Below are 226,907 nucleotides of genomic sequence, written 5' to 3' on the forward strand. Positions count from 1 at the left end.
TACGGCTTGATGAACTCCCACTCTTCGTCCGTCAACTGGGCCCGCGTCACACACGAGGACCTACCGGATCAGACCCGGCCACAACGGCAAATCCCAAGGATTGATCACAACCCGATACGCGCCCTAGGTGGACCCTGACCGAGACAGCAAGCCGACCGGCGAAGTGCCGAGTCGTGGTGGACCTGAGCAGGAAGGGCGACATGAGCGCGGACGACCCGACAGCGGAGCAGGCATGGCCGGAGCACGCGGCGGCGGTGGTGGGCGTGGGGTGCCGCCTACCGGGTGGGATCGTGAACCTGGACGGGCTGTGGCAGGCGTTGCGGCAGGGCGCGGATCTGGTCGGCCAGATCCCGCCGAGCAGGTTCGAGGCCGATCGGTTCGTCGACGACACCATGCCGAGGCTGAACAGGAGTTACACCCGGGCGGGGGGCTTCCTCGACGAGGACATCACCGCCTTCGACGCCGCCTACTTCGGCATCTCCCCCAAAGAGGCCGCCTCGATGGACCCGCAGCAGCGGTTGCTCCTGGAGATGGCGGTCGAGGCCCTGGACGACGCGGGCATCGATCCGGCGGTGCTGGCAGGCACGGACACCGGAGTGTTCATCGGCATCTCGGATCCCGCCTACGGCACGATGCAGGCGTTGGAGCCGGGCGCCATGGGCCCGTACTCGATGTCGGGGGGAACCCTGTCCATCGCGGCCAACCGGCTGTCGCACTTCTTCGACCTGCGCGGTCCGAGCATGAGCATCGACACCGCGTGCTCCTCGTCCTTGACAGCCGTGGAGCGGGCCTGGCGGTCCCTTGCGGAGGGATCCAGCCGGGTGGTGCTGGCCGGCGGGGTCAACCTGCTGCTCAGCCCGGGTCCCTTCATCGGTTTCAGCCAGGCGTCGATGTTGTCGCCGACCGGCCGGTGCCGGGCGTTCTCCGCCGACGCCGACGGGTTCGTACGCGCGGAGGGCGGCGGTGTGGTGGTGCTCAAGCGCCTGGCCGACGCGATCGCCGACGGGGACCGTATCCACGGCGTCATCGTCGGCGCCGCCGCCAACAACGACGGCCACACCATGGGGCTGGCGTTGCCGAACGCCGAAGCGCAGGAGGCCCTGTTACGGCGGGTGTACACCACGGCGGGCATCAGCCCTGACGAGATCGTTTACGTGGAGGCGCACGGCACCGGCACCCAGGCCGGTGATCCGGCCGAATGCCAGGCGCTGGGGCGGGCGCTGGGCAGCCGGCGCACGCGCGGAGTCCTGCCCATCGGCTCAGTGAAGTCCAACCTGGGGCACCTGGAGCCCGCCTCCGGCATGCCGGGGCTGTTCAAGGCCCTGCTGGTACTCCGGCACCGGATGATCCCGCCCTCGTTGCACGCCACCACGCTCAACCCCCGTATCGACTTCGACGCCCTGGGGCTGAGCGTCACCGTCGAGCCGCGCCCGCTGGACGAAGCAGGCGAGCGGCCCGTGGCCGGAGTCAACTCCTTCGGGTTCGGAGGCGCGAACGCCCACGTGGCGCTGGCCGCACCGCCCGCGCCGCCACCACCCGCCCCCAGGGCGGAAGGGAACGAACCGACGGCACCCCCGGCAGGAGCGCTGCCCGTCGTCGTGTCCGCGCGCAGCCGGTCCGCGCTGCGGGAAGCGGTGGAACGGACCGCCGCGCACCTGACGTCACTCGATGAACGGGATTTCTACGATGTGGCCTACACCGCGACTCGGCGGCGCGGCGGCCACCGGCATCGCGCCGTGGTGCTGGCTGATACCGCCGCGGCGGCGGCGCGGGCGCTGGCGCGCCTGGTGGACGTCCCCGAGTCGACCGCCCCCGCCGGTGAGTCCGGTGCGGGCAGGCGGCTCGCAACCGGGGACGCGGCGGTGGCGGAGTCGGAGACGGTGGAGCACGGGCGGGTGGCGTTCGTGTTCTCCGGCAACGGTTCGCAGTGGGCCGGGATGGGCGCCGACCTGATGTCCGACGAGACCTTCCGCTCGGCCGTGGAAGCGGTCGACGACGAACTGTCCGATCGGCTCGGCTGGTCGGTGCTCAAGGAGCTGTCCCTGCCGGCCGACCAGTCACGACTGTCGGCGACCGAAGTGGCGCAGCCGCTGCTGTTCGCCGTCCAGGTCGGTCTGGTGGAGATGCTCAAGGCGGCGGGCGTACGGCCGGGAGCGGTGCTCGGCCACAGCGTGGGCGAGGTCGCCGCCGCCTACACCGCCGGCGCCCTGTCACTGGCCCAGGCGGCGCAGGTGATCTCCGAGCGCGGCATGGCGCAGTCGGTCACCCGGGGGCAGGGCCGGATGGCCGCACTCGGGCTGCCCGAGACCGCGGCCAGGCAGATCCTGGCCGGCTACCCACAACTGGAGATCGCGGCGGTCAACTCCGACCGCGACGTCACGATCGCCGGACCGGACGGATCGCTGAAGTCACTGGGTGAGGACCTCTCCTCGCGCGAGATCTTCTTCCGCGAGCTGGACCTGGACTACGCCTTCCACAGCGGCGCCATGGATCCGGTGCGGCAGCCCCTGGCCGAGGGACTCGCCGGACTGCGGCCCTGCCCGGCGCATATCCCTCTGGTATCCACGGTGACAGGCGGCCTGGTCCGGGGGACGGAGCTGGACGCGGCGTACTGGTGGAGGAACGTCCGAGAGCCGGTGCGGTTCGCAGCGGCGGTCGAGCGGGTGCTCGGCGACGGCTTCGACGTGCTGCTGGAGATCGGCCCGCATCCGGTGCTGCGCTCGTACCTGCGCCGCATAAGCGGCACCGCTCGCGTACGCGCGGCCGTCGTGGCCACGCTGCGCCGGGATGAGCCAGGCCCGGCGCGTGCCCGCCGCACGGTCGCCGAACTCGTCGCCGCCGGTGCACGGCTCGACTGGGATCGGTACTTCCCCCGCCCCGGCGCGGTGCGATCGCTGCCGGCCTACCCCTGGCAGCGCGAACGACACTGGATCGGAGGCCCGCACACCTGGGTGCAGACCAACGTCGACACGACGATCCAGCATCCGCTGCTGGGACAGCGGATGCCGGTGCTGGACCCCACCTGGCAGGGAGAGATCGACCGTGTGCGGGTGCCCTGGGTGGCCGATCACCGGGCGGGCGGTGCCGCCGTCATGCCGGCCACCGGATACGTGGAGATGGCCGTCGCCGCCGCACGGCTGGCCATACCGGACGCCGCCGAGGCGGTGGAGGTGGACAGGGTCGACATCAGCCGGGCCATGGTGGTGCCGTCACAGGCCGGCGCCGATCCGTTGTACGTGCAGACGTCGCTCTGCGCCGAGACCGGGGTGGTCACCGTGGCCAGTGCCGGCCGGCAGGCGGAGCAGCCCCGCGAGCACTTCCGGGCACGGGTACGGCCGCTGCTGCGCCGGATCCCGCCGCCGCTGGACGTGGCCGCGCTGCGCGCTCGCATCAGCACGGGCGTGGACGTGCCCGGCTACTACGCGCGGGCCGCCGAAGGCCACATGGTGTGGGGGCCGGAGTTCCAGGTCCTGACCGAGCTGTGGATGGGCGAGGGGGAGGTGCTGGGCGCCTACTCGTGCCCGGAGCAGGGGCAGGGGCGCTACCAGATGCATCCGGTGGTGCTGGACAGTGCGCTGCAGGCCGGTGTGCTGTGGCTGGTGGAGTCGCTGCGATCGGGCCGCGGCTACATGCCCGCCTCGATCGGCTCCGTCCGCCTGTGGGGAACGCCCGCGGCACAGGGGCTCGTGCACGTACGGGAACGTTCCAGCAGTGCCGAGGAGGTCTGCTGGGACATCGTGGTCGCCGACGACGACGGCCGGATCGCCGCCGAAGTGGAGGGCTGCCGGCTACGCCGGATGCCCGGCGTCCACATCACCCCGGTCACCCGTTACGAGACGGCGCTGCGGGCCGCGCCCCGGGCCGGCGCGCCCGCCGAGCCGTGGCCGGCCCCCCGCCCCGGGCAGATCCTGTCCGGCGCGGCCGAGCAGATCGACCGGCTGCGCTCGGCGTGGCACGAGCTGGACTACCCACGGTATGCGGCACGGCTCGAAGAGGTGTTCGCGCACACGCTGGCCGGCGCGCTCGGTGAGCTGACCGCCGAGCGGTCGGTCGGCATCGAGGAACTGATCGAGGCGTGCCCGGGGGCGCACCACCGGCGGATGCTCCACGCGGCCCTGCCGCTGCTGGAACAGCACGGACTGCTGGAGCGACCGGTCGAGGGCGGCCCTCGCCTGATGCCGACGGGTACGGACCCGCGCGACCTCCACCGTGACCTCCTCACCCGGGGAGCCGCCTTCGCCGCCCAGAGCGCCCTGTCCGTACGCGTCGGCCGGTGTCTGCCCGAACTGCTCGCAGGCCGGCGTACCGGCTCCGACGTCCTGGGCTCCGGCGGCGCTCATGAGCTGATCGAGCAGTTCCACGACGTCGGGCCGGTCAACCTGTTCACCAACCGGATCGCCCGGGCGCTCGTCGAGCAGATCGTCCGCCGATGGCCGGCCGACCGGCCGCTGCGTGTCCTGGAAGCCGGTGCGGGAACGGGCGGCACCACCGCCATGCTGTTGCCCGTCCTGCCCGCCGACCGCACCCGCTACCTGGTCACCGACCTCGCCGAGGCGGCGTTGACCCGGCTGCGGCAGCGCTTCGCCGGCTTCGACTTCGTCGATTACGCCGTCCTCGACCTGGACGCCGGCCCGGTGGAGCAGGGGCTGGCCGCGGCCGGATTCGATCTCGTGGTCGCGGCGAACAGCCTGCACCTGGCCCGTGACCTGCCCGCCGCGCTGCATCACCTGTCCACCCTCCTGGTTCCCGGCGGCCAGTTGCTCCTCACCGAACCGCACCGGGTGGAGACCCTGTTGCCGTTCCTCGGCGTGCAGGAGGAGTTCTGGGACTTCACCGACCGGCACCTGCGCCCGCGCTCGCCGCTGCTGTCCCGGGAAGAATGGCCGGAGGTGCTGGCAGAGGTCGGCTATACCGAGGTCGTCCAGACCGGCGACGACGGCGAACTCGCGGCCGGCGACTTCTCGGTGATGCTGGCCACCGCTCCGGCCGCCACCGGGGGCGCTCCGGCCACCGAGCACCCCGTACCGGACGCCGCCGGCACGTGGATCCTCGCCGGCGAGGACGGCACCGACGCTCTGACCGCCGAGCTGCGGGCTCTGCTGCGAGCCCGTGGCGGCGACGTGCTCCACTCGCCGCTCAGCGACGATCCCGACCACTGGACCGATCACTTCCCACCCACCGCCCAGACGGTCACCATCGCGGTCATCCTGGGCGGAGCGGACGACAGCGAGCTGCGCGAAGCCGACAACACCGATCCGAAGGCGACCGTCGAGCAGATCACCCGGCGGGCCGCGGCGCTGCGGGCCGTCGCACTGGCCTGCGAGCAACTGCCCGAGCACGTCGCGACCACGGTGTGGCTGGTGGCCCGCCCCTGCGCCGCGCTGCCGGAACCCCGCCTCACCGACGTCCGGCTCCACCCCGAGGACGCGGCGACCTGGGGGACGATGCGCTCGCTGAGCAACGAGCAGCCGCGGCTCGCGGTACGCAGGCTCTGCCTGCACCCCAGCGGTGACGCCGCACAGGACGCCGGTCGCCTGGCGGCGGAACTGCTCGCCCCCGGCGAGGAGGACGAGATCCTGCTCACCCGTCGAGGACGTTTCGTGCCGCGGCTGCTTGAGTCAGGCGAGCACGCCCGCAGCCTGCCCGTCGGCTCGGGCGGCGCCTACCGGCTCAAGGTGTGCGACCCGGGGCTGTCTTACACGCTGGCCTGGGAGGAGATCCCGATGCCGCAGCCCGGGCCTGACGAGGTCGTGGTCGAGGTGCGGGCGATCGGGCTGAACTACCGCGACGTGATGCGCGCGGTGAACCTGCTGCCCACCGAGGCCGTCGAAGCGGTCTTCGGCGGGCACGAACTGGGCCTGGAGTGCGCCGGGATCGTCACCGCCGTCGGCGCCGCCGTCACCGGGACGCGGCCCGGTGACCGGGTGATGGCCGCGGGGCCCGTTGGATTCGCCAGTTACGCGAGGGTCAAGGCATGGGCGGCCGTCCCCGTCCCCGAGGGGATGACCTTCACCGAAGCCGCCACCATGCCGATGGCGTTCTCCACCGCGCATCATTCGCTGGGCTACTGCGCACGGGTCAAGGCGGGAGAGACGATCCTGATCCACGGCGGAGCCGGTGGAGTCGGCCTGGCCGCGCTGCAGTACGCCCGGCACCACGGAGCCCGCGTGATCGCGACCGCCGGCACCGCCGCCAAACGCGACCTGCTGCTCGCGATGGGAGCCGACCACGTCCTCGACTCGCGCAGCCTGCGTTTCGCCGAGCAGGTCAAGGAACTGACCGGGGGCCAGGGAGTGGACATCGTGCTCAACTCGCTGGCCGGTGAGGCCATCAACCGGGGCGTGGAATGCCTGCGGCACGGCGGCCGGTTCATCGAGCTCGGCAAACGGGACATCTACCAGAACAGATCCCTGCTGCTGCGCCCGTTCTCCGACAACATCGCGTTCTACGGCGTGGACATCGGCACTCTGATGTGGAAGGCGCCCGAGCTGATGGCCGACAGCACGGCGCAGGCCGCGCCCCTCTACCACTCCCGGCGGTTCCGGCCGCTGCCCCACACGGTGTATCCGGCCGCCCGCGTCGCCGACGCCTTCGCCATGATGCGCCATTCTCGACACATCGGAAAAGTCGTTGTGTCCTTCGATCCACGCGACGAACCGGTTACCGTCCAGCCCCAACGGACGGCGCCGCGCCTGGAACCGGAGGGGACCTACCTGGTCACGGGCGGCCTGGGCGGGTTCGGCGCGGCGACGGCTCGCCGCCTCGCCCAGCGGGGTGCCCGCCACCTGGCCCTGGTCGGTCGCAGGGGCGCCGAGGCGCCCGAAGCTCCCGCTCTGCTGGAGGAACTGGAGAGATCGGGGGTGGAGGTCCGCGCGTACGCGGCCGACGTAGCCGACCGCGACGCCATGTGGCGGATCCTGCACGACCTGGACGCCGCCGGCCATCCGCTGCGCGGCGTCGTACACGCGGCCATGCACCTCGACGACGGCCCGCTCGCCGACCTCGGCGACGACCGGATCCGAGCCGTCCTGCACCCCAAGGTCGCCGGCGCGATGGTGCTGGACGAATTGACCCGGGATCGTCCCCTCGACCTGTTCGTCATGTACTCCTCCCTCACCACTATCGGCAACATCGGCCAGACGTCGTACGTCGCCGCGAACCTGTTCCTGGAGGCGCTGGCCCGGCAGCGGAGCCGGCAGGGCCTGCCCGGACTGACGGCCTGCCTGGGCGCGCTCGCGGAAACCGGGGTGCTGACCCGAGGCAGGCAGGGAGAGGCACTGGCCAAGGCCGGGATCCCGCCGACGTCTCCCGCCCGGGCGTTGGACGCCGTGGAGGCCATGCTCGGCGAGCACGCCGACGTCGCCATGGTGGGCCGCTGCGACTGGGGCCGGTTGCGGCAGGTCCTGCCCAGCCTGCAGCGCCCGTGGCTGTCCCTGGTGCTGCCGCCCGGCACGGAGCAGCAAGGGGCCGACCTGCTGTCTCTGCTGGCGGAGATGAGCTACGAGCAGCAGTACGCGTACATCACCGAGCACATCACCCGGTTGTTGTCCACCATCCTGCTCATCCCGGCCGACCAGATCGCCGAAGACCGGCGGCTGGACGAGTACGGACTGGACTCCCTGATGGCCACCGAACTGCTGACCTCCGTCCGCGGCCAGTTCGGCATCGACATCCCGCCCATGGAGCTGATGCGCGGCGGCGGCACCGTGGCCGACTTCGCTCACAGCATGCTCATCCGCCTCGGGCCGCGCGGGGAACAGCAGCCCGCCGGTGCGAGTCGACAGAAGTGAGGACTGCATTGACCCACCTGCACACCCGGATGGCGGGGGTGGCCGCACATCTGCCGGAGACCACACTGAGCACGGCTGAGCTGGAAGACCGGCTCGCCGATCGCAATCCCACCCTTGACCTGCCCCGAGGGCTGATCCACGACCACAGTGGAGTCCGGCGCCGGCACATCGCCCTCCCTCACGAGAAACCGTCCGACCTGGCGGCGCACGCCGCCCGCCGGGTCCTGGAGGACAACGGCCTACAGGCCGCCGACCTCGATCTGCTCATCTACGCGGGAGTGTCGTCCGACGCCGTAGAGCCTGCCACCGGACACGTCGTCGCCGCCAAGATCGGGGCCTGCTGCCCGGTGTTCGACGTACGCAACGCCTGTAACAGCGTGCTGAACGCCATCCAGGTGGCCGACGCGCTGATCTCCGGCGGCCGTCATCGGCGGGTCCTCGTCTGCTGCGGAGAACTGCCCACCGCCGGCACACCGTGGACCCTGGCCGACGCCGAGGAGTACATCACCGTCGCCGCGTCCTATACCGTCTCCGACGCCGGCGCCGCGTTGCTGCTGGAGGCCGGCGCCGAACCGGGGGTGCTCACCCACCGGTTCTCCGCGTACTCCGCCGGATGGCAGGCGGCGGTCTCCGCGGTGGACAACCTCACCACCGACCCGTGGGCGGGCCGGCCCACCATCGGGCCGCTCATCGTCGACTCCGTCGAGTTGGTGCGCGGCATCGAGAACATCGATTACGCCGTCTTCCACAAGCCCCTCGCCGATCTCGGGCTGCACTGGGACGACTTCGCGGCCATCTGCGTGCACCAGGCAACGCTGCCGACGCTGTGGTGGTTCTGCGACCAGGTGCGCATACCGCAGGGCAAGGTCGTCGTCACGATCGCCCAGCACGGCAACCTCGTCGCGGCGACGCTGCTCGTACAACTGGCGCGGGTGGTCGCCTCGGGACGGGTACGGCGCGGTGACCTGGTCGCCCTGGTCGGCCTGGCCAGCGGGGCCAGTGCCGGAATCGTGGTCGTGCGGTGGTGATCCGGTGACCACACAGGCGACCCCTCCCAGCGAATCCGGGCCGAGCGGCTCCGGCCCGGCCGAGCCGGCCGGCGAGCTGATCGTCCGCGCCGAGCGCTGGTTTCGGGAGCAGCCCGACGTGATCGCCTGCCAGGTCGGTGGCCGCACCCCGGCGGCCACCACCTACGGGCAGATGTCGCGGTCGGTGGACCGTACCGTCGCCGCCCTCGCCAGGGCCGGGATCCGCCCCGGCATGCGCACCGGCCTGCTGGTACCGCCGGGTCCGGAACTGGGCGCGCTGGCCGTCGCCCTGGTAAGGCTCCGCGCGGTACCGGTGCTGGTCGATCCCGGGCTGCCGCTCGACGCGATCAAGTGCTGTCTGCGCCAGGCCGCGCCCGAGGCGTTCATCGCGATCCCCGCCGTGCAGCTGGTCAGGAGGCTGCTGCGCTGGACCCCTGACGTCCGTGTGTCCATCACGGTGCCCTCGCGGCGACCCCGCGGCTCGGCGTGCCCGTCAGACACAGGGCCGTCGGGCGAGCCGGGAGGATGGCTCCCCGCCGGCCCCGACGACCTGGCGCTGATCGCCTACACCTCCGGATCCACCGGTCCCCCCAAGGGCGTGCCGCTGCGTCACCGGCACCTGGCCGCGCAGCTCGACCTGCTGGGCGCGCTGGGCACGGTGGAACCGGGAACGCCGGTGTTGTCGACGTTCGCGCCGTTCGCCCTGGGAGCGGCGGCGTTCGGGGCGACCGTGGTGATCCCGGACATGGACCCGCGGCATCCGGTGCGGGCCGACCCGGCTGCCCTGGTCGCCGACATCCAGCGATTTCGCGTGGCCGGGATGTTCGCCGCTCCCGCGCTGCTGGACCGGCTCGCGCGTCACTGCGCCGCCCATGATCTGATACTGGACACGCTTGGCGACGTGGTGTCCGCCGGGGCGCCGCTGCCGATGCCGGTGATGGACCGCCTGCGCGGCTGCCTGCGCGACGACGCGCGGATACTGTCGGTGTACGGCGCCACCGAATGCATGCCGGTGGCCGCGATCGAGAGCCACCTGCTCGCCGAGCACGCCGCGGCCACCGCCGCCGGGGCGGGCACGTGCCTGGGGCCTCCACTCCCGGGCACCGAGGTACGCGTCATCGCCGTCAGCGACGACCCCATCGAACGGTGGAGTGAGGATCTGGTCGTGCCGCCCGGCACCATCGGGGAGATCACCGTGGCCGCCCCTACCGTCAGCGACCCCTACCTGGACGATCCGAAGGCCACCGCGCTGGCCCGGATCGGCGATGGGGAGCGCACCTGGCACCGGATGGGTGACGTCGGCCGGTTCGACGAGCAGGGAAGGCTCTGGTTCGCCGGACGCAAATCGGAACGGGTCCGCACCGTCGGCGGCGACCTGTACACCGACCAGGTCGAACCCGTCTTCGCCGCCGTGCCGGGGGTCCGCCGCACCGCACTGGTCGGCGTCGGTCCCGCCGGCGCCCAGCGTGCGGTCCTGGTTGTGGAGTGCGAATCGGGATCCCGGGACAACGCTCGCGTGAAGGCTCGCGTGAAGGCCGACATCCTGGACGTGGCGGCCCGCCGACCGCACACCGCCGAGCTTCGGGAGGTGCTGTTCCACCCCGGGTTCCCGGTCGACGCCCGGCACAACAGCAAGATCCGCCGGCACGAGCTCGCCCTGTGGGCCTCGCGGCGCGTCCGGGCGGGCCGATGACGAGGGTTCTGGTGACCGGGGGCGGCGGTTTCCTGGGAGAAGCCGTCTGCCGGCGGCTGGCCGCCCGCGGCGACACCGTCCACGCTCTTCAGCGGCACCACAGCCCCGCGCTGGCGGCTCTCGGGGTCACCCAGCACCTGGCCGACATACGTGACCGCGCGGCGGTGCTGGCCGCCGTCGCCGCATGCGAGGCGGTCGTGCACTGCGCCGCGAAGGCCGGCGTACACGGACGGGACCGGGACTACGAGGAGATCAACGTGACAGGGACGCGCAACGTGCTGGACGCCTGCGCGCGTCACGGGGCACGCCTGGTCCACACGTCCTCGCCGAGTGTCGTCCACGACGGGCGGGACCTGGAAGGAGTGGACGAGTCCGTGCCCTACGCCCGCCGTTTTCCCGCCGCCTATCCGCGGACCAAGGCCGAAGCCGAACGGCTCGTCCTCGCCGGCGCCACGGCCGGGCGGGTGACAGCGGTCGCGTTGCGTCCGCATCTCATTTGGGGGCCAGGTGATCCGCACTTCCTGCCCAGGCTGGTGGCACACCGCCGCCTGCTGTGGCTGCTGGGCGAGACCGACAAGACCATCGACACGGTTTACATCGACAACGCCGCCGACGCCCACCTGCTCGCTCTCGACCGGTTACGTCCCGGCTCACCGCCGGCCGGCCGGGCCTACTTCATCACCCAGGGCGAGCCCTGCGGCTTCGGGGAATGGCTCAACCTGCTGCTGCGCGCCGCGGGGCTGCCTCCGGTGACACGCCGGGCACCGGTCGGACCGGTCCTGCGGGCGGCCCGGCTGCTGGAGCAGGCTCGCCGGCTGCCGTGGTTGCGGCACCTGCCACCGCTGATGTTCCTGGTGGAGCAGTCCTCGACGGCGCACTGGTTCGACATCTCAGCAGCCCGCCGCGAACTCGGCTACGAGCCCCGGGTGAGCATGGCGGAAGGACTGGCCCGGCTCACCGCCCACCTGTCCGCGCAGAACACGGCGGAGATCACCCGGTGACCGGATTCCCGGACTACCCGTTCACCTCCCGGTGGTTCGCCCACCCGCGTCGTGACGGCCTGCGCCAGCACTACCTGGACGAAGGGGCGGGCCAGCCCGTGCTGTTCCTGCACGGGAACCCTTCCTGGAGTTACCTGTGGCGACGGCCGATCCTCGCGCTGCGCGAGGAGTTCCGCTGCATCGCCCCCGACCACATCGGCATGGGCCTGTCGGACAAGCCGGGAACCGACCGTTACCCCTACGACCTGGCCGCCCGCGTGGACGACCTGGACGCCTTGATCGAACATCTCATCACCGGTGGCGTTGCCCCCGAACACGGGTGGACACTCGTCCTGCACGACTGGGGCGGGCCGATCGGCATGGCCTGGGCCTGCCGCCACCCCGGCCGGGTCGCCCGCCTGGTCCTGCTGAACACCGCAGCCTTCCCCAACCCGCACGGCGAACGCGTACGTCCTCTGCTGCGGCTGCCGTTCCGGGTGATGCGCGGCACCCGGCTGGGAACCCGCCTGTTCCTACGCCACAACCTCTTCGCCCGCTGCGCCACCTGGCGTCCACTGGGAGTACGGCGCCGGATGCCCGCTCCGGTGCGCTCGGCGTTCCTGGCCCCCTACGACCGGCCCGAGCACCGCGTGGCCGTCCAACGCTTCGTCCAGGACATCCCGTTGCGCCCCGGCGACCCTTCCTGGCCCGTTCTGCAGGCCACCGGCACGTCGCTGGCGCAGTTCGCCGACCTGCCCATACTGATCGCGTGGGGACTGAGCGACCCGGTCTTCGACCGCGCCGTGCTGAGCGAATGGCGACGGCGTTTTCCCGCCGCCCGGACTCGCCTGTATCACGGCGCTGGCCACTACCTGCTGGAGGACGCCCATGCCGACCTCGTCCCCGCTATCCGCTCATTCCTGCGCACCCCGCCTCGTACCGACGGCTGACACGTACTCCCACACGTCGACGGCGAACTCGAAGTACATCCACCACAAGCCGCCGACCAGCACGAACGCGACGGCCACGGCCACGCCCACGCCCACGCCGGTGTCCAGCGCGCCGTGGGCCGCGGCGGGCGCGCCGAGCGCGACGACCGACTCGCCGAGCGCGATGATCAGGAACAGGCCGAACCGTTCGGACAGATGCGCAGCGTCATGAGGAGGCTGCCGAGCCCGGCGGCCAGGATCCCGAAACGGTCGAACGCGTTGTCGACGTCGCGGGTGTTCGTGTGGACCGACGTGCTCACCCAGACCCAGTAGACCGGGACGAAGAGCACCAGTGCCCGGCCCAGCCCGGCCAGGGAGTGGTCCGCGTGCAGCGAGGCGGACAACTGCGTGACGGCGAAGACGAAGACGAGGTCGAAGAACAGCTCCGCCCAGGTGACCCGCTTGCCCGCCGGCGTTCGCGCCGCGTGATCGGCCGCCGGGGCGCCCGCGGTCACGAGCCGGAACCCGTCCGAAGCGAGCGGACATAACTCATGATCAGCAAATATCCCGCGGTTCGCGGTCACCGTCACCAGCGTCCGCGGTCGGTACGTCTAACCCTTCCGGCCCGGCGCCGGGGAGGCCGGTGACTGTTCGTGGGGCAGCAGATACCGCCAGGAGAGCACGAAGGTCGTCCCCGAGCTGGTCGCGAAGAGCGACCGGCCGTACTTCTGCTCGGCGGGAACCGCCTTGGTGATCGCACTCACCGCCGCCCCCTCGACGTCCTTCTGCCAGACCGTATCCACCACGCCGGAGGGCTCCGGTACGCCCTCGGGCCAGGGCGCCGGCTTGCCCTCCGCCGACTCGGCCCCTTCGGCGACCATCCGGACGCGGGTGGCGACATAGTCGGCGCCCTCCGCGGCGGCGCGGGCCGCCAGGCCCTCCATCAGCTTCTTCGCGTCCACCAGCTGCTTCGGGTAGAAGTCCGCAAGCTGTTCCAGGGCCGGGACCCGGATCTCCAGCATCTTCCCGTCCTTCCCCCGTACGCCGAGGACGGTGTCCGGCACGTCCGTCACCGACGGTGCGCCCGGCTTCGGCTCCGCGGTCGGCGGCTGCCCCGTCAGGTATTCCTCCATCCGCGCGACCACCTCGCCCGCCTCGGCATCGGTGAGCGTCATCTGCTTGCTCGCGTCGGCGATCACCAGGCCGTCGCCGTACAGCACCACCCTCGGGGGACGCAGCGCGTTCATGGTCGCGGTCACGAAGCCGCCTTCCGCGCCCCACGAGGCGACCGGCTTCGCCGGCCCGTCGGCGGCCGCGGCCGCCGACGTGTCCGGTTCCACTCCTCCACAGGCCGCGGTCAACGCCGTCACCGCCATGAGCAGGATCATTCGCAGTCTCATGCCTCCACCACGTAAGCACCCTCACCCTGGTTCATCCGACCGTCAACGGGAACTCCACGCCGGCCCGGCTCTCCACCTTCCTGTCCGACCAGGGCGGAAACCCCGATGACCCGACATGACACACGCTTCGTTGAACGGAATAACGTCGGCGCATGCCAAGGGGAACCTCAGAAAGTCAGTGAGCCGATGTACTTCGTGCTCACCGCTCGGCCTCACGGGCGGCGTGATCGGCGCCGCCGTGGGCATCGCCACCGTCGTCGCGGTGTCGGCCGCCAAGCAGTGGACGCCCCTCCTGGACCTGCGGCCGGCGGTGGCGGCCCCGGTCGCGGGGGCCGCGGTGGGGCTGCTGGCCGGACTTTATCCGGCCCTGAGGGCGGCCGGGATGGAGCCGGTGGAGGCGCTCAGGTAGCTCTGTGGACAGTGGACAGGAACCGCACGAGCACCGGCTGATCCCCGGTCTCGACACGAAGCGCTTTGTGCGTTCGATCGCCGGCCAGCAGGGTGGTCCGGTCAGCAGAGTGGTCCCGGCCAGCAGGGTGGTCCGGACAGCCTTCCGCGTTGCGTTGGTGAACTCTTGAACAGTTCACGATCGAGCTGTTACCGTCACCAACCAACTCTAAAGGCTTGATTCGGGGCGATTTCGGGCTTTCGGAATCGGGGCCAGCCAGACCGCGGCGATGGTGCCGCGGTCTCACCGTTCTAGGAGCAACGCATGCAGCATGCCCTGACCAAGCGACGCCTCGCGGCCACCGCCGCGGCGTTCGCCATGGTGGGTGCCGCCTTCCTCGGAGGCGCGACCGACTCGGCCAGCGCGGCCACCACCGACGAGCCGACGTCGACACCGGTCAACGTGGACATCCCCGACGGGATGCTCATGAGCTACGTCGTCAACGCCCGTATCGCCAACCCCGGCCAAACTCGTCTCGTCGAGCGCGCGGTCGAGGCCGCCGGAGGTGTCGTCGTCCAGTCCTGGCCCGAGATCGGCGTGGTCGTCGCCCACTCCGACCGCGCGGCCTTCCGCGTGAACGTCACCGCCAAGGGTGGCAACGCGGTCGCCTCCGTCGGCGCCACCCGCACGGCCGGGGTCTCCGAGGGGACGCCGGCCGACCTGGCCCCGCCGTGGGGCCCCGGCGCCAACGGGTACAAGAAGGGTGCCAAGAAGCCGGTCAACGGCGACATCCCGTCCGACCCCCAGCCTGGCGAGAGCCTCGACCCCAACGAGGGCGTCCAGTGGGACATGCAAATGATCAAGGCCCCACAGGCGCAGGTGATCTCGGACGGCAACCGCAACGTCCTCGTCGGGGTGCTCGACAGCGGCATCTCGCCGACACACCCGGACCTCAAGGCCAACATCGACGTCGCGAACTCGGTCAACTGCAGTGACGTCGGCCGTCCGGACCAGACGCCGTTGGCTTGGCGCCCGACGACGAGCGACCACGGCACGCACGTCGCCGGCACCATCGCCGCCGCCCGCAACGACATCGGCATCGTCGGCGTCGCGCCGAACGTGCGCCTGGCGTCCGTCAAGGTCGTCAACGACGACGGCTTCATCTACCCCGAGTACGCCGTCTGCGGCTTCATGTGGGCGGGCCTGAAGCACATGGACGTCACGAACAACTCCTACTACGTCGACCCGTTCGAGTTCTGGTGTGACGACCAGCCAGACCAGGCCGCCGGCAAGGAGGCCGTCCGGCGCGCCGTGGAGTGGGCCACCACGCAGGGCGTCGTCAACGTCGCCGCGGCGGGCAACTCCAACTACGACATGGCCAACAAGACCGTGGACACGGGCAGCCCCAACGACGCGCCGAAGCCGACCGTGCGTACGATCAACAGCGGCTGCAACGACATCCCGGCCGAGCTCGAGGGTGTCGTGACGGTCGCGTCCCTGCAGCGCGTGGGCACCACGCTGGACAGCGTCCGGTCGTCCTTCTCCAACTACGGCCTCGGCAAGATCGACGTCGCGGCTCCCGGATCGTCGATCTACTCGACGACGTGGAACACCCGGACGGGGGTCGACGGCTACGGCACCAAGAGCGGCACATCGATGGCGAGCCCGCACGTCGCAGGCGTCATGGCGCAGATGAAGTCGGCGCACCCGTCCTGGTCGCCGGCCACGATGCTCAGCGAGCTCAAGGCACGGGCCGTATCCAAGCCGTGCCCGCAGAACACCGCGGCCTGCACCGGCACGGACGACGACAACAGCTTCTTCGGCGCCGGTGTCGTCGACGCCCTCGCAGTCGTCGAGTGAACTGACCCTGGTGTCACCTGAGTGACACCACCGCTCTGGGCCTGCACCGTCATGGCGGTGCAGGTCCATCGCCATACTGCGCCAGGAGTCGGACGGTGGCGAGGAGCGGGCCCCGGGCCGGTGACGGGGCATGGGCCTTCGGGAGGCGCGTGCGGGTTTTGCAAGAGAGTGGCGCGGGAACGGGGCTGCGGCGTGTAGTGTCGGAGCAGAGGTTGTGTCGAAGTCCCAGTATGCGTTAAAGCGCTTGCTGAGTTAATGACAGCGGGCGTTACCGTATGGAGCCGAGGCTTTCCCAAGGCGGTCGGTCGCAGCAGCCCGAGGATCACATCCGTGGCCCTCGAGATCGTCTCATCAAGGAGAAAGCATCATGGCTCAGGGAACCGTCAAGTGGTTCAACGCCGAGAAGGGCTTCGGCTTCATCGCCCCCGACGACGGCACTCCGGACGTCTTCGTCCACTACTCCGCCATCGACGCCGGCGGCTACCGCTCGCTGGAGGAGAACCAGCGGGTTGAGTACACCGCGGGCCAGGGCGCCAAGGGCCCGCAGGCCGAGCAGGTTCGCCCGCTCTAAGCAACGCTTCACCGGCGATGCCGGGCGCACTGAGACGTGGCCCGTCATCCGACGGCATCAGGCCCCGGGCTCCTCACGGAGTCCGGGGCCTCGTCATGCGGACGCACGATCTTCAGCGGCCGAGATCCGCTGGGGACGACCCGCCGCAACACCGCCCGGCCAACCCGGCGAACATTCACGGTCCCCCCACCAGCCGGCCGTGAGCACAACCAGGATTTCAACCCGGTGGGCGGCGACATCACACCGATGAACCGGGGCCTTACCGGCTATGCGGCACCAGGTCGTGCTGTCGTCCGTCGGCTCAGCGGTTGGTCCACAGGTGCCAGAACCAGTCGCCCTCGGAGCAGGTGTAGTGCTCCCAGTGGCCTCGGTCGATCCCTCCCTGGCCGGCTGCCACACAGCTGGAGTGGCTCGTGAACCAGTCGCGGTACACATCGTCTCCGGCGGGCCGCTGGGCGGCGCCGCCGTCCTGGAGCGCGGCTACGCCCGGCGGCAGTTGCGCCGGCAGGGTGGCCGCCGTGGCGGGCAGGGCGACGGTGCCGACTGCGAAGACCAGGGCGGTGGCGCCGGCCAGGCGGCGGGCGAGAGCGGGAACGCTGGACAGCGTCAAGAAAGCCTCCTCGGCAGTTGTGGTGTCACCCCCAGATCTTGATGCAACTCTCCGTTATCGAACAACTACCTAAAGTGACATAGTCGGCTGTCCGCTGGACGGCTTCTGTTCACCCAGCCCGGGATCCGGCCCACGCGAGCCACGAGACGTCGTCCACCCCGCGATCGGCCGCTGTCCGTGCTCGCCGCGGCGGTGCTCGCCTTCCACGCCTCCCCGACCCCCACCACCTGTGGAACGATGATCACTGGTGCGCGCCGGGAGTGTCAGCGGCCCGGCTGCATCGTGATCAGTACTGGCTGTTCGGTGATCTGCAGGGTTTGCGGGGCGGGCATGGCGCGTCCGTCCAAGAATCGGAGGGTGCCGGCACCGCGATCGGCCGGCATTGAGGCGGTGCCCGATTCGGTCCAGCGGACGATGGCCCGGACAGGTCCTTGGCCGGCCGCGCCGTCCAGCACGAACTGGCATTGCCAGACCTGTGCCGGTAGCCCGTCGGGCGAGCTGTGACCACAGGAGGTGATGCGGGCGCCGGTCAGCCAGCGCTGGAGCGTGTCGACCGCGTGGGCTGCGGCGGTTGGCGGCCCACCCACAGCCTGGAGCACGAGTGGGATCTTCGTGCCGCCCCAGTTGTAGAAGTACATGCGGTCGTATCGCACGTACATCCCGATCAGATAGAAGCGCACCGCGTATGCGATGGCGTGCGCCTGGTCCAGTTTGTGATCTTGAGGGATTCGGTAGACGGTCCCGGTGCTCCACAGCCGCGGATGCACTCCTGCCTCATGGAAGGTGCGATCGATGACGGCCGCAAGACGAACGAGGCTTTCGGGAGTGTCACCGTCGTGCTGCGGGGCGAGTTTCACACCTGCGGCATCGCACACCTGATACCCGCCGGCTGCGGCGAAGTCGAGCAGGAACTGCTGGGAGGCAGGCTCCCACAGGTTCCCGATCGAGGGGCACACGAGGGTCGCGGCTGGATCGGCCCGGCGGATGACCGCGGCGGCTTGCTGCGTCATGCGGGCCAGCGTCGCGGCATCGCCGGTGTAGAAGTGCGGTGAGGGCGCGAATGCCCACATTTCGTAGGCGTCGATCCGGCCCGCGTATCGGGTCGCGACGGCCTTGACGAAGCGGACCCAATCCTTCAGATCATCGGGGGGCGCCGTGCGTGACCCGTCGGGGTAGGGGCCGAGTGGCGCGTTCGGCGCCGCCCACTGGGGCGTGCCACCGAAGGTGTAGAGAACGGGGAGGTTCGCACGGTGTGCGGAGCCGACGAGGCGGTCCAGGATGGTCCAGTCGAACTTGTTGCGCGCCGGTTCGAGCAGGGACCAGAGAGTTCCGCTGTCCCATAACCGGATCCCGCCGACCCGAAAGGTCGGCATGGCCCCGCTGCTGCTGTTGATCGTGACGCCGTAGAACCCCGCGGCTACCTGGGTGAGTGGCTGCGACCAGGCCGGGCCGCGAACCTCGCCTGCCATGGCAGGCGGGTGCAGCTGGGGGCCGTGCGGCGAGGCGCAGAACAACTCCCCGTGGACCATCCGCACAACCGAGGTGCTGGGCACCGGCGGCCCTGACTGGTGCGACGTATGGAACGGGAACGGCGGCACAACCTACTCCCCGTGGCACACTACGTGCGAACAGAAGGAGCTGGCTCCTGGCAACCACAGGGGCGGTGGGAGCGTCGACGTCGACGCAGTCACTTTCGCCGACCGCGACTACGTGGTCAAGGTGAGAGGGACGCTCGTGGGATGGAAGACAAAGGGCGTCTGGACGAGGTTGCACGACGACGAACACGTGGTCTGTTTCAAGAATTCCGACGGCGACCCCATGTGTGAGGTCTACTTCAGCATCGCGTGACGACGGGGCCGGTGTGTGCGCCCTCGCCTCTGTCCTGATCGGACGGCGCGGCGCCTTTCTGCTCACGGCGGTTGTGAACAAACGGGGGCAGTGACAGTTCGACGACCAGCGCTCGCAGCGTCGAGCGGTAGGCGGGATGTCATTCGCAACCGCAGTTGCCACGACTCGAAGGTGCCAGCGTGCTGACGTGCCGGCACGCTGGCCGGTGAGCTACTGCTGCCGGCCGGGCCAGGGGCCGATCGCCACCTGGGAACCTCGTACGTCGTGGCCGGATTTGCGGTCCTAGGTGGGGGCGGAATGGGATCACATGATTTCCGCCGGGCTTGTCGGCGTCTACGAGCCGATTAGAGAGGAGTGCCGGCCGACGACGAGGCGGCCGGGCCGGTAGCGGACGAAGGCGGCCCCGCCGAGGTTCAGCGACAGAGCGGAGCTCTGCAGGACGGCGGGTTCGGCGACGTCGCCCCAGCGGCCGGTCGTGACCCGCCTGTCGATCGCCCGCACGCCCGCGACGATCTCCGCGGTGGTGAAGGCGCAGTGCCCCTGGCGCGCGACGTACGCCTGACGGAGCAGTCGGTCGTCGCCGGCCGCCCGGACCCGTTCGGCGAACGCCGCCTCCTGCTGCACCGGGACGAGCTGGTCGGCGATGGTGTGCAGGTTGAGCAGCGGCACCGCGAGGCTCTGACCGGCGGTGGAGGACGCCTCCAGCCTGCGCCGCGCCCCCGGGTCGGCGTGCAGGTGGGCGCCGCGGGTCAGGGTGGCCAGGTCGGCGCGCAGGTCGAGGCCGGCCTTGCGATACAGCGCCCGCACCTGGCCGGCGTGCTCGGAGTCGCGCAGCAGCGCCGCGTAGTCGAGCCCGGCGTTCCAGGACGTGTTGCCCCCGGCGGACTGCTCGATGGACCAGCGGCCGTTCTCGATGAACCCGAGCACCCCTTGGGAGAGCCAGGCGAACTGCTGGGCCTCCTGCCCCTCGGGATCGCCTGGCGCCGGCGGGTTCTGATCGGGCGCCCAGTCGCTCTGGTTGAGGTAGGCGGCGGCGAGCGCGATCCTGGCCCGTCCCTGCGGGGTGGCCTGCGCGGCGATCACGGCGTCGGTCAGCCGCTGCGCCGTCGCGGCGGCGTCCGCGGCGTCGGCGAACCCGGTGAGCCGCACGTCCTGGCCGGGCATCAGCAACGAGGCGATCGTGTACTCGGCGTCGTACTGGTAGTCGTCCAGGTCGACGCCGCCCGCGACGAGGCTGCACAGCCCGAGGGCCCCGTCGACGCGGCCGGCTCCGTCGCGGGCGATCTGGGCGTTGACCAGGCCGCCCATGGACAGCCCGACCGACAGCGTGCGGGACGGTCGGCCGACCGTACGGCCGAAGGCGTCGAGGGTGGCGAACTGGTCGCGTTCGGCGCTGTTCAGCGCCCACCACGAGCCCTGCGGATCGAACGAGGAACCGGCGACCGCATAACCCTCCGAGAGAAGAGCCGTACGAGCTTCGTCGGAAGGTGCATCCTGCGCGACGGCCGGACCATAGCCGTGACTGAACAGCAGGAGCGTGCCGTTCCAGTCGGCGGGCACGTCGGCGATCCAGGTGGCGCCGTCGGCGAGGGTGCCGGACAGATGTGAGGGACTGGTGGCCGCAACGGTGGTGCCGGCCCGAGTGTCCGTCGCGGCCCCGGCGGTTCCGGTCAGGGTGGCCGCCGTGAGGGCGAGAGAGCCGGCGACGGCGGTGGGAATGCGAAGGAGGCGTCGAGGCACGAAAGCGCTCCGTTCCCGGGAGAGGGGGGTGTCCTGTGAACGCGGAACACCCCGAAGCTATGGCAGTATTTTTACCGCCGTCAAGACAATGCCGAATGTCTGTTGTGCCCCACGAGCGGACCGGGCGAGCTTCGGCCAGGAGTCGGGAACCAGGAAGGCGACGGCATCAGCAGTCGCCCTGTCGCCCATCGAAGACCTGGTGGGTCGAGGATGATCGACGGTGCCCATCGTGTGTGCGTGGTGGCCGACGTTGCCGTCAATGTTGCCGTCATCGCTCATCTTCGAAGCTCCTCTATGAGCTGTTCGGAGACGATCAGGCTGGCCCGTACGCCCATGCAACCGGCAACACAGCCAAGACGGGCTGAGATCTTCGCAGAGGTCCTGCCGCGGGAAACTCTCGCCGGTCGGCGCCTGCTGATATACCGATCCGGAGTCATACATACGAGCGAGGCGGTGCCCATGACCAAGACCGTGATCGACCTCGATGACGCGGCCCTGGCCGAGGCCGCGAAGCTGCTCGGCACTTCTTCCAAGAAAGACACGGTCAACGCCGCTCTACGAGAGATCGTCGACCGACGCAGGCGTGCAGCCGCCATAGCCCGCATGCGCGAGATGGTGGCTGAGGGAGAGATCGATCTCTCGGCCATCGAGAAGGGTGACTGCGCACAACAGGCTGTGGCGTGACAGAGCTCTACCTCATCTCCCAGTACGCATGGTCTGAACGCTTCCCTGCACGGCATCCGGTGACCGAGGGTTCTGATCACCCGGCGGTCAGTCCACTGGGCGATCTGTATCCTCCGGCTACCGAAGCAGAGGTCCGCAAGCTTGAAGAGGGGCTGGGTGTGGAGCTGCCGCCGAGTTACCGGCAGTTTCTCCTGTTCGCCAACGGGTGGGGCAGCGACGATGACTGCTGCCTGCTGCGCATCGAAGAAGTCGGCTGGCTCCGTGATGTCGATCCCTCGATCGCCGAGAGCTGGTCAGAACCCAAGCCCGAGAACTCATGGAGCGTGCCCGACGAGCTCTACTTCGTCTACGGACACGAGCAAGTCTCCGGCAACATGAGAGGGGAATATGTAGCCGACACCCTTCTGGCCGGGTATTGGGACGATGGAGTCGTTCTCCTCAATCCCCACGTCAGCACCTCTGAAGGGGAGTGGGAAGCCTGGTATCTCGCGCCATGGCTGGCTGGCGCTAGGCGCTACAGGTCCTTCTGGGACCTCGCAATGGACGAGCTGAGAATGCGATACCCGAGGTGATGTCCCATTCGTCGTTGAGCTTCGCCGACTCGGGTCCTTCGTGGCGGTGGTCATGCGCGTGGGCGGCGCTGGCCGCGACCGGCCGAAGAGCCGCAGCGCGGCCAGCGACCGCCCCGACTCGCGGCAGGTCGCCGCAGGCGAACCGCCCTTGACGACTCACCCGGCTCCACGACCCCCAATACGCCCGCTGGGCGAGCCAGATCCGCCGGACCGGCGGCTGCCGCCAGCCGATCCACCTACGCGGCAAGGTCGAACACTACGACCGCGCCACCGGCCAGCTCCTCCACCGCTACAGCACCCACCTCGAACCGGACGGCCTCCTGCGCGTCCCGTGCAAGACCCGCCGCGCCTCCCGCTGCCCCTCCTGCACCGACACCTACCACCTCGTCCGCGCGGGCCTCGTCGGCGGCAAGGGCGTCCCTGAGGCCGTGGCCTCCCACCCTTGCCTGTTCGTCACTCTCACTGCACCGTCCTTCGGCGAGGTGCACTCTCGGCGGGAGAAGAACGGCACGGTCATGCCCTGCCACCCCCGCCGCGACGCGGAGACCTGCCCGCACGGGCGGGTCATGTCCTGCACCACCCCGCACGGTGCCGACGAGGCATGCCTCGGTGAGCCGCTCTGCCCGGACTGCTACGACTACACGGGCTCCGTGCTGTTCAACGCCACCGCCCCGGAACTGTGGCGCCGCTTCACCCTGGCCCTTCGCCGGCACCTGGCCAAGCTCGCCGGACTCACACAAAAGGACCTCGCCGCCCAGCTCATCGTCTCCTTCGCCAAGGTCGCCGAATACCAGCGACGCGGCGTCGTCCACCTGCACGCCGTCATCCGGCTCGACGGCCCGGACGGCCCCACCTCCCCGCCCCCGGCATGGGCGACGGTCGACATGCTCACCGATGCCGCCCAGCGCGCCGCCACCGTGGTCACGGCCACGGTCCCCGCGTACGACGGTCACCCCTCGCGAGTCCTCCGGTGGGGGGATCAGCTCGACACTCGGCCGATCACCATGGATGGTGAGCTGACCGAACAGGCGGTTGCCGGCTACATCGCCAAGTACGCCACCAAGGCGGCCGAATGCGTCGGCACCCTGGACCGGCGTATCCAACCCCTGGAAAACCTCGCCGCCCTACCGATCCGCGAGCACGCCCGGCGGCTCATCGCCGAATGCCTCCGCCTGGGCGCCTTCGGCGAACTGGCCGACCTCCGGCTGACTCACTGGGCGCACATGCTCGGATTCCGCGGCCACTTCTCCACCAAGTCCCGCCGCTACTCCACCACCCTCGGCGCGCTGCGCGCCGCGCGAGCCGAGCACAGGCGATACGAGCAGATCAGTACCGGACGACTCCCACTATTCGACGAGGACACCGTCCTCGTCATCGCGCACTGGCAGTACGCCGGACATGGCCTCTCCGCCGGAGACGCCATCCTCGCCGCCGCCATCACCGGCACGCCCCTGCCTCCCGTCGCCCCTCGTACGGAGAACTCAGATGGATGACCTCGTGCTCACCGTTGACGAGGCCGCGGAGCGGCTCCGCGTCAGCCGGTGGACCCTCTACACCCTGATCCGCTCCAACCAGCTCAAGACCATCAAGATCGGCCGCCGTCGCCTCGTCCCCGTCGACTCGCTGGCCGAATGCGTCGATTATCTGAAGGCGGTGGCGTGATGACCAAGACCAAGCTCGGCGCCGCCCACGAGGAGCCGAAGAGCCGTAAGCCGCGCAAGACGCGAAAGCGCTCCAACGGCGAGGGAACCATCGTCCAGCGTAAGGACGGGCGATACGAGGCCAAGGTCTTCGTGCCGACCACAGCGGGCACGATCAAACGCGTCAGCGTGTACGGCAAGACTCGCGAGGAGTGCCACGCCAAGTTCGTTGCCCTCAAGTCACAGGCTGACCAGGGCGTCCCCGTTGCCGCCGAGAGCTGGAGCGTCGGCGACTATCTCGCCTACTGGCTGGAACACGTAGTCAAGGCCGAGCGCCGCCCCAAGACCGTCCAGGGGTACGAAGGGGTGATCCGGCGGTATCTCGTGCCGAGCCTCGGCCGGAAGCGGCTCGACAAGCTCAACGCGGCCGAAGTCCGTCAGTTCATCACGTCGCTCCGTACCGGCTGCCAGTGCTGCCAGCGCGGTTGGGACAAGCTTCGGAAGCCGCCGGAGTGCTGCGCCAAGAAGGGCGGCAAGTGCTGCGAATACAAGATCGAAACTCGCATGGTCCAATTCATCCACGCGGTCCTGCGCAACGCCCTAGAGAACGCGGTCCGAGAAGAGATCATCTCGCGCAACGTGGCGAAGCTCGTGAAGGTGTCACCGCCCAAGTACAAGGTGAACCGCGGCCTTACCGTTCCGCAGGCGAGGGCACTGCTAAAGGCTGCCCAGGGTCACCGTCTCGGCGCGCTCTACATCCTGGCGGTCTGCCTCGGGTTGCGGCCCGGCGAACTCCTCGGGCTTCGCTGGAAAGACGTCGACCTGGAGGCGGGCACGCTCGAGGTCGTCCAGACCCTCCAGCGAGTCGGCGGCCGACTCCAGTTCGTCAAGCCCAAGACGGAGGACTCGGAGCGTACAGTCCCTCTTCCACCCATCTGCATCGAGGCGCTCAGGGAGCACCGCAAGCGGCAGTTTGCCGAGCGCTCCGACCGGTGGCCGGACTGGGAGGATTACGGGCTGATCTTCCCTCCCGGCGGGGAACACCGATGGAGCCTGACAACCTTCGCCGTAGCTGGGGCGAGATCCGCAAGAGCGCCGGCCTCGGGGCGGTGCGGCTTCATGACCTCCGCCACACCTGTGTGAGTCTTCTGCTCGACCTCGGCGTACCGCCTCACATCGTCCGGGAGATCGTCGGACACTCCGACATCGAGGTCACCATGACCATCTACGCTCACGCCTCTCTCGACGAGAAGCGCAAGGCCCTCAGCAGGTTGAGCGCTGCCCTTGCCTAGCTGCTGCCGCCTACACGCCCCGGGGTTGTCCCCGGGGCGTTCGTGTATCTGGGACGCCTCGTCCGAGATACCAGTTGCACGTGATCTAGATCACTCGTACCATCAGTTTTCATCGGATCATCCGATGATTGTTGGGACTAATCGCTTTTATGCAAAAGGAGTGCCTCATGCTTAAGAACAGTGAGGGCCGGCCAGACAAGGATGCTCTCCGGGCGGCGCTGTTAGCTCTGGGAGCGATTCACGAGGAAAATCACTTAGCGCTCGGCAGTCCCGAGCCGCTACTCGCCGGGATGTTGTTGGCAGCAGCGGAAGACATCGCTGATCGCTTCCGCTACGGCGTTGGCACAGGGAACGGCCGGCAAGACCAGATCGTGCAGGGCTACGTCAACTACCTCGGCACGCACAACCTCGCTGCCTTCCACACGGCCAGAGCCCGCCGACTCTACTCCGACATGAAGTGGGTCAACCCCATGAGCAGTCGCAACGGTCAGAACTAGGACCGTTGTCGTCAGGGTTGTCGTCAAAGCCAAACAAGAACGCCCCGGCCGTGATCGGCTCGGGGCGTTTGGGCTGTTCAGAGAGGGTGGTCAGGGGCAGGGTCGAACTGCCGACCTTCCGCTTTTCAGGCGGACGCTCGTACCAACTGAGCTACCTGACCTCGGCGGCTGCCGCCGTACGCGGTCCTGACGGGACTTGAACCCGCGACCTCCACCTTGACAGGGTGGCGAGCACTCCAAACTGCTCTACAGGACCTTTATGTCCGGGGGGCTTTCGCTTCCCCGTGTTGTTCGGCTCGCCTAGCTTACCAGCTTTCGGGAGGTCTTCGACCTTCCGTCATCCGGCGCGCTCGACGCGCTCCACGTGCCCCCAACGGGATTCGAACCCGTGCCGCCGCCTTGAAAGGGCGGTGTCCTAGGCCGCTAGACGATGGGGGCTCAAGGCTTTCGCCCTGTTCCGTGACGCCTTCCGTCGGAGACCTCTGAAGCATAGGGGACGTTTGCCCCTGATGCCAAAGCGGCCGGCGACGGCGAGCCGCTGCCGGTTGCCGTCGGCGACGGCGCCTGCGGCGACTCGGGAGAAATTGTACGACCAGGGTCCGGCTCGATATGACGCTCACACTGGATCCACTGCTCGCCGAGGCCGCCGACGGTGATGTCGTCCCAGGCCTCCAGGCGGTGGCTGCTCTTGCCGAAGTAGAGCACCGAGGCGGTCAGCGGGGTCGGCTCGTCGTGTTCCAGGCCGCGCAGTCCCGCGCCGCCGGTGGACCCCTGGATCATCAGGCGGGTGCCCGAGGGCAGCAGCTCGGTGGACCGCGCGTGGACGTGCCCGCTCAGCACGAGCGGCACATACCCGGACAGGCCCCGGCCCACGGTCGGGTCGTGGACGGCCACGATGTCGGCGGCGATCTTGTCCGGAGCCGAGGTGGAGGCGGACCTGGGCCGCTCGCGCGGCGCCAGCTTGGCCGCGTTGGCCCGGCCGAGGTCGAGGAGGCTCTTGCTCTCGTCGCCCGCCGCCTGCACGGACTTGTCGGGGGTGAACCTCGGGTCGCCGATGCCGTAGATGCTCAGCCCCTTGACGGTGGCGGCGGCGCCGTCCAGCACGACCGCGTTCTTCTGCTTCTCGACCGCCCGCTGGGTCGTCATGGAGTCGTGGTTGCCGCGCACGTAGACGTACGGCACATCGAGCGAGCCGATCTCCTTGACGAACTCGTTCTCGGCCTTGGTCCCATGGTCGCTGATGTCGCCGGTGTCGATGATGAGGTCGACCTTGAACTGGTCCTTCAGCGACTTGATCACATTCCAGGCCAGCGGATTGATGTGCAGGTCGGAGACGTGCAGCACGCGGATGGTCCCCGGATCCGGGTCGAAGATCGGCAGATTCGACCCCGCCTCGTACAGCTGGGACACGTTGGTCACCAGCTTGGCGAGCTGGCCGCGATATTCGGTGAACTTGGTCACGATCGACTGGGCGCTGCCGACCAGGGACGGCACGCCCGTGAGCAGCCCGGTGTACCGGGGCTCGGCGATCGAACGGGGGTTGAACGTCAGCGCGGAGACGCCGCCGAGGACGACGACCATCGCCAGCGAGCCCGCCGCGGTCCAGGCCGCCCGCGACAGCCGCCGGAAGGCGACCAGGCCGGTGAGGAACCCGGCGACGACGGCGAACAGCACCGCGCGCACGACGAGGCTCCGCAGCCCGGAGATGACGTCGTCCTCGATGGTCGTCGGCAGCCGATCGGCCCACCGGGGGTTTTTGAGAATCTCCTCCGCCACCTCCGGATGAACCGCCTCGATCGACAGGTCGAGCCGCAGCGGGCCGTTGTGGCTGTCGAAGCTCAGCGTCCCGAGGGGCCGCACGTCGATGACGGTCTCCCCGCTCCAGGACGGCGCCAGGGACATCCCGATGTCGGCGGGCCCGACCGGTGTGTCCACCTTGGCGCCGAACGCCATCCCGAGCCATCCGCCGATCACCGCCGCCAGCACGACCGCGAGCACACGGGCGGACACACGGGCGAGCCGACTGCCGACCGTCCTATGGGCGAACGCCCTCAACCTCGAGTTCTCCATCCCTTCCTGACTACCCGAAGATGCGACCTTTTTGGTTACCAGAACACGGTGTTCCGGTTACCGACCGTCGGGACGGGCCTCCTGACGTGCCCGCATACCGGACAAAATCAGCGCTATACCGTGCTCGAAGGACGCGTCCGTCTGCGGGCCTTTGGTCTCGGCCATGACCGCGCGCACGTTCGGGTACGGCGCGAGACTCTCCAGCGCCTCCTCGAACAGGGCCGGGTCGCTCGTTCCCCGTTCCTGGTCGGACTGCTCCTCAAGGACGAATCCGCCGAGGAAGCTCGCGAGCGTGCTGAGACCCCACATCGCGTCCGTACGGGTGAATCCGGCCCGCAGCAGCGATTCCAGGATGGTCTCGACGGTCTGCAGCGTGGCCGTGCCGGGGTGGGTGCCGGCGGTGAGGCGCGCGGTGTCGCGGTGCGACTTGAACGCGCGGCGCTGGCCCCTGCACCACTCCGCCAGCCACTCCTCCCACGACTCCCCCTCGGCGAGCGGCCGCAACGGCTCCTGCGCGGAGATCGCCTCGGCCATCTCGTCCAGCAGTTCCTGCTTGTTCTTGAAGTGCCAATAGAGGGCGGGGGCCTGCACGCCCAACTCGGTCGCGAGTCTGCGCAGGGTCAGCTTCTCCAGCCCCACCTCGTCCAGGAGTCGGATGGCGGTCCTGACGATCGTGTCGCGTTCGAGTGCCACGGTTGACAGCTTAACGGCGTTCAATGCATCCTTAACGTTGTTAAATTTAACCGCGTTAAGGAGATGCCGTGATCCATGCGGAAGGAGTACGCAAGCGGTTCGGCACGACCGAGGCGCTGCGGGGCGTCGACCTCGACGTGCCGCGCGGCTCGGTGTGCGGCCTGCTCGGGCCCAACGGCGCCGGCAAGACGACGATGGTGCGCGTCCTGACGACCCTGCTGCGCCCCGACGGCGGCTCGGCCAGGGTGGCCGGCTGCGACGTGGTCAGGGACGCAGAACGGCTCCGCTACCGCATCGGCCTCGCCGGCCAGCACGCGGCACTGGACGAGCTGCTGACCGGACGCCGCAACCTGGAGCTGTTCGGCCGGCTCTACCACCTGCCCCGTCGTACGGCCCGCCGCAGGGCCGAGGAGCTGCTGGAGCGGTTCGGGCTGACGCAGGCGGCGAACCGTCCCGTGCGGACGTATTCGGGTGGCATGCGCCGCAGGCTCGACCTGGCCGCCAGCCTGATCGTCTCCCCGCCGGTGCTGTTCATGGACGAGCCGACCACCGGCCTCGACCCTCGCAGCCGCCTCGCGCTGTGGGACGTGCTGCGCCGGCTCGTCGCCGAGGGGACGACCCTGCTGCTCACCACGCAGTACCTCGACGAGGCCGACCACCTGGCCGACCGGATCGCCGTCATGGACGCCGGGCGGGTGGTCGCGGCCGGATCGCCGTCCGCACTCAAGGCGAAGGTGGGCGGCGACCGCGTGAGCGTCGCCTTCCGCGACGCCGCGGACCTGGCGCCCGGCGTCGAGGCCGTGCGCGGAGTGCTCCCGGGCGAGCCCGAGATCGACGCCGCCGAACGGCGGCTCGTCGTGCCCGTCTCGGACGGCGCCGCCTCCCTGGTCAGGGTCGCCGCGGCCCTCGACGCCGCCGGGGTCGGCGTGGAGGACCTGGGGCTGCGCCGGCCGACGCTGGACGAGGTGTTCCTGGCGCTCACGGACGCGCCCGCCAAGGAGAAGGAGGCCGCGTGATCACCCTGGAACCTCCCGCGACGAGGGCGCAACGGCTGCGCTGGGCCCTGAGCGACACGTTCGTCATCGCGGGCCGCAGCTACTCCCAACTGCGCACCCAGCCCGGCCAGATCGCCGCCGAGCTGGTCGCCCCGGTCATCATGACCATCCTGTTCGGGTACGTCTTCGGCAGCGCGATCAGCCTGCCCGGCGGGGGCGACTACCGGAACTACCTGATGCCCGGGATCTTCATGCAGGTCATGGCGCTGTCCGCGGTCGCCGCCGCCACGTCGGTCGCCGAAGACATGGCGCGCGGCATCATCGACCGCTTCCGCGCCCAGCCCATCGCGCGCGCCGCCGTACTGGCCGGGCGGAGCGTCGCGGACATGTCCAAGGACTGGCTGTCGCTCGCCACCATGAGCGTGTGCGGCCTGCTGATCGCGGGATGGCGTCCGCACAGCACCCCCCTGGAGACGCTCGCCGGCTTCGCGCTGCTCGCCCTGTTCGGGTACGCGATGATCTGGCTGGGCACGTACATCGGGCTGTTCGTCAAGAACGGCGCGCAGGCGGACGCCGCGACGTTCGGCTGGCTGTTCCCGATGACCTTCCTGGCCAACGCGTTCGTGCCGCTGGAGGGGCTGCCCGGGTGGCTGCGGGCGATCGCGGACTGGAACCCGATGAGCGCCGTCGTCTCGGCCGCCCGGGAGCTGTTCGGCAATCCCGGCTCGGCCGCCGCCTCCTGGCCTCTCCAGCACCCGGTGACGGCGTCCCTGTGCTGGTCGCTGCTGATCATCGCGGTGTTCGCACCGCTCGCCGTACGGCGCTATCGCACGGCCGCCTCGCGATGACACGATGAGACGGTGATCGACGTCCCGCTGAAGAGGTTCGAGGAGCTCGTGGCCGAGGCGCTCGACACGATCCCTCCGGATCTGGCCAAGGTCATGGACAACGTCGTGGTCGTGGTGGTGGACGACCCGCCCGAGCCCGGCCTGCTGGGGCTCTACACGGGCATTCCGCTGACCGAGCGGGGCGACTGGTATTCGGGGGTCCTCCCGGACCGCATCGAGATCTACCGGAACCCTACGCTGGAGATCTGCGAGACCGAGGACGACGTGGTCGAGGAGGTCCGCGTCACCGTCGTCCACGAGATCGCCCACCACTTCGGCATCGACGACGAACGGCTGCACGAGCTCGGCTGGTGACTGCCCTTTTCCCCGGCGTCTCCCTCGCCAGGGTTTCCCCTCGTCAAGGCGGCGATCGGCGTTCGCGGGCCGCGAAATGGGACCGTCAGCGGGTTGCAAAAGTCACACCCGACGGGCACTGTAAGTAACATGTTGACCACGTACTGTCAGATCCAGTCGCCGGGGCGGACACCGGCGGAAACGGCCGGCGGAGCGACCTCTGCGGACTGAGATGGCGGCCACCAAGCCCGGCAGGCTGTCCGGCCGGCACCGCCGTTCCCCCGAGGTGCGGACCACCTACCGGGAGGTCGCCGCGATCCCCGAGTTCCGGGCCCTGTGGCTCGGACAGGGCATGTCGCTGCTCGGCGACCAGCTCGCCCAGGTGGCGCTCGCGGTGCTGGTCTACAGCCGGACCGCCTCGCCTCTGGCCACGGCCGCCGTCTACGCGCTGACCTACCTGCCGCCCATCCTCGGCGGGCCCCTGCTGGCCGGGCTCGCCGACCGATACCCGCGCAGGCGGGTCATGCTCTGGTGCGACGTGCTGCGCGCCCTGATGCTCGCCGCGATGGCCCTGCCCACCACGCCGTTTCCCGTGCTGTGCGCGCTGGTCTTCTGCGTGGTGCTGCTCGGCGCGCCGTTCTCGGCCGCCCGCGCGGCGCTGCTGCCCGAGGTCCTTGAGGGCGACCGGTACGTCGTGGGGTCGGCCCTGCAGAACGTGACCAACCAGGCCGTGCAGATGCTCGGGTTCGCCGCCGGGGGCGCGGCGATCGCGGTGCTCGGGCCCTATCGGGCGCTGGCGCTGGACTGTGCGACGTTCCTCGGATCGGCTCTGGTGATCGTCGCGGGGGTGCGGCACCGCCCTGCGCCGCTGCGGGAGGACGGCGAGCGGCCGTCCGTGTGGCGGATGACTCTGTCCGGCGCGCGCCTGGTGTTCGGCGAGCGGCGGCTTCGCACGCTCGTGCTGTTCGCCTGGCTGTGCGGGTTCTACGTGATTCCCGAGGGCATCGCGGCTCCGTACGCCGCGGCGCTCGCCGACGGGAGGCTGCCCGTCCCGGTGATCACGGGTCTGCTGATGGCGGCGATGCCGACGGGCACGGTCGTCGGCGCGTTCTTCTTCGGGCGGTTCGTCACGCCGTCGGGGCGGTTGCGGAGCATGGGCTGGCTGGCCATGATGACCTGCGCGCCGCTCGTGCTGTGCGTGATCCGGCCACCGCTGGAGGGCGTGCTCGCCCTGTGGGTGCTGTCCGGCGTCGGCGGGGCCTACCAGCTCGCTGCCAACGCGGCCTTCGTCCAGTGCGTCCCGGCGTCGGGACGTGCCGCGGCGTTCGGGCTGGTGCAGTCGGGCCTGCTGGCCGCCCAGGGCGTCGGCATCCTCGTCGGAGGCGCCGCCGCCCAGCGGCTCGGCCCAGAGGCTGTCGTGACGCTGGCGGGCGTGGCCGGGCTGTGTGCCGCGGCCGTGCTCGCCATGCTCTGGACCGAGTCGCGCAGGGAGATCATCGCCAAGGTCCGGGCCGCCGCTACCTGAGTCAGGCCTGCGGACCCTGGTTCTGGGAGTCGCCGTCGGAGGGCCGGCCGTACGGGTGCTGCTCGTAGCTCGGAGCCTGCGGGGGGTACGGGGTGCGGGTGGAGCGGCCCTGGTTCCAGCCCTGCTGGACGTTGTCCCACTTGGCCTTGGCGTCCTGCCAGGCGCGGCCGTCCTTGTTCTTGTCAATGAGGTCCTGGACGATGGAGGAGTTCTTGCCCTCCTCGGGGAGGAGGAGCCAGGCGACGGCGTAGACGCCGACGCCGAGGCCGCCGAAGAAGCTCGCGACGGCGAGCCCGAGGCGCAGGATGTTGGCGTCGATGCCGGTGTACTCGGAGACGCCCGAGCACACCCCGGCGACGATCCTGCCGTTCCGAGTGCGGTGGAGCTGCTTGACCGAACCGTTGGTGTTCATCTCGTTCATACCTCCACAGTGCCTCTCAGGGGGGTGGGCGCACATCGGGATTCCCCCTGGCCCTACCCCGAGGAGGCCCGGATACCCTGACGCCATGGACGACCTCCTCGAACTCGACGACCAGCTCGACCCCGAGCACCGCATGATCAGGGACTCCGTAAGGGAACTCGTCTCCGGCAAGGTCCTCCCCCACGTCGGCGAGTGGTTCGAGCAGGGCACGTTCCCCGCCCGCGAACTCGCCCCGGCCCTGGGCTCGCTCGGCCTCCTCGGCATGCACCTAGAGGGGTACGGCTGCGCCGGGCTCGACGCCGTGTCGTACGGCGTGGCCTGCCGGGAGCTGGAGGCGGGCGACTCGGGGCTGCGGTCGTTCGTGTCCGTGCAGGGGTCGCTGGCGATGTTCCCGATCTGGAAGTACGGCTCGGACGAGCAGAAGGAGGAGTGGCTGCCCCGGCTGGCGTCAGGGGAGGCCATCGGCTGCTTCGGCCTGACCGAGCCCGACCACGGGTCCGACCCCGCCGGCATGCGCACCACCGCCAAGCAGGACCCGTCCGGCGACTGGATCCTGAACGGCGCCAAGATGTGGATCACCAATGGCTCGATCGCCGACGTCGCCGTCGTGTGGGCGCGGACCGACGAGGGCATCCGCGGTTTCGTCGTCCCCACCTCGACCCCCGGCTTCTCGTCCGCCGAGATCCACCGCAAGCTGTCGCTGCGGGCCTCGGTCACGGCCTCCCTGTACTTCGACGACGTACGGCTGCCCGCCTCCGCGGTGCTGCCTGGCGTCGCAGGGCTGAAGGGCCCGCTGTCGTGTCTCACGGAGGCGCGGTACGGCATCCTGTGGGGCGTGGTCGGAGCGGGCCGGGCCTGCCTGGAGGCGGCCGTGGACTACGCCACCACGCGGGTGCAGTTCGGCAAGCCGATCGGCGCCTTCCAGCTCACGCAGGAGAAGCTGGCCTGGATGGCGGTCGCGCTCGGCCATGCCGGGCTCACCGCCCTTCACCTCGGCCGGCTCAAGGACGCCGGGAAGCTGAAGCCCACCCAGGTCAGCTTCGGCAAGCTGGCCAACGTCCGGGCCGCGCTCGACATCGCCCGCGAGGCGCGTACGGTGCTCGGGGCCAACGGGGTCACGTTGGAGTATCCGGTCATCAGGCACATGACCAACCTGGAGTCCGTGCTCACATACGAGGGCACTCAGGAAGTGCATCTGCTGACTCTGGGCAAGGCGCTCACGGGCCTTGACGCCTTCCGCTGACGACCTGCGTCATGGCCCCTCGCCAGGGCCTGCCGAGACCGATGGCGGGGCGATCAGGGACAATGGCGTCGCCGAAGACGCGGTACTCTCTGTACCCTGCATCTTGGGGAGTGTTCCACGGATCAGACCGCGACGCGGGCGGGGTTCGCGGGGCACGACCAAGGGGTGCTAGCTCAATGGCAGAGCTGCGGACTTTTAATCCGTCGGTTCAGGGTTCGAGTCCCTGGCGCCCCACCAGCGAAAACAGCTCTGCGAAGATGATCGTTAAGGGCTGTTGACGGCAACGGTTGACGGCAACGCCGGTCACCTATTGGCGGCCACGTAGCGAAGGACCCCGTCAGCCGGCAACAGGTATCCCATCCAGCGTTCTTCGGGCGGGGTGCCGTTCAGTTCACGCGCGTCGATGGTGCCTGACGTCTCGAAGCCGATCAAGCCGAGTTGGAACGGGACCTCCTGATAGACGCTGGTTCCGATGTCGGCCAGCCAGTCGTCGTACGTGCGCCGCCAACCGAAAACTGCCTTTCCGCCGGCCTGATCGAAACGGTAGCTTCCGAACCGCTCGTCAATGCGCTCGAGCGCGGCCACCGGTAGGTAGAAGTCGAGCCAGTCCGAGCCGCCATCCTCACGAACAGCCACGCATCCGCACACAACCCGATGGCCGGTCGGAAGAGTGACCGTACCTCGCAGGAAACCGAATTCGGCCAGTGATGAGACGGTGCAGGCGACCTCGTCCTGCTCCTCGGGCTCACGATCGCGGCCGTAGCAGCCCTCGATGGCAGCCGCTCGCCAGAGTGCCGACAGAGCCCCTTGAAGGCGTTTATCGCTGGTGTCGCCGATCTCGATGGCCAGTTCATACCATTCACCGGACCAGTTCTCACGGTCGGTGAACGATGTTGGGTTGTTCACGTTGAGGACTCCCGGCGAGGTGGTTGGTATGACTTTGCCGCAACAGATCATCGCCTGCCATCCCCGGCGGCGGGCGGACCCTCGTTCACTCAGCTCTCTCTAAGCGAGACCTCCCAGCGCCTTTTCGAGCTTGAGCGCGGTCGCCTGGTGCTCGGGTAGCACGTGAGCGTAGGTGTTCATCGTCAGCACGATCGTGCTGTGGCCGAGGATCTCCATGATCGTCCGGGCTTGTCCAGGTCGACGTCATCCCAGCGGAGCCCGAGCGCCTCACCGCGCCGGACGCCAACGCCCAGAGCCACCGCGTACACCGCGTAGAACCGGCCCTTGCGCGCCTGCCGGAGGAACTGCCTGGCCTCGTCGAGGGTGAGCGCCTGGATCTCCGGCCGCTCGACAGTGCCCAGTTGGACGTTCTTCGCGACGTTGCGCAGCACCAGATCTTCGCGCACGGCCTTCAGGGCCGCCCTATCGAGCTGTGGAAACAGGGCGGGAGCGCTCAGTGCTCGAGAACGCCGTGTGCGGCCACAATGTCACTTGAAGCGTTCGGCCGCACCCCGGTGATGCGCTCGGCCAGCAGCAGCGCAGCGACAAGCCCGCCCTCCGACTTGTCGCCAACGAGTCCGAGCTCGACCCGGTCGGCCAGGTAGTCCTCCGGGATGCCGTCCTCGTCGCCGGGAAACAGCGGATCGAAGGACAGGATCCTGCGGCCGTCGGCGTCATGGTCGAAGGACGCGAGCCTGTTCACGTTGACGAAGACGCTCGCCGTGACCGTCCCAGCCGACAAGGGCCGCAGCACCTCGTCCAGCGTGCCGGCGTAGCCGTTCTCTTCGCTCAGAATGGTGCCGCCCTCGGCTGACCGGGCTGAGATGAGGCCCTCCTCGATCTCGCCTTCCTCGTCATCGCCGTCGAATACCTCGATGCCAAGGCGGGCCAGCGCCTCGTGCGGGGTAAGGCCGCAGACGAAGGTTGCGCAGAACGCATCGTCATCGAGCCAGTCGTAGCCGCTCATGGGAATCCTGTTCTCTCCGGGAACAGATCATGGAGATCCTGGCATGCGAGTCCGACGAAAAGTCTGTACGCCCTTGATACGGAAATGACCTTTTATAGCCAGCTCGAGTGAGCAGGTTCGGAAGTCTCCGAACTGACGGCAACCGTTGACGGCAACGTCACCAGACGAAGGCGGACGCGGCCGGACTCACCTGGACACTCGGCCCCTGGTCACAGCACGTTTTCCCAGGACGTCGATCAGCTTCTAATCCGCGCCCGGGATGGTGGTCCGCATCGGGCCGTACGGGCCGCGTGAAGGCGCCCGGGGACAAAAGGTTCGCACGGCGCCGGGCACCGCCTTGATCATATGTCGGCGGGCACGAATAGACTGTGGGCCGCCACCGTCGCGGAACGCCGATGACCCGCCGCCGCCCCACGGGAGCGGCCGTCAGCGGGCGGGGAGGTCAGCATGGATTTCCGGCTCCTCGGCCCCGTCGAGGTATGGGACGTCGACGGACAGGTGGCACTCGGGCGGCGGGCGGAGCGGTGCCTGCTCGGGCTGCTGCTGCTCGACACCGGGCGGGTCATCCCCGTCGGGCGGTTACTGGACCTCCTGTGGGAGGGCGAGCCGCCGGACAACGCGCGCGGCGTACTGCAGAGCCACGTCGCGCGACTGCGCGGCACACTGGACCCGGACCGCACCGGCGGACGCGGGTTCCGGCTGCTCCGCCGAGGCGACGGCTACCTGGCCGAGACCGAGCCCGGCGCGGTGGACGTCCACCGGTTCCGGGAGGGCGTCGGACGGGGGCAACGGACGTCCGACCCGGGGGAGCGGGCCCGGCTGCTCCGGGAGGCTCTGTCCTACTGGCGCGGTCCGCTGCTCGCCGACGTGGCGAGCGAGCGGATGCGTGATCGGGTCGGCGTCGGGCTCGAGGAGCTGCGGCTGTCCGCGCTGGAATCCTGTCTGGAGGCCGAGCTGGACTGCGGCCGGCACCGGGAGCTGCTGCCCGAGCTCGCCGACCTGGTGCTGCGGCACCCCGACAGGGAGAGGCCGATCCGGGCCTACATGGTGGCGCTCTACCGCGACGGCCGTCCGCCCGAGGCGCTGGCGGTGTACCGCAGGGCGCGTGCCCACTTCAGCCGCGAGCTGGGCCTGGAACCCACCGCGGAGCTGCGCCGGCTCCACCAGATGATCCTCGCCGGAGACGCCTCGCTGCATGCCCGGACGCCGGACCCGGCCCGTACGGCCGTGGTGCGGCCCCGCCCTCCGGTGCCGGCGCAGCTCCCGCCGGACCTCCCCCACTTCGTCGGGCGGACGGCCGAGGTCGCCCGGCTCGACGCCGTCCTCGCCGGGGCCGCGTCGATGACCGTCTGCTGCCTGTCGGGGACCGCCGGGGTGGGCAAGACGACGCTGGCCGTCCACTGGGCCCACCGCGTGCGGGACCGGTTCCCGGACGGGCAGCTCTATGTGAACCTGCGCGGCTTCGATCCGGACGCCGCGCCGGTGGATCCGTTCGACGCGCTGCGCCGCTTCCTGGGCGCGTTGAACACCCCGCCCGAGCGGATCCCCCAGGACTCGGACGCGCTGGTCGGGCTGTACCGCAGTCTTCTGGCCGGACGGCGCGTGCTCGTGGTGCTCGACAACGCGCGCGACGCCGAGCAGGTCCGTCCCCTGCTGCCCGGCGGGGCGAGGTGCCTGGTCCTGGTGACCAGCCGCGATCCCCTCACCGGGCTGGTCGCGGCGGAGGGCGCGCAGCCGCTCACGATCGGCCTGCTGTCGCCCGGGGAGGCCCGGGAGATGCTGGCCGCCCGCATCGGCGCGCCGCGGCTCGCGGCCGAGGGCGAGGCGGCCGACGATCTGGTCGCGCTGTGCGCGCGCCTGCCCCTCGCCCTCGCCGTCCTGGCGGCACGCGCGGCCACCGAGCCGGACCTGCCGCTGGCCGACCTGGTGGCGCGGGTGCGCGGCGCGGGCGCTGAGCTCGACCCGTTCGGCGGCGAGGACCGGGCGACGGACGTCCGGGGGGTCTTCTCCTGGTCGTACCGCACGCTCGGCGCGCCGGCCGCGCGCCTGTTCCGCCTGCTGGCGCTGCACCCGGGGCCGGACGTCTCCACGCGGGCCGCCGCCGCCCTGGCCGGGCTTCCGCACGGGCGGGCGCGCGACCTGCTCACGGAACTGGCCCGCGCCCATCTGGTCACCGAGCACCTCCCCGGGCGGTTCGCCCTGCACGACCTGCTGCGCGCCTACGCCAGGGAGCTCGCTGACCGCGACAGCGCCGACGAGAGCCGTGCCGCGCCGCTGCGGCTGCTCGACCACTACCTGCACACCGCGCACGTGGCCACGATGGTCATCAATCCGCGCCCGGACCCACTCGGTCTCGCGCCCCCCGCCCCGGGGGCGGCCCCCCAGGAGCACCCGGACTACGACCACGCCATGACCTGGTTCGCCGAGGAACGTCCGGTGTTGCAGGCGATGGTCCCGTGGTCGGTGGCGAAGGGCTTCCCGGCGCACGCCTGGCGGCTCGCCTGGACCATGGTCGACTTTCTCGACCGGCGCGGCTTCTGGGACGAGTGGGCCAAGGCCGAGACCGTCGCGCTCGACGCGGCCCGCCGGACCGGGGACCTCGCCGGTCAGGCCCTGTGCCACCGCGACCTCGCCTCCGCGTACACGCAGATGCAGATGTTCGAGGCGGCGGAGGCGGACCTGCGCGCCGCGCTCGCGCTGTTCACCGAGCTCCAGGACGTGCGCGGCCAGGCGGGCTGCTACAACAACCTCGGCTGGCTCTACGGGGTCCAGGACCGTTACCAGGAGGCACTGGAGAACGCCGAACAGGCGCTGCACCTGGTGAGGCTGATCGACGACACGGTGGAGGAGGCCCGGGCGCTCAACTCGGTCGGTCAGAGCCACGCCCTGCTCGACCATCCCGAGCACGCCATCCTCTACTGCCGGGAGGCGCTGACGCTGTTCGAGCGTGCCGGCGACCTGCACGGGCAGGCCGCCGCTCTCGACGGGCTCGGGCTGGGGTATCAGAAGCTGCCCGACCCCGACGAGGCGGCCTCGTGCTACAAACGCGCGGCGGGCCTGTTCAGGAAGGCCGGCGAACGCTACTTCGAGGCGGACACGCTGTCGAAGCTCGGCGACGTGCTGCGCGCGGCCGGCGACGACCGGGGCGCCCGCCTGATCTGGCATCAGGCCCTCGACATCCTCACCGAGCTGGACCACCCTGACCTGGCGCTGGTCCACGAGCGGCTGGCCGGCACGGGCACGTGACGGCGCAGCCGGCGCGACCGCGATGTGATGCGGACTTCGCGCATCTGGAATCCTCCTCGTCGGCGATCCACACGATCGGCCATCGGGAGCATCCGGCTCTCGGCTTGACATGCCCTTGACGCGACCGCCCGCGACGACCCCTCGTCCCGCCCCCACGCCGCCGCGAGTGGCAAGCCTGTGTCAAGCCGCCCTGGCGATGCTCTCCGGGACACGAAAGAAACGGAGACATCATGAAGACCACACGGAAGCTCGCCGCAGCGGCGACCACGGCCGCCCTGGGCCTCAGCGTCCTCACCGCCTCGCCCGCCGAGGCCGGCGTCACCCGCAGCTTCAGCGAGTCGGCCTCCGATGGCAGCGCCAGCTGGGGCACGATCACCTTCAGCAACTACTCGTGGAGCGTGGACGCGTACATCTACCGCGACTCGAACGCCACGATCACGCTGGAGGTTTGCGGCCATCAGACCCTGAACAACGGCAGCTGGGGCCTGCTGACCTGCAAGTCGGCCAGCAACGGCGGCTCTATCGGCTCGACCCGGCACGTCACCACCCTCAGCGGATCCGCGGACTGGGCCAAGGTCGGCATGGTGACCACCTATCTCTACGTCAACGGCGTGTACGCCGACGGGGACTGGAACTACGCGTTCTGACCTGGCCGGACGAACGGCGACCCGGGCCGCTCCCAGCGGCCCGGGTCGCCGGCAGCGCCTCCACGGGGAGGGACGGTGAGGCGGGGCGCCTCCATACGAGGTGCCCGCCTCACTGTCTCTGATGTGTCTACCAGCCTGTGTAGTTCACCTCGGAGCTACGGAGGTGGTTGCCGAGCACGGTGGCGAACTCCGTCGCCCCTCTCTTGGTGGGGTGCATGGAGCTGCGGCTCGCGCAGCGCACTCCGTCGCTGATGCAGCCGTCGAAAAGGTCACCGAAGTCGCCCGGGCCGGTCTTGGTGAACATGACGGGGTTGATCCATCTGTCGCTGTCGCACATCCCGTGCCCGGTGAACGCCGGCATGGAGTCGGCGAAGGACACCTCGAGCCCGGCGTCCCTCAGGATCCGGATGGTGTCCTTCGTCTCGTTGACCAGGTACTCGGCGACCCCGTGCAGGGTCGCCCGCTCGTAGGTGTCGAAGTGCGCGCAGTCCGGCGCGGTGCCGAACACGTCCGGATAGCCCATGAGCACGATCTTCGCGTCCTTCCCGCGGGCCGCGTCGCCGTTCTTCGTCTGGGTCTCGATCTGCTGGAGGACGTTCGCGACATTCGCCGGTTCTCCCGACAGCGTCCGGTAGTTGAGCACGGCGGGGATGTCGGCCTCGAAGTGACCGTCGTCGTCGTTGCAGTTGAGGACGTAGCACTCCAGGATGACGTCGGACCACCTCGCGTCGTTGGCGCCGATCGACAGGGCGACCAGCGTCGTGTTCTTGTTCAGGAAGCCGCTGTTGAGCTGGGCAGCCTCCCGGAACCTGCCGTCCGCGTGCCCGCGGTAGTCCGACCAGGATCCGATCGGCTCATCCATCCACCAGTACTGCTCTTTGGTCATGTCCAGCGTCCAGGCGCCGGAGCAGGCCACGAACGCGAAGTCCAGCTTCGGGTCGAAGGAGTCGGCGAGCTGGCCGATGGTCTGGGTCTCACCCGGCAGGACCGTCTGCCTGATCCAGGCGTCCTTGCTGCGCCGGCAGGCGTTCCACCTGGGGGTCTTGTACTCGAAGTCGGTCTCGGGGTAGTAGTTGCCGACTCCTTCGCCTGAGGTGATGGAGTCACCCATGGCGACGACGAAATGCTTGGGTCGCTTCGCGAGCACCTGGAAGGCGATCGCGTCCCAGGAGATGGCCGACGTGCCGTCGCCTTCCAGGTTCAGGTTGGTGAGCGACACCTTCGGGGTCCCGACGAACTGGAAGACGCCCAGGTTGTACCACTGGTTCTGCTCCCGGCTCTGGTTGAGGTAGCGGGTCTCCGTGACGCCGTTGCCCAGGTCGACCTTGTACGGAGCCTGCTGCGTCTCCGCACGCCGTTTCGGGATGTGGACGAGGACACGGGCCCACCCGTTGATGGCCTGGTCCGGCTGCCAGGTGCCGGTCACCTGCATCACGCCGCCGTTCCTGGACCACGTCCGCGTGTACCCGAACCACTCATGGCCGCCGAACCCGTTGCCGAGCTGCTGGAAGTCGGCCCTGGCGGGCACCCTGCCCGCGGAGTCGGTGGCGAATTCGAACGTCAGGGTGCCGTGGTTGGTCCACCCGGAGTTGTCGCAGCCGCCGCGGATCGCCGGGACGGTCACGTCGTCGACGATCAGGACCTTCGTCGTGTCCCCGGTGACCGGTGGGAGTCCCGGCGTCAGGCACGGCGTCCACTGGTCGGTGGGCTCGACGCGTTCCGTTCCGGCCCAGGTCGAGTCGTACCGCAGTGACGCCTCGTTGCCGCACGCCGACGGGCAGGTCTTCCACGTCTTGGGCAGGTGCCACCAGCACTTGGAGTCCGCCCGCTGGCACGTGCCTGGCCTGTTGTTCGAGGGCGGCTGGCATTCGTTGTTGTCGGGTCCCGCGGAAGCCGGCACGCAGAAGGCGTTGACGTCCACGAACGACGTGTTGAGGACGATGGGCACGACCTTGGTGCGGTCGCTGACGGAGGTCCACCAGGCGTAGTTGTACCCGCCCTCCGTGACGAGCTTGTTCGTGGCGGGGTCCAGGTAGGTCTTGGTGATCGGCCACGCCGCCCAGCCCAGCACCTTCTCCTGGTAGGGCCAGTCCTGCGGGTGCGCGGCGTCGGCGTAGCTGTTTCCGTCCAGGAACGGGTGCCGGTCCTGCCGGTAGGCGGGGTTGGCGGGGTTGTTCAGCCAGCCCACACCCCACGCGCCGTTGTTCGGCTGGTTGTTGTCGTCCCGTCCCCACGCGTCGGCCTTGGCGTGCCAGCCCGAGTTGTACGCCCAGACGGCGAGATACCAGTTCTCGATCTTCGACGGGTCACCGTCGTTGATCTCCGCCATCCCGTCGGTGTCGGTCCAGATCTGGTTCCACTTGCTCGCCAGGGTGGACATCCCCGCGGCGATGTTGGTGACGTAGTCGAGGGCCACCCGCTTCTGCTTGTTGGCGTCCCACCTGGGGTCACCCGTTCTCATGTTGTCGGTCTGCTGGGAGATGCCGTACCCGCAGTCGGCCTTGGAGAAGTCGACCGCCCAGTCGTTGGTGGGGTCGCTGTCGTAGATGTTCACGCCGTAGTAGTTGCCGACGAGCGGGTTGCCGGTCTCGCCCTCCTGCACACTCCGCTGGGCCTGCCAGAGGTTGGACTCCTGCGCGAGGATGCCGAACATGATCGACACAGGGATGCGGCCGCCTCCCTGCAGGTCCGGGGCGGGGAACTCGGTCTGCGGGTTCCACCCGGGCAGCCCCGAGCCCTTCCAGTTGTTCGGGCGCGTCACCTGCAGCCGGTTCTTGAAGACGAGCTGGTCCACCGCCCACTCCACCTGGCGCCAATGCGGCTGGTACGCCTGGATCGCCGGGTCGTTGCGCGGGACGGCGCAGGTGTAGCCCTGGTCGACGGTCCCGGTGACGGCCGCGGTCACGGCGGCGCCCGCCGTCTTGGAGGTCAGCGCCAGCCGGGGGTTGGCCACACGTCCCGAGGAGGCGTCGGGGGCGAGGTCCGCGCCGGGCTGCACCTCGAAGCCGACGTCCGCCTTCGTCGCGACGACCCGCGCGGTGATGTCGACGGGCTCCCCGTCCGGCATGTCAGGGCTGACGCCGCGCTTGTCGTCGCCCTGGGAGGCGGCGGGGTCCGGCCGCCCGGCGGGTGGGGCGCCGGGTCCGGCGCGCAGTCCTCGCCGCGCCGCCGCCGTGATCGCCAGACCGCCCTCCGAGGACACGTCGGCCGTCGCCGGCGCGTCCAGCACCGACACGGCCTGGGGCAGGGCGCCGCGCCGCTCGGTCTTGCCCACGAGGAAGACGCGGCCGTTCGTGCCGGCGTGCACCGCCAGCTCGCCCAGGGGACCCGACGCCAGCTCCCGGGTCTCCCCGCGCAGGTACTGCCGGATCGTAACGGTCGCGCCGTCGCGCGCCGCGAAGGCCACGCCGCCGTCGGCGGTCGCGCGGAGGTCGAAGGGCACCGAGCCCGTGTCCGCGAGCTGCTTCAGCTCGCCGCCGGTCCGCACCTCCACGAGCCGCCGCCCGTGCGCCGCCACCAGCGTGTCTCCCACGGGGACGGCCGAGGTGACCTGGCCGGAGGCCACGACGGCCCGGGTCACGCGCTTGGTGGCGGTGTCCACCATGAGCAGGCGCGTGGTGTCGCGCTGCTCGCTGACGCCCTGCGTGAGCGCGACCGTGTCACCGGCGCCGCAGCCCGGGTTGAAGTAGGCGAGAGTCACCTGGTCCTTGAGCTTGGTGACCGCGCCGGTCTCGGCGTCGATGATCGCGGCGAACGCGCCCCGGCTGAACAGCCAGGACCGGTTGGTGAAGTGGCGCGGCGCGTAGACGGCCACGATCTTCTTGCCGGATCCGGTCAGGCAGGCGTTGCCGATCCACTGGTCGGTGTCCATGCCGGGCTCGCTGAGCGTGGCGACGGTCCGCCACTGGTAGCCCGTTCCGGCCGTCGCCGTGAGCACGTGGAACCCGGTCGCGTCGCCGGCCGTGGTGACGGCGACATCGGTGGACTTCTGCCAGTTCGCGCCGAGCACGCGGTCACGCTGGGCCGGCTGGACGGACGATCGGTCGAGGTGTTCCGGCCGGTCCGCGGGCGGCTGGGCGGACCCCGGGGCGGCGGAGGCGGCCGGCGGGCTGGGCGCGGGGGCGGCCAGTGCGATGTTCGCGGGGGTGGTCAGTACGGACAGACAGGCGGCGATCGTGGCGCCGAGAAGCGGCAGCCGTCGCCGGTGGTGTCTCATAACGCTCCAGGGGTCGGTATGACGGTGAGACAAGGAGAGAGGAGAACCGAAGGCCGAAACCGTCACGCCGGGCGACGCCGGCCTATAAGGTCTCCGACAGCATCGCGAGACCGGCTTGACACGGGCTTGCCATTCGCGGCCGTGCGCGCGCCTCACCAGGCCTGCGCGGCCGGGGCGTGCGGCCCTCGGGGCCAGGGGGCGTCAAGGTCCCGTCAAGCGAGCCCTTTCTCCCCACCGCACCGTCGAGACGGGAACCTGCCTGGTCGAGATCCGCCGCAGCCGTGGCCTGACTCAGCAGCAGGTGGCTGTAGCCGTTCCCAGCTCCATGAAAGGCGCGTAGGCAAGCCGGCGGTGGTCAAGCGATGCGTGTTCGCTCGCTGGTTACTCGCGTGTACGCGATACGGCACTGCACGCGACGTCATTACCCGGCAGAGCTCTGGGGACGATGACGGATGGAATGGTAGAAGGTGGCACGCGGTGGCAGCGGACGGCACCGATCAAGGGCACTTTTAATCCGTCAGTTCAAGGTTCGAGTCCCTGGCGCCCCACCCTCAATGAGCTGGGCAGACTCCCGAATCATGATCGATCGGAAGCCTGCCCGGTTGCATTTCTGGTCGCAGTTGTGCACTCGCCGGTTCAGTCGTCCCTCAGTGCCCGGCCCATCCGCGCCATGGCGTCGCCGGCCAGGTTCTCGGTGAGGTGGGTGTAGCGCTTCGTCGTGGTGAGCTGGGAGTGGCCGAGGATCACCTGAACGACCCGCATGTCTATCCCCTGCTCCAGGAGCAGCGTCGCCGCCGTGTGCCGGGCGTCGTGGACCCTGGCGTCCTTCTCGACCTCGGCCAGCCGGAGCAGTTCCTTTCACTCCCCCCAGTCCTGCCGCGAGTCGATCGGGCCGCCGTCCGGGCGATCGAAGGTCCGGGACTTCGTTCCTCAGCCCCGGCCCATCGGATTACTCAAGTCTGTCGAGGGAGCCATGCCGCACGTCTAGGCTTCATCTGACGCAGGTATTTGTCTTGGGGAATCCTCGCGTAGAAGAGGATCTCCGGTAACACCTAGGTCGTTCCTGGCGGATTCCATCATGAGATAGCGATACTGCCGCTTCACGGCCGGGTCGATGACATCCGCAGGTCTCCTCAGACTGATATGCAAAGCGCGAGTGTAGTTGTGCGCATTCTGAGCCATGCTAGGCGAACAAAAGAGTTCGACACTCTTTTTGGCAAGCCACAGCTGATGAAGGGCTTCTTCCGTATTTGACGAAACAGTCGAAACGCCGCACTCGACTTGCCTGTCAAGGATCATTTCTACGCGCTGAGCTGCTTCAAGAAATGACAGGATGGCAGATTTTTGCTCAGCGCGTTCTGCTATCCGCTTCTCGTTTGCTAGACGTTTGGAGTCCACGCGAGTGCCCAGATATTGGCCAAGCAGCGTGCCGCACGTCCCAAGCAGCACCCCCAGCAGGGGCAGCAGAGTTGCACTCATAGTCTTCCAGTCCATGCGCCGATGATCGCAAGAACGAGCGCGGTCCGCACGCACGCGTGATGGCTACAGCCCTGTAGGTATAGCGACGCGGCCCGGGCGGGTCTTACGAGATATCCCGTCATCGAGCGGGCTCGGCGACGCTTCTCAGCGCCGCTCCTGCGCCGAGGGCGGCAGCGAGGTAGGCCGCGTTCAGGCGCTCGAGAACGCTCGGTGATCGCGCTGGGGATTCGGGGCCAAGGTGCTCGCGGCGAAGCTCGTCCATGAACTCTTGCCAGAGCGCGGGGCCCGCCTTGCTCGAGCGGCTCGGCGCGAATGCGCAGCGCGGAGCCCGTGGGCCGGTGGCGAAGTCCCCAGCTGCGAGCTGCGCGAACACGGATACGAGTTGGATCGCGGGTTCGGTCAGGCTGCAGCGCGCCCGCCGGCCGGGTCGCGTGTCCTCACGGGTGAGCAGTCCCGGCTCGACGATTCGCTTGAGTCGGTGGCGAGAATATTCGAGGCGATCCCCTCGATTGAGTTGGCCTGCAGCTCTCGAAAATATCGGCGGTTCCCGAAGACGATGTCGCGGAGGACGATCAGGCTCCAGCGATCGCCGAACATCTCGATGGCGGCGTTGATCGGGCGCCCCGACCGCGGCTCATTCGCTTCGCCCGTACTGCTTGCAATATGCCACCGCCCGGTACTACCGTCTCGACGAGCGGTTGCAAATCACAAGCGGAAGGGGCCACCGTGCTGAGGCAGGTCGCGGACGGTGTGCTGATCCACGAGAGCGAGTTCCTCCAGAGCAACGCCATTGTCGTGCAAGGCCGCGCCGGCGTGTTGCTCATCGACCCCGGGGTGCAGGACCACGAAATGGCCTGCCTTGCGAACGACCTGTCCCATTCGGGCCAGACCGTTGTGGCCGGCTTCTCGACGCATCCTCATTGGGATCACCTACTCTGGCACGCCCAACTCGGTGCGGCCCCTCGTTACGGCACGGCCCGCTGCGCGGCCACTGTCCGAGATCAGCTGTCCGACCCGGGTGCGAAGGCCCGCATCACCGCCCACCTGCTCTCGACGGGCATCGCCGAGCAGGTCCCGCTGGACCTTCTCGGCCAGATCACCGCCCTGCCCGCCGAGACGGCGCAGATTCCATGGGATGGCCCTCAAGTCCGGATCATCGAGCATCAAGCGCATGCACCGGGCCATGCGGCGCTGTTCATCGAAGAACGCGGGGTTCTCGTCGCCGGCGACATGCTCTCCGACGTCTTGATTCCGATGCTCGACTCGAACGACACCGCTGACCCGATCGAGGACTACCTCGCAGCGCTGCGGCTGCTCGATGGCGTGGCGGGCGACGTCGACGTCCTCGTCCCCGGCCACGGGTCAGTCGGCGAAGCTGATCAGGTACACGCACGGATCGACCAGGATCGGGCGTACGTGCACGCCTTACGTGACGCCCATGTTCCCAGCGACCCGCGGATCGGCCCATCGGCCAAGCCCGGCTGGGAGTGGGTAAGCGATGTACACAACGGGCAGGCCCAGCGCCTCGCCGGAAGAAGCGAGCGCGACGGGACGCCCGGCTAGTTATGGACAAGTAGCTCCGCTATACAGGCAGAAGCAGAAGCAGAAGCAGGGGCAGGGTCTCCATCTGCTGGCGCACTCGCCCCAGCAGGACCGAATGCCACCAGAGACGAGCCTCGCCAGACCGCCAGCCACCCGCGTAGGAATGCTCGGGCGGGTCCGACTGCACAACCTTGTGAATCTGATAGATGCCATCACAGGAGATCAGCTCATAGAGCACGGCCTCGCAGTCGCAGGTGTAGTCACGACTCGGTATGGCTCGCGAGGTTGCGAGACCCAAAGCAGCTTCTCCGGCTCGGATACAGCAGCCGGAGGTGTGGCGAAAGACCTCGACAATCCGGCCCCTCCAACAGGTCCGCCGGGTCCTGGCCGAGGCCCCGCAGTTTCGCGTCCCACGTGGTGCCGCGCTCGGTCCGAGGTGTCCCAAGCGGCAGGGCACTGCCCTTCGCCGTTGGGAGGCTCGTATCGCCTCCGGCGAGCGGCGAGAACGCCGACCAACCCGGGCAAACAGCGTAGCTGCCACACGCATTCGGGGAGGATAGCCGAGCCCGTGTCGGGTTCCTTACCGCAACTCTTGGAGGAGCTGAAGGGGTATTCCACTCCTGGCAGCCTCCGCGACAATCATCTCGTGATCGATCACTACCGCAATCTCTTCAACAAGCAGCAGTGGCTTGAGGACGGACTCTGCTGGACCGTAGTGCAACCCCTCAACGAAGAGATCACCGTGAGCGATCTCCTGTGGCGGCTGAACGGAGGCCGCGATCCCGAAGAACGCATCATGGAGTATCCCGTAGAGGAGGCCGGCGAACATTTCCTGCCCGTGCTCTTCGTCTACGAGGGCGAAGGAGCCTGGGGCGCTTCCTTGAGTTCTCCTACGGCTTCGCCACGCCCGACTACATCCTCGACGAACTCAGCAAAGAGGCACGCGTTTGGATGACGACCTGGCACTTCAACGGGGGGTACACGATCCTTTACGCGGCCGATGGCAGGATCAGGGCGCGGATGCGCAACTTCGTCTTCGCCGAGCACACCGTCCAGGAGGGCGATCCGAGCATCCTTGCCGAATTCCGCACCATGTTCGACCGCCTCGGCCCAGAGGATTACCGCGGCAAGCGCAGCGCGGCATTCGCCTTCATCGAGGCATCCACAGGAATGGGCATCGAAGCCGAATGGCTGGATGTGGAAGATGCGCCTGTCATCATCCTCGACAACTGGAATGAGGTATGAACCGCAGCGCTCGACTCTCGCGCTGATGAGCGTCAAACCACGCCTCTGGCAGGAGCGCTCCGACTCCGGGTGATCGTCGCGCCGAGTGCCAGGGCCGTTGATCAGTTCGGTGGCCTGGGCGTGGCGCACCTGGTGGATATCCGCGCACGCTGCCGCCCTTGCCGTGGATGCGCATGTGCTGGTCGTCCAGGCGCAGGTCTAGGTCCTCCACGTACAACCTGCACACCTCGGAGGCGCGGGCGCCGCCGACGTAGGCGGTCTCGGACCGCACCCGGTCGCGCATCCGATCCAGCGGCACGTCCTTTCGGAGCCGCCGGGTGCAGATCGCACCAGCACCTTGCCGATATCGGCCGCCGCGGCGGGGCGGGGCAGCGCCTTCCATGACGGTGGGGATCCGGTCCATTGGGTTCGCCTGCAGTCGGTCGTGGCGGACCGCCCATCGGCAGAGGGAGGCGAGGGCGGCAGGAACGAGGTCCGGCGTTGGCGGCGTTCCCGCTCGTCAACGGTGTCGCCGGAAGCCTGCCGTGCCGGACACCGGAAATCTGTACTCGCGACAGTAGACATTCGTGGCCGCTGGGGCTAGTGTTTCTCACATCGTAAGGAACGGTTCGGCCGGGCGGCGGAAGTACTAGCACCACGATGAACTGCCCGGAGCAAGACGAAGTAGGAAGTTGATGGCAGAAGGTCGGACGTGACGGGCCAGTGCAGTGTTCAGAGGCCTTGATCGTGGACGCACTGCCGCAGGTGAAGCCGGACAGTGGTCCGGAAAGAAGAGATGAAGGGAGTGTTGACGCCATCAGGATCGCCCGTAGCCGGCTGAGTCTCGCCGCTCGGGTACCGCAGTTCCACAGATAGGAAGGTGGTCTACGGTCACGCATCCGCGATCCCCGCACCACCGCCGCTCAGTACGGCGGACGCGGAAAACAATGAGCCGGCCAGATGGCCGGTAGATGGTGTTGAACTCTTCGGGGCCCCGGCGCGACAGGTGCCGGGGCCCCCTGTGCGCGTGATGGAAGGAATGTATGGATCAACCTTGCTCGGCTGCCGAGGATGACACACTCGCTCACGGCAGGACTGCGGACACGGCCGGCTCCGGGGCTGGAGACAGGGCCGAAGACCGGTTCGACGATGAGGACTACCCCGCCTACAGCATGGGCGCGGCCGCGGAGATGCTCGGTGTCAGCCCCGCGTTCCTACGGGCTCTGGGCACCGCGAAACTGATCGAGCCGAAACGCTCCAGCGGTGGCCATCGCCGCTACTCCCGCTACCAGCTGCGGCTGGCGGCGCGCGCCCGGGAGCTCGTCGATCAGGGCACTCCTGTGGAAGCCGCCTGCCGAATCATCGTCTTGGAAGACCAGCTCGCCGAGGCGCTGCGCATCAACAACGCGCGCGACCACCCCGGCCGGACACTAGGGAGTGTCTGACAAATGCTGCCCGTCGCGAGCGTGGATCCAGGTGGATGCATCGCAAGGCGGCCGATTCTCGTGCAGCAGCGATGCAGCAGCCGGAAACGTATCAGGGCCCGCACCCGTGAAGGTGCGAGCCCTGATACGTGGCGCTATTCGTCAGGCGGGAACGATGTTTTCGGCCTGAGGGCCCTTCTGGCCCTGGGTGACATCGAAGGCCACCCTCTGGCCATCGCGCAGCTCGCGGTAGCCGCCCTGAGAGATGATATTCGAGTAGTGTGCGAAGACGTCGGCGCCGCCGCCGTCCTGCTCAATGAAGCCGAAGCCCTTTTCCGCGTTGAACCACTTCACGGTGCCAGAAGCCATGTCGATCTCCTCTTGATAGGCGTAGCCGAAATCCGCACTGTCACGAATTCCGCGTTGCCGCGATAGGCCCACACCGGAGAAGACCGGCAAACAAAAAAATGCACCTGAGGCCACATACCGTCAGGTGCACACAAGTTCATTATGGGTACCACAACTGCAACTGCGTTCAACCTAGCACACGTGAGGCGTGCTACGCATACCCCGCCGCTATCCGCCTGGATGAGTCGCATTCCGCACGATCTCGTCGCACACGTCCTCCAGCGGGAGGTGGGCTATGGCCGCGGCCTGCCCCCGCAGCCGGGCCAGTCCGGTGGCCAGATCACTGCCGGGACTTTCGACGAGGCCGTCGGTGTAGAGCACGAGGATGCTCCCAGCCGGCATCGGCTCGACGGCGTCGCGCCTGGTCGATTCGACACCCAGGCGGAGCCCAAGCAGCAGGTCCTGTCTTAGTTCCAGGTAGCGGGCATGCCCGTCAGGGGTGACCAGCAGGGGCGGCGGATGCCCGGCGTTGCTCCAGCGCAACTTGGCAGGAGCCGCGCCAGCGCGGCCAGCGCGGCCAGGACCGCCCGGTCCGCCCGGTCCGGCTTCGGCCGGGCGACCTGACACCGCACCACCGCCACCTCTGCCGGAGCACCATGATCTCGGCATCCTTGGAAGCCTCGCTTCGGCCCAGCAGCACCAGCCGGCCGAACACCCGGAGCGCGATCAGATACAGGAGACGGAAAGCCCCAAGAACCGATCTTGCCCGTACCGTCGCATCAAGTCGGTCCACAGGTCAGGCACCCTGCGACGATTTCTGACGGGTACGCGGTTCAGCGGGGACGGCGGCCCTTCCTGCTCCGGCCGGTTTGCGCGCCCCGGCGACCCGACCCGCCCGGAGCGGGACTCCGCGGCTGCTTCCGCGCCTTCTCCGGGGCAGGCGCGGGAGTGCGGCCCCGCGAACTGTTCACCGTACGCCCACGGACAATGCCGATGAAGTCCTCTACCAGTTCGGTCGTCGCCTTCGTGGGCCAGGCCAGCGCGATCTGCGACTGCGGCGTCTCCACGACCGGCCGATAGGTCAGATCCTTGCGGTGATGCAGGCGCGCCAGCGACTGCGGGACCAGCAACAGCCCTGCCCCCGCCGCCACCAGCCGGATCGCCTCCGCCGTCGTGTCCGGGCGCGTGAAAGCCGGCAGCCCCGGCAGGGCCGTCCACTCAAGGGTGTCGTCCATCGGATGGAACACCTCGTCGTCGGCGAGATCGGCGACAGTCACCTCGTCGGCGGCGGCCACCATGTGATCCTTCGGCACCACGACCACGGTGGTCTCGACATAGAGAGGAATCACGCTGAGCCCATCACGGTCCACGGGCAACCGCACGAACCCGGCGTCGGCGCCGCCGTCGTGCAGGAACTTCACCGCCTCGGCGGCGGCAACGGAGACCAGGGTGAGTGGCACGTCGGGCACACGCTCGGCCCAGACGTTGGCCCATTTGGCGGGCGTCACCCCAGGCACGTAAGCCAGCCGGAACTCCCTGTCGGTCACCTCCTCAGGGTACCGATGTCAGGGGAAGCGGCTTAGCGCCGTACCCTTGACACCATGGCCAAGCTCAAGACCACTCAGACGATGAAGCCCGCGACCGCGGCCAAGAAGCTGGGTGTGCTCCTCTCGGCCACTCCCGCCGAGTTCCAGGAGGGAGTCGTCTCCAGGGATGAGCTGAACGCGCTGCAGGCCAATCCGCCGGCGTGGCTGGCCGATCTGCGGCGCAACGGGCCGCACCCCAGGCAGGTCGTCGCCGTGAAGCTGGGCGTCTCCAACTCGGGCCTGGCCAGGGGCGGCATCACCGGGCCGCTCACCACCGCCGAGATCGACGCCATCAAGGCGGAGGACCCCGAGTGGCTGAAGCGCGAGCGGTCGGTTCAGGCCGAGGTGCGCAAGGAAGCGCAGCGCCTCAAGCAGCGCTAGGGAGCAGCGATCTGATCCGGTCCGCCGCCACCTGGGCCGAAAGCACGCGGGACCTTCCATCGGGCGGGCTGGGGCGAAGAGGGCACCCGCCCCGTCTGTGCTGTCACGTGCGGAATCGTTAGGCTTGCTCGGCGTGCTGTCGGGCTGGCTGTGGTGGGTTGTGCCGCTCATCGTGACCATGGCGCTGTACGGCCTGGCTCTGCGGCAGACGGCAGGGGTGGCCGCCGGGGGCGTCGTGGTCGCGTTGGTGCTGACGGCGGGAACGGCGAGCGTCCTCGGGGAGTCACCCAGGTCCGTCACCGGCGTGACACTGCTGGCCGCCGGACTCGCCGCGGTTATCTGGGCCCTGGGCAGGGCGCGGCGGCGCGGCCGGGCGACACGCCGGGCCGCGGCCGCCTTCCGCTCGGCCGCGCCCGATGTGCCGGGCGTGGCCGCCGAGGCCGAGCGGCACCGGATCGCCGCCGAACTTCACGACACCGCCGCCCACAGACTCACCGGCATCGCGGTCGGCGCCGCCTCCGCCTTGCGTCTCGCCGACCCGGCTCTCGTGGCGGAGGCGGCCCGGTATGCCGCTGAGACCGGCCGCCTGGCCACCCAGGAACTGGAGCGGCTGACCACCAGCGGCACCGGTATCGGCTCGGCCGATCTCGCCGACGTGGACGCGTTGGCCACCGCGTGGCCAGAGCCGCGTCTCACCTACGTCAGAACAGCCGGGAGCGCCCCGCCTGAGATCGCCGCCGTCGCATGCCGAGTGGTCCGCGAGGCGCTGACCAACGCCCTGCGGTACGCACCGGGAGGCGCCGTACGGGTCGGCGTCGACCGCGAGCCCGGCCGCCTGGTCGTCACGATCGTCAACGATCCTGGCGAGCCGGTCGCGGACAACGCGAACGTGGCACGTGAACTGGGTGGTGGATACGGGCTCGCCGGGCTCAGGACGGCGGTGGCCGGCTGCGGAGGGTTCCTGTCCGCGGGGCCGGATGACCGGGGATGGGCCGTGCGCGCCGAACTCCCGCTCACCCCTGACGAGGGCCAGGCGTCGAGGTCGTACGAGTGGCGTGGCCGGCAGGCGTCCGACGCCGCGCTTGCGATCCTCGCGGTGGCGCTGTCCATCGGTACGAGCCTGTTGACGACCGACACGCCCGAGAGCCTCCCCGGAGAGGCCGCCCTGCTGGTGCCGCTCTTCTTCGCGCACGCCCTGCCGCTCGGCCTGCGCAGGCGGGCGCCGCTTCTCAGCCTGGCGGCGGCGTTGTCGGTCTACCCGGTCCTGCTCGCCGCCGGACTCGCCGGCTGGACGAAGCAGCCCGCAGGGGACCTGTTCCTGTGGTGCCTGTGGGTCGAGCTGGCGCTGCTCTACGCGTTGGGCGCGTACGGCCCTCACAGCGCGTACGGCCCTCGCGCACGCCGGCGGTGGGGGGCTCTCGCCACGGCGGCTGTGGGGGCGATAGGCGGGCTTGCTCTGGCGTGCGGACCGGGGATCGTGGGAGACCGGGCGGCCGCGTGGGCGGTGCTGGCCCTGGGCGTCGCGATCCCGTCGGCGGTGGCGTGGGCGCTCGGCCTGGCGGTGGGGTCAAGGCGTGCGCGGCGCCATGCGGCCGTGGCTTGGGAGCGGGATCTGCTCGGCCGCGAGACGGCGACGGTCGTGCTGGCGGAGCGGAACCGGCTGGCGGCGGGCCTGCGCCGTACGTCCCTGCGCCATGCCAGGGCCATCGTGACCGCGGCGGACGCGGGCCGGCTGGACACTGTGCTGGCCGAGGCCAGGGCCGGGCTGGCCGCGCTCAGGGAGTCGCTCGGCGAGCTGCGCCGCCAGAGCGGCGACGACCCGCCCCCGACCATCGATGGAATCGCCCTGCTCGCCGCGCGGCACCAGGGCACCGTCCGGTACGCCAGAGCCCGCCGCGAAGCGTCCCCCAGCGTGGAGGTCGCCGCGTTCAGAGTGGCCGAGTTGCTGCTGCGCGGCTGCACACGGGATGAGCGGGAGATCACCCTGACCTGCCGCGCCGACGGCGTCGCGGTCTCGGGGCCTTCCGCCGCCGCGGGCGGGGATCGGCGGGTTCGCGCGCTGGCCGACGCGGCGGGAGGTAGCGTCTCGGACGCCGGGGACGGGACGGTGAGGGTGTGGCTTCCGGAGGTGCTCCCTTGATCAGGGTGACGGTCGCCGACGACCAGGCGGTGGTGCGGGCGGGCATCGCCGCGGTCCTGAACGCCGAACCCGATCTGAGCGTCGTGGGCCAGGCCGCGGATGGGGAGGCCGCCGTGGCGCTGGCCGTGTCGCTGCGGCCCGATGTGGCGCTCATGGACATCCGGATGCCGGGCCTCGACGGGTTGCGGGCGACCGCCCGGATCGGAGCAGAAGCGCCGGGCACGCGGGTGGTGGTGCTGACGACGTTCGGCCTCGACGAGTACGTGTTCTCGGCGCTGAGGGCCGGCGCCGGCGGATTCCTGCTCAAGGATGCCGAGCCGGAGCGGGTCGCCGACGCGGTCCGGGTGGTGGCCTCGGGAGACGCGCTCCTCGACCCGGGGGTCACCCGACGCCTCATCGATCGGTTCGCGTCCGAGCCGGAACCTCGTGACGCCGCCGTCCTCGGGACGCTCACCCGGCGCGAGACCGAGGTGCTGACGCATGTCGCCCGCGGTCTCACCAACGCCGAGATCGGCGAGGTTCTCCGGATCAGCCCCTCGACCGTCAAGGACCACGTCGCGGTGATCCTCGCCAAGCTCGGCGTCCGCGACCGCCTCCAGGCGACCATCGCGGCATACGAGACCGGCCTGATCCGCCCGGGCAGGCGCTGACCCCCGCCGTACGGCGGGGGTGACGACGGTTCCGCGGGAGGAGGTCGACGGGGGTTCGGCTTCCTAGCGTGGCTCGCATGAGATCCAACCTGTTGTCCGGCGGCGCGTTGTCGCTCGCCGGGGTGATCGCGGCGGCCGTGGCCGGGACGGCGGCCTTCGTCGGGACAGCCGCCGTCGTCCCGGCCGTGATGGTGTTCTCCGCGGCCGGCGTCGTTGCGGCGGCGGCGACCGCCTGGGTGTTCGGGCGGGCCGCGACAAGGCGGCTCGGCAGCCCGCGGGCGCTGTGGCCGTACGTCGCCGGCGTCGTGCTCGTGACGGCCGGGCCCGCGGCCCTCGCGGTGATGCGCCCCTTCCCCGTGCCGCCGACGGCCGCGGCCCCGCCCGGCGTCTCCCACTGGGACCTGCCCACGGGATCCCGCATCGCCTACGTGAAGATCGCCGCGTCCGGCAAGCCGCGCCCGACACCCGTGATCTTCTTGCACGGCGGCCCGGGGACCCCCGGAGAGGGCGTCCCGGAGGCCGGGTGGGAGCTGGCTGCGGCCGGTTTCGACGTTTACGCCTATGATCAGCTCGGCGCCGGCCGCTCCACCCGGCTGGCCGACGTGAGCGGCTACACCGTCGCCCGGCACGTCGCCGATCTGGAGGCGATCCGCCGTGCGATACACGCAGAGAAGGTCATCCTCGTGGGCAGGTCATGGGGCGGGACCCTCTCCGCGGCATACATGGCCGCCCATCCCAGCCACGTCGCCAAAGCCGTGCTCACCTCACCGGGCGCGATCTGGGAACCGGCCTTCCCCGACGGGACGGGCGGTCCCTGGGACCGTCTCCCCCCGGCCCAGGCCGAACGCGCCGACGAGCTGACTTCCAATCCCCGGTTCCTCCTCCAAGCGCTCCTGCTCCAGGTCAACCCGGCTGCCGCGCACGCACTCGTGCCCGACGCCGAGGCCGACGCGTACTTCCGCGAACTGCTGATCACGGCCAAGGACGCCACCGGATGCCCCGGAAGCCCGCCCGCCCTCGTCCACGGCAACCCGCCCGGCTTCTACACCAACCAGATGACGTCCGGCGACGCCGCCACCGTCCCCGACCCGCGTCCGGAACTGCGGACCGTCCATGTGCCCACACTCATCGTGCGCGGCGAGTGCGACTACCTGAAATGGGCGGTCACCTACGAGTACCGGCGCACGCTGCCCGAGTCGACCCTCGTCTACGTGCGCGGCGCCGGACATTCGATCGCCAACGGCCGCCCTGACCTCTACCGCGACCTGCTCATGACGTTCCTTCTCGACCGCCCGCTGCCCCTCCCGCCGGTCGCGTCGGCGGACCGACCCGCCTGACCCGCGTGGCTCCGCCTGGAACAGCCCGGGGCTCTTGCGAGGCGGCTCAAATCCTGTCGCCCATGCCGAGTGATCGGCCTACTCTGGCCGTATGGCCCATGGAAAGACCTCCTTCGTCTGCTTGCCGTGCCGAGCCTCGTACAAGCAGCCGTTTCCAGGTCTGGGCCTCGACGAGCGGCTCTGCCCTCGATGCGCCCAGCCGCTTGTCCATGTCGGCTCCGCCTTCGCGGCGCCGCGCCGTAGGGACAGGGCAGGCTGGCGGACGCTCTCGGTGCTGCTGCACGCGGGTGTCCGCTTTCACAAGAGTTGTTGTGGGGGCCCTGGTTACCGCCCACGCTCGCTCGGCGAGGTGCGCGCACGGATGGCGTACGCCCGGAGAACCGGAGAAGCCTTCTCCACAGCTCTGGTGCGCCGCGAACTGCCCTAGCCGAGACCTCGTAGCGCCTTTCCAGGGTCAGGAGGTCGTGCACGTCAGAGCCTGATGGTTGTCGACGAGAACGGGGGCACCCGTCACCGGGTTGAGCATGTACCAGTAGGTCCAGTGATCGTAATGGCGCCGGTAGACGTAATACCCGATGTGCTGCGGCACGTCGATCACCTCGCTGTACTGGTACGTGTACCACTCCCAGTGACCAGTCGAGTAGTTGATGTGGTAGTCCTCCGGCGAGCAGGTGAAATAGGACGTGGCGCTCGCTGGAGCGGCCAGGACGACGGCCACGACGGGCGCTGTGAGCGTGATGGCGGCGATCGTGGCCAGCCGTCTCCTCAACCAGCTCATGCAACCTCCCGGGATCGAGAAACGTGATCGAGACGCTAACGGGCCCCGTTGCGCGATCCGGTGGTCGAGAACACGCGAACATCTGAGCGTGGTCGCCGCCCGCGACGTCACACTTCGCTCCCCGCCGGTCCTCTTAGGAGGCGTGACCGTTCCCGTACGCGCACAGCGGGCGGGACGGCGTGATCCACGGCGACAAGGAGCACCTCGGCATGACCGTTCTCGTCACCGGAGCCACCGGCACCGTCGGCCGGCAGGTCGTCCGGCATCTACTGGAGCAGGGCCGGAAGGTGCGGGCGCTGACCCGCGACCCCGGCCGGGCCGTCCTGCCGTACGGCGTGGAGGTGGCGGCGGGTGACCTCACCGACGCCGCCGGCCTGGAGGCGGCCTTCGACGGCGTCACCGCCGTCCACCTGATCAATTTCGGTGTCGGCTACCGGCCTCTCGCCAACGGACGCGACATCGTCGCTCTCGCGGAACGGGCCGGGGTCGGCAAGGCCACCGTCCTGGGCGGCTGGCAGGAGGGCACGCTGGAGCCGGCCGTAAGGGCGAGCGGCCTGGAGTGGACCTTCCTGCGGCCGATGCAGTTCATGGCCAACTTCCTGAACGACTGGGGCGAGTCGCTGCGGACCACCGGGCGGGTGCGTGAGCCGTACGGCGATCGCCAGAGCCCGCCGGTCGACGAGTACGACATCGGCGCCGTCGCGGCGGCCGTGCTGACGCAGGACGGTCACGGCGGCAGGTCCTACCACCTCACCGGCCCCGAGGTGCTCACCCCACGGCGGATGGTCGCGATCATCGCCGAGGCGACCGGCCGTGACCTGCGGTTCGAGGAGCTCACCCCTGACCAGGTGCGCCGCGAGTGGAGCGTGCCGGGCCGGCGTCCGCCGCTGTCCCTCTTCCGCGCGTTCGCCGAGGCCGCGGGAGCCGACGAGGCGGACCTGGTGGAGAGCCTGCTGCGGATGTACGGCACGCCCAACGAGTACGCCACCACTTTGACCGACCACGTGGAGCAGGTCGTCGGCCGTCCGCCGCGCACGTTCGCCCAGTGGGCCGCCGAGCAGGCCCATCACTTCCTGCCCACCAACCCGCGCTGACCGGACGTAGGCGAAAACCATGATCCTCATCACCGGCGCGACCGGCGCCATCGGGCGTCTCGTCGTCCAGCGACTCGTCACAGAAGGCGCCCGCGTACGCGCCGTGAGCCGCTCCCCGCGCGACGCGGCCCTGCCGCACGGGGTGGAGGTCGTCCAGGGCGATCCGGCCCGGCCCGGCACGACGGCCGAGCACTTCGCCGGCGTCGAGGCGGTCTTCCTGCACTCGCGCACCTTCGGCGACTCCGCCGACCGGCTCCTCGCGCTGGCCGCCGAGCGGGGCGTGCGCAAAGTGGTGGCCCTGTCGGCGATGAACATCGACGACCCGTTCGACCTGCAGCCGTCCCGCCGGCGGGGAGACCGGAACAAGGAGGCCGAGGAGGCGGCCGTCGCCAGCGGCCTGGCCTGGACCAGCCTGCGCGCCAGCGCCTTCGCCGGCAACACCCTGCAGGCGTGGGGCGCCCAGATCCGCGCCGGAGACGTCGTGCGCTACGTGCATGCGGGCTTCCGGGAGTCCGTGCTCGACGAGCGGGATCTGGCCGAGGTGGCGGCCCGCGCACTGCTCACCGACGAACTGCTCCCCCACGCACTGGCGGGCCGCCGGTTGGAGCTCACCGGGCCGGAGTCGCTGTCGCACGAGGAGATGGTGGACGTGATCGCCGCCGCGCTCGGCAGGCCCCTGCGCTTCGAGGAAGTCCCATCGCGGGCCGTCGCCGCGCACCTGATCGGCATGGGGCTGCCCGAACCGTTCGTGCGTGCCCTGATGGCCAGGTACGACCACTACGCCGGCCGCGACCAGCATCCCCCGACGGGTGAGATGGACAAGGTCCTGGGCCGTCCCGCACGGACGTACGCCGACTGGGTGGCCGACCACGTCGCCGCCTTCCGGAACGGATGAGCCTCCGATGCCGACCGCCTACGTCGTCACCGCTCTGGTGACCATCGCCTTCAACACGTTCTCCGGATTCGCGGCCATGACCCGGTTCGCGCCGATCATGCGTACCCTCGGCCCCGCGCTCGCCCGCGCCGGCGTGCCGGAGTCGTGGCTGGTCTGGCCGATCGGCGCGCTGAAGGCCCTGGGCGCGCTGGGACTCGCGCTCGGGCTGCTCGGCGTGCCCCTCGTCGGCACGGCCGCCGCCGCGGGCCTCGTCCTCTACTTCGTCTGCGCCCTGTACACCCATCTGCGCGTCGGCGACTTCTCGCCCCAGTTCTACCTGGCGATCGTGTTCCTCGGCCTGGCGGCCGCCACGCTCGCGCTCGATCCCGCCCTGGTGCTGCGCGCGACGCGCTGATCCGGTATCCGTAGCGGTAAGGAGTCCCATGATGCGTGAAACCCCCGCGGCCGACGCTTCCGAGGTGTTCGCCGGCCACCGCGAGTTGTTGTTCTCCATCGTCTACAACATGCTCGGCACGGTCGGCGACACCGAGGACGTGCTTCAGGAGACCTGGCTGGCGTGGGCGGCGCGGGATGTGGCCGGCATCGACAACCCCCGCGCCTACCTGGTGCGTGTCGCGGTCAACCAGGCCCTCGGTCACCAGAACGCGTTGCGCAGGCGCAAGGAGACCTACCTGGGCCCGTGGCTGCCGGAACCGCTGATCACCGGTCCCGACGCCGCCGAGCCCGCCGTACGCGCGGAGTCGGTGTCGATCGCGCTGCTGGTGATCCTGGAGACGCTCACCCCGCTGGAGCGGGCCGTGTTCGTCCTGCACGAGGTGTTCGCCTACCAGCACACCGAGATCGCCGCCATGCTGGACCGCAGCCCGACCGCGATCCGGCAGCTCGCCCACCGGGCCCGCGAACACGTACAGGCGCGACGTCCACGCGCCCGGGTCGACCGGCGTACGCACCGGGAGGTGACCGAGCGCTTCGTCGAGGCGGCGTTCGGCGGTGACCTGCCCGCGCTGATGGAGATGCTCGCGCCCGACGTCGTCCTGTGGCCCGACGGCGGAGGAAAGTCGGCTGTGGGCGGTCCACGTCCGATCCGCGGCCGCGACAAGGTCGCCCGGGTGGTCGTGGCCAACGCGCGCGGCGGCGTGGACATCCGGCACCGCCAGGTCAACGGCGACCCCTCCGTGGTCATCTTCGCGGAGGACGCGCCCCTCGCGGTGATGGTGCTCGACCTCGACGCGGGCGGGGAGCAGGTGCGTGACATCTACGTGGTCAGCAACCCCGACAAGCTCGGATCCGTCTCCGGCCACACCGCCGACCGAGGTTCGGAAACCCCAGAAACGAGTTGATGTGCCGCACGTCGAAGGGCCGGGCGCCCGGAGGACGCCCGGCCCGGCGACATCGGCCGGGTTTATCCGACGCGCTTCCAGGGACCGTTCGGGTCGCCTGGCTTCTGGTTGCGGGTCCACCACTTCGCCTGGTAGACGACGCCCTGGTAGTCCGCCCGGTCGCCGGCGACGAAGATCCGTGACGGGGTCCAGACAGCGGTGCCGTCCGCCGTGGTCACGATCTCCTGCCACGGGCCGTACGGATCGCCGGGGGTCTGGTTCTTCGTCCACCACGAGGCGCGCCAGACCGATCCGTGGTAGGACACCTGGTCACCGGTGTCGTAGACGGTGGTGGCGGCCCAGGCCGGCGGGTTGCCGATGACGATGGAGACGGTCTGCTCGGTGGTCAGCCCGTTCGTGCCGACCGCGTCGATCTTGAGCTGGTAGGTGCCGTTCGGGTAGGCGGTGGTGTCGACGACGAGGTTGGGGTGAAGCCCGTCGTTGTGGCTGCCGGGCGCCTTGGTGTTGTCGGTCAGCCAGACGCCGTCGCGGTTGAGCTCGATGTAGGTGTAGGACACGTCGGACGCCGTGCCGCCGAGGTCGACGGTGAAGGTCGGCGTGCCGGAGACGGTGGCGCCGTCGGCCACCGAGACGCCCTTGATCGTCAGGTAGGGCGCGAGGGTCCAGAAATGGTCGGGGACGGCGGCGTCGCCTGTCGCGGGCGCCGGGCTGGCGACGACCGTCGCGTTGCGTCCGTTGCCCGACGAGTCCGCGACGGCCGTTCCCGTGCTCTCGTCGAACGTGTAGCGCAGGACGTCGCCCGCGCCGGCCTGACCGGTCGCGAGGGTGGACACCTCGGACGCGGTCAGCGCGCGGCTGTAGACGTTGAAGTCGTCGACCGCGGCGGCCAGGTAGGGGTCCCCCGAGTACTGCGAGCGGCCGATCCAGTTCTGGGTGGTGGTGCCGAGGCTGGAGGGGTGCAGAGTCAGGTTGGTGTTGGTGCCCGCGACCTGGTCGTTGACGTAGAGGGTGCCGGTGGTGCCGGACACGGTCACCGTCACCAGCGACCAGGTGTTGAGCGGAAGCGTCGTCGTGGAGCTGATCTGCTGCTCCCCGCCGGCGCCGCTGGTCGTGATGGCGAAGCGGAGCCCGGTGTTCTTGTTGAGCGTCAGGAACATGTAGTTCGACGCGCCGGTGCCGAAGTCGAACACGCGCGACCACGTCGTGTTCTTGGCCGGGTTGACCCACGTCGAGACCGTGAAGTCGCCCGTGACGCCGCTCACCGCGCCTCGCGGCACGTTGACGTACTGGTTGGCTCCGGACAGCGCGACGGCCTTCCCGAGCTTGCCATCCACCCGGGTGCCGCCGATGCCGGAGGACGTGACGGTGGTGTCACTCCACTGCACGACCTGGCCGCCCGGGTCCTTGCTCATGCCGTCGACGGCGAGCACCAGACCCGTGTCGTAGTTCACGAGCTGGTTGTGGCCCTTCCCGTCGGGGACGACCTGCCAGAGCTGGGTGTTGCCGCCGGTGTCGGTCTCCACGACAGCGGACGCGCCGTTGCCGGACGAGGCGTCCTTCACCCCGAGCACCAGGCCACTGGCCGCGTTGACGACCTTGTACAGGCCGGAGCCGGTGGAGACCAGCTTCCACTTCTGCGTGGCGCCGCCCGCGACGGTGGCCTGGTTCACGAGGGTCCCGGCCGACGTCCCCGCATCGTGGGTGTCGAGCGCGAGCCCGCTGTTGAGATTGGTGATCCGATAGGTGCTCTCGAGGTCGGTCGCCGTACCGGCGCCGCTGATCACCAGGTGGTAGGCGTCGGCGGAGCTCATCGCCACCGGCACGGTGATGGAGCCGTCGGTCACCTGGTAGACGGTGTCGGAGATGGTGATCGGGCCGGCGACGGGGTTGGTGCGCCCGTACGACGGGGTGTACTCGAGCGTGGCGTGGACGGTGCCGCCCAGGTCGAGCTTGTCCAGCCCGTCGACCTTGACCGCGGTGGCACCGCTGCCGCCGCCGAAGACCACGCTGACCTGCTTCTTGTCGCTCGGCACGGCGGCGGCGCCGTCGAGGCCGGTCGTGGCGTTGGGCGGGGTGGTGGTGACCATGTCCCCGCTCATGTCGGCGTACCACTTGTAGAGCCAGTAGGCGCCGTTCGGGCTTCCGCCGGTGCCGGTCAGCAGGTCGCCGAGCGCGCCGTAGCCGTTCCAGAACGCGAGCTCGGCGTCATGGATGCCGTATCGCTCGAACTTCGCGATGTACCCCACCAGGGAGCCCGGGATGCCGACCTCGGAGGGCGCCGCGTACTCCTCGATCGCGATCGGGCGCGGGCTGATGCCGAGGTCCTTCATGATGGCGTTGACCTTGGCGAGGTCACCCACGATCTTGCCCGAGTTGATCAGTTCGTGCCAGGCGAGGATGTCGGGGACCGTGTCGGTCTCGACCGCGTTCCTCAGGAACTTCTCCATGTCGGTGATGTTGTCGGAGAAGCTCGGGCCCTGGATCGGCGTGGTCGGGTCGAGCGACCGCACCTGACGGAAGGTCTTCGTCCAGAAGTCCTCGTAGGTGCCGTTGGACGAGAGCCAGGTGTTGTCCGACTCGTTCCACAGCTCGTACGCCGCCATGTTCGTCGCTCCGGACGCCTGGACGGCCTTGACCTGTTGCTCCACCACGCCCGGCCAGGTGTCCCAGCTGAACTTGTACGGCCAGCCCGCGTAGTAGTCCGACAGGCGGTTCACGACCTTCGCACCCGCTCTGGCCGCCTTGTCGGCGACCACCAGCACGTCGCCCTTGGCCTGCTGCTTGCCGCCCACGGCCATCTGGACGAAGGTGTTCGGCTTGATGGCCTTGACCAGGGCGTCGGAGGGCGTCGCGTCGTCGGCGAGGCCGTACAGGGACCCCGTCGCGACATGCGTGACCGGGCGGAAAGGCTGGTCGGCCTGCACCACGAGCGTGGACGCGGGGACCGGCGCCGCGGCCGCGGCCGCGGGCGTGGGCGTGGGCGTGGCGGACAGGGCGGCTCCCGCGGCCGCACTCGTGAGCGCGGCCACCAGGGCCCCCATGCGGCGGGATGCGCCCCGGACCCGGTCGCGGCCACGGCGCGGGGCTGAAGCACCTCCCGGGGAGAATGCCGTTCGAGACATGGGTGCTACTCCTTTGCGTTGCGTGAACGAGGGGGCGTTCACATCCGTTGTGCGTCGTCTCGAAGGGCTCCCGGGCCGGTGCTGCGGGCACGAGATGTTAGCGCTAACATAACTGGAGCGCCGCAGGTGACGGCGTTCTTGGGGATGCGGGGCGCTTCCTCCGAGGGGCGGGACGGCAGGGGCCGGCCCGGGATCCCCTGACGTGTGGTGCTTACAGAGGCGACGGACGATCCGTGGCCCCTGTCAGCGCTCCTGTGGTGCGAGCGGGATCCATACCCGCACCAGAGTCCTCAGTCCTTGACGGCGCCGGCGGTGACGCCCGCGGCGACGTAACGCTGGGCGATGACGAGCAGCACGGTGGCCGGGATGGACGCGACCACGGCGGTGGCCATGATGGCGTTCCACTCCTGGTTGTTGTTGCCGATGTAGTGGTAGATCCCCAGCGTGATCGGCTGATGGCCGCCGCCCTGGTCCAGAGTGCTGGCGAAGACGAAGTCCGACCAGGCCCACAGGAACGCGAACAGCGACACGGTGATGACCGAGTTGCGGCTGACCGGCAGCACGACCGACCAGAACGTGCGGAATGCGCCCGCACCGTCCACCCGGGCCGCCTGCATCAGCTCCTCGGGAATGCCGGACATGAACGCGGTGAAGATCAGCACCGCGAACGGCACCGCCAGCGTGGAGTCGGCCACGATCAGCCCCGGCACGGTGTTCAGCACTCCGGTGCTCAGATAGATCGCGTAGAACCCCATCGCCATGATCACGCCGGGGATCATCTGCGCGATCAGCAGCACGAAGCTCAGCACTCCGCCGCCACGCGGGCGCAGCTTGGCCAGCGAGTAGGCCGCGGGCGCCGCGATCACCAGCGTCAGGGCCACGGTGCCCAGCCCCACCACGAGGCTGGTGGCGAGGTAGGGCCCCTGCTGCTCCAGCACCGCGCGGTACCCCTCCAGCGTCCCGTGGACGGGGAACCAGTACGGCGGCGACTTGCGCATGTCCTGGTCGCGGGTGAACGACACGTTGATCATCCAGTAGACCGGGAACAGCATGAGCGCGGTGAACACCACGCCCAGGCCGGTCCGCCACCAGGTGCGACGGGTCTGCGTCATGCCGCCCCCTGCCGTCGCTGCACGCGGATGTAGACGAGGCCGAAGACCAGCGCGATCACGATCAGCAGGTTGCCGACCGCCGCGCCGGGCCCGAAGGAGGGCAGGAGGTTGCCGAAGCCCAGCCGGTAGGACCAGGTGGCCAGCGTCGTGGACGCGTCGCTCGGCCCGCCCTTCGTCATGATCCAGATGATGTCGAACACCTTCAGCGTGTAGACCAGCCCGAGCAGCAGCGTGATCGCCGAGACCGGCCGCAGCAGCGGGAACGTCACCCGCCAGAACCGCTGCCAGCCGGTCGCCCCGTCCAGGGCCGCCGCCTCGTGGATGTGGGACGGGATCGCCTGCAGGCCGCTGTACAGCACGACGAGGTTGAACGGGATCCCGATCCAGATGTTGGCGATGGTCACCGACCACAGCGACCAGTCCGGGGACGTCAGCCAGTTGACCGGGTCGATCCCCACCGCCGCGAGCGCCGCGTTGACCACGCCCGACTCGCTGTTGAGCATCCACGACCAGGTCGAGGACGACACGATCAGCGGCAGCAGCCACGGCACCAGGAACAGCGCGCGCAGGGTCGCCGACAGCCGGAAGTTCCGGGTGAAGAACACGGCCAGGGCGAGCCCGATGGTGAACTGGAAGGCCAGCGACACCGCGGTGAACACCACCGTGTGCCACAGCGCCGGCCCGAAGGTGGCGTCGCGGACGACCTTCGCGTAGTTGGCGAGCCCCGTGAACGGCGCGTCCCCCTGCACGAACGACCGCACCGTGTAGTTCCGCAGGCTCAGGTCGACGTTGCGGTACAGCGGATAGACGTAGAACGCGAGCAGGTAGACCACCACCGGCGCGAGGAACGCCCACGCGGCCCACTGACCCGATCGCCGTGCGAACGCGCGGCGGCCGCCTCCGGCCCGTGACGCCGGGGCCCGCTCCCGCCGGCCCGCCGCGGTCGGCGGGGCCGGCGTCTGTGTTGCGTGTTTCATGCTTTCCTTCATCTGGACGACCAGAGGCGGGCCCGGAGACGACGCCCCGGGCCCGGACGCTACTGGACGGCGCTCGCCGCCGTGGCCTGGGCTGCCGTCAAGGCCTCCTGCGGCGGCTGCGACCCGCTCAGCGCGGCCTGCATCGCCTTCCACATGGGCTCGGAGATCTTCGGATACTTCGTGCCGAGGTTGTCGCTGGTGCGGCCCTTAGCGGCCTTGACCGCCTCCACCCACACCTTCAGCTCGGCGTTCTGCTCGACCTGCTTGGCCTGCACCTCCTCGGTCGGCGCGATGTACGACAGCGTGGTGTCGGTGGTGTAGGAGTTTCCGGTGCTGGCCAGGCACGTCACCAGCTTCTGGGAGGCGACGTAGCGGGCGGCGTCCTTCTGCACGGGAAGGGTGACGAACTCGCCGCCGGTCGGGGCGGGGGCGGTGCCGCCGTCCTTGGCGGGGATCGGGATGATGCCGTAGTCGAAGCCGGTCTTCTTGGCGTTGGCCAACTGCCAGGTGCCGTTCTCGCCGAAGGCGAAGTCCCCGGTCGCGAACTCCTGCCAGCTCGTGGTCTGGGTGTTGTTGATGACCGAGGTGGGGGCGTAGCCCTTCTTCACCCAGTCGGTCCACAGCGACAGCGCCGCCACGCCCTCCGCGGAGTCGAGCTTCGTGAGGTTCGCGCCGGAGCCCCAGAACCAGGGCAGGAACTGGAAGCTGCCCTCCTCGGTGCCGATCGCCGAGAACGTGATGCCCTTCTTGCCCGCCGCCTTCACCTTCTCCAGCGCGGCGGTCAGCGACGCCCAGTCCTTCACCGCGGCCGCGTCCACGCCGGCCTTCTTCAACACCCCCTTGTTGTAGTAGAGGGCGAGGGTGTTGGCCCCGATCGGGATGCCGTACGTCTTGCCGCCGAGCTGACCCGCCGCCAGCAGGTTAGGCGAGACGGTCGAGGTGTCGATCTTCGTCTCGTCGGTCGAGGTCAGCACCCCCGCCTCCGCCAGCGTCGAGACGACCGGGTTGTCCACGATCAGCACGTCCGGCGAGTTGCCCTGCTGGGCCGCCAGCAGCGCCTTGTTGGTCAGGTCGGTGGTGTCGTAGCCGGTCCGCTTGACGGTCACTCCGGCCTGCGTCCCGCACTGCGTGAGCAGCTTCACCCAGTCGGAGGAGTCGTCGAACTGCGGGTAGGGGTCCCAGATCGTGTAGGTCCCGCCCCCGGCGGCGGCCTGGCTCGCGCCCGCCGAGGAGGCGCCGGCGTCGTCGCCGGACGACCCGGAGCACGCGGTGAGACCGCCCGCGACGGCGAGGACCACCAGGCCCAGGCCGGCGGCGCGCCGGCCTCTGTCGAGGCTTTTCATATCGTTCTTCCTTTCGACGGCCGGCGTCCGGCCGCTGTCATCTCGTTCACCGGCGCGGGTCCACACGGTCAGGGCGCGAACCCGCGCGGCGGCTCAGGTCGGTTCAGGTGAGCTGGATGTAGTCCAGCTCGGCATAGCCGGTCCCGCCGCCGAAGGAGGGGGACCCCTTGGCCAGGCGGATCATGTTGTAGCCCGCCCGCAGGTTCACCGTGGTGCTGACCGTGGCGCCGAACTGGCCCCAGGCGGCGGTGGGCGGATAGCTGACCGTCGTCCAGGCGCCGCCGTTGTACGCCAGCCCCTGCGTGGCGGTCGCCCCGGTGGCGTTGGCGTAGCCGATGGTCATCGTGTACGCCCGGGCGGTGGGCACGTTCACCACGAAGTCGACGTAGCTGTCCGTGTTGTGATCACCGTTGTTGTTGTCGATGCGCCCGACGTAGCCGCCCTCGGACGCGCTGGAGCCGGTCAGCCGCTGGGCGCGGAAGACGGCCGCGTTCTCCGCCTCGTAGCGCTGCTGGTAGGACGGCACGCCGCTGACCGGCTGGATCACCAGGTTGTAGGCGCTGGTCGCCGACATGTTCGGCACCGGCACGCTGATCTGCCCATTGCTCACGGCGTACGTGCTCGTGGAGATGGTCGTGGGCGCGGTCACGGCGGTGAACCGGCCGTTCGCGGGGGTCGACTGCAGGGTCACCCGGACCGAGGAGCCCAGCGCGCCGATGCCGGTGACACGGACCGTGTTGGTGCCCGACTCGTTGCCGAAGACCACGTTGACGATCTTGCGGGTGGAGTCGTAGGAGGCGAAGCCGTCCAGCCCGGTCTGGGTGGCCGGGGTGGTGGTGACCATGCGGCCGGCCATGTCGCCGTACCACTTGTACAGCCACCAGGTGCCGGTGGGCTGGCTGTTGTTGACGACCAGCCCGTTCATGGTGCCGTATTCGTACCAGAACGCCCGGTGCGCCATCTCGACGCCGGCGCGCTCGAACTTGGCCACGTAGCTGGCGATGCGGCCGGGGACGTCAACTTCGCTCGTCGCGGCGTACTCGTTGATCGCGATGCGCCGTGGGCTGATGCCGAGCGAGGACTCCAGGGAGCGGTAGTCGGCGATGTGCGCGGCGATGGCGGTGGGGTCGCCCAGCTCGTGCCAACAGATGACGTCGGGCAGTGTGCCCGCGGCCTTGGCGCTGCTCAGGAACGACGACAACCAGGAGCGGTTGTAGTAGGAGATGCTCGGGCCGACGATCGGCGTCGTGGCGTCCAGCGCCCGGACCGCTCGGTAGGTGCGCGTCCACCCGTCGTTGAACGACCCGGCCGCGGAGGTGTTCCACGTCCAGTCGGGCTCGTTCCACAGCTCCCAGCCGATGACGTTGGTCACCGAGGTCGCGTTGATCCTGGCCCGGACCATCGTGTTCACCTTGGCCAGCCAGTCGTCCCAGCTCACCCACTGGTAGGGGAAGTTCGGATAGATGTCCGGCATCCGGACGAACTCCCCGGCCCCGACGCGGATGGCCTGCGGCGCCACGAGCAGCGAGTCGCCGCCGGGCGGCTGGCCGTTGGGCCTCTGGCCCACGCCGGGGGCGGGCTGCGTCAGCGAGTTGACCTTCAGCGGCAGCAGCGCGGAGTCGGCCGGGCGGCTGTTTTCCGCCAGGCCGTACAGACCGCCGGCCGCGACGTGGGTGACGGGCCGGAAGGGCTGCGCCGCGTTCACCGTCAGGGTGGCGCCCGCCGCCTCGGCGGGCGCCAGTGGGACGAGCGCCCCGGTCAGTGACACGGCCAGCGACACGGCCAGCGCGGACAACAGGGTCGCGCGTCGGGGTCTGCGCATCTACTTACCTCGCTCTTTCTGTGCTCAGGTGGGGGGTGGAGAGGAGGTGAAGCCGGGACCGCCCGCCCCGAATTCGGCGGCGCGCGCCGCGAGCGGTCCCTCTGTCGCCGCGGGCCGTACGCTGCGGCCCGCGAGGTCATTCCGTGGCGGCGACCGGGATCCAGACCCGCATCGGGCCCTCGCTCCGGTTGCCCCACATGAAGTAGGGCACCGCCGTGAGCGCGAACGACGTGCCCGGCCGCTCCCGCCTGATCCCGGTGGCGTACAGCGAGTCGCCGGTGCGGGCGACCAGCCCGCCCGCGTTGATCACGACCGGGATGTCCGGCAGGTCCTCGCGGTGACCTGATGTGATCGGAGCGGCGGGGTCGAGCCGCACGTCCTCCAGGACCGTGCCGGGCGGCAGGTCGGCCTGCTCCAGGCAGTACACGAGCGGGCCGCGCGCCAGGGCGACGCAGCCCCGCACCGCGTCCACTCGCGGATGCGCGCTCACCTGCCGGACCGGCATCTCCAGGTCGAGGACGACCGTCGTGCCCGGCGCCCAGGCCCGGGTGAGCCGGATGTAGCCGTCCCGTGCGGGGGCCATCACGGGGCCGCCGTCGATACGGACCGTGTACGCGTCGCACCAGGCCGGCACGCGCAGCGCGAGCGTCCAGGTGGCGGCGGTCTCGGAGGTCACGGTCAGCTCGATCCGGCCCTGCCAGGGGTATTCGGTGCGCACGTCCAGCCGTACGGCGGCGCCCGCGACCTCGGCGTTCACGCTGCCCGAGGCGTACAGGTGGATCTGCAGGCCGTCGTCGTGGGCGGTGGCCAGATAGCCGTGCAGCGAGGCCATCAGCCGGGCGATGTTGGGCGGGCAGCAGGCGCACGAATACCAGGGCAGCCGGCGCGACGCGGCCTCCTCACCCGAGCTCGCGTGTCCCGTGCGCAGCTGCAGGGGGTTGGAGTAGAAGAAGTGCCTGCCGTCGGACGACACGGCGGCGGCGACCGCGTTGTACAGCGCCCGCTCCATCTCGTCGGCGTAGCGGGCCCGGCCGGTGGCCAGCAGCAGCCGCCAGTTCGCGTGGACGCTCGCGATCGCCGCGCAGGTCTCGGCGTAGGCCCGGTCGGGCGGCAGCTCGTAGGGGTCGCCGTACGCCTCCTCGCGGTGGCGCGAGCCGTGCGCGCCGGTCACGTAGGAGCGCCGGTGGACGGCGTCCTCCCACAGTCGCTCGGCCGCGTCCAGCAGCACATGGTCGCCCGTCTCCGCGCCCACGTCGACCATCCCGGCCAGCAGGTAGAGCTGGCGTACGGCGTGGCCGGTGACCTCGCGGGCCTCCCGTACGGGCACGTGGTCCTGATAGTAGGCGGGCCCGAACCGCCCGTGCCCGAGCAGCCCCCGTCCGCGCAGGTCGAGGAACCGGCGCGCCAGGTCCAGATAGGGCCGGTGGCCGGTCAGCCGGTACAGCTCGGCGAGCGCGGTCTCGATCTCCGGATGCCCGCAGACCTCCTCGACACCGCCCGGACCGAACCGCTCCACCAGCAGGTCCGCGAACCGCCGGGCCACGGCCACCAGCGCGGGGCTCACGCCGGTGCGGGCCGCCGCCACCGCCGCCTGGAAGAGATGGCCGGCGCAGTACAGCTCGTGGCTCCAGTCCGGCTTGCGCCACCGCTCGTCCGGCGCGACGACGGTGAAGTAGGAGTTGAGGTAGCCGTCCGCCTGCTGGGCGCGGGCGAGCAACGCGACCGTGTCCTCCACGAACGACCGCAGCGCCTCGTCGCCGGACGAGGTGCCCAGCTCCCAGGCCGCGGCCTCCAACGTCTTGTGGACGTCGGAGTCGGCGAACCACATGCCGGCGAACGCCGCGTCCGACTCGCCCGCGGCGGCTCGGAGGTTGCCGATGTTCCCGGCGTGGTGCAGGTTGTCCACGCAGTGCGGCAGCGTGTCCTCGGCGTTGCGCCGCTGCCACCGCCCCAGCAGGCCTCCCGTGTCGAGACGGGCCTGGTCCGGGCTCAGCGGCCACAGCGCGGCGACCGCCCCGGGCCCCGGAGCGACCGGCCCCGCGGAATCGCCGAGGTCGGACGGGGCCGACGCCCGCATCGTCCCGACGCTGGGAGCGGCAGAGGTGTCTGACAACTTCTGCTCAGTCATGCCTCATCTTTCGTGGAGCAGCGGACGTCCTTCACGCCGCCGAGGAGTTTCCCGCTCACGGCGAGGGACGCGGGAAGTCCGCCGAGGCGGACCGCCCTGGTGACTGCGGAGCGAGAAGCCAGGGGCGTGTCGCCTGCAGTAGGAAACTAGGAAAACGATTGCCGTCACGGTATCCAACCGGCTTCCAGACCGTCAATAGCCCGTTTCCGCCTTGTTACAGGGGCTTCGGAGTCACACGTACGGCCTATAGAGTGGGACTCAGGCAACCCCCTAGGAAAGTGGAGGAAACGTGGGAAAGCTGGAGCGTCATGCCACGATCGCCGACGTCGCGGCGCTGGCCGGGGTGTCGGTGGGCACGGCCTCCAAGGCGCTCAACGGACGCGGATCGCTGCGGGAGGAGACCCGCATGCGCGTCCGGGAGGCGGCCCGGCAGCTCAGCTTCGAGGCCAACGCGGGTGCCCGGAGCCTGCACTCGGGCCGCACCTACACGGTCGGCATGATCACGACGGACACGATCGGGCGGTTCAGTATCCCCGTGCTGATGGGCGCGGAGGACGCGCTGGGCGCCGGGGAGATGTCGGTTTTCCTCTGTGACGGGCGCGACGACCCCATCCGCGAGCAGTACTACGTCAAGACCCTCCTCAGCCGCCGGGTCGACGGCGTGATCGTGACCGGCCGGCGCACCGAGGCACGGGCGCCCATCGGCGCCAACCTGCCCGTGCCCGTGGTCTACGCCTTCATCAGCTCGGCCGACCCCGGCGACTGCTCGGTGGTCCCGGACGAGGCGGGCGGCGCCCGCAAGGCGGTCGAGCACCTCCTGGCCGTCGGGCGCACCCGGATCGCCCACATCACGGGGCCCGAGCACCACAACTCCGCCCGGGTACGCGCGGCCGCGGCCGGCGAGCGGCTCACCGAGGACGGGCTGTCCCTGGTCGCTCCGCCCCTGTTCGGCGGATGGAGTGAGGTGTGGGGCCGTCAAGCCGTCGGCATCCTCCTGGCCGGCCGGACCGAGTTCGACGCCGTCTTCTGCGGCAGCGACCAGATCGCCCGGGGCGTCTGCGACGCGCTGCGGGCCGCCGGCCGCCGGGTCCCCCAGGACGTCGCCCTCATCGGCTTCGACAACTGGGACGTCATGACCGAAGCCTGCCAGCCGCCGCTGACCAGCATCGATCTGAACCTCGAGGGGCTCGGCCGGTCGGCGGCGGAGATGCTCCTGGCCGCCATCAACGGCTCCCCCTCCCCCGGCCGCCACGCCCACCCCTGCCGGCTCGTGGTCCGGGAGTCGACCACCGTACCGCTCCCGTGACCGGTTCGGCCGCTCCGCCGTACGGCGCGCCGCGCGACTCCGCGGGGTCGTGGAATCCGCGCTGCCGGCTCCCGGCCCGGGTCAACGGTGGAGTGCGTCCGGGGCGTCGTCCTCGATGAGGAAGCCCCCGGACTGGTGGTGCCAGAGCCTGGCGTAGGGGCCTTCGGCCTGCAGCAACTCGCCATGGGTGCCCTGCTCCACGATGTGTCCCCGGTTGAGCACGACAAGCCGATCCATGCGGACGACGGTGCTCAGGCGGTGCGCGACCACGAGTGCGGTCCGGTCCTGCATCAGGCGCCACAAGGCTTCCTGCACGAGGATCTCGCTTTCGGAGTCCAGCGCGCTGGTCGCCTCGTCCAGCAGCAGGATGGGGGCGTCGCGCAGGATGGCGCGCGCGAGCGCGATACGTTGCCGCTGGCCGCCGGACAGCTTGACGCCGCGCTCGCCGACCAGGGTGTCGAACCCGTCCGGCAGAGCCTCGACGAACTCCGTGACGTGCGCCGCCCGCGCGGCACGGAGGATCTCGGCGTCGGTGGCGCCCGGCCGGGCGAACGCGAGGTTGTCGCGCACGGACCGGTGGAACATGGCGGGTTCCTGAGGGACGTAGGCGATGAGGCCGCGCAGGTCGGCCTGACGCAGCCGGGCGATGTCCTGGCCGCCGATCAGGATCCTGCCGCCGTCCACGTCCATGAGCCGCAGCAACAGCCGGGTGAGCGTGCTCTTGCCGCCGCCGGACTGGCCGACCAGCCCGATCTTGGCGCCGCTGGGGATGTCCAGGTCCAGGTGGTCGAACAGGGGCGGGCCGCCGGCGTACCCGAACCTCACCCGCTCGAAGCGGACGCTCGCGTCGGCCGGGCGCAGGGGCTGCGGATCGACCGGATCCACCACGGTCGGCGGCACGAGGAGCAGCTCGGTGAACTGGGCGGCTTCGGTGAGCACGCTCTCGATGCGCCGGTAGATCTGGTTGAACTCGAACATGATGCTGATCGTGTTCGTGTAGTAGGTGAACGTCACCACGATGGCCTCCACACCGAGGCCGCCGCGGAGCGCCACGGCGAGGAGCAGGCCCACGGCGCTGGTGAGCACCGACAGCGGGGCCACGACGGTGTCCACCCGGAGGTTGCCGTAATCCCAGGAGCGGAGGGACAACCTGCGCTGCTCGGCGATCCTCACCCGATATTCGGCGGCTTCGCGATCCTCGGCGGCGAACGCGCGGACCGTCTCCATGTTGGTCAGCACGTCGGCGACGTGGCCCGACACCAGCACTCTGGCGGCCTCGCGTTCGTCGACCAGCGCCTGGCGGCGGCGGATGAGCGGGGCGACGAGAACGCCGGTGACGATGATGAGACCCACGAGAACGAGGACCAGCAGCGGGTGATATCGCCACAGCACCACCGAGGCGAAGGACAGGGGCATCACCTTGGCCATGATCGAGAATGTGAGCGTGTCGGCGAATTCCTCGAACCTTGAGGAGAAGCCGATCACCCGCTTGGTCAGGGAGCCGGCGAAGTTGTCGTGGAAGAACGCGGTGTCCTTGGCCAGCAGCTCGTCCATGCCCACCACGCCGAGCCGCTCGATGCCCCGGGCGTCGGTGCGGTTCAGGAAGTGCAGCCCCACCCGCCACAGCGCCTCGCCCGTCAGCAGCATCGCGGCGAAGCCGAGCACGTATGGCAGCAGCGCGTCGACGGTGCCGTCCCCGCCACCGGACAGGTGCCCCACGAGCCCGGCCACCGCCAGCGGCGCCAGGTAGAACAGGCAGATGTTCCCCAAGGCCGGCAACGTCAGCGCGGGCACCGCGACCCGCCATTGGCGCCTCAGCTCGCCGCAGTAATAGCGCAGCACCAGCAGAACCGCCGATTTTCGTACGGATGGGCCGTTTCCAGCGGCATCGACCGCCCCGAGCACAGCCATCAGCCCTCAGCCCTCCCCGAACGCCGACATCGCCGTGGACATGCTGCCGCAGGGCATTACTGGAGAGCGAGCGATTTTCCGCCAACTCGACTACGTAGAGTAACCGACGACGGCCGGAGTGGATTACCGAGGCGGTGTCCGCGGGAACGGTCGTAGGGCTGTCCACGCGGGTGGCCGAGGGGCCGGTCGTGCCCACGTACGGGAAACGGCGGCGGGGTGGGCCTCGTACGCGCCGGGGCGCTGAGCATGGGCGGGCCGAGAAGAGAGGACGCGCTGTGGCCAAGGAAATCTTCGTAGCGTTCGGGATCGACGTCGACGCGGTCGGCGGCTGGCTCGGCTCCTACGGTGGTGAGGACTCCCCGGACGACATCTCGCGTGGTCTGTTCGCCGGCGAGGTGGGCGTGCCGCGGCTCAACGCGCTGATGAAGAAGTACGACCTGCCGTCGACCTGGTTCTGGCCGGGTCACTCCATCGAGACCTTCCCCGAGCAGTTCGACCAGGTCGTGGCCGCCGGACACGAGATCGGCGTGCACGGGTACAGCCACGAGAACCCGATCGCGATGAGCCGCGAGCAGGAGTCCACCGTTCTCGACTACTGCATCGACCTCATCGAGACGCGCGCCGGTCGGCGCCCGACGGGGTACGACGCGCCGTGGTGGGAGTTCTCGCCGGTCACCAACGAGCTGCTGCTCGAACGCGGCATCAAGTACGACCACTCGCTCATGCACCGCGATTTCGAGCCGTACTACGTGCGCGTGGGCGACACCTGGCCGAAGATCGACTACGACAAGGACGCCCGCGAGTGGATGAAGCCGCTCGTGCGCGGGCGGGAGACCGACCTCGTCGAGATCCCGGCGAGCTGGTACCTCGACGACCTGCCGCCGATGATGTTCATCAAGACCAGCCCGAACAGCCACGGCTTCGTCAACCCTCGCGACATCGAGGAGATGTGGCGCGACCAGTTCGACTGGGTCTACCGCGAGTCGGAGTACGCCGTCTTCACCATGACGATCCACCCGGACGTCTCGGGCCGCCCGCAGGTTCTGCTCATGCTGGAGCGCCTCATCGAGCACATCAACAAGCACGACGGCGTCCGGTGGTCCACGTTCGACGCCATCGCGGACGACTTCACGGCCCGCCGGCACCGGGCGTAGCCATGGGTCAGCCCTTGCTGCCGGTGTGGGCGATGCCCTGGATGAACTGTCGCTGCAGGAACACGAAGACGGCGATCACGGGAAGCGAGGCGATCAGGGAGCCGGCCATGAGGACCGGGTAATCGGTCTGATACTGGCCCTGCAGCGAGGCCAGCCCCGCCGACAGCGTCATCTTCTCCGGATCGGTGTTGACCACCAGCGGCCAGAACAGGTCGTTCCACGCCCACAGGAGCACGAGCACGGACAGCGCCACCAGCCCCGGTCTGGCCAGCGGCAACATGATCGACCAGTAGATCCGGACCGGGCCTGCGCCGTCGAGCCGGGCCGCCTCCTCCAGCTCGCGCGGCAGCCCGAGGAAGAACTGCCGCAGCAGGAACACCCCGAACGCGCTGAACAAGCCGGGCACGATGATCGCCTGGAGGCTGTTGAGCCACCCGAGTGAGGACATGATCTGATACTGCGGGATCACGAAGAGCTGCGGCGGCACCATGAGGATCGACAGGAACACCCCGAACAGCAGGTTCCTGCCGGGGAAGCGCAGCCGGGCGAAGGCATAGGCGGCCATCGAGCAGAACAGCACCTGCCCGGTGACCCGCCCCGCCGCCATGACGACCGTGTTGACGAACTGGTCGCCGAACGGCAGCAGGTCGAAGACCTTGGCGTAGTTGTCCCAGCGGCCCTCCGGCAGGAACGTCGGCGGCACCCGGGTGGCGCTGCTGAGCGTCTTGAGCGAGGTGACGATCTGCCACACGAACGGCGCCACCATCGCCAGCGACGCCGCGACGAGCACAGCGTGCACGCCGAAGACCCGGCGCTCAGACACGCGGTGGTCGGACCCGCGGTGGTCGGACACGCGGTGGTCGGACCCGCGGTGGTCAGACATAGTGCACCCACCTCCGCTGGAGCCGGAACTGCAGGATCGTCAGCCCCGCGATGAGCACGAGCAGCGCGATCACGATGGCGGCCGCGTAGCCGCGGTCGTTGGTGACGAAGGCCCGCTCGTAGAAGAGCTGCACCACGGTCTGGAGCCGCCCGTACGCCGGGTTGGCCCGCGCCGACTGGCCCGACCCGGTCATCACGAAGACGAGGTCGAACAGCTGCAGCGAGCCGATCACCGAGACGATCGAGACGAAGAACGCGGTCGGCGACAACATCGGCAGCGTGATCGAGAAGAACTGCCTGACCCGCCCCGCCCCGTCGAGGGAGGCCGCCTCGTACAGCTCCTTCGGGATGGCCTGCATGCCGGCCAGGAAGATGATCAGGTTGTAGCCGATGCTGCTCCAGATGCCCACGACGACCAGCGCGTACATCGCCGTGGCCGGATCGGCGATCCAGTTGGGCCCGTCGATGCCGACCGTCGCGAGCACCTGGTTGACCAGGCCGTAGTCGCCGTTGTAGAGCCAGCGCCAGAGCATCGCGACCGCGACCGGCATGGTGACCACGGGCAGGAAGAACGCGGTGCGGTACACGCTCACGCCGCGCAGTCCCGGCCGGTTGAGCAGCGCCGCGAACACGATCGCGAGCGGGATCCCGATCAGGCCGAGGGCGGTGTACGCGAGCGTGTTGAGCATCGCCCGCCCCACCTCGGGGTCGCCGAGGAGCCGGGTGTAGTTGTCGAGCCCCGTCCAGGTGTGGCCGCCGAAAGCCCCCCACTCCGTGAAGGAGAAGTAGGCGGTCTGCAGGACGGGCCACAGGTAGAAGACGGCCAGGCCGAGGCCTGTGGGGGCGATGAACGCATACCCCCACAGCGCCTCGGCGCGGGGCCGCCGCGCCTTCTCCACCCGGGCCGCCCGTACGGCCCGCGATCCGGCGGTGGTGGTCACGTCACTCCTTGGCCAGCAGGTCGTTCATCCCGGCCGCCAGGTCCGCGGCCGCCTTCTCGATCGGCACCTCGCCGGTCCACGCCTTGGTGAGGTTGGTGAGCTCCGCCTCCTGCCAGGCCGCGGTGTTCTTGGAGACGGGGTAGGGCACCGCGTAGGCGACGGCGTCGAGGAAGACCTGCAGCTTCAGCTCGGGATGGGCGCCCACCCAGGCGCTCTGGGTGCCGTTGTAGGCCGGGATCGGGCCCTTCTTGCCGAGGATGTCGGCGGCCGGCTTGGAGCCGAGGAACCTGACGAACTCCCACGCCTGCGCCGGGTGCTCGGTCTTGGCCGACATCACGTTGGCGACGCCGTGGATGATCGTGGCCTGCTTCTCACCCTTCGGCAGCGGGGCGACGTCCACCTTGTCCTTGGTGTAGTCGTTCTTGGTGAACTCGGCCACGTCCCAGGAGCCGCCCCAGTACATCGCCAGTTTGCCGGCCTCGAAGAGCTGGAGCGGAGCGGTGTCGGTCATGGTCTTGAGGTCCGGCGACTGCTTGGCGGCGATCAGGTCCGTCCAGAACTTCAGGCCCTCGATGGTCTTGGGGTCGTCGTAGCCGGACTTCCCGCCGTCCGGAGAGATCACGTAGCCGCCGGCCTGGTAGATGGTGTTGTACTGGTATTCCTGGAAACTCGTGAGCTCGGCTCCGATGGCGTAGACGCCCTTGTCCGGGTCGGTGAGCTTGGCGGCCGCCTCCTTGAAGTCGGCCCAGGTCCAGCCGTCGGCCGGGTATTTCACCTTGGCGGCGTCGAAGAGCGTCTTGTTGTACCAGACGCCGACCGTGTCCATGTCCTTCGGCAGGCCGTACAGCTTGCCGTCGTACGTGTAGAGGTCGACCAGCGCCTTGGGGTAGACCGACGTGTCGACCTGCTCCTCGATCGGCTTGATCACGCCGTTGGAGGCGTAGAGCTGGAAGTTGGGGCCGTTCATCCAGAAGACGTCGGGCGCCGCCCCACCGCTCGCCGCGGCCTTGAGCTTGGTCCAGTAGTCGGCCCACGGCGTCAGCTGGACGTCGATGGCGACGTCCGGATGCGTCCTGGTGAACTCCGCCGCCAGCTCCTGCATCGCGCTCTGCTGGGTCGCGTCCCAGACTCCGTAGGACAGCGTCACCTTCTCCTGCGACTGCGCGCCGGAGCCGACCTGCTCACCGCCCCCGCACGCGGAGGCGAGCAGCGCCGCGCAAAGGAGCGCAGCACCGCGTCGTGCCGACTTCCACATCTCCCGGTCCTCTCCTAGAACGTGGGAGTAATCATGGAGTCCAGTGAAATTTTGTTCAAGGGCAGCTGTGTTACAGATGGCTCACGAGGTTAGGGGTGGCTCACGAGCTCACGGTTGACTCAAGAGTGGGGTGCGGCCGTCGAGCACGCGGTCCTCGACGTCGTCGAGGGCCAGCCGTACGGCGCCGAGCACCACGCCCTCCTCGCCGAGCGCCGACATGCGCACCTCGGGGGTGCGGATGCACCAGCGGTCGAGCTCGCGCCTGAGCGGATCGATGAGCACGTCGGCCGAGCGCGAGAAGCCGCCGCCGACCACGACCATCTGCGGGTCGAGCGCCAGGACCAGCGCGGACGTGCCGAGCGCCAGGTCCCTGACGTAGCGGCGCACGGCCGCGGCCGCGGCCCTGTCGCCGGCCCTGGCCGCGGCGAACACGTCGCCCGCCTCGCCGCTGGCGCCGCTCAGGTGCTCCTGCGCGCGGATCCAGCCGAGCACCGGCAGCGCGCCGATCTCGCCCGAGGCGTTGGCGAACCCCTTGTGCAGTTTGCCGTCGATGACCAGGCCCGCGCCCGTACGCAGGCCGGCCAGCAGGAACACCATGTCCTTGGCGTAGCGCGCCACGCCGCGCCAGCACTCGGCCAGCGCGGCGAGCCTGCTGTCGTTCTCGACGAGCACCGGGGCGGGGGCGAGCCGGCGCACGTGGGCGGCCAGATCGACTCCGGTCCACTCGGGCAGCGCCTCCGAGAGCACCACCCTGCCGACGCCGTCCACCAGGCCGGTGGTGCCGACGCCCGAGGCCCACACGTCGCCGCCGGTCAGGCCCGCCGTTTCCAGGCACTCGGTCACCGCGCGGTCGACCGCCTCCAGGCGCTCGGCCCGGCCCATCTCGGGCGTGACGGGGACGCGGGCGGTGTTCTGCACGGCGCCGTCCAGGTCGGCGACGACCGCGCGGACGTTGTGCCCGCCGATGTCGACGCCGAGCACCCGCCCCGCCTCCGCCCTGAACCGGTAGCGCCTGGCCGGGCGGCCCACGCCGCCCGCGGTGGGTTCCGCCTCGGTCAGCCAGCCCTTCTGCAGCAGCTCGCGGACCACGTCCTCGGTGGAGGCCCGCGACAGCCCGGTGTGCTTGGCCACCTCGGTGAGCGTGAGCGACGTCCCGCCCTGCAACGCCTTGATCACGGCAAGCGAGTTGAGCTGCCTGAGCCGTGACAGGTCACCGCCGCTCGGCTCCCCAGCCATCGAGCCCCCCTTGCCGTCGACTTTTCCGGGACGAATAATGATGCTCTCCATGATATTGATTCGGGGAAGGTTCCATGACTGAGGTGACTTTAGCCGTCGTCGGCGGAGGCCTGCGAGGGCTGACCTACGCGCGCCGCGCGCACCACACGGGCGCCGGCCGCGTGGTGGCGGTGGCCGATCCCGATCCCCTCCGGCGTGCCATCTTCGTCGAGGAGTTCGGGATCGCGCCGGATCGGGCGCACGCCGGCTGGGAGGACCTGGCGGCGGGCGGCCGGGTCGCCGACGCGGCGGTCGTCGCCACGCACGACCGGTTGCACACCGAACCGGCGGTGGCGCTGGCGGACCTCGGTTACCACATTCTCCTGGAGAAGCCGATGTCCACGACCGAGCAGGAGGCGACCAGGATCGCCGACGCGGCCAGGCGCAACGGCATCATGCTCGCGGTCTGCCACGTGCTGCGATACACGTCCTACACGCGGGCGATGCGCGGGCTGCTGGAGGACGGGCGGATCGGGCGGCTCGTCAACGTCCAGCACCTGGAGCCCGTGGGGTGGTGGCACCAGGCGCACTCGTTCGTCCGCGGGCACTGGCGGCGGCAGGACACCTCCGCTCCGATGCTGCTGGCCAAGGCGTGCCACGACATCGACTGGCTCGTCCACCTCTTCGGCCGGCCGCCCGCCCGCGTCTCGTCGTTCGGCTCCCTCTCGCACTTCCGTCCCGAGGACCGGCCCACCGGGGCCGCCGACAGGTGCCTCGACTGCCCGATCGAGCCGTCGTGCCCCTACTCGGCGCCGCGGCTCTACCTGGGGTGCCTCGGGGATCCGTCGAGCGAGTTCTGGCCGCTGTCGGCCGTCACGCCCGGGCGCACCGAGGCGGACGTGCTGGAAGCGCTGCGCACGGGGCCGTACGGGCGGTGCGTGTACGCGTGCGACAACGACGTCGTAGATCATCAGGAGGTCCTGATGGAGTTCGACGACGGCGCGACGTGCTCGTTCACGATGAGCGCGTTCAGTCCGATGGAGCACCGGCGGACGCGGTTGTTCGGGACGCACGGCTATGTGGACGGCGACGGCCGCACGTTGCGCCTGGTCGACTTCCGCACCGGCGCCGAGGAGACGATCATCGTGGACGCCGATGATGCGACGTCCGAGATCCAGGGCCCGTCGGCGGCCGACGGGCACGGGGGCGGCGACGAGGGCCTCACGGACGCCTTCCTCGCCGCAGTGGCCTCGGGCGACGCCGGTCTGCTGCGGTCGGACGCGGACGAGAGCCTGATGACCCATCGTGTGGTGTGGGCCGCCGAACAGGCCCGTCTCACCGGCACCGTCGTGACCCTGTGAATCCCGAGCCGCAAGGGGTTGGGGTGATTTCTGACCAGGGCGGCTGACATGGAGCGGTGATGCGCATACGTGATCTACGGGAGGACAACCGTCGCTTCCGCTCGGACGTGTATCACTCGCGCCTCTTGCGCGTCAGTCGCCCCTTATGCCTCAGAGAGGGAAGTCCGTGGCTATCAAGTTGCCGGGCGGGCGGAGCATCGGCCTCGTGACGGCCGGCGCCCTGGTCGGGTCGTTCCTGGTCCTCGGTGGCGCGGCCACCGCTTCGTCGGCGAGCGACGCCGCCTTCTACGCGTGTGTGAACAAGAGCACGCGGTACATGCGCCTGGTGAACGCCACGACGACGTGTAAGCCGGCCGAGACCAAGGTGTCGTGGAACAGGACCGGTCCGCAGGGCCCGGTGGGCATCGGCGGCACCGGCCCGCAGGGTCCTGCCGGTCCGCAGGGGCTGCGCGGCCCCCAGGGCATGCGCGGCCCGCAGGGCCCGAAGGGCGACACCGGCGCCACAGGCCCCAAGGGCACCGACGGCAAGGACGGCGAGCGTGGTCCCGCCGGTCCGCAGGGCCCGAAGGGGGACAAGGGCGAGACCGGCGCCCAGGGTCCGAAGGGCGACAAGGGCGAGCGCGGCCTCGCGGGTCCCCAGGGCCCTAAGGGGGACAAGGGCGAGCGCGGCCTCGCGGGTCCCCAGGGCCCTAAGGGGGACAAGGGCGAGACCGGCGCGCGTGGTCCCGCGGGTCCGGCCGGACCCGCGGGCCCCGCGGGCTCCGGGGGTGGATCCGTCAATGTCATCACCAAAGCGGACTCCCTTTACCTGCCGGCCAACGGCGGCAGCGACGAGATCATGTGCCCGGACGACATGGTCGCCACGGGCGGCGGCTTCATCGCCGGCGGCGGTGCGAGCGTGCCCAACATCACCACGAACGCGCCGTACCTCGTCAACGGAGAGGCGGTCGGCTGGAGGCTCTACGGCAAGGGCGTCAGCGGCACCATCTACGTGATCTGTATGGGGAGCTAGCGGCACCTCAGGGCTGTGCGATGCACGCGTGAACCGCCACCGCACAGCCCTGAGGTGCCCGAACTTCTGGGTTCGGCACCTCCTGCCGCTCATGCCTCTGCCGCCCGGCGGCCGGGCGGCAGAGCGATTCGGTGGCGCTACCAGGCGGTCGCGCCGCCGTCGGCCGCGTAGTTGGCGCCCGTGATGTACGCCGCCCGGTCGGAGGCGAGGAAGGCCGCCAGCTCGACGATCTCCTCTGGCCGGGCGAAGCGCTTGAGGAGCGTCTTGCGGGTTATCGCGTCCCTGGCCGCCTGGTCGTCGCCGAGATCGCGGTCACTGGCCGGGGTGAGGACCGGCCCGGGGCTGATCGCCACCGCGCGGATCCCGTGGCGCGCGCCTTCGAGCGCGAATTGCCGGGTCATGCCGATGACCCCGGCGTTCGCCGCGCTGTGCGCGACCATCGGGGGGACCTCACCGGCGATCATGCCGGCCATGGACGCGACGTTGATGATGACGCCGCCACCCCGCCGGACCAGGTACGGCCATGCGAACTTCGACACGAAGAAAGGAATGTCGAGTTCGCCGGCGATGGTCACCCGCCAGTCCTCGACCGAGAAATCGGGCATCGGCCCGAAGCGGGGCATGGCCGCGTTGTTGTAAACGACGTCGAGCCCGCCGTAGGCCGCCACCGCGTCCTCGACCAGCTGCCGCGCCTGTTTCGGGTCGGTGAGGTCGATGGGCGCGATGCCCGTCATGTCACCTCCGGCGCGACGGACGAGTTCCACCGTCTCGTTGTTGGCATCGACCTGGATGTCGCATCCGACGACCTTCGCGCCTTCTCGCGCGAAGACCAGCGACGCGACCCGGCCCTGACCTCCGGCGGTGCCGGTGATCAGCACCACCTTGCCGTCAAGCGTTCCCATGGAGTTCCTCCTGATCCCGTGTTTCGTGCGAACTCACCGGGCGCGCATCGGCGCGAGTGCCGTGCTCCACGCCACGACCTGGTCCAACATCGCGGTGAGCGACTCGACCTGGAATTCGTTGGGCGTGAACACGCTGAACTCCTTGAAGTCGGTGAAGAGCGACAGCGCCACCTGGGCCCGCACGTCGGCCATCTGGAGCTCACCAGCGATCAGGCGCAGGTGTTCCACCGCACGGGTGCCGCCGACCGAGCCGTAGCTGACGAAACCGACGGCTTTGTTGTTCCACTCGCCGTACAGGAAGTCGATGGCGTTCTTCAGCGCACCCGAGGTCGAGTGGTTGTATTCCGGCGTCACCATGACGAACCCGTCGAACGAGGCGATCTTGTCGGCCCACGCCTTGGTGTGCGGCTGCGTGTACTGGCCCAGCGACGGCGGCAGCGCCTCATCGAGGTGAGGGAGTTTGTAGTCGAGCAGGTCGACGAGCTCGAACTCCGCGTCGGTCCGCTGGGCGGCGATCTGGTGCACCCAGCGGGCGACGGCCTCCCCGTTGCGTCCGGGCCGGGTGCTGCCGAGGATGATCCCGATTCTGGTCATGACGATCTCCACTCCTGTCGGAAAATGATTGCTTCGCGAAGAAAGAATATGGATACTTCGTTCGTGAAGCAAGTAGAATGTGGCCATGACCACATCGCAGCCGGCGCCGCCGGCGCAGCCGCTGACCGCTGAGGAGGACGCGTTGATCCGCGCGCTGCCTCGCCTGATCTACGCGCTGCCCCGCGCGATCGACGCCGACATGGTGCGCGAACAACAGTTGCCGCTCATCGAGTGGACCGCCCTGATGCGGTTGTCGGAGGCGCCGCAGCGGCGGATGAGGATGGGCGAACTCGCGGTCGCCTGCGAGCTCTCCCTGAGCGGGATGACCCGCATCGTCACCGTCCTGGAGCGGCAGGGCCTGGTCGAACGGGTCAGGTGCGACGACGACGCCCGCGGGTTGAACGCCGTCCTCACCGACGCCGGCCTCGCCCGCCTGGAACAGGCGTGGCCGAGCAACCTGGCCAGCGTTCGCCGGCACTTTCTCGACCACCTCGAAGGCGTCGATCTTGCCCGCCTCGCCCGTGCGATCCAGAACGTCGCGGGCAACGCCTGACGCGGTGGGCGGCAGGCCGAGCCCGGCGACGTACGGTCGGGACATGGCCGACATTCCTGACGACCTTGGATCGGGGCGTCCCGCCTCTCGGCTCCAGGACGAGACGGAGCGGCGCGTCGTGATGATGTGCGGCATCGCGGGTTCGGGCAAGACGACCTACGCGCAGGAGCTGGAGCAGTGCGGCTACATCCGGCTGTCCATCGACGAGGCCGTCTGGGCACTGCTCGGGCGCGACGGCGGCCATCTCGACCAGAAGGAGTACGAGGACCATCAGGCCCGTGCCGAGGATGCCTTACGCCAGGAGCTTGTGCGCCTGATGCGGGCAGGCCGGAGGGTGGTCCTGGACTACAGCTTCTGGCGGCGCGCGACGCGCGACCGGTACAAGTCTCTGATCGAGAGTCACGGGTATCGGTGGGAGCTCGTCTACCTGAAAGCGAACCCGGAGACCCTGCGCCGGCGGCTCGCGGCGCGCAACGCCCTGCGTGGGCCGAACCGCGTCACCGTCTCTGAGGATCTTCTACGGTCATACCTGGCGGGCTTCGAGGAGCCCGTGGGTGAAGGAGAGCGGGTCATGCCTCAGGAATGAGCCCGAGCAATGACCGAAACCTGTGGATCTTCCGGGAAGGGGGCGCCTTCCCACATCATCCGATGTGGTTGCGTTGCCCCCGACTACAGGAGCACCCGGTGAACAACACCATCGACAAGATCGCCTGGATCCACCTGGACAACGGCAAGATCCTTAGCACCCGATCGCGAGGCAAGAACGCCTACTACATCCCCGGCGGCAAACGCGAGCCCGGCGAAACCGACCTCGACACCCTGATCCGCGAGATCGACGAGGAACTCTCCATCACGATCATCCCCGCCACCGCCGCCCACGTGGGCACCTACCAGGCCCAGGCGCACGGCCACGCCGACGGCATCATCGTGCGGATGACCTGCTACACCGCCGACCACCATGGAGTGCCGACACCCAGCAGCGAGATCGAGGAAATCACCTGGCTGACCTACGCCGACCGCGACCGCGTGTCCCCGGTCGACCAGATCATCTTCGATCACCTACACCAGACCGGACAACTGCACTGACTCGGCAACACCCACTGCCCCGGGGTGCGGGTTCTATCGCTGTCCGGCGAGGTGGGCGCCGTTGGCCGCGCCGATCACCCGGGTCAGCGCCTGGTGCAGACTCTGCAGCTCGGTCAGCTCCATCCCCAGCCGCTCGACGATCGCGACGGGCACCTTCTCGGCCTGCTGACGCAGCGCGCGTCCCTCGCCGGTCAGCACGATCGCCAGGGAACGCTCGTCGTCGCTGGCGCGGCGGCGCTCGACGAGGCCGGCGGTCTCCAGGCGCTTGAGCAACGGCGACAGCGTGGCCGGCTCCAACTGCAGCAGCCGGCTGAGGTCCTTGACCGACAACGGCGCGTACTGCCACAGGGCCAGCATCACCAGATATTGCGGGTGGGTCAGACCCATCGGTTCGAGCAGGGGCCGATAGAGGCCGATGACCGACCGTGAGGCGACCGCCAGGGCGAAGCAGACCTGGTTTTCCAGGGCCAGCGGGTCGACGATGTCGCCAACGTCACTCATGTGCACCTCCACTGCCATGCTACTGGATTAGTACACTAACTATTAGTGCACTAAGCAGCGCCGAGAACACAGGAAGTGTCATGGCCCGTAGGAAGAGTCTCGAAGAGCGCATCGCCGACCGCGTCGCCCAGCGCCCGCCGATGAAGGAGAGCAAGCACTTCGAGCACGGCCCCGCCAAGTGGATATTCGCCAGCGTCCTGGTGTTCGCGGTGCTCATCCACTTCGTCATCGTCGGCATCGTCATGATTTTCGGTCACTGACCGAAGCGGCGCCCGCTGCGGGAGTCAGCCGACTCCGGCGGCGACGATCCGGCGGTATCACGAGCCGTCGTGCCCCGGCGCGGACATGCCGAGGGCCCGCGGCGCGGCCGCCGCGGGCCCCGGTCATCAGGGTCCGATCACCCGTGGGTCACGGACTGGTGCAGGTGGCCGCCGGGGTGGCCGAGGACCCTCCGGCGATGAAGCCGAAGGTCGTGCTCCCGTTGGCCGCGACCGAGCCGTTCCACGACTCGTTGCGCACCGTCACGTTCGAGCCGGAGCCCGACCGTACGCCTCCCCATATCTGGCTGATGGTCTGCGAACCGGGCCAGGTCCAGTTCACGGTCCAGCCGTTGACGGCGGAGTTCCCCGCGCGCACCGTGACCTCGCCCTGCCAGCCGCCGGACCAGGAGTTGACCACCCGGAACGTCGCCGAGCACGCGCCGCTCACCCCGCCGGACGGCGAGGGGCTCGGGCTCACCGGCGGGCTCGGGCTGGTGTTCGGGCTCCCGCTGGGCGAGGGGCTCGGGCTCACCGGCGGGCTCGGCGAGGGGCTCGGGCTGGGAGACGGGCTGGAGTCGGTCAGGACCGGGGTCGTCCAGTCTCTCCACTGCGACAGGTTGCCGGACTTCTGGGACGAGACCCGGAACACGGCGGGGGCGTTGCCCGTCTTCAGCAGGAACTTCTGGATGTTCTGCTGCAGCGGGGTGCGCCATTCGGACCGGGTGGCGCAGTGGGTGCCGTCCTGTACGTCGGACCAGTAGCTGATGTTGTCCCCCGCGCCGAGCGCCTTGTATATCTCGGCTCCGGCCAGCGCGGCCACGCTGCCCGACTGGGCGCCCAGCCAGTCGACGTGCGGGTTCTCCATGATGAACAGCCCGCGCGGGGCGACCATGCCCACCATCTCGTGGGTGTCCACCGGCAGTTGGCCGGGGTTGCCGGTGAAGGAGCCGAACGCGTCTCCCAGCCACGGCTGCTCGGAGTAGGCGCTGCTCAGCGGCTGCGCGCCGGACTCCTGGGCGATGCCGCGGAAGATGGGAACGCCGGCGCTGCCCGACTCGATCGGCATCGTCAACGCGATGCGCTGGTCGAACACTCCGGCCGCGAAGGCGCCTTTCCCGAACCGGGAGCAGCCCGTGACGCCGGTCGCATCCGCCTTGAGGATGCTGCCACCCGACTGCTCGATGACGTCGATGATGCGGCTCACGCCCCAGGCCCAGGCGGCGAGCAGTCCGGTGCTGCTCGAAGAGCCGTAGATGCTGTAGTAGGCACCCTGCTTGTTGTTGCGGGCCGTGCCCTCCTTGCCGACCGTATAGGGGTCGTAGCTGATCACGGCGGCACCGCTCGCCTTGATGGTGGCCGTGTCGGCGCCGAATCCTCCGTAGACGATGACGGCCGGGAACGGCCCGGTGCCGCTCGGCAGGTCCACGCTCGCCGAGAAGCTCGCGCTCCTGCCGCTGTCCGACACGTTGACCGTGATGCCGGTTCTCGAGACCGTCCCGGTGACGCCGGCCGGCTTGCCGTGCTTCTCACCGTAGACATACCGTTCGGCCAGCTTCTTGATCTCTTCGCGGCGGCACCGCCACTCCGACTTGGAGGTGACGCGCTGCCCGTTGATCTTCTTGAAGGGATCGGGAAGCCTGGAGTTGGCCGTCAGAGTTCCCAGGTCGGACACCGCGCAGTCGGCGCCCTCGTCCTCGACGCCGGCGGCGGCCGCCGCCTGCGCCGTCCCGGTCCCGACGAGTGCGCCCACACCGGCGTTCGCACCGGGGATCTCGAACACCGCGAGACCCAGCGAAAGCGCCGCGACGGCGCCGATGACGAGCGCGCGGCGGACGCCCGGGGCGCGGCTCCCGCCGCCGGAAGTGACGTCGCCGGTCATCGTCCGCCCCCGCGGGAGGGCCGACCGGCATGGATGGAGGAGAGTGCGGGCCCGGCCTGCGCCGGGTTCGCCAGGGTTGCCGCCGAGACCTTGAGACCTTTCACGACAGTGCGTCCTTCCTCCTGCGGTGTTCCGGACCTGTCACGGGTCCGGAGAGAACCGCAGGCCGAATGGGAGGTGAATGTTTTCGCAGCGTCACCGAAATGTTGCAGCCACCGCAAGGCCCAAATCGGAGGGGGTTCGACCCGCGCCAACGAGGAAGGCGACCGTGCTGCTCGCGGCGGGATTACCGCTATTGCCGCAGCAATTTTTCCGAAACATCTACGAAAGTTTCATGGCGGACGAGCGCGGTGGGCGACCGGCCGACGCCGGAACTCACCGCATGGGGCACCGAGGCGTGAACGCTCTCACTCTTCGCCTGTCTCGCCCGGAGCGGAAGGCGACGGCCCGGGCCGTCGCCACTCCCGTATCAGGCCGCGGACGAGGTGCTGGAAGAGCAGCGCGCCGAAGGCGAAGAACCCGACGCGCACCAAGACGGGCCCGTCATCGAACAGCCCCCGGATCATCGCGCCGAAGCCGGCGAGAAGTCCCAATCCCGTTCCCACCAACGCCAGAGCCCGCCCGGCGGCTGTGTTCATGGCCCAAGTCTCCCGCACGACGACGCCAAATCTCGCCATTGCGCCGTGTCCAGCTATTGAGCCATGTCTCACCATTGGGCCGTGTCTCGCTTCTGGCCTGACCGAAACACAGTCAGTGGAGCTGTAAATTCGATGGTTCGAGACGGGACTCCCCGGCTTCCCGCACATCCGAAAGTTCTCCGGCAGTTCCAGAGGCTGACACCGGCCGTCTTCATCGGCCCTGAATGCGCTCTTCGCCCGCGCGAGTTCTTCTCTCATGGCACGAAATCTCCGGAAATACTTCCGCCAACCACGCCGAAACAGCGGAAATGGCGCAACGGAACCTCCGGTTGGTGAATTGACAAGGCTTGTCAATGTTATGAGAGAAATCTTACAAAGATCGAAAAGTCCGTCCGCCTGATGTGATCATTTCGGTGAATCGCCCCTATGAGGGCGTATCCGTACCGATGGGAGTTCATCGGAATGCAGCTCAGGCGAACCCTCTCCCTGGCGGCAATGTGGGCGCTCGCGGCCGTCCTGATCGTCTTACCCTCGCGGGCGTCGGCCGCGCCACCGGACGACGGCCCCTCCCGCGTCGCGTCCGACGTCTTCCCCGGGGCCAAGATCGGCCATCGGGCCGGCCCGGCCGCGCTTCCGTCCGCCTCGACGACCAAGGTGCAGGCGACCCCGCAACTGGTGGCCTGTGACGGCGACGGCACCAGCGGCAAGCGGGTGGAGGTGCTGTACGTACGCGAGTCGTCGATGCCCGACCGCTACGCGCAACTGCTGCCCATGTTCCGGGCCTGGCTGGCCGACGCGGACGACCAGTTCAACGACGGCGCGGCCACCTCCAGCCGCAGCCGGCACATCCGCTACGTGACCACATCGGTGTCCGGCGGTTGCGCTCCCGTCGTGCGCAACCTCGTGGTCCCGGCCGGTTCGCTGGCCGACTTCGACTCCAGCATCAACGCCGTGAAGGCCCTCGGCTACACCAGCACCGACCGGCACTACCTTATGCTCACCGAGGCCACCGTGATCTGCGGCGTGGGCGAGATCAAGGGCGACGACCTGACGACCGGGGCCGCCAACCTCAACAACGGCCTGGCCTACGCCCGGGTTGACGCCATCCCCGGGTGTTTCGGCGCCAACGCCATCGCCCACGAACTCGGGCACACCTTCGGCGCCGTACAGATGAGCGCCGCGCACTCCGACGGCAGCTGGCACTGCCTGGACCAGTGGGACCTCATGTGCTACGGCGGCACCCCGTCGTGGAACTGCCTCCAGTGGAACGACTACCGCCTGCCCGACTGCAACCGGGACGACTACTACAACGCCGCCCCGGCCGCCGGCAGCTACCTGGCCACGCACTGGAACACCGCCGACAGCGCCTACCTCATCGCCGGGAGCACGGCCGACAGCGACCCCCATCCCAAGGTCGGCAACACCTACGTCGTCACCAACGTGGCCACGGGAGGGGCGCTGGAGCCCATCGGCGCGTCCACCGGGGCGCTGACCGAGCTGAGCCAGCGCGCCCGTGTCGACACCCCCAGCCAGAAGTGGCTGATGGGCTACACGACCGGGCTGCAGTTCATCAACGTCGGCAGCCGCCTGTGCGCCGACAGCTCCTACAGCGGCACCACCCCCGGCACGACGCTGTTGCAGTACATCTGCAACGGCCAGGACGGCATGCGCTTCGCCTACCTGCCGGTCGGCACCAACACGTACGCCATCTTCGACTGGCTGTCGGGCCTGGCGCTGACCGCGACCGGCTCCTATCCCTCGCCCGTCACCCAGCAGACCTATACCGGCGCCACCAACCAGCAGTGGGTGTTCAACCAGGTCACCGGCATCGCCCCGGTCAACAACAGCGTCTACTACCTGCAGGGTCGCGGCAGCCGCGACAACGCCGAGCCGGTCGGCGGCTCGACCGCCTCCGGCACGCTGGTCACCCACAACCTGCCGTCCGGGGCGACCAGCCAGCAGTGGCGGCTGCAGGCCACCGGGTCGTACTGGAACCTGGTGAACGTCAACAGCGCCAAGTGCCTGGACCTGGTTTCGGCCGGCACCGCGAACGGCGTGCAGATCAGGCAGGCGACCTGCGGCACCGCGACCAGCCAGCAATGGACGTTGCGGCGGGTCGCCGACGGCACGTTCTATCTGGTCAACCGCTTCAGCGGCAAGGTGCTCGACAGCCCTCCGGGCAGCGGCACCACCCTGGAGCAGCAGACGATCACCGGCAACACCGACGGCGGCCTCGGCATCGTCGCCGGTGACCAGATCTGGTATCTGAACCCGGCCTGACGCTCCTCGCGGGCCGTCCGGAACCGTCCGGGCGGCCCGCCACCGCTGATCGCACGGGCCACTGAGCTCCAGCCGCGTCTCACGGTGCTCCGGCGGACGGCCTGGCGACGTCGGCGCCCCGCTCTTCGAGCAGTTCGACCAGGCGTGCGGCGTTGCGCTGGGAGTTGTCGGCGCAGCAGTTGTTGGTCAGCACGTGCGTGGTCGCCGTACGGGCGGCCAGGTCCGCGATCCGGCCGGCCCAGTGCCGGAGCTCCTCCTCCGAGTAGAGGTAGCCGAACCGCTCCTCGATGACGCGGCTCGTCCACTTCTCCGAGTGACCGTGCAGGCGGACGACGGCGAGGTCGGAGGTGGCCGCGAGCACCGGAGGGACCGACGAGGGATATCCCTGCGGCATGTCCACTCCGACGTACGGCACGTCGTTGGCGGCCAGGAAGTCGAGGGTGTCCCCTCGGGTGGCCTCGTCCATCCAGGCCGCGTTGCGGAACTCGACGCACACGCGCATCGGCAGACAGCGGTCGCGGCATTCGAGGATGTAGCGGCGGTTCGCACCACCCGGCGGGAACCACTGCGGGAACTGGAACAGCACCGCGCCGAGTTTCCCCGTCTCGTGCAACGGCTCCAGCGCGCCGAGGAACCGGCGCCACACTTCCTCGACGACCTCAGGCGGGAGGTCGCGCCGGTAGAGCGTCCGTCTGGGCTCCCCCAGCACGGCCCGCAGGTCCCTGTAGAGCGCGGCCGGCCGGGTCGGATGCCCGGTGAGCAGGGAGAACGCCTTCACATTGAAGGTGAAGTCCTTCGGCGTGCGGTCACGCCACAGCTCGGCCGTACGCCGGGCCGGCGGGTTGTAGTAGGTGGCGTCCACCTCCACCAGGGGAAACCGGCTCGCGTAGTAGCCGAGCCTGGCCTCGGGTGTGGACGCCTCGGGCGGATACCAGCCCGAGGCGAGCAGCGACTTGTCCGTCCAGGAGGCCGTACCGACCAAGATCTTGCCCATCACCGTCGCACGGTGCCCACCACAGTCGCAGGGGGCCGACTGCTTCAGCGGGCGGGGGATTCCGCGCTTCCTCCCTTCATGATCCCCAGTGCCCCGAGTGACGAACGTGACGCGGATCAGCGGCCGAAACCGGCCTCACGGGCTCGTACGATCGCCTGCGCCCGGTCGGCGACCTGCAGCTTCGCGAAGACGTTGGACACGTTGTTGCGCACCGTCTTGGGCGACAGCGACAGGCGCTCGGCGATGCGGGTGTTGGACAGGCCGGCCGCGATGAGATCGAGGATCTCCCGTTCCCGCGCGGTGAGCTGCGGAAACGGGTCCTGCTCCCGCGGCCGGACGGCGGCGAGCCTGCTGAAGTAGCGGGTCACCCGCCCGGCCAGCGCGGGCCCGAAGATGACCTCGCCGCCGGCGACGGCGGCGACGGCCCGCAGGATCTCCGTCTGGTCGGCGCCCTTGAGCAGGTAACCACGGGCTCCGGCCAGCATGGCCGCGAAGACGCTCTCGTCGTCCTCGTGCATGGTCAGCACGAGCACGTGGGTCTCCGGGCAGGTCTCCACGATGCGCTGGGTGGCCTGGACGCCGTCGAGCCGCGGCATCTGCAGGTCCATGACCACGACGCGCGGGCGGAGCGTCATCGCCTGGGCGACGGCCTCCTCGCCGTCGGCCGCGGTGCCGACCACCTCGACCTCACCCGTGGAGGCGAGCATCATCCGCAGGCCGTTGCGGTAGACGGGGTGGTCGTCGGCGAGCAGCACGGTGGGCATACCGGCGCCGTCGGGGGACGGGCCGGCGGTCATCGCGTCGCCTCCGCGGGAAGAACGGCGTGGACGCGGGTGCCGCCGCCGTCGCGGGAGGTGACGGAGCAGCTCCCGCCGAGCTCTTCCGCCCGCTCCCGCATGCCGAGCAGGCCCACGCCGACCAGGGCTCCCGGCCGCACCCCTCTCCCGTCGTCGAGCACCTCGACCTCCAGTTCGCTTCCGGTCGCCGTCAGGCGGACCTCGCAGGTGCCGGCGTCCGCGTGCCGCGCGACGTTGACCAGAGCCTCGCAGACGATCCGGTAGGCCGCCACCTCGGTCGCGGCCGGCAGTCCGGTCAGGTCGCCCGCGGCGTCCACGCGTACGGTCAGCCCGCCCTCCCGGAACCGGGTGGCCTCCTGCCGCAGCGCTCCCGCCAGGCCGAACTGGTCCAGGGCCGGTGGGCGCAGGTTGTGGACGAGCCGGCGTACGTCGCCGAGCACGGACGACAGGTCGGCCCGCACCTCGTGCAGCGCCTCGTGGGCGGCGCCGAGGTCCCGGGTCACCAGGTTGCCCGCGGCCTCGACCTTCAGCGCGGCGGCGGCGAGCGTGGGCCCCAGCCCGTCATGGAGGTCCCTGCGCAGCCTGCGGCGTTCCTCCTCGACGCCCGTCACCAGGCGTTCCCTGCTGTGCTGGAGCTCCTCGGCCAGGGCCGTGGCCCGTACGGCCGCCGCGGCCTGCCGTACGACGTCGGCGAGCAGCCGCTGGTCGGCGTCGGCGAGCGGCGCGCCCGCGCGCGGGACGAGGACGAGGCGGCCGATCGGAGCCGCGCGGTAGGCGAAGGGAAGGACGAGGACGTCGTCGCGCCGGGCGCCGTGCTCGACCACGAGCGTGCGGCCGTCGGCGCGGTCGAGTTCCACCCGCACGTACGGCGAGCGCAGCGCCGTGGACACCGCCCCGGCCACGGTGAGCAGCAGTTCCTCCGGGCTCACCGACTCCTCAAGCCGCCGGGCCAGGGCCGAGACGACGTCGTACGGCTCCGCCCGCCCGGCGAGGACGCGGTCCACCCAGCGGCGGACCCGCTCGCGCAGCGGCGCGTAGACGACGGCGACCGCGGCGGCGGCGAGCACGGCCGCGACCGGCTCGTCGATGAGCGCGCCCAGCCCCACGAAGACGGGGACGTCGATCGCGATGACGGCCACCGCCAGGCCGCCGTAGAGGAGGGTCCAGCCGAGCACGGGGTCGATGTCGTACAGCCGGTATCGGCCGACGGCCACCAGCACGGCGACGGCGATCGCCACCAGGGAGACGACGAACGTGAGGTCCTGCGGCGCCCCCTCGACCACGGCGGGCACGAAGATCAGCACGCCGTTGAGCAGGGCCGCCAGCAACATCCAGCGCAACTGTGCGCGCCGCGCGCCGGACGACCCCCGGAAGCGCCGGACGAAGGCCGCGAGCGACACCAGAAGGCTCAGCACCAGCGCCGCCGGGGTGAGGGCCATCGCGACCCGCCAGAAGGCGTCCGGCACAGGCGGCATCGGCAGGTCGAGCCCGGGGCCCCGCCACGGCTCCCCCGGCGACTGCACCCGCCACGGCACGGTGAGGAAGACGAGCACGGCGAGGCCGGTGGCGCCGAGCGACAGCGACGCGGTCCACCGCCAGCGCGGCGACGGCAGCCTGCCGTCGGGGAAGAGCAGCAGCACGAGCAGCGGCACCAGGTTGAGCAGCGGCCCGAGTCTCGCCCCCGCGTACACGGCGACGCCGGTCAGCGGCAGCGTGCCGCCGTGCCGGGTGAGGGACAGCACGGCGTAGCCGCCGGCGAGGCCGTTGAGGCAGGACACCGCGCCGCCGCCGATCAGCAGCCAGGTCATCGGGTGCGCGGGCAGGCGGGCGGCCAGCACCCCGCCGGCGACGGCGAGGGCCACGCCCGGAACGGTGGACGACCACACGGCCCAGTCGAGCGGCTCGGGCCGGATCACCGGTCCGGTCGCGATCTCGATCCAGGTGGCGGACGCGGCGGCGACGACGGAAAGGGCCGCGAGCACGGTCGCGGCAACCCCGAGACGGCGATACGCGGCAGAAGGGCCGGGCACGCGGTCCAGCGTGCCACAGGGCCGCCCTTCCCGGCATGGGACCGGTGTCCCGTTTCCGCCCGGGACGCGGGCCCCGGACCGGTGCGGGCGCGGTGGTGGCCCCGCTCTCTGTCGGCCCGGGACGCGGCGCGGAGACCGTGGTCACGGCACCACCGGTCGCGGCACGGCCGGAAGGGTCGCGCGACTAAGGCTTCCGCCAGGAGGGGAACGATCATGTCCGTTCACATCACGCCCAGCAACGTCAATCCGCAGGAACCGGCCGCGGCGGCGGCTTCGGCTCCGGCCGTGGCGGCGCCGCCCTGGACCCGGACAGCCGGAGTGCTACTGGCCGCCGGAGCGGCGGCCTGGGCGGCCGGCACGGTCGTCGTCGGCGACGACATCCAGAAGGGCATCCAAACGCTCGACACCGTGACCGGGATGCTGTTCGTCGCCGGGGTGTTCGGCTTCGTCGCGCTCGTGCTGGCCACCCGGGCCACCGGCGCCAGGTGGGGCCGGATCATCCCGGCGGGCCTGCTCGTGTCGCTTCCCGGCGCGTTCCTGCTGAACGCGCTCTCGTTCGGCTACGCCACCCACGACGACTTCCCGCTGTCTCTGATGATCCTCGACGCCTGCTGGCCGCTCAGCATGCTCGGCATGCTGGTCCTCGGCATCGCCGTGGCGGTCACCGGCCGTTACCGCGGCGCCCTGCGCTGGCTGCCGCTGCTCGCCGGGCTGTGGTTCCCGGTCACGATGGTGGCGCAGATCTTCGCCGGGTCCACCGCCTCGGTGTGGGTGAGCGCCGCCTGGCTGCTGGCCACCCACGCCCACATCGGCGTCCGGCTCGCGCTGCGCCCCGCCGTCTGACCGAACGCCGCACGCCGGCCCTCACACCCGATGACATAGCCTGTGAGCAGGCAAAACGACGACCAGAGGAGAACCCGCCATGGGTTCGCTCAGCCCTGTTCACTGGATGATCGTGTTCGTGGTGCTCGTGCTGCTCTTCGGCGCGAAGAGGCTGCCGGACACCGCGAAGGCCGTCGGGCAGTCGCTGCGGATCCTCAAGAGGGAGACCGGAAAGCTCGGCGACGAGGACGACGCCCCGGCCACCCGGGCCCGTACGGCACCCGTCTCCGCCGACGCCGAGGAGCGGCTGCGCGCGCTCGAAGAGGAGAACGCCCGGCTCAGGGCCGCGGCGGACACCGCGCGGCGGGACGAGCCCGAGGCCCGCTGAGGCGTTCTCCGCGCCCTGCCGGTGGCGCCGCATGCCAAGAGCGAGCACCGCACTCGGCGTCTCGGAGCGATCGACGCGACGTCGTGGGTGCATGGTCGCGTGCGGAAATCCGTCCGGTTCGCGCGAACCTTTCCTCGGGGCCCTGACTCCAACAGGGCATGAAGCTCACCCTCTCGCTCCGCGTCGTTCTCCCCGCCGCCGCGGCCGCCGCGTTGCTCTCCGCGGCGGCGCTCCCGGCCGACGCCGCCGCCATGCCGAAGTTCGCCACGCCCAAGCCTTACGGCACGTCGTTCCAGAGCGACCCCCACCATGACTTCACCAAGCACATTTCGCCGCGACACGACGGCATCCTGCGGGGCTGGGTCACGCACTACCGGTCCGGTGTGGCGGAATACGAGCCGATCAGGTGGGTGAAGGACAGCCACACCGAGGGGTACTTCGAGGGCCCGCCCGAGGGTGACGTCACGGCCTACGCCTCTCCCGTGGCGAAGAACGTGGTGTTCTACAGCGCCACCGGGTGCAAGGGCACCACGGTGACCGTGAAGAACGGCGGCCTGGGGGCGAAGCGGTGCTCCCGGAGTGAGCTGGTCGCCCGGATGAAGTCCATGCATCATCCGGCGCTCATCACCGTCTATCGCGGCACGATCGTCAAGGTGCAGGAGATCTACACCCCCTGAGTCACCGAAAGACCGCCGGTCACCCGGCACCGCTCCGCGCAGGGCCGGACTTCCCGTTCCCCGGAAGTCCGGCCCTTTTTCGCGCCCGCGCATTCGCACACGGGCCTTTCACGGCCCACGGACGGCCCCGGCTTGACGCCGACGAGGTTAGGTACACATACTTTGATTATAGCATCTAACCAACGGAACGGGGTGACATGCTCGTGTCGGCCCGCGCCTGCGGTGCCTCGCTCGCACTGCTGGCGATCGGCGGCGGGCGGCGCATGCTGCGGTGCCCGCCGCCGGCGCGGTCGACGAGGACGACGGCTACCTGCTGACGGTCGTGAGCGACCTGCACGCGCCTGGCCGAGCTGGAACCCCGGCGTCTCCTCCGCGCGCCTGCGCGGCGACCTCGCCGTCGGCGCCACCTTCGACTGGCAGACACACGGGCTGGTCATCGCCTCGACGGTCGCCGAACTCGTCCCCGGCCGCCGCGTCGTCTGGGGCGGCCCGGCCCACGGCATCGAGGGCGTGCACGTCTGGACCTTCGAGGAGATCGACGGAGGGGTGCTCGTACGGACCCGGGAGTCGTGGGCGGGCCCGCCCGTCGAGGCCGACCCCGAGGGGATGCGGGCGGCGCTGGAGGGCTCGCTCCGGTCCTGGCTCGCCGCGCTCACGCAGACGGCGCTCAAGCAGACAAGGTGATGATCCCTCTGACCCGGCAGACGTGATGAGGCGGGAGACGCCGATGAGAGGCACTCACCATAATGAGAGGATGTCAACGCCGCGACAGCGCTACCGAGACCAGGTCCGTTCAGAGATCAAGCAGATCGCCCTCGTGCAGATCGGCGAGGGCGGGGCGGCGGCGCTGAGCCTGAACGCGGTGGCGAAACAGCTCGGCGTCACGGGCCCGGCGCTTTACAAGTACTTCCGCAGCCGCGACGACCTGCTGACCGAGCTGATCCTGGAGGGCTTCGACGAGGTCGCGGCGGCCGTACGGGCCGCCGCCGGCGAGGGCGCGCCGCGGGAGCGGCTGCACGCGCTGGCCCGGGCCTTCCACGGATGGGCGGTGGCCAATCCGCACCTGTTCCAGTTGCTGGCCGGCACGCCCTCTCCCGGCTACCAGGCTCCCCCGGAGAGCGTGCTGCGGGCCCAGAACGTGCTCGGGCCCTTCCTTCCGGTGTTCGCCGGGGGGCACTGCCGACCGGGGACCGAACCGCTGCGGGAGCAGATGCGGCGGTGGGTGGAGGAGAGCTCGGCGGTCGCCGAGTGGGTGCGCGCGTTCGCCCCGGAAGGGGATCCGGCTACCGCTCTCACCGGAACCGTGATGGCCTGGTCACAGCTCCAGGGCGTGGTGAGCCTGGAGGTCCAGGGGCAGTTCGCCGGGATGGGTCACAGCGGGGCCACCCTGCTCGACGCCGTCATGGACGCTCTCGCCGACAGCATGGGCCTGCTCGCCCCCCAGTGACACGCCTCCGGTGACGCGGCTCCGGAGGCGCGGCTCCGGCCGATAGGCGCCCCTCACCGGCCGGACCTCGGATCTGCCTCTTCAGGCCGTTTCCGCCTCGATTCTGTTGATCCACCGCGCACAGTTCTTGCAGGCCCCCCGCGACTCCCAGTGCGGCGTCTTCACGGCCGGCTTGCCGGTCTGCCTGTTTATGACGGTGCCACCGGAGTTGAATGTCTCCGAATGGAAGACCAGAGAGTTCTTCGGAATCTGGGACGCCGAGGTGAAATTGGACTTGTGCAGGTATTCGTTCATCACGTTGACCTCGCCGCACACATCAGTCGGCCACTGGGCGACGGGACCGCTCCCGCCGAGCAGCTCATACATGACGGGGTGCAGCGTGGGGGTGAGGCGATTCGCCGTGCCGCTCTGGCCGACGTAGACGTCTTCCGTCTCCAGGTCGACAAGTCCGGTGACCACCGTCCCCGAGGTGCGGGCATGTTGGTTGCGGTATTTGACGGCCGCCGCCGCGGCTTTCTGCTTGAGCCGCTGCCGGCGCGCCTCCCGCTCCTGCTCCTCGCGGGCCCGATCCAGCGTGGCCTGCTCCTCCAGGTAGTAGAGCCAGGCGCGGTAGAGGGGTCCCTTCAACTGATCGACGAGGGTGGTCCTGAGCTGGTCGGGGTCGTTCGCCCACTCCAGAGCGTTCAGCTTCTCCGCCAGGAGTCCGACTTCGTCCATGGACGGCAGCGAGTTCTTTATGGTCATCGTGCTGTGTATGCCTTTGACCTCCAGCTTCCGCGCACGGGCCCACTCCCTGAGCTTCTGGGGGTCGCTCGCCGCCGGAACCCATGTCGCCTCATCCGGGGGTTTCGGTTCGGTCATTGTTCGCCTCTCTCTCCACGGTCCGGCCGGACAGAATCGCCGGCGATCTTTTCGCGGTCGGACAGGTGAACTGTACGTCCGCCCAGAAGGAAAGAAAACAGCAAAAATTGGGGCTCCAACTCCTGTCACCCATTGATTCCTCAACGAAATCCGAGAAACAGCCGGCACATAAGGAGCCTTCCTTATTCCAACCCGAAGGGATTACCGGACGAGGATGGCCACACGACCACGAAGGCGAAATATTATGATTACTACTTCAATGGCACGTTCACGTGCGTATGACCGAGATTCCGACTCTCGCCTCGTGATGTTCCGCAGGTGGTGAGAGCGCCGGACCACCGGGACGCCGGTTCATGGCACTCTTCGGGGATGAGTACGGAGACGATCAGCGCAGCGGCGGCAGGGACCTGGAAGCTCGGCGACCTCACGGTCAACCGCATGGGGTTCGGCGCGATGCGCCTCACGGGCAGCGCCGCCTTCGACCTCGGCACGCCTAGCGACCGCGAGCGGTCGATCGCGGTGCTGCGGCGCGCCGTCGACCTCGGCGTGAACCACATCGACACGGCGGCGTTCTACTTCTCCCGGCTGCGCTCCGCGAACGAGCTGATCAACCGGGCGCTCGCGCCGTACCCGGACGACCTGGTCATCGCGACCAAGGTGGGCCCGGGACGGGACCCGTCCGGCGAGTGGCTGCCGCTCGCCCGGCCCGACCAGCTGCGCGGCCAGGTCGAGGAGAACCTGCGCCAGCTCGGCCGTGACCACCTCGACCTGGTCTACCTGCGCCAGGCGGGGCTCGACTCGATCGCGGACCACTTCGGCGCGCTCGCCGAGCTGCGCGAGGCCGGTCTCATCCGGCACCTCGGGATCTCCAACGTCCGGCCCGGGCATCTCGCGCAGGCCCAGGCGATCGCGCCGGTGGTGAGCGTGCAGAACCGGTATGGCGTCGGCGCCACGCGCAGCCGAGGACTCCTGCGCACCTGCGGCGAGCAGGCAATCGCCTTCGTGCCGTTCTTCGCGATCGCGGGCGAGGGCCGCGAGTCGGGGGCGAGCGGCACGGACCAGGACGAGGTGCGCGCCGTGGCCCGCGCGCACGGAGCGACCCCCGCGCAGGTGCGGCTGGCCTGGACGCTCCGGCAGGGGCCGCACGTGCTGGCCATCCCGGGCACCGGCAATCCCGATCACCTGACCGAGAACGTCGCCGCCGCTGCGCTGCGCCTCACGGACGAGGAGACGGCCCGCCTGGACGCGCTCTCCGACGCCGGCTGACCGGGGACTCGTACGAAGACCGCCGGCTTCCCAGGGGAGCCGGCGGCCCCGGTCGTGCGGCGGTCACCGGTCGCTCTCGGCCTCCGCCTTGGCCGACTGCGTGTCCTCGCCCTTGCCCACCCTGGCCAGCGCCTCACGAAGCTGCGCGGCGGTCATCTTGGTGCTGCCCTCGACGCCCGCCTCATGGCCCTGACGATGCGGGTCGTGCGGTTCCTGTTCCTCACTCATGACCCGTCCCCTCCTCCGTACCGGCATCAGAGCCGCTGGTCCCCCACGGACACGCCGCCCACACGGCCACCGGCCGGAGTTGACGCGATTTTTCCGTACGGCGTTCAGGCGGCGGCCGAGGCGCTGTCCGGGGGCCTCCACGAGCCGGTACGCCACGTGACCGAGCGCCAGCAGGACGAGGAAGAACACCGGGAGGTTCGGGACGACCCGCAACAGGAGGGGGTGCAGCAGATACAGGGAGAAGCTGATCACCCCGAGGTGGGCGAGCCACCGGGGGAACGGCCGGTGCCGCAGCCGGAACGCGAGCGCGAAGAAGCCCGCCGCCAGCAGGACCGCAGCGGCCCAGGCGGGCTCGTCGGCCACCAGGACACCGCAGACGAGAACCGTCAGCAGGGCGGCGACGGCCCGGACCGGCCGGAGCGTGCCCTGCTCGGCGCGCCACACGGCCGTCCCGGCGAACATCACGGCCGCGATGACCAGGCCCTGCCCCGCTCCGATCCGGCTGCCGAGGATCACCAGCGCCAGGCCGAGCAGGCCGCCGATCACCGCGGCCGCCGTCCTGAGGCGCCCGTTCGCGGTCACGGTCACGACGATGACCAGGACCACCGCGACGCCCATGAGCGCGGCGACCACGTCCGCGCCACCGTTGATCGTCGCGCCCGGCATGAGCAGCCCGAGCGGCACGGCCGCCACCGCGAGGACCACGGCGATCGGCGCCGACCTGTGCGCCTGCCGTACGGCGTACAGCCCCGCCGTCATCAGGTAGAACGCCATCTCGTAGGAGAGCGTCCACATCACGTTGATCACCGAGGGGACGCCGAGGAGTTCCTGCAGCATCGTGAGGTTCGCCAGCGCGACGAGCGGCCGCGGCCGGCGGTCGAGGTCCGGCGACGTCGTGAACACTCCGGCGTACGCGAGGAGCAGCGCGAGGGCGAGCGCGGCGAGCAGCAGCGGGAGGAGCCGGAAGGCCCGGCCGGTCCAGAAGGCCCGCAGGTCGCCCCGCCGTTCCAGTGAGGCCGGGATGATGTATCCGCTGACCAGGAAGAACACGAAGACGCCCCACGTGCCGACGTCGACCCTGCGGTCGACCTCCGCCCAGACGGCCGGGAGGAAGGTCCAGGCCGAGTGGTGCAGCGCCACGGCCGGAGCGGCGATCCCGCGTAAGGCGTCCAGCCATGCCAGCCGGGTGCGGTTTGCTGCCATTCAGGTGACTTTAGGCGAAATACGGCGTCGGTAGCACCGCGCCTGGTAAGCGGCGAACTCCACAGGAATGCTAGGAAACGGGGATGGACCATCGTGATCTCCGGCTCCTGGACGACGACGCACTGGAGCGGTCCCCGGTCGTGGCCAACAGCGACATGAACCGCGAACGCCGGCTGCCGGCCTACCGGCGCGAACTCGGCGTCGACGTCCTCGCCCTCCTGCGCGGCGCGGATCGGGTCGTCCGGTGGCTCGACCTGTGCTGCGGCACGGCGAACGCGCTGTTCGAGGCCGCACACGCGCTGGGAGACCGGGCGGAGATCGTCGGTGTGGACCTGGTCGGCTACTTCGCCGGGCCGCCCCGGCCGCCGCGACTGCGGCTGGTCACGGCGTCGACGACCTCGTGGGCCCCCGATGCGGCGTTCGACCTGATCACCTGCGTCCACGGGCTGCACTACGTCGGCGACAAGCTGGGCGTGATCGCCCGGGCCGCCTCGTGGCTGACCGACGACGGCCTGTTCGCCGCCAACTTCGACGTACGGAGCGTACGGCGTGCGGAGCGTACGGCGTGCGGATGGGACGCCCGCGGGACGGCGGCTGACGACGGCGCTGCGGGCGAGCGGCCTCGTCTACGACGCCAGAAACAGACGGGTGAGCTGCCGTGGCCGCAGGGAGATCGACCTGTCCTGGTCCTATCTCGGCGCCGACGACCGCGCGGGCCCGAACTACACCGGCCAGGCGGCCGTGGACTCCTACTACGCGTTCGGCTGAGGCCCGCCGCCGGGTCGGGGGCGTACGTCGCAGTCCGGCAGGCCCGCCAGTACGGCGGCGAGCTGGCGGGCGTTGACCTGCGCGTAGTCGCGGTAGCAGTTGTTCAGCAACACGTGGGTCGTGGACGCCTGGCCGCCGAGTTCGCGCAGCCTCGGCGCCCACCGCTTCAGCTCATCGAGGGAGTAGCGGTAGCCGAAGCGCTCGTGGATGTCGTGACTGGTCCACTTGTCGCTGTGCCCGTGGAACCGCACGACCTCCAGGTCGGACGTGGCCGCGACGACCGGCGGAATCGAGTCCGGATAGCCCTGCGGCATGTCCACGCACACGTACGGAATGGCGTACGAACGGAGGAAATCGAGGGTCTCGGCCTGGTTCTCCTCACTCATCCACGTGTGGTTGCGGAACTCCACCGAGATCCGCAGCGGTTCGCAGCGCCGCTTGCACTCGAGGATGTAGTGCTTGTTCGCCCGGCCGATCGGGAACCACCGGGGGAACTGGAAGAGCACCGCCCCGAGCTTGCCCGCCTCCAGCAGCGGCAGCAGGGCGCTGAGGAACCGCTCCCAGACCTGGTCCACGACCTTCCGATCGAGGTCGCGGGCGTACAGGTTCTTGCCGCCGCCGCTCGGACGCAGGTCCTTCGGCAGCGCGGCCGGCCGGGTCGGATGCCGCGTGAGCAGCGAGAACGCCTTGACGTCGAAGACGAATTCCGCGGGCGTGCGCTCGGCCCACAGCCGTACGGTGGCCTCGGCGGGCGGCGCGTAGTAGGTCGAGTCGACCTCCACCAGCGGGAACCGGCTCGCGTAGTGGCGCAGGCGTTCCTCCGGCGTCGTGACGCCGGCCGGATACCACCCCGACTCCAGCAGCGTCTTGTCGGTCCACGACGCCGTGCCGACCAGGATCTCCCCCATACCTCACCATAAGGAGCCCGGTCGGCCCCGGCCGTCCCCGGGCGGTCAAAGAGGTGTGACATACGTGACGTGTGAAGCGTTCGCGGGACTATGATGTCGGAAAATAAAGTGCCCTCGGTCTCCGGTGGCCACTGGACGAAGTAGCACTGGAAACCAGCACTGCGCGGAGCACACCGGAGGTGGCGATGCTGTCGACCTGGGCTCTGGAGACGTTCGGCCCGCGCGCCGAGCAGATCCGCCAGGGGGTGGCCGAGGCGCTGGCGCTCGCGCTGGAGAACGCCCAGGACGCCCAGAAGACGGCGCAGACCGAGCTCCTCCACCCGTTCGGCTTCACGCTCATGTCCCGCAAGTTCGAGGCCCTGGCCAGCACGTTCGCGGACATGCCCGACGTCGAGACCGTCAAGCCGCCTGGCTCGCAGCACGAGCTCGTCGTGCTCGGCGGCAACCTGCTGTTCCCCTTCCGCTACGCCAAGGACCGCTCGGTCAGCGTGGTCACCGCCAGGATCGGCGACGGCAGGCCGTCCGGGCTGGTGCAGGCGCTGTTCACCAGGTTCGGCCCGCGGCCCTGGGCCGAGCAGCTCACGCTCGGCGGCGTCGAGGCCGCCCTGCCGGAGCCCGCGACTCCGGCCGACCGCGCGCTCACCCGGCTGCCCGAGGGCACCCGCCTCGTGCTCATCGCGTACGCGTGCAACGCCAGGGCGGGTCTGCTCGACGTGTGGTGGGGCGAGGCCGAGCTGCTCGACCGCACCGGCAGCCTGCGCTGGCACCACTGCGAGCCGATCCCGCTCGCCGGGCAGGCGCCCGCGGTGGAGCTGCCCGGGGTGGCGGCCCCCGTCGGCGAGGCGTCCGCGTTCGCCCGGGGCGCGATGCCGGCTCCGGCTTTGAATCCGCGCCCGCCGTACGAGCGCGCGAACGCCCTGCCTCCGATGAGCGAGGCGCCGTACGCACCGGACGCCGCCGCCGATGAAGGACGATGACCGGCTGCGCCTGGTCGAGGAGACCGTTCCCCCCGAATCCGGCAACACGGCACCCAGCCCGCAGGCTGTGGCGGACGCCTTCGACGGAACCCGCCTCACCCAGGCGCGGCGGCTGGCGGCGCTGACGAAGAAGGAGGTGGCCGAGCGCATCGGCGTGTCACCCGCCGCGGTCGGCCAGTACGAGGCCGGGGTCACCCGGCCGCGTCCCGATCTGGTCCCGCTCCTCGCCGAGGTGCTCGCGGTGCCCGCGGCCTTCTTCCTGCCGGGCCGCCCGCACGGCAAGCTGGACGGCTCGATGGCGCACTTCCGCAGCCTGCGCTCCACCCGGGCCTACCAGCGCGCCAAGGCCGTGGCCTTCGTCGAACAGGTCTGGGAGCTGACGTACGCGCTGGAGAAGCGGGTGCGGCTCCCCTTCGTGGACCTGCCCGGTTTCGCAGGGGGCGAGGTGCACTCGGGCAGCGCCCTGCCTCGCGACCCCATGGACGCGGCCCGCGCGCTGCGGGCCCACTGGGGCCTCGGCACCGGGCCGATCAGCCACCTGGTGCGGCACATGGAGTCCCGCGGGATCGTCGTCGTCTTCCCCCAGGCCGACGAGGACGCGGTCACGGTGGACGCCTTCTCCACCGCCAGCCTGCCGCGGCCCATCGTCGTCCTGACGCCCAACCGCTTCGACGACGTCTACCGGCACCGTTTCACCGCGGCCCACGAGCTGGGGCACCTGGTGTTGCACGGGGACGCGGCGGCCGGGGACAGCCAGCAGGAGCGCGAGGCCGACTCCTTCGCCGCGGAGTTCCTCACGCCGCGCGACAGCATCCTGCCCGGCCTGCCCGCCCGTGCGGACCTGCGGCGGCTGGCGGAGCTGCGCCGCGTCTGGGGCGTGTCGGTCGACTCCCTGCTGTACCGGTGCCGGGAGGTCGGCCTGCTGTCCGACTCCGCGGCCGGGCGCGCCTATCAGCGACTCGCCGCGCTGCGCGGACAGCCGGGCTTCGCCACCGAGCCGGTGTCGGGCTACCCCGGCGAGCAGCCGGTCCTGCTCGCCCAGGCCTTCGAGATGGCGGCGGCCGAGACCGGGCTGACCGTGCCCGCGCTGGCCCGGGAGCTCGCCTGGCCCATGGCGCGCGTACGCGAGCTGATCGGCCTGCCCGCCCACCGTCCCCAACTCAGACTCGTCCCCTGAGAGCGCGCACGGTCGTGCTTCGCGAGGACTGGAGCGATCACGGGTCAGACGAGCGGGGTGGGGTCGGCGGGGGTGAGCAGGCGGCGGGTGGTCTCCAGCCCCCACTCGTCCAGGCCGCGCAGCCGGTCGCTGGAGGCCCGCAAACCGCCGTACCGCTCGACGGTGCGCGCCCAGTCCTCCCGCCGTTCGACCTCCGGCCGGAGCATGAGGCAGTCGGGGTCGTTGATCCAGAACCTGCCGTGCTGCCATGCCCGGGCGACGGTGTTCCTGGTGGCGTTGGCCTGGCTGGGCTCCGACGGGTGCCCGCTCGGGCTCTGCCAGTACGCCGCGATGTCCGGGCCCACCCGCATGGCGTCGACCATGCCGATCGAGGGCAGGATCGGCGCGCCGCAGCCCAGCAGGTACGCCTCGGGACCGATCGCCTCGCGGATGAGCCGCAGGCCGTGACGGTAGGCCTCCACGCCGGTCACGTCCTCGTGGCGGCGGCCCTCCAGCGCCCCCGCGTACACGAAGTCGATTTTGAAGTAGTCGACGCCCCAGCCGCGCATGGCCCGCAGCGTGTCCGCCAGGTAGTCGGCCGCGCCGGGGTGGGTGAGGTCGAGCGCGGCGCAGGAGTCGCCGAGGACGTCCCCCGCGAAGGCCGGGTCGCCGCTCGCGGGATCGGTCACCAGCCACTCCGGGTGCGCGGCGAAGAGGGCGCTCTTGCGGGCCACGACCATGGGGGCGATCCAGATCCCGGCCCGCCGTCCGTGCTCACGGATGCGCCGGATCAGCCCGGGCAGGTCGTCGAAGCGGCCCGAGGACGTCAGCCAGTCGCCCGGCGCGGCCTGGTAGCCGTCGTCGATCTGCACGACGTCCACGGGGACCGCCAGGTCGTCCATGGCCGTGAGGTTCTCGGCGACGTCCTCCTGGGTGACCTCCGAGAAGTACTGGTACCACGAGCACCAGACCGTGGGTGACGGGCGCGGGCGTACGCCGGCCCCCTCGGCGAAGGCGGCGCCCCAGCGGGCCAGCGCATCCTCCAGCCCGCCCTGATGCTCCACGTGATGCACGGGTGCGTCCGACGCGATCACGACCTGGCCGCCGCGCGGCCGTGCCTCGATGACGGGCACGCGGGAGGCGGCCGTCTCGGCACTCGCGGCACCGAAGACGTGGACGGGGCCGCCGTCCCCGGGATCGACGGCCAGCAGCCCCTCGCCCCGGAACACCCCCTCGTCGGGGGCGGAGCCGTAGTGGCAGTCGATGACCAGCGAGTTCGGCAGGGTCACCCGATAGGGCGTCTCCGCCAGGGGAAGGGCGGCGGTGACGCTCCAGGACTGCCAGCCCTCCGCGTAGACCCGGGCCCTCGCCGGGTCCACGCCCAGGGCGGCGACGTCCTCAAATCGCGATTCCATCACCGGTCAGTCCATCCGTGAACCGGTTAAGGGTCAAGGTCCGTCTCACCGGATGGACGGACCGGACACGCCCGCCGGTGACCGCTCAGGCCGCGACGGCGCTCTGCACGACCTGCTCCTTCAGCGGCGCCAGGGCTCCGGCGACGGAGCCGATCGTCTCGGTGTCGACGCCGCACGACTCCAACGCCCCGACCAGGTGGGAGACCACGTGCTCGAACTCCTCCGCCGTGATGCCGAGCCCGGCGTGCGCCTCGTCCATCGACTTGCCCCGGTATTCCTGGGGACCACCGAGCGCGGCGGCGACGAAGCTGCGCTGGTGCGCCTTGAGCTTGGCCATGTCGACGCCCGCGAAGTAGCCCCGCAGCATCGGATCGGCGACGACCCGCGTGTAGAACTCGTCGACCACGGCCGCGACCGCGTCCGAACCGCCGATGTGATCGAAGATGGACGCCATAGCGCTTTCCTCCCGCGTGTGCGTGACCTCGTCGCCCACGATGATCGCCACTCTTCGTTACGTCCCGATTACCACTCGGGAATACGTACGTAGCCGGGCACTCACGCGGTCGACACGATCGAAAAGGCCGCAGGCAGGGGGCGGGTGCGGGTGCCGGTTGTTGCTCCAAGTAGTTGATTCTTCCTACTGGCGACGCGAGCGAGGCGGGGATAAGTTCCCACGCGGGAGGACGTTTTCGCCTTGCGAGACAGAAAAGCGTCAGTCAAATCCGGAAACGGTTCGCTCTCGAAATACCGAGCTATTTCGGGGTTGCCGCGCTTTAGGGCGATGTCTACCTTTGACATCAAACATGGCTCGGGGGCGGGCGGCAGTGGGGGGGCGGCGTGGCGGAAGAGATGGTGCCCAACCCTCGCCACGCACAACTGGTGGAACTTCTCAAAGAGGTGCACAACCGATCGCAGGAGGTCGGGCAGGCATACCAGCGCGTCTACGCGTCGATGCAGTCGGGCAAGGTCTGGACGGGACCGACCGCCGCAAAATGGACGACCGAGGTCGCGGACCGGCATCACCGCCTGGCGCAGCTCGTACGGCAGATGACCCACGCGATCGAGGAGGAACTACACCGGCACCCGGCGATGGTGACCCGTTCCCAGGCCGAGCTCATCCGCCGTCAGCTGACCGGACGCCCCTGACCCCGAGCCACGGAAGGACCGATGACATCCCCCAGCGGCGACTTCTGCGGCATCGACCCGGCGGCGATGAACGCCATGGCGGCCGACCTACGCCGGGCGGCCGACCGGCTCACCTCCTTCGCCACCGACTTCGAGGGGCTCTTCCGGGCGAACGGAGTGAGCACCACACCACTCGCGCAGATCGCCGCCATCGCCGACTGGGGCAGAAGCCAGGCCCCCACGCTGTCCGAGCGGGCCGAGCTGATCAAGGCGCTGAACGGGACCGGCGACCACACCTTCGCCCGCCTGCCCGACGCGCTGGACAGCTTCGCGGCCGGCCACGGCCTGGGCCTCATGTACGGCACCGACATCCTCACCAACCCCGCCACCAGCGTCGAGACCAAGGGTGAGCTCGCCCACCAGCACATCAAAGAGATCGCCGCGCTGGCCAAGGATCCCGCTGCGGCTGCGGCGTTCTTCGCCACGCTGCCGGCAAGGGTGCGCAACGCACTGCCCAACCTGCTCATGAATACCGGCAGCCCCACCGCCAAGCAGGATCTGTCCGCCTTCAGCGCCGCCCTCGGCGCCGCGCTACGCGCGCCCGGAGTCCCGGCGATGGAGAAGGTGAAGGCCGAGCTGGTGAGCAAACCGGCAAACCGGAGCGTGGCGTGGAACCGGCTCGCGCTGCTGGCGGGGGCGAAGGCTCCGACGGACGTCCGCGTGGCCGCCGCCCGCGCACTCGCTCTGGACGACTTCGTGAAGAACCCCCGCCAGGACCGGACCGGCGCCGGACTCGACGAGACCAGGACGTACGGCTACTCCCCCGACACCGTCGCCCTCGCGCTGGAAGTCCTCGTCGGGGACGGCAAGGCCGCCCGCACCGCCTTCGCTCAAATGGGCGGCGACGGGGTCAAGCTCACCCAGGTCGAGAAGATGAAGCGGTTCCTGGACTACGCCAAGTCCCACGGCACCGGTGACCAGGTCGCCGACGCCCTGGGCCGGGTGATGGAATCAGGCAGCGAGGCCACGACGGAGAAGCCGGGCAAGCACTCGGCGGAGGCCGCCGCGTTCGCCCTGGACGCGATCCTGGCGGCCGGCTCCTTCGGCAAGGATCTCCCGAACTCCGCCCGGGACTCCATGGCCTCGATCGCCACGTCGTACATCCACGAACTCGCCTCCGGCGCCCGCTTCGACAAGGCCGCCTACCGCACCTCCGGCAGGCCCCGGCCCGACGAGTGGCTGCCGATTCCCGGCGTCACCCCCGCGTTCTACTTGAGCCCGGGAGACACCTACCGCTTCCTCCAGACGTTCGCCGGAGAGGAGCGGCTCACCGATGACTTCGACAAGACCGCGGCCCTCTTCCGCTACGACATCCTGACGAACGCAGCTCGGCTGGAAGCCAATGGAAAGAGCGGTCATCTTGAACGTGCCTCGCAGATGTTCGGCGATCTCGGCGGGCTCGAGTTCAAGGCGGCGCTCGAGGTTCGCGGCGAGAAGGACGCCACGGACAGCCTGATTCGGGATCTCACCAAGAACACCATGGGTCTGGGCATCGACCAGATTCCGATAGCGGGCACTCTCATCGAGACAGGCTGGACGCTGACGAAAACTTACGGTGTGAGCAAATTGCTGGACAACTGGGCCGCTGGTTTCGAAACCCGCGTCCAGGCGCTGACCGAAGCTCGGGCGAATACCACTCTCCGACAGAAGTACGACATGGCATACCTGCTGTATGACGCAGGTTACCCGGCAAGTAAGCCACCGGCCGAGCTGATCAGCACGAAAACCGGCCGCCTCAAAACATTCGACGAATTTATGATTGAGGCCAAGCAGGAGGCGATCCATACCGGAAAAAGCTGGGAGAGTGTCCTGCGCACGAAGCTGACCCCATACGAACGATGGATGGACAGCAACGAAGCCCTCGACAAACAGATCGAGAGGTCCTCACGCGCGCAGACCAGCGAGCTGGCCAAGGAACTCATCCGCACTTGGGGCTGACCCTAGGACTTTGGCAGGCAGTCGGTCTTGGCGACCAACCGCCAGGTTGGCGACTCGGGCACCACGATCACCTTGACAGTGATGCCGGGAACATCCTTCCTGCCTTCGATCAATCGCGCGTCCCTCCAGTCCAACTGCGACAAGTCATAGGTCATCTTGTACTGGAGAAATGAGGAGAGAGTGTTCTCCATCACCCGCTCAGCCTGGTCAAGGTGACTGTCCACGTCTGAGTCTTCACGTTCGTAGTCTGCGGTTACCCGTAGCACCCGCTGAAACTTGCCTTTATCACAGGGAAGATCCCTGTCGGGGCGCTCCACGATCCGCAGCTTGCTGTACGGCTTCTTCAAAAGACTGTCGGTCTGCAGGCGTTGTAGGTCTTTCTGGAGCTCCGTGGTGGCCGCCTGCAGGGTCGGGCCGGTACCACAACCCGAAACGACCCAGCCGACCAGGAGAAACGCCACGGCCATCCCCGCAACGCGCACGTCGCTACCTCCAGCAGCCGGCAGACAGATAAAGCAATCTTGACCCAGATCCTCGCCCCTCGTCATCCCGTCAAATGAATCGGTCACGCATGTGGATTACGGCTCGATGTGCCGACACCTCGTCCCGGCGATCGCTCCCTCATGCCTTCGGAAAGACGAGACGGTGCCCGGCCCCCGATGGGCGCGGGCACCGTCGTGGGGAGGGTCAGTGCCTTCCGGCGCCGCTCAGGGCGTCGCGGATCGCGTAGTAGGCCGGCTTGGGCTGGAGGTTCTCGTCGTACGGCAGGGCCGCGCCCTCACCCTGGAAGACGGCGGGGATCCAGGAGTACTTGTCGGTGTAGTCCCAGATCGTGATGCCGACACAGCGGCGGACGGCGAGGCACGCCTTGGTCACCCTGGAGTACCAGTCGGCCTGGGTCGCGAGCTTGGCCTCGTCGGCCGGCACGTACATGCGGATGTCCAGCTCGGTGATGGCCACGTCCACGCCGAGGTCGGCGAAGCGCTGCAGGTTCTGCTGGAGCGTGTCCGGATAGCCGTACTGCAGCGCGAGGTGTCCCTGGAAACCGACGCCGTCGATCGGCACGCCCTGGGCCTTGAGCTGCTTCACGAGGTTGTAGTACGCGTCGCTCTTCGGCCCGATCGCCTCGAGGTTGTAGTCGTTCAGGTAGAGCTTGGCGTGCGGGTCGGCCTGGCGCGCCCAGCGCAGCGCGTCGGCGATGTAGCCGGGACCGAGCGTCCGATAGAAGATCGTGTCGCGGTAGGTGCCGTCCTCGTTGAACGCCTCGTTGACGACGTCCCAGGAGTAGACCTTGCCCCGGTAGTGGCGGGCCTCCGTGAGGATGTGGTTCTTGAGGATCGCGCGGAGCTCGTCGGCGGTGAAGGTGCCGTTGGTCAGCCAGTCGGGGAGCTGGTTGTGCCAGACCAGCGTGTGCGCCCGAAAGGACATGTGGTGCTTGCGGGCGAAGTCGAGCACCTGGTCACCCTGGGTGAAGTCGAACACCCCCTGCTGCGGCTCGGTGGCGTACCACTTGAGCGCGTTGCCCGCGGTGGTGGAGTTGAACTCGCTGCCGAGGATCTTGAGGTACGCCGCGTCGGAGAACTCGGGGTTGTCGGTGGCCGAGCCGAGGTAGCGGTGCGAGGCGGCGGCCAGCTCACCCAGAGTCTTGTCGTGATGCCGATCGGGATGGGCGGAGGCGGGGGCCGCCGCGAGCGCGGTGACGAGCCCGGCCGCGGCGAGGGCCGCGGCGAATCTGTGCAGCATGAGGAAGGTCCTCCGGTCGGGGGTACGTGGTCGGACGTCCAGATGCACGAGCCGGGAGTGTTCCGCAAGTCGAAACTTTTCGAAACAATCCCCTAACTTTCTGTTGACGTACCCTATGAATCGACCTGTCTCGGGTCAATACCGGAGGACAAATCCGAGAATTACCAGCAAAAACACCAGAAGAGAGCCGACAACGAACGCATCCCTGTCCGAAAGTTTCAGCGAGAGAGGCCGTTGAGGGACCCTGGTCGCGGCGCGCGGGGCAGGGCGGCGACGTACGTCGTCCACTCCTCGTAGTGCCAGCGGGGCACGCAGGCGCATCCGGTGAAGCGGAAGTCGGCGAGCGGCGGTCCCGGGACACCGGCTCGGGCTCGAGGGCCGGGCTCGCGCACGAGCCCGGCCCTCTCGTCGTCACGGCTCCAGGCTCTCCGGAACGGAGTCGGAGTGCCCCTTCGGGCGTTCGGTGCGGCCGTGGGCGTCGTAGATCTTCACCCAGCGGATGCCGGGAAGCCGCTTGAGCGTGGGCATGATCTCGTCGGCGACGGTGAACGCCGACCCGCCGCTGCCGAGGGAACCGGCGAGCCGCACGTGGGCCACCCCGTCCTGGACGACGACAGAACGGACGCCGGTGGCGCCCGAGGCGACGAAGCGCAGCCCCTTGGCGTACTCCGCCCGCGTGGGCCCGGCGAACAGCCGCTGGAGGGCGCCGCGCGCCGTGGACGGCGGCGCCACCGGCCGCGACACCGCCGCCGTGTACGGCCGCCGTCCCGCCGCGTACGCCCGGGAGTCGAGGAAGTACGTCCGCACCGGCACCGTCCGGTAGGGCGTCTTGATGTCCACGACCACCCGGCTCGGATGCGTGAGGGTGTAGACGCGGTAGGACGCCTTCCTGCTCAGGCCGACGCCGAACGTGAGCTGCGCCTCGAAGTCGCCCGCGTTGACGACCTGGATCACGCCGGGCAGCGCGAAGGTCTCGCGGGCGGGCCCGTAGGTGGGGCGCCCGTTGTCGTCGTGGCCGGTCGCGCCGCCGAAGCGCAGCCCGAGGATCGCGTCACCGGCCACCGGGACCGTGCGGCCCGAGCCGTCGGCGATCAGCCGGGACACGTAGCCGGCGCCCCGCCGTGCCGGGAGCGGCCCGCGGAACTCGAAGACGACCCGGTCGAGTCCGGGCTGGTGCGAGGCGCGCACGTCGACCAGGGTCGCCACGCGCGGGGCGGCGTGAACGGCCCCGCTCGACGGGGCGGGTGTCGCGGCGGCCGGGGCCGCCAGCAGGCTCACCAGCGGCACGGCCAACGCCGCGAGCGAGCGCTTGGGGGGCAGAAACATGAGGGCTCCTCTGCCGGGTTCCTTTCGCGAGTTGGGGGACCCGCGGGCGGGCGCAGGGCCGGTTCCGGACCGGCGCCCACTTGAAGTATCCCCAGGTGGGCCCGGCTTGGGGACGGGACAGACCTGTCACCTTCCACCCGGTTGTTCCGACCCATTGACGGCTCGGTGGCCCGTATGTAACATCTGGGCAACCTAATGTAAGAAATTTGCAGCTCTAAATCGAGACTTTGCGGTCCTCCGCAAGTTCCGGCAGGAAGCACTGCGTCCGTGCGCCCCGCCACCGTCACCTTTCGCATGAAAGGACACGAGGTGATGTCGGCCACGGCAGTGGGCAACCGGTCGCCGCCGCGACCCCAGCGAGCACCGATCTTCGAAATCCCCCCACGACCGCGGATCGGATGACCCGCCGGTCGGTTCCTGCCGGACAGAGGAACGCAAATGTCGAAAACGCATGTCCCGTTATTGCGCTTGATCGCTGTGGTGGCCGCGGCCTGCCTGCTCGCCGTGGCCGCGCCCCTCATCCCCGCCTCCGCCGCCGGCGGCCCCAATCTCGCCGCCGGCCGCACCGTGACCACGAGCAGCAGCAACAGCCCGTACGCCGCGGGCAACCTCAACGACGGCAACCAGGGCACCTACTGGGAGAGCTCGAACAACGCCTTCCCGCAGTGGGCGCAGGTCGACCTCGGCAGCGCGACGAGCATCGACCAGGTCGTGCTCAAGCTGCCGGCGACGTGGGAGGCCCGCACCCAGACGCTGTCGGTGCAGGGCAGCACCGACGGGTCCTCCTTCGGCACGATCGTGAGCTCGGCCGGCCGCTCCTTCGCCCCCGGCTCGGGCAACGCGGTGACGATCGGCTTCACCGCGACCACGACCCGGTACGTCCGGATCAACGTCACCGCCAACACCGCCTGGCCGGCCGCGCAGCTGTCCGAGATCGAGGTGTACGGCGCGGCCACCGCCTCCGGCAACCTCGCGCTCGGCAAGACCATGAAGGAGAGCGCGCACGCCGACGTGTACGGCGCGGGCAACGCCAACGACGGCAACCAGGCCACCTACTGGGAGAGCGCCAACAACGCCTTCCCCCAGTGGCTCCAGGTGGACCTCGGCGCCTCGACCGCGGTGAACAAGGTGGTGCTGAAGCTCCCGCCCACCTGGGAGGCCCGCACCGAGACGCTGGCCGTGCAGGGCGGCACCGACGGCACGAACTTCTCCACTCTCGCCGCCTCGGCGGGCCGCGCCTTCGACCCCGCGAGCGGCAACACGGTCACGATCGGCTTCTCCACCGCCAACGTCCGGTACGTCCGGATCAACGTGACCGCCAACACCGCCTGGCCGGCCGCGCAGGTCTCCGAGTTCGAGGTGTACGGCCCGGCGCCCACCGGTGACACCCAGGCCCCGACCGCGCCCTCGAACCTCGCCTACACCGAGCCCGGTGCCAACCAGATCAGGCTCACCTGGTCGGCCTCCACCGACAACGTCGGCGTCACCGGCTACGACGTCTACGCCAACGGGGTGCTGCGCACCAGCGTCGCCGGGAACGTCCTCACCTACACCGACACCCAGCCGGCCGACGCCACCGTGTCCTACTACGTGCGGGCCAAGGACGCGGCCGGCAACGAGTCGGCCGACAGCAACACGGTCACCCGCAAGGGCTCGACCGGTGACACCCAGGCCCCGACCGCTCCCGGCGGCCTCGCCTACACCGAGACCACGCCGGGGCAGGTCAAGCTCACCTGGACCGCCTCCACCGACAACGTCGGCGTCACCGGCTACGACGTCTACGCGAACAACGTGCTGCGCGGCAGCGTCGCCGGAAACACCACCACCTACACCGACACGCAGCCCACCAGCGCCACCGTGTCCTACTACGTGCGGGCCAAGGACGCGGCCGGCAACGAGTCGATCAACAGCGACACCGTCACCCGCAACGGGTCGGGCGGCGGCTCGAACATGGCCGTCGGCAAGCCGATCACCGCCTCCTCCTCCACGTTCACGTACGTCGCCACGAACGCGAACGACAACGACGTGGCGACCTACTGGGAGGGCGCCGGCGGCTCCTACCCGCAGACGCTGACCGTCCAGCTCGGGGCCAACGCGGTCGTGAGCTCGGTCGTGCTCAAGCTCAACCCCGACGCCGCCTGGTCCACCCGTACGCAGACGATCCAGGTGCTGGGCCGTGAGCAGAGCGCGTCGGGATTCACCAACCTGACCAGCGCGGCGGCCTACACCTTCAACCCGGCGACCGGCAACACGGTGACGATTCCGGTCTCCGGCACGGTCGCCGACGTGCAGCTCAAGTTCACCGCCAACTCCGGCGCCCCGGCCGGGCAGGTCGCCGAGTTCCAGGTGATCGGCTCCCCGGCGCCCAACCCCGACCTGACCGTCACCGCGCTGTCGGCCTCCCCCGCCTCCCCGGTCGAGACCGACGCCGTCACGCTGTCGGCGACGGTGCGCAACACGGGCAGCCTCGGCTCCGGCGCCACCACCGTGAACTTCTACCTGGGCGGGACCAAGGCAGGCACCGCCTCGGTCGGCGCGCTCGCGGCCGGCGCCTCGGCCACCGTGACGGCGAACATCGGCCAGCGCGACGCGGGCAGCTACCCGCTGAGCGCCAAGGTCGACGAGTCGAACGCGGTGATCGAGCAGAACGAGACCGACAACGCCTTCACCGCCTCCTCCCCGCTGGTCGTGAAGCCGGTGGACAGCTCCGACCTGGTGGCCTCCCCGGTGAGCTGGTCGCCCGGCAACCCGGCGGGCGGCAGCACGGTGACGTTCACCGTGGCGATCAAGAACCAGGGCACGATCGCCTCGGCGGGCGGCGCCCACGGCATCACCCTCACGATCACCAATGACTCGGGCACCGTGGTCAAGACGCTGACCGGCTCCTACAGCGGCGCGATCGCGGCCGGGTCCACCACCGGCCCGGTCAACCTGGGCACGTGGACGGCCGCCAACGGCAGATACACGGTGAAGACCGTGCTCGCCGCCGACGCCGGCGAGCTGCCGGTCAAGCAGGCCAACAACACCTCCACGCTGCCGTTCTTCGTCGGCCGCGGCGCGAACATGCCGTACGACATGTACGAGGCCGAGGACGGCGTGACCGGCGGCGGCGCGACGGTGGTCGGCCCGAACCGGACCATCGGCGACCTGGCCGGCGAGGCGTCCGGCCGCAAGGCCATCCGGCTCACCACCACCGGCAGCTACGTGGAGTGGACGACCAGGGCCGACACGAACACCCTGGTCACCCGCTTCTCCATCCCCGACGCGGCGGGCGGCGGCGGCACCGACGCCACGCTCGACGTCTACGTCAACGGCACCTTCCTCAAGGCGGTCAACCTGACCTCGAAGTACGCGTGGCTGTACGGCCCGGAGGCGGGCCCGGGCAACTCGCCGGGCGCGGGCGCTCCACGGCACATCTACGACGAGGCCAACATCCTGCTCGGGACGACCGTCCCGAAGGGCAGCAAGATCCGGCTGCAGAAGGACGCCGCCAACACCTCCACGTACGCGATCGACTTCGTGAACCTGGAGCAGGCGTCGGCGATCCCCAACCCCGACCCCGCGACGTACGCGGTCCCGACCGGGTTCGCCCACCAGGACGTGCAGAACGCGCTCGACAAGGTGCGGATGGACACCACGGGCAAGCTCGTGGGCGTCTACCTGCCGCCGGGCGACTACCAGACGTCGGGCAAGTTCCAGGTGTACGGCAAGGCGGTCAAGGTGGTCGGCGCAGGGCCGTGGTTCACCCGGTTCTACGCGCCCTCCAACCAGGAGAACACCGACATCGGCTTCCGGGCGGAGTCGTCGGCCAACGGCTCGACGTTCTCCGGGTTCGCCTACTTCGGCAACTACACCAGCCGCATCGACGGGCCAGGCAAGGTGTTCGACTGGCAGAACGTCGCCAACATGACGATCGACGACATCTGGGTCGAGCACCAGGTCTGCATGTACTGGGGCGCGAACACCGACAACATCACGATCAAGAACTCGCGGATCCGCGACACGTTCGCCGACGGCGTCAACATGACCAACGGCAGCACCGACAACCTGGTCTCGAACGACGAGGCGAGGACGACCGGCGACGACAGCTTCGCGCTGTTCTCGGCCATCGACGCGGGAGGCGCCGACGAGAAGAACAACGTCTACGAGAACCTGACCGCGATCCTGCCGTGGCGCGCGGCCGGCATCGCGGTGTACGGCGGGTACGCGAACACCTTCAGGAACATCTACATCGCGGACACGCTGACCTACTCCGGCATCACGATCAGCTCGCTCGACTTCGGCTACCCGATGAACGGCTTCGGCGCGAGCCCGCCCACGGTGTTCGACAACATCTCGATCGTCCGCGCGGGCGGCCACTTCTGGGGCCAGCAGACCTTCCCGGCGATCTGGCTGTTCTCCGCCTCGAAGGTGTTCCAGGGCATCCGGGTCAGCAACGTGGACATCGTCGATCCGACGTACTCGGGGATCATGTTCCAGACCCAGTACCTCGGCGGCCAGCCGGTCAACCCCATCAAGGACACCGTCTTCACCAACATCTCGATCTCTGGAGCGCACAGGAGCGGCGACGCGTTCGACGCGAAGTCGGGCTTCGGCCTCTGGGCGAACGAACTGCCGGAGCCCGACCAGGGACCGGCGGTCGGGTCGGTGACCTTCAACAACCTGAGACTCAGCGACAACTACCAGGACATCAAGAACACGACGTCCACCTTCACGATCAACATCAACCCCTGATGACGTGACGGCGCCGCCGGAGGGACGTCCCTTCGGCGGCGCCTGTTTTTCTGGGGGGTGTCACGACGAACAGGGGGTGCCGTTCAGCGTGAAGCCGGTGGGGTTGCCGTTCGAGCCGCTCCAGGTGCCCTGGAAGCCGAACGAGACGTTGCCGCCGGCCGGGATCGACCCGTTGTACGACAGGTTCTTCGCGGTCACCGACGATCCGCTCTGGGTGATGTCGGCGCTCCAGTAACCGGTGATCTTCTGGCCGTTCGGGAACGTGAAGCCGACGTTCCAGCCGTTCACGGCGCTGGAGGAGGTGTTGGTGACGGTGACGTTGCCGGTGAAGCCGCCCTGCCACTCGTTCTTGCTGTAGCTCACCCGGCACGCGCCGCCGCCGTTGCCCTGGGTGGGGCTGACGGTGGGCGTCGGCGAGGGGCTCTGGACCACGCCGCCGATGCTGTAGGAGAAGTTGTTCACCGCGAGGCCGGTGCCGCCGATCCAGGGCTCGAATCCCGCCTGGACGCTGGTGAGGTACCACGACCGCTGGGCGTAGCCGCGGTTCACCGCGTCGTCGTAGAACGAGCGGACGGCGAAGCTGATCGAGTTCGTCGGCGAGGTGCGGACGTAGGAGATGACGTTCCAGCCGATGTTGCCCTCCCAGACGTCCCAGGTGCCTCCGGCGATGTTCGCCGTGCCCACCCGGGAGCCCACGGGCTGCACCGAGCCGGTGTGGTTGAGCCACACCATGATCTCGGCGCCGGTGTTCTGGCCGTCCTTGCGAGGCGTCGGGTCGAACCAGATGTCGTACGCCGCGTCGTAGACGCCCGAGCCGGGATAGCTCATGCTGACGCTGGTCTGGACCGTGTTGAACTGGCTGTTGCTCGCCTGGAGGGGCAGGCCGCTGCCGCTGGAGCAGTTGGCGTAGTGGCAGCCGGCGTAGATGGCCGGGTATGCCGCCGGGGTGCCGCCCGTGTTGTTGTGCCCCGCCTGCGTCACCGTGAAGCCGGTGTTCGTGACGTTGATGCACTGCGGGGCGCTGCTCCCCCACACGTTGTTCATGACGACGTACTTGCCGCCCTGAATGGTGGTGCTGCCGTACTTCTCGCAGATCGTCGTGTCCGCGTGCGCCGCCTGACCGACGACGAGCGACGCGGCGACCGAGCCGAGCATGGCGAGGCTCGCCGTGATCATTCGCATCCTCATGTCCCGGACCATAGACATGGGACGAGTGCGGGCGACATGGGCAGATTTAATCGACAACTTGGACGAAACCCCGACCAGCGACAACGTCCTTACGGAAAGTGAAACTTTCAGTCACACGTGCTGTCCGGCCCTCCACTCGGGCCCGCGCGACCAGCCCCGAAGCACGGAACAGGGCGCGCCCGAATCATGCGCGCCGGCGATCACCGCCTCACCGGCCACCTGCCGCCGGGCATGCGGTTCGAACGCGCGCGGACTCTCACCGACGGCCCGCCCCTGCGCGACTCGCGCTACCTCAGGCAGCCCCAACGCTCGCGATGAACCCGAGGATCGCCTTCGCCAGCTCCTCCGGGGCCTCCATCGCGGCGTAGTGACCCACACCGTCGAGATGCAGGGACTGGATCTCCGCCGCCGCGGCCCGCGCCATGGTGCCGGCCGTGAAGCGACCGCCGCCGGCGCCGACCGCGAGCACGGGCACCTTCAACCCGGGCTCTTGCGCGAGGGACTGGATCTCGGCACCCTCCCGCAGCATCGACCGATACAGGCCGATCGCGCCGCGCCAGCCGTCAGGACGTGAGTAGGCGCGGGCGAACTCCGCGATGTCGGCCTCGGTGAACGCTCCCGGGATCGCGGTCATGGACGGGAACGCGTACTGGGCGAGGAACTCGCGTTCGCGGCCGGCGAGCAACAGCTCCGGGATGCCGGGCGCGGCGAGGACCCCGATGTGCCAGGCGCCGCCGCGGGTGACGTCGGCCAGCGCTTCCAGGCCGAACCCGGGCAGGCCCATCTCGATGGCCGTGAGGCTGAGCACATCCTCGGGATGGGTGGTGGCCAGACGGAACACGGTCGCGCCGCTGATGTCCTGCCCGGTGAGGTGGACGGGGCCGGCACCGAGGCGGGCGATCAGCTGGTGGAGGTCCTCGGCCGCGGTCGCGCTGTCGTACTCGCCCGGCCCGTTGCCGGAGTCGCCGAACCCGCGCAGATCGACGGCGAAGACACGATGGTGGGCGGCGAGCAGTGGGATGAGCTTGTGGAACGTCCACCAGGTCTCGGGGAACCCGTGTACCAGCAGGATCGGGAACCCGGCGGTTCCAGCGGCGACGTAGTGCAGGGTCGTTCCGTTGACCTCGGCCCGGTGATGGGTGACCCCCGGAAGCGTGGGACCGGTCATTGCTTTCTCCTCGATTCGACAGTCAAGGTGTCGAAATATAGACACCATGCCTGTCTTTTGTCCATGCGGTGTCGTAGTCTTCTCCCATGTCCCGCTCTGGCGCCGATCTCGCCCTGCTGCTGCTCGGAGGCTTCCGCACGCTCGTGGACGCCGCGATCGCGGAGCTGGACCGGCGCGGCTTCGAGGACGTGCGCCCCGTCCACGACTTTGCGATGCGGGCCATCGCCGCGGGCGCCGACAGCGCCTCGGAACTGGGCCGCCGCCTGTCGATCTCCAAACAGTCAGCGGCACGCACCATTGCGGTGCTGCAGGAGCGCGGCTACGTGGCACGTGACACCGACCCCGACGACGCCCGCCGCAAACGCCTCCAGGTCACCCCGCTCGGCTACGAGGTGATGCGGCAGGGCGAGGCCATCTTCGACGAACTGCGCGACCAGTGGGGCAAGCAGATCGGCGCCGCCGAGCTCGAAACCCTGGAGGCCCACCTGTCAGTGCTGGTAGGCACCCTGCCCGTGCGCTTCGACACCCCCGGCTGGATGGCCCGCGACCTTGGCGAACCCGCGTGAGACGGTAGCGGCCGTTGGTCGAGCGCGGGCGCGGAGGACCGGCGCCAAGCGTCTGCCGTCGGGCGGTGACCCGGGCGCTGCCGGCTGCCGGACGCCGGCGTACGCCGCCGCGCGCTGGGGGAGTATGCCTGGAGGAGGAGGTGGGGGCGATGTCCGTCACGGTCCGCCGCGTGTACGAGGATCCCGCACCCGGGGACGGCACACGGGTGCTGGTCGACAGGGTGTGGCCGCGCGGCCTTACCAAGGAGGCCGCCCACCTGGACGAATGGGTCAAGGACGTCGCGCCGTCCGGCGCCCTGCGCTCCTGGTACGGCCACGTCCCCGAGAGGTTCGCCGAGTTCCGCAGCCGCTACCTCACCGAGCTGGACGATCCCGAGCGGCAGGCCGCCCTCGACCGGCTGCGCCGGCTCATGGAGAGCGGCCCGCTGACCCTGCTCACCGCGACCAGGGACGTCGAGCACAGCCAGGCCGCCGTCCTCGCCGAGGTCCTGTCCGGCTGACCCGCCCTTGCAGTGATCCGCAAGGGCGCGCTCAGTGGACCGCGCGGGTGCGGCGGCCGCCGGTGAGGTCGAGCCGCACCATCGCCGGGAGGCGGTGCAGGCCGAGCGTGGTGCGCAGGTCGGGGACGGCCTCGTCGTGCAACCGGGTGACCAGTGCCCCGAGGTCGGCCGGTTCCACGGCGGAGACGCCGAGGTCGAGGTGCGGGTCGTCGGACGGGCCGCGCAGCACGGCGTGCGCCCTGCGCACGTCCGGATAAGCGCTGACCTGCTCGGCCAGGGCCTCGCTCGCGGGATGCGCGTCGACCTCGGTGACCCCGGACGTGCCCGACTCCAGGCGCAGCCGCCGCGGCCGGTCGACCCGCAGCAGCGCCAGCAGCCAGGCCAGCCCGATGAGCCCGATCACGAATCCGATGGCGGCCACGACCGGCCAGAACCACGGCGCCGTCGCCGCGAGATTCCTCGCCCCGGCGTCCACCACCGGCTCCCGCACGGCGGCATCGCCGAAGGCGCCCAGCGCCCGCGCGAGCGCGAGGCCGCCCGCGGCCAGCAGAACCAGGCCGGACAGCGCCAGGCCCGCCCGGTTGCCCTTGCCCGATCTCGTCTTCACGGTCCTGCCTCCTTCGCCTAGGACGGGCCGTGGACGCGCAGGTGCAGCGAGACGTGGTGGGCGGGGGCGAGCCGGGCCAGTTCGTCCTCGACGGCCCCCCGCACACGCTCCCCGAGCGCTGCCGTGTCGCGCAGGTCCGTCCGGACCGACACGTCCGCGTGCCAGCCGTACATCCGCGCTCCGGCCTCGCGCACGCCGTCCACCTCGTTCGCCCTGGCTCTCAACGCCCGCGCCAGCGCACGGCGCGGCAGGCCGACCATCAGGTCGGGGTCCCCCGTGCGCAGCGCGACCATCCGCCCCCGCCCGGGGACGGCCGCGATGAGGATCAGCACCAGGCCGATCAGGGCCAGCGCGGAAGCCACCGCGAGGACCCGGCCGTCGTCCCAGGCCGTGGTGCTCGCCCATCGGGCCCACTGGTCGTATGGCACGAGCTTGACGGGGAGCCCCAGCAGCGCGGAGACCACGTGGACGGCGGTGAGACCTCCGATCCCCAGCAGCGCCAGCGCGGCGACCGCGGCCGGCAGCCCCCGGCTGGGCCGGAAGGCCCGGCGGGCTCCACCGTCCCCGAACCCCCGCATCGGGACGAAGCGCGGCACCCTTTCAGACAGGCCTCGGCCTTCGCTCATCGCCACCCCTCCGCTCGGGCTTCCGCTCGGGCACAAGCTCCACGACCTCGATGTCCACGTTCTCCACGGCGATGCCCGTCAGCTCACGCAGCCGCCGCCGGACGTGCTCGCGAATCTTCGCGGCCAGCCGCGGCACCGGCGCCGGATAGCGCACGGCCAGATCGCAGTGGACCGCCGCGACCGCCCCGCACACCGACGCCGACACGTGGGGCGGGCCGGTCACGTGCTCGTCCTCGCTCGCCAGTTGCTCGGCGATCCTCGCGAAGGCGCGGTCCGAGATCGTCGTCGTCCCGTGCGCAGCGGGCTCGCTCATTGTCGTCTCGGGTGCATCTGCGGCAGGTGTACGCCGCCTTCGAGCACCAGGCCGACGAGGAACCCGACGATGCCGAGGACCAGGACGATGATGAACGCGCTGAGGCCGCCGAAGGCCCCGACCACCCCCAGCACCGTGCCGAACAGCAGGCCCGCGAGGCCCCAGAGCGGATAGCCTTCCATGATCATTCCTTCCTTCCGCCGTCGTCTGTGACCACGTCGGCGATCGTCACGTCCACTTTGCGGCCGCCCGCCAGGCCGCCGATCGCGTCGCGGACCAGGTCGGCGATCTCCGGCAGCGGCCTGCCGTACCGGGCGACGATGTCGACCTCGATCGCGTCGTCCCGTATGGCGACGCCCGGGACGAGACCACCGGGCAGGTACGTCGCGACCACGCCGAACGGTCCCCGGGACAGATCGGCGACGTCCGGACACGACAGCACGCGGTCCGCGATCCGGCGGGCGGAAACCTCGCGTTCCTCGCCTTCTCGCCCCGCTCCGGCATCCCGCTCCGGCGGCGGGCCACCCGGGGAGCCGGGCCCGGCCCGCTCGGGCACCGCGACCCGCCGGCCGCCGCCTTCCGCCCCCGCGTTCTCCGGGACGGCGCTCATTGGACCCGCGGCTCCCCGTCCGCGGGCGCCTGCGGCTCCTGTTGCCTCGGCAGGTGGACGTCGTCGACCGCGATGTTGACCTCGGTGACCTCCAGCCCGCACATGCGTTCCACCGCGCGGATCACATGGCTCCGCACGGCTTGCGCGAGGTCGGGGATCGCGACGCCGTACTCGACGATGAGGTGGATGTCCACGGCGGCCTGCCGCTCGCCGACCTCCACCGACATGCCCCGGGTGACGCCGTCCTCCCCGCCGAGCGCGCCCCTGATCGCGCCGAACGCGCGGGCCGTGCCGGTGCCGAAGTCGTGGACACCGTCGATCTCGCGGGCCGCCATGCCGGCGATCTTGGCGACCACCTCGTCGGCGATCGTGGTGCGGCCCCGCTCCGTCACCAGGCCGGAGCCGCCCTGCGTCCCGAGGGACCGCCCGGGCGCCGGCTCGACGGTCGCGGTCGACGTTCTGGTCTCGGTCATGTGACTCCCCCGCTTCACGCGCAGCGGTAGGTACCGCTTACCGCCGATACACGCCCGTGATACCCGGTTTGCACACAGTAATCATCCGAGGTCGGACGAGTTTGGGTCATCGGAATCCCTCCAAAACACCAAGACCGGCGAGCCCGGCGACGGTCAGAACGGACAGCCCTAAGAAAGGGATCAAGTCCGACCAAAACTGCCCGGTATGTACGAGATCGAGTTTTTCTGTGCCCGTCTAGGGCATTCATACCGTTCAGTCGGATCGCAGCGCCGTACGGCGAGACGGGCGGATGGCCGGAACGGCGCTTCGGGGCGCGGCCAGTAGGAGGCGCGATCATGAAAGACGGACTGAAGGTGGCCCTGGCTGTCATCGCGGGCTACTACCTCGGCCGGCACCACAAGCTGCGCCTGGCACTGGTGCTCGCGCTGGCCATCCTCGCCGCCCGTCTCAAGGGAGAGGGAGCCGCGGGAGCCCTCCTCGAACAGGTCCCCAAGATCCTCGGCGGCGCCGCCCCCGACCTCGGCAAGATCACCGAGCGCGTACGCGGCGACCTGCTGGACATCGGCAAGGCGGCCGCCATGCGCGCCACCAGCCGCCAGATCGACAACCTGAGCGACAAGCTGCACGAACGCGCCGAGGCGCTCCGGCAACCCAAGGGCCGGGGCCGGGCCGCGGAGGAGGAGGAAGAGGAAGAGGCGAAGGAGCGTCCGGAGGAGGGCCGCCGCCGGGTGCCCCGCCGCCGCCCGCAGCAGCGCGAGCCTGAGCCCGAAAAGGGCTACGAGGAGGAAGAGGAGTACGAGGAGGAGCCGTACGAGGAGGAGGCAGAGGAGCCTGAACCCGAGGAGCGGCGCCGGCCCCGGATCCGTCCCACCCGTCCGGTGCTGCGGAGGAGGTGAGACCGATGACCGAACAGACGCGGGAACGGGCCCAGACGGAGCGGGCCCAGACGGAGCGAGCACAGGGCGCACGGGCGCCGGACGAAGGGGCGCTGCCCACACAACGGCTCGGGCAGGAGTTCCAGAACCTCGCCACGGCCGTGGCCGAGCGCGCGTTGTCCCGGGTCGCCGAGAGGATCGACGGTCTCGCCGGCCGTCTCACCGACTACGTGGAGCACGGCGGCTCCGGGCTGCTCAGCGCGCTCACGGGGAAAGAGGGCGGCGGACGCGAGGCGCTCGGCGGGCTGCTCGGCGGCCTCACCCGCGGCCGGAACGCCCGGGACCTGCTCAAGTCGGCGGCCGACCGGCTCGGCGCGACGGGCGGAGGCGGCCTGCTCGGCGCTCTCACCAGCGCTCTCACCGAGGACGGCGGAGGCGGCCACCCCGTACGCGCGGCCCTCATGGCGTACGGCAAGGAGAAGATCAAGGGCCTGTTCGGCGGGGGCGGCGGAGGAGGCAAGGGTCGCAAGGGCAAGAAGCTCAAGGTCACCAACATCGTCGAGTCGCTCGACATCGGCGCGCCGCTCCGCCTGGTCTACAACCAGTGGACGCAGTTCGAAGACTTCCCGAGCTTCATGAAGAAGGTCGAGACCGTCGAGCAGAAGTCCGACGAGAAGCTCGGGTGGAAGGCCCAGGTCTTCTGGTCGCACCGCACGTGGGAGTCGACGATCGTCGAGCAGGTCCCCGACAGCAGGATCATCTGGCGGTCGCAGGGGCCGAAGGGCTTCCCGGACGGCTCGGTGACCTTCCACGAGATCACTCCCGAGCTGACCCGGGTCCTGCTCGTCGTCGAGTATCACCCGCAGGGATTGTTCGAGCGTCTCGGCAACCTGTGGCGGGCCCAGGGCCGCCGGGTCCGGCTCGAGTTCAAGCACTTCAAACGGCACGTCATGACCAACGCCCTGCTGCGTCCCGACGAGATCGAGGGCTGGCGGGGCGAGATCCGCGACAGCGAGGTCGTCAAGGACCACGAGACGGCGCTGCGCGAGGAGCGCGAACGCGAGGGCCGCGAGCGGGGCGAGGAGGCCCCCGAGGAGGCCGAGGAAGAGGCTCCCGAGGAGCGCGAGGAAGCCGAGGAGGCCCACGAGCCCGAGGAGTTCGAGGAGGAGCCGTACGAAGAGGAGGAAGAGGAAGAGGAGGAGCCCGAGCGGGCGCGCAGGCCCGCCTACGCGGGCGCCCAGACGGGCGAACGCGCCAGGCCGCCGGTCACCCGCAGGCGCGGGGACGAGCCCGAGGAGCGCGGCACGCGGGCGCCGGCCAGGCGGCGCGAGGCTGAGGCCGAGCGGGGCGAAGGCGAACAGCCCCGGAGGGGCGAGCAGGCACGCAGGGGCGAGGAGACCGAGGAGACGGGCGAGGCCGAGGAGCGGCCGACGCGCCGCCGTCCCCTGGTCCGGCGCCGCCGTCCCCCGGAATAGCAAACACGGAATAGCAAGCACGGAATAGCAGGCACGGAATAGCAGGCACGGAATAGCGAACACGGAGTGGTGACGCCGGGATGGCGGCGGGCGGAGCGAGTGATCGGAAACACGACATCGAACCGAGGAGGGGAAGCGCATGACGGTAGCCGTTCCACCGGCGGGTGGCGGCGGATTGCCGGGCCGGTCGTCGGGATCGGGCCTGGCCGACGTCATTGACACGATCCTGGACAAGGGTCTCGTGATCGACGCCTACGTACGGGTCTCACTGGTCGGCATCGAGATCCTGACCATCGACGTGCGTGTCGTCGTCGCGAGCGTCGACACCTATCTCCGATTCGCCGAGGCGGTGAACCGGCTGGACCTGGCGTCCCAGCAGCAGGGGCTGCCCGACCTCCTGTCGAGTGCGCCCCAGAGCATCGCTCGCGGCAAGTCCAAGGGCGTGGCCCAGGGCGTGATCGAGGCGGCCGGAGAGAAGCTGCAGGACCTCTTGGCGAACTACGCGGAGGAGGAACCCGCCCCGCGTACCCGCAGGCGTCGAAGGGAGGAGGACTGAGATGACGGGCTCCACGAGGCAGTCCGGGGCGGGCGACCGGGCCGAGGCCCCTCGGCGCAACACGGCGTGCTACGTCTACGGCATCCTCCCCGAGGACGTCGAGATCAGCGAGGACGCCGTCGGGGTGGGCGATCCTCCCGGCCGGATCAGGGTCATCAGGCACGGTGAGATCGCCGCTCTGGTGAGCGACGTCGACGTGGACCGCCCCCTCGGCCGCGCCCAGGACCTGGTGGCCCACGAGCAACTGCTCGACGAGGCCGCGGCCGAGGTCCCCGTGCTCCCCCTGCGGTTCGGCGCCGTGATGACCACGCCGGAGGCGGTCGTGGAGGAGCTGCTGGCCCCGCACCACGACTCGTTCGCGGCCGCGCTGAAGCAGATCGAAGGCCGGGCCCAGTTCGTCCTCAAGGCGCGGTACGCCGAGCAGCCGGTGCTGGTCGAGGTGCTGACGGAGAGCGCCGAGGCCAGGCAGTTGCGCGACCGGATCAGGCAGTTGCCGGAAGAGGTGACGCGGGGCGAACGGATCCGCCTCGGCGAACTGATCACGCAGATCATCGCGGCCAAGCGCGAGGCCGACACCCGGGCGGTCGTCGAACGCTTCGAGCCCTGCACCGTCGGCGCGGTGGTCCGGGACCCCAGCCACGAGCGGGACGCCGCGCACGTCGCGTTCCTCGTGGAGAACGACCGCCAGGCCGACTTCGAACGCGTCGTCGGGGAGTTGCGCTCCGAGTGGGGAGACCGGGTCGAGGTCCGGTTGCTCGGGCCGATGGCGCCGTACGACTTCGTCACCACCTGACTCATGAGGGGAGGCTGCCGTGGGACTGATCAGCATGCTGTTCACCTGGCCGCTCGCCCCGGTCCACGGCGTCATCCGGCTGGGCGAGCTGATCCAGCAGCAGGTCGAGCATGAGCTGAGGGATCCGGCCGCGGTCCGGCGGCGGCTGGAGGCCATCGAGGAGGCCAGACGCTCGGGCCAGATCTCCGAAGAGGAGGAGGCCCAGGCCGTGGAGGAGATCCTCAGGCTCATGAGCGGCCCGCGGAGGAGGTGATCGTCCCATGCCTCCCCGGCGGAGAGCCCGTTACGACGAGGACGCCGCGCCGTACGGGCGGCGGGGCTCCTCGGGCATGCCCGTCGAGGAGGACGGGCCGTACGACGAGGCCGAGGGCGAAGACGAGCACAGGAGTGAGCGCGGGGATGACCGCGCCGCCGAGCCGCGCCGGCGCCGGGCCGCGCTGAACGCGGTGTCCGCCGGACGGCTCGGCCTGCGCTACATCGCGGATCTGACCTCCAAGGACACGGAGGGGGTCACGTCGGTGGAACCCGTGGAGAACGGCTGGCTGGTCGACGTCGAGGTCGTCGAGGACCACAGGATCCCGTCCACAGGAGACATGCTGTCGATCTACGAGTGCCAGGTGGACGACGAGGGAAATCTCATGTCCTACCGGCGCACCCGGACCTACCGGCGCGGCACGGGCGCCTACGGCGGTGGGCTATGACCGATCCCCGCTCGCGTCCCATCCTGCGCGAGTCGTCGTACGCGCCGCCGGCCGTCATGGGCCGGGAGTCGACCAACCTGGGCGACATCCTGGAACGCGTGCTCGACCGGGGCATCGTGATCGCCGGCGACATCCGGGTGAACCTGCTGGAGATCGAGCTGCTGACCATCAAGCTGCGGCTGGTCATCGCCTCGGTCGACACCGCGCGGGAGATCGGCATCGACTGGTGGGAGCGCGACCCGTGGCTCAGCGGCAGGGATCGCGAACTGGTCGAGGAGAACCGCCGGCTCCGCGAGCGCCTGAGCGCGGTCGAGGAGCGCCTGCTCGCCTGGGAGGAGCGGACGGAACTCGAACCGGGCGAGCGCGCGCACGAGCGACCGGGCGAGCGCGCGGAAGAACGCACGGGCCGGCGCCAAGGTGAACGCACGGGTGAGCGGCGGGGCGACCGCCAAGCCGAGGCCCGCGCCCGACGGCTCGGCCGCCTCGGCGGAACGGAGCCCGGCCGTGAGTGAGAACCACCCCGCCGTGAGTGAGAACCACCCCGCCGTGAGCGAGAACCACCCCGCCATGAGCGAGAACCACCCCGCCATGAGCGAGAACCACCCCGCCATGAGCGAGAACCACCCCGCCATGAGCGAGAACCAGCCGGCCGTAGGCGAGAACCACCCCGCCGCTCCCGCCGCCCCGCCGCAGAGGGCGCAGGAGCCCCACGCCCCTGACGCCCCGCGCGAGGCCCGTGAGACCGCCGCCCCTGGCGGTTCCGGCCAGGGGGTCTACCTGTACGCGGTGACGTCCGGCGGAGAGCCTCCTCGTGACCTGCACGGTGTCATGGACGGCGTGGTGCGGACCGTGTCCTGCGGCGGGCTCGTGGCCCACATCGGCGACGTGCCCCTCGACCGGTTCGGCGAGGAACCGCTGCGCCGCTCGCTGGAGGACCTCGACTGGGTGGAGGGAGTCGCCCGCGCCCATCACCGGGTCGTCGAGGCGCTGGCGGCGGCCGGGCCGACCGCCCCTGTGCGCCTCGTGACCGTCTACACCGGAGAGGAGCAGGTCCGCGACCTCCTCGACCGGCGGCACGACGACTTCGCGGAGATCCTCTCGCATGTCGCGGGACGGCGGGAGTGGGGCGTCAAGGCCTACCTGCGCCGGGACACGCCACCCCCCGCGCCCGCGGCCGCCACCGCGCCCGCCACCGCGGCCGGTGGCGACAGCCCCGGCATGGCGTACCTGCGCCGGAAGAAGGAGAGCCTGCGCGGCAGGGAGGACCTGTGGCGCGCGGCGGCCGAGCGGGCCGAGCTCCTGCACGCCGAGCTGGGGCAGGTCGCCGTGGCGAGCCGCCGCCACCGCCCGCAGGACCCCCAGCTGTCCGGGCGGAGCGAGTCGATGGTGCTCAATGGCGCCTACCTGGTGGATCCGGCCCGCGAGGAGGAGTTCGCCGCGGTGCTCGGCGGCTACCGCGACCGATTCCTCGACGTCGAGCTCACGGGCCCGTGGGCGCCCTACTCCTTCACCTCGATCGACCTCGGGACGGGCCGTTCCGGGGGCGTGCGATGACGCCCGGCGGGACCCCGGCGTACCTGCCGGAGCGCCCGCGGGGCGCCGCCCTCGCCGCCGAGGGCCGCCTGCCGCCCGAGCGCGTGGCGCTCGTCGACCTGCTCGACCGGCTGCTCGCGGGCGGTGTGGTGATCACCGGCGACATCGTGCTGTCGATCGCCGACATCGACCTCGTCCGTATCTCCCTGCGGGCGCTGCTCGGCTCCGTACGCGGCACCGAGCCGTTCGACCCGCTCGGCGAGCCGTACGCGGAGGGCGGGCGGGCAACGCGCGATCTCGCCCGCGGCAGGAGGGAGAGTGGGGATGACCGGTGGTGAGGCCGGGAGCGCTCCGTGGGACACCGCGGCAGGGCCCTGGCGGATGGGCGTGGAGACCGAGGCGGGCGGTCCGGATCGGTGGGAGCAGGACCAGTGGGAACGGGGCGCGGAAGCCGGGAGGGGCAGCCCCTGGCGGCTGAACACCGACCCGGAGGCGGTGCGGCGTGACCTGAGCCGTCTCGTGCTGACGCTCGTCGAGCTGGTGCGCCAGCTCGTGGAACGGCAGGCCATCCGGCGAATGGACCAGGGCGACCTGTCCGACGAGCAGGTCGAGACGCTCGGCCTGACGCTGATGCGCCTGGAGGAGGCCATGACCGAGTTGTGCGAGCGGTTCGACCTCTCACCGTCCGACCTCAACCTCGACCTGGGGCCCCTCGGCACGCTGCTGCCCACCGACGCGCCGTGAGCGCGAGCGCGTGTACGGCCAGGTCGCAGGGGTAGGCGGAGGAGGTCGATCGGGGCCGGAAGGAGATGTCATGAGTGTCGTCGGCCGGGACGAGGTCCGGGCGCTGCTGGAGTCGCCGTTGCCCGACGCGACGCTGGTGCTGGTGGGCGGGCGGTGCGAGGTCGTGCCGGAGTCGCGCGCCGAGGGCCTCGTGATCGCCGGCAGGCGCGACCTGGAGAGCCTGCTGGGAGACGGCCCGGTGGACGACCGGCGGCTCGGCGAGCTCGCGGACCGGCTCGACACGGTCGCCCGGGACCTGGGGGCGTGACGGGCCGACCGGCAGCCCCATAGCGCGTGCCGGTCGTGTTGGGGGGAACGCATGGGGGAATTCGATGCGTCCGCGTACGGGCGGACGATCGCCGACGTCTACGACGAGATGGTGGAGCACCTGCCCACCGGTCCGGCGGTCGAGCGCGTCTTCCGGCTGGCCGAGGGAGGGCCGGTCCTGGAGTTCGGGATCGGCACCGGCAGGCTGGCGCTCCCTCTCGCCGCCCGCGGCCTGGCCGTGGCGGGTGTCGACGGGTCGCCCGACATGGTGGCGGTCCTTCGCGACAAGCCCGGCGGTGACCGCATTCCGGTCACGCTGGGCGACTTCTCCGAGGTCCGGGTCGAGGGGCGGTTCGCGCTCGTCCTGCTGGCCTTCAACACCGTCTTCGCGCTGCCCTCCCAGGACGCCCAGGTGCGGTGCTTCCACAACGCGGCGGCCCATCTGCGGCCCGGGGGGCGCTTCGTGATCGAGGCGTGGGTGCCGGACCCCGCGGCCTTCCGCGACCGGACGTCGCTGCGGCTGCTGTCGCTCGGCGAGGACGAGGTCGTCGTCGAGGCCGCCCGGCTGAGTCCGGCCGAGCAGTTCATGCACACCACGAAACTGCGGATGACCGCGGACGGCCTGCGGTTGCTGCCGGCCGACCACCGCTACGCCTGGCCGTGCGAGCTGGACCTCATGGCCCGCCTCGCGGGGATGGCGCGGGAGCACCGATGGGCCGACTGGTCCGGCGCCCCTTTCACGGACGACAGCCGCGCCCACGTGTCCGTCTACCGCCTGCTGGAGAGCTGATGCAGTTGCCCGCGCCCAGAGGCCCGCTCACCGACCGGCTCTTCGCGGAGCTGGCCCGGCCGCCTCACGCTTTCGGCCCGCCGCCCGCCGACCCGTACGGCGACTCGTGCGGCGACGAGGAGGACGCCCAGCTCGCGCTGTTCGTCTGTTACGAGCTGCACTACCAGGGCTTCGACGGCGTCGACGACCGCTGGGAGTGGAACCCGTCGGTGCTGGCCCTGCGGGAGCGCCTGGAGACGTGGTTCGAGGGGTGGCTGGCCCGGCGCGTGTCCCGCCCGCCCGCTCCGCCGCCGCGGGAGGTGCCCCGGGCCCTGGCGGCGCTGGTGGCGTCCGACGACGGCCCCTCCCTGTCGGCGTACCTGCGTGGAAGAGGCGACGCCGCACAGTTCCGCGAGTTCGTGGTCCACCGGTCGATCTACCAGCTCAAGGAGGCCGACCCCCACACGTGGGGCATCCCACGCCTGCTCGGGCGGCCGAAGGCCGCGCTGGTGGAGATCCAGTCCGACGAGTACGGCGGGGGCAGGCCGGAGCGCATGCACGCCGAGCTGTTCCGCGCGACCATGCGGGGGCTCGGCCTCGACGACTCCTACGGCGCCTACCTGGGCGGCGTCCCCGGCGTGACGCTCGCGATCAGCAACGTCATGTCGCTGTTCGGGCTGCACCGCCATCACCGGGGCGCGCTCCTCGGGCACCTCGCGGCGTTCGAGATGACCTCGTCGCTCCCCAACCGCCGCTACAGCCAGGGCCTGCGGCGGCTGGGCGGCGACGCCGGCGCGCGCCGCTACTACGACGAGCACGTGCAGGCCGACGCCGTACACGAGCAGATCGCCGCGCACGACATGTGCGGCGCGTTCGCCGCGGAACACCCCGGCCTGACCGGCGACATCCTGTACGGCGCCGCCTGCGCGCTGACCCTCGACCGGCTCTTCGCGGAGCATCTGCTGGGCCGCTGGCGGGAGGGGCGCACCTCCCTGTGGCGGGCCGACGCCGAGGTGTCGATGCGATGACCACGCGCGGCCGCCGCCCGCCCGGGTCAGGCCCTGTCACAGAATGGGGCCCTGTCCCAGAGTCGGGCCCTGTCACAGCGGAGATCGACTACGTGCTGCCGCTGCGCTGGCACGACGACGCCGGGCTCGCGGAGCTGACCGGCTACCTGCGCGGCCTGTCCCGGCACGTCCGGATCGTGGTGGTCGACGGCTCGCCACCCCCGCTGTTCGAAGGGCACGCGCGCCTGTGGCGCGGCATCGCCGAGCACGTGCGGCCCGACGACGACCTGACCGTCGCGAACGGCAAGGTGGCGGGCGTGCTCACCGGCATGCGCCGCGCCCGGGGCGAGCACGTCGTCATCGCCGACGACGACGTGCGTTACGACCCGGGCGCGCTCGCCCGGGTCCACGCGCTGCTCGACCACGCCGACCTCGTCCGCCCGCAAAATCACTTCCACCCGCTCCCCTGGCACGCCCGCTGGGACAGCGCCCGCACCCTGCTCAACCGCGGCCTCGGGGCGGACTATCCGGGGACCTTCGGCGTACGTCGCTCGACGTTCGAGAAGATGGGCGGCTACGACGGCGACGTGCTGTTCGAGAACCTGGAACTCATCCGCACGGTCCGTGCCCACGGCGGCCGGGAGGTCCGCCCGCTCGACCTGTACGTGCGGCGCCTGCCGCCCGGCACCCGCCGGTTCTGGTCCCAGCGGGTCCGGCAGGCGTACGACGACCTGGCGCAACCCGCGCGGATGGCGGTCTTCCTCGCCGTCCTCCCCTGCGTGGGCGCGGCTTTGTGGCGACGCCGGCCGGAGTTGATCGCGGCAGGCGCGGTGGCGGCGGTCGGCCTGGCGGAGATCGGACGCCGCCGCGCCGGAGGCCGCCGGATCTTCCCCGCCGCGGCCAGCCTGTTCGCGCCGATCTGGGTGCTCGAACGGGCCACCTGCAGCTGGGCGGCCCTGGCCGCCAGGTTCGCGCTCGGCGGCGTGCCGTACGCGGGGCGCCGCCTGCGGGTCGCCGCGCACTCGACGCGCCGGCTCCGCCGCCGGGCACTTCAGACGCCCGTCCCTTCCGGATCGGGCGTCGCCGGGCGGTGGTCGGGGCTTCGTCAGCCCGGCGGATCGGGCTCGCTCGTCGCGCGGAAGCCGGCCGCCTTGTGAGAGCCGTCGCAGAACGGCTTGGTCGAGGACCGGCCGCAGCGGCACAGCGCCACCGTGGCCCTGCCCGGATCGATGCGCCGCCCGTCCTGCGTCATGAGCGCGAACGGCCCGCGCACCAGCAGCGGGCCGTCCTCGCAGGGCGTCACCGTGACCGCCGTCACCGTGGCCGGGTCCTCCGCCATGTGCTCCATGCGGTGCAACCTGCCCGGGACGGTGACGGCATAACAGGTGGTCAGCGGCGCACGGTCAGTCCCATCTCGCGCAGTGGGCGGAGGGGCTGAAGGCCCAGCATCCGGCCCGGCCCGCGTCCGGTTCCTCCGCCGCGAGTGCGAACCCGGCGAACGGCGCGCTGAACGCGCCGGGGACGCCCGACGGGCTGGGCACGCCCGACTTCACGCTCGGCGGGGCGAAGGCCCACCGCGGCGTCGCCGTGCCGCCCGTCCGCCCGCCGCCCGAGAACTCGTGGGAGTGCCCGGCCGTACGGCTCCGCCAGGGCGCCAGGCTCCAGCAGCCGGCCGTGCCGTCGTCCCCGCATCGATCATGCGCCTGGGCGACCAGTGGCGGCAGCGGCAGATATCCCGGGATCGCGATCGGCGCGGTCGGCGGCTGTCCGACCGCGGGAGGCGGCGCCGCCGCGGACCGGCCGGTGAGCGACGGCGCGGGAATCTCCCACACCGCGCTGCCCGGGGATGTCGGGAGGGCCGTGGGAACCCTGGGAACTGTGGGAACCGTGGGAGACGTGGGCGTCACGGGCGGAAGGGCCGTCCGCGTCGGCGTCGCCGTACCGCCCGCCTGCGGGACGGCGGGCGGAGTGGCGGCGGGAAGCGCGGTCGAGGTGGCGGTCGCGCTCGGCTTGGGCTCCTGAGGCTGCTGCTGCGTCGGCTTGTGCGTCGGTCTGTCGCTCGCCGTCGGCTTGGCGGTGGGTTTGTCTGTGGGCTTGCCCGTCGGCTTGGCGGTGGGTTTGTCTGTCGGCTTGCCCGTCGGCTTGTCTGTGGGCTTGCCCGTCGGCTTGGCGGTGGGTTTGTCTGTCGGCTTGCCCGTCGGCTTGTCTGTGGGCTTGCCCGAGGGCTTGTCTGTCGGCTTGCCCGTCGGCTTCCCAGTGGCCGTGGGGCTCGGTTGGGGGTTCGCCGTGGAGCCCGGGCCGGGCGAGACGCTCACCGAGACGGTCGCGTGCGGGGTGGCCTGCGGCGCCGCCGTCGAGGCGGGCCCGTTGCCTTGTGTGGCCGCGGTCGCGCCGCTCGCGGCCGGTGCGGGAGTCGCCGTCGAGGCGGGCCCGCTGCTCGCGGTCGGCGCGGGCGCCCCCTTACCGGTCTGGCCGGAGGTGGCGGTGGCAGCGCCGCCGGCCGTCGGCTTCGGAGCCGACGCGGCGCCCTGCCCGCCGTTCGGCGCCGGCTTCCCCTGCCCGACCGGCGCGGCCAGGGCCTTCGTCATGGGGCCGCTGCTCGCGGTGGGGACGGGCCCCTGTGGAGCTGATGGCGAGGGGACGGGCGGCGTCGCCGTGCCACCGGGCGTGTCTGGCGACGGAGTTGCCGGTGGCGGCGGAGCGGAGCCCTCGACGCGCCCGTCGCCGCCCGCGTGGCGCGACGTGCCGATCCGCCGGTCGCCGCTGCTACCGCCGGACCCGTGGCGGACGTAAGCACGAGAGTCGCGAGCCGTCTGGTCGCCCGTGACGCGGCTCCGAGCATCACGGTCCTGATCACGCGACTCGTCGGCCGTCCGGTCTCCGGTGGGGGTGCCTTTCGATCCGGCGCCCACGGCGACGCCGGACGACCCGGAAGACGGTCCCGCGGACTCGTGTGACTTCCCTGACGGGCCATCGGGACTGCCGGACGAGCCTCCAGAGGCACCGGAACCGGCCTTATCCGCCGCTTGCGGGTCAGGCGCGGCGTCGCCCGCTGCCTTCGCGGTGTCATCGGACTGGTTCGAGGCGCCGGGCGAGGAGTCGTCGTGCGTAGAAGCGGACGAACCACCCGGGCCGCCCGGCGAGTCCTGCGCCGTATCCGACGCACCGCCGGAACCGCCCGAGGAGTCGTGGGCCGTGCCGGACGAGCCTCCAGAGGCACCGGAACCGGCCTTGTCCGCCGCCTGCGGGTCAGGCGCGGCGTCGCCGGCTGCCTTCGCGGGGCCGTCCTGCGGGCTGTTGCCCGCGTCGGCGCTCGCGCCGTCGGCCTCGCCGGCCGAACCGCCCGAGCCGGCCGAGCCGCCGGAACCGCCCGACGCGGAATCAGACGCCGAATCAGACGAGGACGACGAGGCGTTGCCGGGCTCGTCGGAGGTGGGCGCGGCCAGGGGGGCGGCGCCTTCTATCGGTGGGGGGGCGTCCAGGCCGGGCTCGGCCACGGCGGCCCAGGGCTGCGCGACGACGGCGCCGCCGGTCGCGGATACCGCGGCCAGGAGCAGGCCGGAGACCAGGGTGGCGCGCCGGGAGGACATTCGGGGGGTCATTGAGGGGCTCTTCCTCGATCTAGGGAGTGGGCCGGGGACCGATGAGGGACTTCCAGCCCGCCGCGGCGAACTCGGGCGTCCCTGGGAGAGCGGCTGCGGGCACGGACGGGGGCGTCGGGTCGGGGATGTTCACCCAGTCGCCCTTGTTCGCACCGCGCATATCGGGTTTCCACGCCATCAGCAGGCTCATGGCGTAGGGGCTGGAGTAGACGGGGCCGGTGGCACCGGCGCCCGTGGTCGCCGTCACCTGCACCAGGACGGAGACCTGCACCTGGTCCTCGGAGCGGACCTTCCACTGGACGCCGATCGTCTGCGTCCGCAGGGCCGCCCCGGCGGGGAGTTCGCCTTCGGAGGGAAGGCCGAGGGTCTCCCGCCAGCCGCGTACGGCGTCGCGAGCACCCTGGCGTGCCGCCTCACGCTGGTCCGGCGGGGCGTACAGCGCGGCCGCCTGTTCCGCCTGGCCGACGTCGAGCGTCCAGGCGGCCTCCAGGGCGGCGGCCGCGGCGGACGCCGCCCCGATCTCGCTGTGGGGGAAGCCGACGGGATAGCCTCCGTCGCCCTCGTGACCGGTCGGCGCCGCCAGCCCGACGGACGGCGCGACGACGCGCGCCGGCGTGGACGGCGCCTCGGCGTGCCGGGTCTGCAGCACGATCACCGCGACGGCGACGACGGTGACGACCCCCGCGATGGCGACGATCAGGTGCCGGGGATCCCACCGTCGCGGCGGTCCCAGGTCCCAGTCGAGCGCCGGATCGGGGATGACCGGTCCCACTACTTGCTCCGGTCCGGCCGCTGTGAGAACGCCTGCCCGGCAGCCGCGGCGAGGCGCAGGTACGCGCCGCGGGTGGTGGGCCGCAGCCGGGACAGGTCGACCTCGGCGCCCTCCTTGAGATGCGGGTCGAACGGCACCCGCACCACCGCGCGGCAGCGTCCGGCGAAGTGGCGTTCGAGCAGGTCGACGTCCACGTGCGACTTCGGCTCGACCGCGTTCAGCACGACGATGGCGTTCTTGACGAGGTGGCCGTGGCCGTGGGCGGTGAGCCAGTCGAGGGTCGCGGCGGCCGAGCTCGCGCCGTCCACGGCGACCATGGTGACCAGCACGATCTGGTCGGCGAGCTCCAGCGTGGCGCCCATGGCGCCGTGCAGGAGCCCGGTGCCGCAGTCGGTGATGCAGATCGAGTAGTAGCGCTCGATCAGATTGGCGACCGTACGGTAGTCCTCGGCGTTGAACGCCTCGCTGACGGCCGGGTCGGTGTCGGACGCGAGCACCTCCAGCCGGGCGGACGACTGCGAGGTGAACGCGCGGGCGTCGGCGTACCGGACGATGTGCGGCGCCTCGGCCAGCAGAGTCCGGATCGTCGCCGCGGTCTCCGACTTGACCTTGATGCCGAGCGTCCCCCTGTCGGGGTTGGCGTCGATGGCGATCACCCGGTCGCCGCGCAGCGAGGCCAGCGTGTTGCCCAGCGCCGCCGTCGTCGTGGTCTTCCCCACCCCGCCTTTCAGGCTCATGACCGCGATCCTGTGGTGACCGCTGGCGACGGGCGTCTGGGCCTGGGCGATCAGTGTGCGCCGTTCCAGCTCCGCCGCCGACTCCGAGGGGATGATCCGCCCGCCGGAGAGCTGGTAGACGAGCCGCCGCCATCCGCCGGTGGGCTCTATGCGGCGGTTGGTCAACAGGTGTTCTGCCGTGAGAGGCACGCTCTCCGGGAACTGCTCGGCAGGAGTGGGCACCGAAGTGTGAATCTCGGTCATGGGGGTCCTTTCACCGAGGACGGGAGGAAACGGGGGCGGTCAGCAGGTGCTCCATCGCACGGTGGCGGTGCCTTTGCCCTTCGGGGCGTGCAGTTCGAGCGGTGCCGTCACGGGCGAGGGGACCCCGCACCAGTAGCGGACGCGCATCGCGCGCACGGTGAGCACGTCGGTGTGCCCGGGCTTGAGCGTTCCACTGGACGGCTCGACCACCAGGCCGGGAGCCGATATCCGCCATTTCACGGGTTTTCCGGAGGTCGTCGAGAGAGTGAGGGTTCCCCTCCCGAACGCGTCGAGTGTGACGACGGACGGCGCCTGCACACCCCAGGCGCCCATCAGGAAGGCGCCGGGAGATGCGGGGGCGTCCGGAGCGGTGCCGCGTCCATCAGGCCGCGTGGCACCCCCGCCTGCGGCGCCCCCGGCCGCGGTGCCGTGTTGCCCGCCGGACTGCGCGGCGCCCCCGGCCGCGGTGCTCTGTCCGCCAGGCTGCGCGGCGCCCCCGGCCCCCGCGGCGGTCGCGGTCACCGTGGCCCGCGGCGTGCCCGAGGCCGTACTCGTGGCGCGCTCGCCCACCGCCGCACCACCCGCCGTGGTGCCGCCGGTCGCCGCCCCGTCTGTCGCTGCGCCGTCCGTCTGGCCGGTCGCCAAGGGGTTCGCGCCCGTTCCCGCCGGATCGGCGGACGCCTGCGCGACGCTCGCCTCCAGCGATCCCTTCTGGGACTGGGGGGCAGGAGCGAAGAGGTTGATTCCCGTCACGGTCCCCGCCGCACCCGCGATCACGACGATGACGATCCGTAAGGCGGTCGCCCGGAGCAGCGAGCCGACCCGGGCCAGGACCTCGACGATCCTGATCTGCGCACCGGCGAGCGGCCTGTGGGTGAGGTCCACCTCCCCCGCCGTGTCGGCGACGTCGGTGACATCGGCGACGTGGGCGGGGGCGGGAACCGCCTCGGCGGCGTGCGCCAGGGCCTCCCTGGCCCTGATCTGCGAGAGCAGCGCGTTGTAGAGAGGCGTGTCCTGCCCCGGCGGGAGCGCGGCGCCCTCTCCGGAAGCCGGGTGCGCCCCCCGCGCCGGTCCGACCGGCCCGGCCGGACCGGCCGGACCTGGCGAGCCCGACCCCCGCGACCCGGGTGAGCCGGGTGAGCCGGTCGCGCCCCGCGACCCGGGTGAGCCGGTCGCGCCCGACGGCCCGGGGAACGGGTTGGGCCGTTGCGCGCCGCGTGACTTCAACGTCCCCGGCGACCACGGCAGGCTCGGCTGGGTGTCCTCCTGCGAGATGGCCCGCACCGGGCGCTCCGGCAGCTCGGGCCCGGCACCGGCCGCAGTCTCAGCCCCAGTGCCGGCCACCTTGTTGGCCACAGGGTTCGCCACTGTGTTCGTCACAGGGCCGGCAGGACGCGGCGCCTCCGGCTGCGCGGGCGGGATGAGGCGGCCGGGTCTCGTGTCCTCCCGGGACGGCGGGCGGAGCTCCTCACTGGACACGGCCGGCGACAGGCCGGAATCGGGCGGCACCGACGGCGGAGCGGCCGGAGACGACACGGGGAACGCCGGTGCGGGGGCGGCAGGAGCGTGCGGCTTGTGCACGGGAGCGGTGTCCACGGGAGCGGACAGCGGCATGCCGAACGACGAGGGAGGCCGGTGCCCCGTCCGCTCCGCCGGAGCGGGCCGGTCCCTGTTCAGGGCGTCCAGGAGTCGTTGCCTGGTCTCGGGCGTGAGGTCGGCAACCGGAGGGCGGGAGAGGATCTGCGGAACGGTGTATCGGATGTTGATGGGCCGCTTGCACACCACGCACGTCACGATGTGGCGGAGCAGCGCCGTACGGGCGGCGCCGAAGTCGGCCGCCTCGCCGTGCTCGTCCGGGAAGACGGCGGCGGCCAGCGGCGCGATCTCCGGACAGATCGGCCGGCCCCGGGCGAGGCCGTCCAGTCCGCTCACGAGGATCTCCACCACGTCCTGGGTACGCGCGATTAGCCTGCCGGCCTCCTTCAGCGGCAGGGCGAGCACGTACACGAGATCCCGAAGCGGGAGTTCGTGACGGTAGAGCAGGAGCAGCGTCTCCGCGCCCAGGGGGTCCGCCAGGCGCCACGCGCGCCGCACCGCGAGGTGGTCGGGCCCGCCGGGACCGGGCCCGGGCAGGAACCCCCGCCCCGGGCCGGTGGCGACCTCACGGCGCAGCGCGGACAGCAGCCAGGCCCGGTCTGAAACGTTCCCGGGCCGTTCGCGGGCGGCACACGACTCCAGCGCGGCGATCACCGCCGCGAGCATGGGGCCGGACTCGAGATGACCGGAGGCGTAGTCGACGAGGTGGGCGCCGTGCTCGTCCACCCATGCCATCCCCCGGCCGGGGTCGAGCGTCAGATCCCCGGCGGGCGGGTTCATGCGCACCGGATCGGGGTGAGGATGACGACGGCGTCATGTTCGGCCAGAGCATCCCTGCGACTTAGGCATCGCACTTGCCTAACAGGAAATCTTGATGCATACCGATACATAGAACGAGATCTTAGACTGACTGCGATGTGTTGGGAAGGAAAAGAACCAGAGAAATCCTGAGTTGAGGATAAGCCGCAAATAACACTGATATGGTCATCCGAAAGGGGCCCAGTCGCAGCACCGTTATCATCTCCCGACTTGTCTGGAGAAGTTGCGGATCATGCCCGCTCTCGCCGCCCCACAGGCCGGATGACCTGCTCTTTCATTCCGTTTTCACGCACGTGACCCACCCGGAGATGGACAGGTTTCCCTGCCCGCCTTTCGCCCGTCATCCGTCCGCCACATCCGATGTGAATAGCCTTCATATTTCCGGGGAATAACCAGCATTCCATGCTTTTTCGGCATTACAGCATGCGCACGACCGGTCTCGGCGTGAAGCAGCCTCCGCCGTACGACGAAACGATCTCCCGATTTACTCGGGAGCCGCAACCACCGGCGTGATCGACGGCGAAGAGGTACGCGTGGAGACCGTCGTCGTGCTGTTCAACCGGGACCTGCGAATTCATGATCACCCGGCGTTGTCCGAGGCGTGCGCCGTGGCCCGGCACGTCGTTCCGTTGTTCGTGTTCGACCCCGCGATCGGGGCCAGGCACCGCCGCGACTTCCTCCACGCGTCCCTCCACGACCTGCGGGCGTCCCTCCGCGCGCTCGGCGGGGACCTCGTCGTACGGCACGGCGACCCGGTGGCCCACGCCGTACGGGTCGCCGGGGAGGCGGCCGCGTCGGCGATCTGGGCGAGCGAGGACGTCAGCCCGCTGGCGCGGCGGCGGGAGCGGCGCCTGGCGGAGGAGTGCCGGGCCCACCGGTTGGAGTTCCGCCTCTTCCCCGGCGTGACCGTGGTGCCGCCCGGCGCGCTGCGACCCGGCAGCGGGAGCCACTACCGGGTCTTCTCGCCCTACTGGCGGGCCTGGTCGGCCACCGCGAGACGGCCGGTCCTCGGCGCGCCCCACCGCCTGTGCCTGCCGCCCGGCATCGATACGGGCCTCCTGTCCGAGACGTCCCCCGAGCCGTACGGGATCGTGCGGGGCGGGGAGAGCGAGGCGCGGCGACGGCTGGAGCGGTGGGTGGGCGAGGGCCTGGCCTCCTACGCCGAGACCCGCGACCTGATGGCGGGGCGCACCTCGATGCTCAGCGCCTACCTCCACTTCGGCTGCGTGTCGCCGTCGGAGGTGGTGGACCGCGCCTGCGAACGGCCGGGCGGCGAGGAGTACGTCAGGCAACTGTGCTGGCGCGACTTCCACTACCAGGTCGTCGACGCCTTCCCCGAGATGGGCCGGCGCGACTACCGGCCGAGGGACGTGGCATGGCGGCGCGACGAGGAGGCGGAGGCCGCCTGGCGGGAGGGCGTGACCGGGGTTCCGATCGTGGACGCGGGCATGCGCCAGCTTCGCGCCGAGGGCTGGATGCACAACCGGGTGCGCCTGGTCACCAGCTCCTATCTGACCAAGCGGCTCGGGATCGACTGGCGGGCCGGGCTGGAGCACTTCGCCGAGTGGCTGCTCGACGGCGACATGCCGAACAACTGCGGCAACTGGCAGTGGGTCGCGGGGACGGGCAACGACACCCGGCCCTACCGCACGCTCAACCCCCTGCGCCAGGCGAAGAGATTCGATCCGGAGGGGGAGTACGTGCGGCGCTACGTCCCCGAACTCGCGTCGCTGCCCGGCGACCTGGTCCACGAGCCGTGGAGGGTACGCGGCGGCGTGCCGGGCTACCCCTCCTCGCCCCTCGGTGGTGAGCTCAGGGCGTGACGGCCGCTGTGCCCGTCTCGCCAGCGGCTGGGCGGCATGCCGGTCTGGCGCTGGAAGAACGTGGTGAAGTTCGCCGGATCGTCGAAGCCCAGCCGCTGCGCGCACCGCGCGACGGACAGGTCGGTGTGGGCGAGCAGCCGCTTGGCTTCCAGCAGGATCCGCTGGTCGAGAAACTGTTTGGCGCCCACTCCGGCCGCCGCGCGGGTGGCCCGGGTGAGGGTGCGGGGCGTGTAGCCGAGCGTGCCCGCGTAGTCGGCCACGTGGTGCCGAGTGGCGAACGACTGTTCCACGGCGGCCCGGAACCGGCGGAACACCTCGTGCTCGGGGCCGTCGGAGCCCGGCGCGGAGCCCGTCTCGGCAACCACCCGCAGCACGAGCGCGGCGAGCAGATGGGCGAGGATCGGCGCCGACGACGGCCGGGGATCCGCCAGGGCGGCCGCGTGCTCCCGGCCCAGGTGGTCGGCGGCGGTCAGGCAGAGGGGCCAGGCGTCCTCGCCGGCCCGCCAGGCGGCAGGGGCGAAGACGTCGGCCGCGGCCTGCGCCGCGGGTCCCGACGCAGGAAGGACGCCCTGCTCGAACAGCACGAGAGACCCGTCGACCCGATCGACGTCGGTCCAGCGGTGCACCACGCCGGGACGGATCCACACGACGGTGCGTCCGCACAGCGGATGGTCCACGAAGTCCGCGGTGTGCCGGCCGCGCCCGGAGCGGATCAGGGCCAGGACGTGGAAGTCGGGACGCTGGGGGCCGGCCCGGCGGCGACCGGGGTCCATGCGCCGCAGCGCGTCGAAGCCGAGCACCTCGACGCCGAAGTCCGGTCCCGGCGCCGGGGCGTAGCGGAGCTGCCGGACACCGGGAAGCTGACCGTTTTCCACAAGCACCGAGCGCCTTTCGACCGGGATCTCCCCGGCCCGTCAGCCTAGCGTTCTCTCCGTACCCCTGCACGACAGAGGCGTCGGAGGGCGGGACGCACCGCTCGCGTACGCCTGCTCGTGCCATGGATCGGAGGACATGATGACGACGACTTTCACAACTCAGGACGTCCCGGTGAGGGGCGGCACGATCGAGGTGCGCCACCAGGGAGGCGGCACGCCGGCGGCGGTGTTCCTGCCCTACTGGGGCGGGTCGGCCGCGACCTGGGACGCGGTCGTGGAGCGGCTGCCGCGCGAACGCGGCACGGTCCGCTACGACCCGCGCGGGTGGGGCGCGTCACGGGGGCTGCCCGGCCCGTACGGCCTTGAGCAGCTCGCCGACGACCTGGCCGCCGTGGTGCGGGAGCTGCGCCTGGAACGATACGTGCTCGTCGGGCACTCCATGGGCGGCAAGATCGCCCAACTGGCCGCCGCCCGGCGTCCGGCCGGTCTGGCCGGTCTGGTGCTGGTCGCGCCCGCGCCCGCGGAGCCGCCCGCCACCGTCACGCCCGACTACAGGCGGTTCCTCGCCGGCGCCTACGACTCGGCGCAGACCGTCGAACAGGCCATCGACACCGCACTGACCGCCACCGCGATCCCCGGCGCGGTTCGCGAGGCGATCGTGCGCGACAGCCTGGCCGCCGACGACCCCGCGCGCCGGGAGTGGCCCCTCAACGGCATCGTCGCCGACATCACCGCCGCCGCGCGGGCTATCGAGGCTCCCGTGCTGGTGCTCGCCGGCGAACACGACCGGGTCGAGCCGCCGCAGATGCTCCGCGACCACCTGCTGCCCCACATCCCCCACGCGCGGTTGGACGTCGTCGCCGGGAGCGGGCACCTGCTGCCCGTGGAGGCGCCGGACGCGGTCGCCACGGCGGTGGACCGATTCGTCGCCGCCGTCGCCGAGGGCTGACCGCTCAGAAGATCAGAACGAGCTTGCCGGTGGTGTGGCCGGTCTCGATCAGCCGATGTGCCCGCGCCACCTCCTCGACCGGGATCGCCTCCTGGATCCGCACCTTCAGGTCGCCCTTCTCGTACAGGGCGGTCAGCCGGGCGAGCCGGTCCGCCGAGCGCTCGGTGCCCAGTCGCTGGACCCCGAGCCGCTCGGCGGCGGGCTGGTAGGCGATCGTGCCGGTCCGGGTGCGGTCGGCCACGAGCGTCGCCGAGGCCTCCAGCGCCTCCACGGTCCCGGCCGCGTCGAGCGCGGCGTCCACGCCGTGTGGGGCGGCCGCCCGCACCCGCTCGGCCAGCCCGTCGCCGTACGCCACGGGAATCGCCCCGAGGTCGCGCAGGTAGGCGTGGTTGCGTTCGCTCGCGGTGCCGACGACCGTCGCCCCGAGCGCCCGGGCGATCTGCACGGCGAACGTGCCGACCCCGCCGGCCGCCGCGTGCACGAGCAGGGTGTCACCGGCGCCGACGCGCAGCTTCTCCAGCGCGGTGTCGGCGGTCTGCCCCGACGCCGACAGCACCCCGGCTTCCGGCCACGGCATCGACGCGGGCTTCGCGACCACCTGGCCGGCCGGGACGACGACGTGCTCGGCGTACGACGCGAGCATCGCCCAGCCGACGACCTCGTCGCCCGCGGCCACGCCGGTGACGCCCTCGCCGACGGCGTCGACCACGCCCGCGAACTCGTTGCCCAGCCGCTGCGGGAACGCCGCGGGCACGTAGGCGTGGGCGCCCCCGCCGCGGAACAGCGCGTCGAACGGCTGCACGCCCGCTGCCCGCACCCGCACCCTGATCGCCCCCGGCCCCGGCTCGTCCGGCTCCGTCTCGACGACCTCGAGCACCTCCGGGCCGCCGTAAGCGGAGAACACGACCGTCCTGCTCACGAATCTCTCCTCGTCATCGCGGCGAGCTGGCCGACGACCCACTCGCGATAGTCCTTCGACAGCGGATCGGCGCCGACGATCCCCTCGACCATCCGGGGCAGCGCGATGGGCGCGAAGGCCAGCGCGTAGGCGACCAGCAGGACGAACTCGGCGTCCAGCTCGCCGGTGATCTCGCCCTCCTCCTGGCGCCGGCGGGTCCGCTCCACGGCCTGGCGCAGCCGGGCCCGCTGCGCCGCCGCCCATTCGTCGTCGCCCGCGGCGGCCGGGCTGTCCCCCAGCGCCTGCCAGACCACGAGCCGGGACCAGTCCGGGTTGTCCAGCGTCGCGTCGAGGTGGGCCGCCACGCTCTGCGCGTACGTCGCGCCGGGCGGCGTCACGCTCTCCTGCGCCCGCGCCCACCTGCGCCGCAGTTCCTCGACGAGCCCCTGCTTTCCGCCGAAGTAGTAGGAGATGAGCTGCTGGTTGACCCCCGCCCGCGCCGCGATGGCGGCCGTGCGGGCCCCGGCGTACCCCTTCGCGCCGAACTCCTCGACCGCCGCCTCCAGGATCCGCTCACGGGTCCGTTCGGCCGCCTTCCCGCGCTCCTGTGGCGCACGCCGTGCTGTTGAAGCCATGCGCCGCACCCTAGCCAATCAAGTAGTTGAATGACAAATGTCAATCAACTACTTGATTAGGATGAGCGCATGATCTTCACAGAGCGCGAAATCGAGTACCTCGGCGGTCAGCGGATCGGGCGACTGGCCACGCTCCATCCGAACGGCACGCTCCAGGTGAGCCCGGTCGGGTTCCGCTACAACCGTGAGCTGCAGACGATCGACATCGGCGGGCGCGACATGGCGGCCAGCCGCAAGTTCCGCAATGTGCTGGCCAACGGCAAGGTGGCGTTCGTTGTGGACGACCTCCCGTCCACTGATCCCTGGCAGGTGCGCTGCCTGGAGATACGCGGGCACGGCGAGGCGCTCACCGAACCCGCCGGCTCGAAGGCCCCGCTGTCCGGCCCGATCATCCGCGTCCATCCGCAGCGGATCATCAGCTTCGGCGTCGACCCCGGCAACCCCGCCGCCGGCAAGCGCGATGTCGCCTCACGTTGACCGGCGGTGGACCTCGTCCACCCGCTCGGTGAGGCCCTCGCGGTCGAGGTGTTCCAGCAGCGGCACCGCGACCCTGCGGCTGGTGCCGAGCGCGCTCCTGGCCTGGCTGACCGTGAACGGCTGCGGCAGCCGGGCCAGCAGCGCCGCGGCCCGCGCGTCGGCGCCCGGCGCGAGCACGACGCCCTCGGCCACGCGCAGCAGCGCCCCGGCGCGTACGGCGGCGGCGAGCTCGCGCGGTCCGAGCCCCAGCGCGGCCAGCCGCCCTGCCTCCGGCGCCTGGAACGGGGCCTTGGCCAGGTCGTCCAGCAGGGCCCGCACCGCCCCGGCGACGGGGGCGGGCAGCCCGGCCGTCCCGGCCACGACGCGGCCCGTCGTGGTGATCCGCCCGTCGGCCACCGTCAGCGGCGGCCGAACGAGCGCCGTGACGAGCCGGCGGTCGGGCAGGCCCAGCTCGTGGCGGGCGGCCTCCACCGGCATCCCGGGCTCCAGGGGGTGATCGGCGGCATACCGCCGTACGACCTCGGGGAGCCGGGTGGACAGATCCGACCAGTGATCGGGGTCGGCGTGCCAGCCCGCGGCCACCGGCCGTCCCCCGGGCGGACAGCCCATCGCGGCCAGCTCGCCGTCGCGCAGCAGCAGGTGCGTACGCAGGAGGGAGGCCGCGCTCGCCGACGCGTCCGCCAGCGCCTTCGCCCGCTCCCTGGCCGCCCCCCGGCGGCGCAGCTCCGGGGGCCGCACGTCGAGCACGGTCGCCCGCGCGAGCACCCGCAGCTCGCCCTGTCCCCGGCCCGGGTCCCGCAGCAGCAGCGCGTCTCCCAGGTGCAGGGGAAGCGGCCGGGCCAGGCGCAGCCGGGCCGCCGCCCCCTCGGCCTCGGCGCCGAGCGGGCGCACCTCGCACGGCACCGACGCCGAGCCGATGTGGGCGGTGAGCCGGGCGGGCAGGGGCCCGCGGGCGCCTTCCGCCATCGTCACGCGCACGTCGGCCAGGCTCGTCGCCGTCCAGGCGCCGGGCGTGACGAGGGCGTGCCCGCGTTGCGGCGCGATCCGCCCGCGCAGGTTGAGCGCCACCCGCGCGACCCCGGTGACCGACTCGACGTGCTCCTTCAGCGACTCCAGGGCGCGCACCCGCACCGGCTCGCCGTCCAGCTCCAGTTCGTCGCCCACCTCGACGCGGCCGGCGGGCAGCGTGCCGGTCACGACGGTCCCGCTGCCGCGCACGCTGAACGCCCGGTCGATCCACAGCCGCACCGGGGCCCGCGGATCGGGCGCGGGCAGCGCCGCCACCAGCCGGTCGAGGGCGGCGCGCAGCCCGTCCAGGCCCTCGCCGGTGCGCCCGCTGACCGGCAGGGCCTCCACGTCGCCCAGTCCGGCCTCCGCCAGCCGGTCGCGCGCGTCCTCCAGCGCGGGCGCGGGGTCGGCCAGGTCCGCGCGGGTGACGGCGAGCAGGCCGTGCCGTACGCCGAGGGTGCGCAGCGCGACCAGATGCTCCTCCGACTGGGGCATCCACCCCTCGTCGGCGGCGACGACGAACATCACGGCGGGCACCGGGCCGACCCCGGCGAGCATCGTGCCGAGGAACCGCTCGTGCCCGGGCACGTCGACGAACGCCACCCGCTCCCCCGAGGGCAGCGTCGTCCAGGCGTAACCGAGCTCGATCGTGAGCCCGCGCCGCCGCTCCTCCGCCAGCCGGTCGGGCTCCATCCCGGTCAACGCCCGCACCAGCGTCGACTTGCCGTGGTCGACGTGTCCGGCCGTGGCCACGACGTGCGTTCCCGGGGCCATCAGGAGGTCGCCTTCAGGACGGCCGCGAGGACCTCGCCGTCCCGGTCGGGCGGCACCGCGCGCAGGTCGAGCAGCAGGCGGCCCCCCTCGACCCGGCCGACGACCGGCGGCTCGCCCCGCCGCAGCGGTGCGGCCAGCCGTTCCGGCAGGCTCACGGCCACGCTCGGCAGACCCACTCCGGGGGCGCCGCCCCCGCCCACGGTCGCCTCCGCGGACACGGCCGCCGCGTCCACGCCCGCCCGGCACAGCGCCTTGGCCAGCGCCTCGGCCCGCTCGCCGAGAACGATCGGGTCGGCGTGGAGAGCCTGCCGTACGGGGGGCTCCGGGCCCCGCAGCGTCGCCTCGAGCGCGGCCAGCGTCAGCTTGTCCACGCGCAGCGCGCGGGCGAGCGGGTGCCGTCTGAGCCGTTCGACGAGGTCGCGGCGGCCGAGCAGCAGGCCCGCCTGCGGGCCGCCGAGCAGCTTGTCACCGCTCGCGGTGACCAGGTCGGCGCCGGCCCGCAGCACGCTCGCGGCGTCGGGCTCCTCGGGCAGGAGGGGATCGCGGGCGAGCAGCCCCGAGCCGATGTCGACGACCACGGGCACGCCCAGCCCGGTCAGCTCGGCCACCTCGACCGAGCCGGTGAAGCCCTCGACCCGGAAGTTCGACGGGTGGACCTTGAGCACGAACCCCGTCTGCGGCCCGATCACGTCCCGGTAGTCGGCCAGGGTGGTGCGGTTGGTCGTGCCCACCTCGCGCAGGCGCGCGCCGGTGGACACGAGCAGGTCGGGGATGCGGAAACCGTCGCCGATCTCGACCAGTTCACCCCTGCTGATCACGATTTCCCGCCCGGCGGCGAGCACGGTGGCGGCCAGCACGAGGGCGGCGGCGTTGTTGTTGACCACGTGGACGCCCTCGGCGTCGGGCACGGCCCGGGCGAGCGCCTCGACCGCGCCGCGTCCCCGGCGCGCCCGCGCCCCCGTGGTCAGGTCGAACTCCACGTCGGTCGCCCCCGCCGCCACCGTCACCGCCTCGACGGCGGCCGGGGACAGCGGCGCACGGCCCAGGTTCGTGTGGAGCAGCACGCCGGTCATGTTGATCACCGGACGGAGGCTCGTGGCGTTGGGCGGCAGCGCGGCCAGCGCGACGTCCGCGACGTCCTCCGGTTCGATCTCGCCCTGCCGCACCCGCTGCTGCGCCCGCACGACCGCGTCCTTGACCGCCGGACGGCCGAGCCGCTCGACGGCGGCGGCCAGCCGCGGATCGGCCAGCACGGCGTCGGTGCGCGGCACCCGCCTCCGTGGATCCACACTTCAAATTACAGCGATGGCGCACGGCCCGGCCCGCGAGGCCGGGCCGTGCGCGGAGGGCACGCCGGGCGGGGGACCAACGGCGTGCCCTGGTTCTTCGTCAGCTCTGGCAGTGGATGGGATAGGCGGCCTGCGCCGTCGGCTTGTTGTGGTTCAAGACCTCGATCTTGACCGTTCCGTCGGTCTTCTCGGCCCGCGTCCAATACCAGGCCTGGATGCCTATCACGCCGCCCTCGGGGACCGTGTGGGTGAAGGTCTGCTGGTTCACGCCGTCGACCACCCAGCGGTAGGTGATCTCCGTCCCGGCGGGCGCCTTGAACTCGCCGAAGGCCGTCACGTAGGGGGCGACCACGCAGTCGCCGTAGTAGCCGACGGACTCGATCTCGGTGATCTGCACGGTGCCCGGCGACGGGTCCGGCGCCACGCACGTCCAGGTGTACGGCACCTGCTTGACGGGCTTGTTGTGGTTGAGGATCTCCAGGCGGACGACGCCCGAACCACTGGACCTGGCGTTGCCATACCAGAAGTCGCCGATCGTGCTCCGCACCCCGGGCTTGAGCCGGGCCGTCCTGAGCACGCCCGGCTTGTCATCGACGACCAGGCGATACCTGACCTCCGCGTCGCGGTCCGTCAGGACCATCGCGCTGGCCCGCATGGGGAACGAGCCGTCGCACTCGCCGTTGAAGTGGGGCGTCAGCATGTACTCGACGGTCAGGTCGGCGTCGCCGCCCTCGGCCACGCAGGTGAAGCTGAACGTGCGCTGGGCCGGCTGGGCGGGGCCGCCTTCGGCCCGCAGGCCGAGGGTGTGGGAGCCGCTCCGGGTGGAGTCGAGGCTCCAGGTCGCGGACACGTTCTGCACGCGGGGCCGGTCGCCGGCGGGGAAGTCGGCGAACTGCTCCTGCCACATGGAGCCGTCAAGGCTCCACCAGTATCCGACCCTCTGGGCCGCGCCCGCCGGGAGCGAGATCTGGCCGGTGGCCTGGTAGGCGACGGGTTCGAGGCAGCTGCCCTCGTAGTCGCCCGGCGTGAGGTCGGCGATCTGCGGCACCGGCGTCTGCACGGCCGGCGGCGTCGGACTCGGGCTCGTGGACGGGCTGGGCGACCGGCTGGGCGAGGGTGACGGGCTCGGCGAGGTCGGCGGTGTGGTCGTGCAGGTCACCGCGTAGGCGGCCCGTCCGGAGTCGCGGCCGCCGGTGTTGACGATGCGGATGGCCTTCCAGCCCGCGGTCGAGCTGCCCACGGCCAGCGGGAGCGTGACCTGCCGGCTGCGCGGGCCACCCGCCGCGAAGAGGAGCGACTCGAGCCGGCCCTCCCCGGTGCCGCTGTCGATCCAGCGGTAGTAGACCTTGGCAGGCGTACGCGACACCTGGACGGTGCCCGTGAACGTCACCGTCGTGGGGCAGGCGCCCCGGTAGGTCGCCGGGCTCGCGCTGACCGCGGCAGCGGCGACCAGCGGTGCGCTCGGCCCGGCGGGCAGCGGGTGGGCGGTGTCCCAGATCACGACGGCGCCGGTGCACCCGACGTCGAAGCGGCCCTTGGCCGACAGCCCTTTCTTGCCGAGGATCTCCACCGCCTGCCAGCCGGAGGCGCTGCGGTCGAACGTCTGGCGGTCCCGCACGACCACCTTGCGCGCGCCGTCGACGCGGAAGCTCCTGATGGCGCTCTTGCTCCCGTCACCGCGTACCCAGCGGTAGCGCACGGTTCCCTTCCCCTTCGCCGCCACCACGGCGGAGAAGCCCACAGTGGTGGGACAGGCGCCGGATCTCGTGGCCGGGCTCGCCGTGACCCTGGCCACGGCCGTCTTGACGACAGGGGCCGGCCTGGGGGCGGCCGATTCGGCAGTGGGGGCCGTCATGGGAGCAGGGGCCGCGAGCACCGGAGGGGCGGTCAGCAGGCCGCCGAGCAGCGTGGCGCTCAGCAGCGTCGCCGTCCATCTCATCGGGGGTCCTTTTCGTTGTTCACGGAAGTCGTCGCTCAGGGGAGACAGGCCATGCTGTCCGGTCCGACTTGGAGATCACTTGACACTGCCTTGTAACTGTCGCCCCAGCCGTTTCCGGCCGTCGTTGACAGAGCCGGAGGCGGATCTTACGGTGCTTCTGTTCGCATTTGAGGAACTAGTTCACATATGTGACCATAGGAGCCGTCATGTCGTTCCTGACCCCCCTGATCGGCCGGCGGCAGGCGCTGGCCGGCGCGGCCGCCGCGATCCTCGGACTCGCGGTCGCGTCGCCCGCACGCGCCGCCCATGTGCTCCCCTTCGGCCGGTACGGCTCGCCCCGGCGCCGGCTGAACGACCGCACGCTGTACGTCGACGCTCAGGGACGGGGCGACCACGCCACCGTCCAGGCCGCCGTCGACGCGACACCGGACGCCCCGGCCGAGAGCTGGACCCTGGTGATCTCCGCCGGGACCTACCGGGAGACCGTCCTCGTGCCGCAGGCCAAGACCGGCCTGTGCTTCCTGGGGGCGACCGGCGACGCGCGCGACGTAGTGATCGTCTACGACAACGCGGCCGGCACGCCCAAGCCCGCGGGCGGCACGTACGGCACCAGCGGCAGCGCCACCACCACGATCCAGGCCGACGGCTTCACCGCCGCGCACGTCACGTTCGCCAACGACTGGCTGCGGGCCGACCACCCGGACATCACCGGCACGCAGGCGGTGGCGGCGAAGGTCATGGGCGACCGGTCGTACTTCGAGAGGTGCCGCTTCCTCGGCCACCAGGACACGCTGTATGCCGACACCCGCGCCCTGGCCTCCTTCGCGCGGCAGTACTACCGCGAGTGCCACATCGAGGGAGACGTCGACTTCGTCTTCGGCCGCGCGACCGCCGTCTTCGAGCGATGCGAGCTGAGCACCCTGGCCAGGGACGTGACGTTCCGTCCGTACGGCTTCGTGTTCGCGCCGAGCACGGCCGCCGCCAACCCGCGCGGCTACCTGGCGGTGCGATGCGTGATCAACGGGACCGCGGCCGACGCGTCCTTCGGCCTGGCCCGGCCCTGGCGGCCCAGCAGCGACCCGACCGCCCTCCCGTCGCTCGTCGTACGCGAGACCTGGATGGGCCCCTCGATCGACGCGGCCACGCCGTACGTGGACATGAGCTCCGGGTATCACTGGCAGGACGCGCGGTTCGGCGAGTTCCACAACATCGGCCCGGGCGCCGCGATCCCCGTCCCCGAGAACCGGCCGCAGCTCACCCCGGAACAGGCCGCCGAGCACACCCCCCGGAACTACCTCGGCGACTGGCGCCCCGGCCCCGCCCTGCTCCCCCGTCCTTCCGGCCGGTGACACCGTTCTGTCGGTCCCGGCGGTAACGGCGGGCTCCTCCTCCGCGAGTTCCTGGTAACCGCCTCGGGAGGGGAGTCCTCATGGACGTGCGGGACCACGCCGGCGCCGGTCCCGGCCGGGAACCGGCGCTTCGAACAGGGACAGCCAACGGACGCGGCGTGCTCGAAGGGGCGTTCCACCTGCTCGACGTCCTGGCGGCGGCCGAGGACGGAGCCGGTCTGTCCGAGCTCGCCCGCGACGCCGGCATGCCGAAGGCGACCACCTATCGCCTGCTCCGGCAGCTCGCGAACCTCGGCGCGGTGCAACAGCACGGACAGCGCTACTTCGTGGGACGGCGGCTCGCCCGTCTGGGCGGCGCCTGGCAGCCCGACCCGCGGCTGCAGGCCGCCGCCCGCGAACCCGTACGCCTGCTGTCCGCGCTGACCACGACCGTCACGTTTCTCACCGTGCTGGAAGAGGACCGGGTCAGGGTGATCGCGGCGACACGGGGAGAGATCAGGGAGGTGCCGCCGGTCCTGCCGGGCTCCGAGTTGGCCGAGGCGACCGCCGCGGGCCGGGTGCTGCTGATGCAGAGACCGGACGGCGACGCCGTGCCGCCGGGGTTCACGCTCGCCGAATGGCGGCGGGCCCAGGCGGCCTTCCGCCGGTCGGGTTCGGTCGCCGCCGATCACCAGGAGGTCCTTCCCGGGGTCTGCTGCGTGGCCGTACCGGTGCGGCGCCCGGACGGCGAGATCGTCGCGTCGGTCAGCGCGCTCGCGGTGCGGCCGGCGGTGCCGGCGGGGCTCACCGAACTCGTGCTGCGGGCGTCGAGGGAGATCACGCGCAATCTCGGCCGCACCTGACACCGGTCCGCTGAGTGAACCGCGCTGTTTCCTCCCCTGGTCTGCCGGGCCGACACTGCATCGGCAGGGACCGGCCGTACGTGCGAGGGAGCCGCAGTGGCCGCTGAAACGACCAGGCTGACCATCCAGATCGCAGAGGAGAACGCCGACCCCCACGACCTGGAGGACCTGACGGCCCGGCTCCGCGCGGAGTTGCTGGAGATCGACGTGGTGGCGGCGCAGGCCGAGCGGGGGGCGCCGCCACCACCCGGCGCCAGGGCGGTGCTGTCGTTCTCCCTCGGCGGCCTGGTGGTCTCCCTCGCGGGCACGGAACTGCTCGCCGCGGTCGTGGGCGCGGTGACGGCCTGGCTGACCCGAGACCAGCACCGGTCCGCGAAGCTCACGATCGACGGCGACGCGATCGAGCTGACCGGTGTGCCGTCCGGCGAGCAACGCCGGCTGACCGATCTCTGGGTGCGGCGGCATGAAACCGTTCACGCCCCCGCCCGGACGCGGAGCGCTCTCATCGTGGCCGGCGACGAGTACCGCGATCCGGGGCTGCGCCGGCTGCGGGCTCCCGCACGCGACGCGGAGGCGCTGGCCCGCGTGCTCGGCGATCCGGCGATCGGCGGCTTCCACGTGCGCACGCTGCTCAACGAGCCCACACACGTGGTCAGCGAGATGGTCGAAGAGTTCTTCACCGACCGGGCCGCGGACGACGTGCTGCTGCTGCACTTCTCCTGCCACGGCGTGAAGGACGACAACGGAGAGCTGTACTTCGCCACGCCCACCACCAAGCTGAACCGCCTGGGGGCGACAGCGGTCTCGGCCGAGTTCGTCAGCCGCAGGATGAGCCGCAGCCGGTCCAGGCGCATGATCCTGTTGCTCGACTGCTGTTACGCGGGAGCGTGGGCACGAGGCGCGCTGCCACGCGCCGGCATGGGCGTGCACGTGGAGGAGCAGTTCGGCGGTCACGGCCGAGTGGTGATCACCGCGTCGAACGCGATGGAGTACGCCTTCGACGGCACCGATCTCGCCGACGCCCAGGAGCAGGCGCCGTCGGTGTTCACCCGCGCCCTCGTGGAAGGGCTGGAGTCCGGGGACGCCGACCGCGACCAGGACGGCTACGTCGGCATCGACGAGCTGTACGACTACGTCTACGACAAAGTCCGGCAGACGACACCGGGCCAGACCCCGGGCAAGTGGGCGTTCGACCTGCAGGGCGATCTCTACGTCGCACGGCGCGCCCGCCCCGTCACCGTACCCTCGCCTTTGCCGGCGGAGCTCCAGGCGGTGATCGAGAACTCCATTCCCAGGGTCCGCGCCGGCGCGGTCGAGGAGCTGCGGCGCCTGCTGAGGAGCAGGCACGGGGGTCTCGCTCTGGCGGCACGGCTGGCATTGCAGGAGCTCGCCGGCGACGACAGCCGGACCGTGTCCACTGCCGCCGCCCAGGCCCTCGCCACCGGCAGGACAGCCGCACCGGCATCACCGTCAGGGTCTCCGCCTCCCGCGCCGACGTCGCAGTCTCCCCATTCCGTGCCGGTATCGCCGGAGCCCGAGCCGTCAGACTCCGCACCTCCCGCGACCTCCGTCCGCGCCGTCACCGGCGAACCCGCTCCGTCCGCACCCACGGACGACCGCGCCGACCCGGTTCCGAGGGTGGCCACCGCCCCTGGCACAGGCGCGCCGAGCCAGGCGGCGGGGACGCACACTGCCGTAACGCCTCCGACCACGCCGTCCCCGGTGGGACAGCCCTCATCCGTCGCCGCCACGGCGGCGCCGGCAGCGCCGACCCCGTCCGGCGGTGGGGCGGCGATCCGGAACCGCATCCTCCGGGTGTTCCGGTCACGCGACCGAGCCCTGAATCTCCGGGCGCCCGTCCTGCCGGCGGCCTTCCTGCTGGCGGCCTTCCTGCTGGCGAGCGCGGCGCTCTCATGGCTGACCCCGGCCGCCGCGATCTGGCAGTGGCTGCTGGTGGCCGCCGCCCTCGGGGCGGGCCTGCTTCCCCCTGAGGGACGGGCTCGGGAGATCACCGTCGGGTTCGCCGCCGGTCTGAGCGCGGTCATGCTGGGGTTGCTCGCGTTCTACGCGGAGGAGTACAGCAGCGGCTGGAGCGTGTGGATCGCAGCGACCGGGACCCTGCTCATCTTCGCGGTCGTCATGCTGGAGGGCGCACCACCCGGCACGACGCGGTGGTCATGGCTGGGGGAACGAACCGTCGGCCTGATCGCGGTAGCGGTGATCGCGACCCACCTGGCCTCTCCTGAAGGCATCACCGACGACCCGGGGAAGACGCCGCAGTGGTGGGGAGCGACGGTGGTGGCGGTCGCCTGCCTCTGCTTGTTCGTCGTCCGCGGCATCGAGCAGCGACGCGACGCCCGAGCCCTCGTCGCGTTCGTCCTCGGCGCCGCCGCGACCGTGCTCGTGGTGCTCGACGTCGGCAGTGCCGTGCGCACCGTCTTCCTGCCCACTGTGCTCGTCATGCTGCTGCTCGGCGTCCGCCCGGCCCGCGGGCGACCGGAGTTCCTCGCCGCCGCCCGGCTCTCCCTCATCGCGGGAGTTCTGCAGGGCGTCGTCGACCACGGTCTCGTGAACCGCGTAGATCCACGGTTCGTCATCGGCGCCGGCGCGAAGGACCATCTGATCCTCCAGATCGTCGCGGCCCTCCTGGTGGCGATAGCCGCCTACACGGCCAGGAGCAGTTCCTCCCGCTCGTCCCGTCAGGAATAGAGCCGGTGCCGTCCCATGGCGGCCGAGTCAGGACTCCTCGGCGAACAGGTCGTCGGCGATGGTCAGCACCGCCCTCGCCTCACCCACGATTTGCCCGCCCAAGGGCAACTATGAGCGAGCCTCTCGCCAGACCGAGTCGCCGTCGTCAGCAGAGTCGATGGCGACGGGCATAGGAGAGAAACGTCGATCCTGAGCAGGGTAAGCGCATGCCTGTCGCGCGGAGGGCGTCCACGAGGTTCTCCGCGCCCACTTGTGTGAGCTTGCCCTCCCGGCAGGCGGTGCCGAGGAGCCAGATCGTCCCGTGCACCTCCAGGCCATAGGCCCTGCCCACTGCAGTGGCATCGCGATCGTCGGTGATGGCGATCCCGCCGAGCAGTTCAGCTGCGCAAAATACGCTTGCCTCACCCAGATCACGGCCGGACGAGCCGACACGCCGAACCCACCGCGCGAAGCATTCGAGTTCCTGCAGTGTGGACAGTTCCGCCATCCCTAACCACTCGGCGTCCAATGCCTGCCGCAATGTCGGGAACGTTCCAATGCCGACACGAAGCTCCTCGTGAACCACACGGGTAGTGAGGCATGGGCGTCCGGCGAGAAGGTCGCGCAAAACATCCAGCCGTTCAGCCCGGGAGAAGTGACTGAGGCTTGTGGCATCGAAGATGAGCATCTGGTCGGCGGATGACGTCACGGCTCGATGTCCCAGTCGTCCCTCGCGGGGAGATCGCCCTCCTCGACCTGACCGCGCATCAGCTCGATCGCCCTGGATGTTGTTATCAAGTTCTTCTTCAGGGCCTGGAAAACGGCGTGCGCGTAGCTCGGAGGCACCCGGACGGACTCCAGGTCCGGTTGGGGGGTCCAGCCCACCGCCTCCATCAGCTCTGCTCGAGTAGGGTTCCGCCGTCGTAGCTCCTTCGCCGCCTCTCTGCCCACCGCCCCGGCCTCGAGCGCCTGCCGCACGGTCAAGGACCACGAGGTCCGATAGGTGGCGGCGAGCATCAGGAGAACGTCTCGGATGGGAGCGGCGGACTTCCCGGCGCGCTCCTTCACGACCCCCGCAGGCAGGAGGAGCTCGGCCGCGAAGGCGTCGATGACCTGCTCTCGCTCCGCCCGGGATGTGTGGACACCCAGGTCGGCCGAATACTCGTCACCTACGATCAGGTGGCCCAGTTCGTGGGCCGCGGTCGCCCGGCGACGCCCTGGATCGCCCTGACTGCTGACGACGGCCACCGCCACGTCGCCGTCCACGAGCGACGCGCCGTCCCCGCGAGTCGCGACCACGGCGACGAGTTGCCCCATACGCTCGCAGAGCGTCATGAGCGAATCAACCGGCCTCGTGCCCAGGTCGAGACTGTCCCGCACCCATCTGGCCGCCGATCTCGCACCCGGCATGTCGTCCACAGTCCCCGGGTAGCGGCGCACGGGAGGTGTGACCAGGTCCCCGAGCTCCGCGAGCTGCCGCACGTCGGCCAGCCAGGCGGACAATGCCAGCTCCAGCCGATAGGACTGGCGAGTCACATCGGCAATGGTGTCGTCGGTCAGCTCGGCCCGCCGGGAGATGATCGGCTGAGCCGGCCTGAGGAGGAAATCCAGGGGCACGCGGAGCGCTTCGGACAATCTGACCAGTTCCAACGCGTCGATCCGTCGGACACCTGCCTCGATCTTGGCGATCATCGTACGGTCGAGACCGACCGCCGCGGCCAGTTGGTCCTGCGACAGGTCGGCCGCAAGCCTGCATTCGCGGACGCGGTCGCCCATGTCCGCCCACTCTCCGCCGATCCCCATGGTGCGATTTTCGCACATGGACGGGTCAACAGGGCCTGCGGAAGGAATGAGAATTCGGCCTCCGGCAGGAAGGGCCTCTCCTGTCCGGCAGATCCATCACGAAGCTCGCGGCAGATCCACCACGAAGCTTGCGGCAGATCTACCACTGCCATGACTGCTCACCCGGCTTGAGCTGGTCGAACGCGGGCTGTCGACGGAACCGGAGGCTGACCTGCCAAGGCGGGGGTGAGCGGAGGCGGACGGGAATCGAACCCGCCAGGCCGAGGACCTCGGCCTCGTCGGTTTTGAAGACCGCGGGGGCCACCAGGCGCCCACACACCTCCAGGGAGAAACCTAGCCGGAACGGGGTAGGGACCGCGGCGGCGCCCCGTGGTGGCGGCGTGGCGGAGGAAAGACTCGAAACGAGGGCGGTATGACCGAGGCGGCGGAGCGGGCCGGAATCCGGCTGACCCAGCAGGCGCACGGGGGCGGCTGCGCCTGCAAGATTCCCCCGGGTGAGCTGGAGACCATCGTGGCCGGGCTCGTGGCCCCGAACCCCTCGGCGTACGCGCACGAATTGATCATCGGGCTGGACGACGGCGACGACGCGGCCGTGGTCAGGATCGAGGGCGGCCGGGCGGTCGTCGCCACCGCGGACTTCTTCACCCCTGTCGTGGACGACCCGTACGACTGGGGGCGGATCGCGGCCACCAACGCGCTGTCCGACGTGTACGCGGTGGGCGGCGAGCCGATCGTGGCGGTGAACCTGCTGGGCTGGCCCAGGGAGACGCTGTCCATGGACCTCGCCAGGGAGGTGCTGCGCGGGGGCCTGGACGCGGCGCGGGCGGCGGGCTGCCACGTCGCGGGCGGTCACAGCGTGGACGATCCCGAGCCGAAGTACGGCATGGCGGTCACCGGTCTGGCCGACCCGGACCGGCTGCTGCGCATCGACGCGGGCCGGGCGGGAATGCCGATCTCCCTCACCAAACCGCTCGGCGTGGGCGTGCTCAACACGAGGCACAAGGTGACCGGCGAGGTGTTCCCCCAGGCGATCGAGGTCATGACGACGCTCAACCGGGACGCCTCACGGGCGGCGCTGGCGGCCGGGGCGGTGTGCGCGACCGACGTGACCGGATTCGGCCTGCTCGGCCACCTGTACAAGCTGGCCAGGGCGAGCGGCGTCACGGCGGTGGTCGACGTGGCGTCCGTGCCCTACGTGGAGGGGGCGCGACAGGCGGTGCGCGACGGCTACGTCAGCGGCGGCACCCGCCGCAACCTGGATTGGGTGCGCCCCCACCTCGACCCGGGCCGGTACGCGGAGGAGGACCTGCTCCTCCTGGCCGACGCCCAGACCTCGGGCGGCCTGCTGGTCGCCGGCGAGGTCCCCGGTTCGCCGATCGTCGGCGAACTCGTCCCGGCCGAGGCCGCCGCGATCCGGCTCGCCTGAGACCTCGGGATCGGCCGCGGTCACGACGAGGTGGTAGACCCGGGACATGCGACCTGAGCCCGGCGAGGTGCTGCATTTCTCCGAAGACCCCAATATCACCCGATTCATCCCGCATGTGGCGGCCACCGCGCGGCAGCCGGAGGCGTACGTCTGGGCGGTGACGGCCGAGCGCTGCGCCGACTACTGGTTCCCTCGTCAGTGCCCGCGGGCCATGGCGTGGACGACGCCGGACTCCACGGACGCCGATCGCGACCGGATCATCGGGCCGGGCTGCGGAGAGCGGGTTCACGCCATCGAGTACGGCTGGCTGAAGGCGTTCTTGACCGTCCGCCTGTACGCCTATCGCTTCCCGGCGGAGAAGTTCGTCCCGTTCGGAGAGCCGGTGCCCAATGCGGTGGTCGCGACCGAGCCCGTCGAACCCCTCGGGCCGCCCGAGCCTGTCGGCGACCTGCTGCGACTGCACGAGGAAGCCGGCATCCAGCTCAGGCTGCTGGACGACCTCTGGCCGTTCTGGGACGCGGTGACCGCGAGCTCCCTGGGCTGGAGCGGCATCCGCCTCCGCAACGCCCGCCCCCGGCGCTCACAGCCATTCGTTGATCGCGGCGATGAGGATCGCGGCTCCGTAGCGCACCACAAGTGACCGTAAGGAGTGAGTCAGCGGGGTTTGCTGAGCGACCACAGGGAGGCCGCCATGAGGAGAGCGGTCAGCCCGCCGCAGATCATCACGATGGAGACCGAGAAGGCGTCGACGACGCGTCCGCCGAGGAACGCGCCGAGGGCGAAGGTCGCCTGGAAGGAGGAGGTGAAAACGACCGTCGCGGCTTCGGGCGTGTGAGGGGCGGCGGCGATGAACGATGCCTGCGAACAGACGGGTACGCCTCCGTAGGCCAAGCCCCAGACCACGAGTGACATCACGGCGCCGACGGTTGTGCCGCCGACCGAGGGCAGCAGCAGGGTGGTGACCGCGATCAGGAAGCCGCAGGTCACGAAGGCGGTTCGTAATCGTGTCACAGCGCCCTTGCCGGCCAGGAAGTTGCCGACGATTCCGGCGACGCCGTACGCCAGCAGGATGGCGCTGACCGCGGCGGGAGGCAGGCCGGTGACGTTCTGGAGGAAGGGCGTGACGTAGGTGTAGGTGCCGAAATGGGCCAAGACGATGAGGAAAGTGGCCGGCAAGGCGATGGCGGCGCCCCGGGTGCGCAGCAGGTCGAGCAGGACGCGAGGGCGGGTGACCTGATGGGCGGGCAGCGGCGGCAGCAGGAGTGTCAGGGCCCCCAGAACCAGGAGTGCCGGCACGGCCAGGACCAAGAAGGCGGTCCGCCACCCGGCGAGGTCGCCGATGAAGGTTCCGGCCGGTACGCCGAGCACGGAACCCAGCGGAACGGCCGAGAAGATCACAGCGGTGGCGGTGCCGACGGCGTGCGGCGGCATCAGGCGGGCGGCCAGCCCGGCCCCGATGGACCAGAAGCCGCCGATCGTGAGGCCGACGAGCGCCCTGGAGATCAGCATGATCCAGTACGAGGTCGCCACTGCGGCCAGCACGTCGGCTACGGCGAGCACCGCCATGAGGGCGCACAGCATCACACGGCGGTCCAGGCGCGCGGTGGTCAGCGTGACGGTGGGCGCGGCGACCGCGGCGACGATGCCGGGCAGGGTCATGGTCAGCCCTGTGGTGCCGTCGGAGATGCCGAAGTCGGCGCCTATGGCGGTCAGCAGGCCGATGGGCAGGATTTCGCTGGTGACGATGGCGAAGATGCCCAGCATGAGCGAGGTGACGGCGAGCCAGCCGATGAGGGGCGAGCGGGGCCGGGCGAGCGTGGTGGTCGGCATGGGTTCCGTTCGGCCAGGTGCGGGTGGAGGGCGGGCACCCAGCGAAGCAGTGAGGTGGCAGCGGGCACTGGCGCGTTTCGGCCGCGACCACGCCCCTTGCGCGAGCCAGGGCAGCACGGTGAGGGCCCGGCTACGCCCGCCGGCCGTGGCGAAGCAGGCCGCCTGGAGGAGCACGTCAGGGTTTGTTCAGGTAGGTGAGGACGGCGAGGACCCGGCGGTTGTTGTTGCCGTCGTCGGTGATGCCGAGCTTGCCGAAGATGGAGGTCGTGTATTTGCTGATGGCGCTCTCACTGAGGAAGAGCCGCTGGCCGACGGCCTGATTGGACAGCCCTTCGGCCATGAGGCCGAGCACGTCGTGTTCGCGTTCCGTGAGCCGTTCGAGTCGCCGGTTCGACGACCCGCTGGACAGCAGTTTGGCGATGACGGCCGGGTCCATGGCGGTCCCGCCACCGGCCACCCGCTCCAGAGCGTCGATGAACTGATCGGCGTCGAACACGCTCTCTTTGAGGAAATAGCCGATGCCGCCGGTGCCGTCGGCGAGGAGCTCGCGGGCGTACAGCTGTTCGACGTGCTGGGAAAGGATCAGGATCGGCAGTCCGGGCAGCCGGCGGCGGGCGTCGAGAGCCGCCCGCAGGCCCTCGTCCGACTGGGTCGGCGGCATGCGGACGTCGACGACCGCGACATCCGGCCGCTGTGTCAGCAGCGCGTCGAGCGTCTCGGGCCCGGTGGTCGCCGTCGCCACCACCTGGTGTCCATACGCCTCCAGGAGGCGGACCATCCCGTCACGCAGGAGGTAGAGGTCTTCGGCTACAACGATTCGCATGGCACAACCATTCTCACGCGGGTCGGACCGCCTGCCGGACTGGTGATCTCCAGGGTGCCGTCGAAGACCGCGAGGCGGCGGCGCAGCCCGTCGATCCCACCGCCGGCTCGTACGCCGGCCCCGCCCTCGCCGTCGTCCTCGACCTCGACGACGACGTCGGTGCCGTGGCCGGCGATGGAAATCCATGCCCGGGTCGCACGGGCGTGCTTGGCCGCGTTGGTGAGCAGCTCGGCGACCCCGAAATACAGGGCGGACTCGATCGGCGGGTCCAGGCGCAGCCGGAGGTCGGCGCTGACGGCGGCTTCGAGGGCACTGTCCAGGGCGAGAGCGCGAACGGCGTCGACGAGCCCTCGCTCGGTCAGCACCGGCGGGCTGATGCCCCTCACCAGGTCGCGGAGCTCGGTCAGGGACGTGGCGGCCCCGGCTCGCGCCTCCCGCAGCAGCGCCTTGGCCCGGTCGGGGTCGGTCTGCATCAGCCTCTCCACGGTCGCCAACGACATCCCGAGCGCGACCAGGCGCGCCTGCGCTCCGTCATGCAGGTCCCGTTCGATTCTGCGGATCTCGGCGGCCTGCGCGACCGTCGTGTCCGCGCGCTGGGCCGTCAGCTCGTCCACCCGGTCAGCCAGCGCCATCGCGGGCGACGGCCCCAGGAAACGGACGGACACCGGCCCGACCGCCCGCCAGGCGTACGGGGCGGCGCCGATCGCGACGGCCACGCCGAGCACACCGATCAGACGCATGGAGGCCGCCGGGTGGCCGAACCCGACGACCGCCGCCACGACTCCGGCCGGCGGAACGGCCGCGACCACCCCCATGGTGACGGGTGCGATCACCGCGAAGCGCAGGTCGCGCCAGGTGGCGGGATCGCTCCACCAGAGCCGCATCCTCTGGTCCCGGCGAGCGTCCCGGCTGGTGCGCTCGTAGGAGTATCCGTTCCACCAGTAGCCGGTCGACATACGCACCACCGGCGCGGCCTTCCGATATCCGGGGGGAATGACGGTGCCCGTCCTTTCGGCGACGACAGAGCGGACCATCCGGCACACCGGGCGAGACAGGGCGAGTGTGCCGATGCACGCCCATATGAACGGCACTACCGCCGGCCACGGGTTGCCGCCCCACCACCAGATCCACAGCCCCACGGCGGCGGCCCACACGGCCGGGACCAGCATGCTGACGACCACCACGACACACGCTCGCACGAACCCCACGGCGGCACTCGCCAGCCACGGCACCAGCTGTCGCATGATCTTTCCTTCGCGCTTCATGACCCCGGTTCCCGAAGTGTCCCGCAATGCGCCGATCCGGCCGGTGCGGCCTGATGTTTTCCACTGTGTACCGCACGGAGCCCCGCGCCCAGCCGATCGCCCCCGGAGTGGGTCTGGCCCCACCCCCGCGTACGTCCAGACGCATACCGCGCCGCCCGTCCGCTCCCTAGCGTCGAGACCACGACGAGAAGGAGAAATGACATGACCACCATCACCGGCGCCACGGCACACCTCGACGACGGCCGCACCCGAGAGGCCTTCGACCTGGCGAAGAAGTGCGTCACGCTCTCCGGCATGATCTGCGGCGTCACCCTCGCGACGGTTGCCGTGCTGTCGATCGTCGGTCACCCGGGAACCACGTTCATGTGGGCCCGGGCCGTCATACTGCTCGCCATCGCCCCGGTGCTCTACCGGCTGACCGTGCGTGCTTCGCAGGGATCGCGGCGCAGCTTCGAGCGCATGCGCACCATCAGCGTCACCATGCCGATCGCGATCATCGGCGTCGACCTGATCCCCGGTATCTGCCCGGCGTGGTACGCCGTGATGCAGGCCATAAGCGTCCTGCCCCTGATCGCGGTCGCCTTCATCCTCAGCGGATCCGGACCCCGCGCCGCTTTCCCCAAGACGCGCTGAGCACCCGCTGCCGCGGCGCCCGGCCGGCAAGCCGGGCGCCGCGGCCGCGTACGTCAGGACGGCGAGGCGACCGCTCGGCCGAAGTGCCGGGCGAAGAACCGCACCGCGCTGTCGGCCTCGAACCTGGGCAGTTCCTTGTGCCTGCCCGCGTTGGCGTGCAACGTCTTCTCCTTCGAGGCGAAGGCGTCGAACAGCGCGAGACCGGCCTCGCGCGAGATGTGCTCGTCGTCCCACTGCATGTCGAACTCGATCGGAATGGTGATCTGCTTCGCCTTCTGGGCCAGGACATCGGGCCAGTGCTGGCCGAAGACCGCGGCCGTGATCCTGGGTTCGATCGCCACAAGCGGTATTCCGATCGCGGTGCCCATGTTGACGCCGAAGTAGCCGACCGGCCCGTCGGCGCCGATCTCCGGAAGTTCCTGGAGCGCGTCCAGGGTCGCCTGCCACTCGGGCACGGCGAGCTCCGCCAGGTGGGCGTTGTAGCGGACGACGATCGGTCCTTCCGGCTCGCCCGCCGCCCTCGCCCGGTACAGCTCGGCGATCTCCTGCTCGTCGTGCGCGGTGCGCGGCCGGTCGCCGTGACCGGGCGCGTCGATGACGGCGACATGGAAGCCGCAGCCGGTCACGAGAAGGCGGGCGCGGCCCGCCATCGCCGGGTGCTTCTTGTGGTTGCCGCCGCCGTGGCCCATCAGGACCAGGGGCGCACGATCGGTGCCGGGAGCCGGCGACCAGAGAACTCCGGGGACGTCGCCCACGGTGAATTCGCGTTCGACCATGCCGTTCGACGACGACTCGGCAGTGAACCGCAGAGAGTGCACAGGTGTTGCCTTTCGGGAGTGCCTTGTTGTCGAGGCGCTCCCGGCGACACCTACGTCGATCGCCCGGCCGTGATGGGAAGGGGGAGCACCCACGTCGATACTGCGTTCACGGGTCTCACCTCCTCGGCCGGTGTCACGGTCGACTGCAAGCTACCAGCTCGATCATCATCCCTCCCAGCCCTTTTCCCGACCTAGGGAGTGTCTGACAAATCATGGCCCTGCTGCGCGTGGCCCAGGCGGCGCCTCGCCGCGTTGTCGTCGTCGCCGATAACGCTGTTATCGGCTCCTCCTCCGCCTTGCGATGCATCCACCTGGATCCACGCTCGCGACGGGCAGCATTTGTCAGACACTCCCTAGCGGCCGGGGACGGAGGCGGGGTGGCCGGCGTCGAGGCGGTCGCGCTGCGGCACGACGGTGTACTTCGGGTCCTTGGCCGAGGCCCGGCCCGCCTCCAGCACGCCGAAACGGGTGCACAGGGCTCCCGCCGTGATCGCGAGCCCGGACAGCGCGGTGAGGGCCCGGCTGCGACCGGCGACCGTCGCGAGCAGGCCACCGCCGAGGGTGAGCACGCGGGAGGCCCGCATGAGCCTGCCCGCCCTGCCCGTGCGGTACGGCTCGCCGACGAGACCGAGACGGCGCTCCATCAGCCCGCCGGCGACGACCTCGGCCACGGCGCCCGCCGCCGCGGCGGCTCGGGCGGGCCCGGCCTGCGCCCGGGGCGTGGTCAGCATGACGGCCGCGCCCGCCGAGGCGAGGGCGCTCCCGGAGAACAGGAACGGCAGCTCGCGCATCCCCTCGTGCCAGGCGGGGACGGCGGTGTCGGCCAGCAGGACGGCCGTGTAGGTGGCCATCGCCACGCCGCTCAGGCCGCTCGCGACCGACGCGGCATCGCCCGCGAGGGGCAGCAGGCCGGTCACCGCGGAGCCCGCCGCGACGCCGGTCAGCCCGCTGTGGGCGGCCAGCGTCCAGGAGCCGACGCTCATCGGCGAGGTGAGCTTGAACACCCGCAGCATGTTGAGGAAGCGCATCGGCCGGCCCAGCTCGGCCACGAGGAAGGCCGCACCGGCGCTCGCTCCCGCGAAGGCGGTCATCCGGGCGGCCAGTTCCAGCCGATCCCGCCCGGTGAGGCGGGCGGCCGCCGCCATCGCGCCCGCCGCGCCGGACAGCCCGCCCAGATAGAGGTACGTCGGCATGTGGGGTTCGTGCCAGATGGGCTGCTTGATGACCGGCTGGCCGTAGTAGGACCGGAACTCGGCGTCCGGCACCATTTCGTCCCGGCGTCTCGGCATCAGTGCCTCCCCACACACGGTGTCGCCATCACAGTCGCCCGCCCCCATTCCCATCACCGGTCCCGGCCGGGCTCGCCAGGTCCTCCCCTGACCTCGTCGGCTCCTCCGCCAACCCCGTCAGCCCCTCTTTCCGAGGAAGCAGGCGGCCACGCCGGCGGCCAGGGCGAGCGCTGCGCCGCCCGCCCAGCGCCACATCGCGGGCAGGTCGCGGGTGGTCACCACGGGATCCGGGGGCAGGCCGTACGTCTCCGGCTCGTCGAGCAGGAGGAAGAACGCGCCCGTGCCGCCCACCCCGTTGTCCGGGTTCTCGCCGTACAGCCGGGCCTCGGTCCTGCCGTCGGCGTGCAGCCGCTCGACCCGTTCCGCGGCCCGCTGCCGCAGCTCGTCGAGCGGCCCGAACTGGATGGACTCGGTCGGGCACGCCTTCGCGCAGGCGGGCTCCATGCCACCGCGCAGCCGGTCGTAGCAGAGCGTGCACTTCCACGCCCGGCCGTCGTCCTCCCTGCGGTCGATCACGCCGTACGGGCAGGCGGGGACGCAGTAGCCGCAGCCGTTGCAGACGTCGGCCTGGACGACGACGGTGTCGAACTCGGTGCGGAACAGCGCCCCGGTGGGGCAGACGTCGAGGCAGGCGGCGTGGGTGCAGTGCTTGCACACGTCCGACGACATCAGCCACCGGCCGTCCTGCTCGACGAACGCCACGTGGCGCCAGGTGCTCGCGCCGAGCGCGCCGGTGTTGTCGTAGGAGGTGGCCCGGAACACGAACCCGTCGTCGGGCACCTGGTTCCACTCCTTGCAGGCCACCTCGCAGGCCTTGCAGCCGATGCAGATGGACGTGTCGGTGAAGAACCCCATCCGCTCAGCCATGGCGATACCTCTCGATCAGGTCGAGCAGGGCCGTGCCCCTCGGCCGGCGCCCCGGCAGGACGTCGCAGGTGCCGGCCTTGCTCTCCTGGATGTAGACGTTCGGGTCGAGCACGATCGACGGCAGGTCGTTGACGACGTCCCCGGTGATCACCCCGCCGCTGCTATATCCCCAGTGGTACGGCATGATCACCTGGTGGACGGTCCGGCCGTTCAGCCGCAGGGGACGTACGCGGCCGGTCACGAGCACCCGCAGCTCGATCGCGGTCCGCGCGGTGACGATCGTCGCCCAGCCCCCGTTCTCCAGCCCGAGCTCCTCCGCCATCCGCGGGGACACCTCGCAGAACGCCTCCGGCTGGAGCTCCGCGAGGTAGGGCAGGGGTCTGCTCATGGCGCCCGTCGTGTGGTGCTCGGTGAGCCTGCTCGTCGTGTAGACGTACGGGAACCGGGGCGACAGCGCCGGGTTGTACGGGTTCTCCGGCCGGTCGATGGTCCGGCGGGCCGGGTTCGCCTGCCGGCCGTACAGCGCGTTGCGCACCGGCGACTCGTGCGGCTCGTAGTGGGCGGGCAGCGGCCCGTCGGACAGTCCTGACGGGACGTACAGCCAGCCCCTGCCGTCCGACTGCATGATGAACGGGTCGGTGCCGGCCAGCGCGTCCTGCGCCTTGGCCCCCTCGGGCGGCACGTAGTCGGGCGCCTTGTCCTCCTCGAAGTCCGGCACGTCGGGGCCGACCCACCGGCCCTTGCCCGCATCCCAGTAGACGTACTTCTTCCGTTCGCTCCACGGGCGGCCCTGCGGGTCGGCCGAGGCGCGGTTGTAGAGGATGCGCCGGTTCGCCGGCCAGGCCCAGCCCCATTCGAGCGCGACAGGACCCTGCTCGGTGTGCGGCGTGCGCCGGGCCGCCATGTTGACCCCGTCGGCGTACACCCCGCAGTAGATCCAGCAGCCGCAGCTCGTCGACCCGTCGGGCTTCAGCTCGCGCAGCGACGCCAGCAGGCGGCCGCCCGGGCCGGTGCCGTTGATCTCGCGCAGGACGGCCTCGGCGTCGGGGTCGCGCTGCTCGCCGATCTCCGGGTAGTCCCAGGTCAGCTCCTTCACCGGCCGGTCGATCTCGTCGTCGCCGAGCCGCCGCCTGATCCGCTTGCCGAGGTGGTAGAAGAACCACAGGTCGCTGCGGCAGTCGTGCGGCGGGTCGAGGGCCCTCTCCCGCCACTGCAGCAGCCGCTGGGTGTTGGTGAAGGTGCCCTCCTTCTCCACGTGGCTCGCGGCCGGCATGAAGAAGACCTCGGTGCCGATGTCCTCGGTCCGCAGCTCGCCCGTCTCGATCTCGGGCGCGTCCTTCCAGAACGTCGCGGTCTCGACCAGCATGAGGTCGCGGACCACCAGCCAGTCGAGGTTGGCCAGGCCGAGCCGCTGCGCCTTGCCGTTGGCCGAGCCGACCGCCGGGTTCTCGCCCACGACGAAGTAGCCCTTGACCGTCCCGTCGATCTGGCCCATCACGGTCGCGTAGTGGCCGTGGTCGCCGGTCAGGCGCGGCAGGTAGTCGAAACGGTAGTCGTTGTCCTCCGTCGCCGCGTCGCCCCACCACGCCTTGAGCAGGCTGACGACGTACGCCCGCCGGTTGCCCCACCAGCCGGTGTCGGCGCCCTCCCGCTCCAGATAGTGGTCGAGGCCGTCGTGCCGGTGGGCGTGCGGCATCGCGATGTATCCCGGCAGCAGGTTGAACAGCGTCGGGATGTCGGTGGAGCCCTGGATGCTCGCGTGCCCGCGCAGCGCCATGATGCCGCCGCCCGGCCTGCCCATGTTGCCCAGCAACAGCTGCAGGATCGAGGCGGCCCTGATGTACTGCACGCCGACCGAGTGCTGCGTCCAGCCCACCGAGTACACCCACGCCGTGGTCCGCTCCCGGCCCGAGTTGGCCGTGATCGCCTCGGCCAGCTCGTGGAACCGCTCCGGCGGGATGCCGCACAGCTCCTCGACCATCTCGGGCGTGTAGCGCGAGTAGTGGCGCTTGAGTATCCGGTAGACGCACCGCGGGTTCGTCAGCGTCGGGTCGGCGGGCGGCGTCGCGCTGGCGCCCGCGCCGCGCGCGCCGTAGGAGTCGGATCCCGCCGCCTCCGCGTGGTGCCCGCCACCCTCGACCGGCTCCTCCTCCTCGGGCACGTCGCCCTCGTACGCCCAGCTCGACGGGTCATACCTGCCGGTCTCCTCGTCGTAGCCGGAGAACAGGCCGTCGAGGTCCTCGGTGTCGCGGAAGTCCTTGTTCACCAGGGTCGCGGCGTTCGTGTACGCGAGGACGTACTCGCGGAAGTCGAGCCCGTTCGACAGCACGTAGTTGATCAGCGCGCCGAGCAGCACGATGTCGGTGCCGGCGCGGATCGCGAGATACCTGTCCACGGTCGCACTCGTGCGGCTGAAGCGCGGGTCGATGTGGAAGACCTTCGCGCCGCGCGCACGCGCCTCCATCACCCACTGGTACCCCACCGGATGGCACTCGGCCATGTTGGAGCCCTGGATGACGATGCAGTCAGCGTTGGCCAGGTCCTGCTGATACTGGGTCGCGCCGCCACGCCCGAAGCTGGTCCCCAGACCGGGGACGGTGGAGGAGTGTCATATGCGCGCCTGGTTCTCGACCTGGATCGCGCCGAGGGCGGTGTAGAGCTTCTTCATCAGGTAGTTCTCTTCGTTGTCGAGCGTCGCCCCGCCCAGGCTGGCGATGCCCAGAGTCCTCCTGACCTCCTGCCCCTCGTGCGTCTGCTGCCAGGTCTCGCGCCGGGTCCGCACCACGCGGTCGGCGATCATGTCCATCGCGGTCTCGAGGTCGAGCGGCTCCCACTCGGTGCCGTACGGCCTGCGGTAGAGGACCTTCGTCTGGCGGCCGGGGTGGGTGACGAGCTGCTTGCTCGCCGATCCCTTCGGGCACAGCCGCCCACGGGAGATCGGCGAGTCGGGGTCGCCCTCGATCTGGGTGACCTTGCCGTCCTTGACGTAGACGAGCTGGCCGCAGCCCACGGCGCAGTAGGGACAGACGGAACGCGCGACCGTCTCGGCCCCCTCGACCCGGGGCCGCAGGGCGTCCGTACGCGCCGAGCGCGCCGCCTGCCCTCTGCCGTCCTCTCCCTTGAGCTGCCGGATCACCGGCCAGCGGGAGAGCCGTCCACCACCCACGACGCCTCTGATGCCCCGGCCGTGACGGTCTAATCATGAGAAATCGCCGTGTCGTCCACCACCCGCCGGGACGTGACCGCGTGGAGGTAGCCCCGGGCGAGCGCGCGACGCCCGGACGAGCGGTGCAGCTCGCCGAGCAGCCGCCGGGTGGCCGCCTCCCCGCTCCGGTCGCCGAGCTGCAGGAAGATCGCCAGTGAGCTCTCCAGCCGGGCCGAGCCGTGCCGCCAGTCGCCCCTGGCCGCCTGGAGCCCGCCCAGGCCCTGCATCGCGTACGCCGCGCAGTGGCGGTCGCCGAAGCCCTCGAATATCGTCAGCGCCCGGCCCTGGGCGCGCATCGCCCGCCCGGTCTCCCCCGCGAGGTCGTGCAGGCGGCCGATCTGGAGCGACACGCAGCCCTCCCTGTGGGCGTCGCCGAGCTCCCGCGCCATGCGCAGCGCGCCGCCGAGCCAGTCGGCGGCGCCGTTCAGGTCGCCCGCGCTCAGGCAGGTGCGCCCGAGCGCCTGCCGCGCGTACGCCTCGCCCGACCGGTCGTCCAGCGACACGAACATCCCGAGGGCCCTGCGGAAGTATCGGGAGGCGGCGGCCTGATCGCCCCGGAACTGGCCGACCGCGCCCAGCCCGCAGACCGAGACCGCCTCGCCCCTGACGTCCCCGAGCGTACGGAAGATCACCCGGGAGCGGCGGAACATGCCGGCCGCCTGGACGTATCTGTCCCGATAGAGGGCCACCTGGCCGAGCCCCCGCAGCATGGCGGCCTCGCCCGCCCGGTCTCCGGCGGCGCGGGCGGCCTCCAGGGCGACGCGGTGGGTCTCCTCCCAGGGGCCGAGGTGACAGCGCAGGTCGAAGTAGGGCACGAGCGCCGCCGCCAGGCCCCAGGCGGCGCCGGCCAGCCCCGCCTCCGCGGCCAGCCGTACGGCCTCGACCAGGGTCTCGTGCTCGGCGCCGAACCAGGAGACCGGGTCGGCGGCGACCCGGCGCAGGGCGTCCTCCGGCAGCCGCCAGCGCCGGGCGGCGGGCGAGGTCAGGCGGAAGACCGTGGTGGGCAGCAGGGCCGTCGCGTGTTCCGCGGCGGCCGTCCAGCCCGCGACCACGCGGGCCAGCGCCGGCATGTCCACCTCCCCCGCCTTGTCCCTGGCGTCGACGCGCAGCAGGTCGGGCAGCCGGTAGCGGGGCTGGCCGAGGGGGTCGGTCCCCACCGGGCGCAGCAGGTTCGCGTCGACCAGCACGTCGGTCACGTCGTCGCTGCGGTGCCGGTCGAGCACGGCGTCGACCACCCAGCCGGGCAGCGGCCGGGTGCCGAGCAGGCCGAGCGCGCGGAACGTGCGCGCGGCGTCGTCCGGCAGCAGGCGATAGCTGCGGTCGAACGACTCCCGCACCTCCAGGTCGCCGGCGCGCAGCTCGGCGAGCCTGACCGTCTCGTCGTCGAGCCGCCGTCGCAGCACGGCCGGCGACCAGCCGGGGCGGGCGGCCAGCCGGGCCCCGGCCACCCGGATCGCGAGCGGCAACCTGCCACAGGCCCGCACGATGGCGGCGGCCTCCTCCGGCTCCCGTTCCAGCCGCTCCGCGCCGACGATCGCCGTCAGCAGCCCCAGCGCCTCCGCCTGTGGCAGGACGTCCAGGTCGATCCGCGCGGCGCCGGGCAGTTCGGTGATGCGGCGCCTGCCGGTCACGACGACGGCGCTGCCGCCGCCCGGCAGCAGCGGCCGCACCTGCGCGGCGCCCGCCGCGTCGTCGAGCACGACCAGCATCGGCCGTTCGGCGAGCAGCGTGCGGTAGAGCGCGGCCCGCTCGTGAACCGTGGGCGGCAACGGCTCCGCCGCGCCCAGCGCGCGCAGCGCCTCGGCCAGCAGCTCTCCCGGCTCGACCGGCGACCAGGCACCGCCGCCCGGCGAGACGGCGTCATCGGCGGGCTGTGCCGTGTCACCGGGCTGTGTGGTGCCCGTGGGCTGCGCTGTGTTGCCGGGCTGCGCTGTATCGCCGGGCTGCGTGGTGCCGCCCAGCGACAGGAAGAGCTGGCCGTGGGGGTACGCCTCGCGGACGGCGTGCGCGCAGCGCACCGCGAGCGCGGTCTTGCCGACGCCCGGCGGCCCGGTGACGACGGCGACCCCGCCGGGGGCGAGCGCCCGGGTCAGCGCCGCCACCTCGACGGCCCGCCCGGTGAAGTCCACCAGGTCGGGCGGCAGCTGACGCGGCGCGACCCGTGAGGGCGGCTCACCGGCGAGCACGGCCTCGTGCGCCCGGCGCAGCTCGGGGCCGGGCTCGATGCCGAGTTCGGCCACGAGGTGCTCGCGGACCGTGCCGAAGGCCTGCAGTGCCTCACCCTGCCGCCCCGACCAGTGCAGGGCCAGCATGAGCCTGCGCCACAGGTCCTCGCGGAAGGGATGGTCGGCGAGCAGGGCCCGCAGCTCCCCGACCGCCTCGCCGTACTGCCCGGCCGCCATGAGCAGCTCGACCAGGTCCTCCGCGGCGCGCAGCCGCGCCTGGGCGAGCCGTTCGAGCCGGCGGTCCCACAGCGGGCTGCCGGGCAGGTCGGACAGCGGGACGCCCTGCCACAGCGCCAGCGCCCGTGCCAGCAGGTCGGCCGCCTCGCCCGGCCGGCCCCGCGCCCGGCACTCCCGCGCGGCGGTCACCCGCTCGTCGAACAGCAGCAGGTCGAGCTCGTGCGGCGGCAGCTCGATCGCGTACCCCGCCCCCAGAGCCCGGATGCGGGCCGGGGCCTGCCCGAGCTCCGCGCGCAGGGCGCTCGCGTACGTGCGGAGGTTGGCCGCGGTCGAGCGCGGCCGGTGGTCCGGCCACAGCACCTCGGCGAGCTCGTCGCCGCCGACCGTGTGGTTGGCGTGGAGGAGGAGGGTGGCCAGGAGCATGCGAGGTTTAGGGCCGCCGAGCCGTGGTGCCGTGCCCGGCAGGCGGACCTCGAGGGGACCGAGCACGCTGAACGTGGGCTTCTCGACTGTCATGACCGCGTTGCTCCCCCTGTCGAAGGACCGGTTCGCCATGACTCGCCCACCCTTTGTACCGAGTCTTGATGTTTTTTGTGCAGTAGATTCCGACTCTTTTTGGTCATGAGACTCAAATCGCTTGTCACGGCGGGCCTCGCGGTGGTCCTCGGCCTCGCGTTCGGCGCCGCGACCGCCCCGGCGGCCTCCGCGGCGGGTCCGCGCCCGGACTTCCAGATGCCGTTCCCCTGCGGCCAGGTCTGGACCGGCAACTCCAACGCCAGCAGCGCCCACCAGTCGTACGAGATCGACTTCAACCGCGGCAGCACGGCCGACGCGGACCTCGGCGACCCGGTCGTGGCGGCGGCGGCCGGCACGGTGGTCATCGCCGCCAATCAGGGGTCGACCAACGGCTTCGGCAATCTCGTCAAGATCGACCACGGGGGCGGCTGGTTCACCTACTATGCCCACCTGCGGGTCATGTCGGTGAGCCAGGGCGCGCAGGTCAGCCAGGGTCAGAAGATCGGCGAGGTCGGCAACACCAGCAAGCCGGGCAACAACATCTCCCCACACCTGCACTACGAGGTGCGCACCAGCGACACGTCCTACCCCGCCAACATCCAGAAGGCGGTGTTCGACGGGGTCACCTTCGGCTACCCCGTGCAGACCGTGACCTCGCACAACTGCGGCGGCGGCGGATCGGCCAACCCGTACACCCCGCAGGAGGTCTGCGGCAGCGGCTACTCGGTGATCGACTCGGCCGCCCTCGGCACGGCGGGCACCGTCTACCTGCTCTACAACTCCGGCAACGGCAACAACTGCGTCGTCACGATGAAGAAGACGTCGCTGGGCACGGCCACCGCGACCAGCGCCTACCTGGAGGTCCAGGGCAGGAGCCGGGTGACCGACTCGGGCGACTACGGCTACTACGCCGGGCCGGTGCGCGCCTCGGCCGCCGACACCTGCGTCAAGTGGGGTGGCAAGGCGGGCTCGTCCAGCTACGACAGCCCCTTCGAGCACTGCGGCTGACCCCCATGACCGAATCCCTGATCGTCCGCGGGTCCCGGCGTACGGCCCTGACCGCCGTCGGCGTCCTGACGCTCCTGCTGTGCCTGGCCGGGCTCGTCCCGGCCGGGCCGGCCTCGGCCGCCGAGGGCCCGCTCGCCACCGCCTTCACGCGGGCGGCGGCGGCCCACGGCGTTCCCCGCGACCTGCTCGTCGCGCTCGCCTACGCCGAGACCCACCTCGACGGCCACGGCGGCAAGCCGAGTGCGAGCGGCGGGTATGGCGTGGCGCACCTGGTCAGCAATCCCACCGTGCACACCCTGGAGGAGGCGGCGCGGCTCACCGGAGCGCCAGTCGCCTCGCTCAAGGCCGACGACGCGGCCAACGTGGCGGGCGCGGCGGCCGTCCTGCGGGCCAGGGCCGACGCCCTGGGCCTGGACGCCGCCGCCCGCGCCGACGCCGGTCGCTGGTACACCGCCGTCGCGCGCTACGGCGGGGCGAGCGCGCCCGAGGTCGCCCGGCTGTACGCGGACGCCGTCTACGACCTGCTGTCGGCCGGGTTCACCGCACGGACGCCTGCGGGTGAGACGATCACGGTGGCCGCCCGCCCGGTGAATCCGGACCGGGGAGCCCTCGCGAACGCCCGCGACCTCGACCAGCCGGAGAACCGCACACTCGCCGCGGCAGCCGTCGACTACCCGGGCGCGACGTGGGTGGCGGCCAGCACCGCCAACTACGCGGTGTCCGACCGGCCGGCGAGCGACACGATCGACCGCATCGTCATCCACGTCACCCAGGGCTCGTACGCCGGGACGATCTCCTGGTTCCAGAACCCCGCCGCCCAGGTCTCCGCGCACTACGTCGTACGGTCCTCCGACGGCGCGATCACCCAGATGGTGCGGGAGAAGGACCGGGCCTGGCACGCGGGCAACTCCGACTACAACCACCACTCCATCGGCATCGAGCACGAGGGATACGTGGACGACGCGTCCTGGTTCACCGACGCGATGTACCGCTCCTCGGCCGCCCTCGTCCGCTCCATCGCCGCGCGGTACGGCATCCCCAAGGACCGGTCCCACATCGTGGGGCACTACCAGGTCCCCGGGACCGACCACACCGACCCCGGGCCCTACTGGGACTGGAACACGTACATGCAGTACGTCACGGGCGGCAGCGGGACCGGGAACCCGTACACGCCGGAGCAGGTGTGCGGCAGCGGCTACTCGGTGATCGACTCGGCCGCCCTCGGCACGGCGGGCACCGTCTATCTGCTCTACAACTCCGGCAACGGCAACAACTGCGTCGTGACACTGAAGAAGACGTCGCTGGGCACGGCCACCGCGACCAGCGCCTACCTGGAGGTCCAGGGCAGGAGCCGGGTGACCGACTCGGGCGACTACGGCTACTACGCCGGGCCGGTCAGTGCGTCCGCGGCGGACAAATGCGTGAAGTGGGGCGGCAAGGCGGGCTCGTCCAGCTACGACAGCCCCTTCGAGCACTGCGGCTGACCTCTTCCGGCATCCGTCCGAGCATGGTCCGAAGCACGGCCCGAAGCATGATCCGGGGCCCCCGCGCGCCGCACCGCGCGGGGGCCCTCGCGTTGTCTCTGAGAGATTGATGAGAGCTTGCGCCCCGCGACGTGTAGAGCGCGCTGGGAGGGCAATAAGTGCCTGATTCGGCACTCTTCGTGGGCGATTCATGCCCGCGGGACCACCCTCACGCAGAGGACATCGATGAGCGACCAGCCGCCCGAGTGGGCGAGAAATCTTGAGAAGGCGGCGATCGAGGCGGCCAGGGCCGTCGAACGCGCCGGCCGGGCACTCGGCAAGGCGGTGGAGCAGGCAGGGCGCACCGCCAAGGCCCAGGCGGCCATGGCGGCCGCCTACCAGGCTGACCTGGAGGCGCTGGAGACGGTGCTGCGGGCCCTTCCCGCGGAGCAGGTCAGGGACATCTCGGCGGCCGCGGCGGTGGTGACGGCGACCGCCGACCAGGTGCTGGCCCAGACGCCGAAGGACGACCTCTGAGCCGGTGGCAGCGGATGCGGCCGGATCCTCCCCCAGAGCGGAGGGCAGGAGCGACGTGCCGATGTCCACAGCCTGTGGACGACCACACGGCCCTGTGCTTTTCCCACCCCTTGTGGTTTTCCGCAGCCCTGGGATGCGGCGCACCGGAGGGAGCCCGGCGGCGGCCCTCATGGTGACCGCATCGCCCGGCTTCTAGCGTCACCCGCATGGACACCGCGGAAATCGGAGGGATCGCCGGGTGGGCGATGGAGCTCACCGAACGCCTGGGCGCGCCGGGCGCCGGCGTCGCGATCGCCCTGGAGAACCTGTTCCCTCCACTGCCCAGCGAGGTCATCCTGCCGCTCGCCGGGTTCACCGCCGCGCGTGGGGACATGAGCCTGCTCGCCGCCCTCCTGTGGACGACCGCAGGTTCCGTCGTGGGGGCGCTCGCGCTCTACTGTGTGGGCGCGCTGCTCGGCCGGGAGCGTACGGTGGCCGTCGCGGCGCGTCTGCCGCTGGTCAAGATCTCCGACATCCAGAAGGCGGAGGCGTGGTTCGCCCGGCATGGTGTGAAGACGGTGTTCTTCGGGCGCGGCCGGGGACCCCATGCCCGTTGACCGGCCGCTCCCCGGGCAGGTCCGCCTGCCGTCCCGAGCGGTGCGAACCGCCGCGAAGGAGCCGATGAACGTCGCACGCGCCCTCAGGATCCTCGCGGCGCTGGTCATCGGCACGCTGACGGCGGTCGTCGAGCTGGCCTGCCTTCTGATGGCCGCGCCGGTCGCCCTGCTCTGCCTGCCGCACCCCGGCGCGCGACGGGCCGGGGAACGGGTGCTGCGGGCCGTGGCCGTACGGCTGGCCCAGGTCGAGATCCGCAGGCTCGGCCTGCTCGGCGGGTTCGACCTCGCCGCCGGGACCGGGCGGCTCACCGGGTATCTCGCGGCCCGGTGGCCGGTCGGCCTGCTCGGCGGCCTCGTGCTCTTCCTGCTGTGGCTGGGGGTGAGCGAGGGGGTGCGGCTGGTGTGGGGCTGGGCCCACGGGGAGAACCTCGACGGCATCCCGCCCACTCCCGGCGTGCTCGCCTACATCGGAGTCGCCGGGGTGGTGCTGCTCTTCCTCGACATCATGGGCATCCAGGGCGTCGCCGCCCTGGAACTGCGGATCGCCCGCCGCTTCCTCGGCCCCAGCCCCACGGAGCTGCTGGAGCGCCGCATCGACGAGCTGGCCAGGACCCGCGCCGGCATCGTGAGCGCGGTGGACCAGGAGCGACGCAGGATCGAGCGCGACCTGCACGACGGCGTGCAGCAGCGGCTGGTGGCCCTCGCCGTGCTGATCGGGCGGGCCCGGCGCGGGCGCACCCCGCAGCTACTCGACGACCTGCTTCACCAGGCCCACGAGGAGGCCCAGGAGGCCCTGCGCGAGCTGCGCGAGGTCGCCTGGCGGGTCTACCCGGCCGAGCTCGACACGCTCGGGCTGCGCGAGTCCCTGGCCGCCGTCGCCGAGCGGGCCGGGATACCCGTCACGGTCGCGTACGGCCTGACCGCGCGCCCGCCCACCGAGGTGGAGACGGCGGTCTACTTCGTCGTACGGGAGGCCGTGACGAACGCCGCCAAGCACGCGGCGGCGGGGCAGGTCCGGGTGGAGATCCTGGAGGACGAGGACACGATCGTCGTACGGGTGCGCGACGACGGGCGGGGCGGCGCCGTCCCCGGCGGGGGCGGCCTGTCCGGGCTGGCCCGCAGGGTCGCCGCACTGGACGGCCGGTTCCGGGTGGACAGCCCTCCCGGCGGTCCGACCACCGTGAGCGCGGAGCTGCCCTGCGGGTGACCCTGGCCGAAGGCCGGATCCTCCTGCCGGAGGGCTCGTCCGGCCTGATCAGCGTGTCGTCGACGTACGCGCGCGCGTGACCATTTCGTGTGAACCGGTGACTCCTCGCCGTGCGGCGCTATCGTCGGCGACATGACCGATCAATCGCGCGCTTGGGAGAACGTAGCCGTTCTAAGGAACCTCTAAAGGTGGCTGAAACCACACCAGAGGCCGCGATGTTTCTGTTGTCCCCAAGACGCCGGTTCTCGTCCGGCGCGCTCAGTGGACGAAAGGGCATCACGATGATGAAACGCACGCGGCTGGTCGTGGCCACGGTCACGCTCGCCACGCTGGCCGCGACTGGTACGGCCGCGGCGGCCGCGGCGGCCGATCCGCCCCCGACACCCGGCGCTGCGAAATCCGACTCCGCGACGGTCAAGGTAGACGGGAAGTCCAGGGCGGGCGCGGATGCCGATTTCGCCGCGATCGCGGCGAAACTCGGAGTGACGACCGAGCGGCTCGACGCCGCGCTGGTCGCGGCCAAGACGTCGCTGGCCAACTCGGCCGACCTCACACCGGAGGCCTTCGTCTCGGCGGTCGCGGCCAACCTGGGGCTGCCGGTCCCGCAGGTTCAGGAGGCTCTGGAGCCGATGGTCGCCGAGCCCGCGCCACGTGGTGACGACCAGGGCAAGCTGCACAGCACGGACAAGAAGGCCCCGGACGACCCGCAGAACTCGTCAGACAAGCCCAAGGTGGGCGCGGATGCCGATCTCGCCGCGATCGCGGCGAAACTCGGAGTGACGACCGAGCGGCTCGACGCCGCGCTGGTCGCGGCCAAGACGTCGCTGGCCAACTCGGCCGACCTCACACCGGAGGCCTTCGTCTCGGCGGTCGCGGCCAACCTGGGGCTGCCGGTCCCGCAGGTTCAGGAGGCTCTGGAGCCGATGGTCGCCGAGCCCGCGCCACGTGGTGACGACCAGGGCAAGCTGCACAGCATGGACAAGAAGGCCCCGGACGGCCCGCAGGACTCGCCGTTCACCACCGACGCCGCGGCGGCGTCTGTGGCCGCGGCGCTCGGTGTCGATCAAGCCAAGGCCAAGGCCGCCCTGGCCACTGTGGTGGCGTGGGGCAGAGTCGATCCGACGTCCAAGGCCTTCGGTGACATCGCCGCCTCGCTCGGGGTCAGCTCCGACCAGCTCAATGCCGCGTTGAGCGATCTGAAGCGGTCACTGATCAAGGGCTGACAGCCACCGCGTCTCACACAGCTTAAGGATCGACGGCGAGGATGGGCGACCATGCGGATACTTGTGGTGGACGACGACCCGGCTGTGCGGCGGTCCTTGGAGCATGCGTTGCGCCGGGACGGCTACGACGTGTCGTCCGCCGCCGATGGGGCGTCCGCCCTCGCCGAGCACGGCATGTTCCGCCCGGATGCGGTGGTTCTCGACGTCCTCATGCCCGAACCGAACGGGCTGGAGGTGTGCAGGACGCTACGTTCGGGCGGGCACGACACGCCGATCCTGATGCTCACGGCCCGGGACCTGGTCACCGACCGGGTCGCCGGGCTCGACGCGGGGGCCGACGATTACCTGGCCAAGCCCTTCTCCTTGGATGAGCTGCGGGCCCGCCTCAGAGCCCTGCTCCGGCGCAGCGGTGCCAGGGCCGAGGTGCTGCGCTTCGCCGACGTCGACCTGGACTTGAGCGGCTGCAGGGCCGAGCGTGCCGGCCGGCGCCTGGATCTGACCAAGACGGAGCTGTCCCTGCTGGAGCTGTTCCTGCGCAATCCTGGCCGGGTGCTGAGCCGGACCCAGATCTTCGAGTCCGTCTGGGGCTACGACTTCGGCCCGGAGTCGAACGCACTGTGGGTGTACATCAGCTACCTGCGAAGCAAGCTCGAAGCGGACGGCGGCAGCAGATTGATCCAGACGGTGCGCGGCCTGGGGTATGTCCTGCGCGAGGAGCCGTGAACCTGCGCACCCGGCTGGCCATCGCCGGCGGTTCCGTGGTCGCGGGCGCCCTGGTGCTCGTGTCGGTGGTCCTGTATCCGGCCGTGAACGCCAACCTCCGCGGCCAGATCGACAGCTCGCTGGTCGTGGCCGCCGACCAGGCACCGAACGTGGCCGCGGCCATCAAGGCCAAGTTCAGGGACGTCAACGGGGAGCCGGGCTTCCCGACTGTTCCGCTGGGGATCGGAAGCACCCAGCTGCAGATCGTGCCGGGCCCGGTCCAGGTCGGGCCGTCGACGGAGTTCGTCGACCTCACCGCCCGCGACGTCGCCGTCGCGAACGGCACCGCCGACGCCTACTTCCGTGACGCGGTCTACAACGGCGTCGCCTACCGCGTCTTCACAGCCCAACTGCCCGAAGCTCCGGGGGCGCTCGTACGCACGGCCATCCCGGAGTCCGATCCGGCACCCACGCTACGCGAACTCGCCTGGCTGCTCGCCGGCTCGACGGTGGCCGCCGGACTTCTGGCAGCACTGGCCTCACGCCTGGCAGCACGCCGCGTCCTACGCCCGGTGCACCAGCTCACCGAGACCGTCGAACTGATCCGCACGACCGGCGACCTGTCCATCCCGATCCCCGCCGACAGCCGGGACGAGATCGGCCGGCTCGGCTCGGCGTTCGCGGCGATGACCGCCGCCCTGGACGAATCGGTCGGCGCCCAGCGCCGTCTGGTGGCCGACGCCTCGCACGAACTGCGCACACCACTGACGAGCCTGACGGTGAACCTCGAGCTGCTGGCGGAAAACCCGGCCGACGCGCAGGCCCCACTCCTCGCCGCCGAAGCGCTCGGCCAGGCCGGCGAACTCACGACATTGGTCAACGACCTGATCGACCTGGCCCGCTACGGCCAGGCCCCGTTCCACACCGAAGACGTCCGCCTCGACCTCGTCGCCGAGCGCGTCGCGGCCCGCGCGGCGCGTCGGGCGCCGCAGATCGAATTCGAGCTGACCTGCGCGCCCACTCTCGTCCACGGAGACCCCGACGCCCTGGAACGCGCCGTCGCGAACCTCGTCGACAACGCCGTGAAATGGAGCCCGTCCGACGGCCGGGTCAGGATCAGCGTCAAGGCGGGCACCCTCGAGGTCGCGGACGGCGGCCCGGGGATCCCCGACAGCGACCTCGAATTCGTCTTCGACCGCTTCTACCGATCACCCGCGGCCCGTGCGCACCCTGGCTCCGGACTGGGCCTGGCCATCGTCCGACAGGTCGCCGAGGCTCATGGCGGGACGGCCGAAGCCGTGCCGTGTCAAAGCGGCGCGTTACTGCGGCTGATACTGCCGACGTCTATCGAACACGCGGAGCCCTAGGCACACCCCCGCTGATGTGCCTAGGGCTCCGTGGAGTCGGCTTGGTGCTCGATGACGGCGTTGTCGAAGCAGTCGCCGATCGTCACCGCGCCGCGCCCGACCGCGGCGCAGCCTTCGGCCCGCCTGAAGATCCGGCCGCCGTACAGCCCTAAGCGAGGTGCCGGGCGAAGAACCGCAGCGAGCTGTCGATCTCGAACTCGGGGATCTCCCCGTGGTTGCCGGGATTGGCGTGCAGCGTCTTGTCGGCCGACCCCAGAGCGTCGAACAGCGCCAGGCCCTGGGCCCGCGGCACCTTGTCGTCGTCCCACTGGAGCAGGAACCGCACCGGGACGGTGACCCGGGCGGCGGTCTCGGCCAGCCCGTCCACGCCGAGCAGGCCCAGCACCGCCGCGCGGACCCGGGGTTCCGCGGCGACGAAGGGCACACCGAGCCCGCAGCCCATCGACATGCCGCAGTAGCCCACAGGGCCGGCGCCGACGACGTCGAGTTCCCGCACCGCGGTCAGGACCGCCTGCCATTCCGGGACGGCGTGGTCGGCCAGGAACGTATGCATGGTGGCGAGATGCGGGGCGATGTCCCCGCCTGCGGCCATGCCCGCCCGCAACCCGGCCACGACCCGGGCGAACTCCTCGGTCTTCGGCCGATCGCCATGGTTGGGCGCATCGACCGCGACCACCGCGTAACCGCCCTCGGTGACGAAGCGGCGCGCGCGGGCCACGATGTCGGGGGCCTTCTTGTGCTGCCCGCCGCCGTGGCCCATCAGGATCAGGGGGCGAGCCCCGGCGGCGTCTTCCGGCGTCCACAACACACCGGGAACCTCGCCGAGGGTGAACAGCTGTTCGGTGACGCCGTCCGACGACGTCTGAGAGATGAAGCGCAAAGCGTTTCACGCCTTTCGGGATGCCTTCTGCGGGCGCTCCCTAGACCATGCAACGGAGGGAGCCCCGACCTGTCACAGCGTTGATCGGTCTCACCTCCTCAGGTCGCAGCGATATGCACGGCGGCGCCGAACATATCACCACACCTCGCAGAGCTCCCAGTGGTTTACCCGGCACCAGGAGCGCTGCGCGGCTTCCCCATCGAGCGCGTCAGCGTCGCGCAGTGTGGAGTGCGTCAGTGTCGAGTGCGTCAGCGTCATCCGTGAGTTCCGCGCGCTTGGCGGCGGCGACCACCGAGACCCAGGCCATGGCGACCAGCACACCGACGCAGAGAGTGAGGGAGCCGGCCCGCCCGCCGGACATGGCCCATCCGTTGCCCAGCAGAAGGGCCAGGCCGCCGAGACGGGAGGCGACCGCGTGCCCGGCCCGCCCCGCGCGGGCGAAGTGCCGGCCGAGGACGAAGCAGGCCGCGATGAGCGCGGTGAAGGCCACCGAGCCGGCCGCCATGTGCAGCATCGCGTGCCAGCTCATCCCGGCCGGGGCCCCCAGCGGGGTGCCTGCGGGGAAACCGTCCCCCGGGTCCATGCTGAAGGCTCCGGCCGCCGCGAGTCCGGCGCCCTCGACGAGCAGCAGCCTGGGCGCCCACGTCCCTCCGGGCGTCCCGTGCATGACCCTGCGCAGTCCGATCGCCCCGGCGACCGTCAGCACGGCGGTGATCCAGAAGGTGCCGATCTGCAGCCACCCGAGGTCGCCGGTGCTGAGCATGCTGAGCGGGTGACGGAGCAGGTCGAACCCCTCGCGGGTGAACGCCTGCGTCAGCGAGACGATCCCGAAGACGGGGGTGGAGAGCACGGCGCAGGTGAGCAGCGCACGCGTCGATCCCGTGAAGCCCGTCGAACCCGGCGTGGCGCGCCGCGCGGCCGGCCGCACGGTGATCTCGTTGGTGAGCTCGGTGGCGAGCTGGGTCGTGTCCTGCGTGGTGGTCATGGCAGTTCCCTTCTTCGGCGTCCCGGTCTTCCCTGTCCGGGCTTCAGCGCTCTCCGGTCCCTGAGGTCCCGGGCTTCAGCGCTCTCGGGGCCCCGAGGTTCCGGGCTTCGTGTTCCGGTCCTCGGTGGTCCCGGCCGGTGCGGTGTCCGGCCTCGCTCACGCGTCGAACGGCGGCCGCGCGATTCGACCACCCGTGCCCAGCCGCACCGTCCGCCTGCCGCTTACCCCGCCCACCTGCGGCGTCAGCCACGGCTGCGCATTCCCTGTCACATGCGCATTCCCTGTCACATCCCGATAGAGGACCAGGTCACGACGTGTCAGGATCGGAGCCCGTCGATTCCGGCTCGTCCCTTACGACGTGTAGGTGACGGCAGGGACCGGCGAACGGCCCGGCCGGCCACTGGACCGAAGAAGAAGGAGAACGACGATGCGGTTTCTGATGACCACCAAAGGCGGCTCCCGGACGCCGGACGCGGCGATGATGGCCGAGATGGGCGCCTTCATCGAGGAGATGACCAAGGCGGGCGTGCTGCTGGCCACCGGCGGGCTGGAGCCCGGCGGCTTGCGGATGATCTCCTCCGGCGGCGAGATCACCGTGACCGACGGCCCCTTCACGGAGGCCAAGGAGGCGATCGTCAGCTTCGCCCTGATCGAGGCGCGGTCCCGAGAGGAGGCCGTGGAGCTGGCCCGCCGCTTCTGGAAGATCGTCGGCGACGGTGAGAGCGCGATCCAGCAGGTGTTCGGCCCCGAAGACGGCCCCGAAGACGGCCCCGGGGCCGGTCCCCGCTGACGCCGGAGATCGTCGGCGAGGGCGTGATGAAGCAGGTGACGTACGCGCCGGGTTGCGCGGCGGACGGGCCGATGCTGTCATCGGTCGGGTGACGTCGATGGACGCCCATCGCGTCGTGGACGCGGTCTGGAAGATGGAGTCCGCGAGGATCGTCGCCGGCCTCGCGCGGATGGCCGGCGACGTCGGCCTCGCGGAGGAACTGGCGCAGGATGCCGTCCTCGCCGCGCTGGAGCAGTGGCCCGAGGCGGGCGTCCCGGACAACCCGGGCGCCTGGCTCATGGCCGTCGCCAAGCGCCGCGCCGTCGATCACCTGCGCCGGGAGGAGCGGCGGGACCGCGGGCAGGAGCGGCTCGCCCACGATCTCGCCACCCGTCCCGACGACGGCGAGCGTGACGTGGACGACGTGGTGGACGCGCTCGACGGGGAGGTCGGCGACGACGTCCTCCGGCTGATGTTCGTCTCCTGTCACCCGGTGCTGTCCACCGAGGCCCGGGTCGCGCTCACACTGCGGCTGATCGGCGGCCTGCGGACCGACGAGATCGCGCGGGCCTTCCTCGTCTCCGAGAGCGCCGTCGCCCAGCGGATCGTGCGGGCCAAGCGGGCGCTCGCCGACGCGCACGTCCCCTTCGAGGTCCCGGCGGGGCCGGAACGGGCGGCCCGGCTGTCGTCGGTGCTCGAAGTGATCTATCTCGTGTTCAACGAGGGGTACGCGGCGACGGCGGGCGACGACCTGATGCGCCCGTCCCTCTGCCTGGAGGCGCTGCGCCTGGGCCGCGTCCTGGCCGAGCTGACCTCGGACGAGGCGGAGGTGCACGGCCTGGTCGCGCTGATGGAACTGCAGCAGTCGCGCTCGGCCGCGCGTACCGGCCCGTCGGGGGAGCCCGTCGTGCTGCACGAGCAGAACCGGGGGCGCTGGGACCCGCTGCTCATCCGGCGCGGCTTCGCGGCGCTGCTGCGGGCGCGGCAGGCCGGCGGCCCTCTCGGCCCCTACGTGCTGCAGGCGGCCATCGCGGCCTGCCACGCGCGGGCCGCCACGCCGGAGGAGACCGACTGGCCGCAGATCGCGGCGCTCTACGAGGCCCTCGTCAGGGTGCTGCCCACACCGGTCGTCCAGCTCAACCGCGCGGTCGCGCTCGCCATGGCCTACGGGCCGCGCGCCGGTCTCACGCTGGTGGACACGCTGACCGGCGAGCCGGCGCTCACGGGCTACCACCTGCTGCCCGCCGTACGCGGGGATCTGCTGGCCCGGCTGGGCCGGCACGACGAGGCCCTGGCGGAGTTCGAACGCGCCGCGTCCCTCACCCGCAACAGCGCGGAACGGGCCGTGCTGCTGCGGCGCGCCGCGACCTGCGCAGCGAAAGCCGGGGAGGCGGAGAAAGCCGAAGAAGCCGAGCAAGAGGCCACGGAGGCCGGCCCTGCGGAGGGGGACGTCACCCTCGGCAGGGCGATGGGGCTCTTCCTCGCCCGGCCCGATCTGAGCGCCGACACCGTCCGCTCCTACAACCAGACCCTGACGCGGCTGTGCCGGCACCTCGGCGAGGACGCCCCGATACGCGACGTGACGTCCCACCGGGTCGCCGAGGTCTTCGCCGCGGCGTGGGGCACGGCGGCGGCCGCGACCTGGAACCGGCACCGCGCGGCGCTGCGGTCGTTCGCCACGTGGGCGGCCGAGCGCGGGTGGGCCGCCGCCGGCCTCGCCGCCCCGCTCGACCGGCGGCCCGAACCCCGCCCCCGCATCCGCCCCATCGACCGGTCGCGGCTGGAGAGCCTGTGGAAGCGGCCGGACATCCCGCTGCGCGAGCGCACGCTGTGGCTGCTGCTGTACGAGAGCGCGGCCCCGGCAGAGTGGGCGCTCTCGCTGAACGTGGAGGACCTCGACCTGCCCGGCATGCGCGGCGAGGTGAAGGCCAGAGGGCACTGGCTGCGCTGGCAGTCCGGCACGGCCGCGCTCCTGCCCCTCCTCGTCGGAGACCGCCGCCGGGGCCCGCTGTTCCTCGCCGACCGCAGGCCGGGGCCGGGTCGCATGCCCGCGACGGCCGACCTGTGCCCGCACACGGGCCGGGGCCGCCTGTCGTACGAGCGGGCGGAGTACCTGTTCAAACGGGCCACCGGGGACCTCGACCCGGAGGGCGGCGGCTCCACCCTGCACCGCCTGCGCCACTCGCGCCTGGCCCACCTCGGCGAGGAGGGCTGGTCCGCGCGGATGCTCATGTCCCTGTCCGGCCACGCCAGCGCGCGGACCCTGCACGGATTCGTCAGGGTCCCGCGACCTGCGGATACCGTTGCCTGAGTGGGGAGGAAAGCGGCATACCTCAAGGACGTCCTGCTCTGGGCCGTCCTCGGCCTGCCGGCGCTGTGGGCGGGCCTCACGAACATCCTGGCCGACAGGTACACCTGGCCCGAGGTGATCGCAGGCCTGGCGACGATCGGCGTCGCCGTCGCGCTCGCCCGGCCCCGGCCGCTGGGGGCGATGCTCGTGACGGCCGCGCTGTGGGCGGGTTCGGTGGCCGTGCGGGGCGACCCCACCGTCTTCTTCCCGGCCCTGGCGGTGACGAGCTACCTGGCCGGGGTGCGCATGGCCCGGGCCCGGCCCGCCCTGCTCGGCCTGTCGGCCGCCGCGGTGGTCGCCGCCGCCGCCGTCCCGTTCGTACGGTGGCTCCTCGCGGCGCAGTGGGATCTGGGCGCGTGGTTCTTCGCCGTCACGGGCATCGCGCTGTTCGGACTCGTCCCGTGGCTCGCGGGCCACGCGAGGCACCAGAGCCTGGCCCTGACCAGGGCGGGCTGGGAACGCGCCGGGCACCTGGAGCGCGAGCGGCGCATGGTCGCCGAGCAGGCGAGGCTGCGGGAGCGGGCGGCCATCGCGAGGGAGATGCACGACCTGCTCGGTCACGACCTGAGCCTGGTCGCGCTGCGGATCGGGGCCCTGGAGGTCGACGCCGGCCTTCCCGAGAGCCGGCGCCGGGCCGCGGGCGAGGCCCGCGAGGCGGTCACCGCCGCGGCGGAGCGCCTGCGCGACATCGTCACCGTGCTCAGGGACGGCGACGACCCCGGCCCGGAACACGAAGGCCTGGAAAATGAAGACACGGTGCATGAAGACACGACCCACCCGCCCGAGGAGAGCGTGGACGAACTGGTCCGGCGCGCCGCGGCCGCCGGAATGCCGGTAACGCTGCACGGCGCGCAGGAGGAGGCGCGGATCCCCGCGCCCGCGCTCGTCACCGTGCGGCGGGTCGTCCGTGAGGGGCTGACCAACGCCGCCAAGCACGCGCCCGGCGCCCCGGTCACCGTACGGCTCGCGCTCGCACCGGGCGAGACCGTGGTCACCGTCGCCAACGCCGCGTCGCACCGGCCCGGGCGCGGCGTGACCGGCGGACACGGACTGCGGGCGCTGGCGGTGCGGGTCCGTCTGCAGGGTGGGTCCGTGGAAAGCGGCCCCGCCGACGACGGGTTCACCCTGACCGTACGGCTCCCGCACTCCGTTTCCCCGCATGTCCCCCCGCATGTCCCCCCGCGAACGGCGTCGCGGCCCGTGGAGCTGGATCTGGCGCTGGCCCGGCGGCGGGTGCGCCGTACGCGGCTGGCCGCGGCGCTGGTCTGCCTGGCCGCGGCGGCCGGAGTGGCGGCGTTCGTGCTGGGGTTCACGGTCTACGAGGCGGTCACCTCGGTCCTGCCGCCGGCCGAGTTCGCGAAGCTGCGGGTCGGGCAGGCCGAGTCGGAGGTCGCGGCGGTGCTGCCGGCCAGGACCAGGATCGACGATCCGTCGTGGCCCGAGCCGCCGATCCCGCCGGGCGCCCGGTGCCGCTACTACAGCACCAGCCCCGAGCCGTTCGGCGACTTGACGCTCTACCGGCTGTGCTTCGCCGGGGGCCGCCTGGTCGCCAAGGCTTTCCTGCCCTCCTGAGCGGCACCCGGAGACTTTCCACGCTTCCGTACCATCAAGGCATGCACGCGATCCGGGTGGTCCTGGCCGACGACGAACCGGTGATCCGGGCCGGGGTGCGGGCGATCCTGGCGGCGGACCCGGGCATCGAGGTGGTCGCCGAGGCCGCCGACGGGCGTGAGCTGGTGGACGCCGTCCTGGCGCACCGGCCCGACGTCGCGCTCGTCGACATCCGGATGCCCGCCCTGGACGGGCTGGCCGCCGCGGCCGAGGTGCGCAGGACCGCCCCCGGCACCGCCGTACTGATCATGACGTCCTTCGGCGAGGACGCCTACGTCGCGCGGGCGCTGGGCGACGGCGCGGCGGGATTCCTGTTGAAGACCGGGGATCCGCGCGAGTTCCCCCTCGGGGTGCGGGCGGCGGCCGAGGGCGGGGCGTACCTGTCGCCGCCGGTGGCCGCACGGGTCATCCGGGGACTCGCCGGCGACCGGCTGTCGCGCTCGGCCGCGGCCCGGGAACAGGTCGCGGCGCTGACCGGCCGGGAGCGCGAGGTGCTCGCCCTGGTCGGCGAGGGCATGTCGAACGCGGGCATCGCCGCCCGTCTGCACCTCGCCGAGGGCAGCGTCAAGACCTACGTGAGCACGATCATGGGAAAGCTCGGCGTGCCCAACCGGGTGCGGGCGGCGGTCATCGCCCATGAGGCGGGACTGGCGGGCGGGCGGTAGTCAGCACCGCCGCCAGCGCCGGGCGCCGCCGCATCGCGGAGACCAGGGCGGCCGCGGGGTTCCGCAGGGCCAGCAGGACCAGCGGGGCGATCAGCGCGCCGAACAGCAGCCCCGCCGCCACGTCGTGCGGGTAGTGGACGCCCACGAAGACCCTGGAGAACGCCTCCAGCAGCGCGAGCGCCGGCGCCACCACCGCCATGCCGCGCCACAGGGCGACCAGCGCGACGGCCGCCGCCGCGGCGAAGGTCGCGTGGTTGCTCGGCAGCGACCAGTCGCCGTACGGCGGGCAGTGCGCCACGGTGACCACGTCGGCCAGGTCCCAGCAGGGGCGCCGCAGCCGCAGGACGCTCTTGACGCCCTCGCTCGCGAGGTAGGCCGTCACCACCGCGACCGGTGCGAGCAGGGCGAGCGCCATCCTGCGGTCGTCCCCCCGCCGCGCCCGCCACCAGCCGAGGACGAGGAACGCGAAGAGGACCGCGGGGACGGCGTCCGTCGCGATCCCCGCCGCGTCGCGCACCCATGCGGGGGTGTGCAGGGCGAGCGCGGTGACCTCCCGATACCACTCGGCGCTGATGTCCGGGACGTCCTCGATCTCGTTGCCCACCGGTTCCCCTCCGTGCTGCTTCGCGCCGGTCCGTCCGGCCCCTCGACCCTAGGAACCGGACGCACGGCGGGCACTCACGGAAAGTCGCCGGTGACCCTTCACTTTCGTCAATGTTCCGCCGGGACGGCCGCCCCCCTGCGGGTGAACCGCGCGTACGCCAGGGCGGCGCCGCCGACCAGCAGCGGCCAGAGTAGGTAGACGCCCGACGCGGCGACCAGCAGGGCGACCGCCACGAGCGCGAGCAGGGCGGCGGCCCTGGCCCGGCCGCGCGGCAGCAGCCGGATGGCGGCCGCGACGCCGATCGCGTAGACCACCACGAACGACCCGTTGGTCATCAGCACCAGGGGACGGATACCCGTCCCCGCCGCGTACACGACGGCGAGCGCCAGGAAGGACAGCACGGCGACGACCGCGAGGCTGCGCCGGGGCACCTCCCCGGCGACGCTGCCGCGGGAGAGCCAGCCGGGCAGGGCGCCGTCGCGGCCGAGGGCCGCGCCGAGCTTGGCCGCCCCGGCCCAGTACGCGTTCATCGCGCCGAGCGTCAGCAGCAGCGCGGCCACGGCGGCGAGCAGCCGGGCGTTGCCGCCGAGACCGAGGGCCAGCAGGTCGCCGAGGGGCGCCCGCGCGCCTCCGGCGGCCGGGCCGAGGACGGCGACGGTGGCGAAGGCGACCGACAGGTACAGCACGCCGACCAGCACGACGGCGGCCGCGGCGGCCCTGGGCAGGTCTCTGGACGGCCTGCGGAAGTCGGCGGCGAGGTGCGTGATCGCCTCCCAGCCGGCGAAGCTCCACACGAGCAGGGCCGCCGCCGGGGCGATGGCCGTCCAGCCGTGCGGGGCGAACGGCCGCAGGTTGGCCACATCGGCGTGCGGGAGCGACAGCGCGACGGCGACGACGAGCAATGCGACGAGCAGCCCGGCCAGCCCGAGCTGGACCCGGCCGGTCACCCGCAGACCGGAGGCGTTCGACACGGTCACGATCGCCATCAGCCCCGCGGCCGTCAGCGTCGCGGTGCCGGTCCCACCGCCCACCGCCGCGGCGACGTACTCGCCGCCGAACAGCGCCGCGGCGGCGGCGCTGGGCGGGATCGCGAAGTAGAAGCACCAGCCGACGACGACCGCGGCCCGGTCTCCGAAGGCGAGGCGGGCGTAGGTCGACACGCCGCCGGAGTCGGGGTGGCGCGCGCCGAGCGCGGCGAACGCCGCGGCCAGTGGGGCCGACAGCACGACCAGGCCGAGCCAGGCCAGCAGCGACGCCGGCCCGGCCGCCTGGGCCGCGAGCGCGGGCAGGGCGATGACGCCCGTGCCGAGCACCGCGCCGACGTACATGGCGGCGCCCTGGGCCGCCGTGAGGCGGCCCGCCGATGCGGTGGCGGGTGTGGCGGCCGGTGGTGGGACGGCAGGGGTGACGCTCGTCTGAGTCATGCGCGTTCACCTTCCAGTCAGGGAAGTGGCCGGCCGGGAACACCCGGCCGGCCCAGGTCGTGGAGCTGTCTCAGGCGGAGGTGCTGAACTCGAGGCTGGCGGGCAGGTCGGAACGGCGGGTGACGTTGAGCTTGCGATAGATGCGGGTCAGGTGCTGCTCGACCGTGCTGACCGTGATGTACAGCTTGTCGGCGATCTCGCGGTTGGTGTAGCCGACCGCGGCGAGCGAGGCCACCCGGCGCTCGGCTTCGCTCAGCGTCCCCGGGCCGCTCTCCGTGCGGGGCGGTTCGGCCGGCTGCCCGGGACCGCCCTGGGTGAGCGCGTTGACCAGCGGGACGGCCTCGCACTCCTCTGCGATCCGCTGGGCCTGCCTGGCGACCGTACGGGCGCGGCGCAGCTCTCCCACCGCCTGGTAGGCGTCGGCCAGGTCGACCAGGGCCCGGGCCAGCTCGTACTGGTCGCCGCTCGCCTGGAGCATGTCGGCGGCGCGGCGCAGCAGCGGGGGACGCTGCCTGGGCTCGCTCGCGGCGGCCGTCAGCCGCAGACCGGTCCCGCGGGCGCGGACCGGGCCGGGGGCGCAGCGCGCCACGTGCTCGTCCAGCAGCGGCCGGGCCCGCTCCGCGCGGCCCATGCCGATCAGCGCCTCGGCCGCGCCCGTCCGCCAGGAGACGAGCCCCGGCGAGTCGAGGCTCCAGGAGCCCATCAGCTCGCCGCACGTCTGGAAGTCGCGCAGCGCCATGCCGAGGTCGCCCGTCGCCAGGTGGTAGCGGCCCCGCGCGTTCAGATAGTGCAGGCCGTACCGGGTCTGGAGCATGGCTTCGGGCACCGGCTGGTTCACCAGCTGCACGGCCTCGTCCAACCGGCCCATCGCGGTCACCGCCGTCAGCAGCACCGACAGCGGGCCGCCGACCGCGACCCCCCAGCTCGTCGGCGGAATGAGCCGTACGGCCATCTGGGCGAGGCCCTCCGCGCCCTCCAGGTCGCCCTGCCGCAGGCTGATCTCGGCGCGCAGCGCCGCGAGGCGGGCCTGCCTGCTGGGGGCACGCCGGCTGGCGGCCTCCTCGAAGAACAGGTCGCACCAGGGGGCCGCCAGGTCGGACCGCTCGCCGTAGATCAGCGCGAGCAGCGCGCACTCGACGGCGTCCATCGACATGTCGTCGAGGCGGGAGCCGCGCAGGATGCGCTCCACGTCGGCCAGTGTCTGCGGGTGCGGGCCCTTGGTCAGCACCGCCGCGAGCGCGGTGGCGGCCTCCAGCCGGCCGATGACCGGCGCGGACGGCGGCGCCTGCGTGCTCATGTCGGTGACCCTCGGGATGTGCGCCAGGAACGGCGTGTAGGAGCAGCGCAGCCACGGCCGGACGGCGCGGATCTCGGCCACGGTCTCCGCGTCCATGATCGAGCCGATCCTGCCCAGGTGGTCGAGCACGTCACGGGCGTCGTCGAAGCGGCCGTGCCACAGCAGCGCCTTGGCCAGCACGACGGCGTCGGAGCCGCGCAGGTGGCCGCGGTGCATGGCGTCGGTGAGCTCGTCGAGGTGGGCCGCGGGGGCGCTCGGGTTGAGCCGCCACTCCGCCCGCACCAGCGTCGTCTTGATGGTGGCCCGGCGCTGGTCGTCGGTGCACGCGCCGTCGGCCAGCCGCAGGTAGTCGACGGCGGGCTCGACGCGTCCCTCGCTGAGCGCCTGCCGGGCCGCCTCCTCCAGGATCGGTACGGCCCACGAGCCCCCGTTGTGCGAGGCGGCCAGCAGGTGCTCGGCGATCACGGCGGCCGGGGCGCCCTGGCCGTACGCCAGCTCGGCGGCCCTGCGGTGCAGGTCCGTCCGCTCGTGCCGGTCGAGGTCGGCGAGCACGGCGGCGCGCGCCTGGGGGTGGCGCAGGTGCAGGTCGGCGCCGACCAGCCCGGCGTTGTGCAACGCGTTGAGCGCCTGGACGACGACGCCGGCGTCGAGGTCGAGCAGCCGGTCGAGGTGGCCGGGGTCGCCGGCGACGGCCAGGCCCCGCGCGACGCGGGCCGCGAGCGGGTGCCCGCGGCGCAGGCACGACTGCACCGCCTGGCGGTAGGCGTCGCCCGCGACGATCTCGTCCGGCTCCGCCGCCGCTTCGCTCTCGGCCGGCGCGCCTCCGGCGTCGGTCGCGGCGAGGTGGTCCTCGATGAGCGCGCCCACGAGCAGCGGGTTGCCGCCGCTGACCGCGTGCCAGTCCGCGGCGAACCGCCGGGCGACGTCGTCACCCACGATGTCGGCGGCCATGATCTCGACGCCCTCGCGGGACAGGGCCGACAGCGGGAGGCGGCGGCAGTGCGGCTGGCGCAGCAGCTCGGTCTGGAACAGCGACGGGGCGTTCCACGCCTCCTCCGACTGGCTGAAGATCGCCAGGATGTGGGCGAAGCGCAGCCTGCGGGCGAGGTAGGCCAGGCAGAGCTGCGAGGCGCGGTCGGCGTGCTGGATGTCGTCCACCACGATCATGAGGGGGTGCCGCTCCGCGAGTTCGAGCAGCACCATGCACAGGGCGTGCACGATGTGGGCGTCCACCTGGTCGACGTAGTCGGCCAGCGGGTCGGCCGACATGGCGCAGCGGGCGCCCTCGTGCAGCAGATTGCGGGTGCGCTCCTCCTCGTCGGGGGTGAGCGGCGCGTTGTGCAGGATCTGCGACAGCACGGCCAGCGCCAGTCCCGACTCCGACTGCGAGCAGGTCGCGGTCAGCGGCAGGGCGCCGTGCTCCAGCGCGTCCTCGACCAGAGTGTTGAGCAGTGCGGTCTTCCCCGTCGCGACGGGCCCGCCGACGATCGCGATCTTTCCTCTGCCGGTGACGGCGTCGGCCAGCATGTCCTCAAGGGAGGCCAACACCTCTTCCCGCTCCACCAGGGCCATAATGAGCCTCCCGAATTCCGTTCGATTCTCGGCCGCGCCGGCCGGTTTCACAATTGCCGTGACTTCTGTAAAGGTTCTGTGTTGAGCCGCGTTCAGCCGACCAGCGTCATTCGCGCCGAAACGCTCTCGCCGGCCCGCTCTCCCGCGCCTTCCGCGTCCGTTTCGCCGGCACGGGCCAGCGCCGAGCGGACGGCCGCGAAGGACGCGGCGACCACGTCGTGGTCGAGGCCCACCCCCCAGACCTGCCGCCCGTCGATCACGCACTCGGCGTAGACCGCGACCTCCCGGTCCTCCGCGCTCCCGGCCGCGGCCTCCACGCCGGTGCGGTGGACCATCTGCACGTCCACGTTCCAGACCGCGAGCCGGGCGCCCAGGGTGCGGATGGCGTCGGCCCGCGGCCCGGCGACGTCGAAGCGCGCGCCGTCGACGTACAACGTGGTCTGCAGCGGCCGGCCGCCGAGCCCGAGCGGGACGGTGATCTCGGTCCGCGACAGGTACTCCTCGTCGAACAGGTCGCGGACGACGGCCGGGGTGATCTCCCCGCCCGAGCCGTCCGCATGGGCCTGCACGACGCGGGCGAACTCCACCTGCAGGTTCTTGGGCAGGTTGAGCCCGTGCCAGGCGCTCAGGATGTAGGCCACGCCACCCTTGCCCGACTGGCTGTTGATGCGCACCACCGCCTCGTACGTGCGGCCGACGTCCTTGGGGTCGATCGGCAGGTACGGCATGCGCCACGGCAGGTCGTCCACGCTGACGCCCGCCTCGCCGGCCTCCACGACCAGCGCGTCGAAGCCCTTCTTGATGGCGTCCTGGTGGGAGCCGGAGAAGGCCGTGTAGACGAGGTCGCCGCCGTACGGGTGGCGGGGGCTGACCTGCATCTCGTTGCAGTACTCGACAGTGCGCCGGATCTCGGTGATGTCGGAGAAGTCGATGCCGGGGTCGACACCGTGGGTGTACATGTTCAGGCCGAGCGTGACCAGGCAGACGTTGCCGGCCCGCTCGCCGTTGCCGAACAGGCAGCCCTCGATCCGCTGGGCGCCGGCCAGCAGCGCCAGCTCGGAGGCGGCCACGCCGGTGCCCCGGTCGTTGTGCGGGTGGATCGACAGGCAGACGTGCTCGCGGTGGGACAGATTGCGGTCGAGCCACTCGATCTGGTCGGCGAAGACGTGCGGGAGCGACCGCTCCACCGTGGTCGGGAAGTTGAGGATGATCTCCCGGCCCTCCTCCGGCTGCCACACGTCCATGACCGCCTCGCAGACCTCGAGCGCGAACTCGGGCTCGGTCTCGTTGAACAGCTCGGGCGAGTACTGGAATCCGAGGTCGCAGTCGCCCAGGGTCGCCTCGGCGTACTTCATCATCAGGCGGGTGCCCTCGACGGCGAGGTCCCTGCACTCGTCGCGGGTCATGCCGAAGACCACCCGGCGGAAGAGCGGGGCGGTCGCGTTGTAGAGGTGGATGTTGGCCCGGGGAGCGCCGGCCAGGCTCTCCACGGTCCGCCGGATCAGCTCGTCTCGCGCCTGCACCAGAACCGAGATCCGCACGTCGTCGGGGATCCGGTCCTGCTCGATGAGCATGCGCACGAAGTCGTGGTCGTCCTGGCTCGCCACCGGGAACCCGACCTCGATCTCCTTGTATCCCATCCGTACGAGCAGGTCGAACATCGCGAGCTTGCGCTCCGGGCTCATCGGGTTGACCAGCGACTGGTTGCCGTCGCGCAGATCGGTGGACAGCCATCGCGGGGCGGCCTCGATCGTCCGGTCCGGCCAGCGCCGGTCCGCCAGGCGGACGGGGGTGAAGGCCGAGTAACGGGAAGGAGAGCTGCTCATGAGGAATTCCTTTCTCATCGGCGACCTTGCCACCGAATTCGCGACCGACCGTTTTCCGAAAAGCTGTCCGCGAATCGCGCCGACTCCCATCCGGAAGGCCGTCCAAATTGCTGGTGATTCGCTGACCGGTACGTTGCCGAAGCTACAAGCGCCCTGGTCAAGGGGCAAGGGAGAAGCAACTAGAGTGCGCCCCGTGTCACCCGTACGATCGGTAGGGGTATCGAAAGTTGTAGACCCGGTACAACCTCCCGGGCGGCCCTCTTAACGCCCCCCTGAACCGGACACATACTCCGAGTCATGTCGATCAGCAGAGCAGCATTCCCGGCCATTTCGATTTCGCCTTTCCGAATCCTCGGAATGTGCGTGACCGAGGCGCGCCCGTCCGTTCTGGCCATCTTCTTCCTGCGGTTCGCCGCCGGCGCGGCCCTGGACGCCGGACTCGCTCCCGCCGACCCGTTCCGCCTGGTGGCGGGGGCTCTGGTGTGGCAGTGCGCGATCTTCTTCGTCTACCTGTTCAACGGCGTGATGGACGTGCGGGAGGACCGCGTGAACGGCTCGCGCCGGCCGATCGCCCGCGGCGACCTCGACCCCGGCCTGGCCCGGGTCATCGCCTGGGCCGCCGCGGCGGCCGCCCTGCTCGGCGCGCTGCTGCTCGGCGGCGCGATGATCTGGCTGGTGACGGCGGTGCTCGCGCTGGGCTACCTCTACTCGGCGCCGCCCTTCCAGCTGAAGAAGTGGTCCAGCGCCACGGTGGTGGTCGGCGGCCTGTCCGGCCTGCTCTCCTACTGCGCGGGCTACACCTCGTGCGGGACCGGCCCCACCGGGCAGGCGGTGATCGCGCTGCCCGCGTTCGCCGTCGCGGCCTCGCTGTGGATGGGCCTGGTCGGCACACCGGCGAAGGACCTGCCCGACATCGCGGGCGACCGCTCCGCCGGGCGCGTGACGTTCGCGGTGAGCCGCGGAGAATGGCCGGTCAGGCTGCTGCTGTCGGCGGTCGCCACCTCCGTCGCGCTCGCTTTCTGCGCGGTCGCGGTGCTATTGCGGGCGCCGCTCGGCTTGGCGCCGGCCGCGATGCTCACCGGCGCGTCGCTGCTCGTCGTCGTCACTCTTACTCCGCTTTCCCGGGGGTCCCGGGTGCGCCGCCGCCTGCCCTACCGGGCGTTCATGACGACGCAATACGCTGTGCATTTGGCTGTTCTTCTCCCGCTGGTGTCACAATTCTTATTGTCTGGGCGTGCGGCTTAGTCCAGGATGGAGGCACTCGTCCGCTTCCTCTCGGAGGGTCCATTGGCGGGAGATGAAGAACTGGGACCGGCGGTCCCGGACTTCGAGGGTTTCCTCGAAGCACATCGCTCCGAGATTCTGGAAGCGTACGCACGGAACCTGGCGGCCCTGGACAGCCCGATCAGCCGCGACCCGATCGCCCTGCGACAGGCGATGGCGAACGCGGAGCAGATCCTCGACGACGTCGCGGAGACGCTGCGGGCCGGCACCATCAAGGTGGGCGACTCCCACAAGATGATCGCGTGGGAGGTGGGGGCGACCAGGGCGGCGAGCGGGGTTCACCCGGACGAGTCGCTCCGCGCGGCGTCGGTGTGGTTCCAGGCGGTCGTGACCTGCCTGCTGGAGCGCATGCCCGGCGACGCCGAGTCCATGCAGCTGCTCACGCTGGTCGTGCTGGGGCTGGAGCGCAGCATCACGACACGGATCAGGGAGGCCTCGGCCAGCTACTCCAGTTTCCTGCTCGACAAGGTCCACGAGGCCCAGGTCGAGGAGCGCCGCCGGATCGCCCGCGAACTGCACGACCGGCTCGGGCACGGCCTCAGCGTCGCCCACCGGCAACTGGAGCTGTACGACCTGCACCGGGCGAGCAAGCCCGCGACGGCGACCGCCAAGGTGGAGACCGCCCAGCAGGCCATCCTGGAGACCATGCAGAACCTGCGCGCGGTCACCAGCGAACTGCACCCGCAGGAGCCGCTCAACAGCCTGGAGAAGGCCCTGCTGTACTACCTCGAGACCGTGGACATGGAGGAGGTGGACATCCGGCTGCGGGTCAGCGGGGACGAGACGTGGGCCTCTCCCACCGTGCGCGACGAGTCCTTCCTCATCCTGCGTGAGGCGACCAGGAACGCGCTCAAGCACGGCAACCCCACCAAGGTGCTGATCCGGGTCGACTTCGCCCCCCACGAGCTGCGAGCGTCGGTGGAAGACGACGGCCTGGGCTTCGTGGAAGGGGGCAGGCGGTCGGACGGGGTGGGCCTGCTGTCGATGCAGGAACGCGCTGCGATCATCGGAGGGACGACCACCATCACGAGCAGGCCAGGCAACGGCACGCACGTCGAACTGTACGTGCCCTTCTCGGGGCTCACCGCATGAGCGAGCGAATCAAGCAACACAGCGCGATTCGCCCATGCAACCCCGAACCGCCAGGCGAGGGGGCAAAATGAGCGAATCGGACAAAATGATCAGTATTGCCGTCGTCGACGACCACGCGCTGTTCCGGGAGGGCCTGCGCGAGATCCTGGAGGCCCAGGACGACTTCGAGGTCGTCGGCGAGGCGGGCGACTCCGACGGGGCGGTGGCCCTGGTCGAGCGGGAGCGGCCCGACGTGGTCCTCCTCGACGTCGAGATCCCCGGCGACGACGCCACGCAGACCGTGACCCGCATGCGCACGATCTCGCCCGAGTCGCAGATCATCATCCTCAGCATGTACGACGGCCCGCAACTGCTGAGCCGCCTGCTGGCGGCGGGCATCCGCGGCTACCTGCTCAAGAGCGTGCACCGCCAGGAGCTGATCTCGGCCGTCAGGAGCGTCAGAACCGAGCCCGACCGGCTCGTGCTCGCCGTCTCGCGCGACTCCTTCGCCCAGGTGCAGGGGGGCGGGTCGAAGGTGGTGCTGACCGACAGGGAGCGGGAGATCCTCGAACTCGCCGCCCAGGCGCTGAGCAACTACCAGATCGCCACCCGGCTCACGCTCACCGAGGCGACGATCAAGCGGCACCTGCACAACATCTTCACCAAGCTCGGCGCGGTCTCCCGGATCGACGCGGTCAACAAGGCGCTGGCCGCCTCGCTCATCTCGCCGCGCCGCGACCAGCCCGCGCCCCGTCCCCGGCCGAACCCCCCCGGCCTGCGGGGGCAGCGCTCGTTCCCCTGAGCCTCAGCCCCTCCTCCAAGGGAAACCCAGTCCTCCTCCTCCAGAGGCGGGCAGTCAGTCCTCCTTCAGAGGAAATGCCCTGGCGAGGCGGGCCTTGATCGGCTCGGGCAGCAGGATGCCGGTCGCGGTGAGGTTCATCTCCAGGTGAACCAGGTCGCGCGTGCTCGGCACCGGCACGATGTCGCCGCCCCGCCCCAGCAGCCAGGCGATGGCCAGCCGGCCCATGCCGACGTCCATGTCGGCCGCCACCCGCTGGGCGTCGCGCAGCCGCAGCAGCTCGGCTTCCAGGCTCTCCGGGGAGAAACGCGGGTCCAGACGGCGCACGTCCCCCGGGCCGAGCTGGACCGGCGAGGTGATCCGGCCGGTCAGGAAGCCCCGGCCGAGCGGCCTGCCGGCGACGACGCCCATCCCCAGCTCGCGCGCCAACGGCAGCAGCTCCCGCTCCGCCCGGCGCTGCCACAGGGAGTACTCCACCGCGACGGCGGCGACGGGCCGCGCCGCGTGCGCGCGCCGCAACCGGTGCCCGTCCAGCCCGCGGACGCCGATGTGCGCGATCTTCCCGGCGTCCTGGAGACGGCCGGCCACGCCCATCGTCTCCTCGATCGGCGCGCCGGTGGCGCCGGGGTCCACCACGAACAGGTCGATCCGCTCGACCCCCAGGCGGGCCAGCGACGCGTCGCAGGCGCGGCCGAGGTCCTCGGGACGGGACGCGCAGTCTCGCCCCTCCCATCGGGCCGCACCGGCCCATCGAACCGAGCCAGGGCCGGCCGCGATCAGGGCCTCGTCGCGCCGGTGGGCGACGGCCTTGCCGACCAGGCGCTCGGCCTCGCCGTCGGCGTCGATCAGGTCGATCAGCGACACGCCGCCGTCGAGCGCGCGCAGGACGACCCGCATCGCCTCATCGGGGTCGGCCGGGCCGTACGCGCCGGTCAGCGCGGTGCAGCCGAGCCCGAGGCTCGTGGAGACCAGGCCCTGCCCGCCGAGGCTCACGCGCCGCATGACGCCACCCGCGACCCGCGTGGCCGTGACCGTCTGAACGGTTTCGATATCGCTTTGTCATTCACGTGGACACCGCTGGAAGTAATGGAGGTACAAGAAACGCGAGGATGCACCCGATACCACTCAGATTGCGCGAGGCGGATTTTCCACCCCTATTTTTCCCTACCGCTGCGGCCGTACGCGCTACAAATCTGGCAAACCATCGGCCAGATATGACGGCATTTCGGCCACGGAACCGCCGAACAGGACGAAGCGGCTGGCCAGGTGGCCCGTGTGGGGGTTGCGGGCGCCGTGCCGGACGCCCGGCGGCGCGAAGACGCCGTCGCCCGGCCCCAGGTCCACCCACCGGTCGTGCAGGTAGAACTGCCCCTCGCCCTCGAAGACGAAGTACACCGCCTCGCTCTCCTCACGCGGGCGGACGCCGAGCGTCTCCCCCGGCAGCATGATCCCGCAGCGCAGGCAGAGCCCCGCGTGGCCGGCCTCCGGCCGGAACAGGACGTTCGCGGCGGGCGGGGTGAGCCAGGTCTCGCCGTTCCACAGCGAGCGGAACCGGGCCGGGCCGGTGCCGGGCCGGGTGGTGCGGGCCGTGCCGCCCTTGGACGGCACGGCGCTCCAGATGTAGACGGTCATCTCCCGGTCGCCGGCCGACAGGGAGTACGTACTGCCCATGGGCGAGTACAGCGCCGAGGCGGCGCGCATCCGGCTGATCTCGTAGCCGACGGTGCCGACGCCCGCGCCGGCCAGCACGACCGCGATCTGCTCGGCCGCCGCCGAGCCGGGCGGCGACCACTGGCGGCCCGCGGGGATGCGGACCGCGTCGACGGCGGAGTGCCGCGCACCGATGTGCGGGCCGGCCACCGGGCTCACCCAGCAGTCGCCCTGCCGCCGATACTCCAGCTCCGCGCCCCGCAACACCGCGCCGGTCTCTTGCCTGGTGCCGATCTCTTGCGTGGTCAGGTTCATCGGGTCTCTCCCTGATCACGCCCGCGCGAGTTCGGCGCGGGCGGCGGAGGGGGTGAGGATCGCGTGGTACTGCCAGATGATCACAAGGCCGAAGACGCCGTACAGCGCGGCCATGCCCCACGGCGGAAGGACCGAGCCGATCGTGATGCACAGCGACGCGACGACCAGGGCCACCCGGATGTTGAGGTTGTAGACGGCCATGTAGCGGGTGCGGGACGCGGCCGGGACCATGTCGGCGAGCAGGGCCTGCCGCACCGGCACGTCCATCAGCTCGCCCACGGTGAGCACCAGCGCGGCCACGAGCAGGAGCCAGCCGGTGTCGCTGACGGCCAGCACCATGTATCCGGCGGTGAACAGCCCCGCCCCGGCGTACATCCGGACCCGGTCGGGCACCCGGCGCAGCACCACGTGGGCGACGAGCGCGAGCGCCACGACCAGCACGGTGTTCTCCGCGCGGAGGATGCCGAGCATCTCCACGCCGTCCACGCGGACCGACCACGAGCCGATCGACAGCAGGTCCTGCGCCGGCAGGTCCCTGGCCAGCCGGACGCCGATGTAGTTGATCAGTTGCAGCTCGATGGACATGAACAGCGTGGCGGCCACCAGCAGCCGGCCGAAGGCGCGGTCCTGGAGCACCAGCCGGTAGCCGTTGGCGAAGTCCCGCAGGATCGACCCGCGCGGCTCGGCCGCCGCACCGGTCTCCCCCTGCTCGGTCTCCTCCGGCTTGGTCTCCGCGATGAGGAAGTACGTGGCCGCGGCGATCGCGACCGTGCCCGCGGCGGCCAGGGTCAGCAGCAGCGTGAAGTGACCGTTGTAGAGGAAGCCGCCGAGCAGCGCGCCGAAGGCCAGCGCGAGGTTGATCGACCAGTAGTTGATCGTGTAGACGAGCTTGCGGCTCTCGGGGGTCGTGACGTCGAGGATCATCGCGTCGTTCGCCGGCATCGCGAAGCTCGCGGCGAACTTGTTGACGAGGTAGCCGCAGTAGACGATCGCCGGGCTGTGCCAGGCGGACGAGTCGGCGACCGCCATGAGCGCGAACGTCAGGCAGACGCCGGTCTCGCCGAGCAGCAGCGTGCGCCGCCGCCCGCGCGCGTCGGACATGTGCCCGCCCGCCAGCGTGCCCACGACGCCGAGCACCATGACGGTCACGACCAGCACGCCCGCGACCGCCACGCCGTACTCGAAGGCGAGGTAGATGGCCATGAACGACATGACCATCGAGTCGAGCAGGCGCTGCAGGAAGCCGACCGCGATGCGGACGCGCAGATTTGGATGGAGGGCGGCCAGGTTCATGACGCCACGCCCGCCCCGGCCGCGACGGGCTCGCCCACCTCGGCTCGTACGAGCGAGTGGACGTGCCGCGCCCGCGCGACGGCCTGCTCCTCGGTCTCCCCGGTCACGACGACGAAGCCGTGCCGGGTGCGCCAGTCCACCGTCTCCGGGATCCGGTCACCCGGCCGGAAGGGGAACTCCAGCATGTCCACGAAGTCGAGAGCCCTGGCCTCCTCCACACCGGAGACGGCGCGGACCTCGCCGGGGGTGAGGCTGAAGTACGAGATGTGGGCGACCGCCCGGCGCTCCACCGTGCCCGGCGCCCTGCCGTCGAGGACCCGGAAGACGGCCCGCTCGATGTCGAGCCCGGTGGCGAGCTGCACCAGGCGCGGGATCTGGTCGCCACCGAGCCGCGCCTGCGACTCGACGATCCGGGGACCGGCGGCGGTCCAGATGATCTCGGTGTGGGCCGGGCCGGTCTGGTAGCCGGTCAGCCGCAGCATCTCGACCGTCAGCTCGGCCATCGCCGCCGTGTCGGGCCCGGCCTGCGCCGGGTGCACGTGCCCGGCCTCGACGAACAGCGGCGGCGGGCCGAGCACCTTGCGGGTGACGCCGACCACCTGGTGACGGCCGTGGTCGCTGATCGACTCCACGCTGTATTCGGGGCCGCGCAGGTACTCCTCCACGAGGACCGGGCCGCCGTAGCCGTACGAGTCGAGCAGCGCGCCCCATTCGGCGACCTGGCCGGGCTCGCGCAGCAGGTACACACCCCGGCTGCCGGCCAGCTCGGTCGGCTTGACGACCACGGGCAGCTCGAAGCCGCCGAGCAGGGCGGGCACGTCCTGCCAGCGCGCCGCGTGGGCGAACCGCACGGGCGAAAGATCGTGCTCGGCGAGCAGCCGCCGCAGCTGGAGCTTGTCGTTGAGCAGTTCGATCGAGCGTGCGGGGTTGACCGCCTTGCCGAGGTCCTCCGCGATGCGGTAGGTCGCGAGCATGCTCTCCTCGGCCCCGATGTGGTAGACGAGGTCGGCGCCGAAGTCGCGCACGGCCTGCCGTACGGTCCGGTCGAACGCGACGGGGTCGGCGAAGTCGGTGAGCACGAAGGCGTCGGCCAGGTCGGCGATGCCGGCCAGGTAGTCCGGCGTCTGCAGGGTGGGATCCCAGACCGCGCAGATCCGGTGCCCCTCCTCTCGGGCCTTGATGACGAACGCCCGGTAGGGCATGACCATGACGAGATTGCTCACCGGGATCCTCCCCTCTTGCTGCTGGAAGCGGCTGTGTGCTTTGAGTGGGTTCTGTGAAGTGGGCCGGTCAGTAGGGCAGCTCGCGGCCGGACGGCGTGCGGAGGTCGGGCGAGTTCGACTGGGGCTTTCTGGTCGGCTTGCTCACGCGGATGCGACGTGCCATCGAAATCCCTCCAAGTCCCGTACGAGCCGTTTCACGGGCCCTCTGACCAGCACGCTGGCACGCGCATATGGCCGCCACAACGGCCGCGCACCCTAATGACCAGACCGGATGACGGAAGGGGCAGTCGGCCTACAACTTTGGTTACGCCGGAGTGCTACGAAAATTCACACCCGGGCGTAGGCGAAGCTCGGCGCACGGCTCGGCCCGCGCCGCAGGTAGGTCCACCAGGTGAGCCCGGCGAGCAGCACATAGGAACCGACGAAGATCCACAGGGCGGGCAGCGACCACCCCGCGTGCTCCTGGGCGACGCGGGCCGCGGCGGCGCCGGTCATGCCCTTCATCGCGCTCGCCGCGTCGAGGCTCGCCAGGCGGAACACCTGCTGGATCAGGAACCCGCCGAACGCGCCGATCGCCCCGGCGATGCCGATCACGGCCGCGGCCCTGCGCTTGTAGTCCGTCGCGGTCAGCGCCGGGTCGAGGCCGCGTTTGGCCGCCTCCCTGCGCCCCAGCTCGCCGAAGATCACCGGAATCATCCGGTACGTCGAGCCGTTGCCCACGCCGGAGCAGGCGAAGACGACCAGGTAGGCGCAGAAGAACAGGCCGAAGTCGTGGCGGATCACCCCGGCCGCCGCCGCGACGGTGGCCACGACCATCCCGGCGAAGACGGTCAGCGTGACCCGGGCCCCGCCGTACCGGTCGGACAGCCTGCCTCCGAGCGGCCGGGCGACCGACCCGGCCAGCGCCCCCACGAAGCCGAGCCCGGCGAGGTAGTCGCGCACGAACGGATGCTGGGCGAGGAACTCGGGGAACGTCGTCCTGGTCACCAGCGGCAGCGCGAAGGAGAACCCGATGAACGAGCCGAACGTGCCGACGTAGAGCAGCGACACGATCCAGGTCTGCCCGTGCCGCAGCGCCGCCGCGTACGACCGGGGGTCGGCCTTGGCCTCGGCCAAGCTGTCCATGAACAGCCAGGCGCCGAACCCGGCCACCACGATGAAGGGCATCCAGACCAGGCCGGCGTACGCGAGGTGGACCCGCGTGCCCGTCGCCGCCACGGGCACGCCGGCGACGACCACCAGCGGCACCAGGAGCTGGACGACCGCGACGCCGAGGTTGCCGCCGGCCGCGTTGAGGCCGAGCGCGAAGCCCTTGCGCCGCTCGGGATAGAAGAACGAGATGTTGGCCATGGAGGAGGAGAAGTTGCCGCCGCCGACGCCGGCCACGGCGGCGCAGGCGAGCAGGACCCAGAACCTCGTGTCGTGGTCCTGCGCGGCCAGCCAGCCGCTCGGCACGACGAACGCCAGCAGCGACGACGGGACCAGCAGCAGTGCCGCCGAGATCGTCGTCCACACCCGGCCGCCGAAGCGCGGCACCGCGAACGTGTACGGGATCCGGATCGCCGCGCCCACCAGGTTGGGCGCGGAGACGAGCCAGAACGACTCCGACACGCTCATCGGCAGCCCGGCGGCGGGCAGGCTCAGCACCACCACCGACCACAGCACCCAGATCGCGAAGCCCAGGTGCTCGGTGAAGACCGAGAGGATCAGGTTGCGCCGGGCCACCCGGCGGCCGGTGGTCTCCCAGAACTCCTCGTCCTCCGGGTTCCAGTGCTCGATCCATCCGCGGCCGCGCCGGGCGGCCGCCCTCGTTCCGCTCATGGGCAACTCCTCGTCAGCGTGGTCGGGTCGGGGTCTCAGGACTGGGCATGCGCGGTCCCCGCGGCTTCGGCCTTCTCCGATTGGGCGAGCCAGCGGGCGATGCCGCACACCGTGTCGGTGCAGGTGCCGCAGCCCGTGGTCGCCCGGGTCGCCGAGGCGAGGGCGGTCAGGTCGCGGGCTCCGGACCGCCACGCGGCGACCAGCTCGTCCTTGCTGACCGCGTTGCAGCGGCACACCACGCTCGCTCCGGGCAGCCCCGCCGCGTTCCCGCCGCCGGGGGCCGCGCCCTCGCCGTACGGCATGGCCCGGCCGAGCAGCAGCGCGAGCCGGTCGGGAGGCACGGGCAGGCCGCGGTCGTAGAACTGGGTGATCGCGGCGGCGGCGTCGGGCACGCCGAGCGCGATGGCCCCCGCGACCCGCTCGTCGCGGACGACGAGCTTGGCGTAGCGGCCCCGGGCCGGCTCGCTCAGCCACAGCACCTCGGCGCGCGGGTCGTCCGGCGCGGCGTGCACGTCGCCGAGCGCGGCCAGGTCCACCCCGCTCGCCTTGAGCCGGGTCACCACCTTCGTGCCGCGGTAGGGCGACCGCGTGCCGGTGAGCAGCGCGGCCAGCGCGGCGGCCTGCTCCCAGGCGGGCTGCACCAGTCCGGGGACCGTGCCGGGATGCCGGGCGCAGTCGCCGATCGCGTGGATCCACGGGTCGCTCGTGCGCAGGTCGTCGTCCACCAGCACGCCGCCCTCGACGTCGAGCCCGGCCGCCCACGCCTGGGCGGTCTGCGGGCGCACCCCCGCCGCCACGACGACGAGGTCGGCCTCGACCAGCCGGCCGTCGTCCAGCTTCAGCCCGTCGCCGGGCAGGTAGCGGGCCGCCCGCGAGTTCAGCAGCACCCGCACGCCGAGGCCGCGCAGGACCTGGGCGAGCACCTGGCCCGCGCCGTCGTCGAGCTGGCGCTCCATCAGGTGGCCTCTCGGATGGACGACGGTGACCTCGTTGCCGCGCGCCGCCAGGCCCCTGGCCGCCTCCAGCCCGAGCAGGCCGCCGCCGAGCACGGCCACCCGCACGCCGCCGCGCGCTCCTGCCGCGATCGCGGCGCAGTCGTCCAGCGTGCGGAACGTCGTCACGCCGGGGGCGAGCTCGCCGTCGTCGCCGATCAGCCCCTCGACGGGCGGCACCCACGCGCGGGCGCCGGTGGCCAGCACGAGCACGTCGTAGCCGATCAGCGTGCCGTCGTCGAGCGTGACGCGGCGCCCGTCGCGGTCGATCGAGACGACCTCGCGGCCCCGCCACACCTCCACGCCGTGCGCGACGGCCCAGCCCTCCTCCTGCAGCCGCACCGACTCGGCGGACATCGCGCCGGCCAGCACGTTGGACAGCAGGACCCGGTTGTACGGCGGGTGCGGCTCGTCCCCGATCGCGACGATCGCGACGCGCTCTCCCGCCGGGTCCCGGCGGCGGATCTCCTCCGCCAGCCGGGCGCCGGCCATGCCGTAGCCGGCGATCACGACCCTGGTTTTCACTGCGCCTCCCGTTCCCCCGCCGGCGACAGCCGTACGGCGCAGACCTTGAATTCGGGCATCCGGCTGACGGGATCGAGCGCCGGATTCGTCACGAGGTTGGCGCGCTGGGCGCCCGGGAAGTGGAACGGCAGGAAGACCACGTCGGGCCGCATCGACGGCACGCAGCGCACCGTCGCGAGGACCCGTCCGCGCCTGCCGACGACCGCCGCCGCCGCGCCGTGGCGCAGCCCGGCCCGGTGGGCGGTGTCCGGGTGCACCTCGACGTACACCTCGGGCACGGCCGCGCGCAGTTCCTCCACCCGGCGGGTCTGCGCGCCCGACTGGTAGTGCTGGAGCACCCGCCCGGTGATCGCGTAGAGGGGGAACTCCTCGTCCGGCGGCTCGGCCGGCCCTTTGTGGTCCACGGCCGCGAACCTGGCCCGCCCGTCGGGATGGGCGAACCGGTCCAGGAACAGCCGCGGCGTCCCCTGATGCCCCGGCGTTCGCGGCACCGGCCAGTGGAGTCGTTCCCCGGCCCGCAGCCGGTCCAAGGTCACGCCCGAGTAGTCGGCGGGGCCGCCCTCCGACGCGGCCCGCAGCTCGGTGAAGACCGTCTCGGGGTCGGTGGGGAAGCGCTCGGGCGGCTGCCCGAGCCGTACGGCCAGGTCGTGCAGGACCTCCAGGTCGGTGCGCACCCCGGGCGGCGGGGCCAGCGCGCGGCGGCGCAGCAGCACACGTCCTTCGAGGTTGGTCAGCGTGCCGTCCTCCTCGGCCCACTGGGTGATCGGCAGCACCACGTCGGCGGCCCTGGCGGTCTCCGACAGCACGATGTCGGCGACCACGAGAAGGTCGAGCGCGGCCAGCCGGTCGGCCACCCGGGCCGAATGCGGCGCCGACACGACCGGGTTGCTGCCGAAGACCAGCAGCGCGGACGGGCCGCCGGCGGTGCCGAGCGCGTCGAGCAGTTCGAACGCCGACCGTCCCGGGCCGGGCAGCGCGGACGGCTCGACCCCCCACACCCGTGCCACGTGCGCACGGGCCGCCGGGTCGTCGATCCGCCGGTAGCCGGGCAGCTGGTCGGCCTTCTGCCCGTGCTCGCGCCCGCCCTGCCCGTTGCCCTGGCCGGTCAGGCAGCCCCAGCCCGAGCCCAGGCGGCCGGGCAGGCCCAGCGCGAGCGCCAGGTTGATCCAGGCCCCGACCGTGTCCACGCCGGTGGCGTGCTGCTCCGTCCCCCGGGCGGTCAGCACGTAGGCGCTCGCGGCCTCGGCCAGGATCGCGGCGGCCCTGCGCTGGTCGGCGGCGGCGACGCCGGTCACCCGCTCCACCCGCTCGGGCCACCAGGCGGCGGCCACCCGCCAGGCCTCCTCGAAGCCCGTCGTCCGGCCGGCGACGTACGCCTGGTCGAGACGGCCGTCGGCCACGGCGGCGTGGAGGATGCCGAGCGCCAGCGCGAGATCGGTGCCCGGGGCCGGCGCGAGGTGCAGCGCAGCACGCTCGGCCGTGGGGGTGCGCCGGGGATCGACCACGATCAGCCCCCCGGCGTCCATGGCGCGGCGCAGATGGGACAGGAACGGCGGCATCGTCTCGGCCGGGTTCGCCCCGGCGAGCAGCACCGCGTCCGCGCCCTCCAGGTCGGCCAGGGGGAACGGCAGCCCCCGGTCGAGGCCGAAGGCGCGGTGCGCCGCGGCCGCCGCAGACGACATGCAGAACCTGCCGTTGTAGTCCACCTGGGAGGTGCCGAGCGCCACCCGGGCGAACTTGCCGAGCAGATACGCCTTCTCGTTGGTGAGCCCGCCGCCGCCGAAGACCGCGACGGCGTCCGGCCCGCGCTCCGCGGCGATCTCCTTGATCCTGCGGGCGACCAGGCCGAGGGCCTCGTCCCAGCTCGCCGGGCGCAGGGTCCCGCCGTCCCGGACGAGCGGTGTGGTGAGCCGGGCCGGCGAGCCGAGCAGGGCCGCGGCGGTCCAGCCCTTCTGGCACAGTCCGCCCGCGGACGGGTCGCGGGGCCGCACCCGCACCGAGGCGCGGCCCGCCGGGCTGAGGGTCATGCCGCACTGCAAGGCGCAGTACGGGCAGTGAGTGTCGACGGCGGTGCCGTCGGCACCGACAGCGGCGTCCGCCGGGCGCGTGCTCGTCGCCGCGCGCATCGCTCCACCTCCTCGACCGGCACTCGTACGCAGCCGGGCCGGGCTAGACGACGTCGGGGGTGAGGGCGTCGTGGATCTCGGAGTAGTCGGCGGCCGGGGCCGGGGCCAGCCGGCGGCCGACGCCGAGCGAGAGCATCTCCAGCCGGCTCATCAGCCGGGCGAAGTCCTCGGGGAGCAGCGCCTGCTTGCCGTCGCACAGCGCCTGCTCGGGCTGGACGTGCACGTCGATCAGCAGGGCGTCCGCGCCCGCCGCCACGGCGGCCAGCGTGAGCGGCTCGATGAGCTCGGGGATGCCGAGGGAGTGGCTGGGGTCGACCATCACCGGCAGGTGGGTGCGCCGCTTGAGCAGCGCCACCGCCGACAGGTCGAGCGTGAAGCGGGTGGCCCCCTCGAACGTCCTGATCCCCCGCTCGCACAGCACGAGCTGGTCGTTGCCCTCGGCGAGGATGTACTCGGCGGCGGTGAGCAGCTCGTCGACCGTGCAGCCGAAGCCGCGCTTGAGCACGGCCGGCATGCCGCTGCGGCCCACCTCGGTCAGCAGCTCGAAGTTCTGCATGTTGCGGGTGCCGATCTGGAAGCCGTCGACCACCTCGGCCATCCGGTCGACGTGCCGGGGGTCGACCACCTCGGTGAGGATCGGCAGGCCGGTCTCCTCCCGGGCCTGCGCCAGCAGGTCCAGGCCCGCCCACTTGAGGCCCTGGAAGGAGTACGGCGTGGTGCGCGGCTTGAACGCGCCGCCGCGCAGGCCGACCGCGCCGTGCCGGGCGACGGCCCTGGCCGTGGACATCATCTGCCCGGGGTTCTCGACCGCGCAGGGTCCGGCGAAGACGGCGATGTCCCCGTCCCCGACCACGGCGGAGCCGATGGTCACGGCCGTGCCCGAGGGGAACAGCTCGCGCCGGCCGAGCCGGAAGCCGCCGCTCGCCCGTGCCGTCTGCCGGGGCCGGGGCAGGTCGGCCGGGAGGGGCAGCAGGGTGCCGGGCCCCTGGGCCACCATCACGTCCGCCCCGCCCAGCCGGTACGTCGTGACCGTGGTGCCGGTGGAGTCGAAGTGCTGGGCCCACCCTTCGATGCCGGACGGGTCGATCGTCGAGTCGAACACCAGCAACAGCTCGGCGTCAGTCATGGGAATTCTCCACATCCGTGTGGTCGGGTCTTCGTGGCGTCGGGGCGGCAGTGTCGTCTGCGTGTGCGCCGCCGGGCCGGGCCTGGGGGGGAACCTCCGGCCCGGCGGCGCGGATCGGGTGCGGATCGCCGTTGATCCGCGTGCGGATCGCGGGATTCTGGGGGCGTCGGCCGGGCGGGATCAGACGAAGACGTCGGTGAGGATCGTGCCGAGCTGCCTGCCGCTGTTCTCCCGGATGTAGGTGGACAGCGAGCTGTACTTCTCCCGCAGCCGGCGCTTGAGGACCTTGCCGGTGACGCCGACCGGGAAGTCCTCCTCGTTGCGCGCGACCTCCAGCATGGTCAGCTCGGGGTGACCGGCGGCCTTCAGCTTCTCGTTCGCCTCGTTGAGCAGCTTCTGCGCGTCCGGCCTGGCGGCGCTGGACGTCACGACCGCCACCGGCACCGTGCGGCCGCGGTGGATGCCCGCCACCACGGCGCAGTCGAGGACCTCGGGCAGGTCGTTGAGCAGCAGCTCCTCCATGAAGACCGAGTAGCCGGTGCCGGTCGGGGTCTCGATCGCGTCCACCGCCCGGTCGACCTGGAAGTAGTTGCCCGCCTCGTCGCGGTAGGCCATGTCGCCGGTCAGCCAGTAGCCCGACAGCTTGCTGCGGTAGGTGGTGTCGGAGTCGCTCCAGTATCCGGCGGTGATCGCCGGGCCCTTCGCGCCGAGCAGCCCGACCTCGTTGACGTCGGCGATCGTGCCGTCCCTGCGCAGCACGGCGACCTCGGCGACGCCGACCGGCTTGCCCACGCACCGGTCGTTGCGCTCGTCGGCCAGCGTGCGGACCTTCAGGAGCACGCCCCAGCCCAGCTCGGTGGTGCCGAGGCGGTCGAAGAACGCGGCCGGCGGCAGCGACGGGTCGCGCTTGGCCAGAATTCCCTTGATGTGCTTCTCGTGGACCGCGTCGCCGATGGAGATCCAGACGTTGACGGAGTCGATCGCCCCGGCCGGCAGGTCCGCGCCCGCCAGCTCGGCGTACGCGTGGCCGAAGGCCATGACGGTCGTCGGGCGGTACTTCTCGACGGCCTGGGCCAGCTCGGGGCCGCTGGTGTCGAACCAGGGCACGATGGGCGTGCCGCCCAGCACGGCGTACGTCGTGTAGGCGATGCAGCCGAGGTGCGACTGCGGCAGCGCGGTCATCATCACGGCGCCCGGCTGCTCGTGGTGGTCCACGAGGCGGAAGCGCGGCCCGGCCACGCACGAGCGGTGGGTCTGGATGACCGGCTTGGGCCGCCCGGTGGTGCCGGAGGAGTGCAGGATCGAGACCGGGTCCTCGCCGACGTGGCGGAAGCGGGCCTCCTGCGGCAGCACGGCCGGCGGGGGCGCGGGCAGCTCCTCGGCCACCTGCGTCCACCGCAGGCCGGGCAGCAGGTGGAACTCCTCGCCGAGGATCTCCAGGTGGGCGAGGTCGGTGTACATGCCGACCGGGTTGGTCTGGCGGCACAGCTCGGTGGCGATGTAGCGCGACGCCTTGCTGTTGACCAGCACCGCCACCGCGCCGATCTGGGACAGCGCGTAGAAGTGCAGGGAGTAGGCGAAGGAGTCCTCCAGGTAGATGGCCACGCGGTCGCGGGGCCGCACACCCTGGCGCAGGTACCACACCGACCAGCTCTGGGCCAGCTCGTCCAGATCGAGCAGGCTGAACTCGGTCTGCTGCTCACCCTTGGTGTTGGTGAGCGGCCGGCCCAGGTGGATGAACGGCAGCTCCGGGTGCGGGTTGGCTTCGATGGCCTTCGTCAGCAGGTTGCCGCCGCCGAGGTCCGGGTCCGCGGCGAACCTGGCGCGCTGCTCCGGAGTGAGGACGGTCTCGTGGGAGATGGAGATGGTCATCGATCTCACCTTTCAGTCGTGACGGGAGGTGAAGTGCTCGTGGTGGGGCTGGGCTCGTACGGGGGCAGGGGGTGCTCGTAGGGGCTCAGCTGTAGGGGCTCAGCTGTAGGGGCTCAGCTGTAGGGGCGCAGTGCGCCGAACATCTCGGCGCAGGTGTCGCGGTAGAAGCCGAGGTCGGGGCCGAGGAGGTCGCGCAGCCCGCCCAGGGCCGCCGCGAACTCCGCCTCCCCGTCCGCCCGGCCGTCGAGGAGGCCGGCGAGTGTGCGTAGGCCTTCGGCGAGCGCCTCGCGGGCGGCGGCGGCCTGCGGGTTGGCCGACTGGACGTCCCAGTAGACCTCTGGCGTGCCCGAGGCGATCCGGGCCAGCAGTGCGAGCATCGTGGCGTGCGGCGGCGGGGCGACCGCGGCCAGTTCGGCGACGCCGACGCCGAGGCGGGCCAGGGCGAGCCCGAACGACAGCACCGCCGCGTGGGTGAGCGCCTGGGTCGCCGCGGCCAGCCGGTCGTGCTCGTGCGCGCCGAGCCGTACGGCACGGCCACCCCAGCTTTCGACCAGCCGCAGCAGCGCCCTCGTGCGGGGACCGTCGTGGATCACGACGGCGGCGACCGGCCGCCCCGCGAAGCCGAGCGACGGGGCGAACATCGGGTTGAGACCGGCCGCCTCGACGTCCCCGGCGTGCGCCAGGATCTCGTCGGCGATCGGGCCCTTGACCGAGAGCGTGTCGGCGAGCAGCGCGCCCGGCCGCATCGCCGCGGCCACCTGCTTCACCGCCGCCAGCGCCACCTGCTCGGGCACCGCGAGCAGGACGAGGTCGGCCCGCCCGATCTCCTCGCGGAGATCGGGCCCCATGTCCGTGATGTCGCCGCGCAGGAACCTCGCCTCGCCGGACCCTGTCCTCTCGGCCGGCCCGCCGGGCAGTGCCTCCCCGGCGCCGGGGTCGACGACGAGCACCTCGGCGCCGGACCGCAGCAGGTGCTCGGCGAACAGGCCGCCCACGGCGCCCGCGCCGCCGACGACGACGCAGCGCCGCAGCAGGTCCGTCGTGTGGTCCCCGCGGATCATCGTCAGGCCCCCACGGTCTGGGCCGCGGTGGCCAGCACCGCGGTGATCATGGCGCGGGACTTGACGACGGTCTCCTCGAACTCTTCCTCGGGGTCCGACAGGGCCACGATCGCGCCGCCGACGCCGAAGCTGACCCGGTCCCCGGTGGCGACGAGGGTGCGGATGATGATGCTGAGGTCGGTGGCCCCGCCCAGGGAGAACCAGCCGAGCGCGCCGGAGTAGGCGCCGCGCGGGCCCTCCTCCAGGCGGTCGATGATCTCCATCGTGCGGATCTTGGGAGCGCCCGTCATCGACCCGCCGGGGAAGGCCGCCCGCACACAGCTCACCACCGACTCCTCCGGGCGCAGCGTGCCGCGGATCGTGGAGACGAGCTGGTGCACCGGCGCGTACGTCTCGACGTGGAAGAGCCGGGGCACATGCACCGACCCGACCTCGCAGACCGTGTTCAGGTCGTTGCGGATCAAGTCGACGATCATGAGGTTCTCGGCGCGGTCCTTCTCCCGGCTGAGCAGGTCGTGGCGGAGCGCCTCGTCCTCCTCCGGGGTCGCGCCGCGCGGCCGGGTGCCCTTGATCGGCTTGGACTCGGCGACCCGGTCGGGGCCGATCGTCATGAACCGCTCGGGCGAGGCGCTGAGCACCGCGACGTCGGGGAAGTCGAGCAGCGCGCCGTACGGCACCGGGCTGATCGCCCGCAGGTGGCTGTAGGTCCGCAGCGGGTCGATCTCGGCGCGGACGGTGACGGCGTTGGTGAGGCAGATCTCGTAGGACTCGCCGTGGTAGATCTCCTCCAGGCACTCGCCGATCCGGCTGAGGTAGCCCTGCTTGTCGTGCCGCATCTCCACCGCGCCGGCGATCGCCGGGTCGGTCATGCCGACTCCCGCGAACGCGACCGGCTCGGCCGGCTCGTGCCTGGGCAGGGAGAACAGCCGCGCCGCGGTCTCGTCCAGCCAGGCGAGCGTGCCGCCGTCCGTGTCCCCGTCCGCGCTTGTGGTCAGCGCGAGCAGGTAGCAGACGCCCTCCACGTCGTCGAGCACGAGCATCCGGTCGGCGAACAGCAGCGCCGCGTCGGGCTCCTCGGCCTGGTGCGCGGCCTGGCCGCCCGCCTCGGCCTTGAGCTCGTAGCCCAGGTAGCCGACGTACCCGAGGTTGAAGTCGAACGGCAGGCCCTCGGGCGTCGGCACGGCACGCTCACGCAGCTGCTCGTCCAGGTACTCGAAGAACGGCTGCTCGATGCGCTGCCGCGACCCGTCGGCCCGGCCTACGGTGACCGTTCCCTCCGCCACCCGGTAGGTGACGTACTCGGCGAGCGGACCGGAGCCGTCGCCCATGAAGGAGAACCGCGACAGGCCCTCGATCACCGAGCTGCTGTCGAGCCAGAAGCCGTGCTCCTTGCCCGCGAACAGCTCCCGGTAGGCGGTCTCCGCGTCCGGCAGCAGCGGCAGCCTGCGCACGTGCACCCGGTAGGGCGAGCGGGCGGCGGCGGCGCGCTCCTCCCTGGCCTGGCGGTGGGCCAGCGCGAGGTCGCGGAAGTTGGCCAGCAGCTCGCGGCCGTGCTCGCTGCTGATCGACTCGGGGTGGAACTGGACGCCCCAGATGGGCTCGGTGCGGTGCCGGACCCCCATGACGACGCCGTCGTCGGTCCAGGCCACGGCCTCCAGCTCGTCCGGCAGGTCGGTGGCGGCCAGCGAGTGGTAGCGCACGACCGAGAACGGCGAGGGCAGGCCGGCGAAGATGTCGGCGCCGGTGTGGCGCACCTGGGAGACGCGGCCGTGCATCGGCTGCGGCGCGTGGGTGACGGTCCCGCCGAAAAGGTGGCAGATGCCCTGGTGGCCGAGGCAGACGCCGAGCACGGGCAGCCCGCTCTCGCGGATGGCCCGCGCACTCACGCCGAAGTCACGGGCCCGCTCGGGCCGGCCGGGACCAGGGGAGATCACGACGCTGTCGAACTCGTGGATCGGCACCTGGGACCAGTCGGCGTCGTTGCGCACCACGACCGGCGGCTGCCCGTTCACCTCACCCAGGAGCTGGTAGAGGTTGTAGGTGAACGAGTCGTAATTGTCGATCAGGATCGTTCTCATTCCGGGGTTCCTCCAAGCCGTGTCGGAATAACCGGGTGAGCCGCCGGCGCCGCGTTCACCGAGCGGCGACATCGCCGATCACCAGGTCCTCGACCCTGCAGGTCTCCGCGATGACGAGTTCGTAGAGGCGGCGCAGGAAGTCGGGGTCGATTCCGTGGTCCTGCGCGTATCGGGCGGCCCGCCGCTGCACGATGCCGATGCGGTGGGGCTGCATCATCGGGACGTTGTGCTCACGCTTGAAATGCGCGATTTCCACGCAGCACTCGATGCGCCTGCGCAGTGTGTCGAGCAGCGACTCGTCGATACGGTCGAGCGAGGCCCGCAGCGTCTCCAGACCGTCTTCTCCGGCGCCGTTGCCAGCCATGTGAACAGCCCTCCAATCGGGGGTGCACGGGTGTTCCGGCCCTGTCGGGCTAATTCAGGATTCGATCCGGCGCACATTTCTCACAACCCCTAACAGCCCCACAGCACAGCCGGACAATCCGGGATGACCTCGGACTTCTCGGTACCCCCGAGGCCACGTGGGCGAAGGGCGGCCGGCGACCCCGGTCCACCCCTATCGGGTAACGGCTCATCCCGAATGATCGGGAAATATGGTTGACCGTCCGAAAATGGCGGAACTAATCTCCGTTCGCGAAGTGCCTGTGAGCACGTGCGAGAAACGGCGGTGGCGAAAGTGAAACCTCGAGCATTCGTACTTACCGGATCATTCCTGGTGATCTGCCGGGCCCCTCTTTATCTGCGCGAACTGTCCCGCCGGGGGCTGCGGATCCTCGTGGTCACGCCGGCCTCCTGGCGGGAGCAGGCCCTGGCCCAGATGCGCGATCCCGCGCACCCCGCCTCGGTCATCGAGGAGATCGCCTTCACCGACGGCGACGTCAACACGGACAACTCGTTCACCGCCGGCGTGATCTCCGGCGTACGGGCGTGGCGGGACCGCTACGACATCGCCGGCGTCTACGCGGTCGGCGAGACGCTGGTCGAGCCGACCGGCCTGCTCGCCGACGCCCTGGGGCTGCCCTCCCCCGGCCTGCGGGCCACCCGCGCCTGCCGCAGCAAATACCTCCAGCGGTGGTATCTGCCGGAGTTCAGCCCGGCCTCGGTGGTCCTCCCCCCGGCCGCGCGCGCGACGTTCACCGCCGCCGACGTGTCGTTCCCCGCCGTGGTCAAGCCAGCGAGCCGGCACTCCAGCTCGGGCGTGGAGACCGTGCGCGATCCGGCCGAGCTGCGCGCCCAGCTCGACGCGTACCTGCCGCACGAGACGGTGCTGGTGGAGGAGAAGGTGGCGGGCCAGGAGTTCTCCGTGGAGAGCCTGGTGCAGGACGGCCGGGTCGTCTTCGCCTCGGTGACCCGCAAGGAGACGACCGAGTCGGGCACCCGCACCTTCGTCGAGCTGTCCCACTCGGTCCCGAACGAGCTCGACGGCGTGAACGAGATCATCCTCGACGCCAACCGGCGCATGCTCGAACGGCTGGCCTTCGGATGCGGCATCGCGCACGCCGAATGGCGCGTGGACGAGACGGGCCGGGCCTACCTGATGGAGGTGGCCGCGCGCACCCCCGGCGACGGCCTGTCGATCCTCTACTCACTCGCGACCGGCGCCCCGATGGAGCCGGAGCTCATCCGCATCGCCCTCGGGGAGCCCGCGGCCTACCCCGCGCCGCGCCGGTACGCCCGGCAGGTCTACCTGGAGCACGAGCCCGGACTGCTCGGCGACGTGACGGTGGACTGGCCGGGGATCTCACCGGCCTGGGTGGGCGAGGGCGGCCTGTGGCCCGAGATCGCGCCCGGCGCCCCGGACGACCCGCCCACCCTGCGCGCCGTGCTCGTGCTCAAGGACCGGGGCGCCGAGCTCGGGCCGCTGCGCAGCTCGGACGACCGCGCCGTGACGTTCCTCATCGACGCGCCCACCCCGGCCGAGCTGGACGAACTCGAAATGCGCGTACGGCACGCCGTGCGGATCCACACACTCGAGCCCGCCGGCTCCCGAATGTAGTGAACCCCCATGGACGTGCGAGGCGCGGCGGGAGGCGATGGGCCTCCCGCCGCGCCCCTCGTTGTGGGTCAGGGGTAGCTGACCACGTTGACCGGGACGGTGGCCGTGCCCTGGGCCGCGCCGCCCGTGTCGTTGATGACGTGGGCGATCGTGCCCACGCCGCCCAGCGACACCGTGAGCAGGTCGTGGAACTTCACGCCCGACCTGTTGGGGGCCTCGAAGCCGCGCTCGGCCACGATCGAGGGGTCGGTGCTGAAGTTGCAGTAGCTGCCCATGCCCCAGGCCTCGTGGCTGGTCACGCCGTCGGCCACCTTGTAGGCGGCGTAGCCCCGGGTCGAGCCGTTCATCCAGGACGCCTGGTTGGGCGGGTCGTAGGGCAGCTCGTTCTGGAAGAAGATCGTCCTGCCGCCCTGGCCGTTCCAGATCACCTCGTACTTCTTGTAGTGCTCGACGAACAGGCCGTACGCCGTGACGTTGTCGCCGTTGACGATCAGGCCGGTGTCGGCGGGATTGGTGTTCCAGCCCACACCCGCGCCGTGGTCGGCCCGCCATGCCCAGATGTGGTCGATGATCGTGTTGTCGCTGTTCACCACCAGGCTGGTCGTGGCCGAGCCCGGTCCCGCGCCGCCGATGCGGAAGAACACGTCCTGGATCGAGGTGGGGTTGCCGGCGTGGCTCGCCGAGGCGCCGTCGGGGCCGACCCGCAGCAGCACCGGCGAGTTGACCGTGCCGGCGTCGAGCAGCAGACCGGCGATCTTCACACCGTCGACGTCCGCGACGCTCATCGCGACGACCCCGTTGTCCGGGATCAGCGTGGCGTAGCCGAGCCCGAGGACCACCGTGTCCGCCCGGGTGACGTTGAGCGTCTGGTCGACGTGATAGACGCCCGGCGTGAACAGCAGGTTGAGGCCCTGGCTCAGCGCCTGGTTGAGCGTGGCGGCGCTGTCGGACGGCTTGGCGACGTAGAACTGCGTCAGCGGGATCGACGTGCCGGGGGTCGCGCCGTTCGCCCAGCTCACGCCGCTTGAGTTCGTCCGCAGCGACGGGACGAAGACGCGGTAGGCGCCGCCCGAGTCCACGTACAGGTACGGCTTCTCCCGGGTGACGGGGCTGGTCGTGAGCGTCGTGTACGGCGGGTTCGGGAAGCTCTGCGCCGGAGCGCCGACGACGCCGGAGAACACCATGTTCCAGACGCCGTTGGTCCAGCCGCCGATGGTGCTGTCACGGGTGAACCACTGCTGCTGGGAGTACGGGCCGACCGTGCCGTCGACCTTGCTGTCGGCGATGTAGCCGCCGCTGGCCCAGCCGTACCCGTTGGGGGCGAGGTTCAGCCCGCCGCGCACGTGGATCCGCCGGAACGGCGCGGCCTGGGCCACGGCCCACCTGTCGGTGCCGTTGACCGGGACGACGGCCAGGTTCTCCGCCGACCGCCAGAAGTTCTGGGTGGCGTTGCCGTTGAACCACCCGGCGTCGACGGTGATGTCCCCGTTGATCGTCACGTTGTCGGGCGACTGGCCGAGGCCGGCGATCGAGGTGTAGAAGCCGATCTGGGCGTTGAGGCCGCTGTAGCTGCCCGGCTTGAACAGCAGCGCGTATCGCTGGCTGCCGAACTGGTTCGACTCCTGCTGCGTGAAGATGGTGTCGAGCGTGCTCTGGATGCTCGCGCTCGACATCGACGGGTCGAAGACCCTCACGTTCGGCCCGAGGTCTCCGCCGCCCGGGAGATCGGGGCCGCCGTCCCCGCCGCCGGTGGTGTTGACGGCGAACTCCCAGAGCGAGTACCCGTACGCCGTGGCGCGGGTGAGCCCGTACATCCGGACGTACCGGCCGGTGGCCGACAGGTCGAGGGACTGCGTCCCGCTCACACCGTTCACCGTGGCGGTCGCGTCCGACCACGACGAACCGTCCGGCGACACCTGGATCTTGAACGTCTTGGCGTAGGCGGCCTCCCAGTTGAGGATCACCTTGCAGACCTGCTGCGAGCTGCCCAGATCCACCTGGACCCACTGCGGGTCGCTGAACGCGCTCGACCACCGGGTGCCGGTGTCGCCGTCGAACGCGGCCGACGCCGGGGACGCGGCGTTCTCGGTGGACGAGGCCGACGACGGCCTGCCCTGCGCGACGTTCGCGGTGCCACAGGTGGTCCCGCCGCCCGAGGCGACGTTGACGGCGAACTCCCAGAGCGAGTACCCGTACGCCGTGGCCCTGGTCAGGCCGTACATCCGGACGTACCGGCCGGTGGCCGACACGTCGAGCGACTGCGTCCCGCTCACACCGTTCACCGTGGCGGTCGCGTCCGACCACGACGAACCGTCCGGCGACACCTGGATCTTGAACGTCTTGGCGTAGGCGGCCTCCCAGTTAAGGATCACCTTGCAGACCTGCTGCGAGCTGCCCAGATCCACCTGGACCCACTGCGGGTCGCTGAACGCGCTCGACCACCGGGTGCCGGTGTCGCCGTCGAACGCGGCCGACGCCGGGGACGCGGCGTTCTCGGTCGAGGAGGCCGACGACGGCCTGCCCTGCGCGACGTTGGTCGTGCCGCAGGTCGCCGCCGCGGCGCTGTAGGTGGCGGGGACGACGCCGGTCACGGCCGCGAAGGTCGACAGTGCGACGAGCCCGGCGGCGACCAGGCCCGACCGTCTGCGCCGCCTGCGCGGCCGTCCGGGCGCGGGGTGAGGCGGGGAGGAGGGAGGCATACGCGTCTCCTTCATGCGGAGCCCCTCGGGCGAGGGTTCGGGGGATGAGAGAGGTCCAGCGGCATGAGCGTGCGCTCCCCGCTCCGCTTATGTCAAGGCTTAGTTCACGACCAGAAATATCTTGACTCCTGCGCTCCGATGGGTGTTAATCTCCGGGAGAGCGCTCTCCAACCCCTATGAGCCGTTCGGAAAGCACCCACAGACGGTCGGCACGCCCGGCGTCCATCGCGTAGGGCAGGTAGTGGCCGCGCGGCGGCGGACCGTCGCCGCGCCACGGACCGGCGACGGAGCAGTCCTCCAGGTATCTGCCTCCGGCACCCGACAGCTCGGGCGCCGTCGCCGCCCACACGGTGGTGGCCGCCCCCTGCTCGGGCGTCTTCCATTCGGCGTTCGGCCAGCAGCGGGCGGAACGTTCGGCGGCGGACATGTGCCGCTGCAGGCCGGTGGCGATCGCGCCCGGCATCACCGCGTTCGCGGTGACCCCCGATGCCGCGTGGCGGGCGTCGAAGGCCACCGCGAACAGCGCGTTGGCCGTCTTGGACTGTCCGTACGCCTGCCAGCGGTCGTACGGGCGGGCGAGGTAGTTCGGGTCGTCGAAGTCCACGTCGGAACGGCGGTGGGCACTCGACGACAGCACGATCACGCGGGCGCCGTCCGCTCTCAGCAGGCTCGGCACCAGTCCGGTCACGAACGCGAAGTGGCCCAGGTGGTTCGTGCCGAACTGCAACTCGAAGCCGTCCTCCGTGCGGGCCGGCGGCGGTGCCATGACCGCCGCGTTGGCCACGAGGATGTGGCACGGTTTGCCGGTCGCGTTGTGCCGGTCGACCCAGCCCCTGACCGAGGCCAGGGACGCCAGGTCGAGGTGGCGGAAGACCACGGGACCGCCGTCCGCGAGAGCGGTCAGCTCCATGGCCGCGGCCTCGCCGCGCTCCCGGTTCCGGCCCGCGATGACCACTCGCGCCCTGGCCCGCGCTGGTGCTCGCCCGCAACGGTGACGTGCTGGCCGCCAACCCCGAGGGCCTGGCCCTCTACGCCGGTCTCGGTTCGTGGCCTGCCTGCAGACGCAACACCCTGCGCTACGTCTTCACCCACTCCGCCGCCCGTTCGGTCCTGGGCGACTGGTCCGAGGCCGCCGCGACGAGCGTCGCGAACCTGCGCTACCGGACGGCCGCGGACCCGGACGCACCGGACCTGTGCTCCATCCGCGACGAACTCGCGGCGGCGAGCGCGGACTTCCGTCTCCTCTGGGACCGGCACGACGTGCGCCCCCGGCGCAGCGGCGCCAAGACCTTCCGCCATCCCGCCGTCGGCGACCTCGTGCTGGCGCACCAGAGCTGGCACCTCGACGACTCCTCCGTGAGGCTGAGCCTCTACCAACCGGAACCGGGCCACGAGGACCGGCTCCACCTGCTCACACTGGGCACCGGCGTGGCCGGCTCCCCCGGATGACCGCAGGCGGCCGGCGGCGTCAGCCGGCGGCGGTGATCCTGGCCACCTGCGGCGCGTTCAGGAACTCCTCCAGGACGAGCGTGGCGGCCCCCAGCGCGACCGCGTCGGGACCGAGGCGGCCCAGGACGATCGACGTCGCGGCGTACGGCTCGGCCAGCGAGTTGGCGGCGGTGGCGCGGCGGATGTCCGGCAGCAGGCTCTCGCCGAGCTGGACCCCCACCCAGCCGCCGATCACGATCTTCTCGGGGTTGATCAGGTTGACCAGGTTGGCCAGACCGACGCCCAGGTAGGTGACGGTCTCCTCGACCACCGGGGACTTCGAGGCCAGCACGCCCGCGAGGTCCTCCTCCCAGTCGCCCCGCGAGGTGACGCCCGCCCGGTCGAGGATGGCCTCGATCCCGACGTACGCCTCCAGGCAGCCGCGTCCGCCGCAGCGGCAGGGCCGCCCGTTCGCCACGATCTTCGTGTGGCCCCACTCCCCGGCGCTGCTGCTGACCCCGCGGAACGTGGTGCCGTCGGCCACGATGGTCGCGCCCACTCCCACGCCGAGCAGCACGATGACCGCTTCCGAGGCGCCCCGGCCCGAGCCGAACCACAGCTCGGCCTGGCCCATCGTCTTGGCGCCGTTGTCCACGAACAGCGGGAGCGAGGTCCCGCGGCGCAGGAGCGCTCCAAGCGGAACGCCGTCCCAGCCGAAGGTCTTGGCGTGGATGACGCCGTCGGCGCCCGGTTCGACGATGCCGGGAACCCCCACGCCGATGCCGAGCACCTGCTCTGGGGACACGCCCGCGTCCGACAGCACGACCTCGACCCCCGCGAGGATGTGCCGGGCGATCAGTTCGGGGTCGTGGCGGGCCGGCCGCAGCATGTAGTCCACCTTGGCCCGCTCGGTCATCTCCAGGTCGAACAACCCGACCCGGACGTGCGTCTCCGCCACGTCGACGCCCACCGCGAAGCCGTACTCGGGGTTGACGCGCAGCAGCACGCGGGGCCGGCCGCCGTCGGACTCCACCTGGCCCGCCTCGACGACGATGTTCTCGCCCAGCAGGTCGGCGGTCATCGTGCTGACCGTGGCGGCGCTCAGGCCGGTGCGCGCGGTGAGGTCGTTGCGGCTGGTCGGGCCGGAGAAGTAGAGCGTGCGCAGCAACACGGCCCGGTTGCCTCTGCGGATGTCCCGTACCGTCCTGCGCTGAGGCCTCGCCATGACCACCCTCCCCGTCGCGACACGGTCATCTTAGTTCAGAGGCGAAAACAAGCACCTCCGCCCTCTTCGGCCGCTACACGGTCGCAGCTCCCGGTTACCCGCCCGTTAAGCCCGCGTGTCGTCCCCGCCCTTCTTCCGACCTTGAACCAACGCGTCGCGGCTTGTTCTCAGATAATCTGATCGCATGAAGGTGATGACCGCCACCGAGGCCTCGCGCAACTTCGCGGCCGTGCTGGACGAGGCCGAACATGGGGAGACGATTGTCGTGACCCGCGGAGGCAAGCGGATCGCGGTGATCGGCCCCGCACCTGTCGCGCCGGGACGCATGGTGAAGGCGTTCCTGGCCAGAAGCGCCGGAACCCTCGACGCGGAGTTCGAGGCCGACGTCGCGGCGGCGCGAGAGAGCCTCCGCGACGAGATGAGGAACACGTGGCCCGACGCCTGATCCTCGACACCGGCGTCCTGATCGCGGCGGAGCGAGGCAAAGCCGAGGTGGACTCCGTTATCGGAGACGCCGACGACGTGGCCGTCGCCGCGATCACCATCGCCGAGTTACTCGTCGGCGTGGAACTGGCCGATGAGGCACGGCGTCCGGCGCGGCAGGCGTTCGTGGACCAGGTCCTCGCGCTGATCCCCACCGAGGAGTACACAACCGACGTCGCCAGAGTCCACGCGCGTCTGATGGCACACGTGCGGCGTGAGGGCAAGACGCGCGGGGCCTACGACCTGCTGATCGCGGCGACGGCGGCCGCCACCGCACGGACCCTGGTCACGATGGACTCGTCCGCGGCCTTCGACGATCTGCCGGGCGTGCGGGCGCAGGTCGTGCCCCGCTGAGCACGAGCGGCGCGCGGATGGCGTCAGGTGCGGGCAGTCGCGAGCTCCTTCATGAGGGCCTCGACGAGGGCGGCGGCGGGGAGGTCGCGGCAGCGGCGGTATCCCCGGCCGCACCACAGGGCCATCGCCTCGGGGTCGCCGTGTTCCGCCGCCGCCCGGCGCAGTCCCTTCGTCAGGTGGTGCACCTGCGGGTAGCACGCGGGCGCCGACGCCTCGTGCTCCGCCATGAACCGGTTGGCCAGGCCGCGCGCCGTACGCCCGGAGAAGGCCCGGGTGAACGCGGTGCGGGTGAACCGGGGATCGGTGAGGGCGGCCTTGTGCACGGGATGCGCCCCGCTCTCCGGGGCGCGCAGGAACGCGGTGCCGAGTTGCGCGGCGACCGCGCCCGCGGCGAGGACGGCGGCCACGTCCGCGCCGTCCATGATCCCCCCGGCGGCCACGAGCGGCACCCGTGTCGCCTCCCGCACGAGGGCCACCAGCTCCGGCAGGTCGTCGGGAGCCTCCCAGGAGGGTGGCGGGGGCAGGAAGGCCGCCTGGTGCCCGCCCGCTCCGGGGCTCTGGACGATCACGGCGTCGGCGCCGGCCTCGGCCGCCGCGACCGCCTCCCACGGGGTGTTCACCATGATCATGATCACCGTCCCGGCGTCGTGGAGGCGGGCCGCCACCTCGGGCGGCGGGCAGCCGAAGGTGAAACCGGCCACCGGCACCCGTTCGTCCACCAGCAGGTCGATCTTGGCGTCCCACTCGTCGTCGTCCCACGCGGGGGCCTCGGGCAGCGTCGCGCCGTACCGCTCGGCCTCGGGGGCGAGCTCGTCCCGATAGCGGGCCACCGCCGCGGCGTCACCCGGCTCCTCCCGGACGACCTCGAAATCCAGGGCGGCCTCGAAAGCGGGGACGAAGACGCTCACACCAAATGGCCGGTCCGTCCGCTCACGCACCGCCGCGATCTCCCGGCGCACGTCCTGCGCCGTGCGGTAGCCCGCCGCGAGGAACCCGAGGCCCCCCGCCCCGGATACCGCCGCCGCCAGAGCCGGGGTGGATCCGCCGCCCGCCATGGGCGCCTGGATGATCGGGCTCGACGGCCCGAAGGGAAGGACGCGACCGGTCACTGGACCTCCTCACTCGTCTGGACAGCAGCGTAGAACGCGGTCGACGAGCGCTCCGGCGGCCCCCGTGTAATCGGCGGGGTCGAACAACCGGGCCAGGTCCAGCCCCTCGGGCATGGGCAGGAGTTCCTCCAGCACCTCGGCCACGGGGCGCCCGGACGCGGCGGCGGCCGCGGACGCCTCCCCGAGCAGCCGCTTGGCGGCGCCCTTCCCCAGGACGGGCGCGAGCACGGCGGCCGCCCGTTCCGTGACGGTCAGGCTGCCGGTGAGCGCGAGGTTGGCCCGCATGCGCTCGGGAAACGCGACCAGTCCCTCGGCCAGTTCGGCCGTCACGGCGGCGGCCCCGCCGACCAGCCGCAGGCACTCGCGCAGCGGCTGCCACTCGGCGTGCCAGGTGCCCGCGGGCCGTTCGTCCTCGGCGAGCAGGCAGTGGCCGAGGCCGGCGGCGAGCGTGGGCACCTGGATCGCCGCCGACCGGACGAGGGTGGCGAGGACCGGGTTGCGCTTGTGCGGCATCGCCGACGACACGCCCCGGCCGGGAGCGGCCGGCTCCACGACCTCGGCCACCTCGGTGCGCGACAGCGACTGCACGTCCACCGCGATCTTCCCGAGCACTCCCGAGGTGAGGGCCAGCACCCCGGCGAGGTCGGCGATCGGGACCCGCAGGACGTGCCAGGGGACCACCGGCTCGGCCAGCCCCACCTCGGCGGCGAACGCGGCGATCAGCCGCTCAGGGTACGCCTCGAGGTCGGGCACCCCGGCGATCCGCGCGTACTCCACGTAGCCCGCCAGGGTGCCGGCGGCGCCGCCGAGCTCGGCCGGCAACTCCGCGCGGACCCGCCGCAGCCGTGCCAGGGCGGCTCGTGCGGCGTGCAGCCACCCGGCCGCCTTCAGGCCGAACGTGGTGGGCACCGCCTGCTGGGTCAGCGTGCGGCCAGGCATCAGCGTGTCGCGATGCCGCGCGGCGAGCCCCGCGAGCGCGGTCGCGGCCCGGTCCAGGTCGGCGGTGATCAGGTCGAGGGTCCGGGCAGCCACCAGCATGGCGGCCGTGTCCATGATGTCCTGGCTCGTGGAGCCGCGGTGCACGTACTCGGCCGCGGCCGGGTCCACCACCGCCACGGCGGCCGTCAGGTCCTCGACCAGCGCCACGACGGGGTTGGCCGCCTCGCGGGCGCGCAGGGCCAGTGCCGCCAGGTCGAGGCCGCCCGCCTCCGCGACCTTGCCGATCGTCTCCGCGGCCTCCATCGGGACGACCCCCAGCCGGGCCTGCGCGCGGACCAGGGCGGCCTCCGCGTCGAGCATCGCGCGCAGCCACGCGCCGTCGCCGGTCGCCCGCTCCGCCGCCGAACCCACCCGGACCGGGGACAGCAGGCCCAGATCGAGGTCGCTGCCGAGGTCGCTCATCGGACACCCGTCCGCGTCGCGCCGCAGGCGAGAGCCGTACGCGGGCCGGCGGGCACGCGGGCGACACGGCGGCGCGGAAGGGCCCGCGCGGGCGTCAGCGCGAGCACGCTGCGGGCGATGGCGTCGGAGTCGCCCAGGATCACGGAGTTCACCCCCGGCCGCACGCCCGCGGCCGTCACCCAGTGGACCGACTCGGTGGGCACGCCGTACGCGAACCGCCGCGGGTGGGCCCGTCCGTCCGCGTCCAGGAGCCGGTAGGGCCGGCGGGTGACCGCGAGGCCGCCCGTCTCGTGCCCGTCCTCCCCACGCCGCCCGCCGATCACGTACGGTCGGCACTGGCCGGTGCCGAGCAGGTGGCGCAGCAGGGGGTCGGCCGTGCGCCGCAGGTCGATCTCGGGCAGGCGCGCCTCGACGAGCACCCTGGCCCGTACGGCGGAGCCCGGCACGGCGGCCGACTCGGCCTCGAAGGCGCCGTCACGGGCGTGCACCCGCATGTCGGGACCGACGACGGTGAGCACACCCGCCTCGATGAGCGCGATCATCTGCTCGACCCGCTCGGCCGGCGGCCCGATGGACAGGAACGCGTTGAGCGGCGTGTACCACCGGTCGAGGTCGTCGCGCTGCGAGCGCCCGGTGAGTCCGCCGTGGTCGACCACCTGCCTGACCTCGTTGCGCAGGTCGCGCAGCACGTCGAGGGCGGCCTTCAACGGCCCGCTCACATTGCCCTCGCGGGCCTGCGCCAGGTCGGTGCGCAGATAGGCGGTCAGCCACTCGCGGAAGTCGTCCGGGCCGCCGAAGCCGATCCCCCGGTAGGGCTCGGCCACGCGCTCCCAGTCCCACCGCACCGCCGCGCCGATGCCGAAGGCGTCCAGCACCATGGCCTCCCCGGCGTCGCCCCACGCGTGGGCGAGGTAGGCGGCGCGGAAACGGCCGGCCATGCACTCGCAGTCCCGCCGCGCCAGGAGGGTCGCGTAGTAGACGGTCTCCACCTCCTTCGCGATCAGCGGCCACAGGTCGGCGCGGAAGTCGAGCCCGCCGCGGGCGGCCGAGCGCGCGGCCAGCGACGCGATCCTGCTCGGCGTGAGCACCAGCGGCTCGTGCCTGCCCTCGACGCCCTTCTGGTTCTCCCCGCGCGACTGATACGGGATGCCCCGGCGCGATCCGGCGTACAGGCGGGGCTCGCGGCCGGAGGGCCGATAGACGAGGCGGCCCGCCTCCCCGCGCTCGAACCGGCCGCCGCGCCCGAGCGTCAGCAGGGCCATGTGGTCGAAGAAGTTGAGCCCGAGCCCGCGCAGCAGCACCGCCTCCCCCGGCCGCACTCCACTGAGATCGGCGTCGGCGGGGTTGGCGGGCGGCACGTGGACCAGTCCGTGGGCGGCGGCGTACGCGGCCGCCTCCCGCTCGGCGGCCGAGAGCTCGACCGGCAGGTGCCCCTGGGCCAGGACCACCGCGTCGAGCGAGCCGAGCACGGTGCCGTCCTCGAGCACCACCCGCTGCGCGCCGGTGCCGGGCACGTCGTCGAGCGCGGTCGCCCGCGTGGCGTGCACCCGCACCTCCACCTGCCGGGGCGCCCGCGCGACCACCCGCTCGAACACCCAGCGCAGGTAGCGCCCGTAGAAGGCGCGGGTGGGGTAGGTGTCGGGCCCGAGCCGGCGCGCCTCGGCGAGCACGTCCTCCGCGACGCCCTCCGCCGAAAGCCCGCTGTCGGCGAAGAGCACCAGGTGCCGCGCCCACTCGTACAGGCTGGGGCCCGTCTCCAGCGGCCCCCGGATGTCGACGCTGGGGTCGGTGAAGAGCGTGACCTGCGAGGCGACGGTGTTCATGAGCAGCTGGCCCGGCTGGTCGGTGCGCCACACCTGGCCCGCCCCCGGCGGGTACGGATCCACGACGTGCAGCAGGACGCGTGCTCGCGGCGGCAGCCGCCGCGCGTTGGCGCACAGCCGCTCGATCACCGACATCCCGCGCGGCCCCGCGCCGATCACACATACCTCGAACGGCCGGGTCGATCGTGTTGTGGTCATCCGCTCCTCCAGTTCCCATCGGGTCGTGAGTCGAGGATGCGGGAGCGAAGCCTTCGTGAGGTATGTCACATTTGGCGAGGCGGTGTTAAGCATTGCTTCATGCACGACGTGACACGCCTCGCGGCGCTGGTCTCGGTCGCCGAGGCCGGTTCGATCACCCGGGCCGCCGCCCGCCTCGGCTACACACCGCCCGCGCTGTCTCAGCAGATCGCCAAGCTGGAACGGGAGGCGGGAGCCGTACTCGTGATCCGGCACCGCCGGGGCGCCACGCTCACGGCCGCGGGCGAGCTGCTGGTGGAGCACGCCCGGCGGGTGCTCGACGAGCTGGAACGGGCCCGGCACGGCCTGGCCGCGCTCGCCGGCCTGTCCGGCGGCCACATCACGATCGGCACGTTCACGACCGCCGGCATCCACCTGCTGCCGCCGGTCCTCGCGGCGTTCCGGCGAGCTCACCCCGCCGTGGAGGTGAATGTGAGGGAGTACGAACCGCCGTCAGGGCTGCCCGCGCTGGCCGCGGGCGAGGCGGATCTCGTGCTCACACACACCTACGAACATCAGCCCGCCCCCGCGCTGCCCTCCGGGGTCGTCGTCGAGGCGCTGCTGGTGGAGGAGCTGGTGCTGGTGGCCGCCCCCGGGCACGCGCTCACCGATCCGGCCGAGCCGCTGCCGTGGCCCGAGCTCGCCGGCCGGCCGCTGATCAGCGGCTCGCGTGGGCTGGCCAACCGGGAGGCCCTCGAGGCGCTGTTCCGCCGCGAGGGGCTCGCGCCGCCCGTCGTGGCGTACGAGACGGGCAACTACGGCATGTCGTGCGCCCTCGCCAGCGGGGGCATGGGCCTCGCCCTCGTGCCGAGGACCGTGGCCGAGCTGGCGGAAAACCCCC

200 protein-coding genes, 5 tRNA genes and 5 pseudogenes (1 of these 210 running past the window's edge) are annotated in these 226,907 nt (G+C 71.1%); 106 read left to right on the forward strand and 104 right to left on the reverse strand.

Annotated elements, in window-relative coordinates:
• Positions 1 to 200: 200 nt before the first annotated feature.
• The 5 genes from FH610_RS25805 to FH610_RS25825 are packed head-to-tail and all read left to right on the forward strand — an operon-like array spanning position 201 to position 12,441.
• Positions 201 to 7,790: a type I polyketide synthase gene (locus tag FH610_RS25805; RefSeq protein WP_139577426.1), complete on the forward strand. Its 7,590-nt coding sequence runs from the start codon at positions 201 to 203 to the stop codon at positions 7,788 to 7,790.
• Between the two features lie 8 nt (positions 7,791 to 7,798).
• Positions 7,799 to 8,818 (forward strand): 3-oxoacyl-ACP synthase III family protein, encoded by a 1,020-nt coding sequence (locus FH610_RS25810; RefSeq protein ID WP_205826062.1) that lies wholly within the window; start codon positions 7,799 to 7,801, stop codon positions 8,816 to 8,818.
• A gap of 4 nt (positions 8,819 to 8,822) precedes the next feature.
• Complete coding sequence (locus FH610_RS25815) at positions 8,823 to 10,511, forward strand: fatty acid CoA ligase family protein (protein ID WP_205826063.1); 1,689 nt, start codon at positions 8,823 to 8,825, stop codon at positions 10,509 to 10,511.
• Positions 10,508 to 11,512, forward strand: a complete 1,005-nt coding sequence (locus FH610_RS25820) for an NAD-dependent epimerase/dehydratase family protein (RefSeq protein WP_139577427.1) — start codon at positions 10,508 to 10,510, stop codon at positions 11,510 to 11,512. Before FH610_RS25815 ends, FH610_RS25820 begins: the two co-directional genes overlap by 4 nt.
• Positions 11,509 to 12,441, forward strand: a complete 933-nt coding sequence (locus FH610_RS25825; RefSeq protein ID WP_139577428.1) for an alpha/beta fold hydrolase — start codon at positions 11,509 to 11,511, stop codon at positions 12,439 to 12,441. Before FH610_RS25820 ends, FH610_RS25825 begins: the two co-directional genes overlap by 4 nt.
• Here FH610_RS25825 and FH610_RS45675 read toward each other — a convergent pair.
• The 3 genes from FH610_RS45675 to FH610_RS25835 form a co-directional block, all read right to left on the reverse strand.
• Positions 12,406 to 12,636 carry a low temperature requirement protein A gene (locus FH610_RS45675; RefSeq protein WP_420813738.1) on the reverse strand — a complete coding sequence of 77 codons (231 nt, stop codon included), beginning with the start codon at positions 12,634 to 12,636 and terminating at the stop codon, positions 12,406 to 12,408. The two genes, FH610_RS25825 and FH610_RS45675, sit on opposite strands and share 36 nt — an antisense overlap.
• A complete protein-coding gene (locus FH610_RS44645) occupies positions 12,609 to 12,935 on the reverse strand; it encodes a low temperature requirement protein A (protein WP_240809194.1) in 327 nt (108 codons plus the stop codon). The genes FH610_RS45675 and FH610_RS44645 overlap by 28 nt, the downstream gene beginning before the upstream one ends.
• A 96-nt stretch (positions 12,936 to 13,031) precedes the next feature.
• On the reverse strand, positions 13,032 to 13,820 hold the full coding sequence (locus FH610_RS25835; RefSeq protein ID WP_139577429.1) for a hypothetical protein: 789 nt from the start codon (positions 13,818 to 13,820) through the stop codon (positions 13,032 to 13,034).
• Between the two features lie 178 nt (positions 13,821 to 13,998).
• Here FH610_RS25835 and FH610_RS25840 point away from each other — a divergent pair, with 178 nt between their 5' ends.
• The 3 genes from FH610_RS25840 (at position 13,999) to FH610_RS25850 (ending at position 16,639) form a co-directional block, all read left to right on the forward strand.
• Positions 13,999 to 14,229: an ABC transporter permease gene (locus FH610_RS25840; protein ID WP_240809195.1), complete on the forward strand. Its 231-nt coding sequence runs from the start codon at positions 13,999 to 14,001 to the stop codon at positions 14,227 to 14,229.
• Positions 14,230 to 14,532: 303 nt separating this feature from the next.
• A complete protein-coding gene (locus tag FH610_RS25845; protein ID WP_139577430.1) occupies positions 14,533 to 16,068 on the forward strand; it encodes a S8 family peptidase in 1,536 nt (511 codons plus the stop codon).
• Between the two features lie 367 nt (positions 16,069 to 16,435).
• Positions 16,436 to 16,639 (forward strand): cold-shock protein, encoded by a 204-nt coding sequence (locus FH610_RS25850; protein ID WP_139577431.1) that lies wholly within the window; start codon positions 16,436 to 16,438, stop codon positions 16,637 to 16,639.
• Positions 16,640 to 16,940: 301 nt separating this feature from the next.
• Here the strand turns inward: FH610_RS25850 and FH610_RS25855 are convergent, their stop codons facing one another.
• Entirely contained in the window at positions 16,941 to 17,249 is a 309-nt protein-coding gene (locus FH610_RS25855) for a hypothetical protein (RefSeq protein WP_139577432.1), read from the reverse strand.
• 263 nt (positions 17,250 to 17,512) lie between these two features.
• Positions 17,513 to 18,718, reverse strand: a complete 1,206-nt coding sequence (locus FH610_RS25860; protein WP_161628079.1) for a glycoside hydrolase family protein — start codon at positions 18,716 to 18,718, stop codon at positions 17,513 to 17,515.
• A gap of 73 nt (positions 18,719 to 18,791) precedes the next feature.
• Between FH610_RS25860 and FH610_RS25865 the strand changes: the two genes are divergently transcribed.
• On the forward strand, positions 18,792 to 19,097 hold the full coding sequence (locus tag FH610_RS25865) for a hypothetical protein (RefSeq protein ID WP_139577434.1): 306 nt from the start codon (positions 18,792 to 18,794) through the stop codon (positions 19,095 to 19,097).
• Positions 19,098 to 19,430: 333 nt separating this feature from the next.
• Here FH610_RS25865 and FH610_RS25870 read toward each other — a convergent pair whose 3' ends face one another.
• Entirely contained in the window at positions 19,431 to 20,837 is a 1,407-nt protein-coding gene (locus FH610_RS25870) for an alpha/beta hydrolase (RefSeq protein WP_139577435.1), read from the reverse strand.
• A gap of 57 nt (positions 20,838 to 20,894) precedes the next feature.
• Positions 20,895 to 21,116 carry a hypothetical protein gene (locus tag FH610_RS25875; protein WP_139577436.1) on the reverse strand — a complete coding sequence of 74 codons (222 nt, stop codon included), beginning with the start codon at positions 21,114 to 21,116 and terminating at the stop codon, positions 20,895 to 20,897.
• A 180-nt stretch (positions 21,117 to 21,296) separates the two neighbouring features.
• Here FH610_RS25875 and FH610_RS25880 point away from each other — a divergent pair, with 180 nt between their 5' ends.
• The 7 genes and pseudogenes from FH610_RS25880 (at position 21,297) to FH610_RS25905 (ending at position 25,522) form a co-directional block, all read left to right on the forward strand.
• A complete protein-coding gene (locus tag FH610_RS25880) occupies positions 21,297 to 21,521 on the forward strand; it encodes a type II toxin-antitoxin system VapB family antitoxin (RefSeq protein WP_139577437.1) in 225 nt (74 codons plus the stop codon).
• Positions 21,518 to 22,093: an SMI1/KNR4 family protein gene (locus tag FH610_RS25885; RefSeq protein WP_161628080.1), complete on the forward strand. Its 576-nt coding sequence runs from the start codon at positions 21,518 to 21,520 to the stop codon at positions 22,091 to 22,093. The genes FH610_RS25880 and FH610_RS25885 overlap by 4 nt, the downstream gene beginning before the upstream one ends.
• Positions 22,094 to 22,284: 191 nt before the next feature.
• A pseudogene (locus tag FH610_RS25890) lies at positions 22,285 to 23,586 on the forward strand (replication initiator); the annotation flags it as partial.
• Positions 23,579 to 23,755 carry a helix-turn-helix domain-containing protein gene (locus tag FH610_RS25895; protein WP_139577440.1) on the forward strand — a complete coding sequence of 59 codons (177 nt, stop codon included), beginning with the start codon at positions 23,579 to 23,581 and terminating at the stop codon, positions 23,753 to 23,755. The pseudogene FH610_RS25890 and the gene FH610_RS25895, both read left to right, overlap by 8 nt.
• Positions 23,755 to 24,876: a tyrosine-type recombinase/integrase gene (locus FH610_RS25900; protein WP_240809197.1), complete on the forward strand. Its 1,122-nt coding sequence runs from the start codon at positions 23,755 to 23,757 to the stop codon at positions 24,874 to 24,876. The genes FH610_RS25895 and FH610_RS25900 overlap by 1 nt, the downstream gene beginning before the upstream one ends.
• Positions 24,780 to 25,025, forward strand: a complete 246-nt coding sequence (locus FH610_RS45305; RefSeq protein ID WP_276607706.1) for a tyrosine-type recombinase/integrase — start codon at positions 24,780 to 24,782, stop codon at positions 25,023 to 25,025. Before FH610_RS25900 ends, FH610_RS45305 begins: the two co-directional genes overlap by 97 nt.
• 167 nt (positions 25,026 to 25,192) lie before the next feature.
• Positions 25,193 to 25,522 (forward strand): hypothetical protein, encoded by a 330-nt coding sequence (locus FH610_RS25905; RefSeq protein WP_139577441.1) that lies wholly within the window; start codon positions 25,193 to 25,195, stop codon positions 25,520 to 25,522.
• 87 nt (positions 25,523 to 25,609) lie between these two features.
• On the opposite strand, the gene FH610_RS25910 is transcribed toward FH610_RS25905, so the two are convergent.
• The 5 genes from FH610_RS25910 to FH610_RS25930 all read right to left on the reverse strand — a co-directional run bounded on the left by FH610_RS25910 (position 25,610) and on the right by FH610_RS25930 (position 28,285).
• Positions 25,610 to 25,683 (reverse strand) — tRNA-Phe (locus FH610_RS25910).
• 20 nt (positions 25,684 to 25,703) lie between these two features.
• Positions 25,704 to 25,778, reverse strand: a tRNA-Asp gene (locus FH610_RS25915).
• Between the two features lie 109 nt (positions 25,779 to 25,887).
• Positions 25,888 to 25,960, reverse strand: a tRNA-Glu gene (locus FH610_RS25920).
• Complete coding sequence (locus FH610_RS25925; protein ID WP_338104583.1) at positions 25,961 to 27,532, reverse strand: metallophosphoesterase family protein; 1,572 nt, start codon at positions 27,530 to 27,532, stop codon at positions 25,961 to 25,963.
• 117 nt (positions 27,533 to 27,649) lie between these two features.
• Entirely contained in the window at positions 27,650 to 28,285 is a 636-nt protein-coding gene (locus tag FH610_RS25930) for a TetR/AcrR family transcriptional regulator C-terminal domain-containing protein (protein WP_161628081.1), read from the reverse strand.
• 68 nt (positions 28,286 to 28,353) lie between these two features.
• Between FH610_RS25930 and FH610_RS25935 the strand changes: the two genes are divergently transcribed.
• The 4 genes from FH610_RS25935 to FH610_RS25950 all read left to right on the forward strand — a co-directional run bounded on the left by FH610_RS25935 (position 28,354) and on the right by FH610_RS25950 (position 31,986).
• Positions 28,354 to 29,301 carry an ATP-binding cassette domain-containing protein gene (locus FH610_RS25935; RefSeq protein ID WP_139577444.1) on the forward strand — a complete coding sequence of 316 codons (948 nt, stop codon included), beginning with the start codon at positions 28,354 to 28,356 and terminating at the stop codon, positions 29,299 to 29,301.
• A complete protein-coding gene (locus tag FH610_RS25940) occupies positions 29,298 to 30,128 on the forward strand; it encodes an ABC transporter permease (protein WP_240809198.1) in 831 nt (276 codons plus the stop codon). Before FH610_RS25935 ends, FH610_RS25940 begins: the two co-directional genes overlap by 4 nt.
• Positions 30,129 to 30,140: 12 nt before the next feature.
• Entirely contained in the window at positions 30,141 to 30,482 is a 342-nt protein-coding gene (locus tag FH610_RS25945) for a metallopeptidase family protein (protein WP_030512067.1), read from the forward strand.
• A 211-nt stretch (positions 30,483 to 30,693) separates the two neighbouring features.
• Positions 30,694 to 31,986: an MFS transporter gene (locus tag FH610_RS25950; RefSeq protein ID WP_139577445.1), complete on the forward strand. Its 1,293-nt coding sequence runs from the start codon at positions 30,694 to 30,696 to the stop codon at positions 31,984 to 31,986.
• 1 nt (position 31,987) lies between these two features.
• Here the strand turns inward: FH610_RS25950 and FH610_RS25955 are convergent, their stop codons facing one another.
• Positions 31,988 to 32,407, reverse strand: a complete 420-nt coding sequence (locus FH610_RS25955) for a PspC domain-containing protein (protein ID WP_139577446.1) — start codon at positions 32,405 to 32,407, stop codon at positions 31,988 to 31,990.
• A gap of 85 nt (positions 32,408 to 32,492) precedes the next feature.
• Between FH610_RS25955 and FH610_RS25960 the strand changes: the two genes are divergently transcribed.
• Both FH610_RS25960 and FH610_RS25965 read left to right on the forward strand, forming a co-directional pair.
• On the forward strand, positions 32,493 to 33,650 hold the full coding sequence (locus tag FH610_RS25960; RefSeq protein WP_139577447.1) for an acyl-CoA dehydrogenase family protein: 1,158 nt from the start codon (positions 32,493 to 32,495) through the stop codon (positions 33,648 to 33,650).
• Between the two features lie 162 nt (positions 33,651 to 33,812).
• Positions 33,813 to 33,887 (forward strand) — tRNA-Lys (locus tag FH610_RS25965).
• Between the two features lie 66 nt (positions 33,888 to 33,953).
• Here FH610_RS25965 and FH610_RS25970 read toward each other — a convergent pair.
• The 3 genes from FH610_RS25970 to FH610_RS25980 all read right to left on the reverse strand — a co-directional run bounded on the left by FH610_RS25970 (position 33,954) and on the right by FH610_RS25980 (position 35,562).
• Positions 33,954 to 34,556: a hypothetical protein gene (locus FH610_RS25970; RefSeq protein WP_205826065.1), complete on the reverse strand. Its 603-nt coding sequence runs from the start codon at positions 34,554 to 34,556 to the stop codon at positions 33,954 to 33,956.
• Positions 34,557 to 34,738: 182 nt separating this feature from the next.
• A complete protein-coding gene (locus FH610_RS25975; RefSeq protein WP_139577448.1) occupies positions 34,739 to 35,002 on the reverse strand; it encodes a site-specific integrase in 264 nt (87 codons plus the stop codon).
• 47 nt (positions 35,003 to 35,049) lie between these two features.
• Positions 35,050 to 35,562 carry a DUF6461 domain-containing protein gene (locus FH610_RS25980; RefSeq protein ID WP_139577449.1) on the reverse strand — a complete coding sequence of 171 codons (513 nt, stop codon included), beginning with the start codon at positions 35,560 to 35,562 and terminating at the stop codon, positions 35,050 to 35,052.
• Positions 35,563 to 36,009: 447 nt separating this feature from the next.
• Between FH610_RS25980 and FH610_RS25985 the strand changes: the two genes are divergently transcribed.
• A complete protein-coding gene (locus tag FH610_RS25985; RefSeq protein ID WP_139577450.1) occupies positions 36,010 to 38,808 on the forward strand; it encodes an AfsR/SARP family transcriptional regulator in 2,799 nt (932 codons plus the stop codon).
• Between the two features lie 230 nt (positions 38,809 to 39,038).
• Positions 39,039 to 39,455, forward strand: coding sequence for a hypothetical protein (locus FH610_RS25990; protein WP_139577451.1), 417 nt, complete (start codon positions 39,039 to 39,041; stop codon positions 39,453 to 39,455).
• Positions 39,456 to 39,582: 127 nt separating this feature from the next.
• Here FH610_RS25990 and FH610_RS25995 read toward each other — a convergent pair whose 3' ends face one another.
• From FH610_RS25995 to FH610_RS26005, 3 genes are all read right to left on the reverse strand, one after another.
• Positions 39,583 to 43,671: a golvesin C-terminal-like domain-containing protein gene (locus FH610_RS25995; RefSeq protein WP_139577452.1), complete on the reverse strand. Its 4,089-nt coding sequence runs from the start codon at positions 43,669 to 43,671 to the stop codon at positions 39,583 to 39,585.
• A 636-nt stretch (positions 43,672 to 44,307) separates the two neighbouring features.
• Complete coding sequence (locus tag FH610_RS26000) at positions 44,308 to 44,523, reverse strand: tyrosine-type recombinase/integrase (RefSeq protein WP_205826085.1); 216 nt, start codon at positions 44,521 to 44,523, stop codon at positions 44,308 to 44,310.
• Positions 44,524 to 44,655: 132 nt separating this feature from the next.
• A complete protein-coding gene (locus tag FH610_RS26005; RefSeq protein WP_139577453.1) occupies positions 44,656 to 45,165 on the reverse strand; it encodes a hypothetical protein in 510 nt (169 codons plus the stop codon).
• A 711-nt stretch (positions 45,166 to 45,876) separates the two neighbouring features.
• Between FH610_RS26005 and FH610_RS26015 the strand changes: the two genes are divergently transcribed.
• The 4 genes from FH610_RS26015 to FH610_RS26030 all read left to right on the forward strand — a co-directional run bounded on the left by FH610_RS26015 (position 45,877) and on the right by FH610_RS26030 (position 49,361).
• Positions 45,877 to 46,713 carry an MBL fold metallo-hydrolase gene (locus FH610_RS26015; RefSeq protein ID WP_139577454.1) on the forward strand — a complete coding sequence of 279 codons (837 nt, stop codon included), beginning with the start codon at positions 45,877 to 45,879 and terminating at the stop codon, positions 46,711 to 46,713.
• 625 nt (positions 46,714 to 47,338) lie between these two features.
• Positions 47,339 to 47,647, forward strand: coding sequence for a hypothetical protein (locus FH610_RS44650; RefSeq protein WP_240809199.1), 309 nt, complete (start codon positions 47,339 to 47,341; stop codon positions 47,645 to 47,647).
• A complete protein-coding gene (locus FH610_RS44655; RefSeq protein ID WP_240809200.1) occupies positions 47,644 to 47,937 on the forward strand; it encodes a hypothetical protein in 294 nt (97 codons plus the stop codon). Before FH610_RS44650 ends, FH610_RS44655 begins: the two co-directional genes overlap by 4 nt.
• Before the next feature lie 1,151 nt (positions 47,938 to 49,088).
• Complete coding sequence (locus FH610_RS26030) at positions 49,089 to 49,361, forward strand: helix-turn-helix domain-containing protein (RefSeq protein ID WP_205826086.1); 273 nt, start codon at positions 49,089 to 49,091, stop codon at positions 49,359 to 49,361.
• Between the two features lie 141 nt (positions 49,362 to 49,502).
• Here FH610_RS26030 and FH610_RS26035 read toward each other — a convergent pair whose 3' ends face one another.
• From FH610_RS26035 to FH610_RS26045, 3 genes are all read right to left on the reverse strand, one after another.
• The gene (locus FH610_RS26035) at positions 49,503 to 49,709 is read right to left on the reverse strand and encodes a cold-shock protein (RefSeq protein ID WP_036324202.1); all 207 of its coding nucleotides are present in this window, start codon (positions 49,707 to 49,709) and stop codon (positions 49,503 to 49,505) included.
• 207 nt (positions 49,710 to 49,916) lie between these two features.
• Complete coding sequence (locus FH610_RS26040) at positions 49,917 to 50,231, reverse strand: PP2C family protein-serine/threonine phosphatase (RefSeq protein WP_205826066.1); 315 nt, start codon at positions 50,229 to 50,231, stop codon at positions 49,917 to 49,919.
• Positions 50,232 to 50,521: 290 nt separating this feature from the next.
• On the reverse strand, positions 50,522 to 51,235 hold the full coding sequence (locus FH610_RS26045; protein ID WP_240809201.1) for a LysR family substrate-binding domain-containing protein: 714 nt from the start codon (positions 51,233 to 51,235) through the stop codon (positions 50,522 to 50,524).
• A 54-nt stretch (positions 51,236 to 51,289) separates the two neighbouring features.
• Between FH610_RS26045 and FH610_RS26050 the strand changes: the two genes are divergently transcribed.
• The 4 genes from FH610_RS26050 (at position 51,290) to FH610_RS26065 (ending at position 55,782) form a co-directional block, all read left to right on the forward strand.
• Complete coding sequence (locus tag FH610_RS26050; protein ID WP_139577457.1) at positions 51,290 to 51,655, forward strand: DUF5997 family protein; 366 nt, start codon at positions 51,290 to 51,292, stop codon at positions 51,653 to 51,655.
• 133 nt (positions 51,656 to 51,788) lie between these two features.
• A complete protein-coding gene (locus tag FH610_RS26055) occupies positions 51,789 to 53,795 on the forward strand; it encodes a sensor histidine kinase (RefSeq protein WP_139577458.1) in 2,007 nt (668 codons plus the stop codon).
• Positions 53,792 to 54,445 carry a response regulator gene (locus FH610_RS26060; RefSeq protein ID WP_205826067.1) on the forward strand — a complete coding sequence of 218 codons (654 nt, stop codon included), beginning with the start codon at positions 53,792 to 53,794 and terminating at the stop codon, positions 54,443 to 54,445. The genes FH610_RS26055 and FH610_RS26060 overlap by 4 nt, the downstream gene beginning before the upstream one ends.
• A gap of 77 nt (positions 54,446 to 54,522) precedes the next feature.
• A complete protein-coding gene (locus FH610_RS26065; RefSeq protein ID WP_139577459.1) occupies positions 54,523 to 55,782 on the forward strand; it encodes an alpha/beta hydrolase in 1,260 nt (419 codons plus the stop codon).
• Between the two features lie 454 nt (positions 55,783 to 56,236).
• Here the strand turns inward: FH610_RS26065 and FH610_RS26075 are convergent, their stop codons facing one another.
• Positions 56,237 to 56,560 carry a hypothetical protein gene (locus FH610_RS26075; RefSeq protein WP_139577461.1) on the reverse strand — a complete coding sequence of 108 codons (324 nt, stop codon included), beginning with the start codon at positions 56,558 to 56,560 and terminating at the stop codon, positions 56,237 to 56,239.
• Between the two features lie 209 nt (positions 56,561 to 56,769).
• On the opposite strand from FH610_RS26075, the gene FH610_RS26080 reads away from it, so the two are divergent.
• From FH610_RS26080 to sigJ, 4 genes are read left to right on the forward strand one after another with little or no spacing between them, the layout of a single operon-like run.
• The gene (locus FH610_RS26080) at positions 56,770 to 57,654 is read left to right on the forward strand and encodes an SDR family oxidoreductase (RefSeq protein ID WP_139577462.1); all 885 of its coding nucleotides are present in this window, start codon (positions 56,770 to 56,772) and stop codon (positions 57,652 to 57,654) included.
• 19 nt (positions 57,655 to 57,673) lie between these two features.
• Complete coding sequence (locus tag FH610_RS26085; RefSeq protein ID WP_139577463.1) at positions 57,674 to 58,549, forward strand: NAD(P)H-binding protein; 876 nt, start codon at positions 57,674 to 57,676, stop codon at positions 58,547 to 58,549.
• Positions 58,550 to 58,556: 7 nt separating this feature from the next.
• Positions 58,557 to 58,943, forward strand: coding sequence for a DoxX family protein (locus tag FH610_RS26090; RefSeq protein ID WP_139577464.1), 387 nt, complete (start codon positions 58,557 to 58,559; stop codon positions 58,941 to 58,943).
• A gap of 28 nt (positions 58,944 to 58,971) precedes the next feature.
• Complete coding sequence (gene sigJ / locus FH610_RS26095; RefSeq protein ID WP_139577465.1) at positions 58,972 to 59,889, forward strand: RNA polymerase sigma factor SigJ; 918 nt, start codon at positions 58,972 to 58,974, stop codon at positions 59,887 to 59,889.
• 62 nt (positions 59,890 to 59,951) lie between these two features.
• On the opposite strand, the gene FH610_RS26100 is transcribed toward sigJ, so the two are convergent.
• From FH610_RS26100 to FH610_RS26125, 6 genes are all read right to left on the reverse strand, one after another.
• Positions 59,952 to 63,011 (reverse strand): LamG-like jellyroll fold domain-containing protein, encoded by a 3,060-nt coding sequence (locus FH610_RS26100; protein ID WP_139577466.1) that lies wholly within the window; start codon positions 63,009 to 63,011, stop codon positions 59,952 to 59,954.
• Between the two features lie 290 nt (positions 63,012 to 63,301).
• Positions 63,302 to 64,123 (reverse strand): carbohydrate ABC transporter permease, encoded by an 822-nt coding sequence (locus FH610_RS26105; RefSeq protein ID WP_139577467.1) that lies wholly within the window; start codon positions 64,121 to 64,123, stop codon positions 63,302 to 63,304.
• Positions 64,120 to 65,100, reverse strand: a complete 981-nt coding sequence (locus FH610_RS26110; RefSeq protein WP_139577468.1) for a carbohydrate ABC transporter permease — start codon at positions 65,098 to 65,100, stop codon at positions 64,120 to 64,122. The genes FH610_RS26105 and FH610_RS26110 overlap by 4 nt, the downstream gene beginning before the upstream one ends.
• A 59-nt stretch (positions 65,101 to 65,159) precedes the next feature.
• Positions 65,160 to 66,443 (reverse strand): sugar ABC transporter substrate-binding protein, encoded by a 1,284-nt coding sequence (locus FH610_RS26115; protein ID WP_139577469.1) that lies wholly within the window; start codon positions 66,441 to 66,443, stop codon positions 65,160 to 65,162.
• Positions 66,444 to 66,546: 103 nt separating this feature from the next.
• Positions 66,547 to 68,265, reverse strand: coding sequence for a carbohydrate-binding protein (locus FH610_RS26120; protein ID WP_205826068.1), 1,719 nt, complete (start codon positions 68,263 to 68,265; stop codon positions 66,547 to 66,549).
• Positions 68,266 to 68,401: 136 nt separating this feature from the next.
• Positions 68,402 to 70,393 carry a glycoside hydrolase family 127 protein gene (locus FH610_RS26125; RefSeq protein ID WP_205826069.1) on the reverse strand — a complete coding sequence of 664 codons (1,992 nt, stop codon included), beginning with the start codon at positions 70,391 to 70,393 and terminating at the stop codon, positions 68,402 to 68,404.
• A gap of 289 nt (positions 70,394 to 70,682) precedes the next feature.
• Here FH610_RS26125 and FH610_RS26130 point away from each other — a divergent pair, with 289 nt between their 5' ends.
• Entirely contained in the window at positions 70,683 to 71,699 is a 1,017-nt protein-coding gene (locus tag FH610_RS26130) for a LacI family DNA-binding transcriptional regulator (RefSeq protein ID WP_205826070.1), read from the forward strand.
• 81 nt (positions 71,700 to 71,780) lie between these two features.
• Here the strand turns inward: FH610_RS26130 and FH610_RS26135 are convergent, their stop codons facing one another.
• Positions 71,781 to 73,610 (reverse strand): ABC transporter ATP-binding protein, encoded by a 1,830-nt coding sequence (locus FH610_RS26135; RefSeq protein ID WP_139577470.1) that lies wholly within the window; start codon positions 73,608 to 73,610, stop codon positions 71,781 to 71,783.
• A 275-nt stretch (positions 73,611 to 73,885) separates the two neighbouring features.
• Here FH610_RS26135 and FH610_RS26140 point away from each other — a divergent pair, with 275 nt between their 5' ends.
• Positions 73,886 to 74,764 (forward strand): polysaccharide deacetylase family protein, encoded by an 879-nt coding sequence (locus FH610_RS26140; protein ID WP_139577471.1) that lies wholly within the window; start codon positions 73,886 to 73,888, stop codon positions 74,762 to 74,764.
• Positions 74,765 to 74,771: 7 nt separating this feature from the next.
• Here the strand turns inward: FH610_RS26140 and FH610_RS26145 are convergent, their stop codons facing one another.
• The 4 genes from FH610_RS26145 to FH610_RS26160 form a co-directional block, all read right to left on the reverse strand.
• On the reverse strand, positions 74,772 to 75,647 hold the full coding sequence (locus tag FH610_RS26145; protein ID WP_139577472.1) for a carbohydrate ABC transporter permease: 876 nt from the start codon (positions 75,645 to 75,647) through the stop codon (positions 74,772 to 74,774).
• Entirely contained in the window at positions 75,640 to 76,587 is a 948-nt protein-coding gene (locus FH610_RS26150; protein WP_167538773.1) for a carbohydrate ABC transporter permease, read from the reverse strand. The genes FH610_RS26145 and FH610_RS26150 overlap by 8 nt, the downstream gene beginning before the upstream one ends.
• A 1-nt stretch (position 76,588) precedes the next feature.
• The gene (locus FH610_RS26155; protein WP_139577473.1) at positions 76,589 to 77,842 is read right to left on the reverse strand and encodes an ABC transporter substrate-binding protein; all 1,254 of its coding nucleotides are present in this window, start codon (positions 77,840 to 77,842) and stop codon (positions 76,589 to 76,591) included.
• A gap of 108 nt (positions 77,843 to 77,950) precedes the next feature.
• Positions 77,951 to 79,078, reverse strand: coding sequence for an ROK family transcriptional regulator (locus tag FH610_RS26160; RefSeq protein WP_139577474.1), 1,128 nt, complete (start codon positions 79,076 to 79,078; stop codon positions 77,951 to 77,953).
• A 74-nt stretch (positions 79,079 to 79,152) separates the two neighbouring features.
• On the opposite strand from FH610_RS26160, the gene FH610_RS26165 reads away from it, so the two are divergent.
• Positions 79,153 to 80,418: a Gfo/Idh/MocA family protein gene (locus FH610_RS26165; protein ID WP_139577475.1), complete on the forward strand. Its 1,266-nt coding sequence runs from the start codon at positions 79,153 to 79,155 to the stop codon at positions 80,416 to 80,418.
• A gap of 166 nt (positions 80,419 to 80,584) precedes the next feature.
• On the forward strand, positions 80,585 to 81,430 hold the full coding sequence (locus FH610_RS26170; protein WP_205826071.1) for a collagen-like domain-containing protein: 846 nt from the start codon (positions 80,585 to 80,587) through the stop codon (positions 81,428 to 81,430).
• Between the two features lie 137 nt (positions 81,431 to 81,567).
• Here FH610_RS26170 and FH610_RS26175 read toward each other — a convergent pair whose 3' ends face one another.
• Together FH610_RS26175 and FH610_RS26180 are read right to left on the reverse strand one after the other, a co-directional pair.
• Complete coding sequence (locus tag FH610_RS26175) at positions 81,568 to 82,332, reverse strand: SDR family NAD(P)-dependent oxidoreductase (protein WP_139577477.1); 765 nt, start codon at positions 82,330 to 82,332, stop codon at positions 81,568 to 81,570.
• Between the two features lie 33 nt (positions 82,333 to 82,365).
• A complete protein-coding gene (locus tag FH610_RS26180; RefSeq protein WP_139577478.1) occupies positions 82,366 to 82,926 on the reverse strand; it encodes an NADPH-dependent FMN reductase in 561 nt (186 codons plus the stop codon).
• An 85-nt stretch (positions 82,927 to 83,011) separates the two neighbouring features.
• On the opposite strand from FH610_RS26180, the gene FH610_RS26185 reads away from it, so the two are divergent.
• The 3 genes from FH610_RS26185 to FH610_RS26195 all read left to right on the forward strand — a co-directional run bounded on the left by FH610_RS26185 (position 83,012) and on the right by FH610_RS26195 (position 84,565).
• Entirely contained in the window at positions 83,012 to 83,479 is a 468-nt protein-coding gene (locus FH610_RS26185) for a MarR family winged helix-turn-helix transcriptional regulator (RefSeq protein WP_139577479.1), read from the forward strand.
• Positions 83,480 to 83,522: 43 nt separating this feature from the next.
• Positions 83,523 to 84,065: a P-loop nucleotide/nucleoside kinase family protein gene (locus tag FH610_RS26190; protein WP_139577480.1), complete on the forward strand. Its 543-nt coding sequence runs from the start codon at positions 83,523 to 83,525 to the stop codon at positions 84,063 to 84,065.
• Between the two features lie 98 nt (positions 84,066 to 84,163).
• Positions 84,164 to 84,565 carry an NUDIX hydrolase gene (locus FH610_RS26195; RefSeq protein ID WP_205826072.1) on the forward strand — a complete coding sequence of 134 codons (402 nt, stop codon included), beginning with the start codon at positions 84,164 to 84,166 and terminating at the stop codon, positions 84,563 to 84,565.
• Between the two features lie 33 nt (positions 84,566 to 84,598).
• Here FH610_RS26195 and FH610_RS26200 read toward each other — a convergent pair whose 3' ends face one another.
• The gene (locus FH610_RS26200) at positions 84,599 to 85,066 is read right to left on the reverse strand and encodes a MarR family winged helix-turn-helix transcriptional regulator (RefSeq protein WP_139577482.1); all 468 of its coding nucleotides are present in this window, start codon (positions 85,064 to 85,066) and stop codon (positions 84,599 to 84,601) included.
• A gap of 80 nt (positions 85,067 to 85,146) precedes the next feature.
• Here FH610_RS26200 and FH610_RS26205 point away from each other — a divergent pair, with 80 nt between their 5' ends.
• On the forward strand, positions 85,147 to 85,326 hold the full coding sequence (locus FH610_RS26205; protein ID WP_139577483.1) for a hypothetical protein: 180 nt from the start codon (positions 85,147 to 85,149) through the stop codon (positions 85,324 to 85,326).
• 148 nt (positions 85,327 to 85,474) lie between these two features.
• On the opposite strand, the gene FH610_RS26210 is transcribed toward FH610_RS26205, so the two are convergent.
• Together FH610_RS26210 and FH610_RS26215 are read right to left on the reverse strand one after the other, a co-directional pair.
• Complete coding sequence (locus FH610_RS26210) at positions 85,475 to 87,205, reverse strand: glucuronyl esterase domain-containing protein (RefSeq protein WP_139577484.1); 1,731 nt, start codon at positions 87,203 to 87,205, stop codon at positions 85,475 to 85,477.
• Between the two features lie 407 nt (positions 87,206 to 87,612).
• Positions 87,613 to 87,843: a hypothetical protein gene (locus FH610_RS26215; protein ID WP_139577485.1), complete on the reverse strand. Its 231-nt coding sequence runs from the start codon at positions 87,841 to 87,843 to the stop codon at positions 87,613 to 87,615.
• 462 nt (positions 87,844 to 88,305) lie between these two features.
• Between FH610_RS26215 and FH610_RS26220 the strand changes: the two genes are divergently transcribed.
• Positions 88,306 to 90,123, forward strand: coding sequence for an RICIN domain-containing protein (locus tag FH610_RS26220; RefSeq protein ID WP_139577486.1), 1,818 nt, complete (start codon positions 88,306 to 88,308; stop codon positions 90,121 to 90,123).
• Between the two features lie 79 nt (positions 90,124 to 90,202).
• Here the strand turns inward: FH610_RS26220 and FH610_RS26225 are convergent, their stop codons facing one another.
• The 3 genes from FH610_RS26225 to FH610_RS26235 form a co-directional block, all read right to left on the reverse strand.
• Positions 90,203 to 91,117 (reverse strand): DUF72 domain-containing protein, encoded by a 915-nt coding sequence (locus tag FH610_RS26225; protein ID WP_139577487.1) that lies wholly within the window; start codon positions 91,115 to 91,117, stop codon positions 90,203 to 90,205.
• 116 nt (positions 91,118 to 91,233) lie between these two features.
• Entirely contained in the window at positions 91,234 to 91,914 is a 681-nt protein-coding gene (locus tag FH610_RS26230; protein WP_225898822.1) for a response regulator transcription factor, read from the reverse strand.
• The gene (locus tag FH610_RS26235; protein ID WP_139577488.1) at positions 91,911 to 93,944 is read right to left on the reverse strand and encodes a sensor histidine kinase; all 2,034 of its coding nucleotides are present in this window, start codon (positions 93,942 to 93,944) and stop codon (positions 91,911 to 91,913) included. Before FH610_RS26235 ends, FH610_RS26230 begins: the two co-directional genes overlap by 4 nt.
• A 213-nt stretch (positions 93,945 to 94,157) precedes the next feature.
• On the opposite strand from FH610_RS26235, the gene FH610_RS26240 reads away from it, so the two are divergent.
• The 5 genes from FH610_RS26240 to FH610_RS26260 all read left to right on the forward strand — a co-directional run bounded on the left by FH610_RS26240 (position 94,158) and on the right by FH610_RS26260 (position 97,278).
• Positions 94,158 to 94,787, forward strand: coding sequence for a hypothetical protein (locus FH610_RS26240; RefSeq protein WP_139577489.1), 630 nt, complete (start codon positions 94,158 to 94,160; stop codon positions 94,785 to 94,787).
• A gap of 79 nt (positions 94,788 to 94,866) precedes the next feature.
• The gene (gene tatA, locus FH610_RS26245; protein ID WP_139577490.1) at positions 94,867 to 95,154 is read left to right on the forward strand and encodes a Sec-independent protein translocase subunit TatA; all 288 of its coding nucleotides are present in this window, start codon (positions 94,867 to 94,869) and stop codon (positions 95,152 to 95,154) included.
• Positions 95,155 to 95,312: 158 nt separating this feature from the next.
• Positions 95,313 to 95,831, forward strand: a complete 519-nt coding sequence (locus tag FH610_RS26250; RefSeq protein WP_139577491.1) for a hypothetical protein — start codon at positions 95,313 to 95,315, stop codon at positions 95,829 to 95,831.
• Between the two features lie 222 nt (positions 95,832 to 96,053).
• A complete protein-coding gene (locus tag FH610_RS26255) occupies positions 96,054 to 96,515 on the forward strand; it encodes an SRPBCC family protein (protein ID WP_240809202.1) in 462 nt (153 codons plus the stop codon).
• Between the two features lie 70 nt (positions 96,516 to 96,585).
• On the forward strand, positions 96,586 to 97,278 hold the full coding sequence (locus tag FH610_RS26260; protein WP_139577493.1) for a TetR/AcrR family transcriptional regulator: 693 nt from the start codon (positions 96,586 to 96,588) through the stop codon (positions 97,276 to 97,278).
• Positions 97,279 to 97,359: 81 nt separating this feature from the next.
• Here FH610_RS26260 and FH610_RS26265 read toward each other — a convergent pair whose 3' ends face one another.
• The gene (locus FH610_RS26265; protein WP_139577494.1) at positions 97,360 to 98,022 is read right to left on the reverse strand and encodes a hypothetical protein; all 663 of its coding nucleotides are present in this window, start codon (positions 98,020 to 98,022) and stop codon (positions 97,360 to 97,362) included.
• A 486-nt stretch (positions 98,023 to 98,508) separates the two neighbouring features.
• On the opposite strand from FH610_RS26265, the gene FH610_RS26270 reads away from it, so the two are divergent.
• Entirely contained in the window at positions 98,509 to 99,405 is an 897-nt protein-coding gene (locus FH610_RS26270) for an aldo/keto reductase (protein ID WP_139577495.1), read from the forward strand.
• Between the two features lie 63 nt (positions 99,406 to 99,468).
• Here the strand turns inward: FH610_RS26270 and FH610_RS26275 are convergent, their stop codons facing one another.
• Positions 99,469 to 100,836 (reverse strand): acyltransferase family protein, encoded by a 1,368-nt coding sequence (locus FH610_RS26275; protein ID WP_139577496.1) that lies wholly within the window; start codon positions 100,834 to 100,836, stop codon positions 99,469 to 99,471.
• A gap of 155 nt (positions 100,837 to 100,991) precedes the next feature.
• On the opposite strand from FH610_RS26275, the pseudogene FH610_RS45680 reads away from it, so the two are divergent.
• Positions 100,992 to 101,345 (forward strand): annotated as a pseudogene (locus tag FH610_RS45680) (class I SAM-dependent methyltransferase); the annotation flags it as partial.
• A gap of 40 nt (positions 101,346 to 101,385) precedes the next feature.
• The gene (locus tag FH610_RS43870) at positions 101,386 to 101,604 is read left to right on the forward strand and encodes a hypothetical protein (protein WP_205826073.1); all 219 of its coding nucleotides are present in this window, start codon (positions 101,386 to 101,388) and stop codon (positions 101,602 to 101,604) included.
• On the opposite strand, the gene FH610_RS26285 is transcribed toward FH610_RS43870, so the two are convergent.
• Positions 101,589 to 102,512, reverse strand: a complete 924-nt coding sequence (locus FH610_RS26285) for a DUF72 domain-containing protein (RefSeq protein ID WP_139577497.1) — start codon at positions 102,510 to 102,512, stop codon at positions 101,589 to 101,591. The two genes, FH610_RS43870 and FH610_RS26285, sit on opposite strands and share 16 nt — an antisense overlap.
• A 185-nt stretch (positions 102,513 to 102,697) precedes the next feature.
• Between FH610_RS26285 and FH610_RS26290 the strand changes: the two genes are divergently transcribed.
• Positions 102,698 to 103,489 carry a hypothetical protein gene (locus FH610_RS26290; protein WP_139577498.1) on the forward strand — a complete coding sequence of 264 codons (792 nt, stop codon included), beginning with the start codon at positions 102,698 to 102,700 and terminating at the stop codon, positions 103,487 to 103,489.
• The gene (locus FH610_RS26295; protein ID WP_182900574.1) at positions 103,476 to 104,666 is read left to right on the forward strand and encodes a helix-turn-helix domain-containing protein; all 1,191 of its coding nucleotides are present in this window, start codon (positions 103,476 to 103,478) and stop codon (positions 104,664 to 104,666) included. Before FH610_RS26290 ends, FH610_RS26295 begins: the two co-directional genes overlap by 14 nt.
• Before the next feature lie 44 nt (positions 104,667 to 104,710).
• Here the strand turns inward: FH610_RS26295 and FH610_RS26300 are convergent, their stop codons facing one another.
• On the reverse strand, positions 104,711 to 106,060 hold the full coding sequence (locus tag FH610_RS26300; RefSeq protein ID WP_139577499.1) for a glycoside hydrolase family 36 protein: 1,350 nt from the start codon (positions 106,058 to 106,060) through the stop codon (positions 104,711 to 104,713).
• 85 nt (positions 106,061 to 106,145) lie between these two features.
• On the reverse strand, positions 106,146 to 106,514 hold the full coding sequence (locus tag FH610_RS26305; protein ID WP_139577500.1) for a group I truncated hemoglobin: 369 nt from the start codon (positions 106,512 to 106,514) through the stop codon (positions 106,146 to 106,148).
• Positions 106,515 to 106,897: 383 nt separating this feature from the next.
• On the opposite strand from FH610_RS26305, the gene FH610_RS26310 reads away from it, so the two are divergent.
• Together FH610_RS26310 and FH610_RS26315 are read left to right on the forward strand one after the other, a co-directional pair.
• On the forward strand, positions 106,898 to 107,206 hold the full coding sequence (locus tag FH610_RS26310; protein WP_139577501.1) for a hypothetical protein: 309 nt from the start codon (positions 106,898 to 106,900) through the stop codon (positions 107,204 to 107,206).
• Positions 107,207 to 107,272: 66 nt separating this feature from the next.
• The gene (locus FH610_RS26315) at positions 107,273 to 109,183 is read left to right on the forward strand and encodes a hypothetical protein (RefSeq protein ID WP_139577502.1); all 1,911 of its coding nucleotides are present in this window, start codon (positions 107,273 to 107,275) and stop codon (positions 109,181 to 109,183) included.
• Between the two features lie 2 nt (positions 109,184 to 109,185).
• Here FH610_RS26315 and FH610_RS26320 read toward each other — a convergent pair whose 3' ends face one another.
• From FH610_RS26320 to FH610_RS26330, 3 genes are all read right to left on the reverse strand, one after another.
• Positions 109,186 to 109,752, reverse strand: coding sequence for a hypothetical protein (locus FH610_RS26320; RefSeq protein WP_139577503.1), 567 nt, complete (start codon positions 109,750 to 109,752; stop codon positions 109,186 to 109,188).
• A gap of 118 nt (positions 109,753 to 109,870) precedes the next feature.
• The gene (locus FH610_RS26325; protein ID WP_139577504.1) at positions 109,871 to 110,926 is read right to left on the reverse strand and encodes an endo-1,4-beta-xylanase; all 1,056 of its coding nucleotides are present in this window, start codon (positions 110,924 to 110,926) and stop codon (positions 109,871 to 109,873) included.
• Positions 110,927 to 111,337: 411 nt separating this feature from the next.
• Positions 111,338 to 112,252, reverse strand: a complete 915-nt coding sequence (locus FH610_RS26330; protein ID WP_139577505.1) for an AMIN-like domain-containing (lipo)protein — start codon at positions 112,250 to 112,252, stop codon at positions 111,338 to 111,340.
• 477 nt (positions 112,253 to 112,729) lie between these two features.
• Here FH610_RS26330 and FH610_RS26335 point away from each other — a divergent pair, with 477 nt between their 5' ends.
• The gene (locus FH610_RS26335) at positions 112,730 to 116,986 is read left to right on the forward strand and encodes a galactose-binding domain-containing protein (RefSeq protein ID WP_240809214.1); all 4,257 of its coding nucleotides are present in this window, start codon (positions 112,730 to 112,732) and stop codon (positions 116,984 to 116,986) included.
• A gap of 60 nt (positions 116,987 to 117,046) precedes the next feature.
• Here FH610_RS26335 and FH610_RS26340 read toward each other — a convergent pair whose 3' ends face one another.
• On the reverse strand, positions 117,047 to 118,174 hold the full coding sequence (locus tag FH610_RS26340; protein WP_205826075.1) for a glycoside hydrolase family 12 protein: 1,128 nt from the start codon (positions 118,172 to 118,174) through the stop codon (positions 117,047 to 117,049).
• A 292-nt stretch (positions 118,175 to 118,466) separates the two neighbouring features.
• The gene (locus FH610_RS26345; protein WP_139577507.1) at positions 118,467 to 119,342 is read right to left on the reverse strand and encodes an alpha/beta fold hydrolase; all 876 of its coding nucleotides are present in this window, start codon (positions 119,340 to 119,342) and stop codon (positions 118,467 to 118,469) included.
• 86 nt (positions 119,343 to 119,428) lie between these two features.
• On the opposite strand from FH610_RS26345, the gene FH610_RS26350 reads away from it, so the two are divergent.
• Together FH610_RS26350 and FH610_RS26355 are read left to right on the forward strand one after the other, a co-directional pair.
• A complete protein-coding gene (locus FH610_RS26350) occupies positions 119,429 to 119,908 on the forward strand; it encodes a MarR family winged helix-turn-helix transcriptional regulator (RefSeq protein WP_139577508.1) in 480 nt (159 codons plus the stop codon).
• Between the two features lie 149 nt (positions 119,909 to 120,057).
• Positions 120,058 to 120,408, forward strand: coding sequence for a DUF488 domain-containing protein (locus tag FH610_RS26355; RefSeq protein WP_139577509.1), 351 nt, complete (start codon positions 120,058 to 120,060; stop codon positions 120,406 to 120,408).
• 31 nt (positions 120,409 to 120,439) lie between these two features.
• On the opposite strand, the gene FH610_RS26360 is transcribed toward FH610_RS26355, so the two are convergent.
• From FH610_RS26360 to FH610_RS26385, 6 genes are read right to left on the reverse strand one after another with little or no spacing between them, the layout of a single operon-like run.
• Positions 120,440 to 121,015 carry an Asp23/Gls24 family envelope stress response protein gene (locus tag FH610_RS26360; RefSeq protein ID WP_139577510.1) on the reverse strand — a complete coding sequence of 192 codons (576 nt, stop codon included), beginning with the start codon at positions 121,013 to 121,015 and terminating at the stop codon, positions 120,440 to 120,442.
• Positions 121,016 to 121,032: 17 nt separating this feature from the next.
• Positions 121,033 to 121,641, reverse strand: coding sequence for a DUF6286 domain-containing protein (locus tag FH610_RS26365; protein WP_139577511.1), 609 nt, complete (start codon positions 121,639 to 121,641; stop codon positions 121,033 to 121,035).
• Positions 121,616 to 121,954, reverse strand: coding sequence for an Asp23/Gls24 family envelope stress response protein (locus tag FH610_RS26370; RefSeq protein WP_139577512.1), 339 nt, complete (start codon positions 121,952 to 121,954; stop codon positions 121,616 to 121,618). The genes FH610_RS26365 and FH610_RS26370 overlap by 26 nt, the downstream gene beginning before the upstream one ends.
• On the reverse strand, positions 121,951 to 122,136 hold the full coding sequence (locus FH610_RS26375; protein ID WP_139577513.1) for a hypothetical protein: 186 nt from the start codon (positions 122,134 to 122,136) through the stop codon (positions 121,951 to 121,953). The genes FH610_RS26370 and FH610_RS26375 overlap by 4 nt, the downstream gene beginning before the upstream one ends.
• Before the next feature lie 2 nt (positions 122,137 to 122,138).
• Positions 122,139 to 122,564, reverse strand: a complete 426-nt coding sequence (locus FH610_RS44660) for a hypothetical protein (protein WP_225898820.1) — start codon at positions 122,562 to 122,564, stop codon at positions 122,139 to 122,141.
• Positions 122,561 to 123,037 carry an Asp23/Gls24 family envelope stress response protein gene (locus FH610_RS26385; protein WP_139577514.1) on the reverse strand — a complete coding sequence of 159 codons (477 nt, stop codon included), beginning with the start codon at positions 123,035 to 123,037 and terminating at the stop codon, positions 122,561 to 122,563. Before FH610_RS26385 ends, FH610_RS44660 begins: the two co-directional genes overlap by 4 nt.
• Before the next feature lie 336 nt (positions 123,038 to 123,373).
• Between FH610_RS26385 and FH610_RS26390 the strand changes: the two genes are divergently transcribed.
• From FH610_RS26390 to FH610_RS26455, 14 genes are all read left to right on the forward strand, one after another.
• Positions 123,374 to 123,934, forward strand: coding sequence for a hypothetical protein (locus FH610_RS26390; protein WP_139577515.1), 561 nt, complete (start codon positions 123,374 to 123,376; stop codon positions 123,932 to 123,934).
• A 5-nt stretch (positions 123,935 to 123,939) separates the two neighbouring features.
• Positions 123,940 to 125,388: an SRPBCC family protein gene (locus FH610_RS26395; protein ID WP_139577516.1), complete on the forward strand. Its 1,449-nt coding sequence runs from the start codon at positions 123,940 to 123,942 to the stop codon at positions 125,386 to 125,388.
• A gap of 139 nt (positions 125,389 to 125,527) precedes the next feature.
• Positions 125,528 to 125,944, forward strand: coding sequence for a gas vesicle protein GvpJ (gvpJ, locus tag FH610_RS26400; RefSeq protein ID WP_139577517.1), 417 nt, complete (start codon positions 125,528 to 125,530; stop codon positions 125,942 to 125,944).
• 1 nt (position 125,945) lies between these two features.
• Positions 125,946 to 126,737, forward strand: coding sequence for a GvpL/GvpF family gas vesicle protein (locus FH610_RS26405; protein ID WP_139577518.1), 792 nt, complete (start codon positions 125,946 to 125,948; stop codon positions 126,735 to 126,737).
• A gap of 19 nt (positions 126,738 to 126,756) precedes the next feature.
• A complete protein-coding gene (locus FH610_RS26410; protein ID WP_139577519.1) occupies positions 126,757 to 126,990 on the forward strand; it encodes a gas vesicle protein GvpG in 234 nt (77 codons plus the stop codon).
• Positions 126,991 to 126,997: 7 nt separating this feature from the next.
• The gene (gene gvpO / locus FH610_RS26415; protein WP_139577520.1) at positions 126,998 to 127,438 is read left to right on the forward strand and encodes a gas vesicle protein GvpO; all 441 of its coding nucleotides are present in this window, start codon (positions 126,998 to 127,000) and stop codon (positions 127,436 to 127,438) included.
• A complete protein-coding gene (locus FH610_RS26420) occupies positions 127,435 to 127,950 on the forward strand; it encodes a gas vesicle protein (protein ID WP_167538775.1) in 516 nt (171 codons plus the stop codon). The genes gvpO and FH610_RS26420 overlap by 4 nt, the downstream gene beginning before the upstream one ends.
• Complete coding sequence (locus FH610_RS26425) at positions 127,943 to 128,992, forward strand: GvpL/GvpF family gas vesicle protein (RefSeq protein ID WP_240809203.1); 1,050 nt, start codon at positions 127,943 to 127,945, stop codon at positions 128,990 to 128,992. Before FH610_RS26420 ends, FH610_RS26425 begins: the two co-directional genes overlap by 8 nt.
• Positions 128,989 to 129,309, forward strand: coding sequence for a gas vesicle protein (locus FH610_RS26430; RefSeq protein ID WP_139577521.1), 321 nt, complete (start codon positions 128,989 to 128,991; stop codon positions 129,307 to 129,309). The genes FH610_RS26425 and FH610_RS26430 overlap by 4 nt, the downstream gene beginning before the upstream one ends.
• Positions 129,296 to 129,715: a gas vesicle protein K gene (locus FH610_RS26435; RefSeq protein WP_240809204.1), complete on the forward strand. Its 420-nt coding sequence runs from the start codon at positions 129,296 to 129,298 to the stop codon at positions 129,713 to 129,715. The genes FH610_RS26430 and FH610_RS26435 overlap by 14 nt, the downstream gene beginning before the upstream one ends.
• 70 nt (positions 129,716 to 129,785) lie before the next feature.
• A complete protein-coding gene (locus FH610_RS26440; protein ID WP_139577522.1) occupies positions 129,786 to 130,022 on the forward strand; it encodes a hypothetical protein in 237 nt (78 codons plus the stop codon).
• 51 nt (positions 130,023 to 130,073) lie between these two features.
• The gene (locus FH610_RS26445) at positions 130,074 to 130,811 is read left to right on the forward strand and encodes a class I SAM-dependent DNA methyltransferase (RefSeq protein WP_139577523.1); all 738 of its coding nucleotides are present in this window, start codon (positions 130,074 to 130,076) and stop codon (positions 130,809 to 130,811) included.
• Positions 130,811 to 131,818, forward strand: coding sequence for an iron-containing redox enzyme family protein (locus FH610_RS26450; protein ID WP_139577524.1), 1,008 nt, complete (start codon positions 130,811 to 130,813; stop codon positions 131,816 to 131,818). The genes FH610_RS26445 and FH610_RS26450 overlap by 1 nt, the downstream gene beginning before the upstream one ends.
• 92 nt (positions 131,819 to 131,910) lie before the next feature.
• Complete coding sequence (locus tag FH610_RS26455) at positions 131,911 to 132,954, forward strand: glycosyltransferase family 2 protein (RefSeq protein WP_205826076.1); 1,044 nt, start codon at positions 131,911 to 131,913, stop codon at positions 132,952 to 132,954.
• Here FH610_RS26455 and FH610_RS26460 read toward each other — a convergent pair.
• Together FH610_RS26460 and FH610_RS26465 are read right to left on the reverse strand one after the other, a co-directional pair.
• Positions 132,903 to 133,145, reverse strand: coding sequence for a CDGSH iron-sulfur domain-containing protein (locus FH610_RS26460; protein WP_240809205.1), 243 nt, complete (start codon positions 133,143 to 133,145; stop codon positions 132,903 to 132,905). The two genes, FH610_RS26455 and FH610_RS26460, sit on opposite strands and share 52 nt — an antisense overlap.
• A 55-nt stretch (positions 133,146 to 133,200) precedes the next feature.
• The gene (locus tag FH610_RS26465; RefSeq protein ID WP_139577526.1) at positions 133,201 to 133,629 is read right to left on the reverse strand and encodes a hypothetical protein; all 429 of its coding nucleotides are present in this window, start codon (positions 133,627 to 133,629) and stop codon (positions 133,201 to 133,203) included.
• Between the two features lie 46 nt (positions 133,630 to 133,675).
• Here FH610_RS26465 and FH610_RS42960 point away from each other — a divergent pair, with 46 nt between their 5' ends.
• The gene (locus tag FH610_RS42960) at positions 133,676 to 133,819 is read left to right on the forward strand and encodes a hypothetical protein (protein ID WP_161628082.1); all 144 of its coding nucleotides are present in this window, start codon (positions 133,676 to 133,678) and stop codon (positions 133,817 to 133,819) included.
• A 240-nt stretch (positions 133,820 to 134,059) separates the two neighbouring features.
• Positions 134,060 to 134,590, forward strand: coding sequence for a hypothetical protein (locus tag FH610_RS26470; protein ID WP_139577527.1), 531 nt, complete (start codon positions 134,060 to 134,062; stop codon positions 134,588 to 134,590).
• 828 nt (positions 134,591 to 135,418) lie between these two features.
• On the opposite strand, the gene FH610_RS26475 is transcribed toward FH610_RS26470, so the two are convergent.
• The 3 genes from FH610_RS26475 to FH610_RS26485 are packed head-to-tail and all read right to left on the reverse strand — an operon-like array spanning position 135,419 to position 139,533.
• Positions 135,419 to 136,171 carry a hypothetical protein gene (locus tag FH610_RS26475; protein ID WP_139577528.1) on the reverse strand — a complete coding sequence of 251 codons (753 nt, stop codon included), beginning with the start codon at positions 136,169 to 136,171 and terminating at the stop codon, positions 135,419 to 135,421.
• Positions 136,171 to 137,151, reverse strand: a complete 981-nt coding sequence (locus tag FH610_RS26480) for a MinD/ParA family ATP-binding protein (protein ID WP_139577529.1) — start codon at positions 137,149 to 137,151, stop codon at positions 136,171 to 136,173. Before FH610_RS26480 ends, FH610_RS26475 begins: the two co-directional genes overlap by 1 nt.
• Positions 137,152 to 137,190: 39 nt before the next feature.
• The gene (locus tag FH610_RS26485) at positions 137,191 to 139,533 is read right to left on the reverse strand and encodes a hypothetical protein (protein ID WP_139577530.1); all 2,343 of its coding nucleotides are present in this window, start codon (positions 139,531 to 139,533) and stop codon (positions 137,191 to 137,193) included.
• A 542-nt stretch (positions 139,534 to 140,075) separates the two neighbouring features.
• On the opposite strand from FH610_RS26485, the gene FH610_RS26490 reads away from it, so the two are divergent.
• Positions 140,076 to 141,389: a cryptochrome/photolyase family protein gene (locus FH610_RS26490; RefSeq protein WP_240809206.1), complete on the forward strand. Its 1,314-nt coding sequence runs from the start codon at positions 140,076 to 140,078 to the stop codon at positions 141,387 to 141,389.
• Here the strand turns inward: FH610_RS26490 and FH610_RS44665 are convergent.
• Positions 141,350 to 142,270 carry a helix-turn-helix domain-containing protein gene (locus FH610_RS44665; RefSeq protein WP_240809207.1) on the reverse strand — a complete coding sequence of 307 codons (921 nt, stop codon included), beginning with the start codon at positions 142,268 to 142,270 and terminating at the stop codon, positions 141,350 to 141,352. The genes FH610_RS26490 and FH610_RS44665 overlap by 40 nt on opposite strands.
• A gap of 130 nt (positions 142,271 to 142,400) precedes the next feature.
• Between FH610_RS44665 and FH610_RS26500 the strand changes: the two genes are divergently transcribed.
• Positions 142,401 to 143,213 carry an alpha/beta fold hydrolase gene (locus FH610_RS26500; protein ID WP_139577531.1) on the forward strand — a complete coding sequence of 271 codons (813 nt, stop codon included), beginning with the start codon at positions 142,401 to 142,403 and terminating at the stop codon, positions 143,211 to 143,213.
• 4 nt (positions 143,214 to 143,217) lie between these two features.
• Here the strand turns inward: FH610_RS26500 and FH610_RS26505 are convergent, their stop codons facing one another.
• Together FH610_RS26505 and FH610_RS26510 are read right to left on the reverse strand one after the other, a co-directional pair.
• The gene (locus tag FH610_RS26505; RefSeq protein ID WP_139577532.1) at positions 143,218 to 144,132 is read right to left on the reverse strand and encodes an NADP-dependent oxidoreductase; all 915 of its coding nucleotides are present in this window, start codon (positions 144,130 to 144,132) and stop codon (positions 143,218 to 143,220) included.
• Positions 144,129 to 144,746, reverse strand: coding sequence for a TetR/AcrR family transcriptional regulator (locus FH610_RS26510; RefSeq protein WP_139577533.1), 618 nt, complete (start codon positions 144,744 to 144,746; stop codon positions 144,129 to 144,131). Before FH610_RS26510 ends, FH610_RS26505 begins: the two co-directional genes overlap by 4 nt.
• Positions 144,747 to 144,815: 69 nt before the next feature.
• Here FH610_RS26510 and FH610_RS26515 point away from each other — a divergent pair, with 69 nt between their 5' ends.
• On the forward strand, positions 144,816 to 145,223 hold the full coding sequence (locus tag FH610_RS26515; RefSeq protein ID WP_139577534.1) for a PPOX class F420-dependent oxidoreductase: 408 nt from the start codon (positions 144,816 to 144,818) through the stop codon (positions 145,221 to 145,223).
• Here the strand turns inward: FH610_RS26515 and selB are convergent.
• The 3 genes from selB to FH610_RS43880 all read right to left on the reverse strand — a co-directional run bounded on the left by selB (position 145,215) and on the right by FH610_RS43880 (position 150,233).
• Positions 145,215 to 147,005 carry a selenocysteine-specific translation elongation factor gene (gene selB / locus FH610_RS26520; protein ID WP_139577535.1) on the reverse strand — a complete coding sequence of 597 codons (1,791 nt, stop codon included), beginning with the start codon at positions 147,003 to 147,005 and terminating at the stop codon, positions 145,215 to 145,217. The genes FH610_RS26515 and selB overlap by 9 nt on opposite strands.
• Positions 147,005 to 148,294 (reverse strand): L-seryl-tRNA(Sec) selenium transferase, encoded by a 1,290-nt coding sequence (selA, locus tag FH610_RS26525; RefSeq protein ID WP_139577536.1) that lies wholly within the window; start codon positions 148,292 to 148,294, stop codon positions 147,005 to 147,007. The genes selB and selA overlap by 1 nt, the downstream gene beginning before the upstream one ends.
• A gap of 100 nt (positions 148,295 to 148,394) precedes the next feature.
• Positions 148,395 to 150,233, reverse strand: a complete 1,839-nt coding sequence (locus FH610_RS43880; protein ID WP_205826077.1) for a hypothetical protein — start codon at positions 150,231 to 150,233, stop codon at positions 148,395 to 148,397.
• Positions 150,234 to 150,439: 206 nt separating this feature from the next.
• Here FH610_RS43880 and FH610_RS26535 point away from each other — a divergent pair, with 206 nt between their 5' ends.
• From FH610_RS26535 to FH610_RS26545, 3 genes are all read left to right on the forward strand, one after another.
• A complete protein-coding gene (locus FH610_RS26535; protein ID WP_139577537.1) occupies positions 150,440 to 151,582 on the forward strand; it encodes a pectinesterase family protein in 1,143 nt (380 codons plus the stop codon).
• Between the two features lie 80 nt (positions 151,583 to 151,662).
• Positions 151,663 to 152,424, forward strand: a complete 762-nt coding sequence (locus FH610_RS45310; RefSeq protein ID WP_139577538.1) for an IclR family transcriptional regulator — start codon at positions 151,663 to 151,665, stop codon at positions 152,422 to 152,424.
• Between the two features lie 96 nt (positions 152,425 to 152,520).
• On the forward strand, positions 152,521 to 155,133 hold the full coding sequence (locus tag FH610_RS26545) for a caspase, EACC1-associated type (protein WP_139577539.1): 2,613 nt from the start codon (positions 152,521 to 152,523) through the stop codon (positions 155,131 to 155,133).
• Positions 155,134 to 155,278: 145 nt separating this feature from the next.
• Here the strand turns inward: FH610_RS26545 and FH610_RS26550 are convergent, their stop codons facing one another.
• From FH610_RS26550 to FH610_RS26560, 3 genes are all read right to left on the reverse strand, one after another.
• Positions 155,279 to 155,821, reverse strand: a complete 543-nt coding sequence (locus FH610_RS26550; protein WP_139577540.1) for a PIN domain-containing protein — start codon at positions 155,819 to 155,821, stop codon at positions 155,279 to 155,281.
• Positions 155,818 to 156,915 (reverse strand): helix-turn-helix domain-containing protein, encoded by a 1,098-nt coding sequence (locus tag FH610_RS26555; RefSeq protein ID WP_205826078.1) that lies wholly within the window; start codon positions 156,913 to 156,915, stop codon positions 155,818 to 155,820. Before FH610_RS26555 ends, FH610_RS26550 begins: the two co-directional genes overlap by 4 nt.
• A 229-nt stretch (positions 156,916 to 157,144) precedes the next feature.
• Positions 157,145 to 157,238, reverse strand: a tRNA-Sec gene (locus FH610_RS26560).
• Positions 157,239 to 157,327: 89 nt separating this feature from the next.
• Between FH610_RS26560 and selD the strand changes: the two genes are divergently transcribed.
• Positions 157,328 to 158,341, forward strand: coding sequence for a selenide, water dikinase SelD (gene selD, locus FH610_RS26565; protein WP_139577542.1), 1,014 nt, complete (start codon positions 157,328 to 157,330; stop codon positions 158,339 to 158,341).
• A 46-nt stretch (positions 158,342 to 158,387) separates the two neighbouring features.
• Complete coding sequence (locus tag FH610_RS26570) at positions 158,388 to 158,981, forward strand: DUF6886 family protein (protein WP_139577543.1); 594 nt, start codon at positions 158,388 to 158,390, stop codon at positions 158,979 to 158,981.
• A gap of 14 nt (positions 158,982 to 158,995) precedes the next feature.
• Here the strand turns inward: FH610_RS26570 and FH610_RS26575 are convergent, their stop codons facing one another.
• The 3 genes from FH610_RS26575 to FH610_RS26585 form a co-directional block, all read right to left on the reverse strand.
• Complete coding sequence (locus FH610_RS26575) at positions 158,996 to 160,171, reverse strand: MFS transporter (protein WP_139577544.1); 1,176 nt, start codon at positions 160,169 to 160,171, stop codon at positions 158,996 to 158,998.
• Positions 160,172 to 160,346: 175 nt separating this feature from the next.
• Positions 160,347 to 160,994, reverse strand: a complete 648-nt coding sequence (locus FH610_RS26580) for a response regulator transcription factor (RefSeq protein ID WP_139577545.1) — start codon at positions 160,992 to 160,994, stop codon at positions 160,347 to 160,349.
• Entirely contained in the window at positions 160,979 to 162,238 is a 1,260-nt protein-coding gene (locus FH610_RS26585; protein ID WP_139577546.1) for a sensor histidine kinase, read from the reverse strand. The genes FH610_RS26580 and FH610_RS26585 overlap by 16 nt, the downstream gene beginning before the upstream one ends.
• Before the next feature lie 222 nt (positions 162,239 to 162,460).
• On the opposite strand from FH610_RS26585, the gene FH610_RS26590 reads away from it, so the two are divergent.
• Positions 162,461 to 162,892: a hypothetical protein gene (locus FH610_RS26590; RefSeq protein ID WP_205826079.1), complete on the forward strand. Its 432-nt coding sequence runs from the start codon at positions 162,461 to 162,463 to the stop codon at positions 162,890 to 162,892.
• Positions 162,893 to 162,945: 53 nt separating this feature from the next.
• On the opposite strand, the gene FH610_RS26595 is transcribed toward FH610_RS26590, so the two are convergent.
• From FH610_RS26595 to FH610_RS26615, 5 genes are all read right to left on the reverse strand, one after another.
• Positions 162,946 to 163,710, reverse strand: coding sequence for an alpha/beta fold hydrolase (locus FH610_RS26595; protein WP_139577547.1), 765 nt, complete (start codon positions 163,708 to 163,710; stop codon positions 162,946 to 162,948).
• 353 nt (positions 163,711 to 164,063) lie between these two features.
• Positions 164,064 to 164,999 carry an NrfD/PsrC family molybdoenzyme membrane anchor subunit gene (gene nrfD / locus FH610_RS26600; protein WP_240809208.1) on the reverse strand — a complete coding sequence of 312 codons (936 nt, stop codon included), beginning with the start codon at positions 164,997 to 164,999 and terminating at the stop codon, positions 164,064 to 164,066.
• A gap of 117 nt (positions 165,000 to 165,116) precedes the next feature.
• The gene (locus FH610_RS26605) at positions 165,117 to 165,866 is read right to left on the reverse strand and encodes a 4Fe-4S dicluster domain-containing protein (RefSeq protein ID WP_139577548.1); all 750 of its coding nucleotides are present in this window, start codon (positions 165,864 to 165,866) and stop codon (positions 165,117 to 165,119) included.
• Entirely contained in the window at positions 165,859 to 169,032 is a 3,174-nt protein-coding gene (fdh, locus tag FH610_RS26610) for a formate dehydrogenase (RefSeq protein WP_139577549.1), read from the reverse strand. Before fdh ends, FH610_RS26605 begins: the two co-directional genes overlap by 8 nt.
• A 29-nt stretch (positions 169,033 to 169,061) precedes the next feature.
• A complete protein-coding gene (locus FH610_RS26615) occupies positions 169,062 to 171,989 on the reverse strand; it encodes an AfsR/SARP family transcriptional regulator (RefSeq protein WP_139577550.1) in 2,928 nt (975 codons plus the stop codon).
• 105 nt (positions 171,990 to 172,094) lie between these two features.
• Here FH610_RS26615 and FH610_RS26620 point away from each other — a divergent pair, with 105 nt between their 5' ends.
• From FH610_RS26620 to FH610_RS26655, 8 genes are all read left to right on the forward strand, one after another.
• Positions 172,095 to 172,997: a M23 family metallopeptidase gene (locus FH610_RS26620; RefSeq protein ID WP_139577551.1), complete on the forward strand. Its 903-nt coding sequence runs from the start codon at positions 172,095 to 172,097 to the stop codon at positions 172,995 to 172,997.
• Positions 172,998 to 173,002: 5 nt separating this feature from the next.
• A complete protein-coding gene (locus tag FH610_RS26625) occupies positions 173,003 to 174,481 on the forward strand; it encodes an N-acetylmuramoyl-L-alanine amidase (protein WP_139577552.1) in 1,479 nt (492 codons plus the stop codon).
• A 225-nt stretch (positions 174,482 to 174,706) separates the two neighbouring features.
• Entirely contained in the window at positions 174,707 to 174,997 is a 291-nt protein-coding gene (locus FH610_RS26630) for a hypothetical protein (RefSeq protein WP_139577553.1), read from the forward strand.
• A gap of 206 nt (positions 174,998 to 175,203) precedes the next feature.
• Positions 175,204 to 175,593: a DedA family protein gene (locus tag FH610_RS26635; RefSeq protein ID WP_338104585.1), complete on the forward strand. Its 390-nt coding sequence runs from the start codon at positions 175,204 to 175,206 to the stop codon at positions 175,591 to 175,593.
• Positions 175,594 to 175,657: 64 nt separating this feature from the next.
• Positions 175,658 to 176,800: a sensor histidine kinase gene (locus tag FH610_RS26640; protein WP_139577554.1), complete on the forward strand. Its 1,143-nt coding sequence runs from the start codon at positions 175,658 to 175,660 to the stop codon at positions 176,798 to 176,800.
• Positions 176,801 to 177,081: 281 nt separating this feature from the next.
• Positions 177,082 to 178,023: a hypothetical protein gene (locus FH610_RS26645; RefSeq protein ID WP_139577555.1), complete on the forward strand. Its 942-nt coding sequence runs from the start codon at positions 177,082 to 177,084 to the stop codon at positions 178,021 to 178,023.
• A 51-nt stretch (positions 178,024 to 178,074) separates the two neighbouring features.
• Positions 178,075 to 178,746, forward strand: a complete 672-nt coding sequence (locus FH610_RS26650) for a response regulator transcription factor (RefSeq protein WP_139577556.1) — start codon at positions 178,075 to 178,077, stop codon at positions 178,744 to 178,746.
• Positions 178,743 to 180,092: a sensor histidine kinase gene (locus tag FH610_RS26655; protein ID WP_161628083.1), complete on the forward strand. Its 1,350-nt coding sequence runs from the start codon at positions 178,743 to 178,745 to the stop codon at positions 180,090 to 180,092. Before FH610_RS26650 ends, FH610_RS26655 begins: the two co-directional genes overlap by 4 nt.
• 148 nt (positions 180,093 to 180,240) lie before the next feature.
• On the opposite strand, the gene FH610_RS26660 is transcribed toward FH610_RS26655, so the two are convergent.
• Together FH610_RS26660 and FH610_RS26665 are read right to left on the reverse strand one after the other, a co-directional pair.
• A complete protein-coding gene (locus FH610_RS26660) occupies positions 180,241 to 180,972 on the reverse strand; it encodes a dienelactone hydrolase family protein (protein WP_139577558.1) in 732 nt (243 codons plus the stop codon).
• Positions 180,973 to 181,180: 208 nt separating this feature from the next.
• The gene (locus FH610_RS26665; RefSeq protein WP_139577559.1) at positions 181,181 to 181,957 is read right to left on the reverse strand and encodes a DUF998 domain-containing protein; all 777 of its coding nucleotides are present in this window, start codon (positions 181,955 to 181,957) and stop codon (positions 181,181 to 181,183) included.
• Between the two features lie 427 nt (positions 181,958 to 182,384).
• Here FH610_RS26665 and FH610_RS26670 point away from each other — a divergent pair, with 427 nt between their 5' ends.
• From FH610_RS26670 to FH610_RS26685, 5 genes and pseudogenes are all read left to right on the forward strand, one after another.
• Positions 182,385 to 182,747 (forward strand): YciI family protein, encoded by a 363-nt coding sequence (locus tag FH610_RS26670; protein ID WP_139577560.1) that lies wholly within the window; start codon positions 182,385 to 182,387, stop codon positions 182,745 to 182,747.
• Positions 182,748 to 182,844: 97 nt separating this feature from the next.
• Positions 182,845 to 184,104: pseudogene (locus FH610_RS45685) on the forward strand (RNA polymerase sigma factor); the annotation flags it as partial.
• 126 nt (positions 184,105 to 184,230) lie between these two features.
• Positions 184,231 to 185,037 (forward strand): annotated as a pseudogene (locus tag FH610_RS45690) (site-specific integrase); the annotation flags it as partial.
• Complete coding sequence (locus FH610_RS26680; RefSeq protein ID WP_139577562.1) at positions 185,038 to 186,648, forward strand: sensor histidine kinase; 1,611 nt, start codon at positions 185,038 to 185,040, stop codon at positions 186,646 to 186,648.
• A gap of 41 nt (positions 186,649 to 186,689) precedes the next feature.
• A complete protein-coding gene (locus tag FH610_RS26685) occupies positions 186,690 to 187,352 on the forward strand; it encodes a response regulator transcription factor (protein WP_139577563.1) in 663 nt (220 codons plus the stop codon).
• On the opposite strand, the gene FH610_RS26690 is transcribed toward FH610_RS26685, so the two are convergent.
• From FH610_RS26690 to leuA, 4 genes are all read right to left on the reverse strand, one after another.
• The gene (locus tag FH610_RS26690) at positions 187,315 to 187,956 is read right to left on the reverse strand and encodes a phosphatase PAP2 family protein (RefSeq protein WP_240809209.1); all 642 of its coding nucleotides are present in this window, start codon (positions 187,954 to 187,956) and stop codon (positions 187,315 to 187,317) included. The two genes, FH610_RS26685 and FH610_RS26690, sit on opposite strands and share 38 nt — an antisense overlap.
• A gap of 107 nt (positions 187,957 to 188,063) precedes the next feature.
• Complete coding sequence (locus FH610_RS26695) at positions 188,064 to 189,380, reverse strand: APC family permease (protein ID WP_139577564.1); 1,317 nt, start codon at positions 189,378 to 189,380, stop codon at positions 188,064 to 188,066.
• A gap of 70 nt (positions 189,381 to 189,450) precedes the next feature.
• Positions 189,451 to 192,249 (reverse strand): helix-turn-helix transcriptional regulator, encoded by a 2,799-nt coding sequence (locus tag FH610_RS26700; protein ID WP_139577565.1) that lies wholly within the window; start codon positions 192,247 to 192,249, stop codon positions 189,451 to 189,453.
• A gap of 92 nt (positions 192,250 to 192,341) precedes the next feature.
• Positions 192,342 to 194,075: a 2-isopropylmalate synthase gene (gene leuA, locus FH610_RS26705; RefSeq protein ID WP_182900636.1), complete on the reverse strand. Its 1,734-nt coding sequence runs from the start codon at positions 194,073 to 194,075 to the stop codon at positions 192,342 to 192,344.
• A 363-nt stretch (positions 194,076 to 194,438) separates the two neighbouring features.
• On the opposite strand from leuA, the gene FH610_RS26710 reads away from it, so the two are divergent.
• The 3 genes from FH610_RS26710 to FH610_RS26720 all read left to right on the forward strand — a co-directional run bounded on the left by FH610_RS26710 (position 194,439) and on the right by FH610_RS26720 (position 197,232).
• Positions 194,439 to 195,320 carry a UbiA family prenyltransferase gene (locus tag FH610_RS26710; protein ID WP_161628084.1) on the forward strand — a complete coding sequence of 294 codons (882 nt, stop codon included), beginning with the start codon at positions 194,439 to 194,441 and terminating at the stop codon, positions 195,318 to 195,320.
• Positions 195,321 to 195,362: 42 nt separating this feature from the next.
• A complete protein-coding gene (locus tag FH610_RS26715) occupies positions 195,363 to 196,451 on the forward strand; it encodes a sensor histidine kinase (RefSeq protein ID WP_161628085.1) in 1,089 nt (362 codons plus the stop codon).
• A gap of 85 nt (positions 196,452 to 196,536) precedes the next feature.
• The gene (locus FH610_RS26720; RefSeq protein WP_225898814.1) at positions 196,537 to 197,232 is read left to right on the forward strand and encodes a response regulator transcription factor; all 696 of its coding nucleotides are present in this window, start codon (positions 196,537 to 196,539) and stop codon (positions 197,230 to 197,232) included.
• Positions 197,233 to 197,286: 54 nt separating this feature from the next.
• On the opposite strand, the gene FH610_RS26725 is transcribed toward FH610_RS26720, so the two are convergent.
• From FH610_RS26725 to FH610_RS26780, 12 genes are all read right to left on the reverse strand, one after another.
• Complete coding sequence (locus FH610_RS26725) at positions 197,287 to 198,231, reverse strand: aldo/keto reductase (protein ID WP_139577570.1); 945 nt, start codon at positions 198,229 to 198,231, stop codon at positions 197,287 to 197,289.
• Between the two features lie 183 nt (positions 198,232 to 198,414).
• Positions 198,415 to 199,194 (reverse strand): cupin domain-containing protein, encoded by a 780-nt coding sequence (locus FH610_RS43885; RefSeq protein WP_205826080.1) that lies wholly within the window; start codon positions 199,192 to 199,194, stop codon positions 198,415 to 198,417.
• A 15-nt stretch (positions 199,195 to 199,209) separates the two neighbouring features.
• Positions 199,210 to 200,487, reverse strand: coding sequence for an MFS transporter (locus FH610_RS26735; protein ID WP_139577571.1), 1,278 nt, complete (start codon positions 200,485 to 200,487; stop codon positions 199,210 to 199,212).
• Positions 200,484 to 201,710, reverse strand: coding sequence for an ATP-grasp domain-containing protein (locus FH610_RS26740; protein ID WP_139577572.1), 1,227 nt, complete (start codon positions 201,708 to 201,710; stop codon positions 200,484 to 200,486). The genes FH610_RS26735 and FH610_RS26740 overlap by 4 nt, the downstream gene beginning before the upstream one ends.
• Before the next feature lie 327 nt (positions 201,711 to 202,037).
• Positions 202,038 to 203,531, reverse strand: a complete 1,494-nt coding sequence (locus FH610_RS26745) for an MFS transporter (RefSeq protein WP_139577573.1) — start codon at positions 203,529 to 203,531, stop codon at positions 202,038 to 202,040.
• Positions 203,532 to 203,566: 35 nt separating this feature from the next.
• Positions 203,567 to 205,048 carry an FAD-dependent oxidoreductase gene (locus FH610_RS26750; protein WP_139577574.1) on the reverse strand — a complete coding sequence of 494 codons (1,482 nt, stop codon included), beginning with the start codon at positions 205,046 to 205,048 and terminating at the stop codon, positions 203,567 to 203,569.
• Positions 205,045 to 207,174, reverse strand: coding sequence for a molybdopterin oxidoreductase family protein (locus FH610_RS26755; protein ID WP_139577575.1), 2,130 nt, complete (start codon positions 207,172 to 207,174; stop codon positions 205,045 to 205,047). The genes FH610_RS26750 and FH610_RS26755 overlap by 4 nt, the downstream gene beginning before the upstream one ends.
• Positions 207,175 to 207,217: 43 nt before the next feature.
• Positions 207,218 to 208,300, reverse strand: coding sequence for a 3-deoxy-7-phosphoheptulonate synthase (gene aroF, locus FH610_RS26760; RefSeq protein ID WP_139577576.1), 1,083 nt, complete (start codon positions 208,298 to 208,300; stop codon positions 207,218 to 207,220).
• 180 nt (positions 208,301 to 208,480) lie between these two features.
• On the reverse strand, positions 208,481 to 210,172 hold the full coding sequence (locus tag FH610_RS26765) for a class I adenylate-forming enzyme family protein (protein ID WP_167538776.1): 1,692 nt from the start codon (positions 210,170 to 210,172) through the stop codon (positions 208,481 to 208,483).
• Positions 210,173 to 210,285: 113 nt separating this feature from the next.
• On the reverse strand, positions 210,286 to 211,233 hold the full coding sequence (locus FH610_RS26770; RefSeq protein WP_139577577.1) for a prephenate dehydrogenase/arogenate dehydrogenase family protein: 948 nt from the start codon (positions 211,231 to 211,233) through the stop codon (positions 210,286 to 210,288).
• 2 nt (positions 211,234 to 211,235) lie between these two features.
• Positions 211,236 to 213,311 (reverse strand): aminodeoxychorismate synthase component I, encoded by a 2,076-nt coding sequence (gene pabB, locus FH610_RS26775; RefSeq protein ID WP_139577578.1) that lies wholly within the window; start codon positions 213,309 to 213,311, stop codon positions 211,236 to 211,238.
• A gap of 55 nt (positions 213,312 to 213,366) precedes the next feature.
• Positions 213,367 to 213,675, reverse strand: coding sequence for a chorismate mutase family protein (locus FH610_RS26780; protein WP_030509683.1), 309 nt, complete (start codon positions 213,673 to 213,675; stop codon positions 213,367 to 213,369).
• A 351-nt stretch (positions 213,676 to 214,026) separates the two neighbouring features.
• Between FH610_RS26780 and FH610_RS26785 the strand changes: the two genes are divergently transcribed.
• Positions 214,027 to 215,307 (forward strand): ATP-grasp domain-containing protein, encoded by a 1,281-nt coding sequence (locus FH610_RS26785; protein ID WP_205826081.1) that lies wholly within the window; start codon positions 214,027 to 214,029, stop codon positions 215,305 to 215,307.
• 68 nt (positions 215,308 to 215,375) lie between these two features.
• Here the strand turns inward: FH610_RS26785 and FH610_RS26790 are convergent, their stop codons facing one another.
• Entirely contained in the window at positions 215,376 to 218,006 is a 2,631-nt protein-coding gene (locus FH610_RS26790) for a discoidin domain-containing protein (RefSeq protein WP_139577580.1), read from the reverse strand.
• Between the two features lie 145 nt (positions 218,007 to 218,151).
• A pseudogene (locus FH610_RS26795) lies at positions 218,152 to 218,967 on the reverse strand (SDR family NAD(P)-dependent oxidoreductase); the annotation flags it as partial.
• A 14-nt stretch (positions 218,968 to 218,981) separates the two neighbouring features.
• Here FH610_RS26795 and FH610_RS26800 point away from each other — a divergent pair.
• Entirely contained in the window at positions 218,982 to 219,455 is a 474-nt protein-coding gene (locus FH610_RS26800; RefSeq protein ID WP_139577582.1) for an MmyB family transcriptional regulator, read from the forward strand.
• A gap of 19 nt (positions 219,456 to 219,474) precedes the next feature.
• On the opposite strand, the gene FH610_RS26805 is transcribed toward FH610_RS26800, so the two are convergent.
• Positions 219,475 to 220,659 carry an ROK family transcriptional regulator gene (locus tag FH610_RS26805; RefSeq protein ID WP_139577583.1) on the reverse strand — a complete coding sequence of 395 codons (1,185 nt, stop codon included), beginning with the start codon at positions 220,657 to 220,659 and terminating at the stop codon, positions 219,475 to 219,477.
• A 184-nt stretch (positions 220,660 to 220,843) separates the two neighbouring features.
• On the opposite strand from FH610_RS26805, the gene FH610_RS26810 reads away from it, so the two are divergent.
• Positions 220,844 to 221,104, forward strand: a complete 261-nt coding sequence (locus FH610_RS26810) for a type II toxin-antitoxin system Phd/YefM family antitoxin (RefSeq protein WP_139577584.1) — start codon at positions 220,844 to 220,846, stop codon at positions 221,102 to 221,104.
• Complete coding sequence (locus FH610_RS26815; RefSeq protein WP_139577585.1) at positions 221,089 to 221,496, forward strand: PIN domain-containing protein; 408 nt, start codon at positions 221,089 to 221,091, stop codon at positions 221,494 to 221,496. Before FH610_RS26810 ends, FH610_RS26815 begins: the two co-directional genes overlap by 16 nt.
• Before the next feature lie 23 nt (positions 221,497 to 221,519).
• Here FH610_RS26815 and FH610_RS26820 read toward each other — a convergent pair whose 3' ends face one another.
• The 3 genes from FH610_RS26820 to FH610_RS26830 are packed head-to-tail and all read right to left on the reverse strand — an operon-like array spanning position 221,520 to position 226,027.
• On the reverse strand, positions 221,520 to 222,605 hold the full coding sequence (locus tag FH610_RS26820; protein ID WP_276607707.1) for a nitronate monooxygenase: 1,086 nt from the start codon (positions 222,603 to 222,605) through the stop codon (positions 221,520 to 221,522).
• 9 nt (positions 222,606 to 222,614) lie between these two features.
• Complete coding sequence (locus tag FH610_RS26825) at positions 222,615 to 224,006, reverse strand: nitrosuccinate lyase (protein ID WP_139577586.1); 1,392 nt, start codon at positions 224,004 to 224,006, stop codon at positions 222,615 to 222,617.
• Positions 224,003 to 226,027 carry an FAD/NAD(P)-binding protein gene (locus FH610_RS26830; protein ID WP_139577587.1) on the reverse strand — a complete coding sequence of 675 codons (2,025 nt, stop codon included), beginning with the start codon at positions 226,025 to 226,027 and terminating at the stop codon, positions 224,003 to 224,005. Before FH610_RS26830 ends, FH610_RS26825 begins: the two co-directional genes overlap by 4 nt.
• Positions 226,028 to 226,126: 99 nt before the next feature.
• Here FH610_RS26830 and FH610_RS26835 point away from each other — a divergent pair, with 99 nt between their 5' ends.
• Positions 226,127 to 226,907: the 5' portion of a LysR family transcriptional regulator gene (locus FH610_RS26835; protein ID WP_139577588.1), read on the forward strand. 158 nt of this gene lie beyond the right edge of the window; 781 of the gene's 939 nt are visible here — the first part of the coding sequence; it begins with the start codon at positions 226,127 to 226,129; its stop codon lies off the right edge, out of view.

The sequence above is a fragment of the Microbispora catharanthi genome (assembly GCF_006334915.2).
Classification (GTDB): domain Bacteria; phylum Actinomycetota; class Actinomycetes; order Streptosporangiales; family Streptosporangiaceae; genus Microbispora; species Microbispora catharanthi.

What these genes read in the sequence shown, in the direction of transcription:
- FH610_RS26755 (WP_139577575.1), bottom strand. Translation starts at nt 207,174, where the DNA reads ATGCGCGCGGCGACGAGCACGCGCCCGGCGGACGCCGCTGTCGGTGCC.
- FH610_RS26735 (WP_139577571.1), bottom strand. Translation starts at nt 200,487, where the DNA reads ATGAACCTGGCCGCCCTCCATCCAAATCTGCGCGTCCGCATCGCGGTC.
- FH610_RS26205 (WP_139577483.1), top strand. Translation starts at nt 85,147, where the DNA reads ATGGCCCGTAGGAAGAGTCTCGAAGAGCGCATCGCCGACCGCGTCGCC.
- FH610_RS25955 (WP_139577446.1), bottom strand. Translation starts at nt 32,407, where the DNA reads ATGAACGAGATGAACACCAACGGTTCGGTCAAGCAGCTCCACCGCACT.
- leuA (WP_182900636.1), bottom strand. Translation starts at nt 194,075, where the DNA reads ATGAGCAGCTCTCCTTCCCGTTACTCGGCCTTCACCCCCGTCCGCCTG.
- FH610_RS26250 (WP_139577491.1), top strand. Translation starts at nt 95,313, where the DNA reads ATGAAGCTCACCCTCTCGCTCCGCGTCGTTCTCCCCGCCGCCGCGGCC.
- FH610_RS26500 (WP_139577531.1), top strand. Translation starts at nt 142,401, where the DNA reads ATGATGACGACGACTTTCACAACTCAGGACGTCCCGGTGAGGGGCGGC.
- FH610_RS26295 (WP_182900574.1), top strand. Translation starts at nt 103,476, where the DNA reads ATGAAGGACGATGACCGGCTGCGCCTGGTCGAGGAGACCGTTCCCCCC.
- FH610_RS43885 (WP_205826080.1), bottom strand. Translation starts at nt 199,194, where the DNA reads ATGAACCTGACCACGCAAGAGATCGGCACCAGGCAAGAGACCGGCGCG.
- FH610_RS26765 (WP_167538776.1), bottom strand. Translation starts at nt 210,172, where the DNA reads ATGACCATCTCCATCTCCCACGAGACCGTCCTCACTCCGGAGCAGCGC.
- FH610_RS44655 (WP_240809200.1), top strand. Translation starts at nt 47,644, where the DNA reads ATGACGACCTGGCACTTCAACGGGGGGTACACGATCCTTTACGCGGCC.
- FH610_RS26355 (WP_139577509.1), top strand. Translation starts at nt 120,058, where the DNA reads ATGTCCGTCACGGTCCGCCGCGTGTACGAGGATCCCGCACCCGGGGAC.
- FH610_RS25950 (WP_139577445.1), top strand. Translation starts at nt 30,694, where the DNA reads ATGGCGGCCACCAAGCCCGGCAGGCTGTCCGGCCGGCACCGCCGTTCC.
- FH610_RS26225 (WP_139577487.1), bottom strand. Translation starts at nt 91,117, where the DNA reads ATGGGCAAGATCTTGGTCGGTACGGCCTCCTGGACGGACAAGTCGCTG.
- FH610_RS26630 (WP_139577553.1), top strand. Translation starts at nt 174,707, where the DNA reads ATGAGCGACCAGCCGCCCGAGTGGGCGAGAAATCTTGAGAAGGCGGCG.
- FH610_RS26460 (WP_240809205.1), bottom strand. Translation starts at nt 133,145, where the DNA reads ATGGAGCACATGGCGGAGGACCCGGCCACGGTGACGGCGGTCACGGTG.
- FH610_RS26375 (WP_139577513.1), bottom strand. Translation starts at nt 122,136, where the DNA reads ATGGAAGGCTATCCGCTCTGGGGCCTCGCGGGCCTGCTGTTCGGCACG.
- FH610_RS25880 (WP_139577437.1), top strand. Translation starts at nt 21,297, where the DNA reads ATGACCAAGACCGTGATCGACCTCGATGACGCGGCCCTGGCCGAGGCC.
- pabB (WP_139577578.1), bottom strand. Translation starts at nt 213,311, where the DNA reads ATGAGAACGATCCTGATCGACAATTACGACTCGTTCACCTACAACCTC.
- FH610_RS26810 (WP_139577584.1), top strand. Translation starts at nt 220,844, where the DNA reads ATGAAGGTGATGACCGCCACCGAGGCCTCGCGCAACTTCGCGGCCGTG.
- FH610_RS26290 (WP_139577498.1), top strand. Translation starts at nt 102,698, where the DNA reads ATGCTGTCGACCTGGGCTCTGGAGACGTTCGGCCCGCGCGCCGAGCAG.
- FH610_RS26450 (WP_139577524.1), top strand. Translation starts at nt 130,811, where the DNA reads ATGCAGTTGCCCGCGCCCAGAGGCCCGCTCACCGACCGGCTCTTCGCG.
- FH610_RS26830 (WP_139577587.1), bottom strand. Translation starts at nt 226,027, where the DNA reads ATGACCACAACACGATCGACCCGGCCGTTCGAGGTATGTGTGATCGGC.
- FH610_RS26185 (WP_139577479.1), top strand. Translation starts at nt 83,012, where the DNA reads ATGACCACATCGCAGCCGGCGCCGCCGGCGCAGCCGCTGACCGCTGAG.
- FH610_RS26570 (WP_139577543.1), top strand. Translation starts at nt 158,388, where the DNA reads ATGCGACCTGAGCCCGGCGAGGTGCTGCATTTCTCCGAAGACCCCAAT.
- FH610_RS26005 (WP_139577453.1), bottom strand. Translation starts at nt 45,165, where the DNA reads ATGGACTGGAAGACTATGAGTGCAACTCTGCTGCCCCTGCTGGGGGTG.
- FH610_RS26665 (WP_139577559.1), bottom strand. Translation starts at nt 181,957, where the DNA reads ATGACCACCACGCAGGACACGACCCAGCTCGCCACCGAGCTCACCAAC.
- FH610_RS25845 (WP_139577430.1), top strand. Translation starts at nt 14,533, where the DNA reads ATGCAGCATGCCCTGACCAAGCGACGCCTCGCGGCCACCGCCGCGGCG.
- FH610_RS26605 (WP_139577548.1), bottom strand. Translation starts at nt 165,866, where the DNA reads ATGGCTGAGCGGATGGGGTTCTTCACCGACACGTCCATCTGCATCGGC.
- FH610_RS26575 (WP_139577544.1), bottom strand. Translation starts at nt 160,171, where the DNA reads ATGCCGACCACCACGCTCGCCCGGCCCCGCTCGCCCCTCATCGGCTGG.
- FH610_RS25990 (WP_139577451.1), top strand. Translation starts at nt 39,039, where the DNA reads ATGAAGACCACACGGAAGCTCGCCGCAGCGGCGACCACGGCCGCCCTG.
- FH610_RS26210 (WP_139577484.1), bottom strand. Translation starts at nt 87,205, where the DNA reads ATGACCGGCGACGTCACTTCCGGCGGCGGGAGCCGCGCCCCGGGCGTC.
- FH610_RS45310 (WP_139577538.1), top strand. Translation starts at nt 151,663, where the DNA reads ATGGACGTGCGGGACCACGCCGGCGCCGGTCCCGGCCGGGAACCGGCG.
- FH610_RS26635 (WP_338104585.1), top strand. Translation starts at nt 175,204, where the DNA reads ATGGACACCGCGGAAATCGGAGGGATCGCCGGGTGGGCGATGGAGCTC.
- FH610_RS26700 (WP_139577565.1), bottom strand. Translation starts at nt 192,249, where the DNA reads ATGGCCCTGGTGGAGCGGGAAGAGGTGTTGGCCTCCCTTGAGGACATG.
- FH610_RS25995 (WP_139577452.1), bottom strand. Translation starts at nt 43,671, where the DNA reads ATGAGACACCACCGGCGACGGCTGCCGCTTCTCGGCGCCACGATCGCC.
- FH610_RS26265 (WP_139577494.1), bottom strand. Translation starts at nt 98,022, where the DNA reads ATGACCATAAAGAACTCGCTGCCGTCCATGGACGAAGTCGGACTCCTG.
- FH610_RS26285 (WP_139577497.1), bottom strand. Translation starts at nt 102,512, where the DNA reads ATGGGGGAGATCCTGGTCGGCACGGCGTCGTGGACCGACAAGACGCTG.
- FH610_RS26515 (WP_139577534.1), top strand. Translation starts at nt 144,816, where the DNA reads ATGATCTTCACAGAGCGCGAAATCGAGTACCTCGGCGGTCAGCGGATC.
- FH610_RS26480 (WP_139577529.1), bottom strand. Translation starts at nt 137,151, where the DNA reads ATGACCGAGATTCACACTTCGGTGCCCACTCCTGCCGAGCAGTTCCCG.
- FH610_RS26030 (WP_205826086.1), top strand. Translation starts at nt 49,089, where the DNA reads ATGGGCGCGGCCGCGGAGATGCTCGGTGTCAGCCCCGCGTTCCTACGG.
- FH610_RS26390 (WP_139577515.1), top strand. Translation starts at nt 123,374, where the DNA reads ATGAAAGACGGACTGAAGGTGGCCCTGGCTGTCATCGCGGGCTACTAC.
- FH610_RS25980 (WP_139577449.1), bottom strand. Translation starts at nt 35,562, where the DNA reads ATGAGCGGCTACGACTGGCTCGATGACGATGCGTTCTGCGCAACCTTC.
- FH610_RS26645 (WP_139577555.1), top strand. Translation starts at nt 177,082, where the DNA reads ATGATGAAACGCACGCGGCTGGTCGTGGCCACGGTCACGCTCGCCACG.
- FH610_RS25900 (WP_240809197.1), top strand. Translation starts at nt 23,755, where the DNA reads ATGACCAAGACCAAGCTCGGCGCCGCCCACGAGGAGCCGAAGAGCCGT.
- FH610_RS26110 (WP_139577468.1), bottom strand. Translation starts at nt 65,100, where the DNA reads ATGAAACACGCAACACAGACGCCGGCCCCGCCGACCGCGGCGGGCCGG.
- FH610_RS26240 (WP_139577489.1), top strand. Translation starts at nt 94,158, where the DNA reads ATGTCCGTTCACATCACGCCCAGCAACGTCAATCCGCAGGAACCGGCC.
- FH610_RS26200 (WP_139577482.1), bottom strand. Translation starts at nt 85,066, where the DNA reads ATGAGTGACGTTGGCGACATCGTCGACCCGCTGGCCCTGGAAAACCAG.
- FH610_RS26405 (WP_139577518.1), top strand. Translation starts at nt 125,946, where the DNA reads ATGACGGGCTCCACGAGGCAGTCCGGGGCGGGCGACCGGGCCGAGGCC.
- FH610_RS26080 (WP_139577462.1), top strand. Translation starts at nt 56,770, where the DNA reads ATGACCGTTCTCGTCACCGGAGCCACCGGCACCGTCGGCCGGCAGGTC.
- FH610_RS26585 (WP_139577546.1), bottom strand. Translation starts at nt 162,238, where the DNA reads ATGCGACAGCTGGTGCCGTGGCTGGCGAGTGCCGCCGTGGGGTTCGTG.
- FH610_RS26580 (WP_139577545.1), bottom strand. Translation starts at nt 160,994, where the DNA reads ATGCGAATCGTTGTAGCCGAAGACCTCTACCTCCTGCGTGACGGGATG.
- FH610_RS25875 (WP_139577436.1), bottom strand. Translation starts at nt 21,116, where the DNA reads ATGAGCGATGACGGCAACATTGACGGCAACGTCGGCCACCACGCACAC.
- FH610_RS26105 (WP_139577467.1), bottom strand. Translation starts at nt 64,123, where the DNA reads ATGACGCAGACCCGTCGCACCTGGTGGCGGACCGGCCTGGGCGTGGTG.
- FH610_RS26340 (WP_205826075.1), bottom strand. Translation starts at nt 118,174, where the DNA reads ATGAGGATGCGAATGATCACGGCGAGCCTCGCCATGCTCGGCTCGGTC.
- FH610_RS26270 (WP_139577495.1), top strand. Translation starts at nt 98,509, where the DNA reads ATGAGTACGGAGACGATCAGCGCAGCGGCGGCAGGGACCTGGAAGCTC.
- FH610_RS25905 (WP_139577441.1), top strand. Translation starts at nt 25,193, where the DNA reads ATGCTTAAGAACAGTGAGGGCCGGCCAGACAAGGATGCTCTCCGGGCG.
- selB (WP_139577535.1), bottom strand. Translation starts at nt 147,005, where the DNA reads ATGGCCCCGGGAACGCACGTCGTGGCCACGGCCGGACACGTCGACCAC.
- FH610_RS26350 (WP_139577508.1), top strand. Translation starts at nt 119,429, where the DNA reads ATGTCCCGCTCTGGCGCCGATCTCGCCCTGCTGCTGCTCGGAGGCTTC.
- FH610_RS26590 (WP_205826079.1), top strand. Translation starts at nt 162,461, where the DNA reads ATGACCACCATCACCGGCGCCACGGCACACCTCGACGACGGCCGCACC.
- FH610_RS44660 (WP_225898820.1), bottom strand. Translation starts at nt 122,564, where the DNA reads ATGAGCGCCGTCCCGGAGAACGCGGGGGCGGAAGGCGGCGGCCGGCGG.
- FH610_RS26345 (WP_139577507.1), bottom strand. Translation starts at nt 119,342, where the DNA reads ATGACCGGTCCCACGCTTCCGGGGGTCACCCATCACCGGGCCGAGGTC.
- FH610_RS26165 (WP_139577475.1), top strand. Translation starts at nt 79,153, where the DNA reads ATGACTGAGGTGACTTTAGCCGTCGTCGGCGGAGGCCTGCGAGGGCTG.
- gvpO (WP_139577520.1), top strand. Translation starts at nt 126,998, where the DNA reads ATGCCTCCCCGGCGGAGAGCCCGTTACGACGAGGACGCCGCGCCGTAC.
- FH610_RS26090 (WP_139577464.1), top strand. Translation starts at nt 58,557, where the DNA reads ATGCCGACCGCCTACGTCGTCACCGCTCTGGTGACCATCGCCTTCAAC.
- FH610_RS26805 (WP_139577583.1), bottom strand. Translation starts at nt 220,659, where the DNA reads ATGGCGAGGCCTCAGCGCAGGACGGTACGGGACATCCGCAGAGGCAAC.
- FH610_RS25985 (WP_139577450.1), top strand. Translation starts at nt 36,010, where the DNA reads ATGGATTTCCGGCTCCTCGGCCCCGTCGAGGTATGGGACGTCGACGGA.
- FH610_RS26720 (WP_225898814.1), top strand. Translation starts at nt 196,537, where the DNA reads ATGATCAGTATTGCCGTCGTCGACGACCACGCGCTGTTCCGGGAGGGC.
- FH610_RS26670 (WP_139577560.1), top strand. Translation starts at nt 182,385, where the DNA reads ATGCGGTTTCTGATGACCACCAAAGGCGGCTCCCGGACGCCGGACGCG.
- FH610_RS26315 (WP_139577502.1), top strand. Translation starts at nt 107,273, where the DNA reads ATGAACGCCATGGCGGCCGACCTACGCCGGGCGGCCGACCGGCTCACC.
- FH610_RS26510 (WP_139577533.1), bottom strand. Translation starts at nt 144,746, where the DNA reads ATGGCTTCAACAGCACGGCGTGCGCCACAGGAGCGCGGGAAGGCGGCC.
- FH610_RS25805 (WP_139577426.1), top strand. Translation starts at nt 201, where the DNA reads ATGAGCGCGGACGACCCGACAGCGGAGCAGGCATGGCCGGAGCACGCG.
- FH610_RS26695 (WP_139577564.1), bottom strand. Translation starts at nt 189,380, where the DNA reads ATGACTCAGACGAGCGTCACCCCTGCCGTCCCACCACCGGCCGCCACA.
- FH610_RS26330 (WP_139577505.1), bottom strand. Translation starts at nt 112,252, where the DNA reads ATGTTTCTGCCCCCCAAGCGCTCGCTCGCGGCGTTGGCCGTGCCGCTG.
- FH610_RS25835 (WP_139577429.1), bottom strand. Translation starts at nt 13,820, where the DNA reads ATGAGACTGCGAATGATCCTGCTCATGGCGGTGACGGCGTTGACCGCG.
- FH610_RS26135 (WP_139577470.1), bottom strand. Translation starts at nt 73,610, where the DNA reads ATGGCTGTGCTCGGGGCGGTCGATGCCGCTGGAAACGGCCCATCCGTA.
- FH610_RS26115 (WP_139577469.1), bottom strand. Translation starts at nt 66,443, where the DNA reads ATGAAAAGCCTCGACAGAGGCCGGCGCGCCGCCGGCCTGGGCCTGGTG.
- FH610_RS25850 (WP_139577431.1), top strand. Translation starts at nt 16,436, where the DNA reads ATGGCTCAGGGAACCGTCAAGTGGTTCAACGCCGAGAAGGGCTTCGGC.
- FH610_RS43880 (WP_205826077.1), bottom strand. Translation starts at nt 150,233, where the DNA reads ATGAGATGGACGGCGACGCTGCTGAGCGCCACGCTGCTCGGCGGCCTG.
- FH610_RS26050 (WP_139577457.1), top strand. Translation starts at nt 51,290, where the DNA reads ATGGCCAAGCTCAAGACCACTCAGACGATGAAGCCCGCGACCGCGGCC.
- FH610_RS26325 (WP_139577504.1), bottom strand. Translation starts at nt 110,926, where the DNA reads ATGCTGCACAGATTCGCCGCGGCCCTCGCCGCGGCCGGGCTCGTCACC.
- FH610_RS26145 (WP_139577472.1), bottom strand. Translation starts at nt 75,647, where the DNA reads ATGTCTGACCACCGCGGGTCCGACCACCGCGTGTCCGACCACCGCGGG.
- FH610_RS26220 (WP_139577486.1), top strand. Translation starts at nt 88,306, where the DNA reads ATGCAGCTCAGGCGAACCCTCTCCCTGGCGGCAATGTGGGCGCTCGCG.
- FH610_RS26420 (WP_167538775.1), top strand. Translation starts at nt 127,435, where the DNA reads ATGACCGATCCCCGCTCGCGTCCCATCCTGCGCGAGTCGTCGTACGCG.
- FH610_RS26365 (WP_139577511.1), bottom strand. Translation starts at nt 121,641, where the DNA reads ATGAGCGAAGGCCGAGGCCTGTCTGAAAGGGTGCCGCGCTTCGTCCCG.
- FH610_RS26300 (WP_139577499.1), bottom strand. Translation starts at nt 106,060, where the DNA reads ATGGAATCGCGATTTGAGGACGTCGCCGCCCTGGGCGTGGACCCGGCG.
- FH610_RS25895 (WP_139577440.1), top strand. Translation starts at nt 23,579, where the DNA reads ATGGATGACCTCGTGCTCACCGTTGACGAGGCCGCGGAGCGGCTCCGC.
- FH610_RS26825 (WP_139577586.1), bottom strand. Translation starts at nt 224,006, where the DNA reads ATGAGCGACCTCGGCAGCGACCTCGATCTGGGCCTGCTGTCCCCGGTC.
- FH610_RS26305 (WP_139577500.1), bottom strand. Translation starts at nt 106,514, where the DNA reads ATGGCGTCCATCTTCGATCACATCGGCGGTTCGGACGCGGTCGCGGCC.
- FH610_RS26440 (WP_139577522.1), top strand. Translation starts at nt 129,786, where the DNA reads ATGAGTGTCGTCGGCCGGGACGAGGTCCGGGCGCTGCTGGAGTCGCCG.
- FH610_RS26385 (WP_139577514.1), bottom strand. Translation starts at nt 123,037, where the DNA reads ATGACCGAGACCAGAACGTCGACCGCGACCGTCGAGCCGGCGCCCGGG.
- sigJ (WP_139577465.1), top strand. Translation starts at nt 58,972, where the DNA reads ATGATGCGTGAAACCCCCGCGGCCGACGCTTCCGAGGTGTTCGCCGGC.
- FH610_RS26555 (WP_205826078.1), bottom strand. Translation starts at nt 156,915, where the DNA reads ATGGGGATCGGCGGAGAGTGGGCGGACATGGGCGACCGCGTCCGCGAA.
- FH610_RS26100 (WP_139577466.1), bottom strand. Translation starts at nt 63,011, where the DNA reads ATGTCTCGAACGGCATTCTCCCCGGGAGGTGCTTCAGCCCCGCGCCGT.
- FH610_RS26215 (WP_139577485.1), bottom strand. Translation starts at nt 87,843, where the DNA reads ATGAACACAGCCGCCGGGCGGGCTCTGGCGTTGGTGGGAACGGGATTG.
- aroF (WP_139577576.1), bottom strand. Translation starts at nt 208,300, where the DNA reads ATGACTGACGCCGAGCTGTTGCTGGTGTTCGACTCGACGATCGACCCG.
- FH610_RS26370 (WP_139577512.1), bottom strand. Translation starts at nt 121,954, where the DNA reads ATGAGCGAGCCCGCTGCGCACGGGACGACGACGATCTCGGACCGCGCC.
- FH610_RS26065 (WP_139577459.1), top strand. Translation starts at nt 54,523, where the DNA reads ATGAGATCCAACCTGTTGTCCGGCGGCGCGTTGTCGCTCGCCGGGGTG.
- FH610_RS26745 (WP_139577573.1), bottom strand. Translation starts at nt 203,531, where the DNA reads ATGAGCGGAACGAGGGCGGCCGCCCGGCGCGGCCGCGGATGGATCGAG.
- FH610_RS26620 (WP_139577551.1), top strand. Translation starts at nt 172,095, where the DNA reads ATGAGACTCAAATCGCTTGTCACGGCGGGCCTCGCGGTGGTCCTCGGC.
- FH610_RS26435 (WP_240809204.1), top strand. Translation starts at nt 129,296, where the DNA reads ATGACCGGTGGTGAGGCCGGGAGCGCTCCGTGGGACACCGCGGCAGGG.
- FH610_RS26180 (WP_139577478.1), bottom strand. Translation starts at nt 82,926, where the DNA reads ATGACCAGAATCGGGATCATCCTCGGCAGCACCCGGCCCGGACGCAAC.
- FH610_RS26125 (WP_205826069.1), bottom strand. Translation starts at nt 70,393, where the DNA reads ATGACTGAGCAGAAGTTGTCAGACACCTCTGCCGCTCCCAGCGTCGGG.
- FH610_RS26395 (WP_139577516.1), top strand. Translation starts at nt 123,940, where the DNA reads ATGACCGAACAGACGCGGGAACGGGCCCAGACGGAGCGGGCCCAGACG.
- FH610_RS26725 (WP_139577570.1), bottom strand. Translation starts at nt 198,231, where the DNA reads ATGCGGCGCGTGAGCCTCGGCGGGCAGGGCCTGGTCTCCACGAGCCTC.
- FH610_RS26175 (WP_139577477.1), bottom strand. Translation starts at nt 82,332, where the DNA reads ATGGGAACGCTTGACGGCAAGGTGGTGCTGATCACCGGCACCGCCGGA.
- FH610_RS26260 (WP_139577493.1), top strand. Translation starts at nt 96,586, where the DNA reads ATGTCAACGCCGCGACAGCGCTACCGAGACCAGGTCCGTTCAGAGATC.
- FH610_RS26120 (WP_205826068.1), bottom strand. Translation starts at nt 68,265, where the DNA reads ATGCGCAGACCCCGACGCGCGACCCTGTTGTCCGCGCTGGCCGTGTCG.
- FH610_RS26650 (WP_139577556.1), top strand. Translation starts at nt 178,075, where the DNA reads ATGCGGATACTTGTGGTGGACGACGACCCGGCTGTGCGGCGGTCCTTG.
- FH610_RS26790 (WP_139577580.1), bottom strand. Translation starts at nt 218,006, where the DNA reads ATGCCTCCCTCCTCCCCGCCTCACCCCGCGCCCGGACGGCCGCGCAGG.
- FH610_RS26640 (WP_139577554.1), top strand. Translation starts at nt 175,658, where the DNA reads ATGAACGTCGCACGCGCCCTCAGGATCCTCGCGGCGCTGGTCATCGGC.
- FH610_RS26535 (WP_139577537.1), top strand. Translation starts at nt 150,440, where the DNA reads ATGTCGTTCCTGACCCCCCTGATCGGCCGGCGGCAGGCGCTGGCCGGC.
- FH610_RS26075 (WP_139577461.1), bottom strand. Translation starts at nt 56,560, where the DNA reads ATGAGCTGGTTGAGGAGACGGCTGGCCACGATCGCCGCCATCACGCTC.
- FH610_RS26085 (WP_139577463.1), top strand. Translation starts at nt 57,674, where the DNA reads ATGATCCTCATCACCGGCGCGACCGGCGCCATCGGGCGTCTCGTCGTC.
- FH610_RS26615 (WP_139577550.1), bottom strand. Translation starts at nt 171,989, where the DNA reads ATGACAGTCGAGAAGCCCACGTTCAGCGTGCTCGGTCCCCTCGAGGTC.
- FH610_RS26780 (WP_030509683.1), bottom strand. Translation starts at nt 213,675, where the DNA reads ATGGCTGGCAACGGCGCCGGAGAAGACGGTCTGGAGACGCTGCGGGCC.
- FH610_RS25860 (WP_161628079.1), bottom strand. Translation starts at nt 18,718, where the DNA reads ATGGCAGGCGAGGTTCGCGGCCCGGCCTGGTCGCAGCCACTCACCCAG.
- FH610_RS26155 (WP_139577473.1), bottom strand. Translation starts at nt 77,842, where the DNA reads ATGTGGAAGTCGGCACGACGCGGTGCTGCGCTCCTTTGCGCGGCGCTG.
- FH610_RS25820 (WP_139577427.1), top strand. Translation starts at nt 10,508, where the DNA reads ATGACGAGGGTTCTGGTGACCGGGGGCGGCGGTTTCCTGGGAGAAGCC.
- FH610_RS26445 (WP_139577523.1), top strand. Translation starts at nt 130,074, where the DNA reads ATGGGGGAATTCGATGCGTCCGCGTACGGGCGGACGATCGCCGACGTC.
- FH610_RS26685 (WP_139577563.1), top strand. Translation starts at nt 186,690, where the DNA reads ATGCACGCGATCCGGGTGGTCCTGGCCGACGACGAACCGGTGATCCGG.
- FH610_RS26770 (WP_139577577.1), bottom strand. Translation starts at nt 211,233, where the DNA reads ATGATCCGCGGGGACCACACGACGGACCTGCTGCGGCGCTGCGTCGTC.
- FH610_RS26275 (WP_139577496.1), bottom strand. Translation starts at nt 100,836, where the DNA reads ATGGCAGCAAACCGCACCCGGCTGGCATGGCTGGACGCCTTACGCGGG.
- FH610_RS26160 (WP_139577474.1), bottom strand. Translation starts at nt 79,078, where the DNA reads ATGGCTGGGGAGCCGAGCGGCGGTGACCTGTCACGGCTCAGGCAGCTC.
- FH610_RS26230 (WP_225898822.1), bottom strand. Translation starts at nt 91,914, where the DNA reads ATGACCGCCGGCCCGTCCCCCGACGGCGCCGGTATGCCCACCGTGCTG.
- FH610_RS26035 (WP_036324202.1), bottom strand. Translation starts at nt 49,709, where the DNA reads ATGGCTTCTGGCACCGTGAAGTGGTTCAACGCGGAAAAGGGCTTCGGC.
- FH610_RS26190 (WP_139577480.1), top strand. Translation starts at nt 83,523, where the DNA reads ATGGCCGACATTCCTGACGACCTTGGATCGGGGCGTCCCGCCTCTCGG.
- gvpJ (WP_139577517.1), top strand. Translation starts at nt 125,528, where the DNA reads ATGACGGTAGCCGTTCCACCGGCGGGTGGCGGCGGATTGCCGGGCCGG.
- nrfD (WP_240809208.1), bottom strand. Translation starts at nt 164,999, where the DNA reads ATGCCGAGACGCCGGGACGAAATGGTGCCGGACGCCGAGTTCCGGTCC.
- tatA (WP_139577490.1), top strand. Translation starts at nt 94,867, where the DNA reads ATGGGTTCGCTCAGCCCTGTTCACTGGATGATCGTGTTCGTGGTGCTC.
- FH610_RS26430 (WP_139577521.1), top strand. Translation starts at nt 128,989, where the DNA reads ATGACGCCCGGCGGGACCCCGGCGTACCTGCCGGAGCGCCCGCGGGGC.
- FH610_RS45305 (WP_276607706.1), top strand. Translation starts at nt 24,780, where the DNA reads ATGGAGCCTGACAACCTTCGCCGTAGCTGGGGCGAGATCCGCAAGAGC.
- selD (WP_139577542.1), top strand. Translation starts at nt 157,328, where the DNA reads ATGACCGAGGCGGCGGAGCGGGCCGGAATCCGGCTGACCCAGCAGGCG.
- FH610_RS26625 (WP_139577552.1), top strand. Translation starts at nt 173,003, where the DNA reads ATGACCGAATCCCTGATCGTCCGCGGGTCCCGGCGTACGGCCCTGACC.
- FH610_RS25960 (WP_139577447.1), top strand. Translation starts at nt 32,493, where the DNA reads ATGGACGACCTCCTCGAACTCGACGACCAGCTCGACCCCGAGCACCGC.